This window comes from Thiovibrio frasassiensis, assembly GCF_029607905.1.
In the GTDB taxonomy this organism is placed as follows: Bacteria; Desulfobacterota; Desulfobulbia; order Desulfobulbales; family Desulfurivibrionaceae; genus Thiovibrio; species Thiovibrio frasassiensis.
This window is the reverse complement of the sequence record NZ_JAPHEH010000001.1, coordinates 277,530-505,856: the sequence shown is the minus strand read 5'-3', so window position 1 is coordinate 505,856 and position 228,327 is coordinate 277,530. Positions and strand designations below refer to the sequence as shown.

The 228,327-nt window shown below is 55.7% G+C and carries 219 protein-coding genes, 3 tRNA genes and 3 pseudogenes (1 of these 225 cut by a window edge); 110 read left to right on the top strand and 115 right to left on the bottom strand.

The features are described 5' to 3' along the window. The 5 genes from OLX77_RS02340 to OLX77_RS02320 form a co-directional block, all read left to right on the top strand. Positions 1-1,011, top strand: partial view of a c-type heme family protein gene (locus OLX77_RS02340; RefSeq protein ID WP_307631975.1) — the 3' portion only. The gene continues 537 nt to the left of window position 1, outside the view; the window shows 1,011 of its 1,548 coding nt (coding positions 538-1,548); the start codon falls outside the window, past its left edge; its stop codon occupies positions 1,009-1,011. A 28-nt stretch (positions 1,012-1,039) separates the two neighbouring features. Then, positions 1,040-1,486, top strand: coding sequence for a response regulator (locus OLX77_RS02335; RefSeq protein ID WP_307631974.1), 447 nt, complete (start codon positions 1,040-1,042; stop codon positions 1,484-1,486). Between the two features lie 3 nt (positions 1,487-1,489). Continuing rightward, positions 1,490-3,517 (top strand): response regulator, encoded by a 2,028-nt coding sequence (locus OLX77_RS02330; RefSeq protein WP_307631973.1) that lies wholly within the window; start codon positions 1,490-1,492, stop codon positions 3,515-3,517. Between the two features lie 114 nt (positions 3,518-3,631). After that, the gene (gene ettA / locus OLX77_RS02325; RefSeq protein WP_307631972.1) at positions 3,632-5,317 is read left to right on the top strand and encodes an energy-dependent translational throttle protein EttA; all 1,686 of its coding nucleotides are present in this window, start codon (positions 3,632-3,634) and stop codon (positions 5,315-5,317) included. Positions 5,318-5,566: 249 nt separating this feature from the next. Then, positions 5,567-6,979, top strand: a complete 1,413-nt coding sequence (locus tag OLX77_RS02320; RefSeq protein WP_307631971.1) for a CHASE4 domain-containing protein — start codon at positions 5,567-5,569, stop codon at positions 6,977-6,979. Here the strand turns inward: OLX77_RS02320 and OLX77_RS02315 are convergent, their stop codons facing one another. The 4 genes from OLX77_RS02315 to OLX77_RS02300 all read right to left on the bottom strand — a co-directional run bounded on the left by OLX77_RS02315 (position 6,980) and on the right by OLX77_RS02300 (position 11,487). Further along, entirely contained in the window at positions 6,980-7,453 is a 474-nt protein-coding gene (locus OLX77_RS02315; protein ID WP_307631970.1) for a dihydrofolate reductase, read from the bottom strand. 21 nt (positions 7,454-7,474) lie between these two features. Then, positions 7,475-9,370 carry an ATP-binding cassette domain-containing protein gene (locus OLX77_RS02310; protein WP_307631969.1) on the bottom strand — a complete coding sequence of 632 codons (1,896 nt, stop codon included), beginning with the start codon at positions 9,368-9,370 and terminating at the stop codon, positions 7,475-7,477. Between the two features lie 100 nt (positions 9,371-9,470). Beyond that, complete coding sequence (gene rhlB / locus OLX77_RS02305) at positions 9,471-11,045, bottom strand: ATP-dependent RNA helicase RhlB (protein ID WP_307631968.1); 1,575 nt, start codon at positions 11,043-11,045, stop codon at positions 9,471-9,473. A gap of 366 nt (positions 11,046-11,411) precedes the next feature. Then, a tRNA-Lys gene (locus OLX77_RS02300) sits at positions 11,412-11,487 on the bottom strand. 249 nt (positions 11,488-11,736) lie between these two features. Between OLX77_RS02300 and OLX77_RS02295 the strand changes: the two genes are divergently transcribed. The 3 genes from OLX77_RS02295 to nspC are packed head-to-tail and all read left to right on the top strand — an operon-like array spanning position 11,737 to position 14,626. After that, complete coding sequence (locus OLX77_RS02295) at positions 11,737-12,927, top strand: saccharopine dehydrogenase family protein (RefSeq protein WP_307631967.1); 1,191 nt, start codon at positions 11,737-11,739, stop codon at positions 12,925-12,927. A gap of 38 nt (positions 12,928-12,965) precedes the next feature. Then, entirely contained in the window at positions 12,966-13,469 is a 504-nt protein-coding gene (locus tag OLX77_RS02290; protein WP_307631966.1) for a WbuC family cupin fold metalloprotein, read from the top strand. Beyond that, complete coding sequence (gene nspC / locus OLX77_RS02285; RefSeq protein ID WP_307631965.1) at positions 13,466-14,626, top strand: carboxynorspermidine decarboxylase; 1,161 nt, start codon at positions 13,466-13,468, stop codon at positions 14,624-14,626. The genes OLX77_RS02290 and nspC overlap by 4 nt, the downstream gene beginning before the upstream one ends. Here nspC and OLX77_RS02280 read toward each other — a convergent pair. Next, positions 14,623-17,091: a beta-galactosidase gene (locus tag OLX77_RS02280; protein WP_307631964.1), complete on the bottom strand. Its 2,469-nt coding sequence runs from the start codon at positions 17,089-17,091 to the stop codon at positions 14,623-14,625. The two genes, nspC and OLX77_RS02280, sit on opposite strands and share 4 nt — an antisense overlap. Before the next feature lie 634 nt (positions 17,092-17,725). Beyond that, positions 17,726-19,051, bottom strand: a complete 1,326-nt coding sequence (locus OLX77_RS02275) for an ammonium transporter (RefSeq protein ID WP_371877483.1) — start codon at positions 19,049-19,051, stop codon at positions 17,726-17,728. Positions 19,052-19,435: 384 nt separating this feature from the next. Here OLX77_RS02275 and OLX77_RS02270 point away from each other — a divergent pair, with 384 nt between their 5' ends. Further along, on the top strand, positions 19,436-19,612 hold the full coding sequence (locus OLX77_RS02270; protein ID WP_307631962.1) for a hypothetical protein: 177 nt from the start codon (positions 19,436-19,438) through the stop codon (positions 19,610-19,612). Between the two features lie 200 nt (positions 19,613-19,812). Here the strand turns inward: OLX77_RS02270 and OLX77_RS02265 are convergent, their stop codons facing one another. The 3 genes from OLX77_RS02265 to OLX77_RS02255 form a co-directional block, all read right to left on the bottom strand. Continuing rightward, positions 19,813-22,149 carry an FAD-dependent oxidoreductase gene (locus tag OLX77_RS02265; protein ID WP_307631961.1) on the bottom strand — a complete coding sequence of 779 codons (2,337 nt, stop codon included), beginning with the start codon at positions 22,147-22,149 and terminating at the stop codon, positions 19,813-19,815. Positions 22,150-22,294: 145 nt separating this feature from the next. Beyond that, entirely contained in the window at positions 22,295-23,935 is a 1,641-nt protein-coding gene (locus OLX77_RS02260) for a glutamate synthase-related protein (RefSeq protein WP_307631960.1), read from the bottom strand. Then, on the bottom strand, positions 23,893-25,035 hold the full coding sequence (locus OLX77_RS02255; RefSeq protein ID WP_307631959.1) for a class II glutamine amidotransferase domain-containing protein: 1,143 nt from the start codon (positions 25,033-25,035) through the stop codon (positions 23,893-23,895). Before OLX77_RS02255 ends, OLX77_RS02260 begins: the two co-directional genes overlap by 43 nt. 357 nt (positions 25,036-25,392) lie before the next feature. Here OLX77_RS02255 and OLX77_RS02250 point away from each other — a divergent pair, with 357 nt between their 5' ends. The 12 genes and pseudogenes from OLX77_RS02250 to OLX77_RS02195 all read left to right on the top strand — a co-directional run bounded on the left by OLX77_RS02250 (position 25,393) and on the right by OLX77_RS02195 (position 36,208). After that, positions 25,393-25,857: a NifB/NifX family molybdenum-iron cluster-binding protein gene (locus OLX77_RS02250; protein WP_307631958.1), complete on the top strand. Its 465-nt coding sequence runs from the start codon at positions 25,393-25,395 to the stop codon at positions 25,855-25,857. After that, the gene (locus OLX77_RS02245; protein ID WP_307631957.1) at positions 25,854-26,684 is read left to right on the top strand and encodes a nucleotide-binding protein; all 831 of its coding nucleotides are present in this window, start codon (positions 25,854-25,856) and stop codon (positions 26,682-26,684) included. The genes OLX77_RS02250 and OLX77_RS02245 overlap by 4 nt, the downstream gene beginning before the upstream one ends. Then, complete coding sequence (locus OLX77_RS02240; protein WP_307631956.1) at positions 26,681-27,556, top strand: ATP-binding protein; 876 nt, start codon at positions 26,681-26,683, stop codon at positions 27,554-27,556. The genes OLX77_RS02245 and OLX77_RS02240 overlap by 4 nt, the downstream gene beginning before the upstream one ends. 48 nt (positions 27,557-27,604) lie before the next feature. Further along, positions 27,605-28,078 (top strand): flavodoxin family protein, encoded by a 474-nt coding sequence (locus OLX77_RS02235; RefSeq protein WP_307631955.1) that lies wholly within the window; start codon positions 27,605-27,607, stop codon positions 28,076-28,078. 360 nt (positions 28,079-28,438) lie between these two features. Beyond that, a complete protein-coding gene (locus OLX77_RS02230; RefSeq protein ID WP_307631954.1) occupies positions 28,439-29,563 on the top strand; it encodes a cytochrome c3 family protein in 1,125 nt (374 codons plus the stop codon). A gap of 12 nt (positions 29,564-29,575) precedes the next feature. Then, positions 29,576-30,199: a cytochrome b/b6 domain-containing protein gene (locus OLX77_RS02225; RefSeq protein ID WP_307631953.1), complete on the top strand. Its 624-nt coding sequence runs from the start codon at positions 29,576-29,578 to the stop codon at positions 30,197-30,199. A gap of 642 nt (positions 30,200-30,841) precedes the next feature. After that, on the top strand, positions 30,842-31,261 hold the full coding sequence (locus OLX77_RS02220; protein WP_307631952.1) for a hypothetical protein: 420 nt from the start codon (positions 30,842-30,844) through the stop codon (positions 31,259-31,261). Between the two features lie 49 nt (positions 31,262-31,310). Continuing rightward, positions 31,311-31,730, top strand: coding sequence for a hypothetical protein (locus OLX77_RS02215; RefSeq protein ID WP_307631951.1), 420 nt, complete (start codon positions 31,311-31,313; stop codon positions 31,728-31,730). A 233-nt stretch (positions 31,731-31,963) separates the two neighbouring features. Continuing rightward, complete coding sequence (locus OLX77_RS02210) at positions 31,964-32,203, top strand: hypothetical protein (protein WP_307631950.1); 240 nt, start codon at positions 31,964-31,966, stop codon at positions 32,201-32,203. Between the two features lie 110 nt (positions 32,204-32,313). Next, positions 32,314-32,706 (top strand): annotated as a pseudogene (locus OLX77_RS02205) (PAS domain S-box protein); the annotation flags it as partial. Positions 32,707-32,739: 33 nt separating this feature from the next. Further along, positions 32,740-33,828: a sigma-54 interaction domain-containing protein gene (locus OLX77_RS02200; RefSeq protein ID WP_307634057.1), complete on the top strand. Its 1,089-nt coding sequence runs from the start codon at positions 32,740-32,742 to the stop codon at positions 33,826-33,828. 70 nt (positions 33,829-33,898) lie between these two features. Next, positions 33,899-36,208, top strand: coding sequence for a GAF domain-containing protein (locus OLX77_RS02195; RefSeq protein ID WP_307631949.1), 2,310 nt, complete (start codon positions 33,899-33,901; stop codon positions 36,206-36,208). A 25-nt stretch (positions 36,209-36,233) separates the two neighbouring features. Here OLX77_RS02195 and OLX77_RS02190 read toward each other — a convergent pair whose 3' ends face one another. Then, positions 36,234-36,629, bottom strand: a complete 396-nt coding sequence (locus OLX77_RS02190; RefSeq protein ID WP_307631948.1) for a hypothetical protein — start codon at positions 36,627-36,629, stop codon at positions 36,234-36,236. A gap of 12 nt (positions 36,630-36,641) precedes the next feature. On the opposite strand from OLX77_RS02190, the gene rsxC reads away from it, so the two are divergent. The 9 genes from rsxC to OLX77_RS02145 all read left to right on the top strand — a co-directional run bounded on the left by rsxC (position 36,642) and on the right by OLX77_RS02145 (position 45,687). Next, positions 36,642-37,961, top strand: coding sequence for an electron transport complex subunit RsxC (gene rsxC, locus OLX77_RS02185; RefSeq protein ID WP_307631947.1), 1,320 nt, complete (start codon positions 36,642-36,644; stop codon positions 37,959-37,961). Between the two features lie 79 nt (positions 37,962-38,040). Then, positions 38,041-39,048, top strand: a complete 1,008-nt coding sequence (locus OLX77_RS02180; protein WP_307631946.1) for an RnfABCDGE type electron transport complex subunit D — start codon at positions 38,041-38,043, stop codon at positions 39,046-39,048. After that, a complete protein-coding gene (locus tag OLX77_RS02175) occupies positions 39,045-39,941 on the top strand; it encodes an FMN-binding protein (RefSeq protein WP_307631945.1) in 897 nt (298 codons plus the stop codon). Before OLX77_RS02180 ends, OLX77_RS02175 begins: the two co-directional genes overlap by 4 nt. 122 nt (positions 39,942-40,063) lie before the next feature. Then, the gene (rsxE, locus tag OLX77_RS02170; protein WP_307631944.1) at positions 40,064-40,678 is read left to right on the top strand and encodes an electron transport complex subunit RsxE; all 615 of its coding nucleotides are present in this window, start codon (positions 40,064-40,066) and stop codon (positions 40,676-40,678) included. A 3-nt stretch (positions 40,679-40,681) separates the two neighbouring features. Next, positions 40,682-41,629, top strand: coding sequence for an electron transport complex protein RnfA (locus OLX77_RS02165; protein WP_307631943.1), 948 nt, complete (start codon positions 40,682-40,684; stop codon positions 41,627-41,629). Positions 41,630-41,729: 100 nt separating this feature from the next. After that, positions 41,730-42,602 carry an RnfABCDGE type electron transport complex subunit B gene (rnfB, locus tag OLX77_RS02160; RefSeq protein ID WP_307631942.1) on the top strand — a complete coding sequence of 291 codons (873 nt, stop codon included), beginning with the start codon at positions 41,730-41,732 and terminating at the stop codon, positions 42,600-42,602. A 92-nt stretch (positions 42,603-42,694) separates the two neighbouring features. Beyond that, on the top strand, positions 42,695-43,747 hold the full coding sequence (locus tag OLX77_RS02155) for an FAD:protein FMN transferase (protein ID WP_307631941.1): 1,053 nt from the start codon (positions 42,695-42,697) through the stop codon (positions 43,745-43,747). A gap of 111 nt (positions 43,748-43,858) precedes the next feature. Beyond that, positions 43,859-44,677 (top strand): DUF3786 domain-containing protein, encoded by an 819-nt coding sequence (locus OLX77_RS02150; protein WP_307631940.1) that lies wholly within the window; start codon positions 43,859-43,861, stop codon positions 44,675-44,677. 143 nt (positions 44,678-44,820) lie between these two features. Next, positions 44,821-45,687 (top strand): glutamate--tRNA ligase family protein, encoded by an 867-nt coding sequence (locus OLX77_RS02145; RefSeq protein WP_307631939.1) that lies wholly within the window; start codon positions 44,821-44,823, stop codon positions 45,685-45,687. An 8-nt stretch (positions 45,688-45,695) separates the two neighbouring features. On the opposite strand, the gene aat is transcribed toward OLX77_RS02145, so the two are convergent. Next, the gene (gene aat / locus OLX77_RS02140) at positions 45,696-46,379 is read right to left on the bottom strand and encodes a leucyl/phenylalanyl-tRNA--protein transferase (RefSeq protein ID WP_371877482.1); all 684 of its coding nucleotides are present in this window, start codon (positions 46,377-46,379) and stop codon (positions 45,696-45,698) included. A 440-nt stretch (positions 46,380-46,819) separates the two neighbouring features. Between aat and OLX77_RS02135 the strand changes: the two genes are divergently transcribed. From OLX77_RS02135 to OLX77_RS02125, 3 genes are all read left to right on the top strand, one after another. Next, positions 46,820-47,158 (top strand): P-II family nitrogen regulator, encoded by a 339-nt coding sequence (locus OLX77_RS02135; protein WP_307634056.1) that lies wholly within the window; start codon positions 46,820-46,822, stop codon positions 47,156-47,158. Between the two features lie 62 nt (positions 47,159-47,220). Then, positions 47,221-48,552: an ammonium transporter gene (locus tag OLX77_RS02130; RefSeq protein ID WP_307631937.1), complete on the top strand. Its 1,332-nt coding sequence runs from the start codon at positions 47,221-47,223 to the stop codon at positions 48,550-48,552. Positions 48,553-48,689: 137 nt separating this feature from the next. Beyond that, positions 48,690-49,409, top strand: coding sequence for a type 1 glutamine amidotransferase (locus tag OLX77_RS02125; RefSeq protein WP_307631936.1), 720 nt, complete (start codon positions 48,690-48,692; stop codon positions 49,407-49,409). Positions 49,410-49,465: 56 nt separating this feature from the next. On the opposite strand, the gene OLX77_RS02120 is transcribed toward OLX77_RS02125, so the two are convergent. From OLX77_RS02120 to nifH, 17 genes are all read right to left on the bottom strand, one after another. Next, on the bottom strand, positions 49,466-50,581 hold the full coding sequence (locus OLX77_RS02120; RefSeq protein WP_307631935.1) for a LeuA family protein: 1,116 nt from the start codon (positions 50,579-50,581) through the stop codon (positions 49,466-49,468). A 167-nt stretch (positions 50,582-50,748) separates the two neighbouring features. Then, positions 50,749-51,000: a hypothetical protein gene (locus OLX77_RS02115; protein ID WP_307631934.1), complete on the bottom strand. Its 252-nt coding sequence runs from the start codon at positions 50,998-51,000 to the stop codon at positions 50,749-50,751. Positions 51,001-51,118: 118 nt separating this feature from the next. Then, positions 51,119-52,393: a nitrogenase cofactor biosynthesis protein NifB gene (gene nifB / locus OLX77_RS02110; RefSeq protein WP_307631933.1), complete on the bottom strand. Its 1,275-nt coding sequence runs from the start codon at positions 52,391-52,393 to the stop codon at positions 51,119-51,121. A 212-nt stretch (positions 52,394-52,605) separates the two neighbouring features. Next, positions 52,606-53,964: a nitrogenase component 1 gene (locus OLX77_RS02105; RefSeq protein ID WP_307631932.1), complete on the bottom strand. Its 1,359-nt coding sequence runs from the start codon at positions 53,962-53,964 to the stop codon at positions 52,606-52,608. Between the two features lie 141 nt (positions 53,965-54,105). Continuing rightward, the gene (nifE, locus tag OLX77_RS02100) at positions 54,106-55,443 is read right to left on the bottom strand and encodes a nitrogenase iron-molybdenum cofactor biosynthesis protein NifE (RefSeq protein WP_307631931.1); all 1,338 of its coding nucleotides are present in this window, start codon (positions 55,441-55,443) and stop codon (positions 54,106-54,108) included. Between the two features lie 318 nt (positions 55,444-55,761). After that, on the bottom strand, positions 55,762-55,983 hold the full coding sequence (locus tag OLX77_RS02095) for a Nif11-like leader peptide family natural product precursor (protein WP_307631930.1): 222 nt from the start codon (positions 55,981-55,983) through the stop codon (positions 55,762-55,764). Positions 55,984-56,005: 22 nt separating this feature from the next. Beyond that, positions 56,006-56,455, bottom strand: coding sequence for a hypothetical protein (locus OLX77_RS02090; protein ID WP_307631929.1), 450 nt, complete (start codon positions 56,453-56,455; stop codon positions 56,006-56,008). A gap of 17 nt (positions 56,456-56,472) precedes the next feature. Continuing rightward, positions 56,473-56,922 carry a GNAT family N-acetyltransferase gene (locus tag OLX77_RS02085; protein ID WP_307631928.1) on the bottom strand — a complete coding sequence of 150 codons (450 nt, stop codon included), beginning with the start codon at positions 56,920-56,922 and terminating at the stop codon, positions 56,473-56,475. A 14-nt stretch (positions 56,923-56,936) separates the two neighbouring features. After that, the gene (locus OLX77_RS02080) at positions 56,937-57,236 is read right to left on the bottom strand and encodes a hypothetical protein (RefSeq protein WP_307631927.1); all 300 of its coding nucleotides are present in this window, start codon (positions 57,234-57,236) and stop codon (positions 56,937-56,939) included. Positions 57,237-57,283: 47 nt separating this feature from the next. Beyond that, a complete protein-coding gene (locus OLX77_RS02075; protein ID WP_307631926.1) occupies positions 57,284-57,469 on the bottom strand; it encodes a hypothetical protein in 186 nt (61 codons plus the stop codon). Positions 57,470-57,481: 12 nt separating this feature from the next. Next, positions 57,482-57,787, bottom strand: coding sequence for a (2Fe-2S) ferredoxin domain-containing protein (locus OLX77_RS02070; RefSeq protein ID WP_307631925.1), 306 nt, complete (start codon positions 57,785-57,787; stop codon positions 57,482-57,484). Positions 57,788-57,813: 26 nt separating this feature from the next. Continuing rightward, positions 57,814-58,959 (bottom strand): radical SAM protein, encoded by a 1,146-nt coding sequence (locus tag OLX77_RS02065; protein WP_307631924.1) that lies wholly within the window; start codon positions 58,957-58,959, stop codon positions 57,814-57,816. Between the two features lie 117 nt (positions 58,960-59,076). Then, entirely contained in the window at positions 59,077-60,450 is a 1,374-nt protein-coding gene (gene nifK, locus OLX77_RS02060; protein WP_307631923.1) for a nitrogenase molybdenum-iron protein subunit beta, read from the bottom strand. A gap of 120 nt (positions 60,451-60,570) precedes the next feature. Then, positions 60,571-62,211 (bottom strand): nitrogenase molybdenum-iron protein alpha chain, encoded by a 1,641-nt coding sequence (nifD, locus tag OLX77_RS02055; protein WP_307631922.1) that lies wholly within the window; start codon positions 62,209-62,211, stop codon positions 60,571-60,573. Positions 62,212-62,222: 11 nt separating this feature from the next. Further along, positions 62,223-62,597, bottom strand: a complete 375-nt coding sequence (locus OLX77_RS02050) for a P-II family nitrogen regulator (protein ID WP_307631921.1) — start codon at positions 62,595-62,597, stop codon at positions 62,223-62,225. After that, positions 62,594-62,950: a P-II family nitrogen regulator gene (locus tag OLX77_RS02045; RefSeq protein ID WP_307631920.1), complete on the bottom strand. Its 357-nt coding sequence runs from the start codon at positions 62,948-62,950 to the stop codon at positions 62,594-62,596. Before OLX77_RS02045 ends, OLX77_RS02050 begins: the two co-directional genes overlap by 4 nt. A gap of 83 nt (positions 62,951-63,033) precedes the next feature. Further along, a complete protein-coding gene (gene nifH, locus OLX77_RS02040) occupies positions 63,034-63,858 on the bottom strand; it encodes a nitrogenase iron protein (protein WP_307631919.1) in 825 nt (274 codons plus the stop codon). Positions 63,859-64,360: 502 nt separating this feature from the next. On the opposite strand from nifH, the gene nifA reads away from it, so the two are divergent. Next, entirely contained in the window at positions 64,361-65,965 is a 1,605-nt protein-coding gene (nifA, locus tag OLX77_RS02035; RefSeq protein WP_307631918.1) for a nif-specific transcriptional activator NifA, read from the top strand. Between the two features lie 52 nt (positions 65,966-66,017). On the opposite strand, the gene can is transcribed toward nifA, so the two are convergent. From can to hisD, 4 genes are all read right to left on the bottom strand, one after another. Next, a complete protein-coding gene (gene can / locus OLX77_RS02030; protein ID WP_307631917.1) occupies positions 66,018-66,647 on the bottom strand; it encodes a carbonate dehydratase in 630 nt (209 codons plus the stop codon). Positions 66,648-66,680: 33 nt separating this feature from the next. Next, positions 66,681-68,120 (bottom strand): HD-GYP domain-containing protein, encoded by a 1,440-nt coding sequence (locus OLX77_RS02025; protein WP_307631916.1) that lies wholly within the window; start codon positions 68,118-68,120, stop codon positions 66,681-66,683. Between the two features lie 6 nt (positions 68,121-68,126). Further along, positions 68,127-68,498, bottom strand: coding sequence for a response regulator (locus tag OLX77_RS02020; protein WP_307631915.1), 372 nt, complete (start codon positions 68,496-68,498; stop codon positions 68,127-68,129). A gap of 153 nt (positions 68,499-68,651) precedes the next feature. Then, entirely contained in the window at positions 68,652-69,962 is a 1,311-nt protein-coding gene (gene hisD, locus OLX77_RS02015) for a histidinol dehydrogenase (RefSeq protein WP_307631914.1), read from the bottom strand. Between the two features lie 249 nt (positions 69,963-70,211). Here hisD and OLX77_RS02010 point away from each other — a divergent pair, with 249 nt between their 5' ends. After that, on the top strand, positions 70,212-71,564 hold the full coding sequence (locus OLX77_RS02010; protein ID WP_307631913.1) for an MFS transporter: 1,353 nt from the start codon (positions 70,212-70,214) through the stop codon (positions 71,562-71,564). Positions 71,565-71,636: 72 nt separating this feature from the next. Here the strand turns inward: OLX77_RS02010 and OLX77_RS02005 are convergent, their stop codons facing one another. Genes OLX77_RS02005 through OLX77_RS01995 form a run of 3 tightly spaced genes read right to left on the bottom strand, consistent with a single transcriptional unit; the run spans position 71,637 to position 75,237 of the window. After that, positions 71,637-72,257 (bottom strand): ANTAR domain-containing response regulator, encoded by a 621-nt coding sequence (locus OLX77_RS02005; protein WP_307631912.1) that lies wholly within the window; start codon positions 72,255-72,257, stop codon positions 71,637-71,639. A gap of 18 nt (positions 72,258-72,275) precedes the next feature. After that, positions 72,276-74,021, bottom strand: coding sequence for a sensor histidine kinase (locus tag OLX77_RS02000; RefSeq protein ID WP_307631911.1), 1,746 nt, complete (start codon positions 74,019-74,021; stop codon positions 72,276-72,278). 7 nt (positions 74,022-74,028) lie between these two features. Next, positions 74,029-75,237 carry an ABC transporter substrate-binding protein gene (locus OLX77_RS01995; protein ID WP_307631910.1) on the bottom strand — a complete coding sequence of 403 codons (1,209 nt, stop codon included), beginning with the start codon at positions 75,235-75,237 and terminating at the stop codon, positions 74,029-74,031. A gap of 455 nt (positions 75,238-75,692) precedes the next feature. Between OLX77_RS01995 and OLX77_RS01990 the strand changes: the two genes are divergently transcribed. Beyond that, entirely contained in the window at positions 75,693-76,283 is a 591-nt protein-coding gene (locus OLX77_RS01990; RefSeq protein WP_307631909.1) for a CAP domain-containing protein, read from the top strand. 67 nt (positions 76,284-76,350) lie between these two features. On the opposite strand, the gene OLX77_RS01985 is transcribed toward OLX77_RS01990, so the two are convergent. The 19 genes and pseudogenes from OLX77_RS01985 to OLX77_RS01900 form a co-directional block, all read right to left on the bottom strand. Beyond that, positions 76,351-76,653 (bottom strand): DUF167 domain-containing protein, encoded by a 303-nt coding sequence (locus OLX77_RS01985; protein WP_307631908.1) that lies wholly within the window; start codon positions 76,651-76,653, stop codon positions 76,351-76,353. A gap of 5 nt (positions 76,654-76,658) precedes the next feature. Then, positions 76,659-77,678, bottom strand: a complete 1,020-nt coding sequence (locus tag OLX77_RS01980; RefSeq protein WP_307631907.1) for an aldo/keto reductase — start codon at positions 77,676-77,678, stop codon at positions 76,659-76,661. A gap of 114 nt (positions 77,679-77,792) precedes the next feature. Then, positions 77,793-78,056: a Txe/YoeB family addiction module toxin gene (locus tag OLX77_RS01975; RefSeq protein ID WP_307631906.1), complete on the bottom strand. Its 264-nt coding sequence runs from the start codon at positions 78,054-78,056 to the stop codon at positions 77,793-77,795. Continuing rightward, positions 78,053-78,295, bottom strand: a complete 243-nt coding sequence (locus tag OLX77_RS01970) for a type II toxin-antitoxin system Phd/YefM family antitoxin (protein WP_307631905.1) — start codon at positions 78,293-78,295, stop codon at positions 78,053-78,055. The genes OLX77_RS01975 and OLX77_RS01970 overlap by 4 nt, the downstream gene beginning before the upstream one ends. A 277-nt stretch (positions 78,296-78,572) precedes the next feature. After that, a complete protein-coding gene (locus tag OLX77_RS01965) occupies positions 78,573-79,166 on the bottom strand; it encodes a HEPN family nuclease (protein ID WP_307631904.1) in 594 nt (197 codons plus the stop codon). A 203-nt stretch (positions 79,167-79,369) separates the two neighbouring features. After that, positions 79,370-80,326: a hypothetical protein gene (locus OLX77_RS01960; protein WP_307631903.1), complete on the bottom strand. Its 957-nt coding sequence runs from the start codon at positions 80,324-80,326 to the stop codon at positions 79,370-79,372. A gap of 83 nt (positions 80,327-80,409) precedes the next feature. Continuing rightward, positions 80,410-81,321 (bottom strand): methylamine utilization protein MauJ, encoded by a 912-nt coding sequence (gene mauJ, locus OLX77_RS01955; protein WP_307631902.1) that lies wholly within the window; start codon positions 81,319-81,321, stop codon positions 80,410-80,412. A 429-nt stretch (positions 81,322-81,750) separates the two neighbouring features. Then, positions 81,751-82,413 (bottom strand): metallophosphatase domain-containing protein, encoded by a 663-nt coding sequence (locus OLX77_RS01950; RefSeq protein WP_307631901.1) that lies wholly within the window; start codon positions 82,411-82,413, stop codon positions 81,751-81,753. A gap of 88 nt (positions 82,414-82,501) precedes the next feature. Then, positions 82,502-82,648, bottom strand: a pseudogene (locus OLX77_RS13230) (helix-turn-helix domain-containing protein); the annotation flags it as partial. 85 nt (positions 82,649-82,733) lie between these two features. Continuing rightward, on the bottom strand, positions 82,734-82,943 hold the full coding sequence (locus OLX77_RS01945; protein ID WP_307631900.1) for a type II toxin-antitoxin system HicB family antitoxin: 210 nt from the start codon (positions 82,941-82,943) through the stop codon (positions 82,734-82,736). Positions 82,944-82,957: 14 nt separating this feature from the next. Continuing rightward, a complete protein-coding gene (locus tag OLX77_RS01940) occupies positions 82,958-83,248 on the bottom strand; it encodes a HigA family addiction module antitoxin (RefSeq protein ID WP_307631899.1) in 291 nt (96 codons plus the stop codon). A 12-nt stretch (positions 83,249-83,260) separates the two neighbouring features. Then, positions 83,261-83,542: a type II toxin-antitoxin system RelE/ParE family toxin gene (locus OLX77_RS01935; RefSeq protein WP_307631898.1), complete on the bottom strand. Its 282-nt coding sequence runs from the start codon at positions 83,540-83,542 to the stop codon at positions 83,261-83,263. A gap of 73 nt (positions 83,543-83,615) precedes the next feature. Next, complete coding sequence (locus OLX77_RS01930) at positions 83,616-85,103, bottom strand: hypothetical protein (protein WP_307631897.1); 1,488 nt, start codon at positions 85,101-85,103, stop codon at positions 83,616-83,618. Positions 85,104-85,123: 20 nt separating this feature from the next. Further along, entirely contained in the window at positions 85,124-85,927 is an 804-nt protein-coding gene (locus OLX77_RS01925; RefSeq protein WP_307631896.1) for a tetratricopeptide repeat protein, read from the bottom strand. A gap of 155 nt (positions 85,928-86,082) precedes the next feature. Next, positions 86,083-87,225, bottom strand: a complete 1,143-nt coding sequence (locus OLX77_RS01920) for a PDZ domain-containing protein (protein WP_307631895.1) — start codon at positions 87,223-87,225, stop codon at positions 86,083-86,085. 58 nt (positions 87,226-87,283) lie between these two features. Next, the gene (locus OLX77_RS01915; protein ID WP_307631894.1) at positions 87,284-88,240 is read right to left on the bottom strand and encodes a tetratricopeptide repeat protein; all 957 of its coding nucleotides are present in this window, start codon (positions 88,238-88,240) and stop codon (positions 87,284-87,286) included. 75 nt (positions 88,241-88,315) lie between these two features. Continuing rightward, positions 88,316-89,581, bottom strand: a complete 1,266-nt coding sequence (locus OLX77_RS01910; RefSeq protein WP_307631893.1) for a PDZ domain-containing protein — start codon at positions 89,579-89,581, stop codon at positions 88,316-88,318. A gap of 131 nt (positions 89,582-89,712) precedes the next feature. Next, complete coding sequence (locus OLX77_RS01905; RefSeq protein ID WP_307631892.1) at positions 89,713-91,491, bottom strand: hypothetical protein; 1,779 nt, start codon at positions 91,489-91,491, stop codon at positions 89,713-89,715. Beyond that, positions 91,488-93,155 (bottom strand): NAD+ synthase, encoded by a 1,668-nt coding sequence (locus OLX77_RS01900; RefSeq protein ID WP_307631891.1) that lies wholly within the window; start codon positions 93,153-93,155, stop codon positions 91,488-91,490. The genes OLX77_RS01905 and OLX77_RS01900 overlap by 4 nt, the downstream gene beginning before the upstream one ends. Before the next feature lie 205 nt (positions 93,156-93,360). On the opposite strand from OLX77_RS01900, the gene OLX77_RS01895 reads away from it, so the two are divergent. The 5 genes from OLX77_RS01895 (at position 93,361) to hemH (ending at position 98,531) form a co-directional block, all read left to right on the top strand. Next, entirely contained in the window at positions 93,361-94,680 is a 1,320-nt protein-coding gene (locus tag OLX77_RS01895; protein WP_307631890.1) for a PhoH family protein, read from the top strand. Positions 94,681-94,765: 85 nt separating this feature from the next. Beyond that, on the top strand, positions 94,766-95,848 hold the full coding sequence (locus tag OLX77_RS01890; RefSeq protein ID WP_307631889.1) for a radical SAM/SPASM domain-containing protein: 1,083 nt from the start codon (positions 94,766-94,768) through the stop codon (positions 95,846-95,848). Between the two features lie 103 nt (positions 95,849-95,951). Continuing rightward, on the top strand, positions 95,952-96,989 hold the full coding sequence (hemE, locus tag OLX77_RS01885) for a uroporphyrinogen decarboxylase (protein ID WP_307631888.1): 1,038 nt from the start codon (positions 95,952-95,954) through the stop codon (positions 96,987-96,989). A gap of 4 nt (positions 96,990-96,993) precedes the next feature. Next, positions 96,994-97,566 (top strand): HD domain-containing protein, encoded by a 573-nt coding sequence (locus OLX77_RS01880; protein WP_307631887.1) that lies wholly within the window; start codon positions 96,994-96,996, stop codon positions 97,564-97,566. After that, a complete protein-coding gene (hemH, locus tag OLX77_RS01875; RefSeq protein ID WP_307631886.1) occupies positions 97,563-98,531 on the top strand; it encodes a ferrochelatase in 969 nt (322 codons plus the stop codon). The genes OLX77_RS01880 and hemH overlap by 4 nt, the downstream gene beginning before the upstream one ends. A 30-nt stretch (positions 98,532-98,561) precedes the next feature. On the opposite strand, the gene rodA is transcribed toward hemH, so the two are convergent. The 6 genes from rodA to OLX77_RS01845 form a co-directional block, all read right to left on the bottom strand. Then, positions 98,562-99,674 carry a rod shape-determining protein RodA gene (gene rodA / locus OLX77_RS01870; RefSeq protein WP_307631885.1) on the bottom strand — a complete coding sequence of 371 codons (1,113 nt, stop codon included), beginning with the start codon at positions 99,672-99,674 and terminating at the stop codon, positions 98,562-98,564. Beyond that, positions 99,674-101,578: a penicillin-binding protein 2 gene (mrdA, locus tag OLX77_RS01865; protein WP_307631884.1), complete on the bottom strand. Its 1,905-nt coding sequence runs from the start codon at positions 101,576-101,578 to the stop codon at positions 99,674-99,676. Before mrdA ends, rodA begins: the two co-directional genes overlap by 1 nt. Before the next feature lie 20 nt (positions 101,579-101,598). After that, complete coding sequence (gene mreD / locus OLX77_RS01860; protein ID WP_307631883.1) at positions 101,599-102,135, bottom strand: rod shape-determining protein MreD; 537 nt, start codon at positions 102,133-102,135, stop codon at positions 101,599-101,601. Then, positions 102,126-102,263, bottom strand: coding sequence for a hypothetical protein (locus OLX77_RS01855; protein WP_307631882.1), 138 nt, complete (start codon positions 102,261-102,263; stop codon positions 102,126-102,128). The genes mreD and OLX77_RS01855 overlap by 10 nt, the downstream gene beginning before the upstream one ends. Beyond that, positions 102,263-103,096, bottom strand: a complete 834-nt coding sequence (gene mreC / locus OLX77_RS01850) for a rod shape-determining protein MreC (protein WP_307631881.1) — start codon at positions 103,094-103,096, stop codon at positions 102,263-102,265. Before mreC ends, OLX77_RS01855 begins: the two co-directional genes overlap by 1 nt. A 118-nt stretch (positions 103,097-103,214) precedes the next feature. Beyond that, positions 103,215-104,252 (bottom strand): rod shape-determining protein, encoded by a 1,038-nt coding sequence (locus tag OLX77_RS01845; protein ID WP_307631880.1) that lies wholly within the window; start codon positions 104,250-104,252, stop codon positions 103,215-103,217. A 220-nt stretch (positions 104,253-104,472) separates the two neighbouring features. Between OLX77_RS01845 and OLX77_RS01840 the strand changes: the two genes are divergently transcribed. The 32 genes from OLX77_RS01840 (at position 104,473) to cobS (ending at position 134,075) form a co-directional block, all read left to right on the top strand. Beyond that, a tRNA-Ala gene (locus OLX77_RS01840) sits at positions 104,473-104,548 on the top strand. A 145-nt stretch (positions 104,549-104,693) separates the two neighbouring features. Next, positions 104,694-104,873, top strand: coding sequence for a hypothetical protein (locus tag OLX77_RS01835; RefSeq protein ID WP_307631879.1), 180 nt, complete (start codon positions 104,694-104,696; stop codon positions 104,871-104,873). 2 nt (positions 104,874-104,875) lie between these two features. Further along, positions 104,876-106,342, top strand: coding sequence for a UDP-N-acetylmuramate--L-alanine ligase (locus OLX77_RS01830; RefSeq protein WP_307631878.1), 1,467 nt, complete (start codon positions 104,876-104,878; stop codon positions 106,340-106,342). A gap of 301 nt (positions 106,343-106,643) precedes the next feature. Next, positions 106,644-107,066, top strand: coding sequence for an NADH-quinone oxidoreductase subunit A (locus OLX77_RS01825; protein ID WP_307631877.1), 423 nt, complete (start codon positions 106,644-106,646; stop codon positions 107,064-107,066). Then, positions 107,036-107,533, top strand: coding sequence for an NADH-quinone oxidoreductase subunit B (locus OLX77_RS01820; RefSeq protein WP_307631876.1), 498 nt, complete (start codon positions 107,036-107,038; stop codon positions 107,531-107,533). The genes OLX77_RS01825 and OLX77_RS01820 overlap by 31 nt, the downstream gene beginning before the upstream one ends. A gap of 2 nt (positions 107,534-107,535) precedes the next feature. Further along, positions 107,536-108,105 (top strand): NADH-quinone oxidoreductase subunit C, encoded by a 570-nt coding sequence (locus tag OLX77_RS01815; RefSeq protein ID WP_307634055.1) that lies wholly within the window; start codon positions 107,536-107,538, stop codon positions 108,103-108,105. Next, a complete protein-coding gene (locus tag OLX77_RS01810) occupies positions 108,102-109,220 on the top strand; it encodes an NADH-quinone oxidoreductase subunit D (RefSeq protein ID WP_307631875.1) in 1,119 nt (372 codons plus the stop codon). The genes OLX77_RS01815 and OLX77_RS01810 overlap by 4 nt, the downstream gene beginning before the upstream one ends. Positions 109,221-109,231: 11 nt before the next feature. Further along, positions 109,232-110,224 (top strand): NADH-quinone oxidoreductase subunit NuoH, encoded by a 993-nt coding sequence (nuoH, locus tag OLX77_RS01805; RefSeq protein WP_307631874.1) that lies wholly within the window; start codon positions 109,232-109,234, stop codon positions 110,222-110,224. A gap of 2 nt (positions 110,225-110,226) precedes the next feature. Beyond that, positions 110,227-110,667 carry a NuoI/complex I 23 kDa subunit family protein gene (locus tag OLX77_RS01800; RefSeq protein ID WP_307631873.1) on the top strand — a complete coding sequence of 147 codons (441 nt, stop codon included), beginning with the start codon at positions 110,227-110,229 and terminating at the stop codon, positions 110,665-110,667. Continuing rightward, complete coding sequence (locus OLX77_RS01795) at positions 110,667-111,191, top strand: NADH-quinone oxidoreductase subunit J family protein (RefSeq protein WP_307631872.1); 525 nt, start codon at positions 110,667-110,669, stop codon at positions 111,189-111,191. Before OLX77_RS01800 ends, OLX77_RS01795 begins: the two co-directional genes overlap by 1 nt. Continuing rightward, on the top strand, positions 111,191-111,517 hold the full coding sequence (gene nuoK / locus OLX77_RS01790) for an NADH-quinone oxidoreductase subunit NuoK (protein WP_307631871.1): 327 nt from the start codon (positions 111,191-111,193) through the stop codon (positions 111,515-111,517). The genes OLX77_RS01795 and nuoK overlap by 1 nt, the downstream gene beginning before the upstream one ends. 20 nt (positions 111,518-111,537) lie before the next feature. Further along, positions 111,538-113,043 carry a monovalent cation/H+ antiporter subunit D family protein gene (locus tag OLX77_RS01785; protein ID WP_307631870.1) on the top strand — a complete coding sequence of 502 codons (1,506 nt, stop codon included), beginning with the start codon at positions 111,538-111,540 and terminating at the stop codon, positions 113,041-113,043. After that, on the top strand, positions 113,040-113,291 hold the full coding sequence (locus OLX77_RS01780) for a hypothetical protein (protein ID WP_307631869.1): 252 nt from the start codon (positions 113,040-113,042) through the stop codon (positions 113,289-113,291). The genes OLX77_RS01785 and OLX77_RS01780 overlap by 4 nt, the downstream gene beginning before the upstream one ends. Beyond that, entirely contained in the window at positions 113,281-115,077 is a 1,797-nt protein-coding gene (locus tag OLX77_RS01775; RefSeq protein WP_307631868.1) for a Na(+)/H(+) antiporter subunit D, read from the top strand. Before OLX77_RS01780 ends, OLX77_RS01775 begins: the two co-directional genes overlap by 11 nt. A gap of 24 nt (positions 115,078-115,101) precedes the next feature. Further along, entirely contained in the window at positions 115,102-116,625 is a 1,524-nt protein-coding gene (locus tag OLX77_RS01770; RefSeq protein ID WP_307631867.1) for an NADH-quinone oxidoreductase subunit M, read from the top strand. 146 nt (positions 116,626-116,771) lie between these two features. Beyond that, positions 116,772-118,193 (top strand): NADH-quinone oxidoreductase subunit N, encoded by a 1,422-nt coding sequence (locus OLX77_RS01765; RefSeq protein ID WP_307631866.1) that lies wholly within the window; start codon positions 116,772-116,774, stop codon positions 118,191-118,193. A gap of 217 nt (positions 118,194-118,410) precedes the next feature. Then, a tRNA-Gly gene (locus OLX77_RS01760) sits at positions 118,411-118,485 on the top strand. Positions 118,486-118,659: 174 nt separating this feature from the next. Further along, positions 118,660-119,133 (top strand): ribosome maturation factor RimP, encoded by a 474-nt coding sequence (rimP, locus tag OLX77_RS01755; protein WP_307634054.1) that lies wholly within the window; start codon positions 118,660-118,662, stop codon positions 119,131-119,133. A gap of 91 nt (positions 119,134-119,224) precedes the next feature. Further along, complete coding sequence (gene nusA, locus OLX77_RS01750; protein WP_307631865.1) at positions 119,225-120,514, top strand: transcription termination factor NusA; 1,290 nt, start codon at positions 119,225-119,227, stop codon at positions 120,512-120,514. Beyond that, positions 120,474-120,809: a YlxR family protein gene (locus OLX77_RS01745; RefSeq protein ID WP_307631864.1), complete on the top strand. Its 336-nt coding sequence runs from the start codon at positions 120,474-120,476 to the stop codon at positions 120,807-120,809. The genes nusA and OLX77_RS01745 overlap by 41 nt, the downstream gene beginning before the upstream one ends. After that, on the top strand, positions 120,806-123,541 hold the full coding sequence (gene infB / locus OLX77_RS01740) for a translation initiation factor IF-2 (protein WP_307631863.1): 2,736 nt from the start codon (positions 120,806-120,808) through the stop codon (positions 123,539-123,541). The genes OLX77_RS01745 and infB overlap by 4 nt, the downstream gene beginning before the upstream one ends. Further along, positions 123,541-123,954, top strand: a complete 414-nt coding sequence (rbfA, locus tag OLX77_RS01735; RefSeq protein WP_307631862.1) for a 30S ribosome-binding factor RbfA — start codon at positions 123,541-123,543, stop codon at positions 123,952-123,954. Before infB ends, rbfA begins: the two co-directional genes overlap by 1 nt. Continuing rightward, on the top strand, positions 123,932-124,912 hold the full coding sequence (locus OLX77_RS01730) for a DHH family phosphoesterase (RefSeq protein ID WP_307631861.1): 981 nt from the start codon (positions 123,932-123,934) through the stop codon (positions 124,910-124,912). The genes rbfA and OLX77_RS01730 overlap by 23 nt, the downstream gene beginning before the upstream one ends. A 22-nt stretch (positions 124,913-124,934) precedes the next feature. After that, a complete protein-coding gene (gene truB / locus OLX77_RS01725; protein WP_307631860.1) occupies positions 124,935-125,714 on the top strand; it encodes a tRNA pseudouridine(55) synthase TruB in 780 nt (259 codons plus the stop codon). Positions 125,715-125,857: 143 nt separating this feature from the next. Further along, positions 125,858-126,127 (top strand): 30S ribosomal protein S15, encoded by a 270-nt coding sequence (rpsO, locus tag OLX77_RS01720; RefSeq protein ID WP_307631859.1) that lies wholly within the window; start codon positions 125,858-125,860, stop codon positions 126,125-126,127. Positions 126,128-126,439: 312 nt separating this feature from the next. Beyond that, positions 126,440-128,533 carry a polyribonucleotide nucleotidyltransferase gene (gene pnp, locus OLX77_RS01715; protein WP_307631858.1) on the top strand — a complete coding sequence of 698 codons (2,094 nt, stop codon included), beginning with the start codon at positions 126,440-126,442 and terminating at the stop codon, positions 128,531-128,533. Between the two features lie 101 nt (positions 128,534-128,634). After that, positions 128,635-129,903: a M16 family metallopeptidase gene (locus tag OLX77_RS01710; protein WP_307631857.1), complete on the top strand. Its 1,269-nt coding sequence runs from the start codon at positions 128,635-128,637 to the stop codon at positions 129,901-129,903. A 104-nt stretch (positions 129,904-130,007) separates the two neighbouring features. Then, positions 130,008-130,478: a dUTP diphosphatase gene (dut, locus tag OLX77_RS01705; RefSeq protein WP_371877481.1), complete on the top strand. Its 471-nt coding sequence runs from the start codon at positions 130,008-130,010 to the stop codon at positions 130,476-130,478. Between the two features lie 43 nt (positions 130,479-130,521). Next, positions 130,522-131,325: an MBL fold metallo-hydrolase gene (locus tag OLX77_RS01700; protein ID WP_307631855.1), complete on the top strand. Its 804-nt coding sequence runs from the start codon at positions 130,522-130,524 to the stop codon at positions 131,323-131,325. Then, positions 131,325-132,104 (top strand): cobamide remodeling phosphodiesterase CbiR, encoded by a 780-nt coding sequence (gene cbiR, locus OLX77_RS01695; RefSeq protein ID WP_307631854.1) that lies wholly within the window; start codon positions 131,325-131,327, stop codon positions 132,102-132,104. The genes OLX77_RS01700 and cbiR overlap by 1 nt, the downstream gene beginning before the upstream one ends. A 148-nt stretch (positions 132,105-132,252) precedes the next feature. Beyond that, a complete protein-coding gene (gene cobT / locus OLX77_RS01690) occupies positions 132,253-133,317 on the top strand; it encodes a nicotinate-nucleotide--dimethylbenzimidazole phosphoribosyltransferase (protein WP_307631853.1) in 1,065 nt (354 codons plus the stop codon). A 5-nt stretch (positions 133,318-133,322) separates the two neighbouring features. Then, positions 133,323-134,075, top strand: a complete 753-nt coding sequence (cobS, locus tag OLX77_RS01685) for an adenosylcobinamide-GDP ribazoletransferase (RefSeq protein WP_307631852.1) — start codon at positions 133,323-133,325, stop codon at positions 134,073-134,075. 671 nt (positions 134,076-134,746) lie between these two features. Here cobS and OLX77_RS01680 read toward each other — a convergent pair. The 18 genes from OLX77_RS01680 to OLX77_RS01595 form a co-directional block, all read right to left on the bottom strand. After that, a complete protein-coding gene (locus OLX77_RS01680) occupies positions 134,747-136,888 on the bottom strand; it encodes a glutamine synthetase III family protein (RefSeq protein ID WP_307631851.1) in 2,142 nt (713 codons plus the stop codon). 121 nt (positions 136,889-137,009) lie between these two features. Continuing rightward, on the bottom strand, positions 137,010-139,565 hold the full coding sequence (glnD, locus tag OLX77_RS01675; RefSeq protein ID WP_307631850.1) for a [protein-PII] uridylyltransferase: 2,556 nt from the start codon (positions 139,563-139,565) through the stop codon (positions 137,010-137,012). Positions 139,566-139,642: 77 nt separating this feature from the next. Then, positions 139,643-139,981, bottom strand: a complete 339-nt coding sequence (locus OLX77_RS01670) for a P-II family nitrogen regulator (RefSeq protein ID WP_307631849.1) — start codon at positions 139,979-139,981, stop codon at positions 139,643-139,645. Positions 139,982-140,220: 239 nt separating this feature from the next. Then, on the bottom strand, positions 140,221-141,435 hold the full coding sequence (locus tag OLX77_RS01665; RefSeq protein WP_307631848.1) for an ammonium transporter: 1,215 nt from the start codon (positions 141,433-141,435) through the stop codon (positions 140,221-140,223). A 238-nt stretch (positions 141,436-141,673) separates the two neighbouring features. Further along, positions 141,674-142,582 carry a flagellar basal body-associated FliL family protein gene (locus OLX77_RS01660; RefSeq protein WP_307631847.1) on the bottom strand — a complete coding sequence of 303 codons (909 nt, stop codon included), beginning with the start codon at positions 142,580-142,582 and terminating at the stop codon, positions 141,674-141,676. Between the two features lie 8 nt (positions 142,583-142,590). After that, positions 142,591-142,968, bottom strand: coding sequence for a response regulator (locus tag OLX77_RS01655; protein WP_307631846.1), 378 nt, complete (start codon positions 142,966-142,968; stop codon positions 142,591-142,593). Between the two features lie 191 nt (positions 142,969-143,159). Further along, a complete protein-coding gene (locus OLX77_RS01650; protein ID WP_307631845.1) occupies positions 143,160-143,942 on the bottom strand; it encodes a FliA/WhiG family RNA polymerase sigma factor in 783 nt (260 codons plus the stop codon). A 57-nt stretch (positions 143,943-143,999) separates the two neighbouring features. Beyond that, positions 144,000-144,860 (bottom strand): MinD/ParA family protein, encoded by an 861-nt coding sequence (locus OLX77_RS01645; protein WP_307631844.1) that lies wholly within the window; start codon positions 144,858-144,860, stop codon positions 144,000-144,002. A 155-nt stretch (positions 144,861-145,015) separates the two neighbouring features. Continuing rightward, on the bottom strand, positions 145,016-146,278 hold the full coding sequence (gene flhF, locus OLX77_RS01640) for a flagellar biosynthesis GTPase FlhF (RefSeq protein ID WP_307631843.1): 1,263 nt from the start codon (positions 146,276-146,278) through the stop codon (positions 145,016-145,018). 15 nt (positions 146,279-146,293) lie between these two features. Next, positions 146,294-148,408 (bottom strand): flagellar biosynthesis protein FlhA, encoded by a 2,115-nt coding sequence (flhA, locus tag OLX77_RS01635; RefSeq protein WP_307631842.1) that lies wholly within the window; start codon positions 148,406-148,408, stop codon positions 146,294-146,296. Positions 148,409-148,483: 75 nt separating this feature from the next. Beyond that, positions 148,484-149,554 (bottom strand): flagellar biosynthesis protein FlhB, encoded by a 1,071-nt coding sequence (gene flhB, locus OLX77_RS01630; RefSeq protein ID WP_307631841.1) that lies wholly within the window; start codon positions 149,552-149,554, stop codon positions 148,484-148,486. Positions 149,555-149,557: 3 nt separating this feature from the next. Further along, complete coding sequence (gene fliR, locus OLX77_RS01625; RefSeq protein ID WP_307631840.1) at positions 149,558-150,349, bottom strand: flagellar biosynthetic protein FliR; 792 nt, start codon at positions 150,347-150,349, stop codon at positions 149,558-149,560. Positions 150,350-150,366: 17 nt separating this feature from the next. Next, the gene (gene fliQ, locus OLX77_RS01620) at positions 150,367-150,636 is read right to left on the bottom strand and encodes a flagellar biosynthesis protein FliQ (RefSeq protein WP_307631839.1); all 270 of its coding nucleotides are present in this window, start codon (positions 150,634-150,636) and stop codon (positions 150,367-150,369) included. A gap of 2 nt (positions 150,637-150,638) precedes the next feature. Continuing rightward, positions 150,639-151,403: a flagellar type III secretion system pore protein FliP gene (fliP, locus tag OLX77_RS01615; protein WP_307631838.1), complete on the bottom strand. Its 765-nt coding sequence runs from the start codon at positions 151,401-151,403 to the stop codon at positions 150,639-150,641. After that, on the bottom strand, positions 151,393-151,959 hold the full coding sequence (locus tag OLX77_RS01610) for a FliO/MopB family protein (protein ID WP_307631837.1): 567 nt from the start codon (positions 151,957-151,959) through the stop codon (positions 151,393-151,395). The genes fliP and OLX77_RS01610 overlap by 11 nt, the downstream gene beginning before the upstream one ends. Before the next feature lie 52 nt (positions 151,960-152,011). Continuing rightward, entirely contained in the window at positions 152,012-152,431 is a 420-nt protein-coding gene (gene fliN / locus OLX77_RS01605; protein WP_307631836.1) for a flagellar motor switch protein FliN, read from the bottom strand. A 70-nt stretch (positions 152,432-152,501) separates the two neighbouring features. Next, entirely contained in the window at positions 152,502-153,491 is a 990-nt protein-coding gene (fliM, locus tag OLX77_RS01600) for a flagellar motor switch protein FliM (protein WP_307631835.1), read from the bottom strand. Between the two features lie 60 nt (positions 153,492-153,551). Beyond that, positions 153,552-154,052 carry a flagellar basal body-associated FliL family protein gene (locus OLX77_RS01595; RefSeq protein WP_307631834.1) on the bottom strand — a complete coding sequence of 167 codons (501 nt, stop codon included), beginning with the start codon at positions 154,050-154,052 and terminating at the stop codon, positions 153,552-153,554. A 354-nt stretch (positions 154,053-154,406) separates the two neighbouring features. On the opposite strand from OLX77_RS01595, the gene OLX77_RS01590 reads away from it, so the two are divergent. The 4 genes from OLX77_RS01590 to OLX77_RS01575 all read left to right on the top strand — a co-directional run bounded on the left by OLX77_RS01590 (position 154,407) and on the right by OLX77_RS01575 (position 158,081). After that, complete coding sequence (locus OLX77_RS01590) at positions 154,407-155,333, top strand: DUF362 domain-containing protein (RefSeq protein WP_307631833.1); 927 nt, start codon at positions 154,407-154,409, stop codon at positions 155,331-155,333. Positions 155,334-155,463: 130 nt separating this feature from the next. After that, a complete protein-coding gene (fabL, locus tag OLX77_RS01585; protein WP_307631832.1) occupies positions 155,464-156,216 on the top strand; it encodes an enoyl-[acyl-carrier-protein] reductase FabL in 753 nt (250 codons plus the stop codon). A gap of 10 nt (positions 156,217-156,226) precedes the next feature. Further along, on the top strand, positions 156,227-156,826 hold the full coding sequence (locus OLX77_RS01580) for a Maf family protein (protein ID WP_307631831.1): 600 nt from the start codon (positions 156,227-156,229) through the stop codon (positions 156,824-156,826). 16 nt (positions 156,827-156,842) lie between these two features. Further along, positions 156,843-158,081, top strand: coding sequence for an EAL and HDOD domain-containing protein (locus OLX77_RS01575; RefSeq protein ID WP_307631830.1), 1,239 nt, complete (start codon positions 156,843-156,845; stop codon positions 158,079-158,081). Here the strand turns inward: OLX77_RS01575 and glyS are convergent. The 8 genes from glyS to rpoZ form a co-directional block, all read right to left on the bottom strand. After that, a complete protein-coding gene (gene glyS / locus OLX77_RS01570; RefSeq protein ID WP_307631829.1) occupies positions 158,071-160,146 on the bottom strand; it encodes a glycine--tRNA ligase subunit beta in 2,076 nt (691 codons plus the stop codon). The two genes, OLX77_RS01575 and glyS, sit on opposite strands and share 11 nt — an antisense overlap. Before the next feature lie 50 nt (positions 160,147-160,196). Beyond that, complete coding sequence (locus tag OLX77_RS01565; protein ID WP_307631828.1) at positions 160,197-160,964, bottom strand: GTP cyclohydrolase, FolE2/MptA family; 768 nt, start codon at positions 160,962-160,964, stop codon at positions 160,197-160,199. Between the two features lie 228 nt (positions 160,965-161,192). Next, positions 161,193-161,543: a response regulator gene (locus OLX77_RS01560; protein ID WP_307631827.1), complete on the bottom strand. Its 351-nt coding sequence runs from the start codon at positions 161,541-161,543 to the stop codon at positions 161,193-161,195. A 55-nt stretch (positions 161,544-161,598) separates the two neighbouring features. Further along, complete coding sequence (galT, locus tag OLX77_RS01555; protein WP_307631826.1) at positions 161,599-162,600, bottom strand: galactose-1-phosphate uridylyltransferase; 1,002 nt, start codon at positions 162,598-162,600, stop codon at positions 161,599-161,601. A gap of 9 nt (positions 162,601-162,609) precedes the next feature. Beyond that, on the bottom strand, positions 162,610-162,975 hold the full coding sequence (dksA, locus tag OLX77_RS01550; RefSeq protein WP_307631825.1) for an RNA polymerase-binding protein DksA: 366 nt from the start codon (positions 162,973-162,975) through the stop codon (positions 162,610-162,612). 33 nt (positions 162,976-163,008) lie between these two features. Beyond that, positions 163,009-163,494: a cyclic pyranopterin monophosphate synthase MoaC gene (gene moaC / locus OLX77_RS01545; protein ID WP_307631824.1), complete on the bottom strand. Its 486-nt coding sequence runs from the start codon at positions 163,492-163,494 to the stop codon at positions 163,009-163,011. 38 nt (positions 163,495-163,532) lie between these two features. Further along, the gene (gene dnaJ / locus OLX77_RS01540) at positions 163,533-164,651 is read right to left on the bottom strand and encodes a molecular chaperone DnaJ (protein WP_307631823.1); all 1,119 of its coding nucleotides are present in this window, start codon (positions 164,649-164,651) and stop codon (positions 163,533-163,535) included. A 3-nt stretch (positions 164,652-164,654) separates the two neighbouring features. Next, positions 164,655-164,948 (bottom strand): DNA-directed RNA polymerase subunit omega, encoded by a 294-nt coding sequence (rpoZ, locus tag OLX77_RS01535; RefSeq protein WP_307631822.1) that lies wholly within the window; start codon positions 164,946-164,948, stop codon positions 164,655-164,657. 421 nt (positions 164,949-165,369) lie between these two features. On the opposite strand from rpoZ, the gene OLX77_RS01530 reads away from it, so the two are divergent. The 4 genes from OLX77_RS01530 to OLX77_RS01515 are packed head-to-tail and all read left to right on the top strand — an operon-like array spanning position 165,370 to position 167,709. Next, entirely contained in the window at positions 165,370-165,609 is a 240-nt protein-coding gene (locus OLX77_RS01530; RefSeq protein ID WP_307631821.1) for a hypothetical protein, read from the top strand. 15 nt (positions 165,610-165,624) lie between these two features. Next, positions 165,625-166,470 carry a FlgO family outer membrane protein gene (locus OLX77_RS01525; protein ID WP_307631820.1) on the top strand — a complete coding sequence of 282 codons (846 nt, stop codon included), beginning with the start codon at positions 165,625-165,627 and terminating at the stop codon, positions 166,468-166,470. Beyond that, a complete protein-coding gene (locus OLX77_RS01520) occupies positions 166,467-167,066 on the top strand; it encodes a FlgO family outer membrane protein (protein WP_307631819.1) in 600 nt (199 codons plus the stop codon). The genes OLX77_RS01525 and OLX77_RS01520 overlap by 4 nt, the downstream gene beginning before the upstream one ends. A gap of 10 nt (positions 167,067-167,076) precedes the next feature. After that, the gene (locus OLX77_RS01515; protein ID WP_307631818.1) at positions 167,077-167,709 is read left to right on the top strand and encodes a hypothetical protein; all 633 of its coding nucleotides are present in this window, start codon (positions 167,077-167,079) and stop codon (positions 167,707-167,709) included. A 127-nt stretch (positions 167,710-167,836) separates the two neighbouring features. Here OLX77_RS01515 and OLX77_RS01510 read toward each other — a convergent pair whose 3' ends face one another. The 6 genes from OLX77_RS01510 to OLX77_RS01485 all read right to left on the bottom strand — a co-directional run bounded on the left by OLX77_RS01510 (position 167,837) and on the right by OLX77_RS01485 (position 175,674). Beyond that, the gene (locus OLX77_RS01510) at positions 167,837-168,616 is read right to left on the bottom strand and encodes an endonuclease/exonuclease/phosphatase family protein (protein ID WP_307631817.1); all 780 of its coding nucleotides are present in this window, start codon (positions 168,614-168,616) and stop codon (positions 167,837-167,839) included. A gap of 165 nt (positions 168,617-168,781) precedes the next feature. Beyond that, the gene (locus tag OLX77_RS01505; RefSeq protein WP_307631816.1) at positions 168,782-169,957 is read right to left on the bottom strand and encodes a glycoside hydrolase family 5 protein; all 1,176 of its coding nucleotides are present in this window, start codon (positions 169,955-169,957) and stop codon (positions 168,782-168,784) included. Positions 169,958-169,979: 22 nt separating this feature from the next. Next, complete coding sequence (locus OLX77_RS01500) at positions 169,980-171,668, bottom strand: ABC transporter ATP-binding protein/permease (protein ID WP_307631815.1); 1,689 nt, start codon at positions 171,666-171,668, stop codon at positions 169,980-169,982. Between the two features lie 466 nt (positions 171,669-172,134). After that, entirely contained in the window at positions 172,135-173,487 is a 1,353-nt protein-coding gene (locus tag OLX77_RS01495) for a glycoside hydrolase family 30 protein (protein WP_307631814.1), read from the bottom strand. Positions 173,488-173,583: 96 nt separating this feature from the next. After that, the gene (locus tag OLX77_RS01490; protein WP_307631813.1) at positions 173,584-174,360 is read right to left on the bottom strand and encodes an AMP nucleosidase; all 777 of its coding nucleotides are present in this window, start codon (positions 174,358-174,360) and stop codon (positions 173,584-173,586) included. A gap of 15 nt (positions 174,361-174,375) precedes the next feature. Further along, positions 174,376-175,674 carry an adenylosuccinate synthase gene (locus tag OLX77_RS01485; protein ID WP_307631812.1) on the bottom strand — a complete coding sequence of 433 codons (1,299 nt, stop codon included), beginning with the start codon at positions 175,672-175,674 and terminating at the stop codon, positions 174,376-174,378. Between the two features lie 259 nt (positions 175,675-175,933). On the opposite strand from OLX77_RS01485, the gene tatB reads away from it, so the two are divergent. After that, positions 175,934-176,275, top strand: a complete 342-nt coding sequence (tatB, locus tag OLX77_RS01480; RefSeq protein ID WP_307631811.1) for a Sec-independent protein translocase protein TatB — start codon at positions 175,934-175,936, stop codon at positions 176,273-176,275. Continuing rightward, positions 176,272-177,003 carry a twin-arginine translocase subunit TatC gene (tatC, locus tag OLX77_RS01475; protein ID WP_307631810.1) on the top strand — a complete coding sequence of 244 codons (732 nt, stop codon included), beginning with the start codon at positions 176,272-176,274 and terminating at the stop codon, positions 177,001-177,003. Before tatB ends, tatC (OLX77_RS01475) begins: the two co-directional genes overlap by 4 nt. Before the next feature lie 299 nt (positions 177,004-177,302). On the opposite strand, the gene OLX77_RS01470 is transcribed toward tatC (OLX77_RS01475), so the two are convergent. From OLX77_RS01470 to OLX77_RS01425, 11 genes are all read right to left on the bottom strand, one after another. After that, a complete protein-coding gene (locus OLX77_RS01470; protein ID WP_307631809.1) occupies positions 177,303-178,469 on the bottom strand; it encodes a Gfo/Idh/MocA family protein in 1,167 nt (388 codons plus the stop codon). An 80-nt stretch (positions 178,470-178,549) separates the two neighbouring features. Next, positions 178,550-179,134: a DUF2569 family protein gene (locus OLX77_RS01465; protein ID WP_307631808.1), complete on the bottom strand. Its 585-nt coding sequence runs from the start codon at positions 179,132-179,134 to the stop codon at positions 178,550-178,552. Between the two features lie 106 nt (positions 179,135-179,240). Then, a complete protein-coding gene (locus OLX77_RS01460; RefSeq protein ID WP_307631807.1) occupies positions 179,241-179,870 on the bottom strand; it encodes a hypothetical protein in 630 nt (209 codons plus the stop codon). 216 nt (positions 179,871-180,086) lie between these two features. Further along, positions 180,087-180,272 carry an addiction module protein gene (locus tag OLX77_RS13225; protein WP_371877450.1) on the bottom strand — a complete coding sequence of 62 codons (186 nt, stop codon included), beginning with the start codon at positions 180,270-180,272 and terminating at the stop codon, positions 180,087-180,089. 295 nt (positions 180,273-180,567) lie between these two features. Continuing rightward, positions 180,568-180,897 carry a HepT-like ribonuclease domain-containing protein gene (locus tag OLX77_RS01455; RefSeq protein WP_307631806.1) on the bottom strand — a complete coding sequence of 110 codons (330 nt, stop codon included), beginning with the start codon at positions 180,895-180,897 and terminating at the stop codon, positions 180,568-180,570. Continuing rightward, a complete protein-coding gene (locus OLX77_RS01450) occupies positions 180,890-181,180 on the bottom strand; it encodes a nucleotidyltransferase family protein (RefSeq protein ID WP_307631805.1) in 291 nt (96 codons plus the stop codon). Before OLX77_RS01450 ends, OLX77_RS01455 begins: the two co-directional genes overlap by 8 nt. A 51-nt stretch (positions 181,181-181,231) precedes the next feature. Further along, positions 181,232-181,537, bottom strand: coding sequence for a HigA family addiction module antitoxin (locus OLX77_RS01445; RefSeq protein ID WP_307631804.1), 306 nt, complete (start codon positions 181,535-181,537; stop codon positions 181,232-181,234). A 15-nt stretch (positions 181,538-181,552) separates the two neighbouring features. Continuing rightward, the gene (locus OLX77_RS01440) at positions 181,553-181,831 is read right to left on the bottom strand and encodes a type II toxin-antitoxin system RelE/ParE family toxin (RefSeq protein ID WP_307631803.1); all 279 of its coding nucleotides are present in this window, start codon (positions 181,829-181,831) and stop codon (positions 181,553-181,555) included. A gap of 155 nt (positions 181,832-181,986) precedes the next feature. Further along, the gene (hisF, locus tag OLX77_RS01435; RefSeq protein ID WP_307631802.1) at positions 181,987-183,582 is read right to left on the bottom strand and encodes an imidazole glycerol phosphate synthase subunit HisF; all 1,596 of its coding nucleotides are present in this window, start codon (positions 183,580-183,582) and stop codon (positions 181,987-181,989) included. A gap of 585 nt (positions 183,583-184,167) precedes the next feature. Next, positions 184,168-185,193, bottom strand: a complete 1,026-nt coding sequence (locus OLX77_RS01430; RefSeq protein WP_307631801.1) for a radical SAM protein — start codon at positions 185,191-185,193, stop codon at positions 184,168-184,170. A 12-nt stretch (positions 185,194-185,205) separates the two neighbouring features. Beyond that, complete coding sequence (locus OLX77_RS01425) at positions 185,206-185,715, bottom strand: nucleoside deaminase (RefSeq protein WP_307631800.1); 510 nt, start codon at positions 185,713-185,715, stop codon at positions 185,206-185,208. 169 nt (positions 185,716-185,884) lie between these two features. Between OLX77_RS01425 and OLX77_RS01420 the strand changes: the two genes are divergently transcribed. Continuing rightward, positions 185,885-186,187: a hypothetical protein gene (locus OLX77_RS01420; protein WP_307631799.1), complete on the top strand. Its 303-nt coding sequence runs from the start codon at positions 185,885-185,887 to the stop codon at positions 186,185-186,187. 177 nt (positions 186,188-186,364) lie between these two features. Here OLX77_RS01420 and OLX77_RS01415 read toward each other — a convergent pair whose 3' ends face one another. Together OLX77_RS01415 and OLX77_RS01410 are read right to left on the bottom strand one after the other, a co-directional pair. Further along, the gene (locus OLX77_RS01415) at positions 186,365-187,180 is read right to left on the bottom strand and encodes an SDR family NAD(P)-dependent oxidoreductase (RefSeq protein WP_307631798.1); all 816 of its coding nucleotides are present in this window, start codon (positions 187,178-187,180) and stop codon (positions 186,365-186,367) included. A gap of 32 nt (positions 187,181-187,212) precedes the next feature. Continuing rightward, positions 187,213-188,772 (bottom strand): transglycosylase SLT domain-containing protein, encoded by a 1,560-nt coding sequence (locus tag OLX77_RS01410; protein ID WP_307631797.1) that lies wholly within the window; start codon positions 188,770-188,772, stop codon positions 187,213-187,215. Between the two features lie 487 nt (positions 188,773-189,259). On the opposite strand from OLX77_RS01410, the gene OLX77_RS01405 reads away from it, so the two are divergent. From OLX77_RS01405 to OLX77_RS01365, 9 genes are all read left to right on the top strand, one after another. Beyond that, complete coding sequence (locus tag OLX77_RS01405) at positions 189,260-189,781, top strand: hypothetical protein (protein ID WP_307631796.1); 522 nt, start codon at positions 189,260-189,262, stop codon at positions 189,779-189,781. A 225-nt stretch (positions 189,782-190,006) separates the two neighbouring features. Next, positions 190,007-192,310, top strand: coding sequence for a chemotaxis protein CheA (locus tag OLX77_RS01400; protein ID WP_307631795.1), 2,304 nt, complete (start codon positions 190,007-190,009; stop codon positions 192,308-192,310). Between the two features lie 104 nt (positions 192,311-192,414). After that, positions 192,415-192,918 (top strand): chemotaxis protein CheW, encoded by a 504-nt coding sequence (locus tag OLX77_RS01395; protein WP_307631794.1) that lies wholly within the window; start codon positions 192,415-192,417, stop codon positions 192,916-192,918. 178 nt (positions 192,919-193,096) lie between these two features. Further along, the gene (locus OLX77_RS01390) at positions 193,097-193,957 is read left to right on the top strand and encodes a CheR family methyltransferase (protein ID WP_307631793.1); all 861 of its coding nucleotides are present in this window, start codon (positions 193,097-193,099) and stop codon (positions 193,955-193,957) included. A gap of 55 nt (positions 193,958-194,012) precedes the next feature. Continuing rightward, positions 194,013-194,492, top strand: a complete 480-nt coding sequence (locus tag OLX77_RS01385) for a chemotaxis protein CheD (protein WP_307631792.1) — start codon at positions 194,013-194,015, stop codon at positions 194,490-194,492. Then, entirely contained in the window at positions 194,489-195,334 is an 846-nt protein-coding gene (locus tag OLX77_RS01380; protein WP_307631791.1) for an HDOD domain-containing protein, read from the top strand. Before OLX77_RS01385 ends, OLX77_RS01380 begins: the two co-directional genes overlap by 4 nt. Before the next feature lie 307 nt (positions 195,335-195,641). Then, positions 195,642-196,079: a response regulator gene (locus OLX77_RS01375; protein WP_307631790.1), complete on the top strand. Its 438-nt coding sequence runs from the start codon at positions 195,642-195,644 to the stop codon at positions 196,077-196,079. 124 nt (positions 196,080-196,203) lie between these two features. Next, on the top strand, positions 196,204-196,662 hold the full coding sequence (locus OLX77_RS01370) for a chemotaxis protein CheX (RefSeq protein ID WP_307631789.1): 459 nt from the start codon (positions 196,204-196,206) through the stop codon (positions 196,660-196,662). 63 nt (positions 196,663-196,725) lie between these two features. Then, positions 196,726-197,757 carry a protein-glutamate methylesterase/protein-glutamine glutaminase gene (locus tag OLX77_RS01365; protein WP_307631788.1) on the top strand — a complete coding sequence of 344 codons (1,032 nt, stop codon included), beginning with the start codon at positions 196,726-196,728 and terminating at the stop codon, positions 197,755-197,757. Here OLX77_RS01365 and OLX77_RS13220 read toward each other — a convergent pair. Continuing rightward, positions 197,741-197,971, bottom strand: coding sequence for an MGMT family protein (locus tag OLX77_RS13220; RefSeq protein WP_371877479.1), 231 nt, complete (start codon positions 197,969-197,971; stop codon positions 197,741-197,743). The two genes, OLX77_RS01365 and OLX77_RS13220, sit on opposite strands and share 17 nt — an antisense overlap. 829 nt (positions 197,972-198,800) lie before the next feature. Here OLX77_RS13220 and OLX77_RS01360 point away from each other — a divergent pair. The 10 genes and pseudogenes from OLX77_RS01360 to OLX77_RS01310 all read left to right on the top strand — a co-directional run bounded on the left by OLX77_RS01360 (position 198,801) and on the right by OLX77_RS01310 (position 210,301). Then, complete coding sequence (locus OLX77_RS01360) at positions 198,801-199,790, top strand: D-alanyl-D-alanine carboxypeptidase family protein (RefSeq protein ID WP_307631787.1); 990 nt, start codon at positions 198,801-198,803, stop codon at positions 199,788-199,790. A gap of 79 nt (positions 199,791-199,869) precedes the next feature. Then, positions 199,870-200,574, top strand: coding sequence for a 5-formyltetrahydrofolate cyclo-ligase (locus tag OLX77_RS01355; RefSeq protein WP_307631786.1), 705 nt, complete (start codon positions 199,870-199,872; stop codon positions 200,572-200,574). Positions 200,575-200,853: 279 nt separating this feature from the next. Beyond that, positions 200,854-201,623: pseudogene (gene tatC / locus OLX77_RS01345) on the top strand (twin-arginine translocase subunit TatC). A gap of 442 nt (positions 201,624-202,065) precedes the next feature. Next, complete coding sequence (locus tag OLX77_RS01340) at positions 202,066-202,878, top strand: cephalosporin hydroxylase family protein (protein WP_307631783.1); 813 nt, start codon at positions 202,066-202,068, stop codon at positions 202,876-202,878. Between the two features lie 3 nt (positions 202,879-202,881). Then, the gene (locus OLX77_RS01335; RefSeq protein ID WP_307631782.1) at positions 202,882-203,724 is read left to right on the top strand and encodes an NAD-dependent epimerase/dehydratase family protein; all 843 of its coding nucleotides are present in this window, start codon (positions 202,882-202,884) and stop codon (positions 203,722-203,724) included. Then, entirely contained in the window at positions 203,725-204,753 is a 1,029-nt protein-coding gene (locus OLX77_RS01330; RefSeq protein WP_307631781.1) for a radical SAM/SPASM domain-containing protein, read from the top strand. It abuts the gene before it with no gap. Then, positions 204,746-206,047 carry a glycosyltransferase family 4 protein gene (locus OLX77_RS01325; protein WP_307631780.1) on the top strand — a complete coding sequence of 434 codons (1,302 nt, stop codon included), beginning with the start codon at positions 204,746-204,748 and terminating at the stop codon, positions 206,045-206,047. Before OLX77_RS01330 ends, OLX77_RS01325 begins: the two co-directional genes overlap by 8 nt. After that, a complete protein-coding gene (locus OLX77_RS01320) occupies positions 206,044-207,270 on the top strand; it encodes a class I SAM-dependent methyltransferase (RefSeq protein ID WP_307631779.1) in 1,227 nt (408 codons plus the stop codon). Before OLX77_RS01325 ends, OLX77_RS01320 begins: the two co-directional genes overlap by 4 nt. A 314-nt stretch (positions 207,271-207,584) precedes the next feature. Continuing rightward, positions 207,585-208,535 carry a class I SAM-dependent methyltransferase gene (locus OLX77_RS01315; RefSeq protein ID WP_307631778.1) on the top strand — a complete coding sequence of 317 codons (951 nt, stop codon included), beginning with the start codon at positions 207,585-207,587 and terminating at the stop codon, positions 208,533-208,535. Between the two features lie 89 nt (positions 208,536-208,624). Beyond that, positions 208,625-210,301: a B12-binding domain-containing radical SAM protein gene (locus tag OLX77_RS01310; RefSeq protein WP_307631777.1), complete on the top strand. Its 1,677-nt coding sequence runs from the start codon at positions 208,625-208,627 to the stop codon at positions 210,299-210,301. 132 nt (positions 210,302-210,433) lie between these two features. On the opposite strand, the gene OLX77_RS01305 is transcribed toward OLX77_RS01310, so the two are convergent. The 6 genes from OLX77_RS01305 to OLX77_RS01280 form a co-directional block, all read right to left on the bottom strand. Beyond that, the gene (locus OLX77_RS01305) at positions 210,434-211,660 is read right to left on the bottom strand and encodes a class I SAM-dependent methyltransferase (protein ID WP_307631776.1); all 1,227 of its coding nucleotides are present in this window, start codon (positions 211,658-211,660) and stop codon (positions 210,434-210,436) included. Further along, positions 211,657-212,220, bottom strand: coding sequence for a dTDP-4-dehydrorhamnose 3,5-epimerase (rfbC, locus tag OLX77_RS01300; protein WP_307631775.1), 564 nt, complete (start codon positions 212,218-212,220; stop codon positions 211,657-211,659). Before rfbC ends, OLX77_RS01305 begins: the two co-directional genes overlap by 4 nt. Next, the gene (rfbG, locus tag OLX77_RS01295) at positions 212,217-213,314 is read right to left on the bottom strand and encodes a CDP-glucose 4,6-dehydratase (RefSeq protein WP_307631774.1); all 1,098 of its coding nucleotides are present in this window, start codon (positions 213,312-213,314) and stop codon (positions 212,217-212,219) included. Before rfbG ends, rfbC begins: the two co-directional genes overlap by 4 nt. Then, on the bottom strand, positions 213,299-214,069 hold the full coding sequence (gene rfbF / locus OLX77_RS01290; protein WP_307631773.1) for a glucose-1-phosphate cytidylyltransferase: 771 nt from the start codon (positions 214,067-214,069) through the stop codon (positions 213,299-213,301). The genes rfbG and rfbF overlap by 16 nt, the downstream gene beginning before the upstream one ends. Continuing rightward, the gene (locus OLX77_RS01285) at positions 214,066-216,408 is read right to left on the bottom strand and encodes a tetratricopeptide repeat protein (RefSeq protein ID WP_307631772.1); all 2,343 of its coding nucleotides are present in this window, start codon (positions 216,406-216,408) and stop codon (positions 214,066-214,068) included. Before OLX77_RS01285 ends, rfbF begins: the two co-directional genes overlap by 4 nt. 291 nt (positions 216,409-216,699) lie before the next feature. Continuing rightward, a complete protein-coding gene (locus OLX77_RS01280; protein ID WP_307631771.1) occupies positions 216,700-216,921 on the bottom strand; it encodes a hypothetical protein in 222 nt (73 codons plus the stop codon). Positions 216,922-217,466: 545 nt separating this feature from the next. Here OLX77_RS01280 and OLX77_RS01275 point away from each other — a divergent pair. From OLX77_RS01275 to sat, 6 genes are all read left to right on the top strand, one after another. Then, positions 217,467-219,296: a flagellin N-terminal helical domain-containing protein gene (locus tag OLX77_RS01275; protein WP_307631770.1), complete on the top strand. Its 1,830-nt coding sequence runs from the start codon at positions 217,467-217,469 to the stop codon at positions 219,294-219,296. Positions 219,297-219,576: 280 nt separating this feature from the next. Continuing rightward, the gene (fliD, locus tag OLX77_RS01270; RefSeq protein WP_307631769.1) at positions 219,577-220,947 is read left to right on the top strand and encodes a flagellar filament capping protein FliD; all 1,371 of its coding nucleotides are present in this window, start codon (positions 219,577-219,579) and stop codon (positions 220,945-220,947) included. A 75-nt stretch (positions 220,948-221,022) separates the two neighbouring features. After that, positions 221,023-221,463 carry a hypothetical protein gene (locus tag OLX77_RS01265; protein ID WP_307631768.1) on the top strand — a complete coding sequence of 147 codons (441 nt, stop codon included), beginning with the start codon at positions 221,023-221,025 and terminating at the stop codon, positions 221,461-221,463. Between the two features lie 192 nt (positions 221,464-221,655). After that, entirely contained in the window at positions 221,656-222,162 is a 507-nt protein-coding gene (gene fliS / locus OLX77_RS01260; RefSeq protein WP_307631767.1) for a flagellar export chaperone FliS, read from the top strand. Positions 222,163-222,283: 121 nt separating this feature from the next. Further along, positions 222,284-222,685, top strand: coding sequence for a flagellar protein FlaG (locus tag OLX77_RS01255; RefSeq protein WP_307631766.1), 402 nt, complete (start codon positions 222,284-222,286; stop codon positions 222,683-222,685). Between the two features lie 332 nt (positions 222,686-223,017). Next, a complete protein-coding gene (gene sat, locus OLX77_RS01250; RefSeq protein WP_307631765.1) occupies positions 223,018-224,295 on the top strand; it encodes a sulfate adenylyltransferase in 1,278 nt (425 codons plus the stop codon). Between the two features lie 237 nt (positions 224,296-224,532). Here the strand turns inward: sat and OLX77_RS01245 are convergent, their stop codons facing one another. Together OLX77_RS01245 and OLX77_RS01240 are read right to left on the bottom strand one after the other, a co-directional pair. Further along, complete coding sequence (locus tag OLX77_RS01245; RefSeq protein ID WP_307631764.1) at positions 224,533-224,823, bottom strand: GIY-YIG nuclease family protein; 291 nt, start codon at positions 224,821-224,823, stop codon at positions 224,533-224,535. Between the two features lie 82 nt (positions 224,824-224,905). Continuing rightward, a complete protein-coding gene (locus tag OLX77_RS01240; protein WP_307631763.1) occupies positions 224,906-225,376 on the bottom strand; it encodes a winged helix-turn-helix domain-containing protein in 471 nt (156 codons plus the stop codon). 352 nt (positions 225,377-225,728) lie between these two features. Here OLX77_RS01240 and aroB point away from each other — a divergent pair, with 352 nt between their 5' ends. Further along, on the top strand, positions 225,729-226,805 hold the full coding sequence (gene aroB / locus OLX77_RS01235; protein WP_307631762.1) for a 3-dehydroquinate synthase: 1,077 nt from the start codon (positions 225,729-225,731) through the stop codon (positions 226,803-226,805). Positions 226,806-226,944: 139 nt separating this feature from the next. Here the strand turns inward: aroB and OLX77_RS01230 are convergent. Then, the coding region (locus OLX77_RS01230) for a formylglycine-generating enzyme family protein (protein WP_307631761.1) at positions 226,945-228,327 on the bottom strand (1,383 nt) is incomplete at its 5' end.

Sequence of the window (228,327 nt, the reverse complement as noted above, 5' to 3'; positions counted from 1 at the left end):
TGCCATGGAGACCGGCAGGATGCGCCCCTCGGTCTTCAAAGCCTCTATCCGGGGCTGGGTGGTTTTGGCGAGAAGGTCGGCGATATCCGGGCGATCGAGTCGATCCGGGCTCCCATGGAACACCAGTACTATCTTCTCTATATTGTTTGTGCCTCTTCCTTTACCGGGCTGTTGGTGCTGGCCGGCTTGCTGCTTTTCAACACCCGGCTTCGCGATATGGTGCGGGCCAGGACCGAGGACTTGCAGCAGGAGGTGCTCGAGCGCCGCAGAGCGGAGGAAGAGGTGCGCCAAGCCAACGAAGAGCTCGAAGCGAGGGTGGAGGAGCGCACCGCCCAGATTGCCGCGGCGAATAAAGAACTCGACTCCTTTGCCTATTCGGTTTCCCACGATCTGCGGGCGCCGCTGCGCGGCATCGATGGCTTCAGTATGGCCCTGCTGGAGGATTACGGCGAGACCCTGGATGGCGCGGCCAAGGATTATCTCGGTCGTATCCGGGCCGGATGTGTGCGGATGGGCCACTTGATCGACGATATGCTGCAGCTTTCCCGGCTTTCCAGGGGCGAGATCAATCGGCAGGAGGTCGATCTCAGCGTTCTGGCCGGCGAGATTGTTGAAGACCTCCAACACACGGCGCCGCAGCGGAAGGTTGTCTTTGAAATTGCCAAGGGGATAACGGTTTTCGGGGATGCTGTCTTGCTGCGGGCAGTGCTCGATAATCTGCTGGGCAATGCCTGGAAATTCACCGCGAAAACCCCGGAGGCACGGATTGCCTTCGGCCGGCGGGAAGAAGGCGGCAAGGAGTTCCTCTTTGTGAAGGATAATGGCGCGGGTTTTGACATGGCCTATGGTGACAAACTGTTCGGCGCCTTCCAGCGGCTGCACTCTTCTCAGGAATTTGAAGGGACGGGCATTGGCCTGGCCACGGTGCAGAGGATTATCCATCGGCACGGCGGCACAGTCCGGGCGGAGGGTGCGGTGGGACAAGGGGCAACCTTTTATTTCTCCCTGTAAAAAGCTGGCTGCTAAGGGAGTAACAGTTATGAGGAAGAATATGATTCTATTGGTTGAGGACAATCCGGACGACGAGGCCCTGACCCTTCGGGCCCTGCAGAAAAACAACATCCTCAACGAGGTGGTGGTGGCCAGGGACGGGGTGGAGGCCCTGGATTTTCTTTTTGGTACGGGTCCGCATGCGGACCGTGATCTGACCATCATGCCCGAGGTCACTCTGCTCGATATCAATCTGCCCAAGATAAACGGGCTGGAGGTCTTGGCAAAAATCCGGGCCAACGAGAGAACCCGGCTGCTGCCGGTGGTTATTCTCACCACCTCCAACGAGGAGCAGGACAAGATCAAAAGCTATACGCTGGGGGCAAACAGTTTTATTCGCAAACCCGTTGATTTCCTCCAGTTCAGCGAGGCGATCCGGCAGCTGGGTGTGTATTGGCTGGTGCTGAATCAGGCGCCTCCCGTGGTGCGGGGTTGAGCCATGGCCGATAGGTTGCGCGTTTTGCTGGTGGAAGATTCCGAAGATGATGCGGCCTTGGTGGTGCGGGCGCTGAGTAAGGGAGGTTTTGCGCCGAGCTACGAGCGGGTAGATGCCGCCGCCGGGATGGCGGCATGTCTTGCCAGCCAAGAGTGGGACCTGGTTCTCTCCGACTATTCCATGCCGCAGTTCAATGGCTTGGCCGCGCTGCAACTCTTGCAGGAAAAGGGGCTTGATCTGCCCTTTATCTTGGTTTCCGGTGCGGTGGGCGAGGAAACCGCCGTGGAAATCATGCGGGCCGGTGCCTGCGATTATGTGATGAAGGACAAGTTGGCCCGGTTGGCCCCCGCTGTTATCCGTGGGTTGCGGGAGGCGGAAAGCCGGAAGGCGGCGCAGGAGGCGGACAGGGCCATCGATGCTCTGGTCCGGGGGATGGTCGGCGTTACCGGGGCGGACTGTTTTGATCGGATCATCGAGGGGTTGTGCGAGTGGCTTGGCGCGGAGTATGGCCTTATCGGCGCCCTGATCGATGGAGAGGTGCGGACGCTTTCCTTTTACCGCCAGGGAGAGAAACGGGAGAATTTTAGTTACCCGCTGGCCGGAACGCCCTGCGAGGTGATTGTGCAAGAGGTCTACAAGAGCTATCCCAAGGATCTCCGCCGCCTGTTCCCCGGGGACAAGGCTCTCGCGGAGATGGGGGCGGAAAGCTGCGTGGGCATCTCGTTGCGGGATGGCCAGCAGAATGTGTTGGGGGTGCTCAACATCTTTTCGAGTCGGGAGCTGTTGCCCACAACAAGGCTTGCGGAGATCATGGGAATTGTCGCGGTCAAGGCTGCGGCCGAGATCGAGCGTCTGCGGGAAGAGGAAGAAAGAAGCGTGCTCGAGGCGCAGCTGCGCCAGGCCCAGAAAATGGAAGCCATCGGTACCCTGGCCGGGGGGATCGCCCATGATTTTAACAATATTCTTGCGGCAATTCTTGGCTATACCGAGTTGGCCAAGCAAAAAATGATTCCGGAAAGCGAGCCGGACCACTGTCTTGGTGAGGTGCTCAAGGCAACCTCCCGGGCTAAGGGGTTGGTGCAGCAGATCCTGGCCTTCAGCCGCAAGGGCGAGCAGGAAATGAAGCCCATGCGCATCCAGTGTGTGGTTAAGGAGGCGCTCAAGTTATTGCGCGCCTCCATTCCGTCAAGCATCGAGATCCAACAGCGGATAGCCCCGGATTGCCTGCCCATCCTGGCCGATCCAACCCGGATTCACCAGATTATCATGAATCTCTGCACCAATGCCTCCCATGCCATGGAAGCACAAGGGGGCACCCTGAGCGTACTCCTCGAGAATACGGCCTTGGGGGAGGAAGAGGCGCAAGCCCACGGTTTGCCGGCAGGGGGATATGTGCTCCTGGTGGTGAGCGATACCGGGCACGGTATGGGAAAAGAGGTGCTGGATCACATCTTTGAGCCCTATTTTACCACCAAGGAGCAAGGGAAAGGCGCGGGCATGGGGCTAGCGATCGTGCATGGCCTTGTCGTGGGGGGTGGGGGCAAAATTATCGTGGCGAGTACCCTCGGCCAGGGCACGACCTTCAGAATTTTTTTCCCGCAGGTTTCGGACAAGGTTGCCGAGGAGGCTCATCCGGAAATCTGCAGCCCCTCGCCGAAGGGCAGCGAGTGTATTTTTGTCATCGATGATGAACAGGCCATTGTGGCCATGGAGAAAATTGCCCTGGAGCGTCTCGGCTACCGTGTGCGACTCTTTGCCGATAGCGAGGAGGCGCTGGCCGCTTTCCGGGCCGACCCCCAGGGTTGTGACCTGGTGGTGACCGATCAGACCATGCCCCATCTTTCCGGCATGGAGCTGGCCAAGGCATTTTTGCAGATCCGCCCGGATCTGCCCATCATTCTTTCCACCGGGTACAGCTCCCAGGCTTCGGAAGAGGATGCACTTCGGGCAGGAATTCGCCGTTTTATCATGAAGCCGCTCAATATCTCTCAGCTTGCCACTGCTATCCGGGAAATCCTCGATCAACGGTAGGGATTCCCAGGTCCCCACCGCCGCTTTTTCAAAGTGAAGATTTCCCCACTCTGTGCTATCCTTGCCCCTGATATCGTTCCCTGAAATTCTCTTGCCAACAAAGGAGTTGCCGTAATGAGTGTCGAGCCCAATAAAATCATCTATTCCATGATCCGTGTCGCCAAGTTTTACGACAAGAAACCGATCCTGAAAGACATCAGCCTCTCTTATTTCTACGGGGCCAAGATCGGGGTCTTGGGCATGAACGGCTCGGGTAAGTCGTCGCTGTTGCGGATCCTGGCCGGGGTGGATAAGGAATTTAACGGCGAGACCCACATCTCCCCAGGCTTGACCGTGGGCTATCTTGAGCAGGAACCCCTGCTTGATGAGGGCCGGAGTGTGATCGAGATTGTCCGCGAAGGGGCGCAGGAGGCGGTGGATCTGCTGGCCGAGTTCGAGGAAATCAATAATAAGTTCGCCGAGCCCATGGATGACGAGGCCATGGACAAGCTCATTGCCCGGCAGGCGGTGGTACAGGAGAAACTCGACACCCTGGACGCCTGGGATCTGGACGCCAGGCTTGAGATGGCCATGGACGCCCTGCGCTGCCCGCCTGGGGAGGCTCTGGTTTCGGTGCTTTCCGGCGGCGAGAAACGGCGGGTGGCCCTGTGCCGGCTGTTACTCAAAAAACCCGACATCCTGTTGCTCGATGAGCCCACCAACCATCTGGACGCCGAAACCGTCTCCTGGCTGGAGCAGCATCTGCAACGCTATGAAGGCACGGTCATCGCCGTGACCCATGACCGGTACTTCCTCGACAATGTGGCGGGCTGGATTCTGGAGCTGGACCGGGGCCAGGGCATTCCCTGGAAGGGCAATTACTCCTCCTGGCTGGAGCAGAAGGAGAAGCGGCTGGCCAAAGAGGAAAAGGAAGAGTCCAAGCGGCGTAAGACTCTGCAGCATGAGTTGGAGTGGATCCGCATGAGCCCCAAGGGCAGGCATGCCAAGTCCAAGGCCAGAATCAGTGCCTATGAAGATCTGCTGAGTAAGGATGCGGAAAAGCGCACTCAGGATCTGGAGATCTACATCCCGCCCGGACCGCGTTTGGGCAAGATCGTTATCGAAGCAGAGGGGATCAGTAAATCCTTCGGCGACCGGCTGCTCTTTGAGAACCTGACCTTCTCCCTGCCGCCCGGCGGCATCGTCGGGGTGATCGGTCCCAACGGCGCGGGCAAGACCACCTTGTTTAAGATGATCAGCGGGCAGGATAAGCCCGATTCGGGCACCATCCGTCTGGGCGAGGCGGTGAAGCTCGCCTATGTGGATCAGTCCCGCGACGTGCTGGACCCGGAACAGACGATCTGGCAGGCCATCTCCGAAGGGCAGGAAACCATTACCATGGGCGACCGCGAGGTGAATTCCCGCGCCTATGTGGGCAGATTTAATTTCTCCGGCACCGACCAGCAGAAAAAGGTGGGGCTTCTCTCCGGTGGCCAGCGCAACCGGGTGCATCTGGCTCGGATGCTGAAAGAAGGGGCCAACGTCATCCTGCTGGACGAGCCCACCAACGATCTGGACGTCAGTGCCCTGCGGGCGCTCGAAGAGGCGCTGGAGAACTTCGGCGGCTGCGCCGTGGTCATCAGTCATGACCGTTGGTTCCTCGACCGGATCGCCACCCACATCCTCGCCTTTGAGGGGGATTCCCAGGTGGTCTGGTTCGACGGCAACTACTCCGAATACGAGGCGGACCGCAAGGCGAGATTGGGCGATGCCGCCGACCAGCCCCACCGGATCAAATACCGTCACCTCACCCGCGCTTGAGGTCCCGATTGTCTCCAAGAGTTGAAAAGCCTGGCTGCCAGTGTATCGGCCGCCAGGCTTTTTTGTGCAAATTTTAGGGGTGGCGCAGTCACGGCAGGGGGGGAATAATGGTATTGCGCCTTCTGTGTGATAGGTATATCTGGCTGAATTATTTAAGAAAACATTGAAAAAAAGAAGGCTTCCCCGTGTTTTTTACGTATATTGAAAATAGGTAGTACTACGTAGCGTCCTCCTCTTGGGAGAGAACCGATGCCTGCAAATGATTCAGCAAAGACCTTTCTCCGTCGTTTTCTGGTGTTCCGTTCCATCAGAAGAAAGACCCTGGTCATTCTCGGTCTTACCTTTCTCTCTTCCTTCCTGCTGCTCCATACCGTTTCCCAATATATCCTTCTGCAAAGTTTCAAGGAGCAGGAGATCCAAACGGCCAAACATGGGCTGAACCAGATCTCCAAGGAATTGGCGGCAAGCCTTGAGGTGCTGGACACCCTCACCCGTGACTGGGCCTGGTGGGACGATGCCGGCGATTTTGTGTCCAGCCCGACTCCGCAATTCATTGCCACGAACCTGGGCGATGAAACCTTTGTCGGGATGAAGGTGGATATGATCGGGTTCTTTGCCCCGGATGGAAAGGCTGTCTCCCTGCATCTCTATGATTCCAGTCAGGGTAGGCAGATTGAGGTCCCCGCGACGATGGTGGAGGTTTTGCAAGAAAACCAGAGCCTGGTCAGGCATACCGACTTGCAAGGGGTGCGCCTGGGGGTTGTGGTTTTTCCCCAGGGCCCCATGCTTTTTGCCTCGCGGCCCATTCTGACCAGCAATCAGGAGGGGCCGGTGCGGGGCGCGGTGGTTTTTGGCCGCTTTCTTGGCGCCGAGGAAATAGCGCGGCTCGGCGAGGGCATAGATGCTTTTCTTGCCGTAACCATCCTGGCTAAGGCCAAGGAGAGCCCGGGGCAAAAAGAGGTTGTCGAGAAGATGCGGGCCACCGGGGAAAAGATGGTCATTTCCGCCGAAGGGGGGAAGAGTATAACCGGGGCCATGCTGGTCAACGATCTCTTCGGCAAACCAGCCCTGCTTGTGGAGGCAAGCCTGCATCGGAGCGTTTATGAAAATGGGCAAAAGGCAATCTCCGTACTGCGCTGGCTTTTTTTCGGGATCAGTGCGGTGGTCTGTCTGGTGGTGATGCTCCTGCTCGACAGGCTGGTGGTCAGGCCGGTGGTGCTGCTGAGCGATTCGGTCGCCCGGATAGGCGAAGAGGCTGACCCCGAAGGCAGGGTTGGGAGTAAAGGTCCTGCAGAGATTCGGCGGTTGGCGGCTTCAATCAACACCATGTTGGAGAGGCTGGCGTTTGCGAATCAGCTGCTGGCTGGGAAAAACACCCAACTGGCCCAGGAGATCGCCGAGCGAAAAGAGCTGGAACTGGAGCGGGAAGGGTTGATTGTCCAGTTGCAACAGGCCTTGGCGGAAGTGAAAACCCTGAGCGGTTTTCTGCCCATCTGCGCTTCCTGCAAGAAGATCCGGGACGATTCCGGATACTGGAAGCAGATAGAGGGATATCTCAGTGAGCATGCCGATGTGACCTTCAGCCATGGCATCTGTCCGGATTGCGCCAAAAAGCTCTACGGCGATTTTATCGATGTGGATGAGGCGCTGAAGAAGGAGTGATCAGCACCGGGAAAAAATAGCGAAGGTGTATGGCTCCGTATCGGCCACCCGTTCTTCCGAGATCTTGCGGAACTGCGTGGGGTCAAACTCGGGAAAGAGGATCTCGCCCTCCACCTCCCGATCGAGCACGGTGAGGTAGATTTCGTCGGCCAGGTCCAAGGCCTCTCGGTAGATCTGGCCGCCTCCGGCAATGAAGAGCGTTTCCTCGTCGGCGCAGAGCTGAGTGGCCGCCCTCAGGCTTTCCGCCACCAGACAGCCTGCGGCCTGGTAGTCTCGATTGCGGGTGATGATGATGGTTTTCCGGCCGGGCAGGGGGCGGCCGATGGAATCGAAGGTTTTGCGTCCCATGATCAGGGTGTGTCCCATGGTCATGGACTTGAAGCGTTGCTGTTCGCCGGGGATGTGCCAGGGGATGGTGTTGCCCCGGCCGATCACCCGGTTCTTGGCCATGGCGGCGATGAGGATGATCTTCATCGGTTTGCCTCGCTCACAGTGTTACGCCGCGCCGGTCTTGACCGCCTCAAGCGCTTCCCATCTGGCATAGGCCTCTTTCAGCTTCTGCTCAATTTCTCCCAACCGTTTTTGTATCTTGGCAATAGCACCGGAATCTTTCTGGTAGAGGGCCGGATCAGCCAACTGACGGTGCAGCTCTTCCAGTTCCGCTTCCATGGCCTCAAGCTGTTGGGGCAGCCCTTCAAGTTCCCGCTCTTCCTTGTAAGAGAGTTTTCGGGCAGGACCCTTTTGGGGTGGTTCTTTTTTGCTGCTTTTTTCTGCTTTGGCGGCCGGTGAGGGGGGTTGGGGCCGCTGCAAAAGCCAGTCGTCGTAGCCTCCGGCGTATTCTTCCACCCTGCCTTCGCCCTCAAAAACCAGGGTGGAGGTGACCACATTGTTTAGAAAGGCCCGGTCATGGCTGACCAGCAGCAGGGTTCCCTTGTAGTCCAGAAGCAGCTCTTCGAGGAGTTCCAGGGTTTCCACGTCCAGGTCGTTGGTGGGTTCGTCCATCACCAGAACATTGAAAGGCTGGGTGAACAACTTTGCCAATAGAAGGCGGTTTTTTTCTCCGCCGGAAAGAACGTGCACCGGCGACCGGGTCCGGTCCGGGGCAAAGAGGAAATCCTGGAGATAGCTGATGATGTGGCGGGGCTGTCCGTTGACCAGCACGGTGTCTCCGCCGTCGGTCACGTTGTCGGCCACGGTTTTATCCGGGTCGAGCTGTTCCCGATTCTGGTCGAAATAGCACGATTCGATGCGGGTTCCCAGGGTAATGGTTCCTTCCGCCGGGGTGAGCTGGCCGAGCAGGAGCTTGAGCAGGGTGGACTTGCCCGCCCCGTTGGGGCCGATGATCCCCACCTTGTCGCCGCGCATGATGGTGGCGGTCAATCCCTTGATGATCGGGGTGGTGTTGTAATAAAACGAGACATCCTTGAGCGAGGCCACCAGCTTGCCGGAGCGTTCGGCATCCTGCATCTGGATGCGGGCCTTGCCGGACTGGGTTCTCCGGGCGGAGCGTTCATTGCGCAGGTCGATCAGGGCCCGGACCCTCCCTTCGTTGCGGGTGCGGCGCGCCTTGATCCCCTGGCGGATCCAGGCTTCTTCCTGGGCCAGTTTCTTGTCGAACTTATGGCTCTGGCTCGCTTCGGCATCCAGGGCGTCCTGCTTGCGCTGGAGATAGGTGGCAAAGTTGCCGGGCCAGCTGGTCAGCCGTCCCCGGTCCAGTTCCACGATGCGGGTGGCGATCTTCTGGAGCAGCATCCGGTCATGGGTGACAAAGAGCAGGGTGGAGGAAAAACCAAGGAGGAACTCTTCCAGCCAGTTGATGGCCTCGATGTCCAGATGGTTGGTGGGCTCGTCCAGAAGGAGCAGGTCCGGTTCGCTGACCAGGGCGCGGGCCAGCAGGACCCTCCGTTTAAGCCCGCCGGAAAGGGAGGTGAACTCCTGGTCCGGCGGGAGCTGGAGGCGGGAAAGGACCGTGTCCACTTGCTGCTGCGCCTGCCAACCGTTTGCGGCATCCAGGGCATGCTGGGCCTGTTCCAGTTCGGCAAGGACCGCCTCGGAGTGATCGGTCTGGAGGAGATGGCTCACTGCGTGGTAGCGGGCGAGCAAGGCGAAAATCTCGCCCAAGCCCGCAGCCACCACCTCGTAGACGGTGCCGGTCAGGGTGGCTGGAACTTCCTGGGTGAGCCGCGCCACGCGCAGCCCTTTCTGACGGGTGATCTCCCCCCGGTCCGGCTCGATCTCTCCAGCCAGGATCTTCATGAGCGAGGATTTGCCTTCGCCGTTGCGGCCCACCAGGCAGAGGCGCTCGCCGGGTTCGATCTGCAGGTCGATGCCGTTGAGCAGAGGCAAGCCGCCAAAGCTTAAGCCGATATCTTTCAGGGTAATAGTGGCCATGATTTGCTTGAGGTCTTATAAATGTCCAGCAACGCAAGTGGCGCTGCTGGACATTTAAATTTTAGAATTGAGCTGCGTTTTTGGGTGCCAGGGAAACGGATTAAGAACTCTTTGCTCTCGGCGGGCTCTGTCGGCTCGAAGAGACCCTCCTTCCCGCAGAACTGGGCCTGCCGGCACTGGGGCGACTGCCGCCGGGCCGACTGCGGGGCGCGGAGGAGGACTCTCTTTTGGGCGCGGGTCTGGAAGGGGGCGGGGTTGAGAGCCAATCCGGATCGGGTTGGATACAGGGCAGCTTGGCCCCGATGAATTCTTCGATGTCGGGGAGCTGGAAGGAATCGGACTCGTCGGCAAAGCTCACCGAGGTGCCCAAGGCACCGGCCCGGCCCGTTCTCCCGATGCGATGCACATAATCTTCGGGGTCATGGGGCAGGGTGTAGTTGATGACATGGCTCACCCCATCCACATGGATGCCCCGCCCGGCCACATCGGTGGCCACCAGCACCCGGATCTTGCCGGCGCGAAAGTTTTCCAGGGTTTTGGTCCGGGTGTGCTGGGGGATGTCGCCTGAGAGGATGGCGCACTGGATGTCGTAGCGGCCCAGCTTTTCGGCGAGATGGCGGGTTTCGTCCTTACGGTTGCAGAAGATCATCACCCGCTCAAGGTTCTGGCGGATGATGATGTTGTAGAGCAGGGGGAATTTTTCCCGGCTGCTGACCAGGTAAACCAGCTGTTCCACGGTATCGGTCACCACCTGTTCGGGTTCGATCTCCACCGTGACCGGGTCCTTGGTCCACTGCGAGGCGAGACTGATGACCTGGGGGGTTAGGGTGGCGGAAAAGAGCAGGGTCTGGCGCTTGTCTTTGTTGGGGGTGGAGTGGACGATCTGGCGGACATCGGGGATAAAGCCCATGTCCAGCATGCGGTCCGCCTCGTCGATGACCAGGATCTCCACCTGATCCAGGTGGACGTACTGCTGGCGCTTAAAATCAAGCAGTCGGCCCGGGGTGGCCACGACGATGTCCACCTGCTGGCCGGTGATCTGGCGCTGCTGTTTCTGGTAATCCATGCCGCCGAGTACCGCAACGGTGACGACGTTACAGTACTGGGTCAGTTCCCGGGCATCCTCGACAATCTGGAGGACCAGTTCGCGGGTCGGGGCCAGGATCAGGGCGCGGGGCGAGCCGTTGCGCCTCTTTCCGGGGGGAGTGGTCCGCAGCAATCGGGTGAAGATGGTGGTCAGGAAGGCGGCCGTCTTGCCGGTGCCGGTCTGGGCCTTGCCGCTGGCATCCTTGCCGGTCAGGGTGTGGGGCAGGGTTTGGGCCTGGATGGGGGTGCAATAGGAAAAGCCCAGGTCGGAGATGGCATGCATGATCTCGCTGGGCAGGTCAAGGTCGTGGAAACGCGTTTTACCCTCAATCTTGGGAACCAGGAACTGCGAAGCATCCCAGGGCGGGGTCGGGTCGCCCTCGGGGAGCGAGGCTTGCGGGCGAATATTCTCCGGGATATGGGGCGGCTTGGGTTCCTTTTTTTTGCCACGACGTGGCCGGGAGGTCCGTTGGCTTTCCTCGGTCAGGAGCTGTGCCTGCGGGGCGGGGGCGAGTTCGCTGCCTTTTTCCCGGCCGGTGATGATTTTTTTGAGTTTGTCACGGAAGCGGTTGATGATTTTTCTTACCAAAATATCCTCTCAATGGAGATGATGAATTATGACGGACTAGTGTTAACCCAGAAAAGTCACGGGTCTGCAATATGTAATCAGCCAGTTATAAAGCAATAACCCTCGCCGGTCGCGTTCGCTTCCTGCTGTAATCGCGGCTTTGTGCGATTTCAACAATTATGACGGAGTTGCGGAGGGATGTTAAAGAACCATAGTCTGTTTGGAGGGAAGGCAAAAGGTTTTTTCCGCAGGAACCATCAAGGAAATATGCCGGGGCCAGACCGTTTAAGAATTTTTTTCGGGCAGGAGCAAGAAGAACGGTCATGGAAAAGGCGGGGCAGGCGAACTCGCTGACTGAGCGGTTCGCCGGGGTTACATGAGAAAAGATGGTGGGCCGTCGGGGGCTCGAACCCCAAACCTACTGATTAAGAGTCAGTTGCTCTACCAGTTGAGCTAACGGCCCTTCTCTTTATGTCGTGGCAAGATATACACCTTCCGCCTTGCCTTGTCAACCATGTTGCGTCAACTTATCCCCTATTATTTTGGCTCCGGGATTGGCTGATTTTTTCACCTCTTATTCAGTCCGGCAGGTGCAAAAGAGGTGGGGTTCAGGTATAGTGGCAGGAGTGAGATGCGATTTTATTTTCCGGTGCGGCATGTCCTCGCCTGGGGGCCGGAAGTGCGACAGGGTCAAGGGTAAAGGAGATAATTCATGAGCAAGGTATTGATAATCGGGGCCGGAGGGGTCGGCAGTGTTGTGGTCCATAAATGCGCGCAGGTTCCGGAGGTTTTTACGGAGATCTGTCTTGCCAGCCGGACCCTGGCCCGGTGCGAAAACATCCGGAAATCCGTCAAGGAACGGACCGGTCGTGACATCGAGATCGCCCAGGTCGATGCCGACAATGTCCCCGAGACCGTGGCTCTGATCCGGCGGGTTAAGCCGAAGCTGGTGGTCAACGTGGCCCTGCCTTACCAGGATCTGCACATCATGGATGCCTGTCTGGAAACCGGGGTTGATTATCTGGATACCGCCAACTACGAGCCGCCGGATGAGGCGAAGTTCTGTTATAAATGGCAGTGGGATTATCAGGCCCGCTTCAAGGAAAAGGGGCTCATGGCCCTGTTGGGCAGCGGCTTTGACCCAGGGGTCACCAATGTCTACTGCGCCCATGCGGCCAAGCACCATTTCGACGAGATCCATTATGTGGACATCCTTGATGCCAATGCCGGCGACCACGGCCACCCCTTTGCCACCAATTTCAACCCCGAGATCAATATCCGGGAGGTCACGGCCAAGGGCAAATATTGGGAGAACGGAGAGTGGGTCGAGACCGCGCCGCTTTCCATCAAGCAGAGCTACGATTTTCCGGTGCTCGGCCCCAAGAACGCCTATCTCATGTACCACGAGGAGCTGGAATCCCTGGCGAAGAATATCAAGGGGCTCAAGCGCATCCGTTTTTGGATGACCTTTTCCGACAACTATCTCAAGCATCTTGAGGTCTTGCAGAATGTGGGCATGACCGGGATCGAGCCGATCATGTTCGAGGGGCGCGAGATCGTGCCCTTGCAGTTCCTCAAGGCGCTGCTGCCCGATCCCGCCTCCCTGGGGTCGCGGACCAAGGGGAAAACCTGTATCGGCTGCGAGGTGGAAGGGATCAAGAACGGCAAGCCCAGGAAGATGTTCATCTATAATGTCTGCGACCATGAGGAATGTTACCGCGAGGTGGGATCCCAGGCCATCTCCTACACCACCGGGGTGCCGGCGATGATCGGGGCGATGATGATGCTCACCGGCAAGTGGCGGGGGACCGGGGTTTTTAATATGGAGGATCTGGACCCGGATCCGTTCATGGAGAAACTCAATATCCACGGTCTGCCGTGGCTGGAAAAGATTCTGGTTTAGGCGCTTCTGCCGACTGCCGACGATCCGGGGGATCTCCCATGAAGCGCATTGATGCCGCCCTGTATGAAGGGCTGCGGGCAGAGGCCCAAAGAGCCCCCCGGCGGAGGGTGCACCACTGTCTGCATGAGAGCCAGGATGATCCGGTCCAGCGGCTTGTCGTTGACATGGAACCCGGAACCTATATCCGGCCCCACCGCCACGGGCAGTCACCGAAATGGGAACTGTTTTTCTGTCTGGTTGGTCGTGCTGCGGTGTTGTTGTTTGATGATGCGGGTCTTCTCACGGAAAAACTCGCACTTGCCGCAACCGGGCCGTGTTATGGGGTGGAGATTCCGGCCGGGATCTGGCACACCCTGATCATCGAAGAGCGGGGCACCTTGCTGGTGGAGATCAAGCCCGGCCCATATGCGGTGCTGCCCGAGGAGGATTTCGCTCCCTGGGCTCCGGCGGAGGGCGAGCCCGGAGCGGCAGGATTCGAGGCGGCCCTGCAGGTGTTGCCCGTGGGTAAGGCGGTGCTTTCTAATATTGGACGAAATCAATGAGCCACAAGGTAATCAATATCGGCTGTGACGTAAGCGGGGTTCCCACCCCGAGCTATGTCTGCGACCGGGCCAGTCTGGCCCGCAACCTGACCATCCTCGACCGGGTGCAGCAGCGCACCGGCTGCCGCATCCTCCTGGCTCTCAAGGGTTTTGCCATGTTCAGCCTCTTCGGCCAGATCCGCGAGGTGCTGCACGGCGCTTCGGCCAGCTCTCTGTCGGAAGCGCGTTTGGCCCGTGAGGAGTTCGGCAAGGAGGTGCATGTCTATGCCCCGGCGTACGGGGATGAGGAGTTTGCCGAGATCCTCGGTTGCGCCGATCATCTGGTTTTTAATTCCTTCCGCCAGTGGAGTCATTTCCGGGAGCGGGTGGGAGGAGCGGGCAAGAAGGTTTCTTGCGGTATTCGGGTCAACCCGCAGTATTCCGAGGTGGATGTGGATCTCTACAACCCCTGCGGCCGCTTCTCCCGTCTGGGTGTGGTCCGCGACCAGTTCCGCCCCGAGTTGCTGGGGGGGATCGAGGGGCTGCATTTTCATGCCCTCTGCGAGCAGGGGGCCGATGCCCTGGAGCACACGGTTGCGGCCTTTGAGGAAAAATTCGGCGAATTTCTGAGCAAGATGCAGTGGGTCAATTTCGGGGGCGGGCACCATATCACCCGGGAGGGGTATGACCTCGACCGTCTCTGTGGTACCATCAGCCGGATTCAAGAACAATACGGAGTCCAGGTCTATCTGGAGCCGGGCGAGGCCATCGGCCTCAACATCGGGGTGCTGGTGACCCGGGTGATGGATATCGTGGAAAACGAGATGCATACCGCCATCCTCGACACCTCGGCCACGGCCCACATGCCCGATGTTTTGGAGATGCCCTATCGGCCGGTGCTTTTCGGCGCAGGCGAGCCCGGCGAGTTTGCCCACACCTATCGCTTGGGCGGGTTGTCCTGCCTGGCCGGTGATGTGGTGGGTGACTATTCCTTCCCCGAGCCGCTGCAGATCGGGCAGCGGCTGGTCTTCGGCGACATGGCCCATTACACCATGGTCAAGACCACCACCTTCAACGGGGTGCGGTTGCCCAGCATCGTGGTCTGTGACTCGCGCACCGGCGAAAGCGAGGTGGTGCGTTCCTTCGGCTATGAGGATTATAAGTCCCGGCTTTCCTAGGGTGTTTCTTTTTTTCCCTGCGGCCGTTCTTCTTTCAGCCCTTGAGTTGGTGGGGTGATATGGAAGAGGAGGTAGCCGTCCCCTTCCAGAATCAGCCGGTTCAGTCCCTGGCCGGCTCCGTTACTATCCGAAAGCAGATCCTTCACCACCGTCCCGTCGCCAAGAAGCCAGTCCGCATGCACGCTTACCAGGGCAGGTTCGGTGTGTTCGTTCATCAATGCCAGAAGATAGCCGTCCGTGGTCTGGCGCAGGTCGCAGAGAACGTAGTTGGCTCCAGGGCCTTTGAGCTCGATCCGGGGCGACATGGCGAAAAAATTCTTATAGATCGCGCCGAGCCAGGTGGTGCGGGTGTCCCAGGCAAAGGTGGGGACCCCGCCCGGGCTGTTCATTAGGAGAGCGGGGGCGATGAAATCGCCGAGGCCAAAGGTGTTGATGGCGGTGCGCGCCATGGGATGTTCCTTGGTGACCAGCGCCGCACTCAACCGCAGGCCGGACTCTGTTTCGCTCCACACCTGGGCGGTGCCTCCGGAGGCCGGACGTACCCCAAGCCAGTATTTCCAGACCCGCACCGTTTTCGCTTGGGTCTGGCCGAGGATTCCGGTTGGTTCAGGCTTGAGGAGCAGGGGGGCATAGCCGGCGCTCCAGTCCGCTCCAGGTCTGGTGCCGCTCTCCCAGGCTGGCCGCGCCTGACTCACATCCACCCCGAAGACCTTGGCTATGGTCGTGGCCCAACGGGGATTGTTCCGGTGGTTGGCGTCGAATTGGCCGGGCAGGTCAAGATTGGCGTGGATGTTCATGCCCTGATTCAGCAGGTTGGGCAGGGCGGCCAGATCCTCCGGTCGCATCTGATAGTTTCTCGGCAGGAGCAGGCCCTTGGCACCGCTCTTCATCCCGGCGGTGCCCAAATCGGCAAGAGGGTGGTTGATGAGTTTTGGCCGGAAGCCAAGGCGGCGCAATCCACCCCAGAGGGAGGCACTCTCCTCTTTGGTCTTGTTCCAGCTCAGATCAAGGTCTTTTGGCCAGTAGACGAGGATGTCCGGCTCCATCGGCTGCGAGCCAACAAGAAAGCGGGCCAGGGGCAGCGCATCCATCCGCTGAAACATATTGCGTACCGCCTCGTACACCTTGGGCTTGGGGCGCCGCTCCTGATCCACCACCCCGAACCCTGCTTCCCGGGGATATGGCGTATTGAGGAAGTTGTTGCGATCGCTCCAGTGGAAGAGCTGCACGCCCATGGCCCCGGAGAGCAGGGCTTCCCAGGTGGAGCTGACGATGGCTTCGGTCTGGCGGGCCGCAGCGCCGGGGAAGAGGGTTTCCGTGGAGCTGTGCCCGGTCTCCGTGATCAGCACCGGGATGTCGAGCAGGTCGCGATACTTGGCGATGCCGAAGTCCAGGGAGCGGAGTTCGTGCCCTGCCAGGGCCCAGGCGTAGAGGTTGAGGGAGATGAAATCCAGGGGCGCGCCCGCGTTCCGGCAGCGTTCGGTGATGGTCTGCGGATCCTCACCGGTGTAGTTGGGGTCCAGACCGTTGAAGATACCGCCCACCATGGAATAGGAGATCAGCTGGTTCGGGGCACCGCTCTTCGCCGCCTTGGCGCCTGCGGCGAGAAAGTCAGCGATGGTTTGTTTGCGCCACTGGATAAGGTCGTGGTAGCCCGAGTTGCGGATGGCCTGATGATCGGTCCGGTCTTCGGGGTAGCTCCGGGCCATGGGTACTTCGCTGAAGTCGCGGAAGGTGGTGCCCCAGGCAGTGTTGAGCCGCTCGATGCTCCCCCCATAGGTTTGCGCGAGAAAAGTCCGGTAGGAGGGAAGACTGGCCTGTTCGTCGTAGCCGACCTGGTTTTTGAGCGGCTTGTTCTCCCAGAGATCGTAGAAGGCGAATTCGTTGCCGATTATCCAGCCACCGATGGCCGGGCTAGCCTTATAGCGGGCGCAGACCGCAGCGATGAAGCGGGCAAAGGATTCCTTGGCCTGAGGGTGGCTGTAGTTCAGCAGAGGGCTGGGGCCGGTCACGGTGCGGGCCATAGCCTCCGGGTAATGGGCAACAAACCAGGAGGGCGGGTACTGGTAGCCGATAAGGATAAAGAGTTTGAGTCCGAGCTGTTCGGCTTTCTTGATCAGATGGTCGGCCTGATCCCAGCGGAAGACCCCTTCTGCCGGTTCCACGCTTTCCCAGACCAGTTCCACCCGCAGGGAATTGGCATGGGCCTGCTGCATACCCTCCAGGTCATAGTCCACCTCCGCCAGGGTCTGGGTGGCGAAAACCGGCGGGTTCCACACCTGGTAGGCGAAGCCGTGGGGGATGAAGGGCTCCTGGCGCTCTGTATCCCAGAAATAGCCCTGGCGGATGGTCAGGCCAGCTGTAGCCGTGCATGGCGTAAGGCAAAAGATGAGTAATGCGGCTACCAAGAAAAAGGCGTGAAGCTTTTTGGGTGCGCGGGGAAAAGGTGTCTGCGTCAACAGCATGGAGAAAATGCCCCCTGGGATAGAGATGGATATGGAGTGATGCTGGGGCATTGTATCATTAGTGGGCTGCGGCTGTCCTGGGTAAAAAGGTTTATCTGGGAAGTTCTGGGAATGAGATGGGGAAAACCTTTCTTATGTTCTCTCTTTCTTCTTTTGCGTGCCCAAAAGAAGAAACAAGAAAAAGGCACCCCAACCAGTCCTGGCCCTGCGGGCTTCCCTTACTTCTCGCCGAGGGCGGGACGCGGAAAAACTCGGGCTTAGCCCTCAAACAGTCGGAGTCTTCGCTTACCTCCCGCGTCTTTTTCCGCCCTCGTCTGCGAGGCGCGGCAGGACAAATGGGGGAAAGGAAAATCCCATTGGCACGCAGCCGAGCACCGGAGAGGCTGCCGAAAAGGGGATTTGCACTGTTTGAGCGCAGCGAGTTTGCAAAGCCCCGGCAGCATTGAGGAGCACAGGGCATCCCGCCTTCGGCGGGACAAGAGACACAGGGTGCCTTTTCTTTGGTTCGTTTCTTTGGGCAAACAAAGAAATGAACATACTGATTACATGACGCATTCCCGGATAAAACATAAAAAAAGGCCGGAGCCCCTGTGGGGCGTCCGGCCTTTTTTACATTTAAGGTGAAAGGTGCTACTCAGTGCTCTGCTATCCCGTAGCCGGATTCGCCATGGAGGGATTTGTCCAGGCCGTCGAACTCACTCTGCTGGTCGAGTCTGAAGCCCACGGTCTTTTCCACAATCACACAGATCAGCAGGGTGGCCGAAGCGGCCAGGGCAATGGTGACGCCCATCCCCAGTAGTTGGACCTGCAACTGATCAAAAGCGGTCCAGGTCCGTCCGGCAGCCTCCGAGGCCTTTGCCATCCAGGAGTCGCGGATGAAAAAGGAAAGCAGCAAGACCCCGAGGCCGCTGCCTACCCCGTGGATGCCGAAGCAGTCCAGGGAGTCGTCGTAGCCGAGGCGCATTTTCATGATCAGGGCGAAGTAGCAGACGATGGAAGAGGCCGCGCCCAGGGCAAGAGCCCCCATGGGCTGAACCACCCCGGCGGCCGGGGTGATCACCACCAACCCGGCCAGGATTCCGGAAACAAAGCCCAGAGAGGTGGCCTTGCGGAAGACGATGGCTTCGATGAGCAGCCAGGTCAGCGCCCCGCTTGCCGCAGAGATCTGGGTCATTGTCAGGGCCCGAGCTGTTTCCAGGCCGCTCTGCATGGTGGAGCCGGCATTGAAGCCGAACCAGCCAACCCAGAGAAGGCCGGCGCCCATCATGGTCATGACCAGGTTGTTCGGGTGCATGGCGGTCTTTGGATACCCCTGCCGCGGTCCGAGGAACAGGGCGGCAACCAGGGCGCTGACGCCGGCGGAAACGTGGATGACCAAGCCGCCGGCCAGATCGATGACCCCATTGGCCCCTGCGTTGAACAACCAGCCGTCCGGAGCCCAGATCCAGTGGCACAGGGGGCTGTAGACCACGAGAAACCAGAGGACGATGAAGAGGACGTAGCCCCGAAAATAGATCCGTTCGGCCAGGGCACCGCTGATCAGGGCCGGGGTGATGATGGCGAATTTGCCCTGGAACATGGCCAGGACATACTCGGGCACGCCGTTGGTGATTGTCTCGTCAATGCCCTTGAGCATGAAATAATCCGGGTTCCAGCCGATGACCCCGCCAAGAATGCTTTTACCGAAGGTGAGGCTGAAGCCGCAGACCACCCAGAGCACGCCGATGACCGCCATGGAAACATAGCTGTGCATCATGGTGCCCAGGACGTTTTTGGAGCGGACCAGGCCGCCGTAAAACATGGCCAGGCCGGGGACCATCAGCAAGACCAAGGCTGTGGAAATCAACATCCAGGCGGTGGTGCCGCTGTCTACACATTGGCTGTCAGCAGCCAACGCAAGGGTGGGGAAGAGCACAAGGCCAAGGGTGGTGCAGGGTGTGAAGATAAAACGATGCCGCATGGTATCTCCTTGGTGTTCCGGATTGATCTGGTTTGGTGGACCCATTAACGGTCTGCGAGAATCGTGCCACGTTTAAGTTTCTTGTTATATGGCTGAAGATACATCATTTTGCACTTCCAGTATTTTTTTGCCCGGTCATAATATGCAGACATATATGTAAAATTCATCTTTGTTTTGTACATATATGTAGCGGATTTTTGTTGAGAGCCGTACGGAAAGGGGGAGAAATGGAGGTTTGGAAAATCATGGACCTGGTACTGGTATTTTTTCAGTATTGACCCTGAGGGCGAAAAAATGAGATACCCATACATTGCTGAGTTATGGAGCAAGCGGCGGGTGTCCTGGGGGGACTGCCCATGATTTTACCGGGAAAAGGAGAGGGGGATGCGCAGGTTTGTGGTGAAATTTAAGGTCGGGGGAGCTGAGCTTTGGCGGACTGCCGCCATCGAAAAAACAACGGTTAAGGCGCAGAATGTGGCCATGGCCATGGTTGAGTTTCATCGAAAACACGCACAGGTCAGCGGAAAAATGACCGTTACCGAGGTGTACGAAGAGGTCTAGCCCAGGGGATCTGAGGTTTCATACCGAGATGTTTTTTAAAGAGGGAGTGGCCCGGGGCCGCGCTCTCTTTTTTTTGTCCAACCCCCATGGGTGAAAAATCCGGGAGCTTTTTTTGCGTACGGCATCGGCAAAAAAAAGCGGGGCAGCCAGGAAAGGCTGCCCCGCCGGATTGGCGCAAACAGAAACAAATACAGCGAGAATCAGAAGGGCCGCATCACCCAGATGCCGCAGGGGCAGGTGTCGCTGCAGAAGCCGCAGGCGATGCACTTGTCCGGGTCCGAGACATACTGGTAGTTTTTGCCGTCCAGCTTCTGCCGGGAGATCGCCTGGGTCGGGCAGATGGTCTCGCAGAGATGACAGTCACGGCAGGTGCCGCAGCTCATGCAGCGTTCCGCCTCCGCAGCCTCGGAAGACCCAGGGCAGGGCTCCGGGGTGTAATGGGCCGCAGTCAGAGTGGCCTGGGGAATAAGCTGTTGGCCGAAATCATGCCATTCCTCCCCCTTAAAGGCTGCCAGCAGGGCTTCCGCAGTCTTCTTGCCTGCGCCTAGGGCGTTGGTGGCAAGGCCTGGCCGCTCCACATCGCCGATGGCCGAGATTTTGGGGTCACTGGTCCGTCCGGCTGCGTCGCACTTGATCCAACCGGCACCGCCCACGGTGATAACCTCGACGGTGTCGGGAAGGAACTTCAGGGCCGGGACATCGCCGATGGAGATGATCACGGTCTGGGCCGGGATGAGCTGGCCTGCCGCGTCGATGAGTCCTTCGGCGGTGACCTCCTTGGTCTGAACCGGCCATTTAAAGGTGGCGCCCAATGCCTCGGCCGCCGCCTTTTCCTTGCCGAATGCCAGGGGCTTTTGAATATCCACCAGGCATACTTCCTGGGCGCCCAGCCGGTACGCTTCGCAAGCCACATCGCAGCCCACGTTGCCTGCGCCGATGATCACCACCTGCTTGCCGACCTTGGGGGGCTTGGCACTCTTGGCCCCCTTCAGGAAGTCCAAGGCCGGGATAACCCGCTCATGGCCGGGAAAGGGAATGGTGCGCGGCTGATGGGTGCCCACGGCCACGATGACATGGTCGTATTTTTTCTTCAGCTCGGCGAACTTCTCCTTGGTCATGGCCACACCGAAGTTGACCTTGATGTTGGGCATGGAGAGGAAGCGCTGGATCTCCGCGTCCCAGATGGCTCGAGGCAACCGCTCCCAGGGGATAACCTGGGCCAGCTTGCCGCCGAGTTGCTGGTCGCGTTCAAAGATATGCGCTTCTACCCCAGCCTTGGCCAGCTGCCAGGCCGCATTCATCCCAGCCGGGCCGCCGCCGATGATGGCGACCTTCTTGCCCAGTGATTTTGCCGGCTTGGGCGGTTTGGCATCGCGGGAAGCACGGCCCAGCATCTGTACGTCGATTTTTTCGTCAACCACCTGCCGAGAGCAGTTCTGCATGCAAAGATTCGGGCAGACATGGCCGCAAACCGAGGCAGGCAGAGGGGTATAGTCAAGGAGCATCTTGTAGGCCTCATCTGCTTTACCCTCGCGGAACAAGCGCAGACGGTCGATGGTGGGGATATGCACCGGACAGTAATAGGCGCAGGGCGCGGCTTTGTCGCGGTTGGCCCAGAAGGGCTGCCGTCGCCTGAGATCCCCGGTCTCGATCATGCCGATGGGGCTGCGGTCCAGCCCTGGGGCGAGATCGCGGATGGGGTCGCCGCCGCCGAAACCCGGGTTCCAGATCTTTTGCTTGAACTCGGCCATGGGCATGGGGCCGGAGAACATCAGGGCCCGAGTCTGGGGCGGGATGGAGATCAGCATCATCCATTCCTTGCGGACGGAGAGCTTCTTGAGCAATCTGGGTCGGCCGATCTTTTTCAGATACTGAGGCATCCGCTCCATGAGCCATTGCCATTGGGCGTCATCCGGAAGTATCGCCATGACACTCTTCTTGTCATAGGAACCGTCGTTTTTGCCCCGGTAGAAGAGCCAGCCGCCGACCATGCCGACGCAGGGGCGGTAGCCCAGGATGTTTTTCGGGTTCTTGGCTTCGATGCCGCAGATCACCCCGATGCCGCCGCAGTTGAACTCGGCAAAGGTGTCGCCCACCGAGCCCAGCACCCAGAGCTCCGGGCGCTGGTGTTCGGGGTTCCATTTGGTCATGGTCAGACCGCGCGCCCCGATGGAGCCGCCGATATAGACCTTGCCTTCGGCCATGGCGTTGCAGACCCCGTTGGTGGCGTCGCCCTTGACGGTGATTTCGGCGCCGATATTGAGGTAGCCAACGTCATCGGAGGCGGGTCCGTCGCAGAGAATGGTGGTGCCGGGCATGCCCATGCAGCCGAGGCGCTGGCCGCAGGGGCCGCTGACCTCGATCTCCACCTTCTTGCCGCCGTTTTTCAAGCGCCCGCCCACATTGTGCTGGCCGTAGGTTTCCAGTTTCAAACGGTTGGATTTGGCAAAGGCCTTCTGGACCAGTTCTTCGAAGTTCTTGGAGCTGATCCGCTGGCCATTGGCATCAAGCCCTTTTACGACAATTGCTTTACTCACAGCGTACTCCTTCTTTAGGGGCCGTTACGAAATAACTATCGTTGTTAACAGCCGCGTAAGCGGCGATGCTACAGTGGTTATTTTGTTACGGCGCCTTATGCCGTTCATGGCATCTCAATATTTTATAGTTATCTCTAAGCGACGGCTAACAGACGTATCTGATATTTAAACGTTCGGCCACATCCTTGTCATTGATACCCAGGGCATCGGACATGCCGATGGGCAGGCTTTGCGAGCGACCCAGGGGTGCCATGACCTTCTTCATCTCCGTGCGGATGGACATGAAGGTCTCCACCACGCGTTGGGCGACCTGATCCGGGTCGAGGCGGCGATAGAGCTTGGGGTTCTGGCTGGTGATGCCCTTGGGGCACAGGCCGATGTTGCAGACGTTGCAGCGGTTCGATTCGGTGCCGAGGCAACCGGCCGCCGATTGCATGATGAACTTGCCCATGTGAACGCCGGAGGCGCCCAGCATGATCAGGGCCATGCCGTTCTGGGTGACGTTGCCGTTCTTGCCAACGCCGCCCGCGGCGAAGATGGGGATTTCGTTCTGCTTGCCCTGGGCGCAGAGGTCGAGGTAGCACTCGCGGACATTGGCGGCGATGGGGTGGCCGGTGGCGTCCATGCTGATATTGTAGGCCGCACCCGTGCCACCGTCGATGCCGTCGATCATCAAAGCGCCGGCATAGGGGTTACGCACCAGGTTGTTTAAGACCGATTTGGCCGAGGTGGAGCCGGAGATCTTCGGATACACCGGGACCCGGAAGTTCCAGGCCATGGACATGGTCTGGATCATCTTCATCACCGACTCCTCAATGGAGTACAAGGTCTGGTGCACGGGCGGCGAGGGCAGATCCACACCCTCGGGCACCCCGCGCAGACGGGCGATGAGCTTCGATACCTTGAACCACATCAGCAGGCCGCCGTCGCCGGGCTTGGCGCCCTGGCCGTACTTGATCTCGATGGCCGCCGGATCGCACTGCATCTCGGGGATGGCCCGGATGATCTCGTCCCAGCCGAAATAGCCGGACGCGATCTGGAGAATGATGTATTTGAGAAACGGGCTGCGCAGAACCCAGGGGGGGCAGCCGCCCTCGCCGGTGGCCATGACCACGGGAATGCCCAGAACCTCGTTGCAATAGGCCACGCCTTGCAGTAAGCCCAGCCACATATTGGGCGAGAGCGCGCCAAAGGACATGGAGCCGATGACAAAGGGGAAGATCTCCCGTACCGGCGGAATCCACTCGCCGGCCAGTTTGCGGCGGACATATTCCTCCGGCGGCAGTACCCGGCCGAGCAAGGTATTGCAGGAAAACTCGTGGCGCCCAGCATCGAGAGCCGGATCGGTGAGCATGGAGATCCGGTCGAAGATGATGCGGTCAAGCAGGCTTGCGCCCGGATCGTTGCGGCGGCCGCCGCGTTTGGCCGGTTCACCCTGCTGGCTGTTGAGGAAACGGAAGCGGTCGCGTTCTGCATTTTGCACCGGATGGATCGCCTCGTTGGGACAGACCATGGCGCAGGTGCCGCAGCCGATGCAGCGCTTGTTCACCTCGGTGGATTGGCGGATGCCGACAAAGGTTTTGTACGAGCTGCCCCGTTCCGAGGAAGAAAGCACCAGCTGGGGCATGCGCTTGCGCATGTAGGCCAGCTTCAGGGTGCCCACCGGACAGACGGCGGCGCACTTGCCGCACAGGGTGCAGCGGTCTTCGCGGTGCTCAATGATCCAAGGCAGATCGTTGGGGGTCAGGCTGCTTGGTGTATTGGCAATTGATCGAACTGAGACCATATCTGCAACTCCTGTCTGTCTGGAGGAATAATAACGGTGTGTTCCCGCATGGGCTGGAAATCCTTGGAGCGATCCCGGTCGGGGATCATCGCGTCAACGCCGCACATCTCCGAGGCAATGGCCCATTCGCCGGGCTTGCCGCCCACGGTGGCGGGGCGCATCTTCTTGGCATCCATGACCAGCATGGAGGTTTCATCGGGCAGGGTGCCGATCACCGCGTTGGGGCCGTCGATGATCAAGCGGCGGCAGGCATCCCGCAGGCCGCGAAGGAAATCGCCCTGGGGGTGCTTGGTCAGCTCTTCGTTTTTGAGCGGGGTGATCACGTGCTTGTAGGTTGCCAGGGGCAGCTTGAGCTGCTTGGTCACATAGTGCAGAATATGGGCGAAGACTTCGGAATCGGACTGATAGCCGATGTAGCCGGGGTAGGCCCGGCCGGTGAGCCAATCTTTGATGGGGATAAAGGCGGTGTTCTCGCCGTTGGTCATGGTGGCCACGCCCTGGATGAAGAAGGGGTGGCAGGCATAGAGGTTGATGCCGTAGTTGGTGTTCTGGCGGCCCTGGGCCATGCAGATCCGGCTGGTGATCCGACCGGAGTCCAGGCCCAGCGCAAGACCGATGTCCAGGGGCCAGCCCACTTCCTTGGCCATGACCACGTCGGGCCACAGGGAAAAGGCGGTGAGGTCGTTGCCATGTGCCTCGCCGTCGGCGCGCAGGGCCAGGCGGGTCAGCATCAGCTCGTGTTCCACCTGGTCGGTGGAGAGCTTGCTCCAGGCGGCCGGTTTTTTGTACACCCGGAGGATGTATTTGTGCCGGTCTTGGGCCTCGATCATCGCCTTTTTTACATCATACTCGTGGTCGTACTTGAGGGTGAATCCCGCCTTATCCATAATATGATCAAGACGGGCCAGCGCCTCTTCGGTGTGGGCGATGCCCGAGAGGATCGGGTCCTGGGCATTGTATTTGTAGTCCGCAAACTTAAGCCCCCGGAGCAGCAGGCCGAGACCGCTGCCGTCATACCCTTCCTGCATGGCCTCCATGGCCTGCAGGACCGAAAAGGGGGAGAAAGGCTCACTTGCGGTTTTCATAGCTAACCGGCACATGTGTCACTCCTTTGCATTATATAATGATAGGCTTTACGAAAAAGCGAATAGGCAACCGACATCCTTGCGCTATTGAAAAAAATATGCGGCTGCAATCTGGTAAATATAGTGATTCCAACCAGAAATTTCAACCGTGCAGGGCGAAGATAGCGACTCACTGCATTACACCACAAAAAGTGGATTGTCAAGGGGGGAAACCGGGCTGTTCGGGGGGTAATTCACGTTGATTTTAAAGTTTGATTGGCAATACGCTTGACATTCCGTGACAAGATCTTTAATAATCTGATTATGAGCATATGCACAAAATAGAATGACTAGGCTGCCATATTAGAGAAAATCAAACCGGAGGAACGTGACATGAAAATCGCAGTCAGCGCAACAGGCAAAGAACTCTCTTCCGCTGTTGATCCACAATTCGGGCGAGCCCCCTATCTGCTCATCATTGAATCCGATACCGGAGCGATTATCGAGGCAATCGATAATCGCGAGGCCAACGAGGCAGCTCAGGGGGCCGGAATCAAAGCGGCGGGCCGTATTGCCGAGGCCGGAGCAAAGGCGATACTCACCGGTATTGTTGGACCCAAGGCGGCCGCAGTCTGCGAAAAAGCCGGGATAGATATGATCAATGGGATACGCGGAACAGTGGCCGAAGCAATAGAGAAGTTCCCGGCAACCGGGGCAGTTTCCCGGGCCCAGGAAGGCCCAGGGCAGAGATCAGTTGGAAAATCTGTGGCATGTGCGACAGGTAAACGCCGGGGACAGCAGGGCCAAGGTCAGGGGAAAAAGGGCTGTGGCTGCCGAGCCAGGCGGGGTGGAGCATGAAAATTGCCGTTGCCAGCGGCAAGGGCGGTGTTGGCAAAACCACAATCGCTGTAAGTCTCGCCCTTGCGGCGGATATCCCGGTTCAGTATGTCGATTGTGATGTGGAAGAGCCAAACGGTCATATTTTTTTGCGGCCGGTTCTTGATCAGTGCAGAGAGATAACGCTCACCGTGCCGGAGATTATTGAAGAGAAATGCACCGGCTGCGGGGAATGCCGGGATATCTGCCGATTTAACGCCATCACGGTTTTTGGCGTCATGGCTATGGCTTTCAACGAACTCTGTCATGCCTGCGGGGGTTGTTTTCTGGTTTGTCCGGAAGCAGCCCTCGTTCGTGGGAAACGATTGCTTGGCATTCTTGAAACCGGACAGGCAGGCAAGATTCGTTTCAGTCATGGCATTCTTCGGGTGGGCGAAGCCATGTCCGTGCCGCTGATCGCAGCGGTAAGGGAGGCGGCGGAGCAGGAAGGCGGGCTTATTATTCTTGATGCGCCCCCCGGAACCTCCTGTCCGCTTATCGCCACCATAATCGGAGCAGACTATACCCTGCTGGTCAGCGAAGAAACGCCTTTCGGCCTCCATGACCTGCAACTGGCCGTGGGAGTATTGCGTAAACTTGACCAGCACTTCGGGGTCATTATCAATCGGGCCGATCTGGGAGACGGAAAAACCGGGCAATGGTGCCGCAGAGAAAATATTCCGGTACATCTTGAAATTCCCTTTGAGCGCGGGATAGCCGAGGGATATGCCGCTGGCAAACCTTTGATTCACTGTCGTCCCGAATTGCTGCCTGTATTTGCCTCTTTGCTCAAGGAGTTAACTTCATGAAGGAACTGCTGATATTGAGCGGTAAGGGGGGCACGGGGAAGACCTCAATAGCCGGGGCCCTGGCCATGCTGTTGCCGGAAACGGTTCTGGCGGACTGCGATGTGGATGCCGCAGACCTACATTTGCTTCTTTCTCCCCAGGTTCGGGAAGAGCATGCCTTCTGGTCTGGGGTAGAGGCGGTTATCGATCCTATTCTCTGTGCCGGGTGCGGTCTTTGCGCCGATCTTTGCGAGTTTCACGCCATTCGTATGGAAGAAAAGGCGGAATTAAAGCTCTTTTCCTGTGAAGGCTGCGGTGTTTGTGCCCGCTTTTGCCCGGAGCATGCAATCCGTCTCCAGGAAAAACAATGCGGGGTCTGGTTCAGGTCTGATACCGAATACGGCCCCATGGTGCATGCCCGTCTTGGGATTGGAGAGGAGAATTCCGGAAAGCTCGTTTCTCTGGTGAAAAAAAGAGCCAGGGAGCTGGCTGAAGTTGAAAAAGCCTCTTGGCTATTGGTGGACGGGCCACCGGGTATTGGGTGCCCTGTTATCGCTTCTTTCTCTGGGGCTGACTTTGTCTTGCTGATTACCGAGCCGACCCTTGCCGGCCTGCATGACCTGCAGCGGGTGGCGGATTTGGCCCGTCACTTCAAGGTATCGGTTGGTGTTTGCATCAACAAATGGGATCTTCATCCCGGGTATAGTGCTGATATTGAGCGGTTGTGTCGCGAGCAGGGTATTCCTGTTTTGGCAAAAATCCCCTTTGACCGGGCAGTTGTATGGGCGGTAGTCGCGGCCATGCCTCTGCCGAAGCATGCACCAAATTCTCCGGCAGCTCTTGCTGTTTATGGGCTTTATGAGAAAATTATCTCTCTTGCCCAGGGTAATTGACCTGATTGGTGAGGCACAGGTTTTTAATTTTTAGAAGGGAGGCAGGACATGAAGGCACTGGTCGTCTATTCATCACAGACAAACAACACGAAGAAACTGGCGGAAGCCGCAGCCGCGGAGCTTAACGCTGAAATAGTTTCGGTTGGGGCGGCAGGAGACATCAGTGGTTACGATCACATCGTTGTTGGCTTCTGGTTAAAGGGGGGCGGTCCGGATCCTGCGACTCAGGAGTTTTTGCCAAAGTTGTCCGGGAAAAAAGTTTTCCTGTTTGCAACCCATGGCGGTGCCGTAGACTCCAGTCATGTCAAAAACGGGATGAGCAAGGCACGGGAGCTGGCGGCGGGGGCAACAGTGACAGGCAGCTTCAGTTGTCCCGGCGAGGTTTCTGTCAAGGTGCAGGCTGCGGTAGCAGAAAAAAACCCCAAGGCCCCCTGGCTTCACGATGCGCCAGCCGCAGCAGGTCATCCCGACGAAAATGATCTTACGGCTTTGCGCAAGGGTCTTCAGGACAGTTTTTCCTGAGTTATGTATCGAAAAACATGAAGGGGCGTGCAGCTCTGCGCGCCCTTCCCATTGAGGTCGCCTCTCCTGCCTATGGAGGAGATTCTCTTCTTTTTTTGCCCGTCATCTCAATACGTAGAGTTGCAAAAACGAGCTGGTAGTCGCAGTGCAGTGAAGCACCAGCGCGACCTTGGTTGGTTATGCAGAAAGACCGAAATGGATGTATCTGTTTAATATAACAGAACAAAGAAATATAAGCCGAGCATGGCATAGTTTCTGCTAAAGCTTCTGTTGAACACATTGTGCGACATCATGAAACTCTGGTCGTTAGGCTCAGGAGATCAAAAAAAGCACTCAATACCAATGATGGAGACAAAAATCGTGAAATACAAAAAAAGAATGTTTTCAAGCGCAACGGGCCTTTTCCTGTTTTGGTTTTGTCTCATGTCCCCGGGAATAAATTATGCCCTTGAAAACAGCGAATGCCTGGATTGCCATGTGGATGAAACCCTAGTGCGTTCAGGAGAAAAAGATTTCAACGATAGCAGTATGAAAGCCAACCTATATGTTGATGAAAACAAATTTAATCATTCCATACACAACATCAACGGCATTACCTGTGTGGACTGTCATACAGATATCAAGGAGCTTAATTGCAATCAGGAGGTGCCTCATCCGAAATACCTGAAAAAAGTTGAGTGCTCAACCTGTCATCAGGCAGAGGGCGATGCCTTTGTTCATAGCGTCCACATGGAGGCGCGAGGCAAGGGGATTGTTATGCAGTGTTACGCTTGCCATGATTATCACTATACGAGTCATCTTGAATCAGCATCGGTTGCCGAGAGAGAAAATGGTTTTTGTTTGAGATGCCACAACCCCTATCAGGAACATAACTGGCTGCCCCAGAAGCAGGCGCATTTTTCCTTTGTGGAATGCACGGTTTGTCATGCGCCGGCAGCCCCACGCCATGTGCATCTCAGGTTCTATGATCTGGTAACCAATACTTTTTTAACCGGGGACAAAATCGTTAAAACCCTGGGTGTTGGCTATGATGAGTTTTACAAGACAGTGGATAAAAACAACGATGGAGTTATCGACAACGATGAAATCGAAGAACTTTTTATCCTCCTCCGGCAGAAAGACGTGCATATCATTTTTCGTGCGGAGCTTGTTTCTGAAATGCAAGCCATTGTCCATCAAGTTCAGAAGGGAGGGGCGATCAAGGATTGTCAGCAATGTCACGTTCAGGATGCCCCCATTTTTGATGCGGTTACCATTGTCTTGAATAAGGATGACGGCTCCATTGAGCACTACAAGGTGAATCGAAGTGTCCTGGAAAGCTATCACACCAGCCATTTCTCGGCCTTAGGCGGCACCCGGGTACGATTTGTCGACAAGATCGGTCTGACCATTATTTTCGGGGGAATCGCCGTTGTCTTGATTCACCTTGGCGTAAGGGTCGTAACCATTCCTGCCCGACGCAAAAAAAGCAAAAAAGAGCAATAAGGAGATATGGCAATGAAAAACACAGAAAAGGTATATGTGCACCCCGCCCCGATCCGAGTCTGGCACTGGATCAACGCCGCAGGATTTATTGTTCTGGTGGCGACCGGATTTCAGATCAGATTTGCCGAGGTATTTTCCTTTCTCTCTCTTCGGGATGCAATTGTTCTCCATAACTATACCGGGTTTCTGGTGATGGCGGATTATCTTCTCTGGTTGGGGTATTATCTGGGGACAGGAAAGATCACCATCTATTTCCCAAAATTACAGGATTTTATCCCGAAAACCATCGCGCAGGCCAGATACTATGGGTGCGGACTCTTTAGGGGGGAGAAAAATCCGCACCAGATGACTCCGGAGAACAAGTTTAACCCGCTTCAGCAGCAAGCCTATGTGGGGCTTATGTTTTTTCTTGTTCCCGTTCAGATATTTTCCGGACTTTTCCTGTGGCAGGTAAAAAAACATGAGGCTTACCTGGGACTGCTCGGTGGGATTAAGGTTGTGGATACTCTGCACGTTTTGCTCTTTTTCTTCTTTGCGGTCTTTCTGATCGTGCATTTTTATCTGGCCACCTTGGGGCACACGCCGTTTGCACATTTTAAGGCGATGTTTACCGGGTACGAGGAGCATCATCATTGAAGTAGTATGTCGATAATAAGTATGGACCGCAGACGAAAAACAGCGGGGTCCTCTCGGGCCCCGCTGTTTTTCGTTTAGGCAACAGGCAGCATCCATCTGAATTCTCTGTCGTCTCTCTTTTGCGTGGTTGATCTCTTTTTGTACGCTTGGTTGGAAAATTATGCCGCGATATCTCTTTTTGTTTGGAGATGGGGGTGCAGTCGCACAATTTTCGTAACTTTCCTCCAGTGTTCGTGCGGGGTATTGGCAGGCAGGGCGATAGGGTGCAGGCTTATTGTTTTGATCTTGTCATGATGATGGTGCCATTCTTTTGTTGTGGGAGGCGATAAGGTATGGGTCGCGATATCAGCACTATCATAGCGAAGCAGTGAGGCTTTGGTGCGACCATGTAGAGACGCAAGGCGAGTAGTTGTCGTTGCAATATACCGATATAACAAAGAAAAACAAAATATGAACTTTGTGGCATGATTAATGCTTAAATAGGTGATCAGGAGTAGCTTGCGACTGTAGTGCAATAGAGTATATGGTTAATGTTGTAAATACTTAAAAATATATTTGTAAAGTTATAATAAAAACTAGAGTTGTGATTATTTAAAATAGATAATTACAACAAAAATAAAATTCAACATAAGGAGAAAGGTCATGGAACAATTACTTATATTGCTCGGGTGGGTTCCGGTTGCCTGTTATCAAATAGTAAAAAAAGAGTCTGATAAGAAATGGATGTTAACCGGGATATCATTAGGTGCTGTCATTGCGCCTATAAGTTTCGGGTTGGTGAAAATGATTTATGCCACAGGAATTCTTAAGCTCTTTGGTGTTGTAGGGCTTGTCCTGAATATCATCCACGGTCCCATTGGTTATATGATGGCGACAATGGCTGGTCTTATCAAGGCGGGTGTCGCTCTTACCGGACCGGAACTTGTTATTATCAATCTTCTGAATGCGCTGTTGTGGGCCTCTTTTTATGGGTCGGTCGGATACAATATTGACTTGAAGGTCGCCAGTGAGGCAGGTGCTGGGCATCCCGTTCCCGTCGGAGCCTCGCCGCAAGCAGGCTGATTTTCGGTTTTTGGCTTGACCGGTAATTTTAGTCACAGGAGGAAACGTCATGAGTCAATATTGCTTGCTGCTCGGTATAGTACCTCTTTGTTGCTGTCATCTTGGCAAACTCAACCGGTTGAGCCTGAAATGGATGTTGACCGGAATCTCCATCGGCATGGTCGTCGCTCCGGTCAGCCTGGGCCTGGCCCAATGGATCCATGTCGCAGGGGTCGGCAAGATGATAGGTGCAGTTGGCGTATTGCTGAACATTATCCATGGCCCCATCGGATACCTCATGGCAACCTTTGCGGGAATTATAGAGCCAGGGGTTGTGCTCACATCTCCTGAGCTTTTCATGGTCAATGTTTTGAGCGGGTTATTCTGGTGTTCACTTTATGGATCGCTTGGTTACAATATTGATCTGAGGCAGAGCAAGGAAGAGCGGGTAAGGGGTTGGAGTCTTGCTCCGTCGCGGAAATCCCTCTAGCGCTGAGAATCTATCGACGCATAGATAAACGCAAAGATGCAACGGTAGTGATGCTATCGTTGCATCTTTGCGTTTGTGCAACATATTCCTTAGTATCGAAATAATTGTAACATGCCGATATGGATTGATAAATTCAGAATATGATACGGCGGCACGAAAAATGCTTTATCGTCAAGTTGGGTGTTGCAATAAAAGGATGGTGGTTTCAAAACTAAACATCAAGAGGCTCGGAAATGCATAAATCAATACACAGATCGATGGCACGCCCTGGCCGCGGTTTCACCATTAGCATGGCGGAGCTTGAAAAAGAAGCTGCGCAGGAAAAAATCCATCTGGATACACCCCGGATACTTCTTGCGCTGGCCGCCATTGTCGGTTTGTGGGGTCTGGTCAATCTCTTTTCCGGGATACTGCAAAGCGGTGGTGTCGCTGAGCTTGGGCTGGAGTGGTTCAACGCCGTATTAGGGATGTAGTGCTCTGCGTGAGGTGCAGTTTCGTGTCTGGTGATTCAGGTGTCTGGTCAAAGAAAAAAGTTGCAAAGCTTGAGGGGTCGTCTAGAGAACACAGGAAAAGGAGATACACTATGTTAGAGAAATTTGGAGAACGTATCTCGTCAGCGCACACAAATCAGCGGCCCGGGGATTTGACGGAAAGAAGAGGCCTCCACACTGCCTTGACTGAGGCTGTCCTGGAAAGCATTTCAGATGGCGTTTTTACTGTTGACGAGCACTGGCGCATCATCTCTTTCAACAGGGCAGCTGAGGAAATCACCGGGATGAGACGCAAGGAGGCTATCGGGGAATTCTGCTGGGATGTTTTTCGTTCCAATATGTGCAAGAACGACTGCGCCCTTCGTCAGACCATGAAAACTGGTTCCCCAATCATTAACCGGTCTGCCAGCATCATTAATCATATGGGGGACCAGGTTCCCATCAGCATCTCAACCTCCCTGTTACGCAACAGCGACGGCCGAATTATTGGCGGAGCGGAAAGTTTTCGAGATCTCAGCATGATGGAAAATTTGCGGAGAGAACTGGAAGGTCGGATCCAGATCGCGGATCTTATCACCAGAAGCCCGGCCATGCAGAAAATCGTTGATATGCTGCCGCAGATTGCCGCAAGCAACAGCACTGTCCTCATTGAAGGGGAAACCGGAACCGGGAAAGAATTGCTGGCGCGCGCCATCCATGATCTTAGCCCGCGCGCGGACAAACCCCTTGTTTCCATAAACTGCGGCGCTCTCCCGGATAGCCTTCTTGAGTCGGAGTTGTTTGGATACAAGGCCGGGGCGTTCACCGGAGCCAACAAGGATAAAGTGGGCCGTTTTGCCCTTGCTGAAGGGGGTACTTTTTTCCTGGACGAGATCGGAGAAATAAGTCAAGCCCTTCAGGTTCGGTTTTTGCGGGTACTCCAGGAAAAAGTGTATGAGCCACTGGGCGGCACCCAATCGGTTAAAACCGATGTGCGGGTAATTGCCGCCACCAATCGGAGCCTGGCTCACCTCGTTACCACCGGGGAGTTCCGGCAAGACCTTTTCTATCGCATCAATGTGGTAAAGATTACTCTGCCTCCTCTGCGTGAGCGAAAAGAAGATATCCCCTTGCTGGTGCATCATTTTATCTCCCGCTTTAACCGCAGGCAGAAAAAATCCATTCAAGGGCTGAATATGGAGGCGCTTGCCCTGCTTCTTGGGCATGAATTTCTCGGTAATATCCGCGAATTGGAAAATATCATCGAGCATGCTTTTGTCCTCCGGGAAACGGGAATGATAACCCCGGATGATTTCCCTGCCGAAATCCTTTTTATGGATCAAGACAACCTGGCCGTCCCCGGGACAGCGGCTTATCAAAATACTCAAGAGAGGCCGGCGCATCCCAACGAATTTTCCGGGATGGAATCCGCCGTGCATGCCGTGGAGGCCAAGGCGATCATTGATGCACTGAAACGCAATAATTTTAACCGGGTGGCTGCGGCCCGCGAACTCGGCATCCATAAAAGCACTTTGTTTCGCAAGATTCGGGCCCTTGGCATTTCCCTGCCCCAGGTAGACGGCCGTTTTCGTCCATATGGCATGGCGGACAATCCTTTGGGTGCATAATGATTGAAGCAGTTGCAAAACGCCGGGTCGGCCCGGATTCGCACCCAACATTTTTTCCTGTGAGGTTGCAATGGCTATCAAACTGAGAAAGTCCATCTCCACAATCTCCATTGCCCTTATCGTAATTCTTGGCAGTCTCCTGCTGCTTGGCTATCGACATCATCAGCTGCAGAAGGAATATGACGCGCTGCTCGAGCAGAGCCAAAAGATGGTGGCAAAATATGGCGCCATTCGTGAACAGACCATCAATGCCCTTATCAGTGGCAACCCGGAGCTTATGGCTCGCAGTACTGCGGAGCTGAACGATTTTCAGGGCGATTTCGCGAAGACAATAGAAAGCAGCCGTATTCCGGAGGAATATCGAAGAACTGTAATCAGCCATTTGGACATGCAGGAGACTCTCGCCCTCCTTCAGCGTGCGGCAAGGGACGGCATCAGTGTGCAGGCAGCCGGACAGATTAATGAGAAAATGCGCGCTGCCGAAGAGCGGCTCTCTCTGTTTGACCGTGTTGTCGCCAGCCATTCAAAGCGGAAGATATCAGGCTTTCAGTATATCGTCACAGGAGTTCTGGCTCTTGTCGTTTTCTTTATAGTTACTATCTTGGCCTTGGGTCACCGGACCGTTATCGTTCCCCTGGTGGACCTTGTCCGACAGGTCAAGGGGGTTGGTGATGGGGTGCGTAAGAATATTTCTTTGCCGGAACGAGGTCTTGCCAGCGAAGTCGCCAATCTCGGGCAGTCATTCCAGAATTTGCTTGTCTACCAGATGCAGGAATCCAGTCACCTCGGTAAACGCAACGAAATTCTTTACTCCGTGCATCGGGCGGGGCTGGCTAGCACCACCGCTGAGTCCGTTGACGATTTGTTTGAGAAGGTTTGCAGCGCTTTATTGTTCGGTAAAAACTACTGCATGGTGGCGATCAGCGTTCCGGATAAGGACGGACAGACCCTGATGCCTGCTTTGACGGAAGGACTCCCTGTTATTATGAACAGAAAGCCAGGAGAGCTTTGCCTTGCTTTTTTGCTGAGTGAGGCAAAAGGTGAGGGGGAGAAGTTGGAATCATCGCTTCGAGCTTTCAGGCAAGGCAAACCCGTGGTGGATTTCGATATTCTCGCGGACATCCCCGAGGGTCATCTCAACGGCACCATTTTAGCGGAGGGGTATGCCAACTGCATTTCCGTTCCCTTGATTTGGAGACAGAAAATGATGGGAGTCATTACCCTTTATTCCACAATGCAAGATAGTTTTGCGGGTGAAGAAATCTCCTTGCTTGACAAGATGGCCAACGATGTTGCTTTTGCTCTCCATTTTTTGCAAGTAAAAAAGGAGGCGACGCAGAAGGAGGCGATGAACACCCTGTTGCTCCAAGAGTCTCAATACGGGGCTGTAACGCTTTCGCCCGAGGGGGCTGTCCTTGTCATCCACGCCGACAGTCAACGTTTTTTCTGGAAGGAGCCCGAGCAGATGCTGGGGAAAACCTGGTTTGATTTTGCCCTCCCGGAAGAACGTGCAGGCCTGAAAAGGGAATTTGCCCGGTTTTTGGAGCATGTTCAGGCAACTCCTGAGGTTGAAGGGGTTGCAACCATAGTCGGCGGGAAAGGAGGAAAAGAGCGAATTTTGCATTTCTCGTACCATTACCAGGAAAATCCAGCCTGGGAAGGGGGCAACATTCTCTGCCTGTTTGCAGATGTAACCGAACAGAAAAGGCTTGCCGCGGCCCTTGCCGCCAGCCAAGCGCAACACAGCCATGTTTTAGACTCTCTGCCGGATATTGTCGCGGTTGTTTCCCCTAAGGGAGAAATTCTTGAAATAAACGGCGCAGGAAGAGGTGCCCTTGGCATGAGCACAATTGGGGGAGATACCCGGAACATTCTTGATCTGCTCTATCGGTCCAGATCGAAGAGCAAGGCCCATTTGTTGGAGTTTTCCCTCAGAAAACAGGAGGCAACGAATTTTGATGCGGAATTTGATAATCTCGCAGGGCAATACCGAATAACCCTTGCTCCACTGGCAGTTTTACCGAAAGAAAAAGACCGGGTGCTTTTTGTTGCCCACGACCTGGGCAGGGATACGGGGACGTGTGCAGAAGCGGGAACCTCTTCCTTGCAGATGGCCGCCCTGGTCGAAGTCGCTGGCGATGTTGGTAATGAGATAAACAATCAAAGTAATGGCATTATCAATTATGCCCAGATGCTTCTTGATTTTGGTCACGAGGGGAGTTGGAAGGATGACCAGATTGCCTTGGTTGAAAGAATTCTGCATCAAGGGGAGAAAATTGCTGTTACGGCGCAAAAATTGTTTGGGCCTTTAGCTTCGAGAGGGACAAGGGAGTCCTATATTTCACCTTCGGTCGGTTTGCCGGAAGTTATTCATCAATAATATTGAATCGTTGAAGAAGTATTTTTTAGGGGAAATGAAGGACAGGGCCGAAGGGATTTGTATCTTCTTGTAGCCTTTTGCTTTTCTTAAATTTCAGTCTGGCGGAAATGAAAACGATAGAGGCGGAAATGTTTGTCTTTTCGGTATTCACTTTGTTGCGCAGATAAAAGTGGGCCAGTGCCTGGGTGAAGCCTACCGGAGAATGCGTTTTTCCGTTGAATCTTATGTCGGGTCTCAGGTCCTGGCCCAGTTCGGGCAGGTCTTCGAATCGGGCCATTTTCCCTTGACAAAAAAAGACAAAAGGAATAATCAAATCCCTCTCGGTGCAGCATGCATCGTCTGCTTCCGTTGAAACCCTGTTGTTTGAAATCGGATTAAATTCGGTATGTTGTGCGTGACCCTGCGTGCCGAGAACCCCCATGAAGAATGTGACATGTCATCCTTATTGACCTTCCCAAAAGGTGGTGTGCATCCGCCTGCATCAAAGGGCCTGACCGCGAACCTCGCCATCGAGGTAATGCCCGTGCCCGACGAGCTAGAGATTATTCTTGGCCAGCATATCGGCGCGCCATGCACCCCCACGGTGACCCCCAAAGATGCAGTGCTGGAAGGCGGCCTCATCGGCGAGGTGACCAAGGGGCTCGGGGTTCCTCTCCACGCCCCGGTAACCGGAACCATTAAGGGTTTCGGCATGTCCGGTCACCCCATGCGCGTTTCCGCTCCCTCCATTACCATCCAGACCGATACAGAAGCATTGCCGGTGCAGTATAGCCGTTGCGACTGGCAGAAGCTCAGCAAGGAAGAGCTGCTGGCCAAGGTGCATGCGGCCGGGGTCATCGGTATCGGCGGCGCGGGCTTTCCTTCCCATGTCAAGCTCTCCCCTCCGCCGGACAATCCGGTGGATACCCTGATCTTAAACGGCGCGGAATGCGAACCGTACATCACCGCGGATCATCGCCAGATGTTGGAACGGGCCCAGGAGATCGTCGAGGGCGCTCTGGTGATCCTCAAGATCCTCGGCATCAAGAAATGCTTCATCGGCATCGAGAACAACAAGCCCGACGCCATCAAGACCATGACCGAGGCGGCAGCCGCCGCCTCCACCCCGGAACACACCGTTGTTGTCCAGCCCTTGCAGGTCAAGTACCCGCAAGGCTCGGAAAAGCAGCTCATTCAGGCCATCACCGGACGCAAGGTTCCCGGTTTTGCCCTGCCTTCCGCGGTGGGGGTGGTGGTCCACAATGTCAGCACCGCCAGGGCGATTTACGATGCGGTGGTGCTGTCCAAGCCCCTGTACGAGAAGGTGATGACCATCTCCGGCAAGGGGATCAAGCGGCCCGCCAACCTGTTGGTCAAGGTGGGAACCAAGGTCAGCGACATCGTCGAGTACCTGGGCGGGGTAACACCTGAGCTTGCCAAGATCGTCATGGGCGGCCCGATGATGGGCTTTGCCGTATCCAGTCTCGACATCCCGGTGACCAAGACCACCTCTTCGGTGCTGTTTCTCGCCGAGGATGAGATCGACACCACCCCCCATTCCCAATGCATCCGTTGCGGCTGGTGCCTTAACGCCTGCCCCATGGGGTTAGAGCCCAAGGAGATCGCCCTCTATGTGGAGGCGGGTCGGCCGCAGGATACCGGGCAATTCGGGGTATTCGAGTGTTTCGAGTGCGGCTGCTGCGCCTATGTCTGCCCGGCAAAACGCCCCTTGGTCCAGTTCATCCGGCTGGCCAAGATGAAGGCCAAGCGTTGATTTTTTAGAATGTAATCGAAGGAGAACGGCCATTAACGAGCACGCTTCAGATACCCAGCTGCCCAACACGCCACAAGGGTTGTGGAAGGTTTCCATTTCCCCCCATGTGAAGAGCGGCGAGTCGGTTGAAAAAATCATGTGGACCGTGGTGGCCTGCCTGGTGCCGCCCCTGGTACTTTCCGTATTTATCTTCGGCATCCAGACCCTGCTCATCACCGCAGTCAGCGTGGCGAGTTGCGTGGCGGTCGAGGCCGCAACCCAGAAGGCCATGGGCCGTAAAATCACCATTACCGACGGCAGCGCGGTGATCACCGGCATGCTCATCGCCTTTGTCATCCCGCCCGGGGTATCGCCACTGCTGCCCATATTGGGCGCGGTCATGGCTATCGCCATCGGCAAGCATCTGCTGGGCGGGATCGGCTACAACATCTTTAATCCGGCCCTGTTGGCACGGGCCTTTCTCCTCGCTACCTTTCCGGTGGCCATGACCTCGGCCTGGCTGCCGCCGCTCTCCGATCTGGCGATCTTTTCCTATCTCGGCACCCCCATCGATGCCATTGCCACCGCCACCCCGCTGGCCGTGCTCAAGACCCAGGGGCTTGCTGTCTTCAGCGATCAATTCGGCGTGGGGGCCAACCTCTATACCAATTTTTTCCTCGGCTGGCGGCCCGGCTCCATCGGCGAAACCTCGGGGTTGCTCATCGTTCTGGGCGGGCTCTATCTGCTCTATCGCGGCTACATCACCTGGCATATCCCGGTTTCGGTCATCGGTACCATCGCCCTGCTTTCCTGGTGCTTCGGCGGCGAGAGCCTGTTTAGCGGCGATCCGCTGCTGGCCGTGCTTTCCGGCGGCGCCTTGCTCGGGGCCTTTTTCATGGCCAACGACTACGTCACCTGCCCGACCACCAAGACCTCCCAGCTTATTTACGGGGTTGGGGTGGGGGCGCTCACCGTGTTGATTCGTCTCAAGGGCGGTTATCCCGAGGGGATCTGCTACGCCATCCTGCTCATGAATCCGGTGAGCCCGGTGCTGGACGGATTTTTTAAGCCCAAGCGGTTTGCGCCTCTCCAGGGAGGTGGCAAATGAAGAACATCCTCACCATTATCTTCCGGTTGACCGTGGCCTGTCTGCTGGCCGGGCTGGTCATGGGTACTGCCTTCATCCTCACCAACAAGGCGAAGAAACACAATATCCATGTCAACGAGCAGAAGGTCATGCTCAGCCTGTTGGGGTATTCGGAAAAGAATCCGGCTCCGGAAAGCGTGGCCATGCATGAGGTGTACCGCTACCTCGTCGGCGAAGGCGAGGCTTTGGGCATGGGCTATCTCCTGCCCCTGCAAGACGGAACATTTTCCTTTGTGACCATCGATCTGACGGGCGGGTTTGTCGGCCAGACGCCAGTGGCCATTTCTCCGGAAAAGGCAGTCGAGGAGGGTGAGCGCACCCCGGCGATTGCCGCGGCCATCGGCGCGGAGAAATCGCTGCGTTACGCCGACCAGACCATCGTGGTCACCAACGACGGCAAGCGCATGGCCTATCTCCTGCCCGGCAGGTTCCCCGGCTTCAAGACCTTCATCGGCGCCATGCTGGCCCTTGATCCGAATTTTTCCATCCTCGGTCTGGATATCATGGAGCATGAAGAAGATCCGGGTCTGGGCGCGGAGATTGACCAAGAGTATTTCAAGAACCAGTTCAAGGGCAAGCCGCTTGAAACGGTGAAGAAGCTGGAGGTCGTGAAAACCCCTCTGCCCGAGGAGTACCGCAAGGGATTGGAGACCGAGAAGAACGGTCTCGACGCGGAAGAGGTGGCCCGTATCCAGGAGCAGTACAAGGATAACGACATCTACGCCCTCACCGGCGCCACCATCTCAAGCCGCTCCGTGACCAACGGGGTCAAGGCGATGGTGAAGAAATTCGCTTACCGGCTGGCGATTTTGGACCGGGTTCTGGTTGAACAGCATATCGCGGTCCCTTTTTAGGAGCCGTTACGAAATAACCTGTAGTTTCTTAGGCCCTTCGGTACGGCTCTTTATGCCGTTCACGGAGTCACCATTGTTCAAGTTATTTTTGAACGACGGCTTAGTAGACGGAGAATGTGACAGTGGCGACTGATAAAACAAACCTGCAATTGGTGGTCAACGGGATCCTGAACGAGAACCCCATCTTCCGGCTGGTGCTTTCCATGTGCCCGGCGGTGGGAATCAGCACCACGGTGATGAACGGCTTCATGCTGGGGATTGCCGTGCTCTTTGTTCAGGTCTGTTCGAGCTGCACCATTGCCCTGTTCAAGAACGTCATCCATCCCCGGATCCGGATCCCAACCTACACCCTGACCATCGCCACCTGGGTAACGGTCATCGACATGGTTCTCGCCGCATACCTGCCCGAGGCCTACGCCAAGATGGGCATCTTCATCAAACTCATCGTGGCCTTCGCCATCATCACCATGCGCTTGGAGATGTTCGCCAGTAAGGAGAGCGTCAACGCCTCGTTTTGGGACGGCATCGGCATGGGGCTGGGCTTTATGTTCGGGATGATGGCCCTGGGCTTTGTCCGCGAGCTGTTGGGCATGGGCACCCTGCTCGGCTACGACGTGCTGGGCTTTAAGCCGCTCTTGTTCTTCGTCCTTCCTTTTGCCGGGTTCTTCTGTGTCGGCCTGATGATGGCCTTTTTCAACTATATCGAGATAGTCTACAAGCGAGCCAAACGGGCCTGAACCATGAAGACAATTACGATCAAACGGATACTGCTTTCTCTCGTTCTGCTCCTGAGCCTGCCGCTTCCGGCGCAGGCCCAGGAATTGATTGCCGGAAAGTCCTTCGGCAAGGCGAAGAACGAGATGGTTGTCACCTTTGCTGCACCCGTGGATCGGGCGGTGGTTGAGGATCCGGCAAACTACCAGGTGTACGAGGAGCAGGATCCGGACATCAAGCTGGAGCTGGCGAAGGTCGTTCTTGCCGATGACCAGAAAACCGCCACCCTGAGTTTTAAGGAGCCGCTCAACGCCAGGCTGCCCCATGTGGTCACCATCAAGAGTCTCGACGAAAGCGGGGCGGCGGCGACCTTTAAGGTGATGAAGCCCTATCTCGGCTACCTGCTTTCCATTCTGGTCAGCGCGCTTTTGATCAACAACTTTGTTTTCACCAAGTATCTCGGCCTTTGCGTCTTTTTCGGCACCTCCAAGCGAAAGGATACCGCCAAGGGCATGGGGCTCACCTTCACCATGGTCATCGTGGTCAGCGCCATCATGAGCTGGTTTTTTTATCAGTTCATCCTCAAGCCCTATGACCTGAATTTTCTCCAGATCGTGGTCTTCATCGGCCTGGTCTCCCTCACCGTCCAGGCGGTGGACACGGTGTTGCGCAAGGTGAACCCCGCCCTGTTCAATGCCTTCGGCGTCTATCTGGTGCTGGTTATCGCCAACTGCGTGATCATCGCGGTGCCGCTGATCTTGGCTGACAACGAATACAATTTTCTCGAGTCCTTCATGCTTGCCCTGGGGGCAGGTGGCGGCTTTCTTCTGGCCCTCTATCTGATGAGTTCGGTGCGGGAGAGGATGGAGCTGGCCAATATTCCGACGACCTTCAAGGGCGTGCCCATTGCCTTTATTGTTGCCGGACAGTTTGCCCTGGCGTTTCTCGGATTCTCCGGGCTCACTCTTTTTTAGGAGCCGTTAGGCAAGAACCTCGTTTTTGCAAGATGTTCTCCTGTAACGGCTTGGTGGTTTAGGAATAATTTTCTGCGGTTTACGTGGGGTAGGTGTGTAAATGGATCCAGCATTAGTAAAACTCGCCCTGGGGGGCATCGCTCTTCTGGGCTGCATCGGCCTCTTCTTCGGCATAGGCCTGGCCCTGGCGGCGCATAGATTCGCGGTTGAGGCAAACCCCCTGATCGAAGAGGTCCTGGAGTCTTTGGCCGGCGCCCAGTGCGGCGGCTGCGGTTATCCCGGCTGCGAGGGATACGCCATCGCGGTGGTCACCAATCCGGAAGTCCCGCCCAATCTGTGTTATCCCGGCAAGGAAAAGGTTGCCGAGCGGGTGGCCCTCCTCACCGGCAAGAAGATGGCGGAGCTAGAGGATATGATCGCCCTGGTTCGCTGTTCCCGCAAGGAAGGGCGGGTCAGCCACAAGCATGAGTATATTGGCTTTGCCTCCTGCACCGCGGCCAATCTCGGTTTCGGCGGGCCGTCATCCTGTAACTATTCCTGTATCGGTCTCGGTGAATGCGCCGCGAGCTGTCCCTTTGATGCCATTACCATGGTGGACAGCTTTCCGGTGGTGAACCCCGACAAGTGTGTGGCCTGCGGCACTTGCGTCCGCGCCTGTCCCAAGCGGGTTATCGAACTCATGAGCCTCAAGGCCAGGGTGTATGTGCCGTGCTCCACCAAGGATCTTGGCAAGAATGTCCGCAAGGTCTGCGAGGTGGGCTGTATCTCCTGTCAGATGTGCGTGAAGAAATGTCCGGCCGAAGCCGTTGCGTATACCGACGGGTTGATCGTTGTCGATCACCCGAAATGCATCGCCTATGGTGCGGAATGCCAGGAGATCTGTGTGGAAAAATGTCCCCGCAATATCATGCGGAAATATGAGGGGAGAGCGGCAATTGCCCGTCAGCCGGAAGGGCTGAAGATGGCTTCCTAGATCGTGAAAAATGATGCGTGAAAAGTTTAAAGTGAAGGGCGAAAGGGGAGTCTCCCCCAATCCTTTTTTTATCGCCTTGAGAGAGGGAAACAATGAAGAATAAATCGACCATGCCGCACCCGTGCAATCAGCAGAGAAGATCCTTGTTAAAGCTCTCCGGCCTTCTTGGTCTTGGCGCTGCCACTGTGGCCCTGCTGCCTGCTGCCCGGGCTGAGGCGATACTTTTCGGCCCCAAGGAGTACAAGGTCTCTTCGACCAGGCTTTCCATGGGTTCTTTTTTGTCCATTACCGCCATCCATTCCTCACGGGATGAGGCGGAAAACGCCATTGGTCTTGCCTGGGAGGAAATTGATCGGTTGGGCAAGCTGTTGAGCCGCCATGATTCCAGCACTCCGGTATCGCAGCTCAACAGTACCGGGGTTTTGCCCAAGGCGCCGCCCGAACTTCTCGAGGTTGTGGCCCGCTCTCTGTATCATCACCGGACGAGCGGCGGAGCCTTTGATATTACGGTCAAGCCTCTGATCGATCTCTACCAGGATCGTTTCGCTGCCGGGGTGAAACCCTCGGAGGCGGAGATCAGTGCACTCCTGCCGAAGGTCGGTTCCGAGCATATTCGCTTTGCGGGCGGCGACATCTCTTTTGCCAAGCAGGGCATGGGTATCACCCTGGACGGTATCGCTCCCGGCTATATCGTTGACCGGGTTTCCGCGCTGCTTGTGGACAAGGGGATCACCAATCATCTCATCAACTGCAGCGGTGATATCCGCACCAGCGGGACGGCAGCCAAGGGCAAGCCCTGGTCCGTGGCCATCCAGGATCCGGCCAAGCAGAAAGCCTATCCCGAGGTCTTGGCCATGGGTACCGGGGCCATCTCCACCTCCGGCAGCTATGAGGTGTTTTATGACCGGGAGAAAATGTTCCACCACATCGTCACCCCCCAAACCGGCCATTCCCCGAGGCTTGCTACCAGCGTGACGGTGAAGGGGGCTTCGGTTATGGATGTCGATGCCCTGGCCACCGGGATCATGGTTATGTCGCCCGCTGATGGGATTCGTTTTGCCGACAGTCTGCCGGGCTGCGAATGTTTTGTCGTTGCCCAGGATGGCGGTTTCAAGAAATCCGCAAGCTGGAACAAGCTTGCCTGATTGTTTTGGGTGACAGGCTGCGTGTGAAAAAGGGGCCTGGCGGCCTCTTTTTTTATGGGCGGTGTAAAACGGAGCGATTGAAAATATGAATTTTTTCGAGAAGCACAGCGCATGTCCGAGATAAAAAATCCTCTGGAGATCTATGGTGCCTTGGCCAAGACCAATTGCGGCGAGTGCGGGGTTCCGTCCTGCATGGCTTTTGCCGCTGCTGTGCTCCAGGGACAAAAAAAGCTGGTTGCCTGTCCCTATCTCGACCCTGCCGCCATGGCTCGGCTGAGCCAGAATATTGTCCAGCGCCGCTCCCTGGAAGACGACCATCAGCAGGCCATCAGCCAGCTGCAGCAGCAAGTGGCCGGGCTTGATTTTTCTCTCCGTGCCCCGTGTCTTGGCGCGAGGCTGGTGGATGGGAATCTGGCGATCAACTCTCTGGGGAAGGATTTTATTATCACCCCGGCGGGAGAAATGGTTTCCGAATGCCATCTCAATCACTGGGTTTATGTTCCCCTGCTCCATTATGTTATTGTATGTCAGGGCAAGGAACCCCTGGGCGAGTGGGTCCCATACAGCACCTTGCCCGGCGCCTCGGAGTGGAGCCAATACTTCAGCCACCGCTGCGAAGAACCTTTGCGGCAGCTGGCCGATGCCCACAGCGATCTGGTTTTTGAGATGCTCCACCTTTTCGGGGCAAAACCGGCAACCCTGTCCGGAGGGGCGGACCATTCTCTCGTGATCCTGCCCCTGCCCAAGGTGCCTTTTTTGATCAACTACTGGGAGCCGGAAGAGGGGTTTCCCTCAAAATTGAACATCCTGCTCGACCGGACGGCCGGCGAGAATATCAATGCCCAATCCGTCAACCTGCTGGCCCGTGGCATTATCGAGATGTTTCGCCAGCTCATTCTCCGGCACAGCCGAGACGGCAAGCTCTTCTGAGTAAACGGCCACATGGCACCGCATCTGCCGCGTCATCGGTCTGCTTATGTGCAATTGCACACTTCGCAGGCCTCTTCCTTGCATCTGCGGCACCCTGTGGCCGTTTACTTTTGGGCTTACCCGTCATTAGTTAGAGAATGCACATGATGCTCCGTTCCCGCATTGCTCCCACCCCCAGCGGCCTGCTCCATCTCGGCAACGCGGTCAATTTTATCCTCACCTGGCTGATGGTGCGCAAGGCGGGCGGCACGTTGCGGCTGCGCATCGATGACGCCGATTGCCTTCGCGCCAAGCAGGAATATCTTGAGGATATCTTCCGCCAGCTCGATTGGCTCAAGCTTACCTGGGATGAGGGCCCGACCGGCCCGGATGATTTTTGTCGCCGGTTTTCCCAGCAGCTTCGGCTGGAGCGGTACCGTGAATTTTTGGCCGAACTTGACCGCCTCGGGCATCTCTATCCCTGCGGTTGCTCGCGGAGCAAGATCAGGGAACACGCGGTGGATGGGGTGTATCCTGGGTTCTGCCGGAGCCGCGCCGGAGGGCCTATGCCGGGAGAGGCGCTCCGGGTGCGGGTTTCGGAGGGGAGCGTGTTCCGGGTGGAGGGGCAGGAGGTCGCCCTGTGCAAGGAGATGGGGGATTTTGTGCTCTGGCGGAAGGAGGATCTTCCCGCCTATCAACTGGTCAGTCTGGTCGATGATCTTGATGACCGGATCAATTGCATTGTCCGCGGTCAGGATCTCCTCGCCTCCACCGCTGCCCAGCTTTTTCTTGCCCGCTTGCATGGGGACAATCTCTTTGCGGCAACCCGCTTCCTCCATCACCCGCTCATCCGGGGTGAGGATGGCCGAAAGCTCTCCAAGTCGGACGATGCCCTCTCCCTTGCCGCCCTGCGGGAGACAGGGGTTTCCTCGGCGCAGGTGTATCGGGTCGTGGCACGGCAGGCAGGGCTGGATCCGGCCGACATTGTTACCCTTGAGGATCTGCTCCGCAAATTTTGCCAAACGGTTTGAGCGCTTTTTTAGGGGGTGCTCCATCTGCCTTGGTGGGGTGCCATCTCCAGCGCGTCCGCCAGCCGGGCGGAAAACTCCTCTCCGGAAATCTCCCTGGCCCCCAATCGCTGCAGGTGGCCGGTGCCGACCTGGCAATCAATCATCGCAAAATCCCATCCTCGCAACCGCTCAACCAGGGCGGCCAATCCTGCCTTTGAGCTGTCGCGCACCACACTGAACATGGATTCCCCGAAAAACACCCCTCCCAGCGCTACCCCGTACAAGCCGCCGACCAGTTCCCCTTTCTGACGACATTCCACCGAATGGGCGTAGCCCAGAGCATGCAGCCGGCAGTATGCCTCGATCATCGTTTCGTCCAACCAGGTGCCTTCTCCCTTGCTGGTGCGGGTTTGGGCGCAGGCGCGAATAACCGCGGCGAAATCGGTGTCAAAGGTGATCTCGAAACGGTGCTGCCGGATGGTGCGGGCTAAGCGTTTTTGCAGATGAAATTCTTCCGGGATCAGGACAAGGCGGGGGCTGGGCGACCACCAGAGGATCGGGTCGCCGGGCGAGTACCAGGGGAAAATGCCGTTCTGGTAGGCGAGAAGCAAACGCGGCACCGAGAGGTCGCCGCCTACCGCCAGCAGACCGTCTTCCCGGGCAAGGGCCGGAGGCGGAAAAAGTAAATTTTCGTTCAGTTGAAAAACAGGCATGGCCAAGGTGTCCGAGTGACGGAAGGAATTGTGCCCGTAATCGTCCGCTGGCCCGGCCATTCCTTTTTTGTAATGGTCCTTTCGTAAAAAGGCGGGATTGTTTTTCCGGCGGCGGAGTTCGACTCGAGCACATCACGAACATGGTCAAAGATGGCCATTGTTTTCCCTTCCCCTCTGTGCGGACACCCTGCCAGATGACTACAAATGTGTAATAAAAAAGATGACCATGACAAAAAATAAAACAATTATGTGTTTTTTTTGAAAACAAGCAGGCCCGATAGTTGTATGAAAAATTATTTAATATCAAGACGTTGTCTGTTTTTTTGTGTTTTTTTAGCGAGGTGGCACATTCCTTGTAAAAACAATAATCAAATTGTAGCACATCGCCGGTGACGGTGGAACATTTTCATAAAGAGTTCTGGCACAAGGAGGAATGCGTGATGAAAAAAATTGAGGCGATTATCAAGCCGTTCAAGCTGGATGATCTGAAGGCAGCCATGGCTGATATCGGGGTCTTGGGGATGACGGCCACTGAGGTGAAGGGGTTCGGCAGGCAAAAGGGCCACACGGAGATCTACCGTGGGGCCGAGTATGTGGTGGACTTCATCCCCAAGGTCAAGGTTGAGATCGTAGTGGCGGCGGAGAAGGTGGAGCAAGTGGTTGCCAAAATCGTCGAAACCGTCAAGACAGGCAAGATCGGGGATGGCAAGATTTTTGTCCTGCCGGTTGATTCTGTCTGCCGGATCAGAACGGGTGAGACGGGGAAAGAGGCAATCTAACAGGGCTAAGGAACGGAGGCCGGGCAGGCCTTCCGTAATGAGAGATTTAAGGAGGAGTGAAAATGAAAAAGAAATTACTGCTGGCCCTGGCTTTGCTGGCTGTCCCGGCCATCGCCTTTGGGGCGGAGGAAGCTGTGCCGACCATCGCTTCAAATGCCGAGGCCATTAAGGGGGTGCAGACCCATCTCGATTATGTCTGGACCCTGGTGGCAGCTGCCCTGGTTTTCTTCATGCAGGCAGGTTTTGCCATGGTTGAGGCAGGTTTCACCCGGGCGAAGAATGCAATCAACATCATGATGAAGAATCTGATGGATTTTGCTGTGGGCTCAATTGCCTTCTGGCTCGTCGGTTTCGGGCTGATGTTCGGCGTGACCACCACGGGCTGGTTCGGCACCACCGGCTTCATGCTCAGTGACTTCACCGTGGGCGGTGACCCCTGGGTTCTGGCTTTCTGGATGTTTCAGTGTGTGTTTGCCGCTACGGCCGCGACCATTGTTTCCGGGGCCATGGCCGAGCGGACTAAATTTGTCAGCTACCTGCTCTACAGCGCGGTGATCTCGGCCTTTATCTATCCGATCTTCGGCAGCTGGGCCTGGGGCAGCCTCTTTCATGGCGGCGGCTGGCTGGAAAAAATGGGCTTCATCGATTTTGCCGGCTCAACCGTGGTGCATTCCATCGGCGGCTGGGCAGCCCTGGCCGGGGCCATCGTGCTTGGGCCGCGCCTCGGGAAATACGGGAAAGATGGCAAGCCCCGCGCTATTCCCGGGCATAACATCCCCATGGCCGCCGTGGGCGTCTTTATCCTCTGGCTTGGTTGGTTCGGCTTCAATCCCGGATCCACCACCGCAGGCAACAAGGATATCGCCATGATCTTTGTCAACACCAATCTGGCTGCTGCGGCAGGCTGTATTATGGGCATGCTCACTTCTTGGATTATCTTCAAGAAGGCAGAGATCGGCATGAGTCTGAACGGCGCCCTGGCCGGGCTGGTTGGGATTACCGCCGGCTGCGCCAACGTTACCCCGGGCAGTTCCATCGTGATTGGCGCCATCGCCGGAGTGCTCGTGGTTCTTGCGGTTCTTTTCTTTGACAGGATTGGCGTGGATGATCCGGTCGGCGCGGTTTCCGTCCACGGTGTCTGCGGCGCTTGGGGCACCCTGGCTGCGGGTCTTTTCAATATCGAAGGGGCAACTTCTGCCATCGTCGGCGTCCAGTTGATCGGTATTGCCACGGCTTTTGCCTGGTCTTTCGGGACCTGCTTTATCCTCTTCAAAATCATCAAGGCGGTCATCGGCTTGCGCGTTACCGAAGAGGAAGAAATGGAAGGGCTTGATATCGCCGAGCACGGTGGCCATTCCTACTTTGACTTCCAGATGGGATCCAAGCAGGCGTAGTTGCAGTCTCTGTAAAATAACAAGCGGCACGCTGCCTTCTCATAGTCGCAGCGTGCCGCTTGGTTCCTGAAGAGTTCACGTCACCATCAGGGGGCTTGTTTCCCGGTCACTCCAAACTTGTAAGGGGAACCGTCTCAATGAAATTTCTCATCCTGCAACATACTTCCTGGGCAGAACCCGGCCGGCTGCTCTTGGCTGCGCTGGACGCCCACCTGATTGCCTTTGATGTGGTCAGGGTGTGGGAGGATTGGATTCCTGATTTCAATGACTACAACGGCATTATCCTTTTGGGCGGGGCGCCCAATGTTGATGAGGAGGAAAAGTTCCCCTTTCTCGTCGAGGAAAAACGGTTTATCAAAAGAGCCATTGCTGCGGATAAGCCGATACTGGGGTTTTGCCTGGGGCACCAGCTGCTGGCCTCGGTCCTGGGTGCCCAGGTCGGGCCGAATGTGAAGCCGAGTATCGGGTTTGTGCAGGGGCATCTGACCCATAATGGCCGGGAACATCCGGCCTTCGTCAATCTTCCCAAGATTCTCCCCCTCTTTAAATGGCATAGCCAGATGGTCCTGGAGCCGTTACCCAAGCATTTTTCCCTGCTTGCCACCTCGGAACAGTGCCAGGTGGAAGCCTTTTCCTTGGCGCAGAGACCGCATATCCTCGGGATGCAGTTTGACAACCAGGCTGCCCTGATCGAGGACATCGCCACTTGGCTGGAAAAAGACTGGCAGTGGCTGGCTTCTTTTCGCTCCCTGGTGGTGCGGCCCGCGGATATGCTTGCCGATGCCATGCGGTTGCGGGCGCAGATCCAACAGGATTTTTTCCGTTTTTTCGCCGATTATCTGAAAATTATTTCTTGAAACCGAAGTGGCGGAATGCCCGGCAGAAAGGGCTTCCCGCGGAAGCCCTTTCTGGTTTAATTGTATGCGGCCACGAGCTGATGCACCTCCAGATCATGGAGGGGTCTGCCCAAGGCCTGGCATTGACGGCGAAAGGTTTCGGCCAGCCGAGAGAGCTCCGCTTCCTGGCACGACAAGCCCAACTCCCGCAAACGGTCGGCTACGCCCTGCCGTCCGACCTTGGCCCCATAGGATAATTTTCTCCGTGCCCCGACCAGCATCGGTTCATAGGGCTCGTAGGTTTTAGGGTCCTTAGCGATTCCGGCAAGGTGCAGACCTGTTTCACAGGCAAAGATTCCCTCGCCGACCACCGGTCGATGTGCCTCGATCTTCCGTCCCGAACAGTCCGCGGTCAACCGGGAGAGCCTTTTGAGCAGGGTGGTCTCATAGGGCCTGCCGCACTGCAGGGCAAGATACCCGGCCACCTCTTCCAGTCGGCTGTTTCCCGCCCGTTCACCCAGTCCCAAGACAGTTACGTCGGCCCAATGGGCCCCCGCTTCCAGGGCGGCAATGGCATTGGCCGTGGCCATGCCGAAATCGTTGTGCATATGCACCCCGATCTCCACTTCAAAATTGCGGCGCAGCTCGCGGACCAGGGTAGCAATGGTGGTGGGGGTGGCGACTCCCACGGTGTCGGCGATCCGGATGCGGTCCACCCCGTTGGCACAGGCAACGGTGACGACCTCGCGCAGGAAGTCCGGGTCGGCCCGGGTCGCATCCTCCAAGCCGAGGGAAACATACTCCACCGCCGTCCGTGCCTGAGAGACCGACCTGGCCACCATCTTGAGCACTGCCGCCCGCTTAAGCTTCAACTTGACGGCGATATGCAGATCGGAAACCGGCACCGAGAGGGAAAGCACATCCGGGGCCAATCTCAGAGCGCAGGCAAGATCATCCTCTTGGCAGCGGCACCAGAGTCCTAAGCGGCGCAACCCTGTCTCGCGGCGACAGCGGTCAACCAAGGAGGGAAGCTCTTTGTCCAGCGGGGAGGCGATACCCACCTCCACCTCTTCGATCCCGACCCGCACGAGATGGTGGGCATGGGAGAGCTTCTCTTCCAGGGTAAAGGCAACGCCCACCGTCTGGCTGCCCTCGCGCAGGGTGCTGTCCACTAAACCTCGTACATGCTCCATGTCTCTCATCTCCGATACCTTTTGCCGGCCTAAAGAAATGCGCGGCGAAATAGAACAAAAGCGTAAACCGCTGTAGGCAAAAAAACCCGTCTACTTCGGCCTGGAAAGGGCGCGAGGCAAACGGGCAAAGGGTAGTGTGCAATCCTTTTTGCCGACAACGTCTCGCGTTATTCCTTCTCCTTGGCGCTACAGGTCCGAACCGAGTCGATCTTTGTCCAGTCGTAATAGGTGTTGAAAGTCTGCCCGGTTTTCCCCTCTTCCGTCACCCGGACAAACTCTTCGCCGAGAAAAATCACCGCCTTTTCGTACACCTTGCCTTCGTTCACCTGCACCGATAAGCCCTTGCGCAGCTTGCGGGACATGGTTCCTTGCACCGGCATGGAAGAATACTCAAACACCTTTTCCCAGGTAGCCTTCATACATCACCTCTTTCAGTTTTTTTATAACTATCCAGCTTAATGCCGGAATAGAGAGAAAACCAAGAAATGTAACTGTTCAGCACTGCCGCAGATGCGGTGGTGCTGGACAGTTACCCTTTTAAGAGCACCCGCCGCCCGAGCCGACACACCCGCCGGAGGCGCATGACTTCTTTCGTTTTTGCAGGGGCGCGACATTGGTGCCTTCGTAGATCGCCTTCACCCCATCCACAATAAAGCCGCCCATTTCCACCGGCTTTACCCCGGCTTTTTCAAGAATCCCGCGGGGCGTCTCGCCCACGTTGCTCACCAGAACCGCCCGGCAATCGTTCAAGGCCCGGGCCAGCGAGGTCCAGCGCTGCAGGCCGCCGCTCACCTTGGGCGCGGGCCGCTCTTCCACCAGCAGATACTCATCTCCCTTGCGCTCGTAGATCTGGAAGCGATTGGCCTCGCCAAGATGCTGATTGACCAGCACCCCCTCCATGGTGGCCACGGCCACATAGGGTCGGATTTCCGGCGGCAGGGCAGGGAGCTGGGCGCAGGCCGACAGACAGCCGCGCATCTCCTCGGTCCGATCCTGATCGAGCAGACCCACCGCGTCGGCCCGGCAGCGGGTGCAGTGGCGCATCTGGGGCAGGAACTTCTCCGCCTCGGTGCGCATCGCGCCGACCTCCTCCTTGGACGGCTCGCGGATTGTGCCAAAGGGAGTGCCCACATTGGGGAACATGGCCATGCAGTTGAAGAGATCCGCCCCCAATTCCCGCATGGTTTCCGCGACCTTGAGGATATGCCGGTCATTGATCCCCGGGATCAGGATAGAGTTGATCTTCACTGTGATGCCGTGGGCCTTCAGGGATTTGACCGCCTCCAGCTGGCGGGAGAGCAGCAGTTCCGCCGCTTGCCTCCCTTGATAGGCAACCTTGCCGTCGCGTACCCAGCCGTAAATCTTGGCGCCCACCTCCGGATCGACGGCATTGATGGTGACGGTCACGTGGGAGACGTTGAGCTCCGCCAACTCCGGGATATAGGGACCGATGGCCAAGCCGTTGCTGGCCAGACAGAGGATCATCTGCGGGTAATTTTTATTGATCAGCCGCATGGTTTCCATGGTCGCTTCCGCATTGGCAAATGGATCGCCGGGTCCGGCAATGCCGGCCACGGTGATGCGCGGCTCCTTCTCAAGAACCTTGCCCATGTAGACCAGGGCCTGCTCGGGGGTCAGGATGGTGCTGGTCACCCCGGGCCGCGACTCGTTGACGCAGTCGTACTTGCGGTCGCAGTAATTGCATTTGATATTGCAGTTGGGCGCCACCGGCAGATGGACGCGCCCGGCCTGTCCTTTCATGGCCGGATTAAAGCAGGGATGTTTGTTCAGGTCTTTGTGGATCTCGCTCATGATTTTCTCCCTTATTTCTATAAATTGACAGACTGGGACACACAGGGCGGGGTACGAACAGCAACCCGACCTCCGTCGGTTCAGCGCCCAGACTTTTGTCTTTTTTTCCCTTTCTCAAATCTGTGCTTCGACAGGCTCAGCACGAACGGAGCAATACGTTGAGAAATTTCCGTTCGTGCTGAGCCTGTCGAAGGGCTGTTGCCAAAGCCCCATCACATATAGCTGTATCCGACATCCGACCCGTCCTGCTTGGCCATGATCATCGCATTGGCGATGAGGTCGAAAAGCTGCTGCGCGCCGTGGTAGCCGATATGCAGCAGCCGCTGGCCGCCCACCCGGTCGTGGATGGGAAAGCCCATCCGGATGAGCGGGATATTCAAGTCCCGCGCCAGAGGGTAACCCTTGCTGTGGCCGAGGAAGAAGTCGGGTTTGAGTTCCGCGGCCAGCTCGCCGATCTCGTGGAAATCCATGCCCTCATGCACTCGGGGCATTTCCACGGGAAAGCCTGTCACCGCATTTTCGATGGCCTTGACAAAGGAGCCGCTGGTGCCGCCCGAGGCACAAAGCACCGGCTGTACCCCGATCTCGGCCAAAAAGGAGGTCAGGCCGATGACCAGATCCTCTTCGCCGTACACCACGGCCCGTTTGCCGAACACGTACTTATGCCCGTCCACCAGGCTGTCCACCAACCTCCCCCGGGCCATGCTGTACTTCTCCGGCACGGGCTTGCCGGAAAGCTCGCTCAGCACCTCGAAAAACCGGTCCGTTTCCCGGATGCCCACCGGCATGCCCAACCGGTGCAGGGGCACCTTGTAAGTCTTTTCCAGATGGACGCCGCCGGAGAGCTGATCCGGCAGGGTATAGCCGAACTCCACCGTTGCCTTGGCGCCGCTCATCGCCTGGATATCCTTGATCTTCGTCCCACCCTCGGGGATCAGGGGATAGTCCCGCAGGGCCGGACCATCGAGGGTTTCGGAAAAGTCAGGGAGCACGGTGGCAATCAGACCGCAATCACAGGCAATCTCTTTGAGGCTCCGGAGGTCTGCGGCCGAGAGGAAGCCGGGCAGGATGTTCACCGTACCGTTCGGTGCGCTCTCCTTGGTCAGCTGCTCGACCAGAGCCCGCACCGCCGCATGAAACCCCTCCATATGGGTGCCCGAATAGCTCGGGGTGGAAACCTGCACCAAGAGCGGGCCGCCGTCCTGCATAAACTCCTGCCGGTACTCGAAGAGCAACCTCTTCACATCGTCACCGATGGTTTCGGTGAGGCAGGTGGTGGCTATGCCGATGAGCGCCGGGTGGTACTTCTCCGTCACGTTTTTCAACCCAAGCTTCAGGTTCGCGCCGCCGCCGTAAACGGCGTTCTTCTCCCCCAGCGAGGAGGAGGCGATGTCGATGGGCTCGTTGAAATGGCTGATGATATAGCGCCGCATGTAGGTGGCGCAGCCCTGGGAGCCGTGGAGAAAGGGGACCGCCCCTTCCACGCCCCGAAAGGCGAGGCTGGCGCCCAGCGGCTTGCACAGCTTGCAGGCATTGGTGGTGGAGACATACTGGGGGGGCATTTTGGTCATCTCGGTTAACCTCTTCTAACGCTTGCGGGGCAGGTCTTCTCCCCCCTCATCCTGTCCTTCTCCCCCAGGGAGAAGGGACGCCTCAACCCGGTTTCTTTGCAGAATCTCCCTCTCCCTCGGGGAGAGGGGTGGGGTGAGGGTCTATTCTTTCCGGGGCACAAAGCGCCAGACCGGGCTCATCACCGAGGAGTAGACCTCGCGGGCAAAGTTGAGCATGCCGCTGAAGCCGGCGAGCATCTCCTTGCGCTCGTGGTTATGGTCGCAAAAGGCAACCCCCAGCTTATAGGCAATGGGCCGCTCCTTGACCCCGCCCACAAAGATGTCCACATCCTTTTCCCGGAGAAAGGCGGAGAGCTCCAGGGGATTTGAATCGTCGACGATGATGGTGCCCGGATCGGTGATCTCGGCCAGCTCTTCATAATCCTCCGGGGTCCCGGTCTGGGAACCGACCATAACCACCTGCATGCCGATGGTGCGGAACGCTTTGACCAGGGAAAACGCCTTGAAGGCGCCGCCCACATAGATGGCCGCCCGCTTGCCGGCAAGGGCCTTCCGGTACCGCATGAGTTCCGGCATGATCAGGGAAAGCTCCTCCTTGACCAGCTCCCGGGTGCGCTGCATCATCTCTTCATCCTTGAAAAACTCGGCCACCGCATAGAGCGACTCGGCCATGTCCTCCACCCCGAAATAGGAGACCCGCAACGAGGGGATCCCGTAGTCTTTTTCCATCATCCGGGCCAGATCCATGGTGGAACCGGAGCACTGCACCACATTGAGTGCGGCGCCGTGGGCCCGCTGGATATCTCCCACCCTGCCGTCACCGGTGATATTGGCCACCACCTCGACGCCCATCCGGCTGAAGTATTCGCGGATCAGCCAGATCTCCCCGGCGAGATTGAAATCGCCCAGGATATTGAGGCTGTACTTGGAGATTCCGCTGATATCGCCCATGCCCACCAGTTGCCGCATGGCATTGCAGGCAGCTTGGTAGCCGGCCCGCTTGTTGCCCTTGAACCCTTCCGACTGCACGGGCAGGACCGGAATCCCTTTTTCTTCGCTCACCTTGCGGCATACCGCCTGCATGTCATCGCCGATGATCCCCACGATGCAGGTGGAATAGACAAAGGCCGCCTTGGGGCTGTGCCGGTCGATGAGTTCAACCAGGGCGTTGTGGAGTTTTTTCTCGCCGCCGAAGATGACGTCAATCTCCTGCATATCCGTGGAAAAGCTCATCCGGTGCAACTCCGGGCCGGAGGAGAGCGCGCCCCGGATATCCCAGGTGTAGACCGCGCAGCCGATGGGGCCGTGCACCAGATGCAGGGCGTCGGCAATGGGATAGAGCACCACCCGGGAACCGCAGAAGACGCAGGCCCGCTGGCTCACCGCCCCAGCCAGGCTGTCCTTGTTGCAGTCCATGGCAAAGGGGGCCTCCCCGGTGCGGTGTATCGAATCCTGTCGTTCCAGTAAGGCTGCTTCCATGGCTTTCATACTCCTGTGCTATGATTTGCAAAGGTATAAGAGCAAGGGGTGTGCCACGCAGGGAAAATATTATTTTATCAAGTGATTACTTGCTGTTATACGGATTAATCTTGGCGGAAAGACTCGGGAGGAAAAAGAGGCGAAGGAGGGTTGTGTAACCTTTGCGACAAAAAAGAAGGGGCCAGACATTTTTGTCTGGCCCCTTCGGGTTCTTACTGCAACAGATATCTGCTCAGGCAGAGCAGCGGGGTGGTCTGCCTGTCAATGCACCTTCTTGCCATGCCTTGCTCATTGGCAAAACAGGATGAAAGTCCCCCCTCACACCCACCAGATCTGGCGCTTGGCCGGGTTGCCGTTTTTTTCAAAGACATCGCCTGACTCTTTCAGCACCACATCAAGCTCCTCAACGGTGAAATGATAGCCGTCTTCCGCGGCCAGAGCGACAAACTCCTCTCGGGTACCAGGGACATCATATTTGGCCCGGACATGTTTGTCTCCGCCGCCGGCAATCAGCAATGCCTCTACATCTTTTCTCGCCATGGTCTTTCTCCTTATAATACAATCAATTAATAACAGAGGTCATAATTCGCGACTGAACTTCCAAGGCAAGTTTGAGCATGCCGCCTATCTGCCCCATGGTCGGGGGAGTGATGGAGTAGCTCTCTATATCGCAGATATCCTGAAATCCATCCCAGGCCTTAAGGTCTGTCCCCAGACCCGCCAGTTCGCCGGGTAGAAACTCATCAACAGACTCCACCAGATCGTGCATGGTGTGGTTATACGGCAGCTTGCCGCTTTTCATGAGCAAGGCCATGATCAGTTTTTCAACGGCCATGGCCACCAGATTGTAAAGAATCTCGGTGGTGAACGGTTTTCGCCGTTGCGTATAGGCATTGTTGGCCGTGGCCAGAAACTGATTGCCCTCCTGGAGAAACTCTTGCCATCCCTTGATGGGTTCGCTTTTGACCTCGGGAAACCCTGCCAGGGTAACAACTTTCCCTGATTCCGCCATGCTTCTCCCTCCTCGGGTTATAGTCGTCTGCGTTGGCAGATAAGCTCGGTGGGCTGCCAACCGAGCTTGCGGTAAAACTCCAGAGCCGCGGTATTGTTCCGGTCGGCCAGAAGCTGCAACCGCCCGACCTTTCTGCTTGCAGCCCATTGCTCCAGGGTTGTCAGCAATTCTCGTCCTATCCCCCTCCCTTGCCATGGTTCGGCAACCACCATATCCTCCACCAACAAAGAAAATCCCCCCTCTGCCGTGGAGATGGTCAGTTGCCCGGAACACATACCAATGACCTGTCCCGCTGTCTCGGCGACCAAAATAACCGCTGTCTCATGGGCCAAAAGCATTGCCAGCCCCCGACGCTGCCGGGCTGCAGCAAAATCAAAGTCCGTTTCGATACCAAAAAGCATGCGGAGCAGATCCACCAGGGCGTCAAGATCACCAGGGTTGGCGGGTCGTATCACTGCTTGTGTCATGTAACCCTCCCGACCTAGCCACTGAACTCGATGCGGATGGCATCCTCTCCCGCCGGGATCAAGGTGTAGTGCGTTCCGCGGCTGAATTGCATGGCCTGGTTGCGAGCAACCTCCTGCAGTCTCTCTATATCGCCGTGCACCGTGGCCTCGTCCGCCTCGCTGTTCACGTGGATCATGATCTCATGGTCGTTGTCGGTGAACTGGAGCAAAAAGGAGTTGTGCTCCAGAAAGACCAGATCATCATAGGCATAGGAGATACCCATCCCCGCCGCCTCGACTATGGTTTTGACCTTTCCCAGCGGTTTGAGACCCATGGCGAACTCCCCCCCTCGTGCTCTGTGTGCACAATTTTCTCTGTAGGTCATAACTCCTCGGACTTACTGAGGATATACGTATCCCGCCATCTGGCGCCGCAGGTCGCGCACAGCATGGACACCTGCACCTGGCCGGGCCCGGTTTTTTCCGGTGGCGCACTCGCCTTGATCGCCTTGGAACCGCATTTAGGGCAAGTGGTGCCCCCTGACTCCAGATAGGATCGAAAGGTCATCTGCTCTCCACCCTATGCGGTAATCAGGTACTTGGCAGGAGGCTCGCCATCCTCAAGGCCGTCCAGGATCGCGTCGATGGCCTCTTCGCTGTCCACCCCCTTGAACCACCAGTTCTCCGGCTGAATCACCATGATGGGCCCGGAGTCGCATTGCTTGAGGCAGGTGGTGGCGCTGATCAGGCAGTCCAGCCCCCGATCGAGCACCTCTTCTTCGATGTATTGCAGAAACCCTTCGGTCTGCTTGTGGCAAATGCCCTTCTTGTCGCCGGCGACCCGGAAACTCTGGCAAACGATGATCTGACGCGCTGGTATGGCCATTTTGAGTATCTCCTCTATTGTGAATACTACTTCCTGTTTTTTCCTTTCTTGCCGCCGCCGTAGAGCACATCCACCGTGCCCTCGACATTGTCCTCCAGCAAAAGTACGCTCAGGCCGTGGCTTGATAAAATATCCCGCGGCTTTTGTCCCGCGCTGGCGGCCATAAGCACAAAACAATCGTTTAAAATTTCCGCCACCTGCTGCCAGCGGTTGTCACCACTGCCGGGCTCTGGGAGATCCCGGGTCCCGAGCAGACAGGGGAGGCCGTCTTCCCTCGGCCCATAGATCAGCGCCTTGATGGCTTGCCCGAGATGGAGATCGATATCCATGCCGTTGGCGCTGAGCACGGCCACATTGGGTCTGGCCGTGGTCGGCTTGGGCACGGACAGGACTCCTGCGTCTGCCGAGGGGATACCCTCGCCCTGGAGCGCTTGCTCCGGCAGGCAGACAACCGAGAGGTGCTGGCCCGCCTTCTGTGCCAGAGCCGCCATCGTCTCTTCTGAGGGCAGGGGCAGTTTCTCTTCCTTGTTCAGCCATCCCTTCCCGGGCAGCAGGCTGATGGAGTCTGCGCCGAGACCGGAAGCCTGGCGGGCAATTTCTTCAATTTCCTCTTCATTGATCCCGCCATACACCGTAGTCTGGATAGAGACCGCAATGCCTGCCGCCTTGCAGGCCGAGATTCCCTTGGCTTGCGATTCGATCAGGATCTCCGCCGCTTCCGCCAGGGGGGTATTCCGTTTGCCCGGCCGGATCCAGGTGTAGATTTTCTTGATGGTCTGCGGGGTAACCGCATCCAGCAGCAGGGTAACCCTGGAAACACCCTGCTCGGCCAACACTCCGGCATGCTCGGCCAACCCCAGCCCCAGGGTGGTAATGCCCAGGGGCAAATCAGGATAGTGCTCCCGCAGCATGGCCAGGATGTCCCGGGTCATGGTCACGGTGGCCAGAGGGTCCCCCGGACCATGGAGGTCCAACCCGGCAAGATCGCTTCCCTGACCCAGCAAATCCGCAATCCAGGTAAGCGCTCCCCGGAGGGGCACCGCCTGGGGCAGGGGATCCTCACCGCAGAAACGGATCCGGGCTGCCGCCTGAGGGGCCACCGGCAGGATAAGCCGCTGGGGAATCTTGGTGCCGCACCCTTGTTTGGTCTTGGGTAAATGAATAATGGTCATCCCGGCCTCCGGCGTAATGCGCAAGGAGCGGCGGGGGAATCACTTCCCCCGCCACCGCCAGTTGTACTCTCTTCAGGATGGGGAGAGATTTGGAATCTGGCCCCAATTTTGTCGGAACTAAAGCACCAGCTCGAACTTCGACTCGGAATCATCCCGGTCTTTACGATCGAGCAACACACCGAGGATCTTTTCCAGCAGCCTGAGGCCGCCTTTGTAGCCCACGGTGGGGAAGTACTGATGCCCCTGCCGATCCAGAATGGGGAAACCCCAACGCACGTAGGGAATGTCCTCGTCCCGGGCGATATACTTGCAGTAGGTATTGCCGATGATCAGGTCCACCGGCTCGTTCTTGATCCACTGATGGAGCAGGAACATATCCCCTTTGGCCTTGACGTTGACCTCACGCCCCATCTCCTTGGTGAGTTCCTTGATCCGCTTTTCAAACTTCTTGCCCGGGGTACCGGTGACGATATGGATCGGCTTCATATCCATGGAGACCAGAAACTCGGTCATGGCGATGAGCTGATCCGGGTCGCCGACCAGGGCCACCTTTTTGCCGTAGAGATACTGGTGCATGTCCGAAATCATGTCCACCAGCTGGCCGCGTTCATTGACAATCACATCGGGGATGGACACCCCGGCGATGGTCCGCAGGGCATCGATGAACCGGTCTGTGGCCATAAGGCCAAAGGGCATGTCCAAGACGCTGCAGGGAACCTTGTGCTGCTTGTCGAGTTCACGGGCCGCATCGGCGGAACACCATTCTCCCAGAGCCAGGGTTCCCTTGGAGTCCCCGGTGGACTTCAACTCGGCCACGGTGGTGCCGCCGTCGGGAAACATCTTGTACTCGCCGGAGAGCGGGCCGTTGAGCACGCCGGAGGTGTCCGGGAAAAGGATGGTTTTCACCCCGATCATTCCGGTGATCCGCTTGATCTCCTCCATGTCGGCAGGCTCCACCCAGCCGGGGATGATGTTGACCTTGCCGTTTTTTTTCCCGGTTGGCTCCGCCATCCCGGCCATGGCCTTGACCATGTTGGAAAAACCGGTGACGTGCGATCCCGCGTAGCTCGGGGTGGAGGCGCTGATCAAATACCTGCCCTCGGGAACCTTTCCTTCCGCGACCGCCTTTTTCTTGATCTGGGGCAGATCGTCGCCGATGGTCTCGGAGAGGCAGGTGGTGTGGATCGCTATCACCTCGGGGTTATAGACGGTGAAGATGTTGTTGATGGCCTGGAGCATATTGGCCTGGCCGCCGAAAACCGAGGCACCTTCGGTAAAAGAGCTGGTGGAGGCGGAGACCGGCTCCTTGTAATGCCGGGTCAGGGCGGAGCGGTGATACGCGCAGCAACCCTGGGAGCCATGGCTGTGCGGCAGGCATCCGTGGATGCCGAGAGCCGCATACATGGCGCCGATGGGCTGACAGGTCTTGGCCGGATTAATGGTCAGGGCCGTGCGCTCTGTAATCTCTGTGGGTGTATGTCGTAAGAGCATTGTTGTATCCTCTAGTGGTGGGTGAAGAATGAAGAGTGAAGAATGAGAAAATTCTCTTCGCCATCCTCCACTTTTCACTTTTCATTTTTAACTTTTCATTTCCAGCCCGGCACAGCCGCCTTACTCCCAGGCAAAGGAACCAGACAACTGCGGGTTCTTCTGCCAGGGAGCCTTCATATAGCCCCAGACCTTGGAGTTCACCAAGCGGTCGATCTCCTGGTAGAAGTTGACCGCCCCCAGAAAACCGGCATAGGGGCCGCCGGAGTCGTAACTATGGAGCTGTTTCATGGGCACGCCCAGTTTCTGAATGGAGTATTTCTCCTTGATGCCGGCACAGAAAAGATCCGGCTTCATCAGTTCCACCAGTTTTTCCGCCTCGTACTGGTTCAGATCGTCGATAATCAGCGTGCCCTTGTCCATGTCCGCGGCCAGGCCGTCATATTGCTTGAACTTGTAGCCCGCCTTGTCCAGGGCCTTCATCTCCTTGTCGCTTTTGCGCGGCTTGAAGCGGGTTTCATCCGGCTCAACCTCGAGCTCCTCAATGTTGCGGCTGTCCGCATCCAGCTTGATGTTGGGCAGCACCTGGCGACCCTCGTAATCGTCCTCATGCCCGAACTCATAGCCGGCCGAGATGGTTTTCATCTTGAGCTCGTCAAAGAGTTCCTTGTAATGATGGGCCCGGGAGCCGCCGACAAACATCATGACGGTCTTATTTTCTGTCCGGGGAGTGATCTCGGCCAGGGCCGCCTCTACTCCGGGCATCTCCTCGGCGATCACCTTTTCCACCGTATCGATGAGCTCCTTTTCCCCGAAATATTCGGCGATCTTGCGCAGGCTCTTGGCCGTGGCCTTGGCGCCGATGAAATTCACCTTGACCCAGGGAATGCCGTACTTGGTCTCCATCATGTCCGCCACATAGTTGATGGAGCGGTGGCACATGACCGCATTGAGATCCGCGGTATGGGAGGAGGCGAACTGGTCGTAGGTCGAGTTGCCGGAAAAGGTCGAGATGCAGGTGATCCCGCATTTCTTGAAGATCCGGTCGATCTCGAAGCCGTCGCCGCCGATGTTGTACTCGCCCAAGAGGTTGATCTTGTACTTGCCCGGCTTCACCTCGTCGTTCTGGCCCACCAGATGCCTGAACACCTGGTTGTTGGCGATGTGATGGCCCGCGGACTGGCTCACCCCCTTGTACCCTTCGCAGGAAAAGGCGTAGACGTTGCAGTCGCCGAATTTTTCCTTCATGTTCTTGGACACGGTATGGATATCGTCCCCGATCAACCCCACCGGACAGGTGGCGAACACGGCGATGGATTTGGGGTGAAAGAGGTCGTACGCCTCCTGGATCGCCTGGGCCAGCTTCTTTTCGCCGCCGAAGATGATGTCCTGCTCCTGCATGTCCGTGGAAAAGCAGTAGTTCATGTAATTTTCCCCGGTAGGCCCCGCATCGGTCTGGTTTCTCCGGGTCAGCCAGGCATAAAAGCTGCAGCCGATGGGGCCGTGCACCAGATTGACGATGTCGCGGGTCGGCCCCATGATAACGCCCTTGCAGCCGGCATAGGTGCAGCCGCGCATGGTGATGATGCCGGGAATGGTGCGCACGTTTGCGGTGAGCTCCGGGGTCTCGTTCTGCAGGGCTTCGTTGATCATGATCTGCTTGGCGCGCTTACGGCCTACCTTGGGCGGATACTTCTCAAGGAGTGCCGACTTGACCTCGGCAGGACCCCACTGCACCAGCTTGTTCTTTGTTGCTGTTGCCATTGTATTTCTCCTTATGAGATGGATTTAACGCCCGTCTCGCCTGTCCTGACCCGGACCGCATCGGTGAGAGGCAAAACAAAAACCTTGCCGTCGCCAGGCAGACCGGTCTGATTCGTATTGATAATGGTTTCCACCACGCAGCCCACCATGGAGTCTTCCACCACCGCGGTGATCATTCGTTTCGGGTAGAGCTTGCCCTTTTCCCCCAAAAGTGCGGCGGCCTCTTCATACCCCTGCACGGCCCCTTCCAGAACTGCCGGGCTGACAAAGCCTACGCCGCGGCCTTGGGCCTCATGGGCAAAGAAGGCATCCACTCCGCAGTCGGTGAGGGCCTGTTTGGTTTGATTCATCATGTTTATCCGCACGATGGCAATCACCTCTTTCATGGCGTCACCCCCTCCTTGACATAATCTGTCTCCTTGACGCCGGAGCTGATGGTGTAGGATTCCTCCACCTCGGAAACAAAAATCTTGCCGTCGCCGAAGGCGCCCTTGCCGGTGGAGCGGGCCGTATTCATCACGGTCTCGATGAAAAACTCCTTGTCCGAGGGGTTGATAACGCTCATCAGCATAACCTTCGGCAGTTCGTCGTAGGTGACCTCGCCGATCTTGATGCCGCGCTGTTTGCCGCGGCCTGCCACGGAATACTTGGTTACCGCCGGATAGCCCGCCTCCATGAGGGCGGCAAGGACCTTGTCTGCTTTTTCCGGCCGGACAATTGCTCTGATCATAGTCAACATGGTTGTTTCTCCATTATTTTTTTGGTGTTGCTCGCTGCTGTTGGGTTAACCCTCGCTGGCAGCTTACGGTTGTCAGCTGCCTCCTAGTTCATCAAGCCGTAGTCCATCAGGAGTTTCTCGAGCTCCTCGATCTCCAGGGGGGTGGGAATGACAAACTTTTTGTTATCGTCGATGGCCTTAGCGAGACCGCGGTAGGCGTCCGCCTGTTTGACCTTGGGGTCCCACTCGAGAACGGTCTTGCGGTTGATCTCGGCGCGCTGTACGTCGTTGTCGCGGGGCACGAAGTAGATCATGTGGGTACCGAGCTTTTTGGCAAATTCCGAGATCATTTCCTCCTCATTGTCGACGGCGCGCGAGTTGCAGATCAGGCCGCCTAAGCGTACAGAGCCGCTCTGGGCAAATTTCATGATGCCCTTGCTGATGTTGTTGGCCGCGTACATGGCCATCATCTCGCCGGAAACCACGATGTAGATTTCCTCCGCCTTTCCGTCGCGGATGGGCATGGCAAAGCCGCCGCACACTACGTCGCCCAAGACATCGTAAAAGGCATAATCCAGCCCTTCGCTCTCTTCGTAGGCGCCGAGGGATTCCAGCATATTGATGGAAGTGATGATGCCGCGCCCCGCACAACCAACGCCGGGCTCGGGTCCGCCGGACTCAACACACCAGGTGCCGCCGTATCCGGCCTTGCGGATATCGTCGAGTTCAACATCCTCGCCCTCCTCGCGCAGGGTATCGAGGACCGATTTCTGGGCCAGGCCGCCAAGCAGGAGCCGGGTCGAGTCCGCCTTGGGATCGCAACCAACTACCATGACCTTTCTGCCCAACTCCACCAGGCCGGCAACGGTGTTCTGGGTGGTGGTTGACTTGCCGATTCCGCCTTTTCCGTAAATTGCCACTTTGCGCATCTTGAATCCTCCTCGCTCTGTATTGAATATGGGTTTTGAATTTCCATTGGCATGCGTTGCCGTCATTTGCTGGTAACGCAAGGTGTGTGCCAGAGCCGAGGCAAGGCGAATAAAATTTACGTAACAGTATAATATTACAGGTTTTATAAGGTGTTGTTTTAGCAAGAAGAGAGCATGTGCTGGGTTCTCTTTTGTAAACTAGGCTACAAAAAGGAAGGTCGATGAACCGCGCGAGCAAGGTGCTGTGGAGGTATTTAATTACATTTGTGTGTATTTATTTAAATTGATATTACGCAAAATGTAACTTTTGTGTGTTTGTTGTTTCGGTGCCTCGGCACGGTCTGTTTTTAATTTAACTTAAATTTCGGCATGTTATGTGGTGATTCCGTCTATAATGTTACAATTTTGAAGTATTGGAACATTTATTGCTTATTTCATACACAAAGAAGTAATGCCGGAAGTTTCCGTTTCGGCGAATCAAAGACAAAGGCTGATACAGATCATGAGCAAACCCGACTACCCAACCGAACGCCTTGAGCTGCAGGCTCTGTACCAGATAAGCCAGCTCATCGGCTCGGCTCTGGATATCAAGAAAACCCTTGCGGAGGTATTGGGGATCCTCCACGAAACCCTGCGTATGGAGCGGGCGACCCTGGTCCTCCAGGAAGAAGGCGGCGAGCAGCTCTCCATCGCTGCCTCATACGGGCTCAGCAAAGCGGAGGAGCGACGCGGGATTTACCGACCCAACGAGGGGGTGATCGGCCGCATCTTTCAGAGCGGCTATCCTTTCGTGGTGCCGGACATCCACAGCGAACCGCTTTTCCTGAACCGAACCGGGGCCCGGGCCAATCTGCCCAAGGGGGAGATCTCCTTTATCGGCGTGCCGGTCATGCTGCCCGAGGGACCGGTGGGCGTTCTCTCCGTGGACCGGCTCTTCGGTCCGGAGATCTCCTTTGAGGAAGACATCCGTTTTCTCACCGTGGTTGCCATGCTCATCGCCCAGTTCCTGCGGCTGCACAAGGCGGTCTCCCACAGGCAGCAGGTGCTGGTGGAAGAGAACCTGCTGCTCAAAAAGGAGCTGCGCAACCGCTACAACCAACACAACATCATCGGCCAGTGCAAGCGGATCCAGGATGTGTACAACTACATCGACAAGGTCGCCCCCAGCCGGGCCACCGCCTTGATCCTGGGAGAGTCCGGCACCGGCAAGGAACTGGTCGCCCGGGCCATCCACCTGGCAAGCCCTCGGGCAAACAAGCCCTTTATCAAAATCAACTGCGCGGCCCTGCCGGAAAATCTTTTGGAAAGCGAGCTGCTCGGCCATGAGAAGGGCGCCTTCACCGGGGCGGCCGCCCTCAAAAAGGGGCGTTTCGAGCTGGCGGACGGCGGCACTATTTTTCTTGATGAGGTCGGGGAGCTCCCCCTGGCCCTGCAGGCCAAACTGCTGCGGGTGCTGCAGGAGCAGATGTTTGAACGGCTGGGCGGCATCCAGACCATCACGGTCAATGTTCGGGTCATTGCCGCCACCAACCGAAGCCTGGAAGCATGTGTCGAGCAGGGGAGTTTTCGGGCGGATCTTTACTACCGCCTCAACGTCGTCCCGGTAATTTTGCCCCCCCTCCGGGAGCGCCGGGAAGACATCCCCCTGCTCCTCGATCATTTTCTGAAGGAGAGCAATCGCATGAACCAGCGGGAGGTCCATCTTTCGAGCTCCGTGCTTCAGCTCCTCTGTGGTTACAACTGGCCGGGCAATGTCCGCGAGTTGCAGAATCTTATCGAGCGGTTGGTGATCATGGCGGATCGCGAGAGCATCGTTTCCCGGGAGTTGCCCAGCTACATCACCGCAGTCACGGAAACGGAGGAGTCAGCCGCGCCTTTTTGCCGCATTGAGGGAGCCGGCGTCGGGTACCAGGCATTGACCGGCGGGGTTGCGGAGGAAAAGGGAACGCATAAGTTTTTAAAGGATATGGAGAAAGAAGAGGTGGTGGCGGCGTTGCGGCGACACGGGTGGGTACAGGCCAGGGCGGCCCGGGAACTCGGGCTCACCCAGCGGCAGATGGGGTACCGGATCAAAAAATACGACATTGTCCTGCCGGAGTTTTCTTGAATACAAGAGGCTGGCAGTGATGAGCGGCGCTGGCAGGTTGCTGCCCCTGGGGTCAGACGATCCGCTGGATGGTGGGGATCTCGTGGATCCCGGTGGTGCAGACATTGAGATCCTTGAGGATGCCGTCGCTCACCCGGTAGATCCAGCCGTGCACCGCCAGTTCCTGCCCTGATTTCCAGGCATTCTGGACCATGGTGGTATGGCAGACATTGGCCACCTGCTCCATCACGTTCAGTTCGCAGAGCAGGTCGAGCTTCTCTTTTTCCGTGGTTTGCGCGTCGATCTCTTTCTTGTGAAAGCGGTAGACATCCTTGATGTGTCGCAGCCAGTTGTCGATGAGGCCGTGTTCGCTGTTTTCCAGGGCGGCGGTAATGCCGCCGCAGTCGTAATGGCCGCAGACAATGATGTGTTTGACCTTGAGCACGTCCACTGCGTACTGAATCACCGAGAGGCAGTTGAGGTCGGTATGCACCACCACGTTGGCGATGTTGCGGTGCACGAAGATCTCGCCCGGCAGCATGTTGACGATCTCGTTGGCCGGCACCCGGCTGTCGGCGCAGCCGATCCAAAGGTATTCCGGCCGCTGCTGGCTCGCGAGTTTGCTGAAGAAGTCCGGCTCCGCCTTCTTGATGTTGGCGGCCCAGTTCTTGTTGTTGTCGAAAAGATGCTTGAGAACCTGCATGGATTTCCTTGCGTTGTGCTCTGTCTAAGAGGGTTAGTCGCGCTTGCTGGTCATGGCGAATTCGGTCAGTTCGACGAGAAAGTGATTCAAGTTCTGGAGGTCGTTGTGGCGCAGGCTCATGTTGATCTCGCCCAAAACCTCCTTGCTCCGGTCCGACTGCAAGGCGGCAATAAAGGCGAGGATCATTTCGCGATCGAACAGGGTGTCGATCCCTTCGCACAGCTTCTGGAGTGCTTCTTCCACCGGCAAGGCGTCCCGGTAAGGGCGTTTGGAGGTAAGGGCATCGAAAACATCCGCCACCGCGATGATCCGACCGAACCGGGAGATGTCCATGCCCACCAGGCCGCCGGGATAGCCGGTGCCGTCCATCCGTTCATGGTGCTGGGTTGCCCCTTCGAGGATGTGGGGCGGCAGCTTGATGGGCTGGAGGATCTTGTCGGTAAAAACCGGGTGTTGCTGAATGAGGCAGAACTCTTCGCTGGTGAGCTTGCCGGGCTTGCCCAGGATCAGTTCCGAGATGCCGATCTTGCCCAGGTCATGCATGTAGCCGGCGATTTCCAGGTCATTGAGCTGCTGGCTGTCGATCCCCAATTCTCCGCCGATGGCCATGGCATACTTGGCCACCCGGAAGGAATGGCCGTGGGTGTACTGGTCCTTGGCGTCAATGGCCGCAGCCAACGCCTTGACCGTGTTCAGGTAGAGATCCTGCAGGCTGTCATACAGGCGCAGGGTTTCAAAGGTCGGCGAGATGATGTTTTCGATGATCGCGACCAGCTGTTTTTCGGAGGCGGAAAAAGCGCGGTGCCCCAGGGCGCGGATAAAGAGCATCTGGCCGCTCAATCCGTCCTTTTCCTTGATCGGCGAGTAGAGCAGCGAGGCGCCGTCCTCCCGGGCGCAGATGATGGTGGAGACGCCTGCGGAGCGCTGCAGGTTGCTGCTCTCCCGGCTTGCGGCAACTTCCGCCTCGCTCATCCGGTGGGTGACGCAGATTTCCTCGTCCCACCGCCCCTTGGTCTGGATAAACCCCTGGTCCGCCTTGGTCGCCTTGGCGATTTCCTCCAGGATGATCTGGTAGCATTTCTGCAGATCATCGATGCCGATGATCTGCTTGGCCACCTTGAACAGGAAGTTCATCTGGCTGGCGAGCTGCAGCATCTCCTCGGTGGTTTCCTGGAGTTCGGTCTCGCGCATCAGCTGGCTGTTCAAGGCGGACAGGCAATAGCGGATGTGCGGTTCCGCCTGCTCCAGCTGCTCCGGGTTTGGCGCCCCGCAGACCATACTGCCGATGTCGGAGGAAAAGCTGAAGGGATAGGCGCGGCTGGTCGGGGTGTCGCTGCCCTCGCTCCGGCGGCTGGCCACGGTGGCGCCGTCGCTGTCGAGCACGGTGATCGCGAGCTTATGCGCCTCGGCCAGATAGGCGATGGATTGGTCTAAAAAAGAGCTGTCGAAGAGATGGTCGCGGATAGAGGCCATGTCTGTTCAGGCCGTCCCGATGATGTCGTGGATGGCCTGGGAGAGTTCTTCCCGGCAGATCGGCTTGTTTAAAAAGCCGATGCCGCCCGCTTCCTTGGCCTGGACGATACTCTCTTCACTCCCCAGGGCGGTAAAAAAGGCCACGGGAATATGGGAGGTGCGATGGTCCGCCTTGATTTTCCAGGTTGCCTCGAAGCCACCCATGATCGGCATTTCGATGTCCATGATAATCATGTCCGGCTGGCTCTTGACGGCCAGTTCGAACCCCAGAAGGCCGTTTTCCGCGGTGATGGATTGGTGCCCCAGTTGTTGGACAAGCTGGCTGACGATGCGTCGGATCATGGCGGAATCGTCGACTATGAGGATGGTTTTTAGCATGGACCTTGTTTGCAATCTCTCAGGTAACAATAGTACTACGGGATACTCGGTAGTCAATATACTCCGAAAAGGGGGGGGAAGCAAAAAAATATCGGTGCTTTTTTTCGCCCTGTCGTATGTTAGGGATGCGCGGCGATTCCTGGCCCCTTCGCTCTATTTTTTCTTGGTCCGGATGGCCACGGAATTGGCATGGGCGGTGAGCCCTTCCAATTTGGCGAGCAGCTGGATATGGGCGCTGTCCGCCTTTAAGGCCTCTTCGGAGTAGGCGATCAGGCTCGATTTCTTGATGAAGGTTTCCACCCCCAGGGCCGAGGAGAAGCGGGCCGTGCCCATGGTCGGCAGCACATGGTTGGGGCCGGCCAGGTAATCGCCGGCCGATTCCGGGGTGTGGCGGCCGAGGAAGATCGCCCCGGCATGGCGGACCCGGGTCAGCCAGTGGAAGGGCTCGGCGACCATCAGCTCCAGATGCTCGGCGGCGATGTCGTTGGCCAGGGTGATGGCCTCGTCCAGGTTCTTGGCCACCAAGATCACCCCGCGCTCGCCCAGGGATTTTTTGGCGATCTCGGCCCGGCTCAGCTTGGCCAGCTGTTTTTCCAGCTGTTTGACGATCTGGCCAGCCAATTTCTCGCTGGTGGTGATGCACATGGCCAGAGCCAACGGGTCGTGCTCGGCCTGGGCCAGCATGTCGGCGGCGATATAGGAGGGCTCGCCGGTTTCATCGGCGATGATCAATATCTCGCTGGGTCCGGCGATCATGTCGATGCGCACTCTCCCTGCAACCTGGCGCTTGGCCTCGGTTACATACTGGTTGCCGGGGCCGACGATCACGTCCACCGCAGGGATGGTCTTGGTGCCGTAGGCCAGGGCCGCGATGGCCCAGGCGCTCCCCGCCTTGTAGATCTCGGTGATCCCGATTTCCTGCGCCGCCACCAGCAGGGCCGGGTTGACCTTGCCGTTTTTATCCGGCGGGGTCATCATCACCCGCCGCTCCACCCCGGCGATGGCCGCGGGGATGCCGTTCATCAATACGGAAGAAACCAGGGGCGTTTTCCCCCCCTGGCCGCCCGGCACATAGAGGCCGGCGGAATCCACCGGCTGCACGAGCCGGCCGGTGATGGTGCCGTCTTCCCGGGTGACCATCCAGGACTGTTCCTTCTCCCGCTCGTGAAAGGTGTAGATCCGCTCGATGGCGAGCTCCAGGGTGTCGAGAAACTCGTCCTCCGCCGACTCCAGGGCGTCGTGCAGCTCCTGGTCGCTGACCCGCAGCTGTTTGACGCTCATCTTGGGCGCATCGAACTTGCGGATGTATTCCACCAACGCCTCGTCGCCGCGCTGGCGGATCTCACCGATGATCCCGGACACCGCCTCTTGGCAGGCTGGGTCGGCCAGCTGAAAACGGTTGCGCAGGGTGGCGAGGATTTTTTTGCCTTTGGCGGCGGTCGTGGCAACGGGGGTGATGAGCATGGTGCACCTTTCTAATGTTCAGCGGCAGGCGAGGGCGCAGCCTGGGGATTTAGGTCGCGTTTTTTTAATGGTGGTTGCTGTTCTGATACCAGTTCTTTCTATACCAGCGATTAGAGGGGAAGAAAAGCCCTCTTCGCGGAAATGGGCAAGATTCCCGGCCCTGCTTGGCATTGCCAAGAGGCCGGTGGGCGGCTAAACTAAGATCTGTTGGGGGTTGTCTGACCTCTTTCCTTTTTTCCGGGGTACACCATGTTGCGTTCCTATCTTACGGCGGTGCGGGAGCTTCCCCAGCCGCCCCGTCTTTTTCTGATCTTTACGGCGGTCAACGTCTTTTCCTGGCAATGCATCGCCGGGCAGGCGCTGGTCCTCTTTGCCCGGGCCCTGAACATGCCCCCGGCCTGGGTCGGGCTGCTCCTTTCCTTTCTCCCCATCTCCATGCTGCTGGTGGTCTTCGCCGTGCCCTTGGTGGAGTGGCTTGGGCCCCGCAAGCTGCTGATGTGGACCTGGCTTGGGAGAAACATCCTGGCCCTCTCGGTGTTTCTCCTCCCCTGGGCGGTGCTCCGCTGGGGGGAGGCGGCCGGTTGGCAGGTGCTGCTCTTCGCCACCCTGGCCTTCTCCCTGATCCGGGCCGTGGGGGTGGGCGCCTGGTATCCCTGGCTGCACGAGATCGTGCCCCGGCCGCTCCTTGGTTCCTACTTCTCCATCGAGGCGGCCATGAGCCAGGTGATCATGATCGTCGTTGCCGTCAGCATGGCCCTGATCCTCGGCCTGGGCCAGGGGCTGAGCCGTTTCTTCCTCCTCTACGGGGCGGGCATCACCGCTGGCTTATGGAGCGTGCAGCTGTTGCGAAAGATCCCGGGCGGCAAGCGGCGCGTGGCGGAGATCGGGGTTGGTGGTCGGAGCCCGGCCCTGCGCGAGGCGCTGGCGGATCGAGAGTACCGGCGCTTTTTCTTCCTCGCCATGCTGGGGATCGCTTCGCTCATGTGGCTCAATGCCGCCTCGGTCATGTACCTGCGCGACATGCTCTTCTATTCCGAAACCAGGATCATGCTTCTTCTTGGAGCGGGCGGGATCGGGGTGGCCTGCACCGTCCATTTCTGGGGCAGGGCGGCGGACCGCTTCGGCAGCGTGCCGGCCATGATCCAGCTTCTCGTGGCGCATGCCCTGCTGGCCTTCGCCTGGTGGGGGCTGCTGCCGGGCGGCAGAATGACCGGGTTGCTCGCCTTGCCGATTATCGTGTTCAGCGCCATCTTCAATGTCGCCTTCACCATGGTCAGCGCCCGCGGCATGCTCTGCCGGGTGCGCGACGAGGGACGGGTGGCCTACACCAGCCTCTGGATTCTCGGGGTCTCCACCGCCAACGGCCTGCCGCCGATCCTGGCCGGTCTGCTCATCGACCATCTGGGGCTGCTCGGGTTCCGCCTCTGTTTTTGCATCGCCGGGGGGCTCGGGCTGGCTGCGGCCTCTTGCATGTTCGGACTGTCCCCGGAGGAGGGCAAGCCCCCCATCGGCGAGCTGCGTCATCTGATCCATCCGGGCCAGCCCGTGCGTTCCCTTGCCAGGGTGTTCTGGATTACCTTGGGTTTTGGCGAAAAGAAGTAAGGGGCTTTGCGGCGGGCAAGGATGTGCCGAATTCAGCCCCGGCGTGGAGCCAAGGCCTGGACGCGGGCGCTTCTATGTGTCGTGCGGCATGGCAAGATATATGTCCGGATAGTGTTCCTTCAGGCAGTCCGGGCACAGGCCGTGGCTGATGTCCGCCTCGGTATGTTTGTGGATATACACATCGACATTTTCCCAGGTTCCCTCCGCGGTGCGGATCTTTTTGCAGAAGCTGCACAGCGGCAAGATGCCCCGCAGGGTCTTGATTTCCCCGAGGGCGGTCTGGAGTTCCTGATTGACCCGGCGCAGTTCCATCAGATCGGCATGGCGGGCCAGGGCGATGGTGATGGCGCGGTCGATTTCCGCCAGCACCGGCGGCTTGGTCAGGAAGGCGGCAACCCCGGTCTTACTCGCCGTTTCGACCAGATCCGCGGTTTCGTAAGCGGTCATGATCACGATGGGGGTGGGGCATGTTTCCGTGATGCGGCGCGAGGCCTCTAAGCCATCCATTTCTGGCATCTTGATATCCATGAGCACGGCATCGGGGTGCAGTTCGGCAACCAGCCGGACTGCCTGCCCGCCGTTGCCTGCCTCGCCTATCACTTCATAGGCGCTTCCCCGCAGGATGCGTTTTATTTCCTCGCAGACCAGAAAATCATCCTCCGCCACCACCAATCGGATATGTCGATCATTCATGATTGTTTCTCCTTGCGATCAAGCCGCCGGCTCAGGGGCTTTTGCCGGGAAGGAAATGCGGGCCACCCCCCCGTTGTCGTTGGCCAGTGTAATTGTTCCCTGCATGTTTCTTGTCACCAGTCCGTTCACCAGAGTGATGCCGATCCCGCTGTCGGAGAAGTCCCCCCGCAGGAGCGGTTCGGGAAAGCCGGGGCCGTCATCCTGGTAGGTGAGCTGGATCGAACCGTCCCGTGGCTCGATGGCTACGCTAATACTGGCGGTATCCCGCCCGCAGAGGGCATACTTCATGGTGTTGGTGCTCAATTCGTTTAAAACCATGGCCAGGGAATGGGCCTGATCGCTATCCACGCAGAGGTCAGAGGGAGAAACACTCAGGCGAATCGAGGAGGATGCGGATAATCCCTTGAGGGTCTCCTGAATCACGCTTTCGCAGAGCTGGCTCAGCGGCAAGGGTTTCCACTCCGAGGAGGAAAGGAGCCGGTGTACGGTGAGCAGCCCAGCCACCCGCCAGACCACTTCCTGGATGCGGTGCTCGTATTCCTGCATCCCCTTTTCCCTGGCCCGGTCCTCCTCCTGGTGCAGCATGCTGATGATGGCGACCAGATTGTTTTTGACCCGGTGGTTCACCTCCCGGAGGAGTACGGCCTGTGTCTCGACATACTCCCGCGTTTTTGCCTCGGCACGAATGCGTTCAGCCACTTCATTCACCAGCTCTGCATTCAGGGAGTGCAGTTCTTTGGTGCGTTCCGCTACCCGTTGTTCCAGGGAATCGTGCGATTCCTGGAGACGGGCGAGCATGGTTTTGAACGAAGAGGCCAGCTGGGTGATTTCATCGTGGCTGGTAACGGTGATCTGGCTGGTTGGATCGTTACTCTTGGTCACCTGATCGGCGGTTATGGTCAGGGCGACGAGGGGGGCGGTAAGTTTTTTCGCCATGAACCGTGATGCGGCAATGGTTAACTGGAGGATCAAGATGCCAATGACAAGATAGATGCCCGTCAAGGTTGTGAGTGAGGCATATGCCAGCCTGCTTTCTTGGCCAACGGTCAGGGCCAGGGCCAGTTGGTCGAGGGGGGCTTGGCCCTTGAGTTGGATTGTGGTGCTTAATATGGACGGGGTATGGTCCTTGGCGGTTGTCCAGATCTCGCCGTCCTTGTCCGAGAGCTTGAAGATGTGACCTTCTGCGCCGGGGATCTTTGGCAGGCAAGCGCTGACAAGGGGGCTGAGCGGCAGCTCCAGGACCAGCAACCCTTCGGCCTGGCCGGTGGCGCCATAGAGAACAGGGTAGGCGATAAGCAGATTGCTTCCCTGTTCGTTCTGCTCGAGGCGCGCCAAGGGACGCTGGTGGGTGATCACTTGGGTCAGCAGGGGTTGATCCGAGTAAACCCGTAATTTTTCCGGCCCCTGGCAGGAGATAATCGGGTGTCCGGAAAAATCGCAGAGGGTGAGCAGGCAGGGGATGTTTTGCGGGAGATGGTAGCTGCGGAGAAACGGCTCAACGTACATCTCCCGTCCCGCCGAATCGACGAGGGCATTGACCACAATGAGATTTGCCGACATGTTGCGCATGTCGTTGTTGATGTTGTCCAGGCGCGCTTCCAGCCGGTGGCTGATCAGGGCCGCCTCAAAGGAGAGCTTTTCTTTAATTTGCTCCTTGAGGGTGTGCCGGGTGAAGAGATAGCTCGCCGTGCCCAGGGTCAGGACCACGGCCATGGTGAGCGACAGGGCGGCAAGGGAGATCTTGTTGGCAATGCTCCGGGGCATGGGCTGCTTACTCCCGAATCCGCAGGATGGCGCCATCACTCCGGAAGCGGCTCATGAACAGGTCTCCGGGGTCCAGGGCTTCGTGGCGTTCGGCGGTGAATGGCCGGGGGTAGGCTTTGATCAGGCCGTCATAGTTCCGCACCTGCTCCAGGGCGTTGCGAATCTTGACCCGGTCGGTTGTTCCGGCCTTGGTGATGGCCAGGGCCAGGATGTGGGTCAGGTCATAGGCGTGGGCCATGCCCACCGGCGAGGGGATATCCTCCGGCCTGTTGATCTTGAAGAGCGCTCCGGCGGTTTTGTAAAACTGTTTCAGCTTCTGCTCCCGGTGGTTGTCGAAAAAACTGTAGGTCTGCACCACGGAGAAATCGATCTGATTGATGGCCTCGCCGGTCATTTTGCTGAAGTCGCCGCCAGTGACCCCCCAATGGCTGACAATGGGAAGGCGTTTTTCCTGGGGCAGGGCAGCCACCTCCTTGACCAGGATCGAACCCTCGGCCTCGTTGGCCACCAGGATGATCGTCTCTGCCCCGGAGTTGCGGGCCGCTTCGTACTTGTCGAGCAGGGACTTGTCGCCCCACATGTACCACTGGATCGTGGTGACGTTCCGGTCCGGGTGCGCGGCGAGAGACGTCTTGATCGCCTTTTCGCAGCTGCGGCCCCAGCCGGTGGTGGGCAGCAGCACCCCAAACCGTTTGGCCCCTTTTTTCGCGGCGTGATTCAGCATGGTCTGGATGGCCCAGCTGTCTTTGAGGGAAAGGCGGAAGCAGTAGTTCGGCGTGCGGTCATTGTCGACGATGTTGTCGGCCGCGCCCCAGGCATCGAGGAGGATCACCTTTTTCTCATGGAGAATCGGTACCTCTTCCTGCATCACCGGAGTGAATTTGCCGCCCACCACCGCGACCAGATCTGGGATCTCGGCGAATTCCTCGATATTCTTGATTCCCCGGGCGGGCACGGAGCGGTGGTCCTTGATCAGCAGCTCCAGCGGCCTGCCGCCCAGCACCCCGCCCGCCGCATTGATTTCGTGGATGGCGGTGAGGATTCCCATCCGGATGGCGTCATCCGAGGTACTGGTGGTATGGCCGACCTCGGCGTCGAAGCCGACGATCACCGGTTTTTTCGCGGGGTCGGCAGCAAGGGCGCTGGCAGCCATGGTGATCGTGGCGATCAGGCTGAGAAAAAAAGTCATGGCCGGTGATGTCTGGCGCGGGCCCATTTTTTGCCTCCTTGGTCGGTCTCGGAAATAAATGCTCGCTGCCTCTGAATGTCAGGAGTGGCGCGGTCTGGCGTCCTGTTTTCAGGGTATAGGGCGAAGGGAAAAATGTCAAAATGTTGTGCGTGCGGCAGTTTGTCGCGGGAGATTTCCGGCAACGGCACATGGGGAACCGAGCCCGATGGTTTGCTGGACTATTTTGGGGGTTGGGGAAAAGAAGGGCGTGGGAACAGGCGGGGATGGTCGGTGAACCGAGAGAGGCCAAACACGCCCCCAGTCTCCTCGGTTCAAGGGGCAAGACGCGGCTGATCACGGCGATTGCCCCCGCAATCCGGCTTCATCTGGCCTTGTGACGAAAAACTGTAACGCAACTCGCCCAACCGGAGCGTTTCTGCTACTGTTAAGATACAGATCGGCGTTGTCACCCCATTTTAGGAAATAGTATCCTCCTGGTCGCCATGCGAAAAAATACAATTCGTATCCCCATGCTTCTTGTGCTGTTCAGTTTCTGCTGGCTGGCCGGGCCAGTCGCGAGCGCGGCGAACCGTAATGATTCGCGCTCCGCTGGACAACCCGCCGTCGATGTTGCCAGGCTGGAAAGTAGAATCCATGACCTCATCAACCAGGAGCGAAAGAATGCAGGGCTGCCGGCGCTGGCATGGAATCAAGCCCTGCAACAGATCGCCCGCAATTACAGCCAGGATATGGCGACGCGGAACTTTTTCTCCCACACCGATCCGGAAGGCCGCAATTTTGTCCAGCGTTACCGGCGGGCCGGATTCAAGTGCGCCATCAGAAAGGGCTTCTTCTTTGGCATTAGCACCAATCTTGGGGGCGAAAACATTGCCTATAATCATCTCTCCAGCGCCATCGTGCGTCGGAATGGACAGGCGGACGCGGAGGCGCAGTTTGCCGCCGCCGTAGTCAGGCAATGGATGACGAGTCCCAGCCATCGGCGCAATATCCTGACCCGTCACTACCGGCGGGAGGGGATTGGCATCGCCATCGGGAAGAACGGCAAGGTGCTGATCACCCAGAATTTTTGTTGAGTGCTTGTCGCGGTTGGTGAGCGGCGGGAAAAGAGGCGGAAAAATCTGGGGCATCCCTGCGAAGAGACTAAAACAACTTCCGCTGCCCGATAACCCCTGGCAGCCGTTGGGGAGACTTGATCCTGAGCACCTTATTGACATTCATCCTGCCGGTCACGACCTCAATATCCCGCACCGCAACCCCAAACTCCTCGGCCAGAAAGCGCACCATGTAGTCGGTCGCCTTTCCGCCCCGCGGCACCGCCTTGACGCTGACGCAGAGCTGATGTCCCTTGACCTTGCCGATGGCGTCTTTCTTGGCATTGGGGGTGCCGAGGATATTGAGGACCAGAACGTCGCCGTCCCAAGTGTAAAAGGGTCTTCCCGTCATCCCGCTCATCCCATCGGGTAAAGAATTTCTTGATTGACGCTGTCGCACTCTTGCAGGAGTTCTGGGGAAAGGACAGTTTCCGAGGCTTTGAGGGTATCGTCAAGCTGCGAAGGATGCGTTGCCCCGACGATGGTGCTGGGGACAAAATCAAAACTGAGCGTCCAGGCTGCCGCCATGGTTGCCGGGGCAAGCCCGTGTTTCATGGCGATGGCGGCATATTTTTGTGCCGCCGCAATGGAGCGGTCATTGGCGAATCGTCCGGCCTGCGCTTTCATCCTCGGGTCGGGATTGTTCAGGTACTCCCCGAAGCGAAATCCGTCCCAATTTCGGTCGGACTTGTACTTGCCGCTCAACACCCCGCCGGCCAGCGGCGAAAATGGGAGCAACCCGACCTGCTCTTTTTTGCAGACGATGGCAATTTCATCCAGGAAGCGTCGGTTGAGCAGGGAGAAGTTGTTCTGGATGCTCTCGAATCGCTTGAAGCCCCGATAGCGGCTGGTCTCCAAGGCTTTGGTCAACCCGTAGGCGTTCTCGTTTGAGGTCCCGATATAGCGCACCTTCCCGCTGCGTACGAGTTGGTCGAGCGCTTCCAGGCTCTCTTCAATGGGTACGACGGTGTCGGGCCAGTGGACCTGGTAGAGATCGAGGTAATCGGTCTTGAGCCTTCGTAAGCTCCCCTCGACGGCGGTGGTTATATGAAAGGCATCGATGGCCGTTAGGCCATGCCGCACCGGGGGGACGAACCAGCCATTGGCCGCGCCTGCGACCTTCGTGGCAACGATCACTGAATCCCGAGGCTTGCCTGCCAGCCACTCCCCAAAGATCGCTTCCGTGATCCCGTAGGTTTCCGCGGTGGGTGGAACGGGATAGACCTCAGCCGTATCGTAAAAGTTAACGCCATTGGCATAGGCCTTATCCAGGATTTCAAACGATATTTTTTTATCGCATTTTTTCCCGAAGGTCATGGTCCCCATGCAGATGTTGGAGACTCTCAGGCCGCTTTTTCCGATGTAGTTGTATTTCATATGGATGGCCGTAAGTTGTTGTGTTTAAGGGCGAGACAGGCCCGGAAAATGTCCAACTTGGCAACTGAAAAAGAGGACAGAGAGATCTACCCCTTACTTTTTTATTTCAGTAAGTTACTCGTAATGTGTCCACATGCGAAGAACCTTTACGGCTTTTTCTTCGGCAATAACCTGATAGACCAATCTGTGGTGAATATTGATCCTGCGAGAATAAGCCCCGGTTAGATCTCCAACGAGTTTTTCGTATGAGGGTGGATTCTGGAAGGGGTTTTCTGTGATGAATGAAAGCAGCTCTTCTACCTTTGGCTTCAACCCGGCTCTTTTGATCTTTTTTGCATCTTTTTGAGCGATTTTGGTGAACACTATTTTCCAGCTCACCAATCTAAATCCTCAGCACATTCCTCTACTGGGGTTTTTAATCCTTCTTGTATGGATTTTCTCATGCCTGGGATTGCAGTAAGGTAAAGAGTTTCTTGGATTGCTTCCCAATCATTTTCCGACACTAATACGGCGTTTGCCCTTTTGCCCTTGATTGTGACTGGCTTGTGCTCGGACGCGACTTCATCCACCAACCCGTACAACTTGGCCCTTGCTTCGGAAATAGTAAGTGTTGTCATAATATGTTGCCTCCCGAATAAACCGTACGACATATCGTACGAAAAAGCAAGGGCATGATTTGTAGACTGTTAAAAAAAAGGGGGCAGGAGGTGGTCGACGAGTTGGGGAGAGTAGAGGAAAATAGGGGAGTGTCCCTAGTTTTCCTACAACGCAAAGCTAAGACGCGCGCCTAGCCGAGGTTGAGTAAGTTCTGGTTGAAATGAGTTGGCCGAAGCCGATAAAACTGGCGTGCTCGCGCGTCGTGCTTGAGCGAATTGTTATATTTATTTCATATAGTTACTTCGAAGTCACATGTTCGTAAGCGATTTTGTGAAATTCTCTTATACACGTCAAAAGGCCTAAAAGTGAAATTTCAATATCAAAGGTGTCTTCATTGTCATGAGGGTTTGTGTCATGAAATTTTAGTGTAAGATTTTTTTCAAAATCAGCTTTGTCATTAATATCTCGTTGGTAATTAGGTGGAAAATGAATTTCAAAATTTCCATGTCCTAAAGCGTTCCTTATTCTCCGAAATGAATACCGAATTGTTGGGTTTGATTTCTTTGGTGATTCATACTGAACATTTTCAAATCCCCATTTGGGGTCTGCTGATTCAATTTTGTCTTCCGGGAGAAGATTGTACCAATGCTCTTTTGCCAGTAAAATTCCACAATAAAGGTTGCCAATAATGGATCCTAAATTATATGGAAGCCAATCAACGCCACCACACATTCTTTTCCACGCTGCATAGATTCCCGAAACTGATTCATCGCCCAACGATGGGTTTGTTATGGCTTCAGTAATATTCTTCAGGAAATTTAAAGAATAGATACTCCCAGAAACCACGTCCATTATTCTTTTTTCATTTATTAGGTCCGAATTATCTGACATGGATTATCCAAAATATAACGGCCGAGATAACCGGCTTGCCAACCAGCTGGCTACCAATTTTAAACGGTTATAATTATTGAAGCCAACTCAAGAGAACGCGCGTGCTCGCAAGTCGGGTTGATTGATTTGTTAACCAATTTCAAGTACTTAGGTGATTATTGGCTCGTTTTTTTTATTAAAATTGTCGCACTTCAAAGTTGAAGCTAGGTAAGTTTTTTAATTTCAGACCACAAATGCCAAGTTCCTGTGGTTTCCAATTTATTTGGTACAGACATTAAAGAAACGGCAACAATGTCCCCCTCTGTAATACTTTTTTCTCGTATAGCAGTTAGTTCATTTTCGTTAATATCTACGATCACGTAGGCTCCAACGGCAAAATCTTTGAGCGTTAACTCGAAGGGCTCACCTTCGGCGTCAATTTCCTCCACAACATAGATTGATGTCTTGTAAACAGGACGACCTAAGTTATTCATTGATATATCAATCCCGAAAGCACTTGCAAAAATATTTCTGGTACGAGTTAGTGCTTCATCAACACCTAAGGTTCCTACTTCAGTGCCAGCTGCTTCATTTGCAATTATGTTAACCATCTCTGAAAACTTTGAAGAGTCGATAGTTTTGTAATCAATTGCGCCCATTATTTGCGCATATATAGCTTTGATTGAATTTAAGGCATTTAATGCGTCGGAATTTAATGCCTCTTGGTTCTTTTGCTTGAAACCTTGGTTGAAATGAAGACAATCATTTCTAAGGCCCCGAATAATATGGAATTTGTCGGCTACGTCTTGAGTGATGGCGCCAAACCCCAATAATGTGTTAACACGGTTAAATTGGGATTGTGAATCAAGGTTGTGTCCGGCACTTGTTGCAAAAAAACGGCATAGATCTTCAGCGCATACGCCAACAAGAGCTATAGTGCTTGTATATGCACCAATTGAGTAAGTAAATTCCGCTTCCTTGAGTAGCTTTACGAAATCACCAACTTGCCCTATTGCACCTATGTCATCTATTTCCCATTGCCTTTCGACAATTGCCTCAATGGATTCATTTAGCCAGTTACGGTAAGATTCCTGAGCAAATTTTTTATCTCTCTCGATGAGGCGATCAGCATCTGGGTAAGCGAATTCTTTATAGTCAAATTTTTTGCTATCTATGTACATAGTTTCTATCTTGTTTGGTTAACGTTAAGGGTAAGTTGCCGGCCCCGTGCCTGCCGCGATTAGCGACGCCGAGCCTCTTCCGGTCAACTTGACCCGCTGGTTATAGCTTTCTTTTCAATTGCGTAGCGTGCAAGTAATTTGATTATGAATATGTCTTTTGAAATTTCTTTAAGGTTTGTATCGTAATCATATGTCACAACATTGTCCTTTCCGTGAGCTACTCCACACCTTATTTCATTATATAAATACTTCTCGATTGGAGTAGTACCTAAGGAACTGTTCAGGTGTGCTATTCGCCTTCTTGCTCTAGTCTTGTATGCTGTAAATAAGTTTCTTCTTCTGGATGGAGGATTGAGTGTATAACTTTCAATTATCTCCACGAAACCATAATCAAATTGAATAGAATCTCCTAAGTTGTTTCTTATCCATGTCTTTCCATTGTTTCCTGAAACACTTTCTATCACCCGGTAATAGCATAAGAATTCTGTCAATGGATCAACTTGTTTCAGCGCCATACTATATAGCTGTATCTCTTTTAAAACAGACCTGTATTTACTGTGTAAATTTATATTAACGGCTTTGAGATACGACTCTTCCCACAAAAACAGAATGTTTCCATTGAATTTTATATCAGTAATAGCATCAAATACATTTTGAATATTGGTATCGTAGTATGATGTATCTTTTGTGATATACTTGTTCTTTTTGATTGGTTTTATAGGCTTATGTGGTGAGTTTTTTGACTGTTTAGCAGAACGAAAGATAAAAGGAACATCATGCAGATATGCTAAGCAATCATTATAAAATACAATATCATTCAGATTAGGTTTTGTGCCATCAATAGTACAAATAAAGAGAGGAGAAGGTGGATGCTCAATACGATGGAGATAATACTTATCATCCAAAGTCATTAGCATATTATCAAGGAAGGTTATTCCTGAAGAAATAAAGTAATAATCGACCTTGGATAGAATTTTTCGGAGTTTTTTATTCATTACAAATACAAGCCACGGATCTTAGATGCTATAACAATAATATTATCGAGCTAGCTCGAGTTGTTTTTTTCTGCTCGATTTTTAGCCCTTTAATTGATTTTTCTGGGCAATTTGTGAGCATTTTTTTGCTTAAATAGCTACATATCCACCCCGTATGGGGGTGTTATCGAGCTAGCTATATAATTCCGGCTAAAAATAGTCAGGGGTGTTATCTACCCACCAAACAGCTGCATGGAGCATCGCACATTCAATGGCTGCGCGTCAAGCTAGGAGAACGAGAACGGCTATTTTCTCGCCGCTCCACTTTCCTTGTCAAATACTCGGCATTTCCGCTCGGGCGTGTAATTGGTGTAGATCTGAAATAATTAGGGACGGAGTCCGGTTTTCTGCCCTGCTTAAGCGCATTGTGCCCCATTTGTCCGGTTTATTTCATTCTTTATTGCTTTCAACTTTAAGGAGCTCTCCTGAGTAGTAGTCAAGCAATAGTGCGGATCGTAACACACCGTTTTTCCCTTGGACGTTACAATTTATATAACTTGTAGAGTCAATTTTGATCATTCCGTGATGACTGTGGATATGGCCGAAAATATGATATTTGGGTTTGAGTTTGGCCACGGCAGCGGCAAGCTCGGAGCAGCCATGCGATACAGGGCCATCTTGGTCGAAAATGCCTAACGGTGGGGCGTGGGTGACCAAGATATCGATTTTTGCTGGGATCATATCCCATTTTTCTTTCAGGGCTTGCCCTCGTGGCAAGGCAAAGGCATCGCAAGCATAGTCATTAAATGTTGGTTGCCAAGGCGTTCCGTAGAGAGTGATCCCGGAAAGAACAACACCTTCATCCTGAAGATATACCGCGTTAGATAAAAGAGCTTTGGCCTTTCCCGGGTCACGTGCCAGCCTGTGGTCGTGATTGCCTCCAATGACAATTTTATGCTTATGGGGAAGAGTTCCCAGGAAGTTGTTAAAGTTCGCAACATCTTGCGAAGTTCTGCAATGGGTCATATCGCCGGCAAATATTAAAATATCTGCATCGGGGATATTTATTCTCCCGTGTGTTGCATGGGTATCGCTGAAAAGAGCTAATTTCATTGTTAAGATTAGAATTGATCTATTTGGTCCTGGTGAAGGAAATCTGGGGACATCTCCCTGTTTTTTAATGAACTCTGGCTTTGTCCGGCTATGCCAACTGCTCCGGGTTCAAGCCCATGGCCTGCGCCAGCTTCTCCCGTGTGGCTTTGCGCAGCTTGGCCTCGCCAGACTCCATTTGAGAGAGCGCGGCCTGAGAAATTCCGGCCCGTTCGGCAACCTCGGCCTGGCGGTTATTCCGGGGACATCTTACTTAATTATTGTCAAGAAGTTATAGCTGATCGGGTTCAAGTTCATGGCCTTTGTCATCTTTCCCCATTTGTCTAGTTCCCAGGCCTGGGCACGGCATCGCCGAACTCCCTAGCCGTTGCAAGCCATGAGTGCTCTGCGTCCATGGCGTTGGCAATGGCCTCTTCGATGGTCTCGCCATCGGACATGCACCCGGGCAGGTCGGGGAAAGTCACCAGATAGCCCCGACCGTCCTCGTTTGACAATGGGCGCACCTCGAAAGAATATTTGATGGTCTCGGCCATGGCTCGGTTTCTTCTCATGCAGCCAATGGCGTGATGCGGGCAAGCGATTCCCCGGCGATTTTTTCAGCTTCCTCGGTGTCGTAGTCGGCCTGCAAGCCAAGCCAGAACCCCGGTGTGGTGCCGAAGGCGCGGGAAAACCGCAGGGCGGTGTCGGCGGTGACCGAACGCTTCCCGGCGCAAATCTCGCTGATGCGCATGGCCGGAACGCCGATGGCCTTGGCCAAGCGGTATTGGCTGAGCCCCATGGGTTTGAGAAATTCTTCCCGCAGTATCTCGCCGGGATGGATGTTGGGCAGTCTGTTCATGGTTGCCTCCTGTCAGTGATAGTCGCAGATTTCGACCTGCTCCGCGTTGCCGTCCGCCCAGGCAAAGCAGACGCGCCATTGGTCATTGATCCGGATGCTCCATTGTCCGTCCCGGTCTCCGGTAAGCCGTTCAAGCCGGTTGGCCGGGGGGATGCGCAGGTCGTCGAGAGCACGGGCGTTGTTCAGCATTCTCAGCTTGCGGCGGGCGACGGCCTGAATCTGATTGGGCAAACGCCGCGAAAATTCGCCGCGCCACACCTTTTCCGTGTCGCTGTCGTGGAATGCGGTGATCATGGAATATAATATTGCTTGGCGATATTATTGTCAAGCGGTATGAGTGGCATTTTTGTGCTTATCGCTTCCGTTTTCAGGGACAGTCCCGCAAGGCCCAGGAGGTATCATCAATATGTTGCTGAAGCGCTTTGGCTGAAGCCAGAACCTTGCCGTTGATCTTGTTGGCCTCGGTCATGCGCTTGAAGCTCAATATCCAATCCAGCCCGTTGTAGGATTGGTTGATCGCAAGCTCGACCCCCGCGATGAGGGGGACCTTTTTCGCGACCCATTTGCCAAAAACCTTATTGGCCGCGGCTATCTTCGAAATATCGAGCAGGGCCTTCAACTCCGGCGCCTCTGTCTCGAAATATTTTTGCAGTTGCGGATCTTCAAGCAACGCGTGGACTTCCTGGTTTGAAGAGGTCAACTGCGCCATCAGGCCGGACATCCCATCCTTGATGAAGGTTTGCCAGTCGAGGATGTTGCTGGTGAGTTCGGAGATTTTGCCTGCGGAAGAGAGCATTTTTAACCGTTTTATCTTGGCCTCAAGTGCGGCGATATCCAAGCCATCCTGCGCCATCTGCGCGGCATTCTTTTCGTAAATATGCTGCAAGCGATCCGCCGCTTTGCCTCGGTTGGCAACCCCTTCCAGCAATTGGCCGGTGAAATATTCGATGCCGTCCTTGGCCGCATTGAGCAGGGCGTTGCGGTTGGCGGTTTCCCAGGTGGTTACCTGTTCCTGCGCCATGGTGATGGTGTTGTGGAACTTGCCCCTCTGGGTGAGGAACCCCTGCAATTTCCGGTTCAGCTTGGCGCAATCCGGCGCCTTGGTTATGGGCTTGCCGTCAGCCTTTCCGTCGCGCGGCTTCGTGGCTGGAGCAGAGCCATCGCCCTCATTCTTTAGATTCTTGGTCACATAGGTGTTGGCGTTTTTCAGATCGACAACCCTGGGGTCGTTCTCTGGGTTGACCAGAAACTGAATGTCCTTGAGCGGCATGGTGTCCCCGAAGAAGGGGGTGGGCGGTCTTGGCTCGGCGGCGGTGTCGAAGGGTTTCCGGGCATCGGCGGCAAGGGTTTCCGGGTCATCGTCCAGGGTTTTAAAGGCAAGGGAAGCATCCGACAAACTTTTGAAGGCCACGCCCTGGGAACCATCCAATTGCTTGAACGACTGCATCATCTTGTTGTGTTCGGCCTGGAAGGCTGCCTCCTGGGCGCGCTGGTGCGCAGCCGCCTGCTGGGCGGCAAGGGCGGCGGCCTTTTGCTGGGCAACAAGGACTTCCTGTGCATTGTTCGAGCTGGTCGGGGGCGCGAACATGGAGGTCAGCAACCCCTGGAAGATAGTACCCACGACCATGGCGTTGATATCCCCGGATGTAACGCCATGCTTCTTGGTTTTGTGCCCCCCGGCAGGTTTATCGCACACGATCTGTCCGTTCACACAGGTGCACGGGATTCCCTGCAACGCATACGCCTTGGCCGATCCTTCGCAATCAAGCGCCGGCCCTGCCAAAGCCGGCAGGGGCAAGAGCACGCAACAGAAAATCAGAAGATGCTCAAAAAAATGTTTTGCTTGTATGTTCATCGTGCGAGTCCCATCCCGTTTTACTTGTTCACCATGGCTTCCCACTCATAGATCTTGTCCTGCCCGCTGCGAGCGTCCTTGGCGTCGGGGACCAAGAGGAGATACTGCTTCATATACCGGATTGCCGACTTGAACCACTGTATCTGCGCGGAGAGCAGGGCCAGATTGAAATAGGCGGGCGGGTAGGAAACCGGGTCCACCTCGATGGCCTTCTGGTACAGATCAATTGCCTTCGTATACTCCTTTCGTTCATTGAAGGCATTGGCCTGCACGACAAATTTTCTCTGCTCTTCCGATACCGGGGGCTTGATGGCAAGGGCTCGGTACTTGGCGGCGATTGTCTGGAAAAGAGCAAGCTCCTTATTCTGTCTCTCCGTCAGGTTCTCCACACTTTGTTGGATAACATAAAGGTCATCTGCGACTTTTGTTAAGTTCGGCAGACTTCCTGCGATCATGAAACCGGGAAGTGTGATTGCCCAGCTCGGCCCCCACTCATTGACAGCGAAATCCTGCCTGGGCGCTAACAAGGAGATGTCGAAAGCACGGGGAAGGCCCGGTTCAGGGGTAAGCTCCCACCTCACCGTCCCGTTTTCATTAACAATGATGTTGGTAATGTGACGCACAGGTGTAAACGGTCCTGTCGCCGTATATATCTTGCCGGCGCGTGCAGCGTTCAGAATATCATCCACGGCAACGGCACAGGTCATATCCGGCCGAGGAACAGGACGATATGCTACCTTGCCCACCCCTGCACATCCTGTTAATGTAACCATGAGCATAATATAACTACTGAAAACGAGAACAGTTTTGGCCTGATACCTCATAACCGGTTCCTCTTCCGTGCAATTTCTCTGGCAAAAGGCATCATGATGGATATTCACGACGCTTATTGCGTATTGTTTTATCGAGGCTTCCCATTCGTAAATCTCCTCCCTGGCGCTGCGGGCATCCAGCTTCCTCCCTTTCAGCGTTGATTTCCCTATTTCCGAGCTGAAATATCCACCCGAGCGACAGAAAGGGTAAGCGTATTCCCTCTTTCCGTTGCTGGAGAACTATCGGATTTTTCGTTTACCCGTTTCACAACCAGTTGCACCATGCTCCCTGGTTGCCCCCGCAGCTTCATGAGTTTTTCTCCATCTCCCTTGAGAAGAGACAATTCGCTTCCATCGACGGCAACAATTTCGTCTCCTTTCCTCAATCCTGCCTGTTCAGCCGGCGCCCCCGCAATTACCTCTGTAATCATCAGGCCACCCGCTGCGCCGGAAGAGACACCGGCACCAATTCCCCCCGTACCTAATGGCCCGATGAGGGCGAGCGCAAACGGCATGGTGCCGATTGCTGCAACCCCGTCACAACGCACTTTCGGGTCGGCAAACAGGCTGTCATTGCTGTTCATGATCATTTTAAATTTCATCACAGTCGACTTGAGCATAATGCGGCCATTCTCCCACGTTCCTTCGGCCTGGTTTTTTTCGGGGGGCAGGGAGCATGCTCCCGTCGTGTAAGGAGGTATCTCCGGCGACTCAAGCGTTCCCAGCAACTTGCTTCCCCTCGACTCAAGGTGAAAGACAAGGCTTTTATTGTCGTATACGTTGGGAGAAGGAATTGGATTATCATAAATCCAGGCCGCGGTGCTGCCGGAAAATGTAACAGTGGTATTCATTGTAATCGTCAATTTGTTACCTTCAGCAACGATGGAGGCCCTCAATGTGCCGTCGGCTGCCACCCATTCTCCAGCAAAGGCGTTAATCTGCTCTATCTGTTCGAGCCGATATTCCAGTTTAATGATCTCGTCCTTGACCTTCTGAGCGTCATTCGCCTTCGGCGCCAAGGCAACGTATTTGCGATAGCTTTCAATGGCATCCTTCAATTGCCCTATCTTGGCCTGTGCCAACCCCAGATTGTACCAGGCGGGCGCCAAGGTGGGGGCAATCTCGGTGGCTTTCCTGAACTCCTTGACGGCTGCCGCCAACTCGTCATTGCTCTTCGCCATTTCTACGGCAGCCATGCCGCGCACCATGTATGTATGGGCGTCCTCGGGATTGCTCTGGGCCAAGGCTGGTGCAGCCAAGGCTAGGACAAGGGAAATCGTAAGCAGCAAAGAAAAATAAGCTCGATGCATAGGTCTTCTCCCGGAGATATAAAGGGACGTTAGCGCGAGACGCGCGAGTTGTGCGGCTCTATTTCAATTCCCATTCGTAGATCTTGTCTTGAGCAGCGCGGGCATCGTTGGCGTCCGGCACCAAAAGCAGATACTGTTTCATATAAGCAATGGCCGGTTGGAACCGCTGCATCTGGGCACAAAGCAGGGCCAGGTTGAAATAGGCCGGCGGGAAAGAGACCGGATCGACGTCGATGACCTTGCTGTACAGATCAATGGCCCCGGCATACTCTTTTCGTTGATTCAGGGCATTGGCCTGCACGATGTATTTCCGCTGCTCCTCGGAGACCGGCGGTTTGACCTTCATCCCGCGATATTGCGTCGCCTTTGCCTGAAAAAGAGCGAGCCGTTCGTCATGCTTCTTCTGCAATGCCTGCTGGATAACAAAGAGGTCGTCGGCAAACCGTTGCGCATCGGGCAGGCCTTCGAAGACAAAGGACATCAGCCCCGGGAAATGGATTTTATAGGGGCGCACAATCCCTTCCATGTTCTTTTCCACAACATGGCGGCCCCAGGAGGGCCATTCCGTTGTTTTTATAACCACGATGGGTTGGTCCAAGAGATCGGCATAGAAAAAGAGGATACGGGGGTGCACCTCGATCCGGTCATCCAGGGCGCTACTGCCTGAAAAGGCCATGAATAGCAGTTCGTTCTGCGGGTCGTACCAGAAGGTGATCGGGCCGCTTTTGCCCCGGATGAATGCCGTTAACGCCTCCTCATTGGCACTATTGTTAAGGCCGGGTTGCCCATGGTATTTGATGCCGGGGTTTTTGCTGCCGGCCAGCAGCGCGGCCAGATCCTTCTTCGCCGCCTCAGGGCTCACAATTTCGGGCCGGGGCTTGGGGTGATAGGTGTACCCTGCCGGGATAACGTCCTTGGGCTGGCTCCCGCCGGAATCCATGGGAGCGCAGCCCGGCAAAGCGGCTATGATGGAAAAAGACAGAGTGAATGCCAAGAGCGCTTTCAACCGAGACATACTATTTTTTCCTCCCGCTGTTTTCAGATTGATACGAAGAGTGCGGCTGTTCCGTTCAGACAGTATCCTGGCGCATCATTGCTTGGCTTGTAGCGAAGAGACATCGATGCGCTGGATGGCGAGGGTAAAGGGGGCTTGGTTGCCTTTCCGCCAGAGCTCCAGCGTGACGGTGCTCCCAGGCTCGCCGTACAGTCGGACCACGGCTTGGCCCGCGGAGAGGCTTTTCACTGCCACGCCGTCGATGGCCAGGATCTCATCCTCGTCGCGCAATCCCGCCTCAAAGGCCGGGGTTCCCGGCTTCACCCCCACTTTCAAGCGTCCCTGCCAGCCGTATTGGACCATGGAGAAACCGCCATCCCACCATTGCGTGAGTCCCGAGAGGGTCACGTCCAGCCAGCCTTTTCCGAGGGGGCCGTAGAGCGTGTCTTCCGCTGTTTTCTTCCCGACGGCAACGACGCCGCCGCAACTGTCGTCGCCCAGAAGGGACATCTGCGTGGAAGCCTGGTAGCTCGTGCTCTCATGGTGCAGGACGATCTTGCCCTCACGGTCGTTCAGTTCGCCGGCGGCCTCCGAGGTGTCCGGGGGGATCATGCATTTGTCCGCGCGCACACCCCCCCGGCTCCAGGTGCCGGTGAGACGGTTGCCCTGCAGGGTGAGCTGGTATTCCGCCGGGGTGTACCCCGAGACCGGGACATCGCCGACCAGGGAATAGGTGGAGCGGACTTCCTCTTCCGGCACCCGCCGCTGGTCGGTTTTAAGGGTCAGCCGATTGCCGTTGAGGGTCAGGCGGTAAAAAGAGCCGTCCTGCCCCACCCAGAGTCCCACCCGCGCCTGGGCCTTGGCCGCCAGTTCCCTCCGGAATTCGAGTTTGACGATTTCATCGCGCACGGTTTGCGCGTCTTTGGCGTCGGGGGCAAGGGTCAGGTATTGGCGAAAGCTGGCCATGGCCTCGTTATTGCGTCCCAACTGGGTTTGGGCCTTGCCTAGGTTGAACCAGGCAATGGCCATCCGCGGGGCAATCTCGGTGGCCAGGCGGAACTCGTCTTCGGCCAGGGCCAGGTCATCGTTGGATTTGGCCATTTCAATGGCGGCCATGCCGCGAAGCATATGGCGCCGGGCATCTTCCGGCGTGCCGGTGGCGCGGGTTTTTTGCCCCACCGTTGGTTGCGGCGCAGCAGTATGGGCCGGGGCGGTCGGCGTACCCGGATTTTGGGCAATGTTTGTCCTTGTGCTTGGCGTGGTTGCATGCGGGGCAACGGACAGCGGCGCGGGCGGCTGTTCCACCGCGCATCCGGCCAGCAAAAGGGTGGTTATGCTCCACAAGAAGATGGGGTTGCGCATTGTGGTCCTCCGGGTTTGGTCCTTAAAGGCATAGGGGCTGCACCGCGAAGCATTGTGCAAGAGTTTAGCGGGAGCCCCATGCGTTGATTGCAGGTTGTACCTCCCGCTGTTGAGCCAACGGCGCAGCGGGATTATCGTTTCGTCGTTCCGGACTCCTCGTCAAACACCGGGCATTTCCGCTCCGGCGTGTAATTGGTGTAGATCTTGTCGCTGTAATCCTTGTGGCAGGGCAAACATTGTCCCACCCGCAGGATGCGGGCCAGTTCTTTTTTGTTGAAGGGGCGCAGGTCGGGGCGGGCGCTTTTTTGCAAGGGTTTGCCGTTGATGTCCACGTAGCCGTCCAGGGGCGGGGTGGGGCCAGCCTCGGTGGTGATGCCTTGGTCAACCCCGCTGAACCGCCACTCTCCCTTTTCCTTCCAGGCCGTGCCCTCGCCCAAGCCCACGGTCTTGGTGGAGGTGTGGCAGTCCGCGCAGGTGCGGCCCTCTTTTTGGGTGGTGTGGGGGCTGAGGGCCGCCATGGTCAGGGAGTTGAAGGAGCCTGCCGCTTTGCCCTCCTTATCGATCAGGGTCACGAAGTCCTGACAGCCGGGGGTGACGGTGACGATCTTGTCCTTCCAGATGGCGAGCATGGGTTTTTCGTAGCGGAGATAGGAGCGGCCCTCTTCCCACCAGCCCGGGGTTTCCTTGCCGGTCAACTTGTCGAGATGGGTTTCCCGCATGTCCCGCTTGGCGTGGCAGCCGTAGCATTGCGGGATCCAGCTGGAATGGCAGGATTGGCAGCCCATCCGCTTGTGCCCCGGGTAATCGCAGGTCCCGCTCTTGGGCGGGTTGAGGGGGTGCTTCTTCTCGCTGAGCTTGCCGATGAGGAGATATTTCCCCTCCGGGGTCTGTTCGAGGTTGTTGAGCTTCTTGTTCTTGCGGGTGAGGCCGGGTTTGCCCTCCTTGGGGTTCACGTGGCAGAGGGCGCAGGAGATCTCCAGGGCCTTTTCGTAATGGGGGTAATTGGTGCCGTCGCCCATGATCTCGTCGCGGGTGTGGCAGTCGATGCAGGCCATGCCCTTCTGGTGGTGGATGTCCGAGGGCAGATCGAGGTAGAAGCGGTCGCCGGGCAGCTCTTTTTTCGAGGGGCTCCCTTTTTCGTAGGGGGTGCCGTAGCTCTCCCCCTCGTAGACCCCGATAAACGAGGTGCCCACCCTGCCGCTCCGGTTATGGCAGCGGATGCAGTTCTCCATGGGCACCTTTTTGTTGATGAGCGGGTGGGGCTTTTTCTTGAGCTGGCCGAACTTAAAAAAGGTTTCCCAGGGCTTGATTGCCTGCGGGGCCTGGGGCCTGACGTAATGGCAGGCGGAGCAGCCGCCGCCCTTCTCGCCGAAGAACCCTTCCAGATCGCCTTTTTCCTTCCAGAGATGGCAGGTAGCGCAGAGCTTGCGGTAATAGTCGATGGCCAGGGAGGTCTTGCCGGTTTTGTTGAGTTTTTCCACGGAAAAATCGCCGTTCTGGTCCGGGGCCTCGCCCCAGTAGTGGAGCAGGGTGGCGAGAATCCCGCGGTTGGTGGCCATCAGCGAGTTTTTCACCTTCTTGACATCCTGGGCGTGGCACCCTTCGACCCCGCAGGTTTTCTCCACTACCCGCAGGTCGCCGGGATTCATGACGATGCCCTTATGCGCCGCTTTCTTCTCGATGGCCAGCGGGTCGCCGAGATGGCAGGCGGAACAGCCCAGGACCTCGCGGCCGTGGGCCGGGTCGAGCTTTTCATCCTTATGGCAGGAGAGGCACATCTCCACCTGGCCGTTGACCAGCTGGTAGAGCTTGTCCGGCCTCTTGGTCAGATTCTCGCGGACCACCAGGGCCAGCACCAGCATCAGCAGAGCGAGGATGGTCCAGCGGGGGGAGATGGGGGGAAGCTTCATGGTTGCGCCCCTTCCCGGTACCCTTCGGCCGTGGGGTAGCGGCGGCCCTGGCCGAAGGCCTTGGTCGTGACCTTGAGGCCTAAGGGAGCCTGTTTGCGTTTGTATTCGTTGATCCGGATCCGGCGGACCACGTCCTCCACCACCGTTTGCGCAAAGCCCATGGCCACGATCTCGGCTATGGAGCGGTGTTCCTCGAGATAGGCGGCCAGGATTGCGTCCAGCACCGGGTAGGGCGGCAGGTCGTCTTCATCCTTCTGCTCGGGGGCGAGCTCGGCGCTGGGCGGCTTGTCGATGGTGCGGACAGGGATGACCTCCCGCTCGGTGTTGAGGAAGCGGCAGAGCGCGTAGACCAGCTGCTTGGGCACATCGGCGATCACCGCCAGGCCGCCGCTCATGTCGCCGTACAGGGTGCAGTAGCCCACGGCGTTTTCGCTCTTGTTGCCGGTGGAGAGCAACAAGCGACGCTGTTTGTTGGCGATGGCCATGAGCAGATTGCCCCGGATGCGGGCCTGGATATTCTGTTCGGTGACATCCACCGCTGCCCCGGCAAAGACGGGGGCCAGGGCGGCGAGATAGGCCTCGAAGAGCCCGGAGATGGGCAGGATGGAAAATTCGATACCCAGGTTTTTGGCCAGTTGTTCGGCATCCTCCAGGCTTTCCGGGGAGGAGTAGGGCGAGGGCAGGGCCAGACCCAGCACGTTTTCCGGTCCCAGGGCGCGGGCGGCGATGGCTGCGGTCAGGGCCGAATCCACCCCGCCGGACAACCCGATGACTGCTTTGCTGAAACCGCATTTTGTCACATAGTCGCGGGTGCCCAGCACCAGGGCCTCGCAGACCTCGCCGGTCTCCTGCTCCGGGTCAACGGGGGTGGAGTGGATTTCCCCCTGCCAGGTCTCGGTGTCCACCACCACCAGATCTTCGCGGAAGCGGGCGGCCCGGGCGATAACCGTGCCGGCTTTGTCCAGGGCGATGCTGTCGCCGTCAAAGATCAGGGAATCCTGGCCGCCCACCTGGTTGACATAGATAAAGGGCAGCTGGTACCGTCGGCAGAGGTTGGTGAAGATCTTCTGCCGGATGCCGCTCTTGCCCAGGGTGAAGGGGGAGGCGGCGAGATTGATCAGGAGATCAACCGGCGTCTCGGCCTGGGCCAGCATACTGTCCACCGGATCAGTGGCATAGAGGGGGCGGGGAAAGAGGCTTTTGTCGTTCCAGATATCCTCGCAGATGGTGACCCCCAGGTGCAATCCCTTGTAGCGGAAGGTTCCGTTGCTATGGCCCGGCTCGAAGTAGCGGGCCTCGTCAAAGACATCGTAGGAGGGGAGCAGCTGTTTGTGGGTGGTGCAGAGGAGCTCGCCGTCGCTGAACAGGACCGCGCTGTTGTGCAGCGGCTTGCCGGCGGGGTCGGGGTTGCGGCTGACCAGGCCGCAGAGCACACCGATTCCGCTGGTTTTTTTCACCAGTTGGGCAAAGGCGTGGTCCTGATCGTTGAGAAAGACCGACCGTTCAAGGAGGTCCTGGGGCGGGTAGCCGCTGATGGCAAGTTCCGGCAAGATGGCCAGCCGGCATCCCGCCGCCTTGGCCTTGTCCAGCCAGGTGGTGATGGCGGCAATATTTGCGGCAAAGTCGCCAATAACCGGGTTGTATTGGATGAGGGCTATTTTCATGGCCGGTATCATAGCATAATCATTATGGAAAGGGGATGGAAAAAGGTCAGGCCCGGCGGGCATCTTGGTGCATCATTTTGCTTGCCAAGCAACAGGGTAACGGGCTAATTTAAGAGCCGTTACGGAGCAGTGTTCGCCGCCCGCAGACAATCCCTGCCGACTGCCGCGTCTTTGGCCGCCGCCTTTTCGCACTCAGGAGCCCCTCTTGAAAAAATACTTTGTGGTCGATACCAATGTCCTCCTGCACAATGCCGATTCCCTCACCGCTTTTGCCGACAATATCGTGGTTCTGCCCATCTCGGTTATCGAGGAGTTGGATAAGTTCAAGAGCCATAACGACGAACTGGGCCGCAATGCCAGATATGTGATCCGCCAGCTCGATGCCTTGCGCCAGAAGGGCAGGCTCGGTGAAGGGGTGGTCATGGACGGCGGCGGCACCCTGCAGATCTATATGGAAAAGGGCCAATGTATCGACACGGGGTTGGACATGCATGTGGCGGACAACCGGATCCTGGCCGTGGCCTTCACCCTGCTCAAGCAAGGAAAAACGGTCATCTTCGTGTCCAAGGACATCAATGCCCGGATCAAGGCCGACGCCCTGGGCATCGAGGTGATGGATTTTGAGAAACAGAAGGTCAATATCGACGAGCTGTACCGGGGGCAGCGGGAGATCCTGGTGCCCGGCTTGGTGATCGACGAATTTTACCAGAAGAAACAGGTCGCAACCGAAGCGCTTGATCTGATGCCCAACGAGTTTGTCCTTTTGCGGGACGAGGAGGATGAAAAGCATACCGCCCTGACCCGCGCCCGGGAGGGGCAGATGTTGGGCCCCCTGCACGAGGAGTACGAAACGGTCTGGAACATCCGCTCGCGCAGCAAGGAGCAGCGCATGGCCTTTGAGCTCCTGATGGACCCGGCCATCCAGTTGGTGACCCTGGTGGGCCAGGCCGGTACCGGCAAAACCCTGCTGGCCCTGGCTGCGGCCCTGGAGTGCGTGCTCAGCCTGAAGCGCTACGATCGGATTCTCGTCTCCCGGCCCATCATCCCCATGGGCAAGGACCTGGGCTACATGCCCGGTGACAAGGATGAGAAGCTGGCCCATTGGATGCAGCCGATCTTCGACAATCTCACCTATCTGATGGCCGACGGCGCCAAGCGCAAGGAGCACGAAACCGACGAATCGGCCAAGCAGAAGGTGGACAAGCTCCTGCAATCCCATGTGGTGGAGCTGGAGGCGTTGACCTATATCCGCGGCCGCTCCATTCCCCGTCAGTTTGTCATCGTGGACGAGGCCCAGAACCTGACGCCCCACGAGGTGAAAACCATCATCAGCCGGGCCGGAGAAGGGACCAAGATGGTGCTCACCGGCGATCCGTACCAGATCGACAACCCCTATCTCGATACCAGCAGCAACGGCCTGGCCTACGCGGTGGAACGGCTGAAGCAGCAGAAGATTCACGGCCACATCACCCTGCTCAAAAGCGAGCGGAGCGTGCTGGCCGGGGTAGCCGCCGATTTTCTCTAATACGGGCTTGTTCTTTTGTCGGCTTTGATTATAGTCTGCCAACGTGCTGTGTATTGGGCACTATGCAACATTTTGAGGAGTACCCGTGGAATTTGAACCGAAATGGATAGCCTGGGAGATCACCAGGCGCTGCAATCTCAAATGTGTGCATTGCCGCTCCTCCTCCGGGCTGGAGGCAAAAGGACACCCTGATTTCACCCTGGCCGAGGCCAAGCGGGTGCTGGACGATATCGCCTCCTACGGCAAGCCGGTGGTGGTGCTTTCCGGTGGTGAACCCCTGCTGCGGGCCGATGTCTTTGAGATCGCCCAGTACGGCACCGACCTGGGGCTGCGCATGTGTCTGGCCACCAACGGCACCCTGGTGACCCAGGAGATCTGTGGCAAGATCAAAGCGGCCGGAATCCGCATGGTTTCCCTGAGCCTGGACGGGGCGAGCGCTGCAGTGCATGATAATTTCCGCAACCAGCCCGGCGCCTTTGCCGGCACGATCAACGCGGCCAAGCTCTTTAAGGAGAACGGCATCTCCTTTTTGATCAACTCCTCCTTCACCAAGCGCAACCAGGAGGAGATCCCCAAGATCTACCATCTCGCCAAGGAGCTCGGGGCCACGGCCTGGTACATGTTCATGATCGTACCCACCGGTCGCGGCGAGGATATCATGGACGAATTGATCGCCCCGGAGGATTACGAGAAGCTCCTGGTCTGGCATTACGAGATGGAAAAGGGAGAAAAGGATATCCTGGTCCGCCCCACCTGCGCCCCGAACTACTACCGGGTCGTGCTCCAGCAGGCCAAGGCGCAGGGCGACGATTTCGAGCGGCGGACCCTGCAGTTTTCCACCGGCGGCGCCAAGGGGTGTCTGGCCGGGCAGTTGATCTCCCTGATCGATGTGGACGGCAACGTCCTGCCGTGCAGCTATTTCCCCCTGGCCGCAGGCAACATCCGGGAGAAATCCTTCAAGGAGATCTGGGAGCATTCGGAGCTGTTCCACGATCTGCGCAATTTCAAGGCCTACAAGGGCCGCTGCGGTTCCTGCGAGTATGTCAACGTCTGCGGGGGGTGCCGGGCCAGGGCCTATGCCGTGAGCGGCGACTACATGGCGGAGGAGCCCTACTGCACCTACGTCCCGAAAAAAATGAAAAATGAAAAGTTAAGAGTGAAAAGTTAAGAGTGAAGGGGCGCCATGAGCGCCTGAGTGGGTGTTTCTTCCTTGTAGCGGGGGGCATTTTTCATTCTACATTTTTCATTCTGCATTCCTAACTGGAGGAAACATGAACGAGACGTTTTTGAAGGCCTGTCGCGGGGAAAAGACCGAGTACACTCCTGTATGGCTCATGCGTCAGGCGGGCCGTTATCTGCCCGAGTACCACACGGTCCGCAGCAAGTATACCTTTCTGGAGTTGTGCAAGACCCCGGAGGCCGCGGCGGAGGTGACCATCCAGCCTGTGGATATCCTGGGGGTCGATGCGGCCATCCTTTTCTCCGACATCCTGGTGCCGCTCGAGAAGATGGGGGCTCCCCTGGAGTTCCATGAGAAGCGGGGGCCGGTGTTTCTTGAGCCGATCCGGGACCGGGCCGGGCTGGAGAAGCTGCACGTGCCCGACCCGGAGGCGGAGCTGGGCTACGTCATGGAGACCATCCGCATCCTGCGCCGGGAGCTGGCCGGGCGGGTGCCGCTCATCGGTTTTTCCGGGGCGCCTTTCACCCTGGCAACCTATCTCATTGAGGGCGGCTCTTCCAAGAATTATTTTCTCACCAAGAAGATGATGTACACCGATCCCGTGCTCTATGCGGAGCTCTTGAACAAGATCACCGACTGCACCATCGAGTATCTCAAGGCCCAGGCCGCGGCCGGAGCCCAGGCTTTGCAGATCTTCGATTCCTGGGCTGGGGTGCTGGCGCCCCGCGATTTTGCCGAGTTTGCTATCCCGTACGTGAAACGGATCATTGCGGCCCTGAAAGCGGCTGAGGTGACGGTGCCCATTATCTACTTCGCCAACAACGGCGCGACCTTGCTCTCTCAGTCTCTGGAGAGCGGCGCCGACGTGCTGGGCCTTGACTGGCGGCTGCCGCTGGACGAGGCGGTGAAGGTGGTGGGGCAGAGGGTCTCGCTCCAGGGCAACATGGATCCCATCGCCCTGCTGCTGCCGCCGGCCAAGATGGAGCGACTGATCCAGGATATCCTCGATCAGGCCAAGGGCGCCCGGGGCCATATCTTCAACCTCGGTCACGGCATCGTCCCGGAGATTCCGCCGGAGCAGGCGAAATTTTTCGTTGAAGCGGTGCATCGGTTGAGCAAAAAAGGCTGAGCAAATGATTCCCTCCATTGCCCAATGTTTCGCGCTGATGGAGCAGTATGCGATGCTGCCCAATATCCGGGCCCACTCCCTGATGGTCGGGCGGGTGGCGGCACGCATCGGCCAGGGGTTGGCCCGCTCCGGGCACACCCTGTCCCTGGAGCTCATCGTCAGCTCCGCTCTGCTGCATGATATTGCCAAGACCGCCACCCTGGAGACGGAGTTGCGCCATGATGAGTTGGGCAGGGAGATCTGCCTCAAGCATAGCTTGGATGAGCTGGCAGAAATCGTGGCCGAGCATGTCATCCTGAAGGGGGGGATGCCGGAGCGCTGTTCGGAAAAAGAGGTCGTCTATTACGCGGACAAGCGGGTACTCCACGATCAGGTGGTGGGGCTTGAGGCCCGGCTTGACTATATCCTCCACCGTTACGGCAACGGGGACGAGATGCTCCATACCAGAATCCGGCAAAACTTTGCCCAGGCCCATGCCATTGAAGAGCGGCTGTTCGCGGAGCTTGATTTTCCCCCGGAGGAGCTGGGGACGCAATTAGACCGGGATCTCTTTCGCTTGGAGGGGTTCGGTGCATGAACAAACCCATCGGCGTCATCCTCCTCAATCTCGGCGGGCCGGAAACCCTGGCCGATGTCGAGCCGTTTCTGCGCAATCTCTTCTCCGACCGCACCATCATCCGCCTTTCCCCCTTTCCTTTTTTGCAGAAATTCATTGCCCGCAGGATCGCGGCCAGTAGGGCGCCGAAGAGTTGCGAGGCCTACCGCTTGATCGGCGGCGGCTCGCCCTTGGCCCGGATCACCGGGGAGCAGGGCAGGGCTTTGGAGGCAGTGCTGGGTGCGGAAGGTAATTTTACGGTGCGCATGGCCATGCGCTACTGGCAGCCCGACGCGGAGAAGGCCTTAGCGGAATTTGCTCGGGCCGGGGTGCGCCGGATTGTCGCCCTGACCCTCTACCCCCATTATTCCCGGGCCACCACCGGCTCGTCCCTCGATGCGCTCCGGGAGGCGATTGCTGCCGCAGGGCATGATTTCGAGTTGGCGGAGATTCGGGAATGGCCGGAGCAGCGGGACTATGTCGGGTGCCTGGCGCAGAGCATTAAAGAGGGGCTGGCACGGTTTGCCGGGGCACCGGCGCAGCTGGTCTACAGCGCGCACAGCCTGCCGGTTTCCTTTATTCGGGAGGGCGATCCTTACCTGGAGCAGATCAAGCGGACCATTCAGGCGGTGGAAACAATCAGCGGGGTGGGCGGGGAATTGTGTTTTCAGAGCCGCAGCGGGCCGGTGGAGTGGCTTGCCCCTTCGACCCCGGAGATGCTGGCGCGCTTGGCCAAGGCAGGGGGAAAGAATGTCCTGATGGTCCCGATCAGCTTTGTTTCCGACCACGTGGAAACCCTGTATGAGATCGACATCCAGTATCGGGAGCTGGCTGCCTCGTTGGGGCTGCGGCTGGAACGGACCGATTCCCTGAACATCAATCCCGCATTCATCCGCGGGCTGGGGGTGTTGGTTGCTGATTGCTGTCGGCAACAGGGCTGGCTCTAAAATGAGAAGATGGCTCGGGGACCCCGGCGCTCAGCTGGACCCCATATAGCGGCGCATCCGAATATTCATCAAAAGCCCAAGCCCTGCCAGGTTGGTGAGCAGCGAAGAACCGCCGTAGCTGATCAGGGGCAGGGGCACCCCGACAACGGGCAAGAGGCCCATGACCATGGCCAGGTTGATGAAGGCCTGCCAGAAGATAAGCGAAACCACCCCAAAGGCAAGCAGCACTCCGAATTTATCCCTGGCCGAGATGGCGATGTTCAGCCCCCAGAGGATCATGAAAAAATAGCAGACCACCAGAACCACAGAGCCCATAAACCCCCACTCCTCGGCCCAGACCGAAAAGGCGAAGTCGGTGTGCCGTTCCGGGAGAAAATCGAGCTGGCCCTGGGTACCCTTCATAAATCCCTTGCCGAAGATCAAGCCGCTGCCCACCGCAATTTTTGACTGGATGATGTGATAGCCCGTGCCCAGGGGGTCGTTTTCCGGATTGAGAAAGGTGGTAACCCGCTGGCGCTGGTAGGGTTTCAGGAAGAACTTCCAGGCAATGGGGATGGCGGAAAGCCCCCCGCATAAGAGAGTGGCCAGGGTGGTCCAGCGGAGTTTGACAAAGAGGGTCATGGAGATAAAGACAAACCCCAGCAACAGGCCGGTGCCGAGGTCGGGCTGTTTGGCAATGAGCAGGAAGGGCAGGCCGGTCAGCAGGGCAGGCACTGCCAGGTCGAGCAGGGTGAAGCCCTTGCCTGTTTCTTTGCGGTAATAGTAGCTTGCCAGGGTAATGACCAGGATGAGCTTGGCCGGTTCCGACGGCTGCAATCGGAAAAATCCGAGATTGATCCAGCGCTGGGCGCCGCCAATGGTTTTACCGAAAACCAGGGCGAAGACCAGGAGGAGAATCATCGCCACATACAAGGGGTAATTCAGGGTGAGCAACACCCGGTAGTCGATACTGACGATGAGGAGGAGGATGGCCGCGCTGAAAAGGTAGTAGGTGAGTTCCTTCAGATAGAGCGGGGTGCCCACATTGGTGTAGAGATGGGTTGAACTGTAAAGGTTGGCCAGGCCGATGAAGGCGACAACAAGTACGGCTCCAATCAGGACCCAGTCGATATTCAGAAACAGGCGGCGGTCAAAGCGTAACATTATTCTTCCTTTTCATCCTTGGTAAGGGATGGTGGTGTCTCGACTGCGTCCCCCGGTGTGCCGTTTTTGAGCTCGAAATAGCGCTTGTAGACCGCCCTGGCGATAGGGCCAGCCGCGGAACCGCCGTGCTGGCCATGCTCAACCAGGACGGTCACGGCAATCTCCGGTTTTTCCGCGGGGGCGAAGGAGGTGAACCAGGCATGGTCCCGGTATTTGTAGGGGATGGCTTTCTCGCTCATGCCTTCAACCTGGGCGAGACGGACCACCTGGGCGGTGCCGGTCTTGCCGCCGATGAGGACATCGGGGAGCTTCACCGCCTTGGCGGTGCCGCCCGGTGAATTGACCACCCCGACCAAGGCTTCCTTGATGAGCGCCAGCGAGTGTGCGGAACCGAGAATCTTGCCTTCGCTGATCGGGGTAAAGGTTTTCAGGGTTCTTCCGTCAGGCGCGGTGATGCTCTGGACCAGCTGGGGTCGGTAGAGGGTGCCGCCGTTTACCACCGCCGCCGTCATGCGGCAGAGCTGCAGGGGGGTGGTCAGCACATAGCCCTGGCCGATGGCGACGGAGAGGGTTTCCCCGTCCTGCCATTTTTCCTTGTAGCGTTGTTGTTTCCACTCCATGGAAGGAATGATCCCGCCTTTTTCATGTTCGAGTTCTATCCCGGTCTTCTTGCCAAGTCCCAGGCTGGTGGCGTACTTGGCGATTTTGTCCACCCCCAGCCGCATGCCCACCGAATAAAAATAGACGTCGCATGATTCGATCAGGGCCCGCTGGAAATCCACCGTCCCGTGGCCGCCTTTCTTCCAGCAGCCGTAGCGCCGGTTGCCGAAATTCAGGGAGCCGCCGCAGAAATAGGTGGCGTCCGGGGTGATGATCCCCTCGGAGATGGCTGCCAGGGCGGTAACGATCTTAAAGACGGAACCTGGCGGATATTGTCCCTGAATGGTTTTGTCGAGCAACGGGTTGAGCGGGTCATCGAGCAGCCTGTTCCAGGCGGTTTGCGAGATGCCGCCGACAAATTCCTGGAGATGGAGCGGCGGGGAGCTGCACATGGCGAGCAGGTTGCCGGTGTTCACATCCATGACCACCACGGCGCCGGCCCTGCCGTCCATCGCTTCTTCCGCGACCCGCTGCAGCTCGATATCGAGGGTCAGGTGCAGGTCGTTGCCTGGGAAAGGTTCCTGCAGCTGCATCTGGCGCTGTTCAAAGCCATGGACGTCAACTTCCAGATAGTTGCGGCCTTTTTCGCCCTTGAGATACTTTTCAAAGATCTTTTCCACTCCCTGTTTGCCGACCTGATCGCCGCTTTGGTAACTGGCGTAGCGTTTTTCCGTCAGTTCGCGCGGGCTGATCTCGGCAAGATAGCCAACCAGATGGGAGGCAAAATCACCGTAGAGGTAGTCCCGGGAGGGAATAACCTCGATGCGGACCCCGGGCAGGGATAGGTGTTTGTTCTCGATGGCGGCCAGGGTTTCCCAGTCGATATCTTCCTTTAGCCTGGTGGGCATGTAGCGGGGATTTTCCGTGGCGGCCCGGATTCTGTCCAGGAGTACGGAGATATCTTCGTGGAGGATCCTGGCGAGATCTTTAATGACCTCATCGGGGTTCGGTGCGTCTTCCCGGCTCCAGACCACATTGAAGCGAGGGCGGTTGGTGATGATCGGCTGACCGGTGCGGTCCAGGATATTGCCGCGCGGAGCGGCAATATCCTGGATGCGGATGCGGTTCATCTCGGAAAGTTTTGCGTATTCATCGCCCCGATAGATCTGAAGATACCAGAGTCTGGTGATCAGGAGGGCGGCGGAGAGTATGATCAGGACCATGGCAATATCGATCCGCTTTTTGAGCATCTTGAGCTCGGCGGGATCGATCTTGTTTATTTTGGCAAGGGGACGTGGCGGCATGTTTTTAAAGGAGATCCTTGCTACATCCGGTAGCGGTTGCCTGTTTTGGAGCGGCGAAAGGGATTGTTCGCGTTCTTGCTGTCAAAAGCTGTGGTGAGCCAAAGGAAAAAATTGAAAAAAGGGATACAGATTACCGAGAGGATCAGGACTTGGAGGATTTCATTGCCCCAGGCCCAGTACAGTCTGCTCTCCGGCGACAGGATTGAGGTGAAAACAAAGATGCTGCTGGCGGTAAACAGGTAGCTCAGGGCAACGAGCGGGATTTGGTGAATCGACTCATTGATGGCCAGGTGCCTGGAAATGAGTTGGAGAATAAAGAAGAGAATAAGGTAGATCACGGGGTGCAGGCCAAGAAAGACCCCGGAGAAGATATCCATAATCAGGCCGAACAGCAAGGCCAGCATCGCCCCTTTATAGAGATCGAGGTAGGTGCCAAGAAAAACAATAAACAAAAACAAAAGGTTAGGTCGGCCAAACCACTCGGGTAGGGCATGAAGCAGGGTGGTCTGCAGGATGAGAAGGATAGTTCCTGAGAGAAAAAGAAAACTTAGAACCATTGGGATAGGATCTGGGTTGAGATTGTCGGCGGCAAGGGTTGGCGCACCGCCTGGGGCATGGCCGAATCTTCAGGGGAAAGGGCGGTGCCCTGAAGGGAGGAGGGATTTTTCTGGTAAATGTGCGCCATTATTTTGCCAGCGGATCCTTTTTCATGACAATGATCAAATACTCAAGTTGCGAGAAATCCGCCGCAGGTTCGATCTCGATTTCCTGGAACATGCCCCGCCCTGCTTTTTCTGCTTTGGCGACCGTGCCGATCGGCACCCCTTTTGGGAAAACCCCTCCGATCCCGGAGGTGACAATCCTGTCGCCTTTGCTCACCTCGGCGTTTTTGAGCACATATTCCATGTGGAATCCGGCGCCGCCACCTTTGACAATCCCCTGCACCCTGGTTTCCTGGACCAGTCCGTCAAGGGCGCTGTTCGGGTCGGTTGCCAGAAGAATCTTGGCAAAATGGGGCGAGGTGTTGGTGACCTGACCGACCACGCCTTCCACCGTTACGGCGGGCATGCCTGCCTGGACTCCATCGCTGCTGCCCCGGTCAATGATGATGGTTTTGAACCACTGGGAAGGGTCCACCCCGATGATTTCCGCGGTAAGGGTGGGTGCCGGGAGGGTTTCCTTCATCTCAAGCAGTTTTGCCAGCCGGACATTGGTTGCCACGGCTTCCCGGTATTCATTGTTGACCGCTTTGTGTTTTTGCAGCTCTTCCCGCAGCCGGGCGTTTTCTTCCCGGACGTTGATCAGGGCGGTATAGTTCTGCCAGCCATTTTTGAAGCTGCCGGTCATCCGGGTCATGGCATACTGCGCCGTGCCGATGACCTCAAGGGCTAATTTGTGGGGAGCATTAAATTCCTGGCGTCCCACCGTGGAGACAATCAGGATAATGAACAGGGCGAGGAGAAGGCCGAAAAAAAGAAAGAGTCTGATCTGCCTGGCGCGTTTGTTTTTTTTCCTCATCACAGACTCTGAAAATAGTTGTATGTCGCCATGTTTCTCTGAAAGGTAAAGAGAGGAAAGGTGCGCCTGGGGATTTTGTTGCCTATAATGAGCACTCTGTCAGCCTGACCGCGCTGCCTTAGGTGGTCATGACCTCTTTGAGGATATCGATATTTTCCAGGGCCTTGCCCGAGCCAAGCACCACCGAGGAGAGAGGGTCTTCCGCGATGATGATGGGCAGGCCGGTTTCCTCGCTGAGCCGCTTGTCGAGATTACGGAGCAAAGCGCCGCCGCCGGTGAGCACGATGCCCTGGTCGACGATGTCCGCGGAAAGTTCCGGCGGGGTAAGCTCAAGGGCCATCTTGACTGCCTCGATGATGGCGTCCACCTGTTCGGTGATCGCGGTGCGGATTTCTTCCGAGGTGATGGTCAGGGTTTTCGGTACGCCGGAAACAAGGTCGCGGCCTTTGACCTCCATGGTGTCATAGGGAGGTTCGGGCATGACGTCGCCAATCGTTGTTTTGATGACTTCGGCAGTGTGCTCGCCGATGGCCAGGTTATGTTTGCGTTTGATGTAATGGAGAATGGCGTCATCCATTTTGTCGCCGGCCACCCGCAGGGAGCTGGCATAGACGATGCCTGCCAGGGAAATCACCGCAACCTCGGTGGTGCCGCCGCCGATATCGACAACCATGTTGGCGGTGGGCTCGGTGATGGGCAATCCTGCGCCGATGGCAGCGGCCATCGGTTCTTCAATAAGATAGACCTCGCGGGCCCCTGCCGATTCGGCGGATTCTTTGACCGCTCTCTTTTCAACCTGGGTGATCCCGGAGGGAACGCTGATGATGATGCGGGGATGCACCAGGGTGCGGCGATTGTGCACCTTATTTATGAAGTAGCGCAGCATTGCCTCGGTAACTTCAAAATCGGCGATGACGCCGTCCTTGATCGGGCGCACCGCAATGATATTGCCCGGGGTGCGGCCCAGCATCATTTTCGCCTCTTTACCCACGGCCAGAACCTTGTTGGTGCGCGCATCCTTGCGAATGGCAACCACCGAGGGTTCCCGGAGAACAATACCTTTGCCTTTTACGAAAACCAGGGTGTTAGCAGTTCCCAAGTCAATGGCCAGATCGTTGGAGAGCCATCCGAACAGCGAGTCAAAGGGTGAGAACATAATGCGGTTACCTCTACGTTTTATTTAGAATGCCTTTAATTTACAGAGAGTTATGAGTATAGATAAAAATCTTTCAGACTGTAACAGACTCGTTATGCCTTGGCAAGAAAAATGGCAGCTCTTTTCGTGGAGAAAACGCTTGACATGCCATGCTGCGGGATGGTATTTGAAGCAGCGTGTCAGGCGGATAGTCGTTGCCCGGCACTTCCTAGGACAATGTGGGGCTGTAGCTCAGCTGGGAGAGCGCTTGCATGGCATGCAAGAGGTCCGCGGTTCGATCCCGCGTAGCTCCACCATTCTTTATCTAAAAGCACCTTTGGGGAGGGCTTAACCGGTTTTTCTCAACAGGTCAGCCTCTGCCAACTTTAAGAATTGGCCTTCTTCGTGTCTGGCAGAGGTTTTTTTCTTGTTTTCTCCTAGTGTTTCTTTCTCGAGAATTCCATGAGTCATTCAGTTAAAACGCCAGAGCCTGCCCTGAAACCGGTTTCCGAGGATGCCATTCTCAAGGTCTCCAAAGAGATCGTGATAAAGTTCATCGAGGTGGGTCGGCTTGCCCCGTCCAATTTTGACGAAATGTTCCGCGCCATTTATCAGTCGGTGCGGGATACCGTCAGGTCCTGACCGTGCCGGAATCCGCGGCGGTCCTTGAGCCGGCTTTGAACCGTTTTCCTGAAACGATCAGGCACATCCATCTCATGGGCATCTGCGGCACCGGGGTGGGGGCCTTGGCCGGTATGCTGAAAAGCGCGGGCTACACCGTGACCGGTTCGGATCAGCAGGTCTATCCCCCCATGAGTGATTTTCTGGCCGGGCAGAATATTGCCGTGCAGTCCGGCTATTCTCCCGACAATCTTGAGCCGCGCCCCGATCTGGTGGTGGTCGGCAATGTCATCCGGAGGGAAAATCCGGAAGCCTTGGCCCTGGCCGAGCGCGCCATCCCCTATGTTTCTTTTCCCCAAGCCCTGAGCCATTTTTTTATCCGCGACAAGACCTCTCTGGTCGTGACCGGAACCCATGGCAAGACCACGACTTCTTCTCTCCTGGCCAGCCTGCTGCGTGAGATCGGGGCGGAACCGAGTTTTATGATCGGTGGCCTGGTGCAGGCCTTTGGCCGGAATTTCAATGTGGTGGAAGGAAAATATTTTGTCGCCGAAGGCGATGAGTACGACACGGCCTTTTTTGACAAGGGCCCGAAATTTTTGCATTATCGGCCCCATATTGCCATTCTGACCAGTATCGAGTTTGACCACGCTGATATCTATGCCGACCTTGCCGCGATCAAGGTTTCCTTTGCCAAGCTTGTCGCCAGCATGCCCCCTGATGGGTTTCTGGTGGCATGCTGGGACGACCCGGTTGTCCGCGAGGTTTGTCTGGGGGCCAAGTGTACGGTGGTCGGCTATGGCTGCACCGAGGGTTGCGAGTGGCAGGTGACAGACCTGGATGTCCGTCCTTCTGCGACCTCGTTTCAGGTGCGCAAAAATGGCGCCTCCTTCGGTGCGTTCGAAAATGTGCTGCCCGGTCAGCATAATGCCTTAAATGCTCTGGCCGTTATCGCGGTTCTCGATATCCTGGGTTTTGCCCGGGAGGATGTCGCCCAAGGGTTACGAAAATTTCAAGGGGTCCGGCGGCGCCAGGAGGTTCGCGGCGTGGCGCGCGGGGTGACGGTGATCGACGATTTTGCCCATCATCCGACCGCGGTCCGGGAAACCTTGGGCGCTTTGGGCGCTGCCTATGCTGGGCGCCGGTTGGTGGCTGTTTTTGAGCCCCGCACCAACTCCAGCCGGCGGAAGGTGTTTCAGGAGGCCTACGCCTCTGCCTTTGATGCCGCGGCAGAGGTCCTGGTGCGCGAGCCTGCCCCCCTTGTCAATATTCCGGAGGGGGAACGGTTTTCCTCCCTTCAGTTGGTTGACGATTTGGCGAGCCGCGGCCTTGCTGCCGGCTATTTTTCCACCACCGAAGCACTTCTTTCCCATCTTGATTCCACCCTTCGCGAGGGCGATGTGGTGGCCATCATGTCCAATGGCGGGTTTGATAATATCCATCAGCGGCTTCTCGAGTTGCTGGCTCGGACTGTTGTCACCGCGCAATAAAAAAACAAAAAAAATGCCCTGGCTAGGTATTTGTCGCCACGGTATTTGTACCTTGGCTAACAGTTTGAATTTGTGCTGATTTCCAAGTCTCTGCCCATGCTGGCCCAGACGAAATTTCTGCGCGACACTCTCCTTTTAACCTCTTGAAACAATGTGGAAAACGTGGTTTTTTTGCCCTGTTTTCATGCGCAATGCTTTTTCTGAATACTCATTCAGTATTTGCTTGACATCGATTTTTGATAGGGCTATTTAGGTCGGAAGCTATTCGCATAATGCGCTTCAACCAAAGGAGCTTACAGTCGTGGAACAGCAGGCAACTCTTGATATTCTTTATGTGGCGGCCTTTTTTCTGGGTGGCCTGGGTTTTGCGGTGGGTCCGTTCATTATCGCCCTCCTTCTTGCCCCCAGAACCACCAGAAACACCCAGGGAAAAACAAAGCAACTCATCGAATGCGGCATGGAGCCCATTGGCGACGCCTGGATCCGTTTTGGCATTGTCTATTATCTCTATGCCCTGATGTTTGTGGCCTTTGCCGTGGACATCCTCTTTTTGTTTCCGGTGGCGCTTGTCTATAACAGGGCAGGGCAGGCGGGGTTCAATATCGGCGACCTCCGGGCCTTTGTCGAGATTCTGATCTTTGTCGGCATCCTGTCCTTGATAATCATCTATGCTTGGAAAAAGGGAGTGTTCAAGTGGGAACGCAAAATATACAACCCGCGATAGTTCAGTTTGCCCAGCTAGACAAACTGCTTGCCTTGGGAAGGGCCAATTCTCTCTGGCCCATGACCTTCGGCCTTGCCTGTTGCGCCATTGAGATGATGGCCACCGGCGCCTCCCGCTTTGATTTGGCCCGGTTCGGCGCCGAGGTGTTCCGTCCCTCCCCCCGCCAGTGTGACGTGATGATCGTTGCCGGCACCATCAGCAAGAAGATGGCCCCGGCGGTGGAAACCCTGTACGACCAGATGCCGGAACCGAAGTGGGTTATCGCCATGGGCAATTGTGCCATTTCCGGCGGCCCTTTTGTTTTTGAAGGCCAGTACGGCATTGTCGAGGGCGCGGACAAATTGTTTCCGGTGGATGTGTTTATCCCCGGATGTCCCCCGCGGCCTGAAGCGTTGATCGAAGGGATTCTCGAGCTTGAGGAAAAAGTGACGGGCTCCCGCAGATGGCCAAGAGTGGAGGTGGGTTGAACATGAATCGTGCCGCGATCAAACAGAAACTTGTCGTCATCGGCGCTGAGGCGGTCAGCGAAAGCGATTACGCCGGTAAAGGCTTTGCCCTGGATGTGCAAGTGCTTCCGGAGCAGCTAATCGCCGCAGTCTCGGTCCTGGACGCAGAAGGATTTTTCATCGAGGCCGTCACCGGCGTAGATTGGTTGGGTGAACAGGCTGCCCTGCGCAAAGAGGCGGAGGCAAAAGCTGCGGCCGAGGCCAAGGTCAAGGCAGAGGCCGCAGCGGCGGCGGGAGAAGAGCCGCCTGTTGCCGAGCCTGTTGAGCAGGGCGAGCTTCCCGAGGACGTCTTGGAGGCGGTGTACGATTTCAATCATTACGATGCGCTGTGCCGGGTTACCATTCGCACCAGAATGGTACGGAGCGCGCCGGAGGTTCCCTCCATTTCGCAGATTTATCCCGGGGCCAATTGGCACGAGCGGGAAACCCATGATTTCTTCGGGATCAATTTTGTCGGCCACCCCTATCTCGTCCCGTTGCTGCTGCCGGAAGATGCTGATTATCATCCCCTGCTGAAGGATTTTCGCCCATGAGCGCCTTTGCCAAAAGTGAAGCCAATGAAACATTTGTCTTAAACCTTGGCCCGCAACATCCTGCCACCCATGGTGTTCTGCGCGTCAAGCTGACCATGGACGGGGAGTACATCGTCGAGGCGGAACCGGTGCTGGGCTACATTCACCGGATGCACGAGAAGATGGGGGAGAACCGGACCTGGGCCCAGTTTCTGCCCAACACCGGGCGGATGGACTATCTGCATGCCCTGGCTTACAACCATGGCTATGTCTCCGTGGTGGAGCGGGCTGCGGGTATTGCGGTGCCGGAGCGGGCTGAATACCTGCGGGTGATCACCGCCGAGTTGAACAGGGTTTCCAGTCATCTCCTTTGGTTCGGCGCCTTTATTCTGGATTTGGGCGGATTTTCCCCGCTGCTTTATGCCTTTGATGATAGAGAGCATATCCTTGACCTGTTGGAATCGGTGACCGGTTCACGCCTCACCTATTGTTATTTCCGTTTCGGCGGGGTGTACAACGACATCGATGAGAATTTTGTCGCCGGGACCCGCGCCTTTATCAAGCGGCTGCGGGATCGGATGCCCATGTACCATAATCTGGTCACCAAGAACATCATCCTGATGACACGACTCAAGGAGATCGGCCCGATTTCCGCTGAGATGTGTCGGAAGTACGGGGCAACCGGCCCGGTGTGCCGCGGTTCCGGGATCAACTTTGATGTGCGCAAGCATGAGCCGTATTCCGTGTATCCGGAGTTTGACTTTGAGGTGCCGGTATACGAGCAATGCGATTCCATGGCCCGTTATATGGTGCGGATGGACGAGATCGAGCAGAGTCTGCGCATTGTTGAACAGGCCCTTGATAAACTGCCGGATGGCCCGGTCATGGCGGAAAAGGTTCCCAAGATCATCAAGCCTCCTAAGGGCGATTATTACCATGCCGTGGAAACAGCGCGCGGTTCGTTTGGTGTCCGGGTGGTCAGCGACGGGAGCAACACTCCGTACCGCCTGAAGCTCCGTGCCCCGACCTTTTCCAATTTGAGTCTTTTTGGCGAGGCCTGTCAGGGCATGTTGTTGCCTGACGCCCTCGCCCTGATGGGAAGCCTGGATTTGGTCATCCCCGAGATAGACAGGTAAGGAGCTTCGTTATGTATGTGGATCCTGAAATAATAAGGCTGCTGGCATTCCTGATCGGCGTGATCGCCTTCGCCGCCCTGAACGCCGCTTATCTGGTCTGGCTGGAACGGAAGGAAGCCGCGCATATCCAGCGGCGGATCGGGCCCAAAGAAGTTGGGCCCTTCGGCTTGCTCCAGCCTCTGGTCGACGGCATAAAGCTGATGACCAAGCAGCTCATTGTGCCGGCCGGGGTTGATCCCGTTCTCTTTAAGATCGCCCCGATTCTGGTCATGGTCCCCGCGATCATGAGTTTTGTCACCATACCCTTCAGCGAAACGCTGGTGGCAAGGAATCTGGACATCGGCCTCCTCGCCATCTTTGCCTTTGCCTCGGTGAACGTCCTCGGGCTTCTTCTCGGTGCCTGGGGGTCGCGCAACAAATATGCGGTTATCTCCGCGGCCCGCGTCGTTTCCCAGAACGTGGCCTACGAGATTCCCATGCTGGTCACGGTGGTGACCCTGGTGATGATCAGCGGCACCATGAACCTCAGCAAGATTGTTGCCTTGCAGCAGGGCGGTTTCTGGCATTGGAACATCCTCAATCTTTCGGCCAGCCCGCTGATGCCGGTGGCCTTCCTGATCTTCTTCGTTTGTATGCTGGCGGAGACCAACCGGGCTCCCTTCGACATGGCCGAGGCGGAGAGCGAACTCGTTGCCGGTGCGTTTACCGAGTATTCCGGCATGGGCTTCGGTGTCTTTTTCATGGGCGAGTATGCCAATATCGTCATCGGCGCCAGTATGGCCACCATCCTTTTCCTGGGGGGATGGGATTGTCCCTTTGGGCTTTTTCCCGGGGTACACTGGTTCCTGATCAAGATGTATTTTCTGATTTTTACCGTTATCTGGATTCGTTGGACCTATCCCAGGACAACCTTTTACGGGTTGCTCAATCTTTCCTGGAAGATTTTGATCCCGATCTCCTTTGTTAACCTGATTCTTACCAGTGCCATGTTGAAGGTGTTTTAACCATGATCGACTATCTGAGAGAGATTATCAGCGGGACCTGGAGCCTGTTTGTCGGCCTGGGCATTACCATTCGGTATTTTTTCCAGCCGGTGGTGACGGTCCAGTATCCTTACGAAACCTTGCCCATGACCCCGCGGTTTAGGGGCCATATAGAACTGGTGAAGGACGAGGAAACCGGCGAGACTAAGTGCATCGTCTGCGGCATGTGCCAGAAAGCGTGCCCTTCGAACTGCATCACCGTGAATGGCGAAAAGCGGGAAGGGGTGAAGGGGAAGGTGCTCACCGAGTATACGCTTGATTTTACCAAATGCAGCCTGTGCGGGCTCTGTGTGGAAAGCTGTACGCCCAAGGCAATCACCTTTTCCAAAGACTACAACCTCGCAGGCGTCAGAAAGGAAGCGTACATCTTTGATCTCAAAAAACGTTTGGAGGCAAAGAACTGATGATCTCCTTGTTCTCGGTTGAAGGCCTGTCCGGCCTTTTATTTCTCGCTTTTATTGGTGTCACTCTGGCCGGAGCTTTGATTGCCACCTCCGCCCGCAGCCTGATCCGCAGCGTGGCAGGCTTGGCCCTCTGTTTTCTCGGGGTGGCCGGTCTCTACTACTATCTGAACAGCCCCTTTGTAGCCCTGATGCAGATTCTCATCTATGTGGGTGCCATCTGCGTCACCATCATCTTTGCCGTGATGCTGGCCGAGTCTTCCGAACTCAAGCAGGTCACCAGTCGTAATGGGCTGGTCGGCCCCCTGGCTTTTTTGACCAGCGGCATTTTGGTCTTTGGCCTGGCGGCGTTGGCCTTAAAAACAGAATGGATTCCGGCACCTTGTCTGGTAAATCGCGGCACGGTTGAGGATCTTGGCCAGTCGCTGCTCACCACCTACAGCATGAGTTTTGAATTGATTTCCGTGGTCTTGCTGGTGGCGGTGGTTGGCTCGCTGGTGCTGGCCCGGACCGGGAGGGATAAATAATGAATATCTTAGTGTTGAGCAACAGCCTGCACACCTACTTGGTGATCGGAGCCCTGCTCTTCGGTATTGGCTGTTACGGCCTGGTGCAGCGCCAGACCTTCATCGGCATGTTGATCTCCGCGGAACTTATCTTAAGCGGTGCGTCCCTCAACTTCATGGCCTTTAATCGCTTTTTGGCGCCCGATCCCACGGTGGGCCAGGTCTTTACCCTGTTCATCATGGCCATTGCCGCTGCGGAAGCAGCCATTGCTCTGAGCATAATCATCGCCGTCTATCGGAACTACAAATCCATCGACACCGAAGATGTCATGGATCTGAAAGGTTAGAGAGGAAAGGAATAAGGGTCATGGATACAATTGTTTCCGTAAAACCGCTGCTCGCCATACTGACGGCTCTGGCCGGGTCCGTTCTCGTGATGATGTCCGGGAAAAAGCCCAATATCAGGGAGTCGTGGTCCTTTATCGCGGCGGTGACGATGTTTGGCATCATCGCCTCGATGATCACCACCGTTGCCCCGGCGCCTTTGGGCGAAGGCAAAACCATTGTCTATCAGTTGTTCAGGATCCTGCCGGGCGTCTCCGTCACCCTGAGGGTTGACGCCTTTTCCATGATCTTCGCCGTGGTCGCCTCCTTTCTCTGGATGCTGGCGGTGTTTTATTCCCTTGGCTATATGCGGGGGCTCAAGGAGCATGCCCAGACCCGTTTCAACGCCTGTTTTGCTCTGGCCCTGTTCGGCGCCATCGGGGTGGCCTTTTCCGACAACCTTTTCACCCTCTATCTTTTCTATGAGATCGTCAGCATCTGCACCTATCCCTTGGTTGCTCATCATCAGGATGAGGAGGGCTACGAGGGGGCCAAGAAGTATATTGTCTACCTGACCACCACGGCCAAGGGCTTGGTGCTGCCGGCCATGATCCTTATCTATGTACTTACCGGCACCCTTGATTTCGCCGATAATATCAGGACCGGCATCTTTTCCGGGGGCACGGTTGATGCCCATGGTGCTTTGGTGACCATGCTCTATGTCTTCTGCATTCTGGGTTTTGCCAAGAACGGCATCATGCCGTTTCACAACTGGCTCCCCGGCGCCATGGTGGCCCCGACCCCGGTTTCCGCTCTGCTCCATGCCGTGGCCGTTGTTAAGGTCGGCGTCTTCTGCACGACCCGGGTCATGCTCTATATTTTCGGCACCGATCTGATGCATGGCCTCAATCTTGGCATCCCCACCGCCTATTTTGTCTCCTTCACCATTCTGGTGGCCTCGATCATTGCCCTGTCCAAGGATAACCTCAAGGCGCGGCTTGCCTATTCGACGGTGAGTCAGCTCTCCTACATCATCCTTGGCGTGGCCTTGCTTACCCCCAGCGGTATCCAGGGCGGGCTGGTTCATATCGCCAACCATGCCTTTGCCAAGATTACCCTCTTCTTTTGTGCCGGCGCCATCTATGTGGCTACGCATAAGAAGTCCATCTCCGAGATGAGTGGCCTTGGTCGGTCCATGCCCTTCACCTTTGGTGCCTTTGCCATCGCCTCGCTCAGCATGATCGGGGCCCCGCCGGTTGCAGGCTTTGTCACCAAATGGAAGCTTTTGGTTGGGACCATGGAAATGGAGTCCCATTATATCGGTATTTTGCTGGTGCTGCTGGCCAGCACCTTGCTGAACGTGGCCTATTTTGCGCCTGTGACCTATCGGGCCTTCTTTGGCAAACGCCCGGAGGGTGAAGCCTATGAAGGGATCAAGGAGGCGCCTCTGGCCATGGTGGTGCCGATCATGATTGCCGCGATTATCTCGGTGGTCATCGGCATCTACCCTGATTTTATGATGAACTTTGTCAAGGCGGTGACGGGATGATAGTAAAACTGATTGATTTTCTGCGTGACCGGCTGCCGCTGGTCATCCGCCTGTCCTATGTCGGGCTGGCGCTTGTGGTGGCTTGGGACATCTTTTTTGTCTCCAAGGAACATGCCCATACCGCGGTTGAGCATATCCCCGGATTTTGGGCAGCCTTTGGCTTTGTAGCTTGTGTGGTGATCATAATTGTCTCCAAGTGGTATGGTCATCTGGGAATCATGACCCGTGAGGATTACTATGATAACTGATTTCTGGCTGCATCCATCTCTGATCCTTATTGTTGGCGCTTTTATTCTGCCGTTTTTGCCAAAATGGCTGAAACGTCCTTATCTGATTATTGTCCCGACCCTTGCCTTTCTGGATGTATTGTCCATGCAGGGGCAGCACGGCACCTTTGGGGTGGTTCGTTTCCTCGACTGGTACCTCACCTTCGGTCGGGTCGATGGTCTGAGTATGGTCTTTGCCTACATCATGACCCTGATGTGCATCATCGGCACCATCTTCGGGCTGCATGTGGAGGATGATTTTCAGCATGTCGCAGCCTGGCTCTATGTCGCCGGTTCGCTGGGGGTTATCTTCTGTGCCGATTATCTGGTGCTCTTTCTCTTCTGGGAGTTGATGGCCTTTGCCTCGGTCTTTCTGGTCTGGTTCCGCAGACGGCCCGAATCCCAGGCGGTCGGCTACAGGTATTTGCTGGTGCATACTGCCGGCGGCCTTGCCCTGTTGGCCGGTCTGATTCTTCGCTACCAGGCCACCGGCGGTGATCTCTCCTTCGGCCCTATCGGGGTCGGCAGCCCGAGTATCTCCACCTACCTGATTATGGTAGGTTTTCTCCTGAACGCCGCGGTGCCGCCGTTCCATGCCTGGTTGCCCGACGCTTACGGAGAAGCAACCGTAACCGGCGCCGTGTTCATGTGTGCCTTCACCACGAAAACGGCGATCTACGCCCTGGCCCGCGCCTTTGCCGGGATGGAAATCCTGGTGCCTCTTGGGGTGTGTATGGCCCTGTATGGGGTAGTGTATGCGGTGCTTGAAAACGATGCCCGTCGTCTGCTTGCCTACCACATCATCAGTCAGGTCGGCTACATGGTGGCCGGTGTCGGTATCGGCACCGAGCTGGCCATCAACGGTACCTGTGCCCATGCCTTTGCCCATATCCTCTATAAGGGGTTGTTGTTTATGGGATGCGGCTCCGTGCTGCATATGACCGGCAAGAGCAAGTTCAGTGATCTGGGCGGCCTCTACAAGAAAATGCCCATGACCTTTGTCTTTACCATGATCGGGGGGCTTTCCATCTCCGCCTTCCCGCTTTTTTCCGGTTTTGTCAGCAAGGCGATGATCGTCTCTGCGGGCTTTGAGGTCCATAACTACTGGGCAGGATTTTTCCTGACCATGGCCTCGGCCGGGACCTTTCTCCACACCGGTCTCAAGGTGCCTTACTTTATCTGGTTCGGCAAAAACAATTGCAGCAAGGAAACCTGGGACAAGGCCGCTGATCCGCCATGGAACATGCAGCTGGGTATGGGTATTGCCGCCTTCCTCTGTATCCTGATCGGCAGCTATACCCCCTATCTTTATAACATGCTGCCCTATCAGCAGGCTGCGGCGGCGTATCACCCCTATACCGCCTACCATCTTTCTGAAACCTTACAGATCCTCTTGTTTACCGCGCTGGGCTTCTTCCTGCTCATTAAGAAGCTTGCCCCGGAGCCAAAGATCAGCATCGATCTGGACTGGTTCTACCGCATGGGTGGGCGTGGTTTTCTCTGGCTGGCTAAGCGCCCGATCCAGTGGGCGGACAACTGTGTCAGTGAAGCCTACCGTTATGTCGGTCTGATTCCGCTCATGACCATGGCAAGTTTCTGGTCTTGGTTCGATTGGCACGCCATTGACGGCGTGGTTGACGGTTTGGCGAGAACTGTGCGCGGGGTCGGCGGTCTGGTCCGGCGGGTGCAGAGCGGCCAGCTGCAGTACAACATTTTTTATGCGGTATCCCTTGTTGCTGTTGCGCTCGTTTTATACGTATTTGCCTAATTTTTATTACTGAGGATAGTGGGAATGGACTTTTTGATAATGAATGCAATGGGGTTTCCCATTCTGAGCGCCCTGATCTTTCTGCCATTGGCCGGCGCTCTGATTTTATTATGTATTCCCGGGGATACAGCAGCCAAGAACTGGACGATGTTGGTGACCGTGGTTACGGCGCTGGTCTCCTTGCCCCTCTATTGGAATTTTGATGTGACCACGGCGCAGTACCAGTTTGGCGAACACGCCTCCTGGATCTCTGCCCTGGATATCAACTATACCCTGGGTCTTGATGGCATCTCCCTGCTGCTGGTTTTGATGACCACCCTGCTCATGCCGCTCTGCGTCCTCGGCTCCTGGAAATACATCGACAAACGGGTCAAGGAATTCATGATCTGTCTGCTCCTCATGGAAACCTCCATGCTCGGCGTATTCATGGCCCTTGATTTTATTTTGTTCTACCTGCTGTGGGAAGCGATGCTCATTCCCATGTACTTGTTGATTGCGGTCTGGGGCGGTCCCCGCAAGGTGTATGCCTCGACCAAGTTTTTTCTCTACACCCTGGCAGGCTCGGTCCTGCTCCTTGTTGCCATCATCGGCTTGTATCTTGACCAGGGAACCTTCAGTATCCCAACCCTCATGGGGCAGGATTATTCCACCACCTTTCAGGTTGTGGTTTTTCTGGCATTTTTTCTCGCTTTTGCCATCAAGGTGCCGATGTTTCCCTTCCACACTTGGTTGCCTGCCGCGCATGTCGAGGCACCCACCGCCGGCAGCGTCATTCTGGCTTCGGTTTTGCTGAAGATGGGAACCTATGGTTTTTTACGGTTTTGCCTGCCCATAACCCCGGAAGCAACCATTATGTTCATCCCCTATATCCTCTGGCTCTCGGTGATTGGCATCCTCTACGGTGGCTTCACCGCTCTGGCGCAACAGGATATGAAAAAACTGATTGCCTATTCCAGCGTCGGGCATATGGGCTTTGTCACCCTTGGTATTTTTGTCCTGAACCAGCAGGGCATCGAGGGTGCTCTCCTGCAGATGATCAATCATGGTATTACTACCGGCGCGCTCTTCTTCTGCGTGGGGATGATCTACGAGCGTACCCATAGCCGGGAATTGGATAAGGCGGCCGGGGTGGGCAAATACATGCCGATCTATGTCACCTTTCTCGCCTTTTTCTCGCTTTCTTCTCTCGCCTTCCCCGGCACCAACAGTTTTGTAGGGGAATTCTTGATCCTGGTCGGGGGGTTTGCCAACAATAAGATTGTTGCAGCCTGCGCCATTCCCGGCGCGGTGCTGGCAGCGGCATACATGTTCCGCATGCTCCAGCGGGTGGTGTGGGGCAGGCCGGTGAATCCGGATCATTCCGCCTTATCCGATTTGAATATTCGGGAAATGGTGACCTTGGCGCCCTTGCTTTTCTTTGTTTTCTGGATTGGCTTGTCTCCCGAGCCCTTCCTCGGGGTGATGCACGCGAGCGTCTCCCACCTTATCGAGCAGGTAGGGTTTTCTCCGGACGGTGCTGTTTCTGTCGCGAAGCTGATGATTCCGTAACGGAACTTTCTGAAGGTTTTTAAGGAACTTAGGAGCGGTTACGAAATAACCAATACAGCGACCATTTCGTTACCGCTCTTTATGCCGGTCGCGGCATTTAAACGTTGTAGTTATTTTTGAACAACGGCTTACGCAAAGGATACAAAATGAAGCTCATGCTGTTTGCTCCAGAGTTAGTTCTTCTGTTGGGGAGTCTGATCCTTTTCCTGGTCAGTACCGGCAAGGTTGGCGGCAAAAAGGCCCGTTCCCTGACCCTGGGTCTGGCCCTGGTCAATGTGCTTGTCTGTTTTGCCTGTCTGCGCCAGGAGGGCTTTCTGTTTTTTGAGGCCTACCGGATCGATTTCTTCTCCCAGCTTATCAAGCTTGTCATTTCCATGGGATTTTCGGTTGTTCTCCTCTTCAGTACGGAGTTGAAGGGGATCGACGATGAAGTTCGCCCGGAATATTACCTCTTTTTGACCCTGAGCACCCTCGGGCTCGTCATGCTGGTGAGCTGTGTCGAGCTGCTCACCATGTTTATTGCCCTCGAACTCTCTTCCTATTCCCTTTACCTCCTGGTGCCCATGCGTGATGACCGTACCGGTTTGCGGATGCAGATGGAGTCGGCGATCAAATACATCTTGTTTGGGGTGGTCGCCACCGGGATCATGCTTTTTGGCATGAGCTATCTCTTCGGTCTCACCGGCACCACCTATCTTGTTGAACTGCTGCCAAGGCTGCATCAGATGATGGGCAACCCCGCAGCGCTTATTGCCATCGTCATGGTCCTGGGCGGCTTCTTTTTTAAGCTTGCGGTATTCCCTTTCCATTCGTGGGTTCCGGATGTCTATCAGGGCGCTTCCAACGAAACAACCGCCTTTATTGCTTCGGTTCCCAAGGTTGCCGCCGTGGCCATGCTCATCCGCCTCACCGCCCTCGCCACCCCCGAGGGGCACGCCATCGTTACGCTGCTCATCGTTCTTTCGGTCTGTTCGATGTTTTATGGCAACCTTGTCGCTCTGGTTCAAACCGACATCAAAAGGATGCTTGGTTTCTCGGGCATAGCCCACGCCGGCTATGTTTTGCTGGGCCTTGTTACCATGCAGGAGGTTGGCTACGCCACCTCGCTCTATTATATCGTCGGGTATCTGGTGATGAACCTGGCCGGTTTTCTGGTTATCTGCAAGGTCTCCGAGCACGGCGAAAATCTTGCGGTCGATGATTTGAGCGGGTTGCACAAGCGCTCGCCCTTACTTGCTCTGACGCTGGCGGTCAGCATGTTTGCCATGGCCGGCATCCCCCCCTTTGTCGGTTTCATGGGTAAATTCATGTTGTTGACCGGGGCTTACAAGGCCGGTCATCTTCCTTTGGTCATCCTGGCGGCGATCAATACCGCCATCTCCATCTATTATTATCTCTCCGTCGTGCGGGTAACCTATTCAGCCAGCCCGGAAGATCGACCCGCCGTGGTTGTCGGTGGGGTGACCAAGGCAGTAAGCGTTGCCCTGGTGATGATTATTATCGCCATGGGGCTCCTGCCCGACCAGCTTCTCTTGCTGGCCACGGACGCTGTGCGCGCCATCCTTTAATTCGTTGCTTGTAATAAGTGGAGTCTCACCCGGGTAAACGACTGGACGTTCCGTATCAAGTAAGTTGCGGCGCTGTTTGTCACCCGGGTGCGCTTATTTTGTAACGGGTCATAATCCCAGGCCATCGGCCTGTCGTCCGTTGAGTTTCCGCCAGGATTTGGGGAGACTCTTGACAAGTGGCAAAATAATTGTATAATCTATAGAATTATTCGGGCCTGCGGGAATAACTCAGTGGTAGAGTGTCAGCTTCCCAAGCTGAAGGTCGCGGGTTCGAATCCCGTTTCCCGCTCCAGTTTATTTTTGCATTCTGGTTCCTGCTGGAAGGAAAGCGCAATGTTTTCTTAAGGGGCAAGGGTGCTGTTTGGTCAGGCCTTTTGGTTTCGTATTGTAAGAACCGGTCATTCCGATTCGGTTATTTTTTTAGGAAGTGGGCCCAGGCCCGCTTTTTTTATTGGTATACTGTGTGATGGAAGAGGAAGCGATAGAGTCACCCTTGGTGCACCGTTTGACGCAGCTTGTCGTGCCGGTGGTTGAGGATCTTGGTTGTGAACTGGTTGAGTTGCAGTTCAGGCGGGAGGGGCACGGCTGGGTCTTGCGTTTGCTTATTGATAATGAGAATGGCGTAGGGATAGATGATTGCGCCAGGATCAGCCGTGAGGTTGCCCATCTTCTCGAGGTGGAGGACCCGATTGAGCAGGCGTATAGTCTTGAGGTTTCTTCCCCCGGCCTTGATCGGCCTTTAAAGTGCGAAAAAGATTTTTTGCGTTGCAAGGGGAAAAAGGCCAAAGTGGTTGTCCGGGAGCCTATCGAGGGCCAGAACCAGTGTATTGGCCTGATTGAAGATGTGACTCAGGAGTCGGTAACTTTGGGTACCGATCATGGTATTATAGAAATTCCGTTTGCCAAGATGAAAAAGGCCCGTCTGGTTGTTGAGTTTTAAGACAGGATGGTCGGTGTGGATCATAACGGGCGCGAGGCTCTCGGTGGCCGATGCCCGGGCGTAATCGCCGAAAGAGAGACAGGAGAGAATAATGCTGTCAGATTTGAAACGAATTCTTGATCAGATAAGTAGAGATAAGGGAATTGATCGGCAGTTGCTGGTTGACGCCATCGAAGAAGCGGTGATGTCCGCGGCTAAGAAGAAGTTTGGCCAGCGGCGTGAGCTTGAGGCCCGTTATAATGATGAGATAGGCGAGGTTGAGCTCTTCCAGTTCCGGAATGTTGTCCCTGTGGTTGAGGATGAGCAGACGGAAATTTCCCTGGACGAGGCTTTGCGGCTGGACCCGGAAGTGCAGCTCGGGGATGAATTGGGCAGCAAGATGGACAGCGTTTCCGACCTTGGCCGTATTGCCGCACAGTCCGCTAAGCAGGTGATCATTCAGAAAATGAAGGATGCCGAGTGCAACGTCATTTACGAAATGTATAAGGACCGTAAGGGCGAGGTGGTCAACGGTATCGTCCAGCGTTTCGAGCGGGGCAATATTATTGTCAATCTCGGACGGACCGATGCCATTCTCCCGACCAAGGAGCAAATGCCCCGTAAGTCATACCGCCAGGGAGACCGCATCCGGGCTCTTGTTCTTGATGTGCGCCAGAGCAGCAGAGACCCGCAGCTTTTGCTCAGCCGGACCAACGATGAATTCCTCACCAAGCTGTTCGCCATGGAGGTTCCGGAGATTGCCGAAGGGATTGTGAAGATCATGGGCGTGAGCCGTGAGCCCGGCGCCCGTGCCAAGATTGCCGTGAGCTCCTCCGCGTCGGATGTCGATCCGGTAGGTGCCTGCGTCGGTATGAAGGGGTCCAGGGTACAGAATGTGGTCCAGGAACTGCAGGGAGAAAAGATCGACATCGTTCCCTGGAGTCCGGATCCGGCCCGCTATGTTTCCAATGCCCTCTCTCCTGCCCAGGTTTCCCTGGTGGTGGTGGATGAGGAGAAGAAAACCCTGGTGGTGGTTGTGCCCGATGACCAGCTTTCCCTGGCAATCGGCCGACAGGGGCAGAATGTGCGTTTGGCCGCAGCCCTTCTGGGGTGGCGGATTGATGTGAAAAGCGAACAGAAATATGCTAAATTTATTGAAGAAGGCTTTCAGTCGCTTCTTGATGTGCAGGGGATGGACGAAAAAACCGCGGAAGCGCTCTATGATGCGGGTTTCAGCTCGGCTCAAGAGTTGGGCCAGGCAGAGGCGGCAACGGTGCTTGCCGAAGTGCAATCCCTTGACGAGAACAGGGTTGCCCGCTTGATCGCTGCCGCGCAAAAAGTTGAGACGACCCAGGAGCAAGATGAGCCAGAATCGGCGGCAACCGAGGATGGAGATAAATAAGTCGTTGTGCATGACCACTGTCTCTGAGGAAAAAGGCAAGGCGCCGATCCGGACATGTCTGGGGTGCCGCCAGAGAAAAGCGCAACAGGTGATGTGGCGGTTTGCCGTGGACAACAGTGGCCGTGTAGTGAAAGATTTCCGCGGGAAGCATGATGGACGTCATGCTTACTGTTGTCAGGACGACAGTTGTCTGCAGAAGTTTTTTAAAAACAAAAAAGGATTATCCAGAGCGTTTCGCCAACAGGTGCTGGGATTTGACGAAGGGTTGCAAGGCCTCTTCGGGAGTGAGCAATGACAAAAATCAGGGTTTACGAGTTAGCTAAAGAAGCGGAAATGGAAAATAAGGATTTGGTGGCTGCCCTCATTGAGATGGGCTATGCCATTAAATCTCATAGTTCCACTCTGGAGGACGAGATAGCACAGGAGATCCGACAAAGGCTCGGGATCGGCCAGACCCGGACGGAAGAAAAACGGATTCAGGGTGCCGGGAAAACGACCATTATTCGTCGTAGAACCAAGACCGTCCCGGTTGAAGTGCCGCCAGTCGAGGAACTCCCGGTTAAGCCACGGCCAGCCGCCGTTTCTCAGGAAGAGGGCGAGGAGGTCGGGGAGACGGTCCAACCGGTGGAGATATCCGCAGAAAGCGTCGAGGAAGTCGTTCGGGAAACGGTTGCCGAAGCGAAGCTGCCGGCTGAAGCGAAAGGTGAAACTGAGGTCGAGCCCGAGGTGTCTGTCCCGTCCGCGGAAGAAGAGCCCGAGGGTGCCATGGTTGGGTCTGCTGTTGCCCACCCCGAGGAAGAAGAGGTCTCTGGGGTGGAGGCGGTTGAGGAGAAAGTTGAAGAGCAAGCGCCGGTGGTGGATGAGAATCACCGCAAGGGATTTGCCCGGGTGATTAAAAGGTCTGCCATTGTCATTGCGCCCAGTGCCCCTTCCCGTCCTTTTACTCCCAGGCCGAAAAGGGTTGAACCCGTGAAAGGCAGGCCCGTCGTTGCCCAGGCTCCCGCTGCGAAGGATGAGGGCGAAAAGAGCGATGCGCTCAAGGGGAAAAAGGGCAAGCGGTTTGTTAAGTTCACCACGGAAACCGCCGAGCATGACCGGACGAAAAAAACTCCGTTGCGCAGTCAGCGACAGGCAGATATCGATATCGAGGATGTTGACGATGCGCTGGGTGGAAAAATTCCCGCTGGTTTGCGGGTCGGACGCACCTTGCGGAGCGGAGGCAAGAAAGGCAAGCGTCAGATCGTATCCCAGCAGGCGTCAGAAACAAAGGCCATCAAGAAGCGGATCAAGGTGCTTGAAACCATTACGGTTGGAGATCTTGCCCACCGCATGGGTCTTAAGGTCGGCGAACTCATTGCCAAATTGCTGGGGATGGGGGTTATGGCCACCATCAACCAGGCCCTTGATGTTGATACCGCGACGCTGGTAGCCTCTGATTTCGGCTATGAAGTCGAGCAGGGAGTTACCGAAGAACAGACCATTATCAACTTGGAAGAGCAGGAAGGCGGCGGGGAGATGTTGCCGCGGCCTCCGGTGGTCACGGTCATGGGCCATGTCGATCATGGCAAGACCTCGGTGCTGGACGCCATCCGGAAAACGGATGTGGCGACCGGCGAGGCCGGTGGTATCACCCAGCATATTGGAGCCCATTACGTCCGCTCTCCCCAGGGGGATGTGGTTTTTCTTGATACTCCTGGCCATGCAGCGTTTACGGAAATGCGTTCTCGTGGCGCTCAGGTTACGGACCTTGTTGTTCTGGTTGTCGCCGCGGATGACGGGGTTATGGATCAGACCAGAGAGGCCGTCAATCATGCCAGGGCCGCCAATGTGCCCATCCTGGTCTGCGTCAATAAAATTGATAAACCCGATGCCGATCCCATGCGGGTGAAACGCGAATTGGCCGACCTGAATCTGGTCAGCGAGGAATGGGGCGGGGATACGATCTTTTGCGAAACCTCGGCGAAAACCGGGAAAGGCATCCCCGAGCTGCTGGAGAGCATTCATCTTCAGGCGGAATTCCTTGAGCTGAAGGCTGATCCTAATCGGCGCGCCAAGGGGCATGTCATCGAGGCCCAACTTCATAAGGGCCGCGGTCCTGTCGCTACGGTGCTGATCGAGCAGGGAACCCTGCGTCTTGGCGATGCCTGTGTCGCCGGGATATTTTACGGCAAGGTGCGCTCCCTGACCAATGATCGGGGGGAAAGTGTCAAGGAAGCCGGGCCGGCCACCCCTGTTGAAGTTCAGGGGTTGAGTGGGGTGCCGCGGGCTGGTGACGAGTTTGTTGTTCTGCCCGATGAAAAGAGAGCTCGGAGCGTGAGCGCCGATAGGCAGCTCAAGAGCAGGGAGGCTGAACTGGGGACCACCACGAAGATATCCCTGGAGAATCTCTTTGATAAATTGCAGGAAGGAAACGTTAAGGAGCTGCGGGTCGCCCTGCGGGCCGACGTGCAGGGAACCCTGGAAGCCTTTAGTAAAGCCATCGAGGACCTGGCAACCGATGAGGTCAAAGTCAGGATACTCCATGCCGGTACCGGCACCATAACCGACTCGGATGTCTTGCTCTCCGCCGCTTCGGACGCCTTTATCATCGGCTTTAATGTCCGGCCTTCAGCCAAGGTGCAGGAGCTAGCGAAGAACGAGAAGGTGGATATCCGCACCTACGACGTCATCTATCATGCCCTGGACGACATTAAAAAGGCCATGGTCGGGTTGCTTGATGCCCGCTACGAGGAAAAGATCCTCGGCGCGGCCGAGGTTCGCGAGACCTATCAGGTTCCCAAGGTTGGCACCATTGCCGGCTGTTATGTGACCGACGGCAAGATCGAACGCAATGCCAAGGTGCGCGTCGTGCGGGAAGGCGTGGTGATTTTTACCGGCCAGCTGGCCTCCCTGCGGCGCTTCAAGGACGATGTCAAGGATGTGCAGAGCGGTTACGAGTGCGGGATCGGGGTTGCCAACTATAACGATCTCAAGCTCGGTGACGTGCTTGAGTTCTTTGTCCTGAAAGAGGTTGAGAGAGAGCTCTAATGGCGGCCGGAAAAGCAAAATCGCGCTTTGGCCTGCCTGCCGGCCTTGCCCGGAGCGCCCCGAAACGGCGCCCTATCCGGGTGGCGGACGCCATCAAGGGTGAGATCGCTTCGTTGCTTCTGCGGAAGATCAATGATCCCCGCCTGCTCAATGTTATCATTACCTCGGTGGAGGTGAGCGATGATCTGAGCCATGCCCGGGTTTTGTACAGTTTCCTCGGAGAGGTACAGGCGAAGGACGTTGCCAAGGGGCTGGAGAGCTGCAAGGGCTTTATCCGGACCAATCTGGCCCGGGCTTTGGAGTTGCGGCATGTGCCGGTGCTTGATTTTCACCTTGATCTGGCGGGCCAAAAGCAGGCTGAAATGGAACAACTGCTCAGGGAGATAGCGAATGAAGACGGATCATCCCCGTGACGAGATTGTTCGGACCCTGAACTCGGCAAAAAACGTTCTGGTGGCAACGCATATCCACCCGGACGGCGATGCCCTCGGTTCGCAGATAGCCCTGGGCAATATTTTGCGTTCCCTGGGCAAGAATGTGTTCTTCTACGGCGAGGAGCGGGTCTCGCATCTGTACCGCTTTCTCCCGGGGAGTGCGGAGATCGACTCTTTGCTCCCTGCCTTGAACGGCTTTGACTGCGCGGTTGCCCTGGATTGCGGTGATTGCAACCGGCTCGGGGCAGCCATGGATTCCCTGCTGACCGTTCATCCCTTTGTGGTCATTGATCATCACCTCGGGCACCAGGAATTTGGCGATCTCCGGTGGATTGCCCCGGAGCGGGCCTCAACCGGCGAGATGGTGTATGATCTTGCGGAAGCCCTGGGCGCCGAGCTGAGCTATGAGGCCGCCTATTGTCTCTATGCCGCCATAGTTTCTGATACCGGCTCCTTTAAATATTCTTCGACCACTGCCGACACCTTCCGCATTGCCGGCGAACTTCTGCGTAAAGGGGTAAAGCCTGCCGAGGTTTCCGGGAAGCTGTTTGATAATTTCACGGTGAAGCGCCTCAATCTTATGCGGCTGGTTCTCGATTCGTTGCAATTGTATGCCGAGGACCAACTGGCGATCATCGCCGCTCCGCGGGAGGTATTTATCAAGACCGGCACCACCCAAGCGGATGCGGAAACCTTTATAAATTATCCCCGTTCCCTGAACACCGTGAAGGTGGCTGCGTTTTTAAAAGAAACCGAGAAGGGGCTGATTTCGGTAAGCCTTCGTTCCAAAGGCACTGATTATGATGTGGCCCAGGTTGCCGCAATCTTTGGTGGCGGGGGACATCGCAATGCCGCCGGCTGCAAGCTGCGGGATATGAGCATTGCCGAGGTGCAGGAAAAGCTGCTGGCCCGATTGTTGCCCATGGTAAGTCGTTAAGCTGATGGAGCCTATACCGGAGATGCCAGCCAAGGCCCACGATGCCTTGGCTGGGAAGAAAATCCCTGCCGAACCGGCCCTTGCGGCCGGTATTTTTTTGGTGGATAAACCGGTGGGGCCGAGTTCCTTCCGCATGGTGCAATTGGTGCGGAGGGCTCTGTCCATAAAAAAAGTGGGGCATGCCGGCACCCTCGATCCTTTTGCCTCCGGCCTGCTGATTATCTGCGTGGGACGTCCGGCCACCCGACTTATCTCGCAGTTCATGGATGGCAACAAGTGGTATGAAGCGGTGCTCAAGCTGGGCATCGAAACCACCACCCAGGATCTTGAGGGAGAGGTTGTTGCCCAACACGTGGTTCCCCCCCTCAGCCGGGAGGAGCTGGAGCATTGCCTGAGCGGATTTTTGGGCGCGCAGCTGCAGACCCCTCCGCAGTATTCGGCGCTCAAGCACATGGGGAAGCCCCTGTACCATTATGCCCGACGGGGGATTATCATCGAAAAGGCCCCGCGGCCGATAACGATCTTCCGGTTGGAACTATTGGCTGCCGGTGCCGATACCGTGCGCATTCTGGTTGAATGCAGCAAGGGCACCTATATCCGGACCCTGGCCGCCGACATAGGCGGTTCCCTTGGTTGCGGTGCCCATCTGGTTGCCTTGCGCCGTCTGCAAAGCGGCTCGTTTACCGTGGACAGCGCCGTGGATGGCAGCCTGTTGCAGGACCCTCTAGCGGCTCGGGATCTGCTCTTGGCCAAGGCTCTCTCCGTGGAAGAGGTCGAGGCGATGCTGGCCGGGAATGGCTGAAACCCGCAGGGGAAAAAGCGCGGCCCGACATTCATTTGACATTGGCGCAGGGATCATTTATTAAGAAGCGTACCCATAGGAATCGATGGTTAGAAATTTCTCTCGATCTCCCGAATTATTAATTATCAGTACATGAGGAAGTTATGACACTGCAAGCAGAACAGAAAAAAGAGATTATCACCCAATATGCCCATCACGAAAAGGACACCGGCTCTCCTGAGGTGCAGATTGCCCTGCTCACCTCTCGGATCACCTATCTGACCGAGCATTTCAAAGAACACAAAAAAGACCATCATTCCCGGCGCGGATTGCTGAAACTGGTCGGTCAGAGACGGCGTCTTCTGAACTACCTCAAGGGCAAAAACGTTGATATGTATCGTGACCTGATTCAAAAGCTTGGCATCAGAAAGTAAGATGCGATAACAGCCACCGCCGGGCATCTGGCGGTGGCTCCATTTTTGTTGAAATCGCACAAAAAATCGCGATTACAACGGTGGCGATGTGTCCTTGTTTAATTTTTTGTAACGGACCTGTGACTTTTTGGGGTTATCACGAGCCCATCATTTTTGCCCCTGTGCAATCTGACATCGCCGCTTCTGCGTGCGATCGGGGCAGCGAAGACACCACCTTTCCCTTGCTGTAAAGATACTGCGTAATATCCGGCTTTGGGCCGGGTGGCGTGGTTGCCGACAACAACGGAAGGGGCGGCTGTTAGAGGAGAGTATATGTATAAAAAAGTAACGATTGATCTTGGTGGACGGCCCCTCAGTATTGAGACCGGACGCTTGGCAAAACAGGCAAGCGGTACAGCCCTTGTTACCTATGGTGAGACAGTGGTGCTGGTAACGGCTACTGCGGCCAAGGACCCCAAAGCTGAAATCGATTTTCTCCCGCTCACCGTTGAGTATCAGGAACGGTTTTACGCGGTGGGTCGTATTCCGGGAAGTTTCTTTCGTCGTGAAATCGGCCGGCCCACTGATAAGGAAACGCTTTCCGCTCGATTTATCGATCGGCCCCTGCGGCCCCTGTTTGTCAAAGGGTATCAGCATGAAACCCAGGTCATCGCCACCGTTCTTTCGGCCGATCAGAAGAATGATCCCGATGTTTTGGCCATGATCGGCGCCTCCTGCGCCCTGATTGTTTCCGACATCCCCTTCAACGCACCGGTGGCAGGGGTAAAGGTGGGCTATGTTGATGGTCAGTATGTGCTCAACCCCAGCCCGGAAGAGTGGGAGAAATCCCGGCTGAACCTTATCGTGGCAGGGACCAAGAATGCCGTGGTCATGGTGGAAGGCGGGGCGGACAGCCTTTCCGAAGCCGAGGTGCTCGAAGGGATCTTCTTTGGTCATCAGGCGCTGCAACCCATTTTGGAGATGCAGGAAGAGATGCGGGCTGCGGTGGGCAAGGCTAAGATGGCGGTTGCCCCCCCGGTGGTCAACGAGGCATTGAAAGCCAAGGTGGCAGAGCTGGCCCGCGAAGAGATGCAGGCGGTTATCACCATGGCCGACAAGCAGCAGCGGAGTGAGCTGTACCATCAGCTGCAGAAAAAGATCCTCGCCGCCTTGGGTGAAGAATATGGCGACAGCCTCAAGGAGGCCAAGGAGCATCTCCATTCCCTGAATAAAACCATGATGCGCGACCGGATCGTCAAGGAGAAGAGCCGGATCGACGGCCGTCGTTTTGACGAGATCCGCCCGATCAGCTGTGAAGTCGCGGCCTTGCCGAAAGTTCATGGCTCCGCTCTCTTTACCCGGGGCGAGACCCAGGTCATGGTTTCCGCCACCCTGGGCAGCGGCGATGACGAGCAGCGGGTTGAATCCCTCACCGGCATGTCATTCAAGCGCTTCATGCTCCATTATAATTTCCCCCCCTATTGTGTTGGCGAGGTCCGTTTCATGCGTGGACCGAGCCGTCGTGATATCGGCCATGGTGCCCTGGCGGAACGCGCCTTGGCAGCGGTGTTGCCGAAAGACGATGAATTTGCCTACACGATCCGTATCGTTTCCGAGGTGCTCGAATCAAACGGCTCCTCCTCCATGGCCACGGTATGCGGTGGCAGTCTTGCCCTGATGGATGCGGGCGTGCCGATTAAAAAACCGGTTTCCGGCGTGGCCATGGGCTTGATCAAGGACGGCGACACCATCGTCATCCTTTCCGACATCCTGGGTGATGAAGATCATCTCGGCGACATGGATTTCAAGGTAACCGGTACTGATGAAGGTATTACCGCCCTGCAGATGGACATCAAGATCGAAGGCGTCTCCAAGGAGATCATGACCAGCGCTCTTGCCCAGGCCAGGGGTGGACGTCTCCATATTCTCGAGAAGATGAAGATGGCGATCGAAACGTCTCGGGCAGAAGTACCTGCGCATGCTCCCAAGATCTTCAGCCTGCAGATCAATCCCGATAAGATCCGCGATCTGATCGGCCCGGGCGGCAAGATGATCAAGTCGATCACCGCCGATTACGGGATCAAGATGGATGTTGAGGATTCGGGCAAGGTGACGATTTTCGCACCCAATGGTGAGGTTGCCCAGGCGGTTATCGCTAAGGTGAACGAGATCGCCGCCGATCCTGAAATCGGTAGGATCTACGACGGCGTTGTTCAGAAGATCCTTGATTTCGGTGCTTTTGTTCAGATCATGCCGGGGGTTGACGGCTTGGTGCACATCTCCGAGCTTGACAACAAGCGGGTAGAGAAGGTCACCGATGTTCTCAAGGAAGGGGACGAGGTCCGGGTGAAGGTTCTTGAGATCGACCAGCGGGGCAAGATTCGTCTGAGCCGCAAGGCCGTCCTCCAGGAGGAGGCAGGTTCCTGATCCACTGCCTTTTGGTAGTGTTTTTGATTCTTCCAAGGGGAAGGGGGGCGCGGCTCTCTTTCCCCTTTTCTGTCTTGTAACCGTAACCAGTAAGGAAGCCCGTGGCCAATAGCTACCAGAAAACCGTGCTCGACAATGGCGTCCGGATCATCACCGAGAAGATTCCCTCCCGCACGGTTTCGGCAGGGATCTGGGTAGACGTGGGTGCGCGCGACGAACAGCCCGACAACAACGGGAGCGCCCATTTTGTCGAGCACATGCTCTTTAAGGGCACCGCCAGCCGGACGGCCCAGGAAATCGCCCAGGAACTCGACACCCTGGGCGGCATGTCCAACGCCTTCACCTCCGGCGAAACCACCTCCTATTACGCCACCGTCCTTGATGACCAGATGGAACGACTGGTCGGACTCATGGGGGATATCTTCCAGAATTCGCTCTTTGAAGCGGAAGAGGTGGTCCGGGAACGGGAGGTCATACTCCAGGAAATATCCATGGTGGAAGACACCCCGGATGACCGGATCCATGAGCTGTTTACCGGCAGTCTCTGGGGGGAACACCCTCTCGGCTATACGGTACTCGGGCAGCGTGAGGTGGTGGCGGCCATGGATGCCGTCAGTCTGCGGGAGTATATGCGGAGTGAATACACGTCGGAGCGGCTGGTTATTGCCGCTTCCGGCAATGTGGAACATGAGCAGTTCTGCCGCCTTTGGGAGAAGCAGCTGGGAGGCGTGGCCCAGATAAGCAGGGGAGAAGCTCGGCGGCAGCCTCCCACCGCGCTTGCCCCGGTGCGCAAGCTCCACAAGAAGAACCTCGAACAGGCCCATGTGGTGCTGGGCACCTATGGCTTGCCCCTCATGGCCCCTGAACGCTATGCCCTCTATCTGCTGCATGTTCTCCTCGGCGGCAATATGAGTTCCCGACTTTTTCAGGAGGTGCGTGAAAAAGAGGGGCTGGCCTATTCCATCTATTCCTACCTTTCCTCGTTTACCGACAGCGGGTATCTCGGCGTCTATCTCGGGGTGGACCCTGGAGTGGTGAACAAGGCCATGGCCCTGGTGGCCAAGGAAATCAAGGGGTTGCGTCAGCGCAGTGTTTCGGAGACGCTGCTGGCCCGGGCCAAGGATTATGCCAAGGCCGGAATCTTCCTTTCCGCCGAGAATATGGAATCACGGATGACCAGGATTGCCAGAAACGAGCTGACCTTCGGCCGCTATATCCCCTTTGAAGAGGTTGCCGCAGGCTTTGACCGGGTGCGGCGGGAGGATATTGGTGAGCTGGCCGCACTTCTTTTTAGCAGACCGTTGTTCGCCACGGTTCTCGGGCCATTGAAGGCAAAAGATATTGACTGGCACCCCCTTGATTTGGAGTAAACGCCTGGCAGCATCGCATCTGCGACAGTAGTGCAGCGGCGCTGCCCAGCGGTTCTCTTGTTTTTCCGTTTGTGGGGAACGATTATGATCTGGAGTAAAAGATGATGGAAAACCGGAAAGAAGAAACGCATATTATCCAATTGTCCTGGCTCGATCCGGCAGGTCATGCCGATCTTCCCCTGCCTGCTTACCATTCCGAACTGGCCGCAGGCATGGATGTGGCCGCGGCGGTGCTCGAGCCGGTGGTTATCGGCCCGGGGGAGATCCGGTTGCTGCCTTCCGGTTTTGCGGTGGCCCTGGTTCCGGGCTATGAACTGCAGGTGCGGCCCCGGAGCGGGCTTGCCATCAAGCATGGGATCACGGTGGTCAACAGCCCCGGAACCATTGATGCCGATTACCGGGGGGAAGTAAAGATCGGCCTGATCAACCTGGGGCGCGAGCCGTTCACCATCCGGCGCGGAGACCGCATCGCCCAGTTAGTTTTGGCCCCGGTTTGTCGGGCCACGGTGGTTGCGGTGGACAGGCTGGACGAGACCCTCCGTCAGGATGGCGGCTTCGGCCATACCGGAGTTTGAAAGAGAGAAGGGGCGAGCTGGCTGGTTGCCTCTTGGGTGAGTTATGCGATTTTGTGTACTGGGAAGCGGCAGCAAGGGCAATGCGACCTTTGTCGAGTCCGGGCAGACGCGGCTTTTGATCGACGCCGGCTTTTCCGGCAAGGAGATCGAGCACCGGTTGGCCGGGATCGGGGTTGGCGCGGAAACCTTGTCTGGTATCCTCATCACCCACGAGCATGGCGATCATGTCAAGGGCGCGGCCATCCTTTCCCGCCGTTTTCGCTTGCCGGTCTTTATCAACGAAGCGACCCTGGCCGGTGCCGGCACGGTCTTGGCTAACCTCCACCAATGCCATGCCTTTGTTACGGGGCAAACCTTTGTTTTTCAGGATTTTCAGATCCATCCCTACGCGATCTCTCATGACACCGCTGATCCCGTCGGGTTTCTCCTGAACAATGGCCGATTGCTCATGGGCTACTGCACCGATACCGGGGTGGTGTCCAAACTGATGCATCATCGGTTGAGCAATTGCCACGGGCTGGTGCTCGAATGCAACCACGATCCGGACCTGTTGCGTAACGGTCCCTATCCGCCATCCCTGCAACAGCGGGTGCGGGGCAAGAGCGGCCATCTGGCCAATGAAGACGCTGCCGGGTTTTTGAGCGAGATCCTCCACGACGGTCTTGAACATGTGGTTCTGTCCCACCTCAGCGAAACCAACAACCGTCCGCATCTTGCCGAAAAAGCCATGAGCGCCATGCTGGAGAGACTCCGGCAGCAGCGGGGCGCGTGCCGGGTGCCCGTGATCTCCCTTGCCCATCAGGATAGGGTCGGGGAGGTGGTCACTCTTCGAGGCAGCGCGGGGTGATGGCGTTTAAGAACCGTTTTCCGTGGCGGCTGGGGGCGACCTCCTGCGTGCTGCCTGCGGACATCATGGCCAATGTCCGGCAACTGGCCCCCCTGGTAGACGATGTCCAGTTGCTCTTTTTTGAAAGCGCGGCCAAAAGCCGTCTGCCCCAGCCTTTTGATGTGCAGGCGTTGCGGGAGATTGCCGAGGCGCACGGACTCAGCTATACGGTGCATCTGCCCGCCGACTTGGCCCTGGGTGCGGCAGCAAAGGTCGAGCGGCAGGAGGGGATCGGTGAGATTCTTCGGCTCATGGCGCAGTTGGCTCCTCTTGGGGTGCTGAGTTTTGACCTGCATCTGGTCCGGGAGCCGGACTTGCCCGAGGCTGCCTGGCTTGACAATCTGGCGGCCAGCCTCCGGGAATTATCCGGTGCTTTGGGTGAGCAAAAAAGGCTGGTTGGTGTCGAAAATATCGAGTATCCCTTCGGGCTGGTGGCCCCTTTGGTTGCGGAGTACGGCTTTGGCGTGTGCCTTGATCTCGGGCATCTTGTCCACTACGGCCATGATCTGGAAGAAGGGTTGGGGCTGCTGTCCCGGGTTCGTCATCTCCACTACCATGGGGTGCGGGGCGGCAAGGATCATCAGGGGCTGCATGATGCGGGGCAGGCCGGGATGCTGGGCCGGCGGCTGGCCGAAGCTGGGTATGACGGGGTGGTTACCCTGGAGATGTACAGCCTGGAAAAGCTGCAAGGTTCGTTGGCGCTTCTCGATGAGGGGTGGGCTGGCTTCCATCATATCTGAAGATGACACATCCCCTCCCCGAACAGGTGTTCCCCATGTCCTCGGTCTAAACACCCGCCAGGGGGAGGACATTTTTTTGATGATGTTGCAAGAACCTCAACAATATCGCGTCGTAAGTTGGCTGCGGAGAAACACAGGAGAAGAAAACATGATACGGACAGCGGAAGAACTGCAGGCAGCATGCGCCGCCATTGAGCCTGCCAGCGCCACGGTAATGGCGCAGGCCCAGACTAAGTTGAATAATCTCACCAAACCCCTGGGCAGCCTCGGCAAGCTGGAGATGCTGGCGGCCAGAACCTGCGCCATGCGGAGAACTATTGGCGCCAGGGTGGAGAAAAAGATCATTCTCACCTTTGCCGGCGACCACGGAGTGGTGGCCGAGGGCATCAGTGCCTTTCCCCAGGAAGTCACCCCGCAGATGGTTCTCAATTTCCTGGGGGGAGGCGCAGGGGTCAATGTGCTGGCCCGGCATGTGGGGGCCGAGGTGCGGGTGGTCGATGTGGGCGTGGCCGTGCCTATCGAAGCCGAGGGCTTGCGGCAATGCAAGGTCCGGCCCGGCACCGCCAACATGGCCAAGGGGCCGGCCATGAGCATCGACGAGACCGTCGCCGCCATCGGGGTCGGCATGGAGATGGCCCGCGAGGCCATTGAGGACGGGGCCGAGATCCTGGGCACCGGCGACATGGGCATCGGCAACACCACCCCGTCCGCCGCGCTCTTTGCCGCCCTGCTGCCTGCCAAGGTATCCGAGGTGACAGGGAGGGGCACCGGCATCGACGACGCCATGCTGCAACACAAGATCGCGGTGATCGAGCAGTCCCTGGCCGTGAACCAAGAACGGCTGGATTCTCCCCTTGGGGCATTGGCTGCGGTGGGCGGCTTGGAGATCGCCGCCATCTGCGGCTGTATTCTGGAAGCGGCGAGAAGCAAAATTCCGGTGGTGGTGGACGGCTTTATCTCCAGCGCCGGAGCCCTGGTCGCCCAGCGGTTTGCCCCCCATGTTCTGGATTACTGTTTCTTCAGCCACATGTCGGCGGAGCAGGGCCACCGGATCTTCTTTGAGAAGATGGGGTTGAGTCCCCTGCTGCACCTTGACCTGCGGCTGGGCGAGGGAACAGGCGCGGCCTTGACCATGAATCTGGTGGAGGCGGGGCTCAAGATCATGAACGAGATGGCCACCTTCGGCGAGGCCGGGGTAAGCGAGGCCGGTTGAATAGCATGCTGCTGACTGCAAAGATCGCCATCGCCTTTCTTACCATCCTGCCTGTGCGGTTGCCCGCGGAACTGCCCGCAGATGGGCTCAGACGGAGTGCTGGTTTTTTTCCCTTGGCTGGCTGGTTGATCGGCGGGTTTCTCGCCGGATGCGCCTGGGTTTTTATGTGGGGTGGTCTTCCTCCGCTGGTGAGCGCGGTGCTGTTGGTGGCCTGTGGGGCCTGGTTGACCAGGGGGTTGCACCTCGATGGGTTGGCTGATCTGTTGGATGGCCTGGGCGGCGGGCAGACCCCGGAGCGACGCCTGGCGATCATGAAGGATTCTGCCACCGGCGCCTTTGGGGTGATCGGTCTGGTGCTGCTGCTTGGTTTGAAGGTTGTCTGCCTTGCCTCGCTTCTGGCAAATGGAGGCCAGTATCTTTTCTTTGTTCTGCTCGCCGCGCCGGTAGCGGCCCGCTGGGGTATGGCCACCCTGGCTAGCGGAGTGCAATATCCCAGGGAGGTAGGCACCGGCCACGCCTTTGTCGGTAAGGTCGGGTTGGCGGAATTGGCGCTGGGCGGTCTCCTGCTGACCCCGCTCATCTGGTGGCATTGGTCGGCTGGGTTGATTATTCTCGGTGCGGCAATGCTGCCTGCCCTCTGGCTCCGGTTCAAGGCGAGCAAGGCGCTGGGCGGCGTCACCGGCGATGTGTTGGGGGCTTCCTGCGAGTTGGGGGAGGTGTGTGGCTGGCTGGCTGCGGTGGTTATGCTCACCGTTTGAGTCTGCGAACGCAGGTATTATAAAAAATAATTCACTGGGAACGAGTTGCTCTCCACGGTTCCAGATTGACATCCTCCCTTTACAGGGTTGTCAATAACGGGAAAAATCATCCGGGACTTTCGGGAGGTGACGAGGAGAACCTTTCTGCTCTCCTCTCTTTCTTCTTTTGCGTGCCCAAAAGAAGAAACAAGAAAAGGGCACCCCCGCCAGCCCTGGCCCTGCGGGCTCCCCTCACTTCTCGACGATGGCGGGACGCAGAAAAACTCGGGCTTCGCCCTCAGACAGTTTCTGCGTCTTTTCCCGCCCCCGTCTGCGAGGTTCGGCAGGACAAATGGGGGAAATTCCTATTGGCACGTAGCCGAGCACCGGAGAGGTTGCTGAAAAGGGCTTTGCACTGTTTGAGGCGAAGCCGAGTTTGCAAAGCCCCGGCAGCATCGAGGAGTCCCGCAGGGTAGCCCGCCAACGGCGGGACAAGGGACACGGGGCCTTTTCTTTGGTCCGTTTCTTTGGGCAAGCAAGGAAATGAACATCTTGACTTTACGTTACATTTTTCCGGATTCCGGATGAATAGCTAAAAAAAAGAGGGGGAGCCAATTGGCTCCCCCTCTTTTTTAATCATCGTTGCAACAGTCTGAAACGGGTACAAGCCCCGTCTCTTGGCTGCTGTATTCTTACAAATTAAACAGCAAATCGCTGTAGGTCGGTACCGGCCAGAGAGTATCCGGCATGATGGCCTCAAGCGCATCGATGTCTCCGCGCAGATCGGTCATGGCGGGGAATACCTTGTCGCGGTATGCCGCACCCTGCTTGGCCACGTCGGAGATACCCTGGGCCTTCTTGGTTTCCACTTCCAGCTTGGCCACCTTCTTGCCTGCTGCCTCAAGGTGTTTGCCAACCTCCTCCAGCAATCCCTTTTGCACCGAACCGTATTTGCCGGCTGCGGCCAGGGAGGCGCCAAGTTCCGCGACAAACTGGATGGCCGCCGGGATGAACTGACGTTTGGTCATCTGGATGGCGGTGAGGGCCTCGATGTTGATGTGCTTGGCATACTGCTCCACATAGATGTCGTAGCGGGAATGCAGCTCATCCTTCGAAAGCACGTTGTACTTGCCGAACAGCTTGATCGCCTTGGGGGAGATAAAGGCCTTGAGCGCGTCCACGGTGTTGCGGGTGTTGGGCAGGCCGCGCTTCTCGGCTTCCTTGGCCCACTCGGCGGAGTAGTTGTTGCCGTTGAAGATGATCCGGCCATGTTTGGTCATGGCGTCTTTGAGAATGGCTTGGATTTCCTTGTTCACGTCCTTGGCTTTTTCCAGACGAACGGCGATCTCTTCCAGGGCCTCGGCGGCAATGGTGTTCAGGGCCACATTGGGACCGGCGATGGACTGGGCGGAGCCGACCATGCGGAACTCGAACTTGTTACCGGTGAAGGCAAAGGGCGAGGTCCGGTTCCGGTCGGTGTTGTCCTTGGGCAGCTCGGGCAGGGAGTCAACCCCGATTTTCAAGGTCTGGCAGGCGCCCTTCTTGCAGATCTTCTCGCCCTTGGCCAGCTTTTCCAGAACATCGGAGAGCTCCTGGCCCAGGAAGATGGAGATGATCGCGGGCGGGGCCTCGTTGGCGCCCAACCGGTGATCGTTGCCGGAGCTGCCGCAGGTGGCGCGCATGATGTCGGCATGGGTGTCCACTGCCTTGATCAGGGCGGAAATGAAGACCAGAAACTGGGCGTTGTCCTCGGGGGTCTGGCCCGGATCAAGCAGGTTGATGCCGTCGTCGGTGGAGAGCGACCAGTTGTTGTGCTTGCCGGAACCGTTTACTCCGGCATAGGGCTTCTCGTGCAACAGGCAGACCATGCCGTGGCGCAGGGCCACCTTCTGCATGGTTTCCATGACCAGCTGGTTGTGGTCGGTGGCCATGTTGGTGGTGGTGAAAACCGGGGCCATCTCGAACTGGGCCGGGGCCACCTCATTGTGTTTGGTTTTGGAGGAGATGCCCATCTTCCAGAGCTCGATGTCCAGATCCTTCATGTAGGAGGAAACCCGATCCTTGATGGCGCCGAAGTACTGGTCTTCCAGTTCCTGGCCCTTGGGGGCGGGGGCGCCGAACAGGCTGCGGCCGCAGGTCATCAGGTCGAGGCGTTGCAGGTAGTACTCTTTTTCCACCAGGAAGTATTCCTGCTCCGCGCCCACCGTGGAGCTGACGATGCTGGAGGTGGTGTTGCCCATGGCCTTGAGCACCCGCAGTGCCTGTTTGGCAACGACGCTCATCGAGCGGAGCAGGGGGGTCTTCTTGTCCAGGGCTTCGCCCTTGTAAGAGCAGAAGGCGGTGGGGATGCAGAGGGTCACATCGCCGGATTCGTCTTCCTTGAGGAAGGCGGGGGAGGTACAGTCCCAGGCGGTGTAGCCGCGGGCCTCGAAGGTGACGCGCAAGCCGCCGCTGGGGAAGGAAGAAGCATCCGGTTCGCCCTGGATCAGTTGCTTGCCGGAAAACTCCATGATCACCCCGCCATCGTCGGTGGGGGAGATGAAGGAGTCGTGCTTTTCGGCGGTGGTGCCGGTAAGGGGCTGGAACCAGTGGGTGTAATGGCTGGCGCCCTTTTCGATGGCCCAGTCCTTCATGGCGTTGGCTACCACCGAGGCGACGTCCGGCGGCAGGGAAGAACCGGTGGTGATGGTTTTCTGCAGAGCCTTGTAGGTCTCCTTGGGCAGTCTTTCCTTCATGGTTTTGTTGTTGAACACGTTGGTGCCGAACAGCTCTGGCACGGTCATCAGGGTCTGGTCGTAGTCGTTACCGCAACCACAGGTGCAATTGTCACTCATTGTGTTTCTCCTTATTTTTTGGGTGCTGAAGGGTAAGGTTGAAAAATTTCCACCCCCGATTCAAAGGGGGCGGCATCCGTTTAAGCCAACCGCTGGCGGTTGGCATTGTTCCCGGGTAATTTTACCATTGTAACTTCGTCCCTGTTCCCGTCTCATTTTCTGCAATATGGAGAAGGGCCTTTGAGATTTCCTCCTGAAAAGAAGCGTTGTTGATCTTGGTGGCGAAGGAGTCCAGGGTATAGAAAACATCGACTACCTGATCGCCATCCGAGCTGAATCTTGCCCGGTGGATGTTGATTTCAAAATCGGCCAGGGTTCGGGTGATATCGTAGAGCAATCCTGGCCGGTCATTGGCAAAAACCTCGATGATCGTATACTGTTCCGATATCTTGTTGTCTATAACAACCCGCGGGGGAGCCTGCACGTTTTTTTGCCCAGAGGGGCGGAAGGCGGAGCGGAATTTATCGACCAAACGGTGGCTGAGGCCAAGACGATTTTTCAGGGCCAGGTTGAGGTCTTCGCCGAGCGCCTGCCAGTTCTGTTCGGCATAGCTCAGCTCCGCTGTCGGACGAACGTTGAGTACATCCACTGCCGTGCCATCTTCCCAAGTGAAGATCTGGGCGCTCACCACATTCAGGCCATGCAGGGCCAAGGTTCCGCAGATTTTTGCCAGCAGGCCGGTGGAGTCGTGGGCCATCACCAGGACCGACCAGGACAAGCCGTGGTCGGCGGGCTCGGTAATGGCCTGTTTGTCATTTTTTAATCCGGTGCGCAGTCGGAGATGATGGGCGATCTCTTCCGGGGGAAAGCTCAGCAGATATTCCTCCGGAAGGATTTTGTAATCGGTCGGAGCCGCCTTGCCAAGGATTGCCCGAACCTGTTCCAGCATCCAGTCGGCGCCCTGGCTTTTGTCGGGAGGGGGGGCGTCCTGTCGTTCCAGAAGATGAGAGATTTTGAGGGACATTTCCAGAAGCAGGGCGCCCTTCCATTCGCTCCAGGCTGTCGGCCCGGTGGCTTTTGCGTCGGCGATGGAGAGCAGGTAGAGCATGGTCAACCGCTCCTGGCTCTGGATTTGTTCTGCGCATTGCCGGAGAAAGGCATCATCGTCAAGATCGCGGCGCAAGGCGGTTACGGTGAGGAAGAGATGCTTGGCCACGAGAAATTGTAGGCAGGCTGTTTCTTCCCGGGTGAGTCCCAAACGTTTGCCTACTCCGGCGGCAAGGATGCTGCCGTGCTGGGCGTGATCTTCGTGGTGCCCCTTGCCGATGTCGTGCAGGAGCGCGGCCAGAAAAAGGACGTGGGGAGATGCGATGCCCGCGAAAGGGGTTTTGTCGAGGGAGATTTTTTTCAGCTCGGCCACGGTTTGCAGGAGGTGCCGGTCAACCGTGAAAACATGGTAGACATCGTGCTGGGCCAGGGCGTGGATCTGCTCAAACTCTGGGAGATAGGCGGTGAGCAGTCCGGTGTCCAGCAGAACAGCGAGGACGCTCATCACGTCCTTGCTGTTTTTCAAAACATCGAAAAAGGGTTTGGCCATTCGTTTTGAGTGACGCAGCTTGTCATCCACCAGATGCAGGTTGGCGGTTATGATTTTTCTGCTGCGATGATGGATCTCGAGCCCGGTTTTTCCTGCATGGGCAAAGAGACGCATCAGCAGATAGGGGCGCTTCTCGAGAAGCGCCTGATCGGTCAGGTGCAGCCGCTCCTGGCGAATCGTGATCCCTGGCTCGATGGTCTGCTCCACCGGGTTGGCGCGCGGTGCGCCCAGGGTTTCATCGACATGTTCAAAAAACAGATCGGTGGTGGTGGCGATGGCCTGCAGGTGTCGGTAGGTATCCTGCATGAAGCGTTCAACTCCGAGAGTGCCTCGGGTGTCGTGATATTTGAAGGCCTTTGCCATCTCTTCCTGATATTCGAAGAACAGCTGGTCGTTTTTTCTGCCGCTGAGGTAATGGAGCCTGTTGCGGATCTTGATCAGGAAATCCCTGGCCTGGGCGAAACTTTCTTTTTCCTGGGGCGAGATCAGCCCTGCTTCTTCGATGTCGTCAAGCGCCTGCAAGCCGAAGAGGGCGTGGCTTACCCAGATTATGGCTTGAATATCGCGGAAGCCGCCGCGGCTTTCCTTGATATTCGGTTCCAGTTGGTAGCTGTGCATGCCAAACCGTTGATGGCGTTCGTTGCGGTGCTGTATCATAGTGTGCAAGAATTCCTGTCGGTGCCCAGCCAATAATTCCCGGTGGAATGACTGCCGCATCGCATTGAAAAGCGGCAGGGAGCCTGCAATGTGGCGCGCATCCAGCAGCGCCACCTGAAAAAAGAAGTCCTGCCTGGCATCAGCCAGGCAGGCATCCTCTGTTCTTACTCCATGGCCGACCTCAAGTCCCGCATCCCACAGGGGATAAAACAGGGCTTCCGTCACTGGCCCGAGGCGATGCTCTGCCTCGGGGGCATGGAGCAGAAGGAGGTCAATGTCCGAATAGGGAAACAGTTCTTTTCGGCCATAGCCGCCAAGAGCAATAAGGCACATGCCCTCTGATGCTTCCGGGCAGTTGGCAAAGCAAGCCGCGAGATAGTCATCGATGAGCTGCGAGTTTTTATGGAGGAGGGCCTGACCGCTCAGCCCCTGACGCCAGAGATACTCCAGGGCCTCCCGTTTTGCCCGCAGCTCAACATCCATCACTGAGGAGCCGTTAGGAAATAATCTGTAGTTTTTTTGCTCATTTCGTTACGGCTCCTTATGCCGGTTACGACGGCCTAGATCGCCTCGTTCCCGGTTTCCCCCGTGCGGACGCGGATAACCTCTTCCACCGGCAAGACAAAGATTTTGCCATCGCCGATCTTGCCGGTGTTGGCGGTTTCCCGGATGCAATTGACCACAGCCTCAACCATCCCGGATTCGACAATGATCTCGATCTTGACCTTGGGGATAAAATCGACGATGTATTCCGCGCCGCGGTAAATTTCCTTATGTCCTTTCTGGCGGCCGTATCCCTTGACTTCGGAGATGGTCATGCCCTTGATGCCCATTTCGTTCAAGGCGTCCTTGACATCGTCCAGCTTGAACGGCTTGATAATTGCCTCGATCTTCTTCATGCAATTCTCCTTTTCTGGTAACTGCCCGGCAGCACCGCATCTGCGTTGTCATCGGCCAGCTCATGTGCACCAGCACAGGTCGCCGACCTCTTCCTAGCAGCCGCGGTACCGCCGAACAGTTACGCTTCGTTGGTTTTTCTCGCTTTCCGGCTTCAAGCGGGATAGTTACCTTTTCTTCGCGGTGGCAGTGTGCAGCGGCGGGGCAGGGAGTGACGCTTGTTCCCGGAACGCTGACGCTGTTAGAGTGAGTAGCCGATTTCGCTGTGCTGGGTTAGATCCAGACCCTGAACCTCTTCCTCTTCGCTGACCCGGAGACCGATCACCAGGTCGACAAACTTGAGGATAATGAATGTTACCACAACCGAGTAGGCGATGGTCGTAAAGGCATCCATGGCTTGGATGCCCAAGAGCTGCGGATTCCCGAAGAACAGGCCGTCCTTGCCTGCCGCATTGACGGCGGTGGTGGCAAACAGCCCTGTGGCCAACGCGCCCCAAAGGCCCCCGACTCCATGGACTCCGACCACGTCAAGGGCGTCGTCGTATCCGAGGCGGCTTTTGGCGAGAACTGCGAAGTAGCAGAGAGCGCCGGCCACCAGGCCGATGAGCACCGCGGAGGTGGCGCCGACAAAGCCGGCCCCCGGGGTGATGGCAACCAGGCCGGCAATGGCGCCGGAGGCGGCGCCCAGGGTGGTGGGTTTCCCTTGTGTTATCCATTCCGCGATCAGCCAGGAAAGCAGGGCTGCGCCGGTGGCGACCTGGGTGGTGAAAAAGGCGTTGACCGCGACACCGTTTGCCGACAAGGCGCTGCCCGCATTGAAGCCAAACCAGCCGAACCAAAGAATCCCCGCGCCAAGCATGGTCATGGTCAGATTGTGTGGATGAAATGATTCCTTGCCCCAGCCTTTGCGTTTTCCGAAAACCAAGGCCGCAACAAGGGCTGCCGCGCCTGAATTGATGTGAATGACAGTGCCGCCAGCAAAATCAAGGCCGCCGTGGCCGCTGATCCAGCCCCCGCCCCAAACCCAATGGCACACGGGCAAATAGACCAGGGTGCTCCAGAGAACAGTAAAGAGGAGAAAGGCTGGAAATTTTACCCGTTCCGCAAAGGTGCCGGTGATCAGCGCCGGGGTGATAACGGCGAACATCAGTTGGAATGCGCAGAACAGCAGATGGGGGATGGTGGCGGAATACTTGCCGGGTTCAAGGCCAACCCCGGCAAGCCCGGCCCAATCGAGGTTGCCGATCATGCCGTTGACATCGGGGCCGAAGGCCAAGGAGTAGCCATAGACCACCCAGATGATCGAGACGACACCAAGACAGACAAAACTTTGCAGAATCGTACTCAAAACATTTTTTGAGCGGACCATGCCGCCATAAAAAAGAGCCAGTCCCGGGGTCATCAGCATGACCAAGGCCGTGGCAATCAGCATGAATGCGGTATCACCTGTGTCCATAAACATCTCCTCTCTCTGTGCATTGTTTGGAATTGTTCCTTTCTCAGTTGGTAGCTATGCATGCTGCAGAATAAGATAAGCAAATCTCGTGCCAGCGGGATGCTGTTGCGTAAGGTGCTGATTTTTCGTGGGTATGGTGGTTATTTATAGGGCTGGTGGTGACAAAAAAATAACAAAAAAGTATAAACTTTATAATTTAAATACAAATTTGTAGTTTTTTGGTTAAGTTGGGAGGGGGTCAAGAAAGGTGGTACTGGTTAAAGATGATTGATTCGATGGGGGCCTCGGGCCATTGTTTCTGGAGCCAGGCGCGGAGTTCTTTGTTCATTTCGCCCCGGGCAAGAGAGTACCTGCGCAATTCTTCAAGAGGCTTGTTCTGAAAGAATTGATAGATGATGTCGCGGACAAATATTTTTTTGTCTGCGGGAGGCTCTTCCTGCTCGGCAAGGGAGGTGATCAGGGTGATGTCAACAAGAACAAAGGTGACTGGGGGGGCAGGCTGATCGCCTGTCGGGTTTTTTACCGGAATAACGAAGGCGGGGAAGGCCCATTTTTTACGGACTTTTCCCGGGTGAAGCTGGCTGGCTTCGTGCGCGTCCGGAGAGGATGTCCCGACCGTGTTGATGTCGGGAGGAGCCATTGTGCTTCCAGGATGTTCGGTAGAGGTGGTGGCAGTCTGGTGCAGGGAGGGGGGTGGTTTTTGTGTGGAGATTAAAACAATAAAAAGGCCGACAACAAGGAGCGGCAGAGCATAGAGGGGGATGCGGACAAAAATGGGCAGCGCTTGCAGCCGGGCGAACTGTGTTTGGGCAATTATTTTGGCGGAAATAAAAAGGGCGGGGAATGCCAGGAAACGGGTAAAGGGTTGAGCCTGTTTGGCACCGGCGGCGGTACCCTGATCTGGGATGCCGGAAAGAGTTTTTTCCAGCGAAGCATCGAGGTCCGGGGCGCCAACCCCGGCGGTGGCTGTCGGCTCGTTTTCCTCAAGGAAGAAATTCTCCTCCTCTTTGTCCTCGGAGAAAAACGCGTCATCCTCAGCCTGAAATGCGGATTCCCAGTCCTCCCCCCAGTTTGTTTCATCGTGGTCAGCAGCAGGATCCGTGCTGGCGAACTGGTCAACAGACTGGGGAGGGCGTTCGTCAGCCATATTTTAGATCAGAATATTTTGTTGAGTTTTTCGGAAAGGGTTTCAGCGGTGAATGGTTTAACAATGTACTGGCTGACCTTGGCCTTAACCGCCAAAATAATATTGTCCTGCTGTGCTTCCGCCGTCACCATGATAAAAGGCGTATTGGCCATGCTGGCGTCAGCCCGGACAGCTTTCAGCAGGTCGAGACCTGTCATCTTGGGCATGTTCCAGTCCGAGACGATAAGCCCGATTTTTTCGGATTTCAGGACATTCAGGGCCGTGGTGCCATCGTCCGCTTCAATGATATTTTTGAAGCCAAGCTGGGTGAGAATGTTTTTGACTATGCGTCGCATGGTGGCGAAATCGTCAACCACGAGAATTTTCATATTAGGATCAGCAGCCATATTTCCTCCCTAACAGCTTTGTGATACGAGTGGCCTGGGGGCATGTTCGCAGTGTTAATAAAAAACATATTAATTTTAGTGTAACTGTAACAATTGATTTTGGAAATAAAAAAAGAGGGTTATGGGGAGCAGCACTGTATTTTGGGCTGTTCTTTCGGGCATTGTATAAAAAAAGGGGCTTGCCGGCACGTTCAATTCGCCAGGGTCTTTTTCAGCTTGGTTCGGAGGCGGAACATGGCTTTGCTGTGCATCTGGGAAATACGTGACTCCGTATAGCCCAACACCTCGCCGATTTCCTTCATCGTTAGTTCTTCCTGATAATAGAGGGAGACAGTCAGTTTTTCTTTTTCCGGGAGATCGGAAATGGCATCAGCGATGAGTTCCCTAATCTGGGACAGGTTGATGGCGGTGAAGGGATCGCGATCGTCCATGGCGAAGGTTTCCGCCAGGGTAGGATCGCTTGTTTCTGTTGATTTCTGACGAAGAAATTCGATATCCATGAAAGAGACGGACTTGGTTTCATCAAGGAGCTTGTAGAAATCATCCAAGGCAAGGCCCATGGTCTGGGCGACTTCCTCGTCCGTGGCCGGTCTGCCCATCTTCTTTTCAATGTCGGCATAGGCCTTTTCCAGGTCCGTGGTCTTCCGCCGCACGGAACGGGGCACCCAATCCAAGGCGCGAAGTTCGTCGAGCATCGCGCCCTTGACCCTGAATTCGGCATAGGTTTTGAATTGCACGTTTTTGGAAACATCAAATTTATTGATGGCGTCAATGAGGCCGATGATCCCGCAACTGATGAGATCATCGAGCGACACCTGCGCGGGAAGACGCGCCGCCAAGCGTGCCGCGATATACTTGATCAGCGGGGTGTAGGTCAGAATCAGCTCATTGCGTTTTTCTGCACTCAGCGGTTCTGCCTGGCTGAAAAAAGTATTCGTGTAGTCTTTGAACTTGGGTGACAGCTGTTTGCTCATACCGGATAGGCCCGCAGGGGCAAAGGAGATTGATGGCCTGCAATATGGAAAAGTATATTACAGATCAACGAGTCCCTGCCAGAAAAATTTTATGTTCCCATCGGCTTTCATCTCGGGCTCTTCCTGGGAAATATTCCCGGCCACTTTACTGAACATCTTGCTGGACGGAGCATCCGGGAAGATGTCTGAGACCAGCCGCTGTTCGCGCACCGCAGTGGGGAGTTTGCTATCATAGGGGATATACCCGAGATAATCCAGGGAAAGCGAGTCGAGAAAACGGTCGGCCACAATGCTCAATTTCCGGAAAACAGCCAGAGCCTCCTTTTCGGAGCGCGCAAGATTGACCAGGATGCGGAATTTTTTCACGTCATGCCTGCTGGAGAGGACCTTGACCAGCGCGTAGGCGTCGGTCAGGGAGGTCGGTTCCGGGGTCAGGATGATGATGCGCTCCCGGGCCGCGAGATTGAAGTAGATCACGTTATTGTTGATGCCTGCGGCGGTGTCGATCAGCATGATGTCGATTTTTTGGGCCAGGGCCGACATCTCGGAAAGGAAGTACAACCGTTGCTGTTCGGTGAGGTCCGCCAGTTCCATGATCCCGGAGCTGGCGGGAAGAATGAGCAGACCCTCGGGCCCTTGCACCAAAACCTCTTGGAGCGTTTTTTCGCCCATGAAAACGTGGTGCAGGTTGTAGCGGGGGGTCAGACCGAGCAGGATGTCGACGTTGGCCAGGTTCAGGTCCGCGTCAAGGATCAGCACCTTTTTGCCACCCTTTGCCAGGGCATAGCCGAGGTTGGTGACGATATTCGTTTTGCCGACCCCGCCCTTGCCGCTGGTCACGCAAATGACCCGTGGTTGGGGCTCGGTTCGGCCGCGGGGCACCGCTGTTCTTTTCTTTTGGGTTTGCGAGTGGGTCATAAGCCTTTCCAGTGTTTCTGCCTGATTCATGTGCGTTCCCCGGGGGTGGTCATTGTTGTAATCGCGAAAAAAACGCGGTTACAACGGTTGTCACTTTGTAACCTTTGATCGTGTGCACGGACATGTGGGGAGTTTTCATTTTTGCGAGTCCATCATCATTGGGTCCATCTGCATTGGGCTTCGGTGGCAAGCTCACCGGCAGCCGCCTGCCAGCCCTGCCCGAATAGAGTCTGCAGGAATTCCCGGGAGGCGAGGAGGAAATCCTCCGGGACCCTCTGGCCGGTGCATAGGCAGGAAATGGGCAGTGCCGCGCCGGCCAGTAGCTGGCAGAGGGAAGCATATGCCCGGGTTTCATCGAGCTTGGAGAGGATCAGCCCCTTGACCCGCAAGGGCTCATAGGAGGAGAGGATCTGCTGCAGGTCTTCTTTCTTGCTGGTGGCGCTGAGCACGAGATACGGATCAATCCCGTTTTTCAAAGAAAACCATTCGCCCAGCTCCCGGATGTGGTTCGGATCATAAGGGCTCTTGCCCGCCGTATCGATGATGATCAGATCCTTGTCCTGATGGCGAAGAAGAGCCGTCTGCAGATCCCTTTTGCGCAGAGCGATTTCGCAGGGCAGACGCATGATCTTGGCATAGGTCCGCAGTTGGTCAGTGGCCCCTATCCGGTAACAATCCATGGAGAGAAGAGCCACCTTCATCCCTTCGTGAATGCTGTACCAAGCGGCGATTTTCGCGGCGGTCGTTGTTTTTCCCACCCCAGTTGGGCCGATCAGGGCCACCACGGTGGGCGCCTTGGTGATCCCGATGGCAAGGGGGGTTATCTGGAGCTGATCGATAATTTTGTCCCGCCACTGGGCAACCTGTTTCGGGTCGGGCCGACCGCCTTTTTGCGCGGCTTGCCCGGAGGAGTGACCCGAAAGGGAATGGCCGTCAAGTTCTTCCTTGGCGCAGTATTGCCGGCGCAGGAAATTGGCAAAACGCAACCGCAGGTCATTGGCTTCAAACTGGACCTTTGCGGCTTTGGTACCTTTTTCCCCCGAGTTGCTTGGCAGGGTGCGGGCGGAAAGCTCGGCGGACAGTTTGCGGTCAAAACCGGGTTGGGGCGGGGTCTGCTGTGGAGCTACCCGGCCGGCTGTATTTTTTGCCGGGGCCTGACGCACGGAATGATAGCCGTACCCCACCGTTTTCGGTAATCTGCCCTCCTTGGTGTCTGATCCCGGGGGCGGCAAGGTAATCTCCGGCTCCGGGTCATATTCCATGGCAGCCACCACTTCAATCCTCGGTCCGCCTCTGGCCGAGCCGCTTTTTCCGGGAAGATTGCGGGTCGAAAGAATAACCGCATCTTCTCCCAGCTCTTCCTTGACCATGGCCATGGCGCTGGATGTATCCGAGGCTTCAAAACGTTTGATTCGCATCGCTGCTCCTCACTTCTATTTCTTGGGGTTGAGTTCGATTGTCCCCAGGGATTGCAGTTGGGTCTGCGCGGTCAATTCATTATGGGAAAGGACGATGACGTGGGGCATGAACCTTTCCATGAGCCGTCGAAAATGGCGGCGGATAATCGGGGAGCAGACAATGATGGGCTGATAACCGTCCAGCGAAACTTTTTCCACCATGGTCTTTGCCGAGGCCAGTAAGCGTTGGGCCAGGTTCGGCTCCAGGTTAAGGAATACGCCCTGGTCACTTTTCTGCAATGATTCGCGCACCAGATCTTCGACCTGGGTGGAGAGGGTAAGGACTGTAAGTGTCCCTTGCTCATCGGTAAAGGAGCTGATAATGGAACGGGCGAGTTTCTGTCGGACATACTCGGTAAGGATGTCCGGGTCCTTGCCCATGGGCGCGAAGTCGGCCAGGGTTTCGCAGATGGTGAGCAGGTCGCGCAGCGATACCCGCTCCCGCAGGAGGTTCTGAAGTACCTTTTGCACAAGGCCAAGAGGCAGCAGGCCGGGTACCAGTTCTTCCACCACCTTGGGATGGGTTTTGGCCAGATTGTCCAGAAGCTTCTGGGTGTCCTGGCGGCCCAGGAGTTCATCGGCGTGGGTGCGCAGCACCTCGGTGAGATGGGTGGCGATCACCGTGGAGGGATCAACCACGGTGTAGCCCGCCACCTGGGCTTCGTCTTTTTTCTCCTGATCGATCCAGAGGGCGGGGAGCTGGAAGGCCGGCTCCATGGTGGGTATTCCTTCGATCTTCCGTTTGGCCATGCCGGAATCCATGGCCAGCAGATGGCCCATCATAATTTCCCCTTTGGCGACCTCCACCCCTTTGAGAAGGAGGACATACTGGTCGGGTTTGAGCTGGAGGTTGTCGCGCACATGTAAGGGCGGGATAATCATCCCCATGTCCATGGCAAACTGCCTGCGGATGGCCCGGATCCGTTCCAGAAGATCGCCTTCCTGGGCCTCGTCAACCAGAGGAATGAGACCATATCCCACTTCAAGTTGCAGGATATCCAGGGGCAACAGGCTTTCCACTGTTTCCGGCGCGCCGGGCAGGGGAGTGGCAGCCTGTTTTTCTTTTTCTGCTTCGACCTTTTTCTCTTCCTGGTCGGCGGCGGTTTTATTGAAGGCCATCAGCGAGATGGCTCCCATAATGATGCCCAACACGATAAAGGGGAGGTGCGGCAACCCCGGCACCAGGCCGAAGAGGATGATGATTCCGGAAGAAACCGCCAGGGCCTGGGGCTGGTGCCCGAACTGTTTCATGAATTCCTTGCCCATGGTCACATCGGAGGCCGCGCGGCTGACAATGATACCCGCGGAGGTGGAGATGACCAGGGCCGGAATCTGGGAGACCAGCCCGTCGCCGATGGTGAGCAGGGTATAGGTTTCCGCCGCTTGGGCAGCCCGCATGTTCTGCATGAAGGCGCCGATGAAGAACCCGCCGATGATATTGATGACCATGATCACCAAACTGGCCATGGCCTCGCCGCGCACGAATTTGCTGGCGCCGTCCATGGCTCCGTAAAATTCCGATTGGCGGCTGACTTCCGAGCGGCGGTGTTTCGCCTCCGCTTCGTTGATCAATCCGGCGTTGAGGTCCGCATCGATGGCCATCTGTTTGCCGGGCATGGCGTCCAGGGTGAAGCGGGCCGCCACCTCGGCAATACGGCCGGAACCCTTGGTGATAACCACGAAATTGATGAGCACCATGATCAGGAAGATGATCATGCCCACGGCAAAATTGCCGCCCACCACAAAATTGCCAAAGGATTGGATGACATCGCCCACCGCGCCTTGCCCTTCATGACCGTGCAGCAGGATGAGTCGGGTGGAGGCGATATTCAGCGCCAAGCGAAATAAGGTGGTGATCAGCAGCAGCGAGGGAAAGGAAGAAAAATCCAGCGGATTGGTATTGTACATACTCATCAGCAGGATGACCAAGCCGATGGTGATGTTCATGGAGAGCAGCAGGTCGAGGATGATGGTGGGCAGGGGAATGATCATGACCATGAGAATGGCCACGACTCCGACCGCCACGAAAAGGCTGGACATCTCGAAGTTGACTGCTTTCAGTCCTGTTGCTGCCCCGGTGTTATCTGCCATGGTTGTACGAACCCGTAGTGGTGAAGATGTGGGGGGAATCCGGCTGTCTTGATAATAATACCTTACGCATTGTCATCAGGCTCTTTTTCGCTTGAGGCTGTATACATAGGCGAGAACCTCGGCCACGGTCTGGAACAGGTTTTCCGGAATCGTTTCATTGAGGCCCGTGCTTTTGTACAACGCTTGGGCCAAGGGTTTGTCTTCGACCAGGGGGATGGCATGTTCCTCGGCGATTTTCCGGATATTCTGGGCGATAACCCCGGCGCCCTTGGCCAGGACCGTGGGGGCCACCATGGCAAGGGCATCGTAGCGCAGGGCGATGGCCAGACGGGTGGGGTTGGTGATCACCACATCGGCCTTGGGAACCTCGGCCATCATCCGTTGTCTGGCCATCTGCATCTGGATGGCCCGGATGCGCCCCTTGACGTGGGGATCGCCTTCGGTCTGTTTGGCTTCGTCCTTGATCTCCTGCTTGGTCATCTTCATTTTTTCCATGAACTGCCAGCGCTGAAAGGCATAGTCCGCCGCCGCGAGTATCGCGATGATCAGCGCCGATTTCAGAAAGATCCAGAAGGCGATCTTGCACATGAAGGCCAGGATGGGCATGGGCTCCTGATCCATGAGCGGCAGGATGCCGGGCAAGGCTTTTTGTATCTCCGCATAGGAAACGTAGCCGATGATGAGCAGTTTGCCCACGGATTTGACGACATTGGCCAGGGTCTGCTTGGAAAAGAGCCGGGAAAAACCCTGGATCGGATCGATCTTGTCGAACTTCGGCATCAGCTTTTCCGTGGTGAAGAGGAAGCCGACCTGGGCATAGTTGGAGGCCAGGGCCGCGATGAAGATGGCCCCCATGACCGGCGCGACGATGAGCACGGTCTGGAGCATGGATTCCCGGGTAAGCACGGTCATGTTGCTCGAGGTAATCGTAATGGTGTGCAGATTGCCGAGGTAATACCGGAGCAAGAGGAGGAATTGCCCCAGCATGAAATCGCTTGAATAATAGAGGGTGAGCAGGCCGGCGAGCAGGACTGCGGCGGAAGGCACTTCCATGCTCTTGGCGACATCCCCTTTTTCCCTGGCCTCTTGGATGCGGCGGGAGGTGGGGGCCTCGCTTTTTTCCTGGCCGGAGGATTCGTCCGCCATGGCTCAGCCTCCCATGCCCTGCGCCAGCCTGGGCAACAGCCGGGCCAGCATCTCAAAATTGGCAATCATCAGCGGCATGAGGTAGGCCAATGACAAACCGGCAAAGATAAAGCCGACCGCAAGATTGATGGGCAAGCCGACAATCATGATGGGAATCTGCGGAACGGTTTTGGCGACGATGCCCATGGCGACATGGGAAAAAAACAGGGCGGCGCCTGCCGGAGCCATGATCTTGACGGCAAGGACAAACATGTGGGATGCCCCCTGCATGAGCCCCTCGAAGGTGGCCTTGGTCAGGATGGCGCCGCCGGGTTTTATCCATTCAAAGCTTTCCACCAGGGTGGAGAAAAACATATGGTGGCCGTTGATCCCTAAAAAAATCAGGATGGCGGTGAGATTCCAGAGCATGCCCACCAGCGAGACCTGGGTGCCGAACTGGGGGTCCATGACCCCGGCCATGCCCATGCCCATCTGGATGCCGACCATCTGACCGGCGATTTCCGCCGCGGCAAAAACGCAGCGGGCAAAAACGGCCAGGGTCGCGCCCAAGAGGATTTCGCGGAGGACAAGGACGACAAAGCCAAGGGGGGGCCCGCTTATCAACCGTGGGTTCACCTGGATCACCGGGGTCAGGACCAGGGCGGTCATCAGGGCCAGCAGGATCTTGATTTGGGCCGGAACGGTGGTCGAGCCGATGACGGGCATAAAAAACAGGAGTGGCGCCACCCGGGTCAGGATAATGACCATGGTGAGGATCTGCGTCAGGGTCCAGTTCAGTAGCGCGACTTCAGGCATGGTTGCAGGGGTCTCCGTCAGTGGATGATGGTCGGGATGCTGACGATCAGATCATGGGTGTAATCCACCAGCTTGTTGATCATCCAGGAGGAAAGAAAGAGCAGGGTCGCCATAACGGCCACGATCTTGGGGACAAAGGTTAGGGTCATCTCCTGGATCTGGGTGATCGCCTGAAACAGAGAAATCAGCAATCCGACCACCATGGCCACCAGCAGCACTGGGGCGGAGAGCAACAGGGTCATGACCACAGCGTTTTGGGTAAGGTTGATTGCTTCGGCAGGAGTCATGGCTACACCCCAAAACTTTTTACGAGAGAGCCGACAATCAGGTACCAGCCATCCACCAGAACAAAAAGCAACAGCTTGAAGGGCAGGGAGACCATGACCGGCGGCAGCATCATCATGCCCATGGAGAGCAGGATGCTGGCCACCACCATGTCGATGATCATAAAGGGGAGGAAGAGGACAAAGCCAATGGTGAAGGCGGTTTTGAGCTCACTGATCATGAAGGCCGGGATGAGCACGGTGGTGGCGACCTCTTCCTTGTTTTTTGGCTTTGGGGTCTTGGCCAGGGAGAGAAAGAGCTCCAGGTCTTTTTCCCTGGTCTGCTTGAACATGAAGGCGCGCACCGGTTTTGCCGCCTCGACCAGGGCCTGTTCCGCGTTGATCTGTTCGGCCATGTATGGCTTGACGGCGGTGGTGTTGATCTCCGTAAAGACGGGGGTCATGATGAACATGGTCAGGAAAAGGGCCAAGCCGATCATGATCTGGGTCGGCGGCATCTGTTGGGTGCCCATGGCTTGGCGCAAAAAAGAAAAGGCGATCACCAACCGGGTGAAGGAGGTCATCATCAGGAGAATGGCCGGAGCCATGGAGAGCACCGTGAAGAGCAGGAGGATCTCGATGAGCACGGAAACCTGTTTGGGATTCTGGGCTTCGCCCAGCCCGATCTGCAGGGTGGGCAGGGTCACGGCAAAGCTGTCGCCGGGCCAAAGGAGGATGAGTCCTGCAAGGAGCCCGATGAGGATGGGCCAGGATGGCACTTTATTCCGCATTGGCAGAGCCTTCTTTTTTTTGTTTGAGCCCGGAAACGCCTTGGGCCGCCTTCTGGAGCATGGCGGCAAAAGCGGGTGGCAGCGGGGTGCTTCTTTTTTGGCTTGCCGCCGTGAGCCGCTCATTGGGCTCAAGGGTGGCAAGCAGGGTGATCTGTTGTTCGCCGAGTCCGACCACCAGATATGTTCCGGCGACCTCCAGGACGCTCACCTGCTTTTTGGCGGCCAGCATCTGGCTGTCGAGCACGGTAATGAGCCCTTCTGTCCGGGAACCGCCCTTGGTAAACCCCATTTTTTTTACCCAAAACAGCAGGAGCAGCATGAGGCCGATCACAATGATGAGTGAGCCAAGGGTTTTAAAGATGGCCGTGGTCAGGGAAATGGTTTCCTGATTGGCGGTGAGCAGCGGGGCGGCGGCTGTGCCGGTCGCGCCAGTGAGCTGTTCGGCGGCCAAGAGCATGAGCGGGCAGAAGAGATGGTAGAGCAGGCTGGCCGCCAAGGCGGCCAGCGCCTTGGCCCGGAACGGTCTTTGTGTGGATGATGGTTGCCGGATCGTCATAATGGTTCTGTCCACAGCCTTGCCGACAGGGTCGGTCAGAGGGTTTCCTTGCTCAGGCGATGTTTTTGACCCGGTCCGCCTGGCTGATGATTTCCGTGATCCGTACTCCGAACCGCTCGTTGACCACGATCACCTCACCTTTGCCCAGCAGCTTATCGTTGACAAAGATTTCCACCGGTTCGCCGGCCGCTTTGTCGAGTTCGACCACCGAGCCCTGGGTGAGTTGCAGCATCTTGTTGATAATCATGCTGGTCCGCCCCAGTTCGACGGTGACTTCCAGGGGGATGTCCAGCAGGAAGTCAAGGTTCTGGCTGCCGGTCGGGGCTGCGGCCACGGCATTGCCCAATTCGGCAAAAGCAGGTGCCTGAGCTCCCCCGGAAACTTCATGTTCGCTCAGGGCGGCAGCCCAGTCATCGCCGGGTGCTTCGGTTTCGCTTTGTGTGCCGGCGGCGTCCAACGGATCGTCAGCCATGGTTTTTCTCCTCTTTCAGGTGATCTTCGCTATAGAAAGGCTCAAGGGGAACAGGGAAAGGCTTTTCGCCTCACTCCCGGTTCGGGTCAAGAACCTTTTTCTTGATGAGCAGCGCATTATTGCCGCGATGCACACCAGGGGTTCCCATGTATTTTCTTTCCCCGGCGGCAAAGGCGGGAAGAAGGTCGTCGGTCCGGCGTTCCAGCTGGATGATGTCGCCGACCACCAGTTCCATGACATCGCCGGCGGAAATGGAGGCCCGGCCGAGTTCCACCACAAACTCCACCGGAATGTTCTTGATGTTCTCGGTGAGCACGCGCTTGATGCTGATATCCTCGTCACTCTGCTCCCGCTGGAAGGTGGTCAGCAGCTTGCTTTTGACCGACTCCAGGTTGCTCATGGGGATGCAGACCGTGATGCTGCCCACGGCCCGGTCCATGTCCACATCATAGCGGCAGATGATCACCACGTCTTCGGGCTGGCAGATCTTGGCGAACTGTGGATTGATCTCGCTGCGGATGTATTGCACCTTGAGGGGTTGCAGGGAATACCATGCCTTTTCCAGATCGTTGAGCAGCAGATTCACCACCCGCCGGATGAGCCGTTGTTCGATGGCGGTGAAGTCGCGACCCTCGATGCGGATATTCCTGGTCCCGCTGCCGCCGAGAAAGTTTTCCACCAGGGTGAAAACCAGTTTGGGCTCAAGGACGATGAGGGCATGCCCGCGGAAGGGCGCCATGCGGAAGATCTGCAGGCTGCTTGGTACGGGCAGGGTACGGACAAAGGCGCCGAAGCGTTCCAGCTCAATGGGGGCGGAGGTCAGGTCGATGATCCGGCGCAGGGTGGTGGAAAGCGAGGTACGGACCGCGCGCATGAAAGCGTCGGAGATCGCCTCCATGGCCGGCATCTTGACCTGGACGATCCTTTCCTGTCGGGTGAAATCGTAGGCCTGATAGCCGAGAGCTTCCGCGTCAATGGGTTCCTCGGGCTCTTCGATCTCGCCGCCGGAAATCCCCTTGAGTAGCGCGTCAACCTCGTCCTGGCTGAGAATCTGTTCCATGGTTTTCCGCTGGGTGTGTCGTGGTTGTTTTTTTGCTGTGAACGTGCAGGGGCCAAGGGGCTACTGCACGACAAATTCCGTAAAATAAATATTCTTAATATGGTCGGGGCGCATGATTTCGTTGAAACGTTCCAATAACTCATCCCGGACCCGGATTTTGCCTTCCGGAGTCATGACTTCTTCAAAGCCAAGGCTGGTGAGCATCATGATCACCATGTCGCGGAGCTTGGGCGTAGCTTTGGTGGCCTTGTCCACCGCTTCCTTGCTTTCCAGCTCGAGCTCGATCTTGACCTTGAGGTAGCGTTTGCCCCTCGGGTCTGCCAGGTTGACGACAAAGGGTTCCATGACCAGCATTTCCCCGATCACCGGCGCAGCTTCTTTTTTTGTTTCTTGGCTGGCAACCTCTTCAACCGCCGGTTTATGGGCGAGGAATTTGTTGTAGGCGAAAAAACCGCCGCCGCCGAGGACGCAAATGCCTACGGCAAGAATGATGAAAAAAGGCAGCTTGGACTTCTTCTTCGTCTCCTGCTCTGTTGTCTCTGGGTCTTTTTCTGCAGCCATGGTCATCTCTCCTCGAGGAAAAAAAGGAAGGTCGAAACAAGGGAAGCCTTCTCTTTGGTTTGGTTGTAAAGCAAGCATTGTGCCGCGAGGCTTTTCTTGTGTATAACAGTATATGTAAATTATCGGTAATTCAATGTATTTCTAGGAAATAAGCAGGAGGAGCGGTCTTTTATTGGGGAGATATGTTCGGAAATATTTCGTCATGAATTTGACGTCAATCGGACTGAGTGTCAAAAAAATAGCAAGGATTGGCAAAAGTGGGAGAGGGGGCGCCGGGCAAGGGGTGTTTTCCTGAAGCGATTATGATGGTATCGCAATTGTTTGAAAGATTGTGGGATGTTGGCCGGAGGGGATATGGAACTGGATGCATCTGAGGTTGGTCTGGTGGCGTGCAGTCAGTATGAGCGCCGATTGCTGAAAGAGCGGGTGGAGTTGCTTTGCAACGCGCTTGGCTTTAAGATTTCCGCGGGGAGCAGGGTGCTCTTGAAGCCCAATCTGGTTTCCGCCGTACGGAACAAATCTTTGGCCTGCACCCATCCTGAGGTTGTCGCCGCGGTGGCGGAGTGGTTTCTCGATCATGGTGCGCAGGTGCGGGTTGGTGATTCCCCTGCCTTTGGCACGGCCTTGGGGGTCATGGCGGCCTGCGGCATGAGCGCGGCTCTTAAAGGTCTGCCCGTGACTCTGGTCAATTTCGACAACCCCGAACCGACCCGCCTTGCCTCGGGGTTGTCCGTTGGCGTGGCGCGGGCGGTGGGAGAGTGCGATCTGCTGGTCAATCTGCCGAAGATCAAGGCCCATGGGCAGCTCTATCTGAGCCTGGCGGTGAAGAACTATTTCGGGGTGGTGGTCGGGTTTCGTAAGCCTTGGCTCCACGCCCGCTATGGCGATGTCGCAAACCGCTTCGAGGAGATGCTGGTCGATCTTCTTGACGTGCTTCCTGGCGGGATTACCTTGGCCGATGGGGTGGAGGCCATGCATGTGGACGGGCCGGTGGCAGGCAAACCCTTTCCCCTACACCTGCTGGCCGGAGGGTTGAATCCCGTTTCCCTGGACACGGCCCTGTTGGCCGTGCTTGGTCTGCCTCCGGAAGCAAGCCCTGTTTGGCGGGAGTGTCGGCGTCGCCAGCTTGCCGGCTGCGGACTCGCGGAGCTTTCTTTTCCGCTGGCCAGGCCGGAAGAGGTTGCGGTGCAAGGATTTCAAGCCCCTTCTCGCCTCAAGCCGGTGAGCTTTCATCCCTGGCGGCTTTTGTCGGGCACCGTGAAGCGGCTCATGGCAAGATAAGGCGCGGATGGTGCAACCACTGGTTCTGCCGGAAAGTCTTCTTTACTTTCCGGCCTGAAAATTTTATCGTGGGCAGCACATTGATACGCATAAACCCTTTACGGGAACAGTTATAAAGAGGAGCAGGGATATGTACAATCTGCGGGGAAAAGTGGGCTTGGTAACCGGCAGTTCGCGGGGGATCGGCAAGGCAATCGCTGTGCGGCTTGCGGAAAACGGGGTTGATCTGGTGGTGAACTATGTGCGCCACCGGCAGGATGCGGAAGCCACGGCCCGGCTTATCGAGGAGAAGGGGGCGCGTTGTCTGGTGGTCAAGGCCAACGTGGCCAACGATGAGGATCTTCAGGGGATGTTCGCTTTGATCAAAAGCGAGTTCGGCCATCTTGATTTTTTGATCAGCAATGCCGCCTCCGGTGTCTTGAAGCCGGCGCTTGAGCTGAGCAGCCGCCACTGGAACTGGGCCATGGAGATCAATGCCCGGGCTCTGCTCTCCCTCACCCAGCAGGCTGTGCCGCTTATGAGTAAGGGGGCGAGGATCATGGCGGTTTCCAGCATGGGGGCGGTGCGGGCCGTGGAGAATTATACGGCGGTGGGCGCCTCCAAGGCGGCGCTTGAGTCGCTGGTCCGCCATCTTGCCGTGGAGCTGGGGCCCATGGGGATCAACGTCAATACCATCAGCGCCGGGGCCGTGGATACCGAGGCCTTGAAAAAATTCCCCAACCGGGAACAGATCCTTGATGGTGCCCTGCTGCGGACCCCAATGGGGCGGCTGACCACCCCCGAGGATGTGGCGGATGTCGCCCTCTTCTTATGCAGTGAACTGGCCGCCATGATTCAGGGGCAGACCATCGTCGTGGACGGTGGCTACTCGATCAGGGCCTGATTTCGATTCTATGGAAGCCTTTCAGACAGAGGAGCGACTCATTCTCGCCTCGGGTTCGCCCCGGCGGCGTGATTTTCTTGCCGAGCTGGGCCTTGTCTTTGAGGTGCTGGCAACGGAGATTGATGAGACTCCGCACTCCGGTGAGCCCCCGGTTGATTTTGTCGCGCGGCTTTCCCGGGAAAAGGCCCAGGGGGTGGATCTGCCCTCTGCCTGGGTGTTGGCTGCCGATACCGCAGTGGTGGTGGATGGGGAGATCCTCGGCAAGCCCGGCGACGCCGAGGAGGCCTGCGGGATGCTCATGCGGCTCTCCGGCCGCTGGCATGAGGTGTGGACCGGATTTTCCCTTTGGCACCAAACAACCGGGGCGCTGTGCACGAAAACCGTCTGCACCAAGGTCCGGTTCCTGACCCTCACTCCGGAATTATGCCGGGCCTATGTCCGCACCGGGGAACCCCTGGATAAGGCGGGGGCGTATGGGATTCAGGGCAAAGGGTGTTTTCTGGTGCCGGAGATCAGCGGCTCTTATACCAATGTGGTGGGCTTGCCCATGGCCGAGGTCTTGGAGGTCTTACTCCACCATAAGGTGATTGTGCTGATGGACGGTTTGTGAGAATATCAATACAATCATGAACGCCTCAGAGCCGAACATCTTCGTTGCCCGTCAGCCCATCTTCAAGAGGAATAAGGAGGTGTTCGCCTACGAACTGCTCTTCCGTTCCGGCCTGACCAATTACTTCGACCCCTTGCAGAACGGGGAAGAGGCCACCTCCAAGGTTATCACCAACAGCTTTCTCCTGATCGGCATTGCCACCATCACCGAAGGAAAAAAGGCGTTCATCAATTTCAGCGAAGAGATGCTGCTCAAGGGATATCCCTCCCTCTTTCCCAAAGAGATTACCGTGGTTGAGGTGCTGGAAACGGTGGGGGTGACGCCGGCAATCGTGCAAGCCTGCGAGACCCTGGTCGGGGAGGGTTATGTGCTGGCCCTGGATGATTTCCTCTACGAAGACCGCTTTTTGCCGCTCATCAAGCTGGCCAGGATCATCAAATTCGACATCCGCCAGATGAGTTTTGCCGAGCTTGAGCGGCAGGTCAAGGTGGTCAGTCGCTACAACGTCAAGTTGCTGGCGGAAAAAATTGAAACCGATGAGGAGTTTGAGGCCACCAAGAAGCTGGGCTTTGAGCTCTTTCAGGGGTATTTTTTCAGCCGCCCCCGTATCATGGAAGGCCGGGATATTCCGGGCTCCAAGCTCCATTACCTGCAGGTGCTGAAGGTCATTCAGGATGAGGATTACGACTTCGCTGAACTGGCCACCTTTGTCAGCCGGGATGTTTCCTTGTCTTACAAGTTGCTTAAGTATGTCAATTCAGCCTATTACGCCCGGAGGCAGAAGCTCCACACCATCGAAATGGCCGTGGCCATGTTGGGGCAGATCACCTTGAGGAAATGGCTGTCGCTGATGATGCTTTCCTACCTCGCCGAAGACAAGCCGTCCGAGCTGCTGCGATTGGCCGCCTTCCGGGGCAGTTTCTGTGAACTGATCGCCGACCAGCTTTTGGACCGACGGAGGGAGGCGGGGATGTTCCACACCGCCGGGATGTTCTCCCTGCTTCCCGCCATGCTTGATAAGAGGATGGCGGATATCCTGCCGGAGCTGGCCCTGCCGGAAGAGCTTCAGGAGGCATTGCTCTCCGGGGAGGCAACCACCTCCCTTGCCCTTACCCTTGCCCTGGTCATGGCCTACGAACGAGGCGAATGGGAAAAGGCCTCCGATCTGGCGGCAAAACTTAACCTGAACCAATACTCCCTGCCCCTGCTCTACGAGCAGGCCATTGAAATCGCCAAGGGTCAGCTTATTGATTGATCGCGTTCATCTTTGAAAAATCGCCGATCTGCAGAAAGAGCCGGGCGATGGCGGTCAGCAGATTCAACCGATTGGCCCGCACCCTCTCATCCTCCACCATGACCATGACTTCTTCAAAAAAGGTATCCACCGGGCCCTTCATTTTGAGGATCACCTCCAACCCTTTTTCGTAATCACCGGCTTCAAGCAACGGGGTCGCCTCCAGGCGAACAGTCAGAAACGCCTCGTGAAGCTTTTGTTCCGCACTCTCGGTGAGCAGTTCCGCTTGCACCGAGGTTTTGCTGTTATCCTTGATAATATTGATCACCCGCTTGAAGGACCCTGCCAGGATGGTAAAGGCTTCCTGCTTGCTTATGGCCATCAGGGCGATGATTTTCCGCTTGCAGTCGACCGGATCGTCGAAGGAGACCGAGGTGACCGCCTCGACCGCTTCGGCCGGGATACCCTGGCTGGTGAGATCATTGCTGAAACGGCCCTTGATGAATTCGAGCACGTTGCGGCGGGCTTCATCCCGGGGAACGGTCAGTTTGTCTCCATACAGGGAGAGGGCCTGGTCGACGAATTCTGCGAGGGAGAGGCGAAAGTCCATCCCGTTGAGGATGTGCAGAAGCCCCAGGGAGAGGCGGCGCAGACCGAAGGGGTCGGCGGTGCCGGTGGGAATCTGGCCGATGCCGAAGCAGCCGGTGATGGAGTCGAGCCGGTCGGCCATGCCCACCAGCGATCCCGGGATTGAGAGGGGCAGTGTGCCTCCGGCCCTGACCGGCAGGTAATGCTCCCGGATGGCCGTGGCAACCTCCGGAGCTTCTCCGCTGAGCAGGGCATAGTCCTGGCCGATGGCCCCTTGCAGGGAGGGAAACTCCCCGACCATGTCGGTCAGCAGGTCGGTCTTGGCGAGGCGGGCAGCCCGTTCGGCATGGGCCAGGTGTTGGGGGGCAAGTTTACTTGCCAGCAGCCCGGTCAAGGCGGTAACCCGCCGGGTCTTGTCGAGCATGGTGCCCAGTTTGTGCTGGAAGATAACGCCGGAAAGGTCTTCGACCCGCTCCTCCAGGGTTCGGCGCTGGTCTTCCTTGAAGAAGAAAAATGCATCCTCCAATCGCGCCCGGATCACCCGCTGGTGTCCATCGGCGGCGAGTTTCGCATCCTTGGTGTTGGTGTTGTTCACCGCGATGAAATTGGGCATGAGTGTGCCGGCGGGGTCAACCACGGCAAAGTATTTCTGGTGCTCGCGCATGGAGGTGATCAACACCTCGCGGGGCAGGGCGAGAAAGCGTTCTTCAAAGGTGCCGCAAATGGCAAAGGGCTTTTCCACCAGATTGCAGACCGTGTCCACCAATTCCTCATCCGGGAGAATCGTCCCGCCTGCCTGCTGGGCCGCCCGGGTGATTTCGGCAAGCACTGCGGCGCGGCGCTCTTTCGGCTCGACCATGACCTGGGCTGTGCGCAAAGTTTCCACGTAGTCGGAAAAACAGGTTGCCGACAAAGGGGCCCGGGCCATGAAGCGATGGCCGCGGGTGGTGTTGGCGCTGGTGATGGTGTCCAGGGTGAAGGGGACGGTCTCGCCGCCATAGACGGCGAGCAGCCACTGAATCGGGCGGGCAAAGCTGATTCGGCCTGCGCCCCAGCGCATGGATTTGGGGAAATTGAGGCTGGTAACCACCTCGGGCAGAAGATCGCTGAGGAGATCCTGGGTTTGACGGCCAATCTGTTCGACGCGGACCATGAGATACTCGCCTTTTGGCGTTGCCACGGTCTGCAGGGCCTCGACCTCGGCCCCGTTTTTTTTGGCAAAGCCGATGGCTGCCTGGGTGGGTTGGCCATTCTTGTCAAAGGCCGCTTTTTTTGGGGGGCCGAGAATCTCCTCTGTCCGGTCCGGCTGGCGTTCGGCCAAGCCACTGATCGAAACGGCAAGGCGCCTGGGGGTAGCCGCCGTGTGCAGGTTTGTATAGGGCAGAGCCAGAGCGGTGAGTCGTTCGGCGAGGAGTTTTTCCAGTTGGGCAAGGGCCGGCATGATATAGCCGGCCGGGATTTCTTCGGTGCCGATTTCAAAGAGGAGTTCGTGTTGCATGGTCAGTTTCTCGCGATAATTTTTATGGGTAGGCGGCGGTGCGGCCGTCTTCAGGCGTCGGCTATATTGTTGCCATCCTGCCATTCCAGAGAGGCAAAGGTATTGTAGCCCTGCGAAAGGTTTTCCACCAGAATGGAAAACCAGGCGATGGCCGGGTGGTTTTCAAGTTTGCGGCCAAGGGCCGTGGTAATGCTCTCCACGGAAAGAGTATACTCCATGCAGGTCTCTGGTGTGGGCCAGCAGAGATCGTGGGAGGTTACCTCTTCAACCAGCTGGATGATCTCCTCCATCCAGATGAAATGCTTGAAGCGCAGACGGATGGTGGCCCGGCCCCAGTGGCCGAGGGAGCGGGGCAATCCCTGGCCGCTCTGCGCCGGAAGGGGGGGGGAAATGGGCACCTGAATCTCCAGAATGAGATCGTCGGTTTTCTCCAGCGAGCCATGCATGGTGCAGAGGTATTCCTTCATGCCCACCGATTGGCTCTGCGCGGAAGATTTCTGTAAAAAATAGGGGAAGGTGATTTCCAGGTGGGCTGCTTCTGCCTGGAGTTTGATCTTCATTTCCTCAAGGATGCGATGAAAACTTTTCAGGTTTATCTCGCCGTGGAATCGGTTGAGGATTTCTACGAAGCGGCTCATGTGGGTGCCCTTGAACTGATGGGGCAGGTTGACGTACATGTTGACCGTGGCCACGGTCTTTTGGGTTTTCCGCGCCTTGTCCAGGACCGTTACCGGGTAGGAGATGTTCTTGACCCCGACCTTCTTGATGTTGATCCGGCGGTAGTCACGCTGGCCTTGGATATCTTTCATGTCGCTCATTGGTAAACATTCCCCAGCACCGAATCTGCTTCGCACTCTCGCGGGCTCGCTTAGCTGTCATCGGCCTGCTCATGTGCAGTAGCACACTTCAAGACCTCTTCCGCGCATCTCCGGCAGCAGCAACGCGGCGCTGAGTGGAAGCCGTCTCTTGGTGGCTCTTGGGGAACGGGTACGCTCATTGGGCAGGAGGGCGGGTGTTAGTCTGTTTTTTCTCGCTGGTCTCGGCTCTCAGGCAAGATGTTTTTTCACTGCGGCCTTGAGCTCATCCAGATTGGATGACTTAACGATGTATTCATCGGAGGCCCAGGTGGCCAGATCCTGTTTGAACTCCTGATAGGCGGAGCTGAGGATAACCGGCAGGGAGGGATTCATTTCCTTGATCTGGCGCAGGACATCGATGCCGTTGATGCCGGGCATATTGATGTCGAGAATGATGAGGTCCGGCAGAATGACCTTCAGCTGGGCCAAGGCTTCTTCCCCGGAGAGAGCGGAATGGATCTCGTATCCTTCTTCCTCAAGCTCTTCGCGGTACAGGAGATGGATGCTGTCTTCGTCGTCAACAAGCAGTATTTTTTTCATTGATCCCCCCTCTTGTCTGGCCAAGGGTAGTGAGAGTTGCTGTTTTTGTCATCCGTCAAATTGCCGCATCTTTGAGATATTGGGCTGCTTCTTCCGGCGGAATGGAGTTGATGTAAAAACCCGAACCCCATTCAAAACCGGCGATCATCGTCAGTTTGGGCATGATTTCGAAATGCCAGTGGTAATGATCAAGGGGTTGTGAACGTAAGGGCGCACCGTGCAGGACAAAGTTATACGGAACATTGGGGATGCAGGTGTCCAGGCGGCGCATGCATTCTGAAAAGATCGCGGTGAGCGCCTTGAAATGGTCATCGTCCATGGCAAGATAGGAAGAGGCATGGCGCTTGGGCAGAATCCACATCTCAAAAGGCGAACGGGGCGCATAGGGAACAATGGCGAGGAACAGTTCGTTTTCGGCCACCACCCGCTTGTTCTGGTTTATCTCCTGGCGGATAATGTCGCAGAAGATGCAGCGTTCTTTGTATTTGTAGTAAGAAAGACTTCCCTCAATCTCGGAGCTGATCATGCGTGGGACAATGGGCAGGGCGATGAGCTGGGAGTGGGAATGTTCCAGGGAGGCTCCGGCCGCGGCGCCGAAATTTTTAAAAACCATGACGTAACGGAAGCGCGGATCCTGGGCCAGATCGAGGAGCCGATCCCGATACGCCAGAAAAACCTTGATCATCCGCTCCGGCGGCAGATTGGTGAAGGTCTCGTTATGATCCGGGGTTTCGATGATGACTTCATGGGCCCCGATCCCGTTCATCCGGTCGTAGAGGCCGTCACCTTCCTTGTTGAGGCTGCCTTCGATGACGAGGGCGGGGTACTTGTTGGGCACAACCCGCAGATCCCAGCCCGGCCGATTGGCCTGATGGTCACTGGTGCTGCTGTAGTTCAGAACTTCCGGGGGGGTGGTGTTTTCGTTGCCCGGGCATAAAGGGCAGAACCCACCCCTGGTCTCGCTTTTTTCCACAATGAAATCAGTGGGCCGTTTTCCCCGTTCGGTGGAGATGATGATCCAGCGGCCAATGATCGGGTCTTTGCGCAGTTCAGGCATCGCGGTCTCTTATAGTCCTTTTTGAGCCCTTTCCTGGTTTTCTTGAAGGGTTTTGCATTCGATGCATTGGGTGGTCACCGGCCGCGCTTCCAGACGCTTGGTCGAGATCTCGTCGCCGCATTCATCGCAGATGCCGTAGGTTCCTTCGTCGATGCGTTCGATGGCCTCCCGGATCTTGGCAAGCAGTTTGCGCTCGCGGTCACGGATGCGGAGCTCGAAACTCCGGTCGGATTCGGCACTGGCCCGGTCGGTGGGGTCGGGATAATTTTCGGTGCTGTCGGTCATTTCATGGATGGTCTTTTCCGCCTCCTGCAAAAGATCCTGACTCATGCTCTCCAGCTTCTGGCGAAAATAATCAAGTTGTTCTCTGTCCACAGTCTTACTCCCTTGGTATATCTTGGGCGAGCGTTATTTGTTCCGTTGAAACGTGCCGCTTTTGCCCCCGATTTTCCTTTCCAGTCTGATGTTGTTAATGATCATGCCTTTGTCCACAGCCTTACACATATCATAAATGGTCAGAGCGGCGACCGAGACGGCGGTAAGCGCTTCCATCTCGACCCCGGTTCTGCCTGTTATGCCCACGGTAGCAGTAATTTCTATGGTGTGCGTCGAGTCATTCAGAGCAAAGTCAACAGTCACCTTGTTGATGGCGAGAGGGTGGGTAAGAGGGATCAGGTCATCGACCTTTTTGGCGGCCATGATCCCGGCGATCCGGGCAACCCCGAGCACGTCACCCTTGGCGATATTCCCTTCCTGTACCAGCTGAAACGCTTGGGGTGAGAGGGAAATGGAACCGGAAGCGGTGGCTTCCCGCACGGTTTCGTTTTTGCCGCCCACATCCACCATGCGGGCATTCCCGGATTCGTCAAAATGGGTCAGTAGATTTGCGGTCATGGGTTGGTCGCTCATTGTCGTTGTCCGGGCAGGAAGAATCAAGAATTTTCTTCAGCGAATTTGTGCAGGAACTTTTTAAAAAAGCCCTCTTCTTCTTTGCTGGGACCCTTCTCTTTTTGCAACGCATCAAACTCCGTAAGCAGTTCTTTTTCCCGCGCGGATAGTTTCTTTGGGATGACAACCTTGATCTCAACAATCATGTTGCCCGGGCTCCCGCCCCTGAGGGAGGGAACGCCTTCGCCTTTCAGGGTAAAGACCTGCTCGGGTTGGGTTCCCGCCGGGATTACCAGTTCTTTGCTGCCGTTGATGGTCGGCACCTCAACGGTGGCGCCGAGGGCGGCCTGCACCATGGTCAGGGGGAAGAGGCAGTGGATGGTATTGCCCTCCCGCATGAAGAACTCATGGGGCTCCACATGCATGATCACATAGAGGTCGCCCGGAGGTCCGCCTTTGCGGCCGCCTTCGCCCTCGCCCCGCAAACGCATGCGGGCGCCGGTGTCGATCCCGGCCGGGATCTTCAGCGAGACCTTTTTCGTTTTCTTGACCAGCCCTTCGCCCTGGCAGTCATTGCAGGGTTCGGTAATAATGGTGCCTGCCCCGTGACATTTCGGGCAGGTGGTCTGTACCCGAAAAAACCCCTGGGCATGCACTACCTGACCATGTCCCTTGCAGGTGGGACAGGTCGAGGCTTTGTGTCCGGGGCGTAAACCGGTGCCGTCGCAGGTCCAGCAGGTTTCCCGCTTGGTGATCTCTATTTCTTTTTCCGCGCCATGCACCGCATCCATGAAACTGATGCCCAGGTCGTAGCGCAGATCGTTTCCGGCGATGGGGCCCTGGCGTCTTTGCCCGGAGCGACCGCCAAACATGTCGCCGAAGACATCGCCGAAGCTTGAGAAGATGTCCTCAAAATTGCCGGGCCCGCTGTAACCGCTGTCCTTCAGGCCGGCGACTCCGTAGCGGTCATATATTTTCCGCTTTTCCAGATCGCCTAAAACTTCATATGCCTCGGCGGCTGATTTGAACTTGTCTTCAGCCGCCTTGTCCCCCGGATTCTTGTCCGGATGGTGTTTCATGGCCAGCTTGCGGTACGCTTTTTTTATTTCCTCCGCAGTCGCATCCGGGGCGACTCCGAGTCTCTTGTAAAAATCGTTTTCCATGGGCTACAGGGAGGCCTGCTCAGTCGATCCATCACCCTTCTGCACGGTCAGGACAGAGGTGTCTTCCTGTGCGGCAACCTCTTCTTTTGAGGGGGTGAAATTCTTGATGGTGGCAAAACTCACCTCGCCGGAGGCAATCTCGCGCAAGGTGGCGACAATCTCTTTGTTTTTGCATTTTACAAGAAAAGGAGCGTTCTTGCGGTGCTGTTTGACCCGTTCAACGGCAAGGTGGATCAAGGAAAAACGATTTTCATTGCCTATTTGGCTCAGGCAGTCTTCGACGGTGATGCGTGCCATAATGCAACTCCTCCTGTGGGAAGTCTCCCGTTGGGTATCGCGGTAGTATAAACTTGAAAAGTATAATCTATCCCGTCCTTTTGGCAATCATTTTTTCTCTTTGTCTCCATTATGCCCGGAATTTTCAAGGGTTATGGCGGGGTGTTTCCTGCTTGATATGCCAAGTCATGGGTGGGGATCAGCCCGGCGCTTCGAGGAAATGCGGCATGGTGGCATGGAAAATGCTTATAAACAGGGCGTGATTGTGGGAAAACGGTAAGCGAGCGGGGTGGAACAGAAAAAAATTCCTTGTTCGACCCGAGTTTCGGCGTCTCCATGGGGACAAACCGGAAAAAAATTCCCAGGCCCGATTGCGGGAAACATCGTCATATTATTGACGGAATAACGCTATTCGGTGACGCAAGACCACAGAGGAGAGAATATGCGGAAAATCATGGCGGGGGTATTGCTCATCAGTTGTTGTGGGTGTTCCGGCGGAATGTACAGCGATCTGGTCGAGGTTGAAATGCGGGTTGCCACGCCGATGTTTGGCGAGGGGCAGCGCGTGCCCGTGGTGTACCCCGGCAAAAGCGGCGCTTCGGGGGATCCCATGGTTCAGGCCTTTGGTCCGTCATGGCGGAGCATGGAAAAGGACTATCCCGGCTATAATTTTAATCCCTGATAGGGGGAGGCGAAAATGATGATCATGAGAGTGCTTGCGATTTTTCTGGCGTTGGCAGGTGGTGTAACTCCCGTGCTGGCCGATGATAGCCCCCAGGGGGCAATGGTGCCGGCGCAACAGAATCCCACCCCGGCCTATCGTCCTTATTTCTATAATTATCCCCATGCGATCCCGGCGGATTATGTCTTCCGCACCGGTCGGGTTTTTTCGCCGCGGAATATGTCTCAGTCCTTCTTGGCCGGGGCAGGGCAGTCTGGCGGAGCACCGGCAGACGGTGCGGGGCAGGGGGCGGCCCTGCATGCCAAGATCAACCAGCTGGGCAAAGCGCTCATGGCCAATGCCAGCGAGGTGGTGGCCGATGAGTATGTGGTGGCGGTGAGCACCTTTGTCAGTCTTGACAATCTCTATGCGACCTCATCCCTGGGGCGCTTTCTGGGTGAGGAGCTGCTTGCCACCTTGCAGCAGGCCGGGTTGGAGGTGATTGAGGTGCGCAAAACCCCGGGCATGATGGTGAGTCCTTATCATGGGGAGTACGCCTTGTCCCGGAGCATGGATGAGATCAGCCTGGTGCAGGCGGCTCAGGCGGTGGTGGTGGGAACCTATGCGGTGGCAGGGCAGGAAATCTTTATCAATGCCCGGCTGTTGCGCAATGAGGATAACAGAATTCTTTCCTCCGCCAGTCTGGTTTTGCCCATTGACGCGATGACCGCCAATCTGCTGGCTAACGAAAGCATGCCTGCTTCGACCCGGACCTCGCAGGTTGGGATCCGGCAGTTTCAGGAAGAGGGGACTGTCCCGCCGGCACCAAAAAAGACCACGAAAAAAACGGCCAAGCGCTCAACCCAAAAAGGTGGCTCATGAAAAGCTTGAAAATCTTTGCTTATCCAGGACTGTCCCTCTTGTGTGGGTGTCTGCTGTTTTTGGGCGGCTGCGTGCCCCAGGCGAATACCGGCGGCACCGCCTCGGTGGTCACTCCTGATTTTTTCGGGGTGGGGGAGGAGTTGGCCCTGCAGTTGACCTCCGGGATGCGGGGCGCCGGGGGGGGGCAGCGGCTGATCCTGACCACGGTGGTTGATCTCGACAATTTGTACACCACCACCCGTTTCGGCCGGACCCTGACCGAAGCCCTGTCCACCAGTCTGTTTCGCCACGGCTTCGGCGTGGTGGAGATCCGCAAGTCCGCCGAGTTGCTCATCCGGGACAACCGGGGGGAGTTGATGCTCACCCGGGACGCCAAGCTTCTCGCCAAGCAGCAAAAGGCGGCGGCCATTCTCACCGGCACCTATTCGTTGACCCCGACCACGGTGATCCTCAACCTCAAGCTGCTCGATGCCGGCTCCCAGCAGGTGCTTTCCGTGGCAGGGCTTGAGTTGCAGCGCAGCCGCAATATCAATCATTTGCTCGCGGCAGGAGGCGGCGTCCTTGGTGATTCCCTGCTTTCTGCCTACGAGCGTTGAGGAGAACGGTATGCAGAAAACTTTCGTGGGCGTGCTTCTGGTTCTCCTTCTGAGCGGATGTGCTTCTCCCCATAAAAACTGGGCCAACCAGCCGGTGGAGGTCAAAAAGAACTCGCCGGTGGTTTTCATTCATCCGGATATGAACACCTATCAGGAGGCGACCGTGGGCGTCCTCCCCTTTCAGATGCCCGACAATATGACGCAGGAACAGGGGGAAGGAGTGGGCATGCTTTTCAAGGATGTCCTCTTGGGCAAACAGGCGTTCCCAAAGGTGGTTCGCCTTGCCGAGCCGTATCGGGACATGGAGGAGGCTCTCGCCCTTGGCCGGAAGGCAAAGGTTGATCTGGTCCTGGCTGGCAAGGTGAACTATGCTCTGGAAGGCACCCAGTTTGGCGGAGGACGGGTTGAGGTGGCAACCCGGTTGCTCAATGTGCATACCGGCAATACAGTCTGGTATATCGAGCAGTCCATGGATCAGCCCGTCGCCTATCCGAAAAGCAGTACCTTCTCCCGCTTTGTCGCCGCTTTTAACCCACCTGAGATCAAGCCCTCCCAGGCTGGTCCGGTGATTCCCAATATGTTGGCCCAGGTTGCCTTTGACATGGCCGAGGTTATGGCTGGGGCCAGATCGGTCAGTCGCTGATAGAGGGAACTTGTGTTGGGGGCAAAGGGCGCAACCTGAAAGGTCGTGCCACGGGAAAAAATTTTCCAAGATTTTTTGGGCTGTCGAGATCGGCGGGTTTCCTGCATCGGCGAGTGACGGACAAGCTCTAAGCCTTCCAGTCGAGCACTGCCGTTATGGGGTAATGATCCGAGGGGAAGAGGTTGCCTTGGCGGGAACGGTCGATCTGTGCATCAAGGACCCGGAAATGGTCGGAGACCAGAATCCAGTCAATGGCTGCCATTTCCTCCTGTCTCCCATAACCATGAAAGGTGGCCTCATCTTCCTCGTTTGGCTGGATTTGCCGTAATGCGTCGATCAGCGTTCCATCGCCGGTCAGCAGGCGGTATGCGTTTGAATCCTTGTCGGCATTGAAATCGCCGGTCACGATGAGCGCGGTATCCTGGCGGATCTGGTCGAGCCATTGGCGCAGGGCGCGGGCGTCTCCCTCGATGGCCGTTGGTTCGTAGTCGAAATGGGTGTTGACGTAGGTGAGCACCGACCCGGTCCGCCGGCAGGAGAGTCTGGCCCAGCTCACCGTTCGTGGATAGTTGCTTTGCCAACTCATGCTGCCGGAAATCTCCGGGGTTTCACTCAGCCAGAAGCATCCCGTATCGAGCAGGTGGAAGGGTGAGCGGCGAAAGAGCAGGGGTGCCATCTCCAGCGCCGTGCCTCCGGGGCCGCCCCGATGGACGCCGAAGAAATGGTAGTCCGGCAGGTTGGCGCGGACAAACTCGGCCTGCTCGGTATCCAGGCATTCCTGGAGGCCGATGAGGTCGGGCCCGAAGGCGTGGATTCTTTCCAGGGCAAAGGACTTGCGGCGGTCCCAGTGGTTCTCGCCGTCGTCGGCCAGGCCGACACGGATGTTGAAGCTCATCACCTTGATCATGGCCGGGCTCTCCTGCGGTAAGCGATCACAGGGCACCACATTTTGCGGCGATCGGTCCGGCTCACGTACCTGATGTACGCATCGCCATCCCGCTTGCCGCAAACCGCGGCACCCTGTGACCGCTTGTGTTATGGACTACCCCGTGATCGGTTCCTGCGGTCGGGTTTATGGCTGCTTGGCCCGTTCCAGGGTTCCTCGGATGCCAGAAAACTGCTCCGGCTGCCCCATATTGGGAAAGAATCCTTGATCCACGCAGTCGCGATAGCACCATTCCGGAGCAGTCTCGGTCCGGTAAGTCCAGAAGAACCAGCCGGCGTATTTTTCGAAGGTCAGCACTTGGGCCGAGGCGTAGCCGCGATAGGCCGCCGACATCTGAAAGAGATCCATTTCCTCCAGGGCATGATTGAACGGCCCCTCCGCCCAGAGGGAGACCATCTTCAGATCGAGCCCCAGGCTCCATTCCCCGCAATACACCTGATAGCCCGACTCGCGGATGATCTCGTCCGCTTCGTCGCGCCAGTCCACGGCGGACTTACGGAGGTGACCGAAGATGTCCAGGCTGGTGTCGTAATCCATAAAGCATTGATAGCGGTGGATATCGATGGCCACGTTGCGAAACTCCGGCTCCAGGAGAAACCCTGCATACTCCCGGAAGCTGCGGAAGCCGTCGTGGAACACCACCGTCACCCGCTCGGGCGGGCAGTGGCGGCGGATGCGTTGGTAGGCCTCGAGGTTGAAGCGCTTCAACAGCTCGGTGGGGATATCCCAGCGCGGTTCATTGAGCGTCTCAATGCCGTGCAGCGTTGGCTGATCTCCGTACCGCTCGGCCAACCGTTCCAGCAGAGCCAGGGAGTGTTCGATGTATTCCTCGCTGGTGTGCCACTCGCAAACGTCGAGGATGCCGCCGTTGTCAAAGCCGTTCTGGCATCCCGGCGCGGCATGGAGGTCGAGAACCACCCGCAGGCCGAACTCCCCGGCCCACTCAAAGACCTTGTCGACGATGGCAAGCCCCCCTTCCACAAAGGGATAGCGCGCCTCCTGATAGCTGCGGTGGTAGGGATAGTCCTTGCCGAAGAGCCAGTGGCCGACCGGCAACCGCACGGCATTGATGCCGGCACTTTTCAGCCAAGCGAAGTCGTCGCGGGTGATGAAGGTGTTCCAGTGCTGGTGCAGGCGTCGGGTTGCCTCGGCCTCGCCCAGCTCGACGCAGTAGGATGTTTCGTCGGTGGCGTTCAGCCCCTCGAATAGACTCGGGGTGATCCATTTTTCCAACACCAGCCAGCCGCCGAGATTGACGCCGCGCAGTTTGCTGCCGGATTCGTGCACAGTTTTGGTAGTCATCGTTGGTCTTCCTTAAAGGTTTTCACAGGGCCAGGCGTCGTGCATAGAAAGCCTCGCCGTTTGGCAGATGGGAAATCGCAAGCAGCGTGGAATCGGGGAGCTGTTCGGAGATCAGGCGCAGCATCCGTTCCTCTTCTCGGGGGTCCAGGGAGTCGAAGGCCTCCTGCAGGAAAATCCACTGGGGCCGGTTGAGCAGCAGGCGCACCATGCCCAGGAGTTGTTGCTCTCCCCGGGCCAGGGTGTGGGTCCAATTGTCCTGTTGATCGAGTTGGTCGATCAGGTGTTCAAGGCCCACCAAACGCAGCGCCTGTTCGAGTTGTTCCTGGCTGAAAACCCGGCGGGAGGTTGGGTAACATATGGCGTTGCGCAGGGAGCCGGTGGGAAGATGCGGTCGAGGCGGCATGAAAAAGAGGCGGCCTTGGCTGGGGAGTTCGATGACGCCGCTGCCCCAGGGCCTTACCCCGGCAATGGCGCGAAACAGCTTTGCCCCGGTGTAAGGGTTGCCGGTGATCAGCACATGTTCGCCCTCGCCGATCTCCATATTGATGTTCTTGGTCAATGTCGGCCCCTCGTATTTGGCGATGCTGAGGTTGCGGAGGGCCAACACCGGCCGCTCGGAGTTTCTCACCTGAATCCAGTGATCCGGTCGTGCCAGCTGCTCGTCCACATTATCCAACACCTTGAGAAGACTCAGAACGCGTTCCACCGAGGCACGCCATTCCGCGATTCCCCCTACGTTGCCGACCGGCCAGGAGAGGGCGCCGACCATCTGCTGGAACGCCTGGGCGGCTTGCATCATTGCCCCCAGGGAGATCATCCCCAGGATGTAACGGGGGGCGGAGATCAGGATCGGAAAGGCCATGTTCAATGAGGCATAGCCGGTACTGAAGATTTGAATATTTCGCCATGCCGTGGTTTGCGTGTTCCATACCGTGCGGAGCTTGCAGAACAGCTCACGAAAAAGATGCCGTTCATAGCTGTTGGCATGGATCAGCGCGATGGCCTGGCTGTTTTCCTGCGCCTCCAGCAGGCTGGCGCGGAAGTCCGCCTCCGCCGACTGCCGGGCGTTGGTGGCCGCGGTCAGGGGCAGACTCACCCGCCAGCCAAGCCAGGAGGCCAACGCCGTATAGATGACCGCGATCCAGACCAGATGCCCGTAAATGGGGAGTTGCCATGCGCCCACTTCGAGCGTCACCACCCCGGAGCGGGCCCAGAGCACCTGCGAGAAGCCGATCAGCAGCAAAATGCAGTAAAACAGCGAGTGGCCCAAGGCGACCGCCGACTCGCTGGCGACGCGGCAATCCTCGGCAATACGCCCATCCGGGTTGTCGTGTTCGCCCGGGAGATGGGAGATCAGATAGTGGCGGCCATCATGCATCCAGCGGGAGATGACATGGTCCGTCAGCCAGTCGCGCCAATAGATCTGCAGGTTGCGCTTGATGGCCAGGTGCGATCCGGTCACGGCCATGTCGGCGACAAAGATGATCGCCAGTACGCCGATCTGGGTGATAAGGCCGCGCATGGAGTGCTGCTCCAAGGCGTTGAACAACGCGGCGCTCCATTGCGTCACCACCACCGCCAGGATCATTTGCATCACGGTCAGGAGCGCCAGGAGGAAGGTGGTGCCCCGAATTTTCAGTTTTTGCTTCGAGGACCAAAACAGCTTCGACAGGCGAAGAAATTCAACGAGAAAATCGAGGGATTTAGGCATCTGGGCTCAGGGAGTACTGGTGAAAGTGACGCCAATCAGCGGCGATGGAACCTTTGGCGCGGTCAGCGAAAGGCGATGGCTGCCAGGCTGAAGACATCGTGCGTGTGGTTGTCCTCGCGCATTGTCTCGGCGGGGAGAAATCGTATTTGCAGGTCATAGGGCTATAAAAAAAATGTTTTTCCGTAAGCGGTCACAGAGCACCACATTTTGCGGCGATCGGCCCGGCTCACGTACTTGATGTACGCATCGCCGTCCCGCTTACCGCAACCTGCGGCACCCTGTGGCCGCTTGTTCCGTGGTTTTCGCTGTTTCGTGACCTGCCCCGTGATCGGTTTCGTTTTTCCGGCTGGTATCGGGCCATATCAATCCGTCCAACCCCCCTTGTCAATTCCTACAGAAAGCCTGTGACTCCGTCAACATCTTCTTGCGAGTGATGTAAAAAACATCGCCCCGCGTGACAGCTTACTTATCCGGAAAAATTGGCAAACCGTAAGGTCATGATGGAATGGGGCGGACTGATCGTGCGGGCAGCCCGATCGTGGTATCGCAGCGTAAAGGGCACCGCTTGCTCCGTGCGATTCATCACCACGACGGCGATTACCCCATCCGGATTGAGGAAGGCGGTTGTCTCGAGTGCATCGGTCGTGCCGGCGTGCAGGATGCGTTCGGCGCCGGGGCGGATGTAGCGGGAGAAATGGCCGAGATAGTAGAAGGAACTTTGATACAGGGGCAGGCCTGCCTGGGTATCCACCAGGATGGGCGCGCTGCAATAATTGCCGACATGATTGGGGCCGCCGCTCGCATCCAGCATGAGATTCCAATCCACCCAGGCCACGGTCCAACGGTTCAGGTCATTGATGAGCGAACGCCCGTAGCGCTCGCCCACGGTCCATTCGCCCGTGTGCGGGCCGCCTTCCTGGCACCCTTCGCTGAAGAGCAGTCGTTTGTCCGGAAAGGCTTCGTGCAAGGCGGTCAGATTGTCGAAATGATCCCCCATATACCAGTGAAAAGCCGCACCCCAAACGTATTGCGCAGCCTGGGGGTCATCGTACACCACTCTGGCGCGCTCGTAGATCCCATCACGGTTGTGGTCCCAAATCATCAGCTTGAGATGGTCCAGCCCCTCTTTCCGTAAGGTCGGCCCCAGATAATCGCGGACAAAATCGCGCTCTTCCTCGGCGGAGTACAGGCAGGAATCCCAGGATTGGCTCGCTTCCGGTTCATTCTGGACGGTAAGGCCCCAGAAGGGGATGCCTTCTTTTTCATATTCCCGAATGTAGCGGCAATAGTATCGCGCCCAGACATCACGGCATTCCGGGAGTAATCGGCCGCCGCCATTCATCTGCTTGTTCGTCTTCATCCAGGCCGGCGGGCTCCAGGGGGAAGCGAACAGCTTCAAGCCGCCGCTGAGACGCAGGGCCTCCTTGAGCATGGGCACAATAGCGGCCCGGTCACGGGCAAGGGAAAAGTGTTGCAGGGCAAAGTCGCCATCCACTGCATCATGGGCGTAATTTCCCAGGGCGAAATCGCAACTGTTGATATGCGTCCGCCCCATGCTATACCCCAGGCCATTTTCCGGGTCGAAGTATGCCCGCATGACTTCGGCTTGCTTTTCCGCAGGGAGTTTTTGCCAGGTAACGGCAGCCGCTTCGGTGAATGCTCCGCCGAAGCCTTCCATCTTCTGGAAGCGCTTGCGCGGATCGATGGTGATGGTGGGGGTATCCGGTCGTGATGCTTCAAAAAACACGGGGGGCTGTTCGCTCAGGCGGGCTGGGGTGTCTTTGGCGGTCAGCGAGATGTGGACGATCTGACGGGACATGCATTTCTCCGAAGGAAGTATCTCACGCCACGCAATGTGGGTTCAGACGGCAAGGGGCTCAGGAGGGGAGTGCCCTTGTCGGTATCGTCTCGGGGGTCAACCGAGCGGGGCTTTTCTTTCCAGGCAGGCGGTTTCCATGACCTTGAGTCCCATCTGCAGGTGTTCCTGGGTGTAGGTGAGAAAGATCTCCTCGGCGCTGTCCTTGCTCTTGATCCCCCCTTTTTTCAGGGGCAGGTCCGAGACCAGCATCATGGCGCCGGTGGGGACATTGAGGGCATAGCCCACCGCGAACAGGGTGGCGATCTCCATGTCGATGGCCATGATCCGGTGTTTGCGGATGTATTCGATGAATTCGGGGTCAAACTCCCACATCCGGTAGTCGGTGGTCATCAGGATCCCTGATTTGGGGAGCATCTTCAGTTCGCTGGTGATGACCTGTTCGCAGATGCGGTTGAGGTGGATCGAGGGCAGGGCCGGGACATCCTTGGGCAGATAATGCGGGCTGGTGCCCTCGTCCCGGATGCTGGCGGTGGGAATGATGATGTCGCCGATCTCCAGTACGTCGTCGATGCCGCCGCACATGCCGAGCATGAGTACGCATTTGATATCATCGAGAAAGGAGAGGCAGTGCATGACAATGCCCGCCGAGGGGGAGCCGACCCCGTGGTTGATGATGCTCAGGTCCCGCTTGCGGTCATGGACCACGCTCCAGTGCCCGCGTTGGACCGGATTGCCGGTGATGCGGGCAAAATCGTCGATGTAGCGGTGGAAGTTGCAGAGCAGAATGTGGGAGCCGAAGTCCTTGACGCTGGAGCCGGTGTAGCGCTCCAGGGTGTGCCGGGCGTAACTGTCGGGCCGCAGCTCTGTGCTCATGCCTGTTCCTTCTGGTTATTTTTGGAAGGGGTTGTTGAGGAGCATGGTCTGCTCGCGGCCCGGGCCCACGGATAAAATGTAGGCCGGGGTCTCGGTGAACTCTTCGATGCGCTTCACGTAGTCACGGGCCTTGGCCGGCAGATCTTCGACGCTGCGGGCCTGGGTGATCTCTTCGCTCCAGCCGGCGAGGTCCTCGTAGATTGGCTGCATCTTGGCATAGGTCTTGATATTGCCGGGCATGGCGTTCAGTGTCTTGCCGTCCGCTTCATAGCTGGTGGCAAGTTTCAGGGTCGGCTGACCGCTTAGGACATCGAGTTTGGTGATGGCCAGACCGTTGATGCCGTTGAGCCGTACGGCTTCGCGGGCAATAACCCCGTCCAGCCAACCGCAGCGGCGCTTGCGGCCGGTGGTGGCACCGAATTCCCCGCCTTTTTTCTGCAACTCGTCGCCGGTGGGGTCAAACAGTTCGGTGGGGAAAGGGCCTTCGCCGACTCGGGTGGTATACGCCTTGAGGATACCGATGACGCAGTCGATGTGGGAAGGGCCGAAACCGCTGCCGGTACAGGCGTTGCCGGCGATGGTGTTCGATGAGGTGACAAAGGGGTAGGTGCCGTGGTCGATGTCCAACTGGGTGCCTTGGGCGCCTTCAAAAAGGATGTGTTTGCCCGCCTTGCGCCCATTGTCCAGGGCCACGGAAACGTTATCGATATAGGGTGCGAGCCGGTCCGCGTGTTGCATGTATTCGTCGTACACCGCTTCGGGGGCAAGCGGATCGGCGTTGAATTTCTTGCTGAAAAGAAAGTTCTTTTCCTCGAGGTTTTCGCGGATTTTTTCCATGAGCGAGGGGGCGTCCAGCAGATCTCCTGCCTTGATGCCCTTGCGGAGGATCTTATCGCCGTAACAAGGGCCGATGCCCCTCCCGGTGGTGCCGATCTTCTTGCCGCTGGCCAGGGCCGATTCGCTGCAGGAGTCGAGCAGCCGGTGGTAGGGCATGATCAGGTGGGCGCGCTCGCTGATCATCAAGCGCTGCGGGTTAACCGGCAACCCGCTGGCCGCGAGCTTGTCCATCTCTTCCAGCAAAACGCCGGGGTCGAGGACCACCCCGTTGCCGATGAAGCACATCTTGTTCTCGTAGAGGATGCCGGAGGGGATGAGGTGGAAGACGTACTTTTTGCCCTCCACCACCAGGGTGTGGCCGGCGTTGTTGCCGCCTTGAAAGCGCACCACGAAATCGGCGTGCTCCGTCAACAGGTCGACGATTTTTCCCTTGCCTTCATCTCCCCATTGCGTTCCGACAATCACCACATTGGCCATCTTGCTTTTCCTCCGCAATCATCCGAAAAAAGGTTGCACGCGAGCCGCCTAATGGGGCCGCATTATATTTCAGCGTTAACAGCAACAGGCACCATAGCCAAAGGAAAATAAAAAGTCAATCAGTGATGGCCCCTGCGCTCCGGGGACGCCTGCTGTATTGACACCCACAGGGAAATGCCGTAGATTGCCCCTGAATGTGAGGCGCCGCTGATTTTCGCGGCAGACTGGATCTTTTTTGCGGGCATATTGAGGCAACACCATGTTTGGCATAGGGCTCCCTGAGTTGATCCTGATCCTGGGTATTGCGCTGATTGTGGTCGGCCCGGATAAACTCCCGGAAATGGCGAAGTCCATGGCCAAGATGGTCCTGGAGCTGAAAAAAACGGCCTCCTCTCTCAAGGATAGTTTGAACGAGGAGATGAAGGAAGAGCTGGGACAGGACCCTTGGCAGCAGAGGCTGGGAGATGCCTATCCCAATCTGCCCTCCACCTCGGTCCCGGAGTCGGACGCGGTGGAGGTTGATGCGGTGACGTCGCCTGACGCCAATTTTGCGGAGATACCTGCAGAACCCGAGACCAAAGAAGAGACGCCGGCAGGATGAGCGCGCTGGCCGGCCATTTTTCCATACATTTCCGGGAGCTGCGGAATCGGGTTTTGGCCTCTTTCCTGGCCGTTCTGGTGGCAACCCTCATTGCCTATGCCTTTTCCGAGCACCTCGTCCGTTTTCTGATGGCCCCCCTGATCACCGGCCACCCCAATCTGGCCAAACTCGTTTACACCAACCTCACCGAGGCCTTTGTCAGCTATCTGAAGATCTCGCTCCTGGCCGGGCTCATCGTCGGTTTTCCGGTTTGTTGTTATCAACTCTGGATGTTTATCGCTCCGGGCTTGCACAGCCATGAGCGGCGGATGGCGAGAACGGTGGTTTTCTGGGCCACCTCCCTGTTTGCCGGCGGGGTTGTCTTTGCCTATCTGGTGGTCATGCCGGAGATGCTCTCTTTTTTACTGAGCTTCGCCGATGATCAGCTTGAGCCTCTGCTCCGGCTTGATGCCTATCTGACCTTCGTGGCCCGGACCTCGCTCGCCTTCGGGTTGGCCTTTGAGGTGCCCTTTCTCATGGTCATGGCAGCCAAGGCAGGGATTGTGAGCAAGGGGTATTTTGTCCGGCAGCGGAAATATTTTTATATCGCCATCCTGATCCTTTCCTTTCTCCTGACCGCAGGCGATGTTTTGTCCGCCATCTTGCTTGCCGTACCGCTTTTCGGGCTGTACGAGGCAGGCATCATTTTCAGCCGGCCATTCAAGGGGAAGCTGAAGACTGAAGGCTGAAGCTACCGTGTTTCAATCTCCTTGCCGAATTAGCGCTAATCTTCCGCAAATTCCCTCGCCCTTGAGGGAGAGGGTGAGGGAGAGGGTGAAAAGCCACCGTTTACCCCCTCTCCCCGGCCCTCTCCCCCACTACAGCTGGGGAGAGGGGGGATTTCGTAGGGGCTCTCCCGAGTACAAATTGCGTCGTGCGGAAGATTAGCGCTAATCAGTAAATTTTTTACACACCCACATCAGCGTTCAGGCGCGCTGTCGAGCATCGCCAGTATCCCCCTTGTCGGCCGCTGATTCTTTACTGCGAATCAGAGAACATACTGGGGAATCTTCAGCAATTCCCCGTTCCGCATCGCCGACTGGTGCGCGATAATGCCGGCCACCGTCAGGTTCAATGACTGGGCAATGTCCACAAGCGGCTTGCGGTCCAGCAGGATGGCCTCTACGAACTCATTCGTCAGATAGCCGTGCGATCCGTTGTGGCCACCGGGCTCGACTCCCGGCGGCAGAGGCGGCCGTTTGATCAATGGTGCCTCCTTTCCATCCATCCCTTTGAAAACACGGTCGAAAGTTCCTTTCTCGGTCCAGATTCGCCCCGTTTCATCACCGGTACCCGGGATGTCCCAACTGATCGCTGTTCGGGCCATGCTTCCTTCACTGGTGCGGAACAGCGCGATCTCGGTGCCGAACGGATTATTATACCTGTTCTTGGCCTGCATGTGTGGAATGGGACTGGGTCTGCCCATACACGACACTTCCGTGAATGAACCGCCTGTAACCCCCATGTGATAAGCATTCGTGTGGGTTGGATACCATTGCGGCGGCAGGCCCGCCCGCCATCCCCCGTAGGCGGCCAAAGGTGTTCCCAGGTAATGCATATACTCGCCCTCGGCGTAAATCAGCTTGCCCAGATCGCCCCGCCTGTACATCTCGCGCATGGCGTAGAGATTGACATGGAAATAGGAGGTCTCAAACATCATGTACTTCCCAGCAGCGCTCCTTGCCGCAGCGAAAAGCGCATCAGCGTCTTCCAGGGACCCGAAAACCGCCGGCACGGCCGAGGCAACGTGCTTCCCAGCTTGGAGAGCCGCAATGGCGAGGCGCGCGTGGCTGGGTGCATCCGTGGCAATGAAAACAGCTTCCACCGCCTCGTCTCGGATAAGTTCCTCGCCCGTCGCGTACATCTTCTGACAGCGACAGGCTCTTGCCAATTCGGCGCACTGCTCGGGCACGAGATCGGCAACCGCCGTGACCGTTACATTCGGGTGATCCTGAAAAGAGAAATCCGCACCGAATCCACACACGCCATAGCCAATGATGCCCACCCGGATCTTGCGATCGGAAACCGGGACCCACTGCTTCTCGGTTTCCTGATCAACCAATTCCCTCTCAAATCCCTGAATCGGAGGAACCGCGTGGGTCGATCCCGAATCATCGGATCGTCCTGCCGTATCGTTCTCAAGCTCGTCTTGCATCGCTTTATCCCTGTCTCCTGTGTTTAGGCCAACGTTTGAATTAAGGGGCGCGCTTTAGCGCGTCCCGCTTGAGCGTGTGGTTAGGTGCTGGGGGGCTTGATACCATACGTAGACAGGACACGTTTGGACTTGGAAAGATACGCGGTCCAGATTGCTGCTCCGACAATAGAAGCGATCATGCTTCCTACAAATTTTGGATCGGGGTCACTCTTTCCGAACACCAAGAGAGGAATTAATATACCCAGCAAGATGCTGGCGGCTGGACCGATCACCCAGATAATGATTTTTGCGCGCTTAACTACAAGAATGTTGCGGCTTTTCACGAGGCCAATACCTGCGTAAAAACTCAGGCAAGATACGAGCAGGAAAGTCAACCATGTCGAGGACTTGAATGTGCCCCAGGCGGCTACTGTTTTCAGATTTGGGTATTGAGATTCAACGGACATAAAGTCCAAATTTATACGACCAGCACCCATAAGTGGCCCCAAAAACATAAGGCCAAGAATCAACAGCAACAACCAGCCTCCAATACCAGAGATTGCACTTTGATCTGGCGTAGCAGGCGGATGTTTGTTTGCAGCCTTTTTTATGGCGCGTGATATTGCCCATGCAATCACGATGAAGATTGGCAGTGGGAGGAAAGATAGCAGCAACGTTGAGTCCATAAAATGATCTCCCCTTTAAAGTACTTAACGGACCGTGTGAGTCGCGCTGGGCACGGACACGGCTGGAAAAAAATGCGCAGAACACCGATTCGAATTTATACGGTAGTTAGGCGAGTTGGCCAACAGGATTCCCGGTGGCCTTGTTTTTTGATTCAAGTTGTTCAACATGAAAAATCAATTCTCGATACATCTGCGCTCTTCCGCCTTCAGGTCGTAGGTCCACAATACGCGAGCGTATCCCGTTTGGGCCGTAGGCTTCTGATTCTATGGTTGATAACTTTTCTTTGTACTCCTTACTGAGCATAGGGAGTTCCCACGTGTTTATAGACGCTTTCAATATTCGTTCAAATTCCCTGGCTCTTTCCGAAGCTAATCGAAGAAAAAACTTGTTATGGGTTGCTGCGTCAATAAACTGAATAAAAGCCAAACCACCTAAAATCGCAAACAAAGAAGCCATTGAAGCACGGAGCGTCTGGTACTCACCATCCTCGTCTACTCCTCCCCAAGTGCTTGGCATCCACCAAAGCATTGCCTCTGCACCTTTATACATGCAAGCTAGGAATGCGAGCGCAGCAAGAGCGAGAAAAACCTTTTGCCGCCATGAAAGAAGTGAAGTATGCGAGGTCGAATACAGGGTTACGCTCTTTCCCCGAACCGCTAGAAAAATGTACACACACAACGACATAAAAGCCGCTGTGCTCGTAACTCCCGCAATGGTCAGCATCACAAGTTTCATGCTCTCACCAGAATGAAATAAGGGACACTCCCCGATTAAATTTCAGACCCTGTCCAACTTACCGCCTTTCTTGCAAATAATTTGGCGCACGGTGCAAGTGCATAACTGCTATTACTTCGATTTGTTCGGGACGGTCTCGAAATAATGGAAATAAAGGACACTCCCCAATTAAATTTCAGACCCTACTCTTTCTCCCACCAATCAGCTTGTCCGCTTTCATGTCAATGATGCGTATGCATTTTTGAATACGGAATCGGCGTCGCGTAGCAGGCCTGTGGAATTGTCAAATTCGGCACAGCGACGCCGAATTTCTTCTTGCCATCCCGCCGACAGGGGATTGTCAGGCATGTCAAGGCTCTCTATCAGTTTCTCGGTATTGAGTTCCGGGGACAGGATACGCAATTCACATGCCTCCCGTAAATCGCAGAGGGGGGCACGTTGTTGATTTGCCAGCCAACCTATCCCTGATTCTTGAATTCCAGTTATGACTGCACATCCTCTCCTTCCGGGAGCACCTGCCAGAAAAAGGTTTAGAACACCCTATCAAACCTGATCTTCGATCACAATACAGAAAAAATACGTGGAAAAGGCACAAAAAAAACCCGCAACCGTTTCCGGCGCGTGGTTTCTTTGTTGTAGGGCAAATGGCGGAGACAAGTTGACGCAGCCCCATACAGGAGTTCAGAGCCCCCTGCTTCTACAGGGTGGTGATTTGGGATATAAAGTCCGGCAGGTCTTGCCGCGTGACGGCCCAGATGATATCCAGGTCAACGCCAAAATAGTCATGCACGATCCGGTGCCGTAAGCCGATGACCTTGCGCCACTCGATTTTGGGGTGTTTATCGGTGAAATCCTTCGGCAGTCGATTAGCGGCTTCACCAATGATTTCGAGATTGCGAACCACGGCATCGGCGGCCATGCCGGAGGATACAAAATCTTCTCGCGTCATCCCAGCCGTGTAGGAAGCGATTTTTGACGCGGCCTCAAGGATATCATCGATCAGCAGAGCGGCTGAACGTTCAGACATATTCCAGATCCTTGCTGATGTGCTGTAAGAACTTCGGTTTGATTGCCCGGGTGGATACCAGTTCCACCGGCTCCCCCAGCAATTGTTCAATCCGATCGGCCAGAGTTACGAATTCCAAACCTATTTCCGGCCCCACTTCCACAAGGATATCCACGTCACTGTCAGGCTTTTGCTCGCCCCGGGCATAAGAACCGAAAAGCGCCAGCCGTTTCACCCCAAAATTCTTTTCTACCTCAGGCTTACAGGACGTCAGAATCTCGATGATTTGTTGCTTCGTCTTCAAAGCTGCCTCCTTGCTAAACACAGGAGATAAGGGACACTCCCCAATTAAATTTTATCCAAGAGAATGAAGCAATTGCGAAGAAATTGGCTTTACCATTTGCCAAGCCTTTGATTCATGCTCTGCCTGCCAAAGGTCATAATTTTTTTGTAAATTTAACCATAGCTCGGGGGTAGTATCGAAGGCACGAGAGAGGCGCAATGCCATATCCGGGGTGATGGCACCTCTTTCATTGATTATTTTTGATATCGTTTTTCTGGAAACGCCAAGGATGGAAGCCAACTCAGTTACGGATATGGTTAAAGGATTTTGGTAGTCTTCTTTTATGATTTTTCCTGGGTGGGTAGGTGGCCTTTTCATGTTTGAACCTCTCTGTCAGTGATAGTCGTCATAATCAACAACGTATGCATCACCAGCCGTAAATTCGAAAAATATTCTCCAGTTTCCGGATACATTTACGGCGTATTGTCCTTTTTTATCTCCTGTTAATTTGTGCAGGTTGGAGCCTGGATAATTCATATCCTTGACTTCGTTCGCGGCATGGAGACGGTCAAGAATGAGCGCAAGCTTAACGGAATGTTCAGGCCGAATTCCTTTCTTCCTGCCGTTGTAGAAAAAATCTTCAAGCCCTTTGTGTTTGAATGATTTAATCATGGCTTATTGTAACCCTCTGGGTTACGAATGTCAAGTATTGCATCATTCTGACAGGCAGAGTGTGGCAACATGGAGTGGCGTTGTACAAGAAAAAATTATCAGCAGGCAGTGGTGGGAGCAGGGTTTTTCCCGTGGTGTTTAAGCAGCTCCCTCCACTACCGCGTTTCAATCCCCTTTTCGCGCAGATGCGCCTTCACCGCGCTGATGGGCACCTCCTGCCGGTGGAAGATTCCTGCCGCCAGGGCTGCTTCGGCCCCGGTCTCCGCAAAGACCTCGGAGAAATGCTCCACCTTGCCTGCGCCGCTTGAGGCGATGACCGGGATGGAGACAGCCGAGCGCACCTGATTGATCAGTTCCAGGTCAAAGCCCGAATTGGTGCCGTCCTTGTCGATGCAGTTCAACAGTATTTCTCCCGCGCCCAAGGCCTCGCAGGAGGTGGCCAGCTCCAGGGCGTCCACCTCGCGGCCCTCGCGGCCTCCCTTGATGGTGCACTGATACCAGCAATATTCCTCACCGTTTGGTCCGGGGAATTTGGTCTTGATGGTGTGGCGCGGGGTGTCCTCTGGCGATTTTACGTACACCCTCCGCGGATCAACGGAGATCACCACGGCCTGGTTGCCGTACACCGCCGAGATCTGCTCGATGGAGCTGGCCCCGGATTTTTTGCCGGCCTTCAGGTATTCCTCGGCAATGAGCACCGCGTCGCTGCCGATGGAGATCTTGTCGGCTCCGGAGCGGAAGTATTCCGCGGCCACGTCCAGGGCCGAGTAGTGCTTGCCGGTGGAGTCGGTAAACTCGCGGATGCCGCCGCCGATGGTGAGCGGCACGAAGACCTGCTCCGAGGTGCGCTGCAAGACCTCGAGCATGGGCTGGTCCTTCATGGGGAAGTCCCGGAAACCGGTGATGTTCAAGAAGGTGATCTCGTCGGCGCCTTCCTCGTAATAGCGGCGGGCCAGCTCCACCGGCTTGCCGAGGTTTCGCACCTCGCCTTGGGCTTCGCGCACATCGTACTGGTCGCCCTTGGTCACCACCAGGTCGCCGTTGTCGTTGCTGCGCACATCGAGGCAGGCGATGATCCGTTTGGCGAGGTGTGTTTCCGTAGGGTTTGTGGCAATCTCCATGGGGCCAGCAGCGGAAAGGTCCGTGGCTTCGAGAAAGTTTTTCAGGATCGCCAGCCCGGCGGCGCCGCTTTTTTCCGGATGGAACTGGCAGGCCGCCACATTGCCCTTCTGCACCGAGCTGATGAACTCCTCGCCGTAGTTGGTGGTGGTCAGCACCCACTCCTCGTTGCCCGCCTCGATGGCGGCCCGGTAGGAGTGGACAAAGTAGAGCTTTTCCTCCGAGAAACCGGCCAGCAGCCGGGAGGGTTTTCTGATATTGATCCCGTTCCAGCCGATCTGCGGCACCGAAAGGGTTGTTTCGCTGAACCGTCGGACCTGGCCCTTGATGATCCCCAGTCCGGCCACGCCCAAGGCCTCTTCGCTTCCCTCGAACAGGGTTTGCAGCCCCAGGCAGATGCCCAGAAACGGGCGGTCCGCTCGGAGATATTCCAAAAGCGGCTCGACATAGCCGAACTGGTGCAGCCGCTGCATGGCGCTGCCGAAGCTGCCCACCCCGGGGAAGATCAGCTTTTCCGCAGCCAGGATATCCGCCGGAGTTTTGGCGTCGGTAACGGTGAAGCCGAGTTTTTTGATGGCGTTACGGACGCTGCGGACATTGCCGGCCCCGTAGTCCAGGAGTGTTATGTTCATTGCGGTTCCCATGAAAAAGAGGGGATGCGTCCCCGAGAGCGAAAAGGAAAGACGTTATATTAGACGATTGGCGCGCAGGCAACAATGGAGAATTTTCTCCCTTTTTCCCTGCGCGTAAAGCTTGCCATAATGAGAGGAAAAAGGCATGATGATTTGTGTGAGTCGTGCCGATCCCATGGCATTGCTGTCCGTCAGTCGCGGTGCGCACGTAATCTTAACTATCTAGGAGCGCCAATCATGAGTAAAGCCAAGGACACCCAGAAAGCAGTCAAGAAGGAAGCCGCTAAGACCCCGAAAGAGAAGAAGGCAGCCAAGCAAGCCAAGAAAAGTGAAAAGGGTAAGTTCACCCCGCAATGATTAGCCGGGGGCGGCAGCTTCTGGCAATGCCGTTTTGCATGGAACCCTGCTAAGCGGCATTCGCTTGGAAATGATCCAAGCCCTGCCAGTTGCCAATATGCGTAAGTTTGTACAGGCGGTTGTGGCGTAAAGCCCGACCGCCTTTTTTTTTAGGTTCACCCGGGAATCCCGGGGAAAGTGGCGGGCCCCAGGGACACGGGGGCCCTTTTTTTATGGTGCCCTGCCTGGTTATTTTTGTTTGCGCGGCGGTTCAGGCCGGATTTCCTGCTTGAGCAGGCAGCAGGAAATCCGGTGGCGCGGGCTGCCGTCCGGCTTGTATTCGAGGTTGCCCGGCTGGAGCAGTTTATTCATCACGCACCCCTCGGGGATGTTCAGGGAAAAGAGGTTTTTTTCCGTGATCCCGCTGTTTTCCACAAGGCAGTTGTCTTCAATGCGGAAGGTGTGCAGGGGGAAATCCTCGCAGAGCGGGCAGAGGTACACCCTCCCATTGGGGAAGATGAAGTAGTTCTCCGCCACATTGCCTGCGCAGAGAAATTCCTCCCCCGGCTCCAGGAAAACCTTGGGATAGATGACATGGATCCCCCTGTGGGCCGCATCCTTGGCCACCCCAGGGATCACGGCCAGCCACTCTTCCGGGGAAACCTGCAGGTTTGTTTCCTGTTCGCTGGCCGATTTGCCGCGCAACCCGATGACCTGAATAAAAAACCGCTTGCAGCCCAACCGCTCCAGCAGCTCGGGCATGGCCGCCAGATGCTCGATATTGAGCTGGCTCACCGTATAGATCACGCTTACCTCAAAACCCAGGCCGATGGCCTTTTGCAGATTGGCGGTACAGGTGGCGAAAACCCCAGCCCCGCGCAGCGCATCGTTGACCTCCGGATTCGGACCGTCCAGGCTGAAGCTGAGTACGGCCTCGTCGGGCTTGAGTCGGTTGAGCAGGTCGTGATGGAGATAGCCGTTTGAGTCCACGGTGATGGTTTTGTAGCCTAAGGATCGGGCATACCGGATGCCGTGGACCAGGTCCGGGTGCAGGGTCGGCTCGCCGCCCAGGAAGATGACGTTGCTTTCCTTGTGCGGATCATAAAAAAGCGTGAGCCATTGCTCCATGGTCTCGCGGGAAACGGTTGCGGTGCCGTGTTGGGCCGGGTTGATGTAGCAATGTTTGCAGGAGAGGTTGCAGGCGGTCAGGAGGTGGAAGAAGATATTGCGCTCGTGCGGTTTGAAGTGCAGGGTTTTGGCGACAGGCTGGTTCATAATGTGGGCTTTTCAGGGTTGGGCCAGGGTGTATTCTGCCAGCAGGCTCTCATGCCAGTAGTTGTTTGCCGGGCTGGAGAAAAAGGTCTTGAAAAGGGTTAGGCTTTCCTGGCGCAGGACATGGGGCAGGATGTGGACCTCCGGCATCATTGCCTGGTAGAGGGGGGCGAGGTGGGTAAGCTGTAAGCCGGTGCCGCCGCCCATGGCGTCTTCGTACGCATAGACAAAGGTGCGGATGCCGTTGAGCAGCATGGTGGAGTAGCACATAAGGCAGGGCTCCATGGTCGAATACACCGTGAGGCTCTGCCGGTCGATATCGGGCCGGCGGGCAAGGAGATCCCGCAGGGCGACAATCTCGGCATGGTCCAGTTCGTTGGCCCTATCGCTCTGGCTGTTTTCGCGTCTGCCCGCGGCGACCGGTTCGCTGTCGGAAACAATAACGGCGCCCACCGGAAATTCGTTATTGGCCAAGGCCTGTTTCGCCTGCTGCAGGGCAAGGCGCATGAATGTCTCGTGATGCATGCAAAACCTTTTGGTAAGAGGTAGTGAAAGTCTTACCAGTCTGCCCGGAAGCCGTCAAGGTGGAAAGCGGAGAGAAAACCACCATGGCAGGTGGTAGGGAGTGCTTGAAAAATGCGAAAAAATAAGGTAGTGAAACGGCAGTAATTTTAAAAAAGATGAGGAGCAATCGATGAGCGCGGAAGAGATGCCATGCATTCCCTATGAGGTGGCCAAGAAGTTGGTCGGTGCGGTGATGGAAGAGGAACACCTTCACGAATCCAACCGGCGGGTCTTGACCGTATATGGGACAAACGACCAGGAAATCTGTTGGTTCGACGCCGAGGATATTTTTGCCGAAATGGCGGAGAGCGAGGGCGGCATTCCCAAAAATGAAGACGAGATGAAGGCCAAGGCCGTGGAACTGGTCCTGCATCAGATCCCGAAATGGGCGGTGGAAGACCTGCTTGTCAAGATGGGGCTGGAAAGGAAGTAGGGCTGCAGGTCACAAAAAAAGATGCTTCGACAGCTCGGCATGAACGGAACATCAATATATTACAACAACATCCGTTCGTGCTGAGCCTGTCGAAGCACTGTCCGGAACATATTTTATTTGCACAACGTTATCATCCCTGCAAGGCAAGAAGAAAATATCAGTTCTTTTGTCCCTTTTTCACTCCACCCCATCCGGCATGGGCGGAATTTTTTCGCCGCCCAGGACATAGCCCCCGTCCATCCGCAGGACCGAACCTGTCATGTAGGTGGCGTCTTGCAAGAGAAAGAAAACCGCTGCAACAATTTCCTCAATCTTCCCCGTTCGTTTCAGCAAGACATGCTCGGTGATGGCCGCTCGCTGTTCCGCACTGAGCAACCCCCAGCCCCGGGTGTGCTCACCGTGTCTGGTTTCAAAAAATCCCAGCATCAATTCGTTGACCCGTATCGTGGGAGCGCCTTCCCTGGCCCAGGTTTCCGTAAAGGAAGAAACGGCGCGATTGGCTGCGCTGTACCCATCGTTGAAGATGAGCCCAGCCGGCCCCAAGCGGCCGACAATCCCGGCAATGGAAGAAAGGGTGACCACCGCTGCCTCGGGGCTTTCTTGCAAAAGGGGCAGGGCGGAGCGCATGACCCACCATTTTGCCCGGAGGGTGGTGGCCATCTCCAACTCCCATTGCTCCGGGGTGTAAGGGCCGTGGACAACGGGCATGCCGCCGCGTTCGATATTGTTGATCAGGATGTGGAGTCCGCCGTAGCGCGTCTGGATGGTGGCAAAAAGCTCCTCGATGGCCGTCGGGTCGCGCAGGTCGACTTTGAGCGCCAGATGGTCGCCGCCAAGGGCCCCAAGCTCCTCCTGCATGCGGGCAGCTTCTTCGGGCCAATCAAAGTGGGTGAGAACAACGGTGGCCCCGGCTCCGGCCAAGGCAAAACCGATTCCCTTGCCGATCCCCTTCGCCCCTCCGAGAACAAGGGCTATTTTTCCTTGCAGTTGCATCAGCGATTCAAGCCTCGGTGGTAGTCAGCAGGTTATTTTTTTTTCTTGGCGCTGGATTTTTTTGGGGAAGGTGTCGGAGATTTTTTTGTTTTTTCTTTAACCGTTGGACCCGAGGGCTTCTTTCTCTTTCCAGGCGAAGCAGCGGTCCGTTTTGCCGATGTTTTTGTTCGGGTCTCTTTTTTGAGGCGCTTGGCGTTCTTTTTTTTGCCGGCTGGCGTATCGGTCAACTCCATGTGCATGGAAAGCAAGGGGACGCTGGCTCCGGCCTGGGCCAGGTGGAGCGGTTCATCACTGAGCTTATAAGCCGTGGTTTGGTGGGGGATTCTCAGGTGTTGTCCCAGGGAAAGCCGCTCCCGTTCGAGATTATTGGCCTTCAGCAGGGTGGTTTTGCTCAATTTGTATTTTCGGCTGATGGTGGTCAGGGTTTCTCCGCGTTTTACCACATGGTCATTGAATTCGAGGACCTTGACGCTACGAACTTTTGGGAGATTTTTGTTCACCAAGTCCCTCTTTCCCGGCGGGACCCGCAAGGGGTAATCCGCTTGGGATGGCGGGGTGATGGCTTTGGACAGCTGCCGATTCAGGATGAGGATCTCCTCGTCGGGCAGATTACAGGCCACGGCCACCGCCTTAATCGGGGTTCCGCGGGGCACGCGCACGGTCTCGTATGCCAGCGGCTCGTCATAATCAATGTCGTCAAAACCGTACTTTCCCGGGTCCTTGGCAATCATGATGGCGGCGATGAGTTGCGGGACATAGAGCTTGGTTTCCGAGTGGATATACTGGCCCTGGGCAATCTCCCAGAAATCGTCGGTGTCGGACTGTTTCATGGCCCGCCTGATCCGCCCTTCCCCGGCATTGTAGGCGGCCACCGCCAGATGCCACGAGTCAAACTCCTTGTACAGGTTGGAAAGATAGGCGACCGCTGCCTTGGTCGATTTGACCGGGTCGCGCCGTTCGTCTTCATAGGCGTTGACCTTCAGGCCATAGCTGCGCCCGGTGGCGCGCATGAATTGCCAGGTCCCCACCGCGCTGGCCGGGGAAGAAACCGTGGGGTTGAAGCCGCTTTCGATCATGGGCAGGTAGGCGAGATCCTCGGGCAGTCCGGCCAGGGCCAGCTCTTTTTTTATCATGGGCAGATATCGGGAAGAGCGGGCGAGCCATTTGGTAAAGGTCTTGCGATGGCGGTTCTGGAAAAAATCCAGGTAATATTCAACCTGGTCGTTGATGGTGATCGGGAAATCGTAGGGCTCGACCTCTTCTTCCGGGGTGAGCAAGGGCAGAACATCCCAGGCGCTGAGCTGCGCCAGCTCACGGATTTCCGGGCTCACTGCCAGGTTGAGCGCTTGTGGACTCGCTGTTTGCGGGTCTGGTTCTTCTGCTGCAGCTGGAGGAACTTCTGGTTGCAAGCGGGCAACATTCTCTTTCTGCGCTCTGGGGGCGGTTTCCGGGGCAGCCATGGCGTTGTTGGGGTGGGCCAGTGGCGCGCAACCGGTGAAGCCGCTCATTGCCAGCGCGCCTGTCGCCAGAACCACAAAGAGCCTGGGGAGGGCACGGGGGAGGAGTTCGAAAAAAAATGAATGAGTACGCAAACCGTATTTTCCTGCTGCCGTATGGTTACAGGCGTCAACCGTGTCGGAAGGCCTGGGGGGTCGGTGATTGCTTCTTGCTGGCTGGTCAAGAGGGTGTTGAATCTCCCAGCAAAAAACTTGCATGCTACACCCGAAGAATGCTCAGCCACTTGTACAAGACAAGCCCTCTTCCCGCAATGAAAAAAACACGGCATTGCTTGGGGTTGCGCATGGTTTTGTAAGGAATTTAGGGGGGTTATGGGGATTTTCTTCGGAGATTTTCAGCACAGGATTCATGGGGTGCTGCTGGTTGGTTGTTTGGGTTTCATCGGCGGGCAAATCCATGGGGTAAAGTTGCGAAATAATACGCTAATCCGTTGCAATCCAGTATGGCCAGTGGGCCGATTGCCCCGGTTTTTTGTGAGCAGTTATTTTCTGAGTGACATTTTGTCGGTGGTATCTCCTTGCGCCCCTGTAGTCTCCTCGCGTGGTTCTGTGTTTATCCGTATTGAAAAACACCTCGAACCTTATTGAGGGCACGGTACAGAAGATCATCTCCGGCAACGCCCTGGTCAGCGAAACCAGCGAGTCGTTCTATGTTGCCTCCCAAGCCACCAGCCGGATCGGTTCGATCATCACCGAGATGGCCGGGGCATTAAATCAGCAAGCCAATGCCGTCGGTCAGATTAATAAGGCCATCCACGAGATCGATACCGTGACCCAAAGCAACGCGGCGGCCGCGGAAGAATCAGCCTCTTCTTCCGAAGAGTTGAACGCCCAGGCGAAAATGATGAAGAGCTCGGTGGGGCATCTGCTGGAAATGGCAGGCGGTGCGGGAGAAACGCGCAGAACTGTGCGCTCCGTCAGGCAACACCCATCAGTCTCTGGTCTTGCCAGGAGGAGAAGGGCGGCCATCCCGACGAGAAAGGCCCTGCCGCCTGTGGCGAAGATGGCCGCCAATCCTCAGGGTCAGGGCGGAGTCGGCTCAGGGGGTATTTCCGCCGGCGACGAGGAATTTGCCGATTTTTAAGGGAGAGATCTCAGCGATCGATTTCCTGTAACTGTTATGTGAGATGGGAGGCCCGAGAGGGTGGCCGATCCTGACTCCATCGGCTGGCGTGGCAAGAAAAAACTTGCAATATTCATTGATGTTTGCGCAGGATGGAAGCATAATATGATACTGTCCCCCTGTTTTTTTGGGGGGAGCTTGTTTTCTGTGTTTATTGGCTTTTCTCGTTTTGCAAGGAGTACATGTATGACAGCTGGTCCAAAACCATTGTCTGATCTTCTGGATGAAATGGCCCTGAAGATTTTGATGATTGAGCCGGGCGACCTTTCCATTGTCGGAGAGTTGCTTGAACTGATAGAGCAGTTGTTGCCAGGAAGTGCGGGTGCGGATACCCCGCCGGTTATTCAGCGAATGGCCACCGCCTTTAAGGGCGCCCTTGAGAAATTTATCATGGGTGAGCTGGCCGACTCCGCGGAAAACTATGAGCTTCTCGGCCGGTGTATAACCGAGATGCAGGAATGTGCCCGGAAAGATGGACATCCCGGCGAGAATATCCTTGCCCAGTTCTGCGGGAACATGAAAACAATTGGCATTGCCATGGAGCCCTCGGCGCTTCTTGGCACCCCGGAAGTATGGTCCGCAGGGGTGAGTGAGGATGAAGCGGAGGCCCGGGGTGAGGAAGAGTGCGTCGTTGCTTCTCCAGCACTCGGTTCAAGCCAGGCTGCCCCTCCTGCGGCGGGCGGGCCGAGTTCGGAGGCGCTTCCTGATTTTTTGCAGGACACCGATTTGCTGGCCGGGTTTATTGAAGAGGCATTTGAGCATCTTGAATCCATCGAAGTCAACGTGCTTGAGCTGGAACAGAGCCCGGATGATCAGGATATCATCAATAATATCTTTCGGCCGTTCCATACAATCAAGGGTGTCTCCGGCTTTCTCAATCTGAAAACCATCAACAAACTCGCCCATGCCACGGAAAATCTCTTGGATGACGTGCGCAATGGCAAGCGGCCCATGGATTCGGCGGTTATTGACATCGTCCTGACCGTTGGTGATGCCCTGAAATCCATGGTTGAAGACATCAAGGATGTCTTGCAAAATGGACCGGCCAATTACCAGGATACCGATATCAGTAGATTCCTCGCGGATATTACCCGACTGCAAGAGGGCGGGGCGGAAGCCCCGTCGGCCGAACCGGTTTCTGCTCCAGCGCGGGCTGCTCTCCCGGAAATTTCCGAAATTGAAGAGCCTGAACCGTTGGCAAGCGAGAAGGCAGAGCCCGTTGCCCCATCTCAACCGACCATTGCCAGGAAGGCCACTCCGGCCGCAACTCCAAGAGCTGCCGAGTCTCCGGCAACTTCTGCCCGGGCCTCAGGGGATGCAACGCCGAAGAAAATCGGGGCCACGATCAAGGTTGACGTGGAAAAACTCGATGCCTTGGTGAACGCGGTGGGCGAATTGGTGATTATGCAGTCGCTGGTCCGGCAGAACAAGCTCGTTTCCAGGATCGCCGACCCCAAGCTTACCAAGGATTTTTCCCAACTGACCCGGATTACCTCGGAGTTGCAGCGCACGGCCATGTCCATGCGGATGGTGCCCATCAAGCAAACCTTTGACAAGATGATCCGTCTGGTCCGGGATCTTGCCAAGAAATCAGGGAAAAAGGTTGACCTGATCATGGAGGGTGCCGAGACCGAGATTGACCGGAACATGGTGGACTCAATCTATGACCCGCTTGTCCACATGATGCGAAATTCCGTGGATCATGGCATCTCTCCTCCGTCCGATCGCGAAAAGGTCGGCAAGCCGGAAACCGGCACCGTTTTTCTCCGCGCCTACCAGAAAGGCGGCAGTATGATGATCGAGATCGAGGATGACGGCGAGGGGCTGAATACCAAAAAAATCAGGAAAAAAGCCATTGAGCGCGGGCTGATCAGCGAATCCGATTCCCTCTCTGATTTTGAACTGAACAACCTGATTTTTCTTCCCGGGTTCTCCACGGCGGATGCGATTACCGATGTCTCCGGCCGTGGGGTGGGCATGGATGTCGTGAAAAAGGCGGTGGAAAAACTGCGGGGCAAGGTGGAGGTGCAAAGCCAGTCGGGCAAGGGTTCCTTGTTTGTGATCCGCTTGCCCTTGACCCTGGCGATCATCGACGGGATCATTGTTCGGGTCGGCAGCGAACGGTACATCATCCCGACCATTGCCATCCAGGAGTCCATGCATCCCGAGGAGAAAAATTACAGCACCGTGCATGGCCGGGGGGAGAACCTGCTCGTGCGCGGCGATCTTGTGCCCATTATCAGGTTGTATGACCTCTTTGGGGTGGAACCCACCTATACGGATCCTTGTGATGCCATTGTCGTTGTCGTGGAAAATGAGGGCAGGCGGCGGGCGTTGATGGTTGATGAGCTTTTGGGCAAGGAGGAGGTCGTCATTAAAAACCTTGGCGGCCTGGATGTGCCCGGTGTTGCCGGCGGCACTATTCTCGGTGATGGCCGGGTTGGACTTATCCTTGATTTGTCTGGTGTTATGGCCAGCATAGCGGATTGATTTTTCGTATAACAGACGGAACATTGCGGGACTGTGGGGAATGTTTTCATCCCCGGGGCTGAGGAATTCGTCCTGTGGGTCTTTCAGGCAAAAGGAGGATGTTGATGGAAGCGGCAAGCGTAGCGCAGAATTTAGGCCCAGCAGCGGAACTGGCAGGGAAGTATCTCACCTTTTCCTTGGGGAACGAGGATTACGGGGTCGGAATCCTCAGTGTCCGGGAGATCATCGGGGTCATGGAGATTACGGCGGTGCCGCACACCCCGGCGTATATTAAGGGGGTTATCAATCTGCGGGGCAAGGTTATCCCCGTTCTTGACCTGCGGCTCAAGTTCACGATGAAACACAAGGAATATGACGAAAGAACCTGCATCATCGTGGTCGAGGTGCAGGGGCAAACGGCTCCGGTGCAAGTTGGCATGGTGGTCGATTCGGTTTCGGAAGTCCTGAATATCGCCGCCGGGGAAATCGAGCCTCCGCCTTCCTTGGGCTCTTCCTCCGAGACCGAGAATATCCTGGGGATGGCGAAAGTGAAAGGTGAGGTCAAGATTCTGCTCGATGTCGATAGGGTCGTTGGCGAAGGGCTTTTGCAGCAGCTTGCCTCCGAGTAAGATAAACGGGGCATCCGAGATTTTCAGGAGTTGCGCGCAGTGCTCTGTGGGGAATGAAAGCGTAGGTTTGGCTGTGGTTGTTTTTCCGGCCGCAAGCCTGCATCACAGGCCGAAATGGAGTTGTATCTATGTGCGGATGGAAGTGGATCTTCTGCAAGGATAACAAGGGAGCGGCTTTGTGGTATTGAACAGTGACGGACCAAGCAATATGCGCTATCAGCAGCTGACTGATGGCTTGTTTCAGAAATTCAGCGATCTGGTATATGAAAAAACCGGGATCTTTTTGAAACCGGAAAAAAAAGAACTGCTGAACGCCCGGCTGGGCAAGCGGTTGCGGGCCACCGGGATTGAGTCGTTTAAGGAATACTACGAGTATGTTATCCATGACAGGTCCGGGGAAGAGCTTGTTCATCTCATCGATAATGTCTCCACTAATTTCACCTCTTTTTTCAGAGAAAATTCCCATTTTGAAATCTTGAGTTCCACGGTTTTACCCGCTTTTGTTAAGGAGGGGCGCGGAAAAAACAAGGAGATTCTTCTCTGGTCCTCTGCCAGTTCCTCAGGGGAAGAACCATACACCATGGCCATGGTGGTGGAGAATTTTGCCAGCCAACATCCCGGCATGCGCTATCGGATCATGGCCACGGACATCTCCACTCGCGTTTTGGCACAAGCGAAGAGGGGAGTGTATGCCGAGGAACGGGTTGCCAAGGTGCCCAAGCCTTTCTTGAAAAAATATTTTCAGAAAGGGGTGGGCAGCTCCGATGGCTATGTCAAGGTGAAGGACGAGCTGAGGCGGGTGGTGCAGTTTGACCGTTTCAATCTTATGGGCGATTTTCCCTGGCGCGCGGCCATTGATGTTATTTTTTGCCGAAACGTCATGATCTATTTCAACCGGGAAACCCAGCAGGAACTGGTGAGCAAATTTCATGACGCTCTTACCCCTGGGGGCTATCTTTTTATCGGTCACTCCGAGAGCATCAGCGGGTTGAAACACAGCTTTACCCAGGTTGATGCGACCGCATATATGAAACGATGAGGCTGTTGCCTTGGGCAAGGTCCCGAGGCAATGACGGTTACGAGACAGGGAGCGCATGAAGATAATCGTTGGTATTTCAGACATGAAGGTCAGCAATAAGCCGGATGATGTTCTGATCACCTATTCTCTCGGTTCCTGTATTGGGGTGGTGATCTGGGATCCGGTGGCCAAGGTTGGGGGAATGCTGCATTATATGCTGCCGGATTCTTCCCTTGATAAGGATAAGGCCGAGGCCAAGCCCTTCATGTTTGCGGATACCGGGATCCCCCGGTTGTTTAAGGAGACGTACAAGTTCGGAGCCCTGAAAAATCGGTTGATCGTCAAGGTGGTTGGCGGCTCGCAAATCATGGACAGTGCCGGGATCTTTAATATCGGCAAGCGAAACCAGGCTGTTGTGCGGAAAATGTTTTGGAAAAACCAGATTATGCTGGCCAAGGAAGATGTCGGGGGAACAGGCAACCGTACCGTGAGTTTGGAAATTGGCACCGGGGTAACCCACTTGAAGGTTTCTGGAAGAGGGGAGTTTGAGTTATGAGCCGTTTGGATGAGATCCTTTCCTTGGTCAAGCATGTTCCCCCCTTTCCCAAGGTGGCCCAACGGGTTTCGGAGATGTTGAACGACCCGGAGGTGAGTGCCGCTGCTCTGGCCGAGGTCATTCAATACGATCAGGTGATTACGGCCAATGTGTTGAAGATCTGTAATGCCGCGTATTTTGGCCTTTCCCGGAAGGTTTCTTCCTTGGATGAGGCCCTGGTTATTGTGGGCAATGATACCCTCAAGGATATTATCATTACCAGCAGCAGTGCCCGTTTTTATAAGGGCGCCGCCGGAGAAGGCTACAAGCTGGACCAGGGGGAGCTGTGGAAGCACTCCATTGCCGTTGGCATAATGGCCAAGGAACTGGTCAAGTATGTCAAGGATGTGGAATCGGGAAGCGCTTATACCGCCGGGCTCCTGCATGACATCGGCAAACGCTTTTTAAGCAGTTTTGTCGCCGATGATTTTAAAAAGATCATGATGAAGGTGGTCCAGGACAACTGTTCCTTTGTCGAGGCGGAGAAGGAGCTGTTGGGCGCATCCCATGCCGAACTCGGCGGGATGATTATGAGCCAGTGGGATTTTCCCAAGGAGATAGAGCTGGCTGTTTTGCAGCACCATGATCCGGATGCCCTGGAAAAAGATCCCCTTACCGCCATTGTCGCTTTGGCCAATGCCTTGGTGATCAGCATGGGGATCGGGGTTGGCGCGGATGGATTGTCCGTGAAAATGCAGGGGGGGGGGTTGAAAAGATTTGGCATTACCTCAATGCATCTGGAACTGTGTATGGCCAATCTTCTCATGGAGCTCGACCGGGCGCAGGAACTTTTTCATATTTAGGAGCCGTTTAAAACGATCCTGTGCTCTTTTGATTACTGCGATACGGCTCCTTATGCCGTTTTCTGGGTCACAATTTCACAAATTGTTTTTTGACGACGGCTTAGGAGCCGTTTAAAACGATCCTGTGCTCTTTTGATTATTGCGATACGGCTCCTTATGCCGAACACGATATGTTGTTTGCTCAGTAATTTTTGGACAACGGTTGAGCAGGGGTACGGTTATCCCCAGGAAATACAGCGGGTCAGGACAGCGCAGAAGGCGGCGCATGGCCAAGATGGAATAACTTAAGGAGGCGGGAGAGAAGGCGATGGCTTTCAATATTTTGGTGGCAGATGACTCTGAAACCATGCGGGCCGTAATCAAGAAAACCGTGAGCATGTCCGGGGTGCCTGTCGGGGAGTTTCATGACGCATGTAACGGGAAAGAGGCCTTGGCTATTCTGGCTGAAACCTGGATTGATGTTATTTTGTCAGACATCAACATGCCGGAAATGGGCGGAATGGAACTCTTGAAAAAGGTCAGTGAGGATGAGGAACTGAGAAAGATTCCCTTGATCTTTATTACCACCGAGGCCAGCGATGCTCGGAGGGAAGAGGCGCAAAAGTATGGGGTTGCGGGGTACGTGAAAAAACCGTTTCAGCCCGAGACCATCAAAGCGATCCTCTACGAGGTGCTGGAAAAGGCCTATGCACACAGGCTTGAAGAGAAGCCTGGCGAAGAGCCTGCCGAGGAAAGTGATTTTTAGAAACACCATTCCCGTAATAACAAGAAGAAGAGGAATCTCTGGATGATTGTGATCCAGGGTTGCAACTGTGGCCAAGGGTTGGGTTGCTTGAGGATTGGGAAAATGGCTGGGGAGGATGGCAGGCATGGATCAGGATTTGCGGCGGATCATATTTAAAACTTTTTCAGAGGTCTTTGAGACCATGTTTTTCACCTTCCTGGAGCCGCTTGAAGAGGTGCCGGGAAAGGAAGACCTTGGCCATGGCCGGTTTATTGAGGCCACAATCAGCTATAGCGGTGGTTGCAATGGGAGCTTTTTGTTTTATTTTCCCTGGGAGCTTGGCAAGAACATCACGGTGAATTTCCTCGGGGTTGACGAGGATGGCGTGCAGGAAGGGCAGGTCAAGGATACGGCGGCGGAAACGGCGAACATGGCCATCGGCAGCTTGCTGGGTGAGTTGGACCCTGGCGGTAAGGCCGCGCTGGCTATCCCGCAAGCCCGGGTGCTGGCCGAATTTTCCCCGGAAATCCTGCTCGGCGAGACCGGCCTGTATATGTTTAACACCGAATTCGGGGTTCTCTGGGTTGTCGGCACACATGCCTAGAATAGACAGATACATGAAAAAGAGCGTTGTTTTTTTGAGTGACCAAAAAGACAAGACGAAACTATGAAAAAAATACGCGTATTGGTCGTAGATGATTCCGCTGTGGTCCGCAAGGTTTTCAGCGAAGAATTGTCCTATGAAAAGGACATTGAGGTCGTGGCAACGGCACCGGATCCCTATGTGGCGAGGGATAAAATCGTTGCTCTCAAACCCGATGTGGTGACGCTTGATGTGGAAATGCCACGGATGGACGGCATTACCTTTCTGAAAAAACTGATGCGTTATTTTCCGCTTCCGGTCATCATCGTCAGTTCCCTGACCAAGGCGGGCGGCGCCCTGGCCATGGAGGCCATGGACAGTGGGGCTATCGATGTTATCTGTAAGCCGGGCGAGGCCTATTCAGTTGGTGATATGAGCGCCCAGCTTGCAGAAAAAATCCGGGCCGCCGCGCACGTGAACATGGCGCAACGGGCCTTGCACCTTGCCGCGGTTCGTCCAGCCAACGCGCCAAAGCTTTCGCTGACCAAGACGACCAACAAATTGATCGCCATCGGTGCCTCCACCGGCGGCACCGAAGCCTTGAAGGATGTTCTTATGCAGTTCCCACCCAATACGCCGGGGATCATGATTGTTCAGCATATGCCCGCCAATTTTACCACCAGTTTTGCCGAGAGGCTGAACAGCCTCTGTCAGATTCGGGTAAAAGAGGCGCAGGATGGGGATTCCGTGGTGCCAGGGACTGCTTTGCTTGCCCCGGGGAACTTTCATATGGTCCTGCGGCGGAGCGGCGCCCGGTATTATGTGAATATCAAAAGCGGGCCCTTGGTCTGTTACCAACGCCCGGCGGTGGATGTTTTGTTCAATTCGGTGGCCGCCTATGGCGGGGCCAACGCAGTGGGGGTTATCCTCACCGGCATGGGCAAGGATGGCGCCCAGGGCATGCTGAAGATGAAAGAGGCCGGGGCGCAGACAATTGCCCAGGATGAAAAAACCTGCGTTGTTTTCGGGATGCCCAAGGAGGCCATTGCTGCCGGCGGCGTGGACAAGGTTGTGCCGCTGCTTGATATCCCCGGTGAAGTTATGAAGATGCTGTAGGGCTTGTGTGAGAAAAGCTCGGTCTTGATCCCCCCTTTATGTTCGCAGTATGGTCTTCTGCTCCAGGAGGAGCACCCTCTTCTTTATGGTTTCCCCTCCGGCAAACCCTCCCAGTCCGGAAGTCCCTACCACCCCGATGGCATGGCACGATAAGGGCTAGGGGATTGGCGTTGCAAGCCTGTCCCACTACCCGGGCAGCCCCAGGGGGGTCCAGTTCTTTGGCCTATTCTCCGTAGGTTGTTGTTTCCCCCTAGGGATTTCAGCAATACGCATCCCAGATGCGTCGCTGGAAGGTGGTAGCCTGTTCGACAAATGGCGATTTGCTCTTGGACGGAAGGTGCTGGCGCCCCTCGAAAAATTTTCCAAGAAGATTGGCAAAATAATGGTGTTGGGTGCTGTTGTCTGCCCTGCATTTCGGGCCGAGATTTTTTCTGAGCCACTGTTTTGCCGGGTCATGTCTTTCCTCAGAGAAGTTGAAGCTGCGGCATGGGCTCGATGGAGATGAGGTTACCGATCTCCCGGTGGATTTTTGCGGAGTTTTTTTTATTGAAAAGGCGGTAACGCCCGATAATAAATGTAAAAAGAGCGTTGAGCTGCTGGTTTATGAGTTTTTTTGGGTTATGTTCCGCGTCTATCTGGTATGGTGCATTGTACTTTCCGGAGGGTGCTCATGCTCTTTTGATTGATTGTAAAAACAATAAATCAATGAGATGGGGTAATAACCTCAAAAAAAACTTGATTTTGCTGGTGTGTATAAATTATAGCTAAATATAGATGTAGTGTTTTGAAATAATAGAGCTTTTTCTGAAATAACTTTTTTGCCGGAATGTGGATAGATTATGGCTTCTTTTTCTTACCGATTATTTCTCTCTCTTGTCGTGTTTGTTTTCCTGCTGGCTTCTCCGGCAGGTGCGCAAAAAAATGTAGAAAATGTCAAGAAAGGAAAGACGGTCTCTTTGCGCACATCGCACAAGGTTGCGCCGGCGAAGGCGCGTGCAAAGAAAAAACAGAAAAAAACCGCTCGCGTAGCAGCGCGTCCTTCCATGCAAGAGTTGAAACGGCAGGTGAAGGGATACACGCAAGAACTGGAGCAGCGTAAGCAGGTACAGGTTCCGCACAAGCAGGAATTGGTGCGTCAAGTGGCTGAACCGCAGAACTCCGCCGGTGAGGGTTCCACGGAGTTACAAGGCAAACTTACCTGTCGGAGCGCGTTTGTCATGGATGCCAAAACCGGCAAGGTTTTGTATGACCGCAGTGCAGACCGTCCCGGGCAGCCGGCCAGTACCATTAAAGTTCTCACCGGACTCATTGCCGTTGAAAGTCTGGACAACCAAGAGATGGTGCGTACCAGCGCCTATGCCGCAAACATGCCGGCGTCCAAGGTGTATCTGAAAAAGGGCGCTTCCTATCAGGCCACTGATTTGATTAACGCCGTCTTGCTTGCTTCGGCAAATGATGCCAGTGTGGCGTTGGCGGAAAAGGTTGCCGGTTCCGAGCAGGCCTTTGCCCAATTGATGACCAAAAAGGCCGAGGCCCTTGGCGCGCAGAATACTATCTGTAAAAGTGCCAATGGTCTTACCCGTCCCGGACAGCAGACCACAGCCCGTGATTTGGCCACGGTATTCAACCGGGCCATGCGCAACCCCGAGTTTGCCGAGCGCATGTCCACCGTCAAGGTGCACACCAGCGACGGTAAGGTGTTGCGGAGCCATAACAAGGCGTTGTGGACTGTGGATGGCGCGGTCGGGGGGAAAACCGGCTATACCGTGGCTGCCGGGAAAACCTATGTCGGTAAATTTCAGCGGGACGGTCAGGCGATTATCGTTTCCTTGCTTGGCAGCGCCTCCATGTGGGATGATATCGCCACCCTGGTTGAGCACGGTTTTGCCAAGCAGGAAATGGCCTCCCTTGATCACGAGAATGCTCCCGCTGGGACGCGGGTGTCGCTGATCAAGCAGAAGGATCAGGGCAAAGAACGTGTTGATTACGCCATGTTGACCCTGACCGGGCAAAAGAAAAAAATAAAAATGTAACAACGACTCCCAGAACAGAACCAAGGCCGACAGGAATCCACCTGTCGGCTTTTTTTGTTCCAGGCAAGAGTGTGGAATTATGATGAGCAAAGAAGAAGTGCGGGCGGATTTTCTGGATGCTCCGGAGGGGAAATCCTCCGGTAAAGTTGCGGAGTTGGTCCGGCGTCTTGAGAAATATCGGGAGGCGAAGAGGGTTTTTGTTGGACCCACGGCGCGATTGCAGCAGGTCCGGATCAACGCCTTGATCGATGGCAAGGAGCTGTTGGTCCCGGCCCCTGGCTTGAAGGAGGGGTTTTACCTCCTGGCCCCCTATGCGATACCCTTTAAGGACCTGGTCTATGCCGTGGGCTATAATGGTCTTGTCCAGTATGGCCGCAAGGTTGCAGTGGAGGAACTTTGCCGGCAGCCCGTCGGCCTGCTGCTCACCGATTGTCTGGCCGTGGATCCGGCTGGATATTTTGTCGGCGAGGGCAAGGGGTTTTTCGACCTTGCGGTTGCCATCCTCGCGGAACTGCGTGCACTCGCCCCCGGAGCCGAGGCGTATGCCTTGGGGGAGCCGGCGCAGATGCTTGCGCAGGAAATCGAGCATGGGGCTTGGGATATCCGCCTCAACGGCTTTGTCACTGCCGAGGGGGTTGCTTTGCAGAATGCAGACAGCCAGGCGGAGCGGAAGATTTTGTGGGACATCCTGCCGCCGAAACGGATCCGCAAGATAACCCCGCTGTGGAAATTGAGCATGCAGATCAAGGATGCTTTGAGCGCCGCAGCAAAGGACCCGGAGTGATATCCTCCGGATGGTGGCACTCCGCCCTGTGGGCTCTCTGCAAATCGGCCTAAGCCGGCAGGCAAGGGCCTGATTTTTCTCGGCCCTCTTTCTTGACCGTGTGGGGGAGAAGGGGTAGTATGCCTGGGTTTGTCTTCTCTTGATCCGGGGACTCAATACGTCATGCTCGAAGGCTTTCGTCGGGCATCCATTCCCTTGGATTCCCGCCTTCGCGGGAATGACGATTTACATTTTTAAACACCGAAGCGATAAATAACGAAACGGGTTTGGGGGCAGGGTATGGATGATTTTCAAAAGCAGGCGCTCACCGAACATCTCACCGAGTTGCGCAAGTGCCTGATCTATTCGCTGCTCGCCACGGTGGCGGGTTTTGCCCTGTCTTACTCTTACAGCAAAGAGCTTGGCCAGTTGCTGTTCAAGCCCCTCTGCGATGTGATGCCTGCAGGCTCCAGCCTGATCTTCACCTCGTACCAGGAAGGGTTTTTTTTTATCTGAAGCTTTCCCTGGTTTCGGGTCTTCTTCTTGCCAGCCCGGTGATCTTTTATCAACTCTGGCGCTTCGTTGCCCCTGGCTTGTATCAGCATGAAAAGCGGGTGATGCTGCCCTTCACCGTCCTCTCCTCCCTCTTCTTCTTTGGCGGGGCGGCCTTCGGCTATTTCGTCGTCTTTCCTCCGGCCTTCAAGTTTCTCCTTGGTTACTCCAACGATTTTCTCAGCCCCATGCCCACGGTCAAGGAATACTTTTCCCTCTGCCTGCGTCTGCTCATCGCCTTTGGCGTGATCTTCGAGCTGCCCATCTTCATGGTGCTCCTTGCCAAAATGGGCATAGTGAGCGCCGCTTTTCTGAATAAGCACCGGAAGTACGCCATCCTGCTTTCCTTTGTCATCGCCGCCATCCTCACCCCCACCCCGGACGTGATCAACCAGTGCCTCATGGCATTTCCCCTCATTGTGCTTTATGAGGTGAGTATTGTTGCCGTTTGGTTGTTGGGGAGAAAGAGGTTGGCTGGGTTTGATGAAACCGAAAAAGTTGGGGATGCGGCAGAGTAATTGCTGGTGTGTTAATCGGCCCTGACGAATTTATTGGCCGATCAGCAAGGCAGTGGGCCATCTGTCCGTCTGTCTAAGACGATATCGAGCGAATAGCACTTTAGGTGTTCATTTTGGGCCACGTTGCCCTTGTTTGCAGCCAAAGGGTATTTTATCTCGACAGCCTGCATGTTTTACTGATGTTGTATCAAGTATTTTTATACAATACCGACATGTATAACTATATTCTGAAAAACTTGCCCTGGACAATTGCAAAAGTATATTAAGTGGGGAATCTGCTTCTTTTTGATGTGTTCGATGGGGCAAAATATGGAGTAGAAAATGCTAAAAAAAATGAGGTGTAGTTACTCTGCGGCATGCAAAGCTAATGTGCCGCGTTGACGTTGATGTTGGCAAATGCACAATGTTTTCGCGTTATTAATTCAAGGACTGAGGTGCCAGCATGAACTCTGGTGTTGCATTCGAAGATCAAGTCAAAACTAATCTGGCCAATCTCTCAAAAGATAGTGCCTTGGCAGGACTTTCTAACATATGGATCCGCGAAGCCCTCAGGTACAACTATTCACATAATTTTTCTTGGCTGGGTAGGCCTATCATTCAAATACCTCAGGATGTCTATGCCCTGCAGGAGATTATATGGGAAGTAAAGCCTGATCTGATTATCGAAACAGGCATTGCGCATGGCGGCTCTTTGATTATGAGCGCTTCCATGCTCGCTCTTCTTGATTACTGCGAGGCTATAGAACAGGGATGTGCTTGCCGTCCTAGTGAGTCGAAGAGGCGGGTGCTGGGCATCGACATCGATATTCGGAGCCATAACCGTACAGCGATTGAGGGACACCCGCTTGCACATCTGGTTAAGATGATAGAAGGCTCTTCAGTTGATCCGAAAGTGGTGGGTCAAGTCCTTGCTGAGGCTGGGTCGCACAAGAAAATAGTTGTCTGTCTGGACTCCAATCATACTCATGACCATGTGCTTGCAGAACTTCAAGCATATGCACCGCTTACATCCTCGGGAAGTTATTGTATCGTTTGGGATACTGGCGTTGAAGATTTGCCAGATGGATTTTGCAGTAATCGCCCATGGGGTAAGGGTAACAACCCCAAGACAGCCGTTTGGGAATATCTGCGTCAATTGGAGGCCAATGTGCATATTGCTGCAGATGGTTTGCCGTTGAAATTTGAAATTGACAAAATGATAGAGAGTAAAGTGATGATTACTGCCGCGCCGGATGGATTTTTAAGGAGAATGTAAGCCGTGAAAGTAGCGCTTACTGGGGCAAGCGGGTTTGTTGGCCGTTATGTGTTGGCAGAGCTTTCCCGTATGCAAATAAAAATTGTTGCTGTTACACGTGACGCAAGAAAGTTGTTGTTCTTGCCTCCATGTGTACATGTCGTTGAAAGGGATATTTCTTTGCCATGGCAAAACTGTTTTGCACAAATGGGATATCCGGATGTGTTGATACACCTTGCTTGGGACGGCCTGCCAAACTACAGAGCACTTCATCACTTCGATACGGAACTACCTCGACAGTATCGGTTCCTTGAAAACCTCGTTAATGCTGGATTGTCATCTGTATTTGTGGCCGGCACATGTCTGGAATACGGGATGCAGTCGGGACCACTTTCAGAAGATATTAGGCCGTGTCCCACTAATCCATATGGTTATGCCAAGGATGCTTTGCGGCAACAGTTGGAATTTTTAAAAACAATCAAGAACTTCAACTTGGTTTGGGCGCGTCTTTTCTACATGTATGGAGAAGGTCAGTCTGGTAACTCGCTTTACTCAATGCTAAAAGAGGCAATATTGCGCGGAGATAATAGCTTTAATATGTCCGGCGGAGAGCAGTTGCGGGATTATTTGCCTGTTGCTGAAGTGGCGCGAGAGATTGTCCGGTTTGCATTGTCCGGTCTCGATGTAGGGACTGTTAATATTTGTTCTGGAAAGCCCATCTCAATAAGAAGGCTTGTAGAGCAGTGGCTCGTGGATAATAATTGGGAAATTACACTGAACCTTGGCTATTATCCATATCCAGATTATGAGCCGATGGCTTTTTGGGGCGATATTGCAAAAAATGCAGGAATTTTTAAGGGGAAATAAATGAAAGCTAAGATTAAGCCCCGAATAGATCTGGAAAATAGGACAAAATTGGAAACAGTTATCCCTTTACGTGTCCCTTTTATTGTTAATGTAGACCCTTCAGATGCATGTAATTTTCAATGTAAATTCTGCCCAACCGGCGACAGAAATCTCATGGGGAAAACACGTGGGCGAATTCACGGGGTAATGGATTATGGACTTTATAAGAAAATAATTGATGATCTTTGTGAATTTGACACTCCAATTAAAGTACTTAGGTTGTACAAAGATGGCGAGCCGTTAGTGAATCCAAGGTTCGCGAAAATGGTCAATTACGCAAAAGAGAAAAAATGTTCAGAGCGGATCGATACGACCACAAATGCTTCGCTTCTCAATAAAAAGTTAAACCTGGAAATTATTGATGCTGGTTTGGACAGGATTAACATTTCAATTGAAGGTATTAATTCTGAGCAGTATTTGAATTTTTCGAAATATAAAATAGATTTCGAAAAATTGGTGGAGAATGTTCGGCATTTTTATGAAAATAAAAAACAATGCGAAATGATCGTGAAAATCAATGGTGACACCTTGTCACAAGGTGATAAAGATAAATTTTATGAAATTTTTGGGGATATTGCCGACGGTGTCTATATCGAACATATCATGTCATGCTGGCCAGGATTCAAGCTCAATGGTGTCGATATTAATCAGGAGGTTGGTATCTATGGCCAAGAAATCAATGAAGTTCAGGTCTGTCCGTATGTGTTCTACTCATTTTCGGTAAATTCTGATGGCACAGCGAGCACCTGTTTTTTGGACTGGTCCAGAAAGTTGATCATTGGCGACACTAAAGTGGAGTCCGTCACGGACATATGGAATGGTTCCAGAATGTTTGAATATCAAAAGATGTTTTTATCGAAGAAGCGTAAGGAGCATGCGGTCTGTGGTCAATGTGGGCAGCTTTCCCATGGTCTGCCGGATAACATAGATCCATTTGCGCAAGATTTATTTGTAAAGCTAGTTGCATCTCATGGCGGACCTTATGATTAAGGTGCTACATCTCACTGCTCATCTCGGCGGAGGGGTTGGTAAAGCACTGAGTGGGCTTGTTTGCCAGTCTTTACTCTCGGGGGCTGATGTCAAGCACACCATCGTTACTTTTGAGCAGCAAGAGAAAAACCAGTTTGTTGAGTTGGTCAGGGACAGGGGCGCGGAGGTATTTGTCTCCCCCCTTCCAGAACTCTTAGGCGAGTTGGTTGAGGCTTCTGATATTGTCCAACTGGAGTGGTGGAACCATCCGGCAACAATAAAAGTGTTATGTGCTCAATCGTTCCCCCCCATGCGACTTATTGCCTGGAGCCATGTTTCAGGGTTATTTAATCCAATAATTCCGCGTGGTTTACTGCTTGCTGCCCATCAATTCTTGTTTACTTCCGCATGTTCGTATGAGGCTAAGGAGGTTTTAAGTCTGCCTGGGGAAGTAGTTGGGAAAATGCGAGTTGTTTCTAGCAGCGGTGGTTTTGATGGATTGCCATTGCCCGAATCCAAGGACTACGAAACACTTGTTGCCGGTTATATTGGGAGTTTGAATTTTGCAAAATTACATCCACGTTATGTGGATTTCCTGTCCGCAGTCAGTATTCCAGGCTTTAAAGTAAGTCTTATTGGTGATGTGAAAAATAAAGAGGTCCTTGAGGGGGAGTGCGGAAAGGCGGGTCGGCCAGGAATGCTTGAATTTCGTGGGTATACGAACGATGTTGTCTCCGAATTAGCCCCTGTCAACGTCCTAGTTTATTTGCTTAATCCTGAGCACTATGGCACTACCGAAAATGCTCTTCTGGAAGCAATGGCCATGGGAATTGTTCCGGTAGTGCTTAACAATCCGGCGGAACGATTTATTGTAAAAGATCGTGAAACGGGTTTCCTCGTAAATTCTCCTGAGGAGTTCGGCGAGGTTGTAGAATGGTTATATGATAACCCAAACGAAATGAAAAGGATTGGGAGGAGAGCTGCAGAGTCGGTGAGAACGCGGTTTGCTGTTGAAGTGCTAGAAGCCTCGCTTAATAATCATTATGGCAGCTTAGTGTCATCTCGGATAAAGCAATATATTTGTTTTAAAGACATTTTTGGCGAAGATCCGTTTGAGTGGTTTATTTCTTGCCAGGGAAATAAAGCAATATTCAATGCTGATGTTGACTTGGAAATAGCTATCTCGGCATTCTCAAGGTATGGGTTAATTGAAAAAACGAAAGGATCAGTTTTTCATTTTCAGCGGTATTTTCCAGAAAATTCAAAACTTAATTGTTGGGCTAATAGATTAAACCAGATAAAGGGGAAAAAATGAGCCACGGGAATTGGTTGTCATGTCCGATTTGTAATTCGACTGACAATAAACTGATTCTATCTTTAAACTGCGGGAATATTGACAGCTCCACCCTTTATTCAACGATACGGCTTGAGGCATGTATCCGTTGCGGCCATGTTTATAATGATTTATCCCCGGATGAAATTTTGGGTTTGGCAAACTATTATAATAGTGAATATGCGCCCGCAAACCTGAGCTCAGTAATCACAGAAGGGGATCGTCCCGGTAGTGCGGATGTGCTGACTGTCGGACGCTACGATCATTTGTTCCAGATGCTTTCCTCGCACCTATCTTTTAGTGACAAAATCCTTGACGTGGGTTGTGCTCTTGGCGGTTTTTTGAGCTACCTCAGTCGCAAAAGTTTTGTGGACCTTTTTGGGGTAGACTCAACGGTGACATACACACATCGGGCTCAGGAGGAAAATCTGTTCACGATTAAACACGGTAACGCTGAAAATCTCCCTTTTGCGGATAATATGTTTGATGTCGTTGTTGTAGAGCAAGTGTTAGAGCATCTAGTAAGTCCCGCCAAGGCATTGCGTGAAGCTTTCAGGGTTCTTAAAAAAGGCGGTATCTTCTGTGTCGGTGTTCCGGATGCTTCCAGGTATGCTGGATACTATTTTTTCGATTTTTATTGGTTGTTGTTGCGTGAACACATACAGCATTTTGATATCGGGAATTTGACTTGTCTCGCTGCACGAGAGGGTTTTGAGTTGCTAGAATATGTCCAGAATGACCATGCCATAATGAGTTCTAAAATGGTCATGCCGAATCTCTGCGCCTTGTTCCGCAAGAGCGGGTCTTTTCCTGTGGAAGAAGGCAGGGGAACAGCTGTAATAGCATTACAAGAAAAAATAGAAAAATATGTGAAGCAAGATCTGTCGCGTCTTGAGGGAAAACAGCGTATTTTAAAGATGTTGGCTGCAGATAAGCGGCCAGTGTATGTATGGGGGATAGGCCGGGAGTTTCTCTATTTATACGAAGCAGCCGGTCTTAAGAAGTGTAATATCGTTGGCCTGATAGACATGAACCCTTGCCGGCAGAATAGCGCTGTTGATGGCATTGTCATCGCTTCACAGGATCAGATCTGCAATGCCGATCTCAATGCCATCGTTTTGATTGCTGCGGTAGCTCATGTGGATTCGATTAAAGCATCTCTTGAGCAGCTAGGTTTTTCGGGCGAGATATTGATTTTAGAATAATATGAATTGCTTCATGCACGTTAGTAGTTCTTTGGGAATCCGATACCCGGTCTCGATGCCAATGGGGGCAAGATATGATATCCAGCAGGTTGTGCCCAATTTGTTCCAGTGACAAGCACGAGACTCTATTCCAGAACACAATACATAGCTTTGATGGATCCACGTTCAATGTTGACATAAGGGTTGTCTGTTGCGGCAATTGTGGTTTTGTTTATAACGACATAGGCAACACCAGCATTGACAGGTTCTACCAGAATGAAACGTTTTACTCGGGGGAATCAGGTTTTGGTATCGGTGGATCGACACCGGCGGACTTGAACCGTTATGAGAAATATGTTGAGATTTTCGATTCAAATTCAATATCGAAAGAAGCAGCAATTGCTGATGTGGGGTGTGCCAAAGGAGGGTTTTTGGCATTTTTAAAGCAACGTGGATTTTCTAGCCTACAAGGCGTTGAAATTGACCCCAAGTGCGCTGAGTACGCTCGCACTCACTATGAACTGGATGTTGCAACAGGTACAGTTGACAATTTGCCGTTCACTGATGGCTCAAGGGATATCCTGATATACAATCATGTCCTTGAGCACCTGTACGATCCATTACGTGCCCTTGCTGAAGCAAACCGCGTGTTAGCCGAGGACGGTATTGTTTTCGTTGAGGTACCAAATGCTGGTCGGTACGAAGATGGTCGTATATTTGATTTCTATTGGTTCTGCATGCGTGAGCATATAAACCACTTTGATTTGTCACATCTGACAATGTTGATGGAAGCCGCAGGCTTTGAAAGGATATATGAGTGCCAATCTCTTATGCCATACAATTCTACGGCGAACTACCCGTCGCTATGTGTCTTGTTCTGCAAATCAAAAAATGTCGCGTCAGGGTATGGGGCGGATACTTTAGGACTCAGTAATAGTGTGCGCCGGTACATTGACGCTGAAGAGGATTTTCTTGAAATCCATCGCGACCAAGTGTCTAAATTGGCAGCGAGTGGTCGACCTGTCTATGTCTGGGGCATTGGGATTGAATTTTTTTCATTGTATTCTCTTGCCGGATTACGAGATTGCAACTTGCGTTATCTTGTCGATAAAAACCCGGCTAAACAACTTAAGACCGTTGGTGGCCTAAGCATAATATCGCCTGAGTGCCTATCTTCTGCTCCGCTAGACTCAGTTGTTGTAATTGCATCCGTATTCAATAAAGATGACATGGTAAATAATCTGGTAAGCATGTCATATCCCATAGGTTTCATAACTTTTTGTTGATATATTGACTGCTAATTTATTGTTTATATGTAAAGTAAACATGGAAATATATATTCCTATTATATTTTAGGCAGGTGAAGATGTCAAATATGAAAGAAATTAAAAACATACTACTTGTAAACGGTTTCAGCTCGCCCACTAAAATAATAAATGAGTTGTTGGTAAACCAGGGTAGCGATAGCAATATTTATCTTTCATATCCATTGGGCATCATGACGCTAGGCGCTTGGTGCCGACAAAAGTTTCCAGGTTTCAGAATTCAGATCGTTGATGCTTCAATGGATCTACATAAACACATATCCGATCCCAACAAAGAACCAATCGAACTTAATAAGTTTATAGAAATTATGCTTGGGAATGTGGACTTTATCCCAGATTTTATCGGCATATCGTTCAGTTTCTCGAATGGACATAAATCTTGCTTGCAGCTTAGTAATATATGCAAAGATAAATGGCCCACCAGCAAGATCATTGCAGGAGGGGTTCACGCGACAACTTTCACTCGCGGACTCATCACTGATCCAAGTATCGACTTTGTCGTCAGGGGGCCAGGCGACCTTTCTTTTTTGATTTTGCTTGAATGCCTGATGGAAGGCAAAAATCCTGCCCAAATTCCGGGCGTCGTAACTGGGATTGATAATGTTGCAAGCATGGCCCCCACTCTCACCAATCTAGACACAATTCCCCCATATCCGTATGATCTGATAGACATGGAATACCTTGTTGTTAACGAGTCCACTGCGCCGACCTACGAAGAAGGTACACGTACCGGCATGATATTCATGTCCCGAGGTTGTCCTTTCGGCTGTTCGTTCTGTTCCGCAGACAAGGTTCACGGAAGGAAGGTTTCTTTTTTTAGTGTCGACAGGATAGTTGCAGAGATCGAGTATTTGATCACTACCTTTCAAGTTAATACGATCAGTATTCTGGACGATCTATTCGGCGCCGATAAACAATATTTCCGAGATTTTTTTTCGAAGATTGAGGAGCGGAACCTGTCTTTTAGGCTTGTTGTTCCGGGGGGGCTTTCAATCGCGGTCTTCGACGAGAAAATGATTGATATCCTGATTGCGCATGGTCTAACGGCAGTTTATTTCCCAATTGAGTCTGGCTCCAAGCATGTTCAAGACAAAATAATTAAGAAACGAGTGGATCTTGATAAGGCAGTTCGTTTGGTCAGCTATTCGAAGCAGAAGGGATTGTTTACCGGTATAAATATCATACTAGGCTTTCCTGGTGAAACCAAGGAGATGATGCATGAAACATACAAATTCATTAGCGATCTCTCGGTCGACTGGATTGCGTTTTTTGCTGCCTATCCTTATCCGGAAACGGAAATGACTAACATCCTGTTAAGCAGAGGAACCTTAACACAGGACGATTTAGTTAATATCTGGGATAGTTCTACGCAGGGATTCAAGAAAAGACCATTTGATACGGAGGAAATTTCTGGGCAGGATCTGTCAGATCTCATATATGACATGAATATTAAACTGAATTTTTTCCTAAACTACAATCTCAGGATGAAGAATTATGCGCATGTCATACCGAAGCTGAATAAGCTGATAGACCGATATCCATTTCATGTAATTGCGTTGGCTTGTCGTTCAAAATGTTTTCACGAACTCGGTCGGTACGAAGACGCTCTTGACGATGTTGCAGAGATAAAGGGGCTTGTTCTTGAAAATCGCGAGTCAGCCAGACTGTTCGAACGATACAGAGAATCTATACTTGAGACTATAGGTAGTTATGAGTTAGCTTTATAAATCCAGGGACTGCAACGCCATAATTTGTAAGTTTACAAATGCAGTTCAGCGTGGCATCTGCAAATCAAACCGAAACAGGAATCGGCTTCAACAGAGGAAAATATAGTGTAAAGTGAGTGCTATTTCATTATTTCATGTTACCTTCAGGCAAGGAATGACGGTTACAAATTGGCCGCCCCAAGAGTCCACGTATGCAAGCTGTTGTGTGACTTCTTCCTCAAGATTCCAAGGCAGGATAACGATAAAGTCTGGCTTTGTAACCTGTAATAGGGCTTCGTCCACGATGGGAATTCTGCTTCCCGGCATGTATTTGCCTTGTTTTTGTGGGTTGCGATCCACGACGAAGGAAATCAGGTCGGGGCGAACCCCCGCATAATTTATCAGCGTGTTGCCTTTAGCGGCAGCACCGTATGCAGCGATGGTTTTTCCCTGACGTTTGGCATCCAGCAAAAAGGAGAGAAAATCATTTTTCACCTTGTTTGTCGTTGCCTGGAAGCCAGAGTAATAAGCGGCGGTGAGCATGCCAACTTTCTTTTCGTGTTGAAGTAACTCTCTTACCCGGGCGCTATATGGTGCCTGCCCAGTATCGCTTCGTTGGGCAAAGACGCGTAGGCTGCCGCCATGGGTGGGGTGTTCTTCCGCGTCAAACACGGTCAGCCCGTTGCTGGCAAGGATGCGGCTGACCGCAGTGAGCGACAAATAGGAAAAGTGTTCATGGTAGATGGTGTCAAATTGGTTGTTGGCCATCAAGCGTAATAGGTGGGGGAATTCGAAAGTGGCTACGCCCTGGGGCTTGAGCAGCACGGCAAAGCCTGTCACAAAATCATTAATGTCCGGAACATGGGCCAGGACATTATTCGCGGCAATCAAATCCGCCTGCTTGCCCTCTGCGGCCTGTGCAGATGCGAGATTTACCCCAAAGAAATCCTCTATAATGGCGATTCCTCTCTCTCTGGCTGCAGTGGCGGTGCTGGCGGTGGGTTCAATCCCCAGGCAGGGAATACCTCGCCCTTTGAAGTATTGAAGCAGGTAGCCATCGTTGGAGCCCACCTCGACAACGAGGCTGTGGGCGTTGAGGTTGAAACGGTCGATCATTGCGGTGACATAGCGCTCGGTGTGTTTCAGCCAAGTGGTGGAAAAAGAGCTAAAATAGGCATAGTCTGGAACAAAAAGTTCTTCCCGTCCGGCAAAATCCTCGGTCTGTGCCAACCAGCAAGAATCACACACTAACACTCGTAAGGGAAACCATTTTTCAGACCTATGCAGGCGCTCCTCGGTGATGTATGCGTTGGATGGCGGCGCACTACCAAGATCCACTAGCGGCACGGTGAGTTCGGCTGCGCAGTGACGGCACTTCATATCGTTATTCCGGTAAAATCATCAAGCAGCAACTGATGGGTCGCATCGCGGGAAGAAAGAACGCTAATGGGCAGGGGCCAGCGGATAGCCAGCCGTGGATCCTGGCTGTGTATCCCGCCTTCTGCATTTGGGTGATATGCGGCGGTGTGTAAATACAACATTTCACATTTTTCGGTAAGGGTCTGAAATCCGTGGGCAAAACCTTCCGGGATAATAAGAGTTTTGTGATTGTCACCACTGAGTATTTCAGCGTGCCAACGCAGAAAGGTTGGGGATCCTTGCCGCAGGTCCACGGCGACATCGTACACTTCGCCGTGCAGGCAGCTTACAAGCTTGGTTTCGGTATGGGGCGGGTACTGGAAGTGTATGCCTCGGATTGTCCCGATTTTTGTGGTCAGAGTGTGGTTGATTTGCATAATATTTTTGCCGGGAACGAAAGCTTGGAGTTCTTGATGGCAGAACAGGCGTTCAAAGAATCCACGATTGTCGCCAAAGGGCTTTCGTTGTAAGAGGGTCAGCCCCGGCAGGGGTGTTTCGGAAAGGGCGAAACAGCTCTTCATGGTTGACCGTGCTCCTCGTAAGCGCGGATCTGCTCAAGGCTGTAGGCGGCCATATCCGCTCCCTGCAGCCAGGTTCGGTGCCAGGCAACTGTCTGCTCAAGGGCGTGTTGCAGCGACCAGCGGGGTTGCCAGCCAAGTTCACATCGCGCCTGAGTGCTGTCGAGTCGAAGTAGTCTAGCCTCGTGAGGATGGTCGGACAAGGGCATATATTCAACACTCGCGTCTTTCCCCCAATAACGTGCTGTGGCCTCGGCGACCTCGCCCACAGTGACGTCGCTGCGTGTATCGGGGCCAAAGTTCCAGGCCTTGGCAAATCGTTTGCCATCGGTGCTGAGGAGTTGTTCCGCCAGCAGCAGATAACCGGCAAGCGGCTCCAGTACGTGCTGCCACGGCCGCATGGCCCTGGGAAAACGTAGTCGTACCGTATCATCCTCAGCAAAGGCACGCAAGCAGTCTGGCACCAACCGGTCGGCAGCCCAATCACCGCCCCCGATCACATTGCCGGCTCGAACTGTTGCAAGCTGGGCCGAATGATCTGTTCCTTGGCCGAAGTAACTCGCACGATAACTGGCGGTCACGATCTCCGCTGCCGCCTTGCTGGCACTATAAGGGTCATGTCCCCCCAGCGGATCGATTTCTCGATATGGATGTTCCCATTCTCTGTTTTCATAGACCTTGTCGGTGGTGATGATTACGATCGCGTGTACCGAAGCGGTCATACGAGCCACCTCAAGCACATGTGCCGTGCCCATTACATTGCTGGCCAAGGTTCCCAGTGGGTCGCGATATCCCTCCCGCACCAAAGGTTGAGCCGCCAAATGAAACACTACTTCGGGCTGGGTCTCACGAAATGTTGCTTGCAGCTGCGCAAGATTTGCCAGGTCAGCCAAAGTATGTGAATCCAGCAGGGGCGCGATATTCGCGACCTCAAACAGACTTGGGGTGGTCGGCGGATCAAGCGAATAACCATGTATCTTTGCGCCAAGCCGATGAAGCCAGAGGGTGAGCCACCCTCCCTTAAAACCGGTGTGGCCGGTGACCAAAACCGAGCGACCTTGCCAGTAGGATGGATTCATCATTACCAGATTTTCCACGGGGCCTTGTCCGAATGCCAAAGTTCTTCGAGTTGGTTTTTCTCGCGTAATGTATCCATTGGCTGCCAGAAGCCTTTGTGTTCGAAAGCCATGAGTTGCCCCGCAGCGGCAAGGGTGGTCAGCGGTTTGCCCTCCCAACTCGAATTGTTGCCCTCGATATAGTCGAGGCATTTGGGGGAAAGGATAAAAAAACCGCCATTGATCAATCCACCATTGCAGCGCGGTTTTTCCATGAAGCCATCCACTTGTGAACCATTTACTTGTAGGGCGCCGTATCGGCCAGGCGGTTGCACGGCCGTGATGGTTGCGAGTTTGCCGTGCTGCCGATGAAAGGCAATTGCAGCGGTCACATTCACATCCGCCAGACCATCACCGTAAGTAAAGCAGAATGCCTCTTCGTTTTGGATGTACGGTGCAACCCACTTGAGTCTGCTGCCGGTAAGCGTATCCTCTCCAGTGTTTATAAGTGTGACCCGCCATGGCTCAACATGTTGTTCGTGTACTTCCATCCGGTTATTTGCCATGTCAAAGGTCACATCCGACATGTGCAGGAAGTAGTTGGCAAAATACTCCTTGATGATGTAGCCCTTGTAGCCGCAACAGATCACGAAGTCATTCACCCCGTGGGCGGAGTAAAGTTTCATAATGTGCCATAGAATCGGCCTGCCACCGATTTCAACCATGGGCTTGGGCTTCAGGTGGGTTTCCTCGCTAATGCGGGTGCCGAGTCCCCCGGCGAGGATAACGGCTTTCATTGATTTTTCTCGCACCATTTTGCAAACATCTCCCTGTATGCAGATTCCAATTTGCGTGCGAAGGACGGTTCATCCATGAGCGGACCCGTCTCCAACTCTTTCCGCAAAACAATACGTAGCGCTGCCAATTGTGGGAGGTCGGAGGCCAAGGCCACGGCGATTTTCACATACTCGTCTTCCGTTCTGGCAATCCACTCTGGATGATCAACTCCTTCTAGGACTGCACTTCCAAGTCGCCCCACGCTGGGTCGGCCTGCAAGGGTAACGAAGGGCACCCCCATGTAAAGGGATTCAACCAGTGTGGTGCCGGAGTTGTGGGGGAAACAATCCAGCATAATATCCATGCCACGCAGCACATCCCACGGTGGGCTGTGGAAGCCGATTTCCAGCCGCTCTCGGCTGATACCATGAGCGGCAAATTTTTTGGCCAAAGCTGTCTGTAGGGCAGTGTCTTTAAAATTGCTGCTGTCGATCACCAATCTAGAGTTTGCCACCTGTTTCAGAATCTCCGACCACACCCGAATTGTTCGGTGGTTGATACGGATTGCCCGAGTAAGGGTCCCAAAAGTAACATGTCCACGCGCTATTGCCGGCAAGGGATTTACGGAGCCCATACCTTCTGCCGGACGGTAGGTAAATCCAGGGGTTGTCAAACGCCAGGGCGTTTCGGAAAAAAATTTTTCGCTACCGGCAGGAGCCATGGCGCGGTCTGTCAGGTAATAGTCAATGGCGGTAAGTCCCGTGGTGTAGCCACATCCGATCCATGAAACTGAGATCGGGGCCGGTTTGCGGGCAAATACCCCCAGTCTATTGTTGGTTGTCTGCCCGGCGAGATCAACCAGAATGTCGATGGCGTCGGCACGGATGTGTTCGGCAAGAGCGTCGTCGGTCAGGCCTGCTGTGGGTATCCAGTGGTCCACATATCCCTTGTATAGGGCTGTTTTCGTGTCTTCTCTGGAGAGTTCGGCATAGGCATACACCTCCAACACCTTCTTGTCGCGGTGGGCAAGCAAAGGTTCCAGGACATGGCGCGCCGAGTGGTGGCGAAAGTCCGGAGATACATAGCCTACCTTCAGGCGGCGGTTTACAACCCGGCTATTGGTGTGTCTCTGCCATTTGTTTCGATGGGGAAAGCCAAACAGCTTGTCATATTCTTGGTACGTCTCAAAAATTGCCTCACCACTTTTATCCGGGTGGTAATTCAACGCAAAAAGCAGGGAGCTATGCGCTTCGATAAAATCGGGCTTGAGTTCCAAGGCTCGGCGAAAATTGGCTTCGGCCTCGGCGAGGTAGCCTTGCGCCATGAGAGTATTGGCCAGATTGTTATACGCCGAGGCATAATCAGGCATGATGTCCAGTGCCATGCGAAGGCTGGCTTCGGCTTCGGTAAACCGGCCCTGACTCCTCAGAATGCCACCAAGGTTGCCGTGCATCTCAGCACAATCTGGCATGAGCTTTAGTGCTTGGCGAAGACAGGATTCGGCGTCCAGGAGGCGATCTTGTTTGTTGAGGAGATTCCCGAGGTTGTTGTATACGATCGCGGAATCTGGATCCAGTTCGATAGCCTTTTGATAGCAAGCTACTGCTTCGTCCAGTTTTCCTTGTTCTTGAAAGGCCAGGGCTAAATTAGAGTAGTGGATGGCGGTCGTTGGGCTGAGATGCAATGCATGTTGGAAGCATTTAACTGCAGCCTCCCATTTTTTTTGTTTATGAAAAATATATCCCAGCAGGGTGTATACTTCCGGGGAATCCTCTTTTGCCGCCAGGGCCTTTTGGGCAGATAAAAGGGATTCTTGGGTCCGCCCTTGGGAGTACAGGGTGTTGGCCAGATTATACAGGGCATCGGCATGATCCGGTTTGAGCTGTAATGCCTCGTGGTAGGCGGCGATTGCTTCGTCAAACTTTCCTTGGCTGTGAAAAATTATCCCCAGGTTGTTTAATGCCTCAATATAATCTGGCTTTAAACGCAGGGCCTGTCCGTAACATGGTAGGGCCTCATTAAATCGACCCAGATCTTTGAAGGCATTGCCCAAATTATAATAATACACTGCTTTGGTAGGCTCTTCATGAATAGCTTTTTGGAAGAGAGAGACTGCTGCGGTATATTGTCTGCATTGGCAAGCAATGATAGCTAGCCCATGCAATGTTTCCGCATGATTTGGTTTTAGTGAGAGTATCTCTCTGTATAGCTTTTCTGCTTGTTGCAGGTTTCCTGCTTGGTGATTCTTGATAGCCTTGGCCAAGGCCTGTTCGATATCAAAGGAAGTTTTTTGATTGGGGGGAGTCTTTTGATGTTGTCTTTTAGTCGCAGAATGTTTTTGTTTTTTGGGAGGGCTCATGGAAGAATGATAGCCTGAAAGAGAGAATAAATGTTTTCTGAGGGGTGACTGCAAAGGAGGGTCTTGGTATCGAGCAGCAACTGAATTTTTCTCCCTTAAAAGCTGTAGGATAGCTACAATAGCAGGATATTAAAAATCAGACGTCCACGGATTTCGAATTAGTGTAGTCGAGTCTGTTTGAATTTTCAATACCCATTGAAAAAGCACAGGGATTTGTTTGAGCATTGGGGGCAGCAGGGGGCGGATTGTCGGTTTGTTATGCAAGCCGTTTAGGCCGGGGGGGTAACGGGCTCAGGCCAGAATGTTGATGTTTTCCCCGGTTGTCTGGGATTGCTGGGGCTGGTTGTTTTTCCGGTGCTCGGCCTGGGCCGAGCTAACTCTCTCCGCAGCTCGACGCTCTTCCGCCTGCGCAGCCCGCAGATTGTTTTGCGATTCCTGGGCTGAGGCTTGGGCTGACGCAGTATTTTGCGCGGCACGTTGTTGCTCTGCCTGGGCCTGCCGCACTTTCTGCATGGTATTTGTTCTGGATACATTCGTAGGAGCCAGGCGAGATGCTGGTGCTTGCGTTGCCGAACTTATTTCCGGTCCCATGGTATTGCTCCTTTCTGCACGGAGAACACAGGAAAGTTGTGGTGGTTATGGAGGCGATAATCTTGCCACATTTTCAATATATATTCTTTATGTGCAGAATGCAATTATACATTAAGCATCTTCCCGTTTTACCGCAATAGCTTGTTGTAATCCCCCTCATTTCGAACTTTTCCCGAGATCATCCGAGTCCTCGTCTCTTCTCCCCAGGAAGCATTGCCTCCAAGGGGGAAGGGCATTTTGTATCGATGCGCGTTCAGGACAAATATTTCTTTTAAAGTTTAATCCGGGAGGGTCGATAAGAAAATCAAGCAATGATTAAAATGCGTGTAGGGTTTGGTCGGGAAGGAGGTGACAAAAAGAGCTGCCAGACACACCTGCCAGGAACTGCAACAAAAAAACAACATATGCTTTAAAACGCCGGCAAGGAAGCCGGTATTCACAAACACACACAACACGGAGGTTTCACCATGGGTTTCAGAATCAATACCAACATCGATGCAATGAGTGCTCATCGGAATATGCTTGGCACCAGCGGTTCGCTGAGCAAATCTTTGGAGCGTCTTTCTTCCGGTCTGCGGATCAACCGTGCCGCGGATGATGCTTCGGGCATGACCATTGCCGACTCTCTGCGGGCCCAGGCCACAGGTCTTGGTCAGGCCATGAGGAATGCCGGCGATGCTATCTCTCTGGTACAGGTTGCTGACGGTGCTTTGGAAGAGTCCATCAACATCGTAACCACCATCAGGACCAAGGCTATCCAGGCGGCGTCCGACGGTCAGAACACCGTTTCTCGGGCAGCTATTCAGGCCGACGTCAACAAGCTGCTGGAAGAGATGAACATCATTGCCGATACCACCGCTTTCAATGGCCAGACCCTGTTGAAAGGCAATTTTACCAATAAATCTTTCCAGGTTGGCGCCTATGCCAACCAGACCGTATCCGTTTCCATCGACAACGCCGATGCCAGCCATGTTGGTCGGTTGGCCACTATCAACACCACCACCACCCAGACCAATCTGAAAAGTCTGGACAGCACCTCCAACTTTGTTCAATACACGAATGCTACTCTGGGAGACGGGACATACGCCCAGTTGGCGGCCAACGATCTGACGATCAATGGCGTTGATCTTGCGGGTAATCTCGCCGGTCAGGGCGTTAGTCAGCTGTCGGCCGAGGGGTTGGCTGCTGCGATCAACAGAACCACAGAAACCACCAGTGTCAAGGCTACCGCCGAGACGAGCTGGGCCGGAACCGGTACCATTGTCGGCGGCACCATCGCCGATGGCGGTCTGGTAATCAATGGTATCAATGTAGGTGCGGTTACCGTGGTGGCAAATGATGCTGATGGCGCGCTGGTTTCGGCGATCAACGCCAAGCAGGCAGAGACCGGGGTTAGCGCTTCTGTTTCTGCCGACGGCAAACTGACCCTTACCGCAGCGGATGGCCGGAATATCGCTATTTATAACGGCGGCGCCTATTCAGCGACCAGTTTCGACAATACCTTGGGTTCCGGTTTTGTCGATAACCGGACCTCGGTTTCTATCACCGCGGCATATGTTGCTGATGGGGCTTCGGAGATCAATGTCGGCGGGGTAAATATTACCTATAACGCCGCCTCTGATACCGCTACCACCAGGGATAATATTTTTGCTGCATTAAGCGCCCTTGGCAGCGAGTATACCGTTACACAGTCTGCTCCCGGTGCTGCAACCGTTATCACCCGGACAGACGGCAAAGATATCAACCTCGTGGCCTCTACCGAGGTTGCTGCTGATACGTTGTCCATTCAGGCCCTTACCCCTGCGGGCGCCAATGAGGGGGCTGCGCAGACCGAGGCTCTCGGTTCTTCCCTTGTTACCAACAGCTCCCAGCACGGTTCGGTAACGCTGAATTCCACCGGAAACATCGCCTTGACGGGTGATCAGCAGACCATGGAAGCCTTCGGTTTCAACAGCGCAACCAGCCAGGTGGCAGCCGCCTCCGGTGGTATTGCTGATGCCGATGTTACCACCGCTAGCGCCGCACAGACCACCATCCAGCGTGCTGACTCTGCTTTGGAGGCGTTGGATAAGATCCGTTCCGGTCTTGGTTCTGCTCAGAACCAGGTTGAAGCAACCCTGCGTAACATCTCCGTAACCCGGGTCAACATCCAGTCGGCTGAATCAGCTGTTCGTGACGTTGACTTCGCCGACGAGAGTTCCACCTTCGCCAAGATGAATATCCTGGTACAGGCTGGTAGTTATGCCCTCTCGCAGGCAAACGCAGTACAGCAGAACATCATGACTCTGCTTCGTTAATCCATCGGGCTGACGGGCTGAAGAGCGGGTGATTTATCGCTCTTCAGCTCTAACGCCTGAGGATGTGGTTTTGGCTACATAGGGGGCGGCGGTTTTTGGCCGCCAGCCCCCTTTTTTTCAAGCGGGTGGGCAGGTTTTGTAAGATTTTTTATGCTTCGACACGCTCAGCACGACCGGAAATTCAACCTGAAAAGATATTTTCCGTTAGTTCCTGATCCTGTCGAAGAGTAAAAGGTTGGTCTTGTCAAAGAGGCGCAACATCTAACAGAGGTGAGACAGCATGGCTGGTTCAATTTCCACGCTTGGCGCAGGCTCCAGTATCGATCTGCAGGGCATTATTGAGAAGCTCAAGGCCGCGGATCAGGTACCGATCACCAATATCAAGGCGCAACAGCTCCAGTATAAGGATCAGCTCGCCGAGTTCGACACCGTGAACACCAAGTTGCTGGCGGTTAAAACGAAGGCTCTTGATCTCTCTTTGTCCACCACCTTTTTGGCGCGGCAGATTTCCTCGTCGCAGACGAGTGTGTTGACTGCCACGGTCAGCAGTGGAGCCAGCACCGGGATATCCACGGTGACAGTAGGGAGATTGGCCAAGCAGAACTCCTGGCAATCTTCCGGGGTGGCCACGGCAGACACCGCGATTGCCAGCGGTACTGGAACTTTCGCCTACACCATCAATGGTACCCAGTCCAGTGTGGCGGTTGCCTCTTCCACCACCCTGCAGCAACTCAGCGATGCGATCAACAATGATGTCAATAATCCCGGCGTTACCGCCAGTGTGATGGATGACGGCACTGGGACGGCTACGGCCTTTCATTTGGTGTTGGTTTCCAACGAGACCGGCGAGGCCAACGCCGTAACCATTGACACCAACGGCACGGACCTGACCTTTACCGAGGTGCAGGGGCTTGCCGAAAGCCTTGATGCGGAAGTGACCATCAACGGCATAACTTATCAGCGCGCCACCAATACCATCAGTGATATCATTTCCGGGGTTACCCTGAATCTGGAAGCCACTGGCGCTTCCTCAGTCAAGGTTACCAGTGATATGGACAGCGTTAAGGCAAAGATCGTCGCCATGATTGAGGCCTATAATGCCGCAGCCAAGGAGATTGCCGATAATTCCAAATACGATCAGGACACAGGGGTGGGTGGTTCTCTTTCCGGTGTTTCCACCTTCCGCACCATGACCAGCCAGTTGAATCAGACTCTGTTGGCCTCGATTGGTGGGTTGGGTGGCGCCTATGGCAACATGACGGATATTGGTCTTTCTTTTGACCGGGACGGCACCGCCTCCCTTGATGAGACGGTTCTCGCCGCCGCCTTGGAAAGTAACCCGGAAGATGTTCAGCTCCTTCTGGTGGGCGATACCGACAATGGGATTGACGGGGTTGCCACTCTGTTGAACGCGCAGTTGCGGGATATCACCAAACCGACTCTTGGGGTGATTGCCAACGAGAAGGGGCGGGTTGATCAGACCATCCAGCGGCTGGACGACCAGATCGAGAGCATGACCATCAGGCTGAACAATAAATACGACTTGCTTACCAAGCAGTTTGTTCAGCTCGATACCTTGTTGAGCAGTATCCAGAAGCAGGGTGACTTTTTAAGCGCCCAAATTGCGAGCCTAAGCGCGAGCAAGAATTGATGTGCCGGGGGGGCGCAGCGGTGCTGAATTTAGCGGGACGGTGTGGCGTTTCGCGCTGGGGGGAGAAGACGAACGATGACTATGGATGCGGCAGGGCAACCGGCAACGGAATTGGTGGATACGGTCGTGGCTCTCTATGGGGAGCTGGCAGAGGTGACCGCCGCATTTTTAGAAGCGGTGCAGGATGGCCCGCCGGAGGAAGAGGCGCAGAGCCTCTTTTGGCAGGCACGCACTGAGTTGGTTGGGAGATTGCAGCCGCTTCTGGCGCAAGAAGAGCATTGGTTGGGTCACAGCGACGGACGTCAGCAGAAGGAACAACGGCAGCACTCCCTTGCGCTGCAGTTGGAAAAGATGCAGCTGGTCGCCGACCTTGATGCCCGGATTGTCGCACGGCTTGTTGCCTTGCAGGCCCAGGTTGGTGAGGAGCTCAAATCGCTTGGTCAGGGCAAAAAAAGGCTTGTCGGCTATCGGGTCGGCTTGAAGGGGGCGCCGCGTTTTTGTCAGCGAACTGCCTGAGTTGGCATGGTTTTATGGGGAAAGGCGAAAAAAATTCCCTTATCGTTTTTCCGGGAACTACCGATACGTACAACATTGGGTAAAAGAAGCAAGTAGCCAGGCCAGAGCGTGAAAATTATTGGCCCGGGGGGGCTTGCAAAAGGCTCCGGTGCTAGCCGGAGAAAAAATGGTTTCGTAAAAAGGAGCGTGGATATGGTCTCGAAGCAAGCAAGCAATGCCTATTTTCAGGCGCAGGCAAGTGCAAAGATTCATCCTGCCAAGCTTATTCATATGCTGTACGAACGGCTTTTAATCAACCTCACCTGCGCCTGTGAGGGGCTTGAGGAAAATGATATTAAAAAGCGGGGCGAAAATCTCTCCAAGGCCATTGCCATTATCACGGAGTTGAATTGCTGCGTGACACCGGGAGATGAGTCGGAGCCGGCCCAGTTTCTGCGGGGCATGTATGCCACGATGCTGGTTGAGCTGGGCAAGGTCCCGGTGAACAAGGATGCCGCTGTTATTCGTCAGGCGCAGCGGTATGTGACGCGCTTGAAAGAGATCTGGGAAGAAACCGCCATGCGGGAAAATGGTCTGGGGAGTGAGCAAAAAGTGGAGAGCATCATCGAGAATGCACCCGAAGAGTCGGCAATGGTCTATTCTCGCGGCCATAAAAAGGAAGGCGCTGTCGCCGTAGCCAACATGTGTTTTTTGGTCTGAGAAAGAAGAAAACTGGGAGGCCGGTTGTTCCTGTCTGCAATAAGGCCGGGCTTTCTGTTTGATAGAAGGATGCTGTTGTGGTAGGCATGGAAGCATCGTGGAGTAACAATGGGAGGTTGTCATGGACGTGAATAATGTTGCTGCTGGTGAGAGCAAGAATCTGGGGAGTATGCCGGTTGCTCCGGCCATGGTGCGCCAGGACAAGCAGAAGGTGGCGGTAATGCCGGTTGCCTCGAGTGGTGGGAGCGAAGGCGCTGCGCTTGATCGCAAGGCCATGTCGCAACGGGAAGGAAAGCTGTCGCAAGAGCAGGCCGTACAATATGTCCGGGAAGTCCAGGCTCGTTTCGACAAAATGGGGACAAATCTCCAGTTTTCCATTGATAACAGCTCGGCAGATGTGGTGGTGAAGATTACCGACAAGAACAGCGGTGATCTGATCCGGCAGTTTCCCACGGAAGAGATCCTGCAACTGCGGACGAAGCTGAATGATCTGGTTGGGATGCTGTTTGACGGAAAGGCGTAACCTCTTTTCTGTCAGTTGCCTGCCCTGATTGTGCTGTCGGCGTTCTGAAAAAACAGGACGTCGTCGGTTGCCGCTGGACGTGCGTCAACCGCTCTTTTTTTTGACCTCTTGTTCTCCTCCAGCAAAAAAATATCTTTTAAAACAAAGCCCCAGTTGCCTGGGGCTTTTTGTTGTTGCCCTGTAATGGAGGGTTGTGTGTTTTTGCCAAGACTTTTTGCTTGACAATTATTGGGGGCTCTCGTATACCTGATCGTCAAACTGAATCTGTGTTCATTGTGCAATTGTGCATTCTTTTAATATTTTCTGTATCATTATAAAAAGGAGACTCAATCATGTCTAAGTTAGTCGCTCCCCATGGTGGAAAAGGTCTGGTATGCTGTCTGTTGCATGGCAACGAGCGTACCGCTGAGCAGGAAAAGGCCAAAGGCCTGAAGAAGATCCAGATCAGCGCCCGCGCAAAAGGCGACTTGATCATGATGGGCATCGGCGGTTTTTCTCCGTTGAATGGCTTCATGGGCAAGGCCGACTGGAAGGGTGTTGTTGAGAATTTCACCATGGCTGACGGCACCTTCTGGCCCCTGCCCATCACCCTGGACGTTTCCAAGGCCGATGCCGATGCAATCAAGGTAGGCGACGAGGTTGCTCTTGAGGCTGATGGTGAGATCTACGCCACCATGAAGATCAGCGAGAAGTTCGAAATGACCGACGCTGACAAGAAGTGGGAGTGTGAGAAGGTATTCAAGGGCGAAGGCGAAGAGTCTGCCGATGACAAGTTCTGGGATATCGCGCTCAAGGATCATCCCGGCGTTCAGATGGTTATGAAGCAGAAAGAAGTGAACCTGGCCGGCCCGGTTAAGGTTCTTTCCGAGGGCGAGTACCCCGCCAAGTACAAGGGCGTGTACCTGACCCCTGCCGAGACCCGCGCCATGTTCGAAGAGCGTAAGTGGTCCGACGTTGCTGCCCTGCAGCTGCGTAACCCCATGCATCGTTCCCATGAGTTCCTGGCCAAGATCGCCATCGAAGTATGTGACGGCGTCCTGATCCACTCTTTGATCGGCAACCTGAAGGCCGGCGATATTCCTGCCGAGGTTCGCGTTAAGGCCATCGATTGCCTGGTTGAGAACTACTTTGTAAAAGACAACGTCATCCAGGCCGGTTACCCGCTGGATATGCGTTATGCCGGTCCCCGTGAAGCATTGCTCCATGCAACCTTCCGTCAGAACTACGGCATCACCAAGATGATCATCGGTCGTGACCATGCCGGTGTTGGCGACTTCTACGGCCTGTTCGAGGCTCAGGAAATCTTCGACCGCATCCCGACCAACCTGGCCGAAGGCAAGGCGTTGAAGTGCATGCCGCTGAAGATCGACTGGACCTTCTACTGCACCAAGTGCGATGGTATGGCTTCTCTGCGTACCTGCCCGCACACCAAGGATGATCGCGTTATCCTTTCCGGCACCAAGCTGCGTAAGGCTCTTTCCGAGGGCAAAGAGGTTGTTGACCACTTTGGCCGTGAAGAGGTTCTGGTTATCCTGCGCGCATACTATGCCACTTTGACCGAGAAGGTTGAGGTCAAGATGCAGGGCGCTGCTTCCGGTTCCGCGATGTAATCTCGCTGTTCCTGAGTTTTTGGTTATAAAAAAAGGGGAGATACCGTAAGGTGTCTCCCCTTTTTTTATGTAGGTTTTTGCTGTTGGCCAGGCGATTGGTTCACCCCTGCGCGAATGTTTTAGTCTGGTCGCCGTACTCATGGATTCCCGCCTGCGCGGGAATGACATGCTTGCCAGAGCATTGCTTTGATGATTACATGTCTAAACCGTCATTCCCGCGCAGGCGGGAATCCATGCTCAGATCAATTCTTGCCATAAGTCTTTCCAGGTTGGGTTGATCGTTTCGATCAAGTTGATTTTCCATTGCCTGTTCCACTGCTTGAGTTGTTTCTCGCGCAGAATCGCTGTTGGCATCTCCTCATGCAATTCGTAATATACGAGAAAATGGACGGTATATTTTTTCCTAAACCCATCAGCCAGATTACTCCTGTGCTGCCAAATCCTTTGCATTAAATTGCTGGTTACACCGAGATATAAGGTGCCGTTGTATTTGCTTGCCAGAATATACACTGCGGCTTGTTTTTTCATTCTCAAGCATGGATTCCCGCCTGCGCGGGAATGACGGTTGTAGGTTTAGCCTCCCAAGCAATAGCCTGATTGCCAGCCGGAATCAGAGGATGGAAACCTTGGTGCCGTCCTTGGAAAAGGAGATCTTCGCTTCCCGGGCCAGCCAGCCTAGCGCTGCGCCAAGGAGGGAAAGGGAGCCCCGGTCTTTCATGACGCTGGTGATTTTTGTCACCGGGGTCGGGCCGTTTTCGCTTAGATACAGAAAGATGTCTCCGGCCAGGAAGCCGATCTGCCCTTCCACGGTCATGCCCTTGCCCGGCTTAAACAGCGGGGTTTTTCCCGCCGTTGCACAGGCTCCCTTTTTATGGGTGAGTTCCTGTACTTCTTTTTTGATCGTGCCGATGGCGGAGCCCACGGTTTTTTCCGCCTTTTTCGTCGCTTTTTTTACGATCTTCTGCGCCGCTTTCTTCATCTTTTGTCCGGTTTCCTCAACCGTATGGCCCGACCGGGCCAGGGCTTTGCCTACTTTTTTTCCTGCTTCGGTCAATGCGGAGCTGCTTTTCGGTGCGGCCATAATGTCTGTTCTCCCGTAACTCGCTGTTGTTTGGTGGAACAATCCTATATCCAGTCTAGCGATCTTGCCGAACTTGTCAAGAAGGTTGCAATCTTGCCCGATTCTTTATAAAGAAAAAGGCGAACGGGGCGGGTGAAGTTGCCGACTGATTAGGTGTGGCAACGTTGCTTATACTGATTACCCCCACCCCCTAACCCCCTCCCGCAAGGGGAGGGGGGACTGTGTTGCACAATGCGCGTTTGTGCTGAATAGTTACTGTGGCCGGGACATGGGAAATACCCCGAGGTAAGCGAGTCGGAGTCGGGACTCCAGGTAAGCGAGACGGAGTCGAGACTCCGAAAGGCGGAAGGATATGCGGACAATTCGGGTTGGCCTTGGCGACAGGGCTTATGATATTTTGATCGAAAACAACATTTTGGCCACAATCGGCGCGGATCTCAAGCAGCGCGGGATTGCCAAACGCTATGTGGTTGTAGCGGATTCCCATGTCGGTGAACTTCTCGGCCCCAAGCTTATGGCCTCTTTGGCAGCGGCAGGTGTTTCCGCGGAGCTCATCACCTTTCCCCGGGGTGAGGCAAGCAAGCATTTGGCCACGGTTGCCGAACTGGCCAGCAGGCTCGCGCAACTCGGGCTGGACCGGAAAGACGCACTCATCGCCCTGGGCGGCGGAGTGACCGGGGATATTACCGGTTTTCTCGCGGCCATCTATATGCGGGGCATCCCTTTTGTTCAGATTCCCACCACCCTTCTGGCCCAAGTGGATAGCTCGGTGGGGGGCAAGACCGGGGTGGATATCCCCGAGGGCAAGAATCTGGTCGGCGCTTTTTATCAACCCCGCTGCGTGTACATCGACAGCAGCGTTCTTATGTCGCTGCCCCCAGCCGAGTTGTTAAACGGCTTGGCCGAGGTGATCAAATACGGGGTGATTTATGATGCGGAATTTTTCCGTTTTCTTGCTGAACAGCGGCAGGCGATTTTGGCCCGGGATCTCTCCGTTCTTGAAACGATGATCGCCCGCTGTTGCGAGATCAAGGCTGCGGTGGTGGCGGCGGACGAGCGCGAGGCAGATCTGCGGCGGATTCTGAATTTCGGCCACACCTTGGGGCATGCGGTGGAGGCGGCTTCCAACTTCAGCATGGCCCATGGGATGGCGGTTGGCCTGGGGATGGTGGCTGCCTGCCGCTTGGCGGTGGGTAAGGGGATTTTTTCCCAGGATCAGGCTGATGCCGTGTGCCGGCTCATCGCGGATTATGGTCTGCCCACGGAGATTCCTGCGGAATTTTCCCCGGTGCAAATCAAGGGGTTTCTGAAAACGGACAAGAAAACCGTGGCTGGGCGGCCGTTCTTTGTCCTGCCCACCGAGATCGGCAAGGTCGTTATCACCGATGCGGTGAGCGAGGAGCTGATTGATCAGGTGTTGGCAGGGTAGCTTCGCGGTTTAAGGAGCGGGATAGAGGCAGTATTTTGTCTCGCTCGGTTATTGTTGAGCATGGCTCATCCTATTCCGGGTGGAACTCGATCTCTTCCCAACCCCTCCCGCAGGGGGAGGGGAGTCATTGGAGGTTTTTTCAGACCGCACAGCGGAAGCCGATGGTGTTTGCCCAATATTTCCCCCGTTCTATCTGCCGCCACGCCGCGGTCACGGTTCCTCCGGTTATCCAGGAGCCGCCCTTGAGGATGTAAATTTTTTCCGTCGGTTTGCCGGGGGAGGCAGGTTGCCCCGGGTCGAGGGAGGAGGTCCATTCGGCAATGTTGCCCAGCAGATCGTAGATGCCGAAGGGGCTCATCCCCTTGCGGCCGAAATGCTCGACCGAGGTTGTGCCGCCGAGGCAGGCACCTTCAAAATTGCCAAAATCAACCTGCCACATTTCCCCCCAAGGGAAAAGCTGGCCGCGTGCTCCGCGGGCTGCGGCTTCCCACTCTTCTTCCGTGGGCAACCGTTTTCCGGCCCAGGCGGCAAAGGCCATGGCGTCGTGGTGGCTGACCTGCACCACCGGGTGATTGTGTCGCCCTTCCAGAGTGCTGTCGGGCCCGGCAGGGTGGCGCCAGTTTGCCCCGCTCACATGGCGGGCAATGGTTCCTTGGGTCAGGCTGAAGGTTTGCCTGCCGGTTTCCGGGTCTTTCCTGTTGGTGCAGCGGCCTTCGAAGACAATCCCATAGCCCGCTTCCTCGGCATCGGTGGTATAGCCTGTTTCCCGGACAAACATGTCGAACAGGTCGTTGGTTACGGGCGATTGACCAAGATAAAAATCCTGCAGATCGACCTTGCGCAGGGGTTGTTCCAACCCTTTGGGGTTGGCGCTTCCGATCAGATAGGTGCCGGCGGGGATCTTGATAAATTTCGGCATGAACCGTTCCAGGATCTGATTGATAAACTCCTCCTGGGTCTCCCGCAGCAACTCTCCTTGGTTCACCGCTTCTTCCGCTTCGATGTATTTTGAGAGGACCTCCAGGGGGCTTGGCTGATGGGGAGGAGCGGCCAATGATTCCGCTGATTCTCCAATTTCTTCCAGCGCATCCTCATCGAGGATCTCCACCTCCTCCTCAATGAATTCGCTTTCAGTCAGCGCTTCGTCTGCGAGCTCTTGGACCTCTTCGATCAGGTCCTCGTCCAGCAGTTCAATCTCTCCGGCGACCCCCTCATCCCCGGCCCCTCCTTCCTCTTCCCCCAACCCTTCGGTGGGGGAGGTTTCTTCTTCGAGAACCTCCTCAAGTTCTTCCTCGTCAAGGATCTCCACCTCCTCCTCAAGGAGCTCGGTGTCGGCAAGGTCTTCATCGGCGAGCTCTTGAACCTCTTCGATCAGCTCCTCGTCGAGCAGTTCCACCCCTTCGGCGATCCCTGCATCCCCGGCCCCTCCTTCCTCTTCCCCCAAGCCTTCGGTGGGGGAGGTTTCTTCTTCGAGAACCTCCTCAAGTTCTTCCTCGTCAAGGATCTCCACCTCCTCCTCAAG

Excerpts from the sequence above, each read along its gene's own strand:
- OLX77_RS02335 (WP_307631974.1), top strand. The coding sequence starts at position 1,040 with ATGAGGAAGAATATGATTCTATTGGTTGAGGACAATCCGGACGACGAG.
- OLX77_RS02330 (WP_307631973.1), top strand. The coding sequence starts at position 1,490 with ATGGCCGATAGGTTGCGCGTTTTGCTGGTGGAAGATTCCGAAGATGAT.
- ettA (WP_307631972.1), top strand. The coding sequence starts at position 3,632 with ATGAGTGTCGAGCCCAATAAAATCATCTATTCCATGATCCGTGTCGCC.
- OLX77_RS02320 (WP_307631971.1), top strand. The coding sequence starts at position 5,567 with ATGCCTGCAAATGATTCAGCAAAGACCTTTCTCCGTCGTTTTCTGGTG.
- OLX77_RS02315 (WP_307631970.1), bottom strand. The coding sequence starts at position 7,453 with ATGAAGATCATCCTCATCGCCGCCATGGCCAAGAACCGGGTGATCGGC.
- OLX77_RS02310 (WP_307631969.1), bottom strand. The coding sequence starts at position 9,370 with ATGGCCACTATTACCCTGAAAGATATCGGCTTAAGCTTTGGCGGCTTG.
- OLX77_RS02295 (WP_307631967.1), top strand. The coding sequence starts at position 11,737 with ATGAGCAAGGTATTGATAATCGGGGCCGGAGGGGTCGGCAGTGTTGTG.
- OLX77_RS02290 (WP_307631966.1), top strand. The coding sequence starts at position 12,966 with ATGAAGCGCATTGATGCCGCCCTGTATGAAGGGCTGCGGGCAGAGGCC.
- nspC (WP_307631965.1), top strand. The coding sequence starts at position 13,466 with ATGAGCCACAAGGTAATCAATATCGGCTGTGACGTAAGCGGGGTTCCC.
- OLX77_RS02280 (WP_307631964.1), bottom strand. The coding sequence starts at position 17,091 with ATGCTGTTGACGCAGACACCTTTTCCCCGCGCACCCAAAAAGCTTCAC.
- OLX77_RS02275 (WP_371877483.1), bottom strand. The coding sequence starts at position 19,051 with ATGCGGCATCGTTTTATCTTCACACCCTGCACCACCCTTGGCCTTGTG.
- OLX77_RS02270 (WP_307631962.1), top strand. The coding sequence starts at position 19,436 with ATGCGCAGGTTTGTGGTGAAATTTAAGGTCGGGGGAGCTGAGCTTTGG.
- OLX77_RS02260 (WP_307631960.1), bottom strand. The coding sequence starts at position 23,935 with ATGGTCTCAGTTCGATCAATTGCCAATACACCAAGCAGCCTGACCCCC.
- OLX77_RS02255 (WP_307631959.1), bottom strand. The coding sequence starts at position 25,035 with ATGTGCCGGTTAGCTATGAAAACCGCAAGTGAGCCTTTCTCCCCCTTT.
- OLX77_RS02250 (WP_307631958.1), top strand. The coding sequence starts at position 25,393 with ATGAAAATCGCAGTCAGCGCAACAGGCAAAGAACTCTCTTCCGCTGTT.
- OLX77_RS02245 (WP_307631957.1), top strand. The coding sequence starts at position 25,854 with ATGAAAATTGCCGTTGCCAGCGGCAAGGGCGGTGTTGGCAAAACCACA.
- OLX77_RS02240 (WP_307631956.1), top strand. The coding sequence starts at position 26,681 with ATGAAGGAACTGCTGATATTGAGCGGTAAGGGGGGCACGGGGAAGACC.
- OLX77_RS02235 (WP_307631955.1), top strand. The coding sequence starts at position 27,605 with ATGAAGGCACTGGTCGTCTATTCATCACAGACAAACAACACGAAGAAA.
- OLX77_RS02225 (WP_307631953.1), top strand. The coding sequence starts at position 29,576 with ATGAAAAACACAGAAAAGGTATATGTGCACCCCGCCCCGATCCGAGTC.
- OLX77_RS02220 (WP_307631952.1), top strand. The coding sequence starts at position 30,842 with ATGGAACAATTACTTATATTGCTCGGGTGGGTTCCGGTTGCCTGTTAT.
- OLX77_RS02215 (WP_307631951.1), top strand. The coding sequence starts at position 31,311 with ATGAGTCAATATTGCTTGCTGCTCGGTATAGTACCTCTTTGTTGCTGT.
- OLX77_RS02210 (WP_307631950.1), top strand. The coding sequence starts at position 31,964 with ATGCATAAATCAATACACAGATCGATGGCACGCCCTGGCCGCGGTTTC.
- OLX77_RS02200 (WP_307634057.1), top strand. The coding sequence starts at position 32,740 with ATGATGGAAAATTTGCGGAGAGAACTGGAAGGTCGGATCCAGATCGCG.
- OLX77_RS02195 (WP_307631949.1), top strand. The coding sequence starts at position 33,899 with ATGGCTATCAAACTGAGAAAGTCCATCTCCACAATCTCCATTGCCCTT.
- OLX77_RS02190 (WP_307631948.1), bottom strand. The coding sequence starts at position 36,629 with ATGGGGGTTCTCGGCACGCAGGGTCACGCACAACATACCGAATTTAAT.
- rsxC (WP_307631947.1), top strand. The coding sequence starts at position 36,642 with ATGTCATCCTTATTGACCTTCCCAAAAGGTGGTGTGCATCCGCCTGCA.
- OLX77_RS02175 (WP_307631945.1), top strand. The coding sequence starts at position 39,045 with ATGAAGAACATCCTCACCATTATCTTCCGGTTGACCGTGGCCTGTCTG.
- OLX77_RS02165 (WP_307631943.1), top strand. The coding sequence starts at position 40,682 with ATGAAGACAATTACGATCAAACGGATACTGCTTTCTCTCGTTCTGCTC.
- rnfB (WP_307631942.1), top strand. The coding sequence starts at position 41,730 with ATGGATCCAGCATTAGTAAAACTCGCCCTGGGGGGCATCGCTCTTCTG.
- OLX77_RS02155 (WP_307631941.1), top strand. The coding sequence starts at position 42,695 with ATGAAGAATAAATCGACCATGCCGCACCCGTGCAATCAGCAGAGAAGA.
- OLX77_RS02150 (WP_307631940.1), top strand. The coding sequence starts at position 43,859 with ATGTCCGAGATAAAAAATCCTCTGGAGATCTATGGTGCCTTGGCCAAG.
- OLX77_RS02145 (WP_307631939.1), top strand. The coding sequence starts at position 44,821 with ATGATGCTCCGTTCCCGCATTGCTCCCACCCCCAGCGGCCTGCTCCAT.
- aat (WP_371877482.1), bottom strand. The coding sequence starts at position 46,379 with ATGCCTGTTTTTCAACTGAACGAAAATTTACTTTTTCCGCCTCCGGCC.
- OLX77_RS02135 (WP_307634056.1), top strand. The coding sequence starts at position 46,820 with ATGAAAAAAATTGAGGCGATTATCAAGCCGTTCAAGCTGGATGATCTG.
- OLX77_RS02130 (WP_307631937.1), top strand. The coding sequence starts at position 47,221 with ATGAAAAAGAAATTACTGCTGGCCCTGGCTTTGCTGGCTGTCCCGGCC.
- OLX77_RS02125 (WP_307631936.1), top strand. The coding sequence starts at position 48,690 with ATGAAATTTCTCATCCTGCAACATACTTCCTGGGCAGAACCCGGCCGG.
- OLX77_RS02120 (WP_307631935.1), bottom strand. The coding sequence starts at position 50,581 with ATGGAGCATGTACGAGGTTTAGTGGACAGCACCCTGCGCGAGGGCAGC.
- OLX77_RS02115 (WP_307631934.1), bottom strand. The coding sequence starts at position 51,000 with ATGAAGGCTACCTGGGAAAAGGTGTTTGAGTATTCTTCCATGCCGGTG.
- nifB (WP_307631933.1), bottom strand. The coding sequence starts at position 52,393 with ATGAGCGAGATCCACAAAGACCTGAACAAACATCCCTGCTTTAATCCG.
- OLX77_RS02105 (WP_307631932.1), bottom strand. The coding sequence starts at position 53,964 with ATGACCAAAATGCCCCCCCAGTATGTCTCCACCACCAATGCCTGCAAG.
- nifE (WP_307631931.1), bottom strand. The coding sequence starts at position 55,443 with ATGGAAGCAGCCTTACTGGAACGACAGGATTCGATACACCGCACCGGG.
- OLX77_RS02095 (WP_307631930.1), bottom strand. The coding sequence starts at position 55,983 with ATGGCGAGAAAAGATGTAGAGGCATTGCTGATTGCCGGCGGCGGAGAC.
- OLX77_RS02090 (WP_307631929.1), bottom strand. The coding sequence starts at position 56,455 with ATGGCGGAATCAGGGAAAGTTGTTACCCTGGCAGGGTTTCCCGAGGTC.
- OLX77_RS02085 (WP_307631928.1), bottom strand. The coding sequence starts at position 56,922 with ATGACACAAGCAGTGATACGACCCGCCAACCCTGGTGATCTTGACGCC.
- OLX77_RS02080 (WP_307631927.1), bottom strand. The coding sequence starts at position 57,236 with ATGGGTCTCAAACCGCTGGGAAAGGTCAAAACCATAGTCGAGGCGGCG.
- OLX77_RS02075 (WP_307631926.1), bottom strand. The coding sequence starts at position 57,469 with ATGACCTTTCGATCCTATCTGGAGTCAGGGGGCACCACTTGCCCTAAA.
- OLX77_RS02070 (WP_307631925.1), bottom strand. The coding sequence starts at position 57,787 with ATGGCCATACCAGCGCGTCAGATCATCGTTTGCCAGAGTTTCCGGGTC.
- OLX77_RS02065 (WP_307631924.1), bottom strand. The coding sequence starts at position 58,959 with ATGACCATTATTCATTTACCCAAGACCAAACAAGGGTGCGGCACCAAG.
- nifK (WP_307631923.1), bottom strand. The coding sequence starts at position 60,450 with ATGCTCTTACGACATACACCCACAGAGATTACAGAGCGCACGGCCCTG.
- nifD (WP_307631922.1), bottom strand. The coding sequence starts at position 62,211 with ATGGCAACAGCAACAAAGAACAAGCTGGTGCAGTGGGGTCCTGCCGAG.
- OLX77_RS02050 (WP_307631921.1), bottom strand. The coding sequence starts at position 62,597 with ATGAAAGAGGTGATTGCCATCGTGCGGATAAACATGATGAATCAAACC.
- OLX77_RS02045 (WP_307631920.1), bottom strand. The coding sequence starts at position 62,950 with ATGTTGACTATGATCAGAGCAATTGTCCGGCCGGAAAAAGCAGACAAG.
- nifH (WP_307631919.1), bottom strand. The coding sequence starts at position 63,858 with ATGCGCAAAGTGGCAATTTACGGAAAAGGCGGAATCGGCAAGTCAACC.
- nifA (WP_307631918.1), top strand. The coding sequence starts at position 64,361 with ATGAGCAAACCCGACTACCCAACCGAACGCCTTGAGCTGCAGGCTCTG.
- can (WP_307631917.1), bottom strand. The coding sequence starts at position 66,647 with ATGCAGGTTCTCAAGCATCTTTTCGACAACAACAAGAACTGGGCCGCC.
- OLX77_RS02025 (WP_307631916.1), bottom strand. The coding sequence starts at position 68,120 with ATGGCCTCTATCCGCGACCATCTCTTCGACAGCTCTTTTTTAGACCAA.
- OLX77_RS02020 (WP_307631915.1), bottom strand. The coding sequence starts at position 68,498 with ATGCTAAAAACCATCCTCATAGTCGACGATTCCGCCATGATCCGACGC.
- hisD (WP_307631914.1), bottom strand. The coding sequence starts at position 69,962 with ATGCTCATCACCCCCGTTGCCACGACCGCCGCCAAAGGCAAAAAAATC.
- OLX77_RS02010 (WP_307631913.1), top strand. The coding sequence starts at position 70,212 with ATGTTGCGTTCCTATCTTACGGCGGTGCGGGAGCTTCCCCAGCCGCCC.
- OLX77_RS02005 (WP_307631912.1), bottom strand. The coding sequence starts at position 72,257 with ATGAATGATCGACATATCCGATTGGTGGTGGCGGAGGATGATTTTCTG.
- OLX77_RS02000 (WP_307631911.1), bottom strand. The coding sequence starts at position 74,021 with ATGCCCCGGAGCATTGCCAACAAGATCTCCCTTGCCGCCCTGTCGCTC.
- OLX77_RS01995 (WP_307631910.1), bottom strand. The coding sequence starts at position 75,237 with ATGGGCCCGCGCCAGACATCACCGGCCATGACTTTTTTTCTCAGCCTG.
- OLX77_RS01990 (WP_307631909.1), top strand. The coding sequence starts at position 75,693 with ATGCGAAAAAATACAATTCGTATCCCCATGCTTCTTGTGCTGTTCAGT.
- OLX77_RS01985 (WP_307631908.1), bottom strand. The coding sequence starts at position 76,653 with ATGACGGGAAGACCCTTTTACACTTGGGACGGCGACGTTCTGGTCCTC.
- OLX77_RS01980 (WP_307631907.1), bottom strand. The coding sequence starts at position 77,678 with ATGAAATACAACTACATCGGAAAAAGCGGCCTGAGAGTCTCCAACATC.
- OLX77_RS01970 (WP_307631905.1), bottom strand. The coding sequence starts at position 78,295 with ATGACAACACTTACTATTTCCGAAGCAAGGGCCAAGTTGTACGGGTTG.
- OLX77_RS01965 (WP_307631904.1), bottom strand. The coding sequence starts at position 79,166 with ATGTCAGATAATTCGGACCTAATAAATGAAAAAAGAATAATGGACGTG.
- OLX77_RS01960 (WP_307631903.1), bottom strand. The coding sequence starts at position 80,326 with ATGTACATAGATAGCAAAAAATTTGACTATAAAGAATTCGCTTACCCA.
- mauJ (WP_307631902.1), bottom strand. The coding sequence starts at position 81,321 with ATGAATAAAAAACTCCGAAAAATTCTATCCAAGGTCGATTATTACTTT.
- OLX77_RS01950 (WP_307631901.1), bottom strand. The coding sequence starts at position 82,413 with ATGAAATTAGCTCTTTTCAGCGATACCCATGCAACACACGGGAGAATA.
- OLX77_RS01945 (WP_307631900.1), bottom strand. The coding sequence starts at position 82,943 with ATGGCCGAGACCATCAAATATTCTTTCGAGGTGCGCCCATTGTCAAAC.
- OLX77_RS01940 (WP_307631899.1), bottom strand. The coding sequence starts at position 83,248 with ATGAACAGACTGCCCAACATCCATCCCGGCGAGATACTGCGGGAAGAA.
- OLX77_RS01935 (WP_307631898.1), bottom strand. The coding sequence starts at position 83,542 with ATGATCACCGCATTCCACGACAGCGACACGGAAAAGGTGTGGCGCGGC.
- OLX77_RS01930 (WP_307631897.1), bottom strand. The coding sequence starts at position 85,103 with ATGAACATACAAGCAAAACATTTTTTTGAGCATCTTCTGATTTTCTGT.
- OLX77_RS01925 (WP_307631896.1), bottom strand. The coding sequence starts at position 85,927 with ATGAGGTATCAGGCCAAAACTGTTCTCGTTTTCAGTAGTTATATTATG.
- OLX77_RS01920 (WP_307631895.1), bottom strand. The coding sequence starts at position 87,225 with ATGCATCGAGCTTATTTTTCTTTGCTGCTTACGATTTCCCTTGTCCTA.
- OLX77_RS01915 (WP_307631894.1), bottom strand. The coding sequence starts at position 88,240 with ATGTCTCGGTTGAAAGCGCTCTTGGCATTCACTCTGTCTTTTTCCATC.
- OLX77_RS01910 (WP_307631893.1), bottom strand. The coding sequence starts at position 89,581 with ATGCGCAACCCCATCTTCTTGTGGAGCATAACCACCCTTTTGCTGGCC.
- OLX77_RS01905 (WP_307631892.1), bottom strand. The coding sequence starts at position 91,491 with ATGAAGCTTCCCCCCATCTCCCCCCGCTGGACCATCCTCGCTCTGCTG.
- OLX77_RS01900 (WP_307631891.1), bottom strand. The coding sequence starts at position 93,155 with ATGAAAATAGCCCTCATCCAATACAACCCGGTTATTGGCGACTTTGCC.
- hemE (WP_307631888.1), top strand. The coding sequence starts at position 95,952 with ATGAACGAGACGTTTTTGAAGGCCTGTCGCGGGGAAAAGACCGAGTAC.
- OLX77_RS01880 (WP_307631887.1), top strand. The coding sequence starts at position 96,994 with ATGATTCCCTCCATTGCCCAATGTTTCGCGCTGATGGAGCAGTATGCG.
- hemH (WP_307631886.1), top strand. The coding sequence starts at position 97,563 with ATGAACAAACCCATCGGCGTCATCCTCCTCAATCTCGGCGGGCCGGAA.
- rodA (WP_307631885.1), bottom strand. The coding sequence starts at position 99,674 with ATGTTACGCTTTGACCGCCGCCTGTTTCTGAATATCGACTGGGTCCTG.
- mrdA (WP_307631884.1), bottom strand. The coding sequence starts at position 101,578 with ATGCCGCCACGTCCCCTTGCCAAAATAAACAAGATCGATCCCGCCGAG.
- mreD (WP_307631883.1), bottom strand. The coding sequence starts at position 102,135 with ATGGTTCTAAGTTTTCTTTTTCTCTCAGGAACTATCCTTCTCATCCTG.
- OLX77_RS01855 (WP_307631882.1), bottom strand. The coding sequence starts at position 102,263 with ATGGCGCACATTTACCAGAAAAATCCCTCCTCCCTTCAGGGCACCGCC.
- mreC (WP_307631881.1), bottom strand. The coding sequence starts at position 103,096 with ATGAGGAAAAAAAACAAACGCGCCAGGCAGATCAGACTCTTTCTTTTT.
- OLX77_RS01845 (WP_307631880.1), bottom strand. The coding sequence starts at position 104,252 with ATGTTCTCACCCTTTGACTCGCTGTTCGGATGGCTCTCCAACGATCTG.
- OLX77_RS01835 (WP_307631879.1), top strand. The coding sequence starts at position 104,694 with ATGAGTCATTCAGTTAAAACGCCAGAGCCTGCCCTGAAACCGGTTTCC.
- OLX77_RS01815 (WP_307634055.1), top strand. The coding sequence starts at position 107,536 with ATGAATCGTGCCGCGATCAAACAGAAACTTGTCGTCATCGGCGCTGAG.
- OLX77_RS01810 (WP_307631875.1), top strand. The coding sequence starts at position 108,102 with ATGAGCGCCTTTGCCAAAAGTGAAGCCAATGAAACATTTGTCTTAAAC.
- nuoH (WP_307631874.1), top strand. The coding sequence starts at position 109,232 with ATGTATGTGGATCCTGAAATAATAAGGCTGCTGGCATTCCTGATCGGC.
- OLX77_RS01800 (WP_307631873.1), top strand. The coding sequence starts at position 110,227 with ATGATCGACTATCTGAGAGAGATTATCAGCGGGACCTGGAGCCTGTTT.
- OLX77_RS01795 (WP_307631872.1), top strand. The coding sequence starts at position 110,667 with ATGATCTCCTTGTTCTCGGTTGAAGGCCTGTCCGGCCTTTTATTTCTC.
- nuoK (WP_307631871.1), top strand. The coding sequence starts at position 111,191 with ATGAATATCTTAGTGTTGAGCAACAGCCTGCACACCTACTTGGTGATC.
- OLX77_RS01785 (WP_307631870.1), top strand. The coding sequence starts at position 111,538 with ATGGATACAATTGTTTCCGTAAAACCGCTGCTCGCCATACTGACGGCT.
- OLX77_RS01780 (WP_307631869.1), top strand. The coding sequence starts at position 113,040 with ATGATAGTAAAACTGATTGATTTTCTGCGTGACCGGCTGCCGCTGGTC.
- OLX77_RS01775 (WP_307631868.1), top strand. The coding sequence starts at position 113,281 with ATGATAACTGATTTCTGGCTGCATCCATCTCTGATCCTTATTGTTGGC.
- OLX77_RS01770 (WP_307631867.1), top strand. The coding sequence starts at position 115,102 with ATGGACTTTTTGATAATGAATGCAATGGGGTTTCCCATTCTGAGCGCC.
- OLX77_RS01765 (WP_307631866.1), top strand. The coding sequence starts at position 116,772 with ATGAAGCTCATGCTGTTTGCTCCAGAGTTAGTTCTTCTGTTGGGGAGT.
- rimP (WP_307634054.1), top strand. The coding sequence starts at position 118,660 with ATGGAAGAGGAAGCGATAGAGTCACCCTTGGTGCACCGTTTGACGCAG.
- nusA (WP_307631865.1), top strand. The coding sequence starts at position 119,225 with ATGCTGTCAGATTTGAAACGAATTCTTGATCAGATAAGTAGAGATAAG.
- OLX77_RS01745 (WP_307631864.1), top strand. The coding sequence starts at position 120,474 with ATGAGCCAGAATCGGCGGCAACCGAGGATGGAGATAAATAAGTCGTTG.
- infB (WP_307631863.1), top strand. The coding sequence starts at position 120,806 with ATGACAAAAATCAGGGTTTACGAGTTAGCTAAAGAAGCGGAAATGGAA.
- rbfA (WP_307631862.1), top strand. The coding sequence starts at position 123,541 with ATGGCGGCCGGAAAAGCAAAATCGCGCTTTGGCCTGCCTGCCGGCCTT.
- OLX77_RS01730 (WP_307631861.1), top strand. The coding sequence starts at position 123,932 with ATGAAGACGGATCATCCCCGTGACGAGATTGTTCGGACCCTGAACTCG.
- truB (WP_307631860.1), top strand. The coding sequence starts at position 124,935 with ATGCCAGCCAAGGCCCACGATGCCTTGGCTGGGAAGAAAATCCCTGCC.
- rpsO (WP_307631859.1), top strand. The coding sequence starts at position 125,858 with ATGACACTGCAAGCAGAACAGAAAAAAGAGATTATCACCCAATATGCC.
- pnp (WP_307631858.1), top strand. The coding sequence starts at position 126,440 with ATGTATAAAAAAGTAACGATTGATCTTGGTGGACGGCCCCTCAGTATT.
- dut (WP_371877481.1), top strand. The coding sequence starts at position 130,008 with ATGGAAAACCGGAAAGAAGAAACGCATATTATCCAATTGTCCTGGCTC.
- OLX77_RS01700 (WP_307631855.1), top strand. The coding sequence starts at position 130,522 with ATGCGATTTTGTGTACTGGGAAGCGGCAGCAAGGGCAATGCGACCTTT.
- cbiR (WP_307631854.1), top strand. The coding sequence starts at position 131,325 with ATGGCGTTTAAGAACCGTTTTCCGTGGCGGCTGGGGGCGACCTCCTGC.
- cobT (WP_307631853.1), top strand. The coding sequence starts at position 132,253 with ATGATACGGACAGCGGAAGAACTGCAGGCAGCATGCGCCGCCATTGAG.
- cobS (WP_307631852.1), top strand. The coding sequence starts at position 133,323 with ATGCTGCTGACTGCAAAGATCGCCATCGCCTTTCTTACCATCCTGCCT.
- OLX77_RS01680 (WP_307631851.1), bottom strand. The coding sequence starts at position 136,888 with ATGAGTGACAATTGCACCTGTGGTTGCGGTAACGACTACGACCAGACC.
- glnD (WP_307631850.1), bottom strand. The coding sequence starts at position 139,565 with ATGGATGTTGAGCTGCGGGCAAAACGGGAGGCCCTGGAGTATCTCTGG.
- OLX77_RS01670 (WP_307631849.1), bottom strand. The coding sequence starts at position 139,981 with ATGAAGAAGATCGAGGCAATTATCAAGCCGTTCAAGCTGGACGATGTC.
- OLX77_RS01665 (WP_307631848.1), bottom strand. The coding sequence starts at position 141,435 with ATGGACACAGGTGATACCGCATTCATGCTGATTGCCACGGCCTTGGTC.
- OLX77_RS01660 (WP_307631847.1), bottom strand. The coding sequence starts at position 142,582 with ATGGCTGACGAACGCCCTCCCCAGTCTGTTGACCAGTTCGCCAGCACG.
- OLX77_RS01655 (WP_307631846.1), bottom strand. The coding sequence starts at position 142,968 with ATGGCTGCTGATCCTAATATGAAAATTCTCGTGGTTGACGATTTCGCC.
- OLX77_RS01650 (WP_307631845.1), bottom strand. The coding sequence starts at position 143,942 with ATGAGCAAACAGCTGTCACCCAAGTTCAAAGACTACACGAATACTTTT.
- OLX77_RS01645 (WP_307631844.1), bottom strand. The coding sequence starts at position 144,860 with ATGACCCACTCGCAAACCCAAAAGAAAAGAACAGCGGTGCCCCGCGGC.
- flhF (WP_307631843.1), bottom strand. The coding sequence starts at position 146,278 with ATGCGAATCAAACGTTTTGAAGCCTCGGATACATCCAGCGCCATGGCC.
- flhA (WP_307631842.1), bottom strand. The coding sequence starts at position 148,408 with ATGGCAGATAACACCGGGGCAGCAACAGGACTGAAAGCAGTCAACTTC.
- flhB (WP_307631841.1), bottom strand. The coding sequence starts at position 149,554 with ATGGCGGACGAATCCTCCGGCCAGGAAAAAAGCGAGGCCCCCACCTCC.
- fliR (WP_307631840.1), bottom strand. The coding sequence starts at position 150,349 with ATGCCTGAAGTCGCGCTACTGAACTGGACCCTGACGCAGATCCTCACC.
- fliQ (WP_307631839.1), bottom strand. The coding sequence starts at position 150,636 with ATGACTCCTGCCGAAGCAATCAACCTTACCCAAAACGCTGTGGTCATG.
- fliP (WP_307631838.1), bottom strand. The coding sequence starts at position 151,403 with ATGCGGAATAAAGTGCCATCCTGGCCCATCCTCATCGGGCTCCTTGCA.
- OLX77_RS01610 (WP_307631837.1), bottom strand. The coding sequence starts at position 151,959 with ATGACGATCCGGCAACCATCATCCACACAAAGACCGTTCCGGGCCAAG.
- fliN (WP_307631836.1), bottom strand. The coding sequence starts at position 152,431 with ATGGCTGACGATCCGTTGGACGCCGCCGGCACACAAAGCGAAACCGAA.
- fliM (WP_307631835.1), bottom strand. The coding sequence starts at position 153,491 with ATGGAACAGATTCTCAGCCAGGACGAGGTTGACGCGCTACTCAAGGGG.
- OLX77_RS01595 (WP_307631834.1), bottom strand. The coding sequence starts at position 154,052 with ATGGCTGCAGAAAAAGACCCAGAGACAACAGAGCAGGAGACGAAGAAG.
- OLX77_RS01590 (WP_307631833.1), top strand. The coding sequence starts at position 154,407 with ATGGAACTGGATGCATCTGAGGTTGGTCTGGTGGCGTGCAGTCAGTAT.
- fabL (WP_307631832.1), top strand. The coding sequence starts at position 155,464 with ATGTACAATCTGCGGGGAAAAGTGGGCTTGGTAACCGGCAGTTCGCGG.
- OLX77_RS01580 (WP_307631831.1), top strand. The coding sequence starts at position 156,227 with ATGGAAGCCTTTCAGACAGAGGAGCGACTCATTCTCGCCTCGGGTTCG.
- OLX77_RS01575 (WP_307631830.1), top strand. The coding sequence starts at position 156,843 with ATGAACGCCTCAGAGCCGAACATCTTCGTTGCCCGTCAGCCCATCTTC.
- glyS (WP_307631829.1), bottom strand. The coding sequence starts at position 160,146 with ATGCAACACGAACTCCTCTTTGAAATCGGCACCGAAGAAATCCCGGCC.
- OLX77_RS01565 (WP_307631828.1), bottom strand. The coding sequence starts at position 160,964 with ATGAGCGACATGAAAGATATCCAAGGCCAGCGTGACTACCGCCGGATC.
- OLX77_RS01560 (WP_307631827.1), bottom strand. The coding sequence starts at position 161,543 with ATGAAAAAAATACTGCTTGTTGACGACGAAGACAGCATCCATCTCCTG.
- galT (WP_307631826.1), bottom strand. The coding sequence starts at position 162,600 with ATGCCTGAACTGCGCAAAGACCCGATCATTGGCCGCTGGATCATCATC.
- moaC (WP_307631824.1), bottom strand. The coding sequence starts at position 163,494 with ATGACCGCAAATCTACTGACCCATTTTGACGAATCCGGGAATGCCCGC.
- dnaJ (WP_307631823.1), bottom strand. The coding sequence starts at position 164,651 with ATGGAAAACGATTTTTACAAGAGACTCGGAGTCGCCCCGGATGCGACT.
- rpoZ (WP_307631822.1), bottom strand. The coding sequence starts at position 164,948 with ATGGCACGCATCACCGTCGAAGACTGCCTGAGCCAAATAGGCAATGAA.
- OLX77_RS01530 (WP_307631821.1), top strand. The coding sequence starts at position 165,370 with ATGCGGAAAATCATGGCGGGGGTATTGCTCATCAGTTGTTGTGGGTGT.
- OLX77_RS01525 (WP_307631820.1), top strand. The coding sequence starts at position 165,625 with ATGATGATCATGAGAGTGCTTGCGATTTTTCTGGCGTTGGCAGGTGGT.
- OLX77_RS01520 (WP_307631819.1), top strand. The coding sequence starts at position 166,467 with ATGAAAAGCTTGAAAATCTTTGCTTATCCAGGACTGTCCCTCTTGTGT.
- OLX77_RS01515 (WP_307631818.1), top strand. The coding sequence starts at position 167,077 with ATGCAGAAAACTTTCGTGGGCGTGCTTCTGGTTCTCCTTCTGAGCGGA.
- OLX77_RS01510 (WP_307631817.1), bottom strand. The coding sequence starts at position 168,616 with ATGATCAAGGTGATGAGCTTCAACATCCGTGTCGGCCTGGCCGACGAC.
- OLX77_RS01505 (WP_307631816.1), bottom strand. The coding sequence starts at position 169,957 with ATGACTACCAAAACTGTGCACGAATCCGGCAGCAAACTGCGCGGCGTC.
- OLX77_RS01500 (WP_307631815.1), bottom strand. The coding sequence starts at position 171,668 with ATGCCTAAATCCCTCGATTTTCTCGTTGAATTTCTTCGCCTGTCGAAG.
- OLX77_RS01495 (WP_307631814.1), bottom strand. The coding sequence starts at position 173,487 with ATGTCCCGTCAGATCGTCCACATCTCGCTGACCGCCAAAGACACCCCA.
- OLX77_RS01490 (WP_307631813.1), bottom strand. The coding sequence starts at position 174,360 with ATGAGCACAGAGCTGCGGCCCGACAGTTACGCCCGGCACACCCTGGAG.
- OLX77_RS01485 (WP_307631812.1), bottom strand. The coding sequence starts at position 175,674 with ATGGCCAATGTGGTGATTGTCGGAACGCAATGGGGAGATGAAGGCAAG.
- tatB (WP_307631811.1), top strand. The coding sequence starts at position 175,934 with ATGTTTGGCATAGGGCTCCCTGAGTTGATCCTGATCCTGGGTATTGCG.
- tatC (WP_307631810.1), top strand. The coding sequence starts at position 176,272 with ATGAGCGCGCTGGCCGGCCATTTTTCCATACATTTCCGGGAGCTGCGG.
- OLX77_RS01470 (WP_307631809.1), bottom strand. The coding sequence starts at position 178,469 with ATGCAAGACGAGCTTGAGAACGATACGGCAGGACGATCCGATGATTCG.
- OLX77_RS01465 (WP_307631808.1), bottom strand. The coding sequence starts at position 179,134 with ATGGACTCAACGTTGCTGCTATCTTTCCTCCCACTGCCAATCTTCATC.
- OLX77_RS01460 (WP_307631807.1), bottom strand. The coding sequence starts at position 179,870 with ATGAAACTTGTGATGCTGACCATTGCGGGAGTTACGAGCACAGCGGCT.
- OLX77_RS01455 (WP_307631806.1), bottom strand. The coding sequence starts at position 180,897 with ATGTCTGAACGTTCAGCCGCTCTGCTGATCGATGATATCCTTGAGGCC.
- OLX77_RS01445 (WP_307631804.1), bottom strand. The coding sequence starts at position 181,537 with ATGAAAAGGCCACCTACCCACCCAGGAAAAATCATAAAAGAAGACTAC.
- OLX77_RS01440 (WP_307631803.1), bottom strand. The coding sequence starts at position 181,831 with ATGATTAAATCATTCAAACACAAAGGGCTTGAAGATTTTTTCTACAAC.
- hisF (WP_307631802.1), bottom strand. The coding sequence starts at position 183,582 with ATGAACATAACACTCCTGGACTACGGGGCCGGCAATGTCCGCAGCGTC.
- OLX77_RS01430 (WP_307631801.1), bottom strand. The coding sequence starts at position 185,193 with ATGAACCAGCCTGTCGCCAAAACCCTGCACTTCAAACCGCACGAGCGC.
- OLX77_RS01425 (WP_307631800.1), bottom strand. The coding sequence starts at position 185,715 with ATGCATCACGAGACATTCATGCGCCTTGCCCTGCAGCAGGCGAAACAG.
- OLX77_RS01420 (WP_307631799.1), top strand. The coding sequence starts at position 185,885 with ATGAGCGCGGAAGAGATGCCATGCATTCCCTATGAGGTGGCCAAGAAG.
- OLX77_RS01415 (WP_307631798.1), bottom strand. The coding sequence starts at position 187,180 with ATGCAACTGCAAGGAAAAATAGCCCTTGTTCTCGGAGGGGCGAAGGGG.
- OLX77_RS01400 (WP_307631795.1), top strand. The coding sequence starts at position 190,007 with ATGACAGCTGGTCCAAAACCATTGTCTGATCTTCTGGATGAAATGGCC.
- OLX77_RS01395 (WP_307631794.1), top strand. The coding sequence starts at position 192,415 with ATGGAAGCGGCAAGCGTAGCGCAGAATTTAGGCCCAGCAGCGGAACTG.
- OLX77_RS01385 (WP_307631792.1), top strand. The coding sequence starts at position 194,013 with ATGAAGATAATCGTTGGTATTTCAGACATGAAGGTCAGCAATAAGCCG.
- OLX77_RS01380 (WP_307631791.1), top strand. The coding sequence starts at position 194,489 with ATGAGCCGTTTGGATGAGATCCTTTCCTTGGTCAAGCATGTTCCCCCC.
- OLX77_RS01375 (WP_307631790.1), top strand. The coding sequence starts at position 195,642 with ATGGCTTTCAATATTTTGGTGGCAGATGACTCTGAAACCATGCGGGCC.
- OLX77_RS01370 (WP_307631789.1), top strand. The coding sequence starts at position 196,204 with ATGGATCAGGATTTGCGGCGGATCATATTTAAAACTTTTTCAGAGGTC.
- OLX77_RS01365 (WP_307631788.1), top strand. The coding sequence starts at position 196,726 with ATGAAAAAAATACGCGTATTGGTCGTAGATGATTCCGCTGTGGTCCGC.
- OLX77_RS01360 (WP_307631787.1), top strand. The coding sequence starts at position 198,801 with ATGCAAGAGTTGAAACGGCAGGTGAAGGGATACACGCAAGAACTGGAG.
- OLX77_RS01355 (WP_307631786.1), top strand. The coding sequence starts at position 199,870 with ATGATGAGCAAAGAAGAAGTGCGGGCGGATTTTCTGGATGCTCCGGAG.
- OLX77_RS01340 (WP_307631783.1), top strand. The coding sequence starts at position 202,066 with ATGAACTCTGGTGTTGCATTCGAAGATCAAGTCAAAACTAATCTGGCC.
- OLX77_RS01330 (WP_307631781.1), top strand. The coding sequence starts at position 203,725 with ATGAAAGCTAAGATTAAGCCCCGAATAGATCTGGAAAATAGGACAAAA.
- OLX77_RS01325 (WP_307631780.1), top strand. The coding sequence starts at position 204,746 with ATGATTAAGGTGCTACATCTCACTGCTCATCTCGGCGGAGGGGTTGGT.
- OLX77_RS01320 (WP_307631779.1), top strand. The coding sequence starts at position 206,044 with ATGAGCCACGGGAATTGGTTGTCATGTCCGATTTGTAATTCGACTGAC.
- OLX77_RS01310 (WP_307631777.1), top strand. The coding sequence starts at position 208,625 with ATGAAAGAAATTAAAAACATACTACTTGTAAACGGTTTCAGCTCGCCC.
- OLX77_RS01305 (WP_307631776.1), bottom strand. The coding sequence starts at position 211,660 with ATGAAGTGCCGTCACTGCGCAGCCGAACTCACCGTGCCGCTAGTGGAT.
- rfbC (WP_307631775.1), bottom strand. The coding sequence starts at position 212,220 with ATGAAGAGCTGTTTCGCCCTTTCCGAAACACCCCTGCCGGGGCTGACC.
- rfbF (WP_307631773.1), bottom strand. The coding sequence starts at position 214,069 with ATGAAAGCCGTTATCCTCGCCGGGGGACTCGGCACCCGCATTAGCGAG.
- OLX77_RS01285 (WP_307631772.1), bottom strand. The coding sequence starts at position 216,408 with ATGAGCCCTCCCAAAAAACAAAAACATTCTGCGACTAAAAGACAACAT.
- OLX77_RS01280 (WP_307631771.1), bottom strand. The coding sequence starts at position 216,921 with ATGCAGAAAGTGCGGCAGGCCCAGGCAGAGCAACAACGTGCCGCGCAA.
- OLX77_RS01275 (WP_307631770.1), top strand. The coding sequence starts at position 217,467 with ATGGGTTTCAGAATCAATACCAACATCGATGCAATGAGTGCTCATCGG.
- fliD (WP_307631769.1), top strand. The coding sequence starts at position 219,577 with ATGGCTGGTTCAATTTCCACGCTTGGCGCAGGCTCCAGTATCGATCTG.
- OLX77_RS01265 (WP_307631768.1), top strand. The coding sequence starts at position 221,023 with ATGACTATGGATGCGGCAGGGCAACCGGCAACGGAATTGGTGGATACG.
- fliS (WP_307631767.1), top strand. The coding sequence starts at position 221,656 with ATGGTCTCGAAGCAAGCAAGCAATGCCTATTTTCAGGCGCAGGCAAGT.
- OLX77_RS01255 (WP_307631766.1), top strand. The coding sequence starts at position 222,284 with ATGGACGTGAATAATGTTGCTGCTGGTGAGAGCAAGAATCTGGGGAGT.
- sat (WP_307631765.1), top strand. The coding sequence starts at position 223,018 with ATGTCTAAGTTAGTCGCTCCCCATGGTGGAAAAGGTCTGGTATGCTGT.
- OLX77_RS01245 (WP_307631764.1), bottom strand. The coding sequence starts at position 224,823 with ATGAAAAAACAAGCCGCAGTGTATATTCTGGCAAGCAAATACAACGGC.
- OLX77_RS01240 (WP_307631763.1), bottom strand. The coding sequence starts at position 225,376 with ATGGCCGCACCGAAAAGCAGCTCCGCATTGACCGAAGCAGGAAAAAAA.
- aroB (WP_307631762.1), top strand. The coding sequence starts at position 225,729 with ATGCGGACAATTCGGGTTGGCCTTGGCGACAGGGCTTATGATATTTTG.